Source organism: Robbsia betulipollinis (assembly GCF_026624755.1).
In the GTDB taxonomy this organism is placed as follows: Bacteria; Pseudomonadota; Gammaproteobacteria; order Burkholderiales; family Burkholderiaceae; genus Robbsia; species Robbsia betulipollinis.
On record NZ_JAPMXC010000006.1, the window covers coordinates 56916 to 287601 of the forward strand.

At 67.0% G+C, this 230686-nt stretch carries 196 protein-coding genes, 1 tRNA gene and 4 pseudogenes (1 of these 201 running past the window's edge); 98 read left to right on the forward strand and 103 right to left on the reverse strand.

The genetic code is table 11. From position 1 onward, the window contains the following. The 3 genes from OVY01_RS16320 to OVY01_RS16330 form a co-directional block, all read left to right on the forward strand. Positions 1 to 1553 carry the 3' portion of a thiamine pyrophosphate-dependent enzyme gene (locus OVY01_RS16320; protein ID WP_267848630.1) on the forward strand. 163 nt of this gene lie to the left of the window's left edge, so the window shows 1553 of its 1716 coding nt (coding positions 164-1716); the start codon falls outside the window, past its left edge; the stop codon is at positions 1551 to 1553. 367 nt (positions 1554 to 1920) lie between these two features. After that, complete coding sequence (locus OVY01_RS16325) at positions 1921 to 2562, forward strand: ferredoxin reductase domain-containing protein (protein WP_267848631.1); 642 nt, start codon at positions 1921 to 1923, stop codon at positions 2560 to 2562. Continuing rightward, positions 2559 to 3122, forward strand: coding sequence for a hypothetical protein (locus OVY01_RS16330; protein WP_267848632.1), 564 nt, complete (start codon positions 2559 to 2561; stop codon positions 3120 to 3122). Before OVY01_RS16325 ends, OVY01_RS16330 begins: the two co-directional genes overlap by 4 nt. A 47-nt stretch (positions 3123 to 3169) precedes the next feature. Here OVY01_RS16330 and OVY01_RS16335 read toward each other — a convergent pair whose 3' ends face one another. From OVY01_RS16335 to OVY01_RS16385, 11 genes and pseudogenes are all read right to left on the reverse strand, one after another. Further along, complete coding sequence (locus OVY01_RS16335) at positions 3170 to 4501, reverse strand: Zn-dependent hydrolase (protein ID WP_267848633.1); 1332 nt, start codon at positions 4499 to 4501, stop codon at positions 3170 to 3172. Then, a complete protein-coding gene (locus OVY01_RS16340; protein WP_267848634.1) occupies positions 4498 to 6027 on the reverse strand; it encodes an amidase in 1530 nt (509 codons plus the stop codon). The genes OVY01_RS16335 and OVY01_RS16340 overlap by 4 nt, the downstream gene beginning before the upstream one ends. Positions 6028 to 6323: 296 nt before the next feature. Beyond that, a pseudogene (locus OVY01_RS16345) lies at positions 6324 to 7514 on the reverse strand (amidase); the annotation flags it as partial. A 104-nt stretch (positions 7515 to 7618) separates the two neighbouring features. Next, positions 7619 to 7834, reverse strand: coding sequence for an amidase family protein (locus OVY01_RS16350; RefSeq protein ID WP_267848635.1), 216 nt, complete (start codon positions 7832 to 7834; stop codon positions 7619 to 7621). Further along, positions 7831 to 8886: an ABC transporter ATP-binding protein gene (locus tag OVY01_RS16355; protein ID WP_267848636.1), complete on the reverse strand. Its 1056-nt coding sequence runs from the start codon at positions 8884 to 8886 to the stop codon at positions 7831 to 7833. Before OVY01_RS16355 ends, OVY01_RS16350 begins: the two co-directional genes overlap by 4 nt. Then, positions 8883 to 9941, reverse strand: a complete 1059-nt coding sequence (locus OVY01_RS16360) for an ABC transporter ATP-binding protein (RefSeq protein WP_267848637.1) — start codon at positions 9939 to 9941, stop codon at positions 8883 to 8885. The genes OVY01_RS16355 and OVY01_RS16360 overlap by 4 nt, the downstream gene beginning before the upstream one ends. An 8-nt stretch (positions 9942 to 9949) precedes the next feature. Continuing rightward, positions 9950 to 10843: an ABC transporter permease gene (locus OVY01_RS16365; RefSeq protein WP_267848638.1), complete on the reverse strand. Its 894-nt coding sequence runs from the start codon at positions 10841 to 10843 to the stop codon at positions 9950 to 9952. Between the two features lie 28 nt (positions 10844 to 10871). Continuing rightward, positions 10872 to 11825 (reverse strand): ABC transporter permease, encoded by a 954-nt coding sequence (locus OVY01_RS16370; RefSeq protein WP_267848639.1) that lies wholly within the window; start codon positions 11823 to 11825, stop codon positions 10872 to 10874. 3 nt (positions 11826 to 11828) lie between these two features. Beyond that, on the reverse strand, positions 11829 to 13445 hold the full coding sequence (locus OVY01_RS16375; RefSeq protein WP_267848867.1) for an ABC transporter substrate-binding protein: 1617 nt from the start codon (positions 13443 to 13445) through the stop codon (positions 11829 to 11831). Between the two features lie 227 nt (positions 13446 to 13672). Then, the gene (gene eutC / locus OVY01_RS16380; protein WP_267848640.1) at positions 13673 to 14509 is read right to left on the reverse strand and encodes an ethanolamine ammonia-lyase subunit EutC; all 837 of its coding nucleotides are present in this window, start codon (positions 14507 to 14509) and stop codon (positions 13673 to 13675) included. A gap of 31 nt (positions 14510 to 14540) precedes the next feature. Next, entirely contained in the window at positions 14541 to 15932 is a 1392-nt protein-coding gene (locus OVY01_RS16385) for an ethanolamine ammonia-lyase subunit EutB (RefSeq protein WP_267848641.1), read from the reverse strand. Between the two features lie 204 nt (positions 15933 to 16136). On the opposite strand from OVY01_RS16385, the gene OVY01_RS16390 reads away from it, so the two are divergent. Both OVY01_RS16390 and OVY01_RS16395 read left to right on the forward strand, forming a co-directional pair. Continuing rightward, on the forward strand, positions 16137 to 16466 hold the full coding sequence (locus OVY01_RS16390; protein ID WP_267848642.1) for a DUF2288 family protein: 330 nt from the start codon (positions 16137 to 16139) through the stop codon (positions 16464 to 16466). Further along, positions 16463 to 17221, forward strand: a complete 759-nt coding sequence (locus OVY01_RS16395; protein WP_267848643.1) for a 16S rRNA pseudouridine(516) synthase — start codon at positions 16463 to 16465, stop codon at positions 17219 to 17221. The genes OVY01_RS16390 and OVY01_RS16395 overlap by 4 nt, the downstream gene beginning before the upstream one ends. A gap of 39 nt (positions 17222 to 17260) precedes the next feature. On the opposite strand, the gene OVY01_RS16400 is transcribed toward OVY01_RS16395, so the two are convergent. After that, entirely contained in the window at positions 17261 to 18346 is a 1086-nt protein-coding gene (locus tag OVY01_RS16400; protein WP_267848644.1) for an NAD-dependent epimerase/dehydratase family protein, read from the reverse strand. Positions 18347 to 18487: 141 nt separating this feature from the next. Here OVY01_RS16400 and OVY01_RS16405 point away from each other — a divergent pair, with 141 nt between their 5' ends. The 4 genes from OVY01_RS16405 to OVY01_RS16420 all read left to right on the forward strand — a co-directional run bounded on the left by OVY01_RS16405 (position 18488) and on the right by OVY01_RS16420 (position 23245). Beyond that, a complete protein-coding gene (locus OVY01_RS16405; protein ID WP_267848645.1) occupies positions 18488 to 19519 on the forward strand; it encodes a CDP-6-deoxy-delta-3,4-glucoseen reductase in 1032 nt (343 codons plus the stop codon). Positions 19520 to 19641: 122 nt separating this feature from the next. After that, on the forward strand, positions 19642 to 20829 hold the full coding sequence (locus tag OVY01_RS16410) for an acetylornithine transaminase (protein ID WP_267848646.1): 1188 nt from the start codon (positions 19642 to 19644) through the stop codon (positions 20827 to 20829). Between the two features lie 494 nt (positions 20830 to 21323). After that, positions 21324 to 22163: a glycosyltransferase family 2 protein gene (locus tag OVY01_RS16415; RefSeq protein WP_267848647.1), complete on the forward strand. Its 840-nt coding sequence runs from the start codon at positions 21324 to 21326 to the stop codon at positions 22161 to 22163. Between the two features lie 2 nt (positions 22164 to 22165). Then, on the forward strand, positions 22166 to 23245 hold the full coding sequence (locus OVY01_RS16420; RefSeq protein ID WP_267848648.1) for a glycosyltransferase family 2 protein: 1080 nt from the start codon (positions 22166 to 22168) through the stop codon (positions 23243 to 23245). A gap of 54 nt (positions 23246 to 23299) precedes the next feature. Here OVY01_RS16420 and OVY01_RS16425 read toward each other — a convergent pair whose 3' ends face one another. The 7 genes from OVY01_RS16425 to OVY01_RS16455 form a co-directional block, all read right to left on the reverse strand. Further along, on the reverse strand, positions 23300 to 24016 hold the full coding sequence (locus OVY01_RS16425; RefSeq protein ID WP_267848649.1) for an ABC transporter ATP-binding protein: 717 nt from the start codon (positions 24014 to 24016) through the stop codon (positions 23300 to 23302). Continuing rightward, on the reverse strand, positions 24016 to 24792 hold the full coding sequence (locus OVY01_RS16430) for an ABC transporter ATP-binding protein (protein WP_267848650.1): 777 nt from the start codon (positions 24790 to 24792) through the stop codon (positions 24016 to 24018). The genes OVY01_RS16425 and OVY01_RS16430 overlap by 1 nt, the downstream gene beginning before the upstream one ends. 26 nt (positions 24793 to 24818) lie before the next feature. Then, complete coding sequence (locus OVY01_RS16435; protein ID WP_267848651.1) at positions 24819 to 25982, reverse strand: ABC transporter permease subunit; 1164 nt, start codon at positions 25980 to 25982, stop codon at positions 24819 to 24821. A 14-nt stretch (positions 25983 to 25996) separates the two neighbouring features. Beyond that, entirely contained in the window at positions 25997 to 26947 is a 951-nt protein-coding gene (locus OVY01_RS16440; protein WP_267848652.1) for a branched-chain amino acid ABC transporter permease, read from the reverse strand. A 208-nt stretch (positions 26948 to 27155) separates the two neighbouring features. Further along, complete coding sequence (locus OVY01_RS16445; RefSeq protein ID WP_432422273.1) at positions 27156 to 28385, reverse strand: branched-chain amino acid ABC transporter substrate-binding protein; 1230 nt, start codon at positions 28383 to 28385, stop codon at positions 27156 to 27158. Positions 28386 to 28949: 564 nt separating this feature from the next. Next, positions 28950 to 29927, reverse strand: a complete 978-nt coding sequence (gene ispH, locus OVY01_RS16450; protein ID WP_267848654.1) for a 4-hydroxy-3-methylbut-2-enyl diphosphate reductase — start codon at positions 29925 to 29927, stop codon at positions 28950 to 28952. 18 nt (positions 29928 to 29945) lie between these two features. Beyond that, positions 29946 to 30401 carry an FKBP-type peptidyl-prolyl cis-trans isomerase gene (locus tag OVY01_RS16455; RefSeq protein ID WP_267848655.1) on the reverse strand — a complete coding sequence of 152 codons (456 nt, stop codon included), beginning with the start codon at positions 30399 to 30401 and terminating at the stop codon, positions 29946 to 29948. 141 nt (positions 30402 to 30542) lie between these two features. Here OVY01_RS16455 and radC point away from each other — a divergent pair, with 141 nt between their 5' ends. The 3 genes from radC (at position 30543) to rpmG (ending at position 32051) form a co-directional block, all read left to right on the forward strand. After that, the gene (radC, locus tag OVY01_RS16460; protein WP_267848656.1) at positions 30543 to 31394 is read left to right on the forward strand and encodes a RadC family protein; all 852 of its coding nucleotides are present in this window, start codon (positions 30543 to 30545) and stop codon (positions 31392 to 31394) included. Between the two features lie 244 nt (positions 31395 to 31638). Next, positions 31639 to 31872, forward strand: a complete 234-nt coding sequence (gene rpmB / locus OVY01_RS16465) for a 50S ribosomal protein L28 (protein WP_267848657.1) — start codon at positions 31639 to 31641, stop codon at positions 31870 to 31872. Positions 31873 to 31883: 11 nt separating this feature from the next. Beyond that, the gene (rpmG, locus tag OVY01_RS16470; protein WP_267848658.1) at positions 31884 to 32051 is read left to right on the forward strand and encodes a 50S ribosomal protein L33; all 168 of its coding nucleotides are present in this window, start codon (positions 31884 to 31886) and stop codon (positions 32049 to 32051) included. A gap of 129 nt (positions 32052 to 32180) precedes the next feature. On the opposite strand, the gene nadC is transcribed toward rpmG, so the two are convergent. The 4 genes from nadC to purN all read right to left on the reverse strand — a co-directional run bounded on the left by nadC (position 32181) and on the right by purN (position 36567). Continuing rightward, a complete protein-coding gene (nadC, locus tag OVY01_RS16475) occupies positions 32181 to 33098 on the reverse strand; it encodes a carboxylating nicotinate-nucleotide diphosphorylase (protein WP_267848659.1) in 918 nt (305 codons plus the stop codon). A 111-nt stretch (positions 33099 to 33209) separates the two neighbouring features. After that, complete coding sequence (locus OVY01_RS16480) at positions 33210 to 34406, reverse strand: DesA family fatty acid desaturase (RefSeq protein WP_267848660.1); 1197 nt, start codon at positions 34404 to 34406, stop codon at positions 33210 to 33212. A gap of 209 nt (positions 34407 to 34615) precedes the next feature. After that, entirely contained in the window at positions 34616 to 35914 is a 1299-nt protein-coding gene (locus OVY01_RS16485; RefSeq protein ID WP_267848661.1) for an RsmB/NOP family class I SAM-dependent RNA methyltransferase, read from the reverse strand. Next, positions 35911 to 36567 (reverse strand): phosphoribosylglycinamide formyltransferase, encoded by a 657-nt coding sequence (gene purN, locus OVY01_RS16490; RefSeq protein WP_267848662.1) that lies wholly within the window; start codon positions 36565 to 36567, stop codon positions 35911 to 35913. The genes OVY01_RS16485 and purN overlap by 4 nt, the downstream gene beginning before the upstream one ends. 116 nt (positions 36568 to 36683) lie before the next feature. Between purN and OVY01_RS16495 the strand changes: the two genes are divergently transcribed. The 5 genes from OVY01_RS16495 to dut all read left to right on the forward strand — a co-directional run bounded on the left by OVY01_RS16495 (position 36684) and on the right by dut (position 43052). After that, a complete protein-coding gene (locus tag OVY01_RS16495; protein ID WP_267848663.1) occupies positions 36684 to 37640 on the forward strand; it encodes a bifunctional riboflavin kinase/FAD synthetase in 957 nt (318 codons plus the stop codon). A 361-nt stretch (positions 37641 to 38001) separates the two neighbouring features. Continuing rightward, positions 38002 to 40803 (forward strand): isoleucine--tRNA ligase, encoded by a 2802-nt coding sequence (gene ileS / locus OVY01_RS16500; RefSeq protein ID WP_267848869.1) that lies wholly within the window; start codon positions 38002 to 38004, stop codon positions 40801 to 40803. Further along, entirely contained in the window at positions 40803 to 41345 is a 543-nt protein-coding gene (gene lspA / locus OVY01_RS16505; protein ID WP_267848664.1) for a signal peptidase II, read from the forward strand. Before ileS ends, lspA begins: the two co-directional genes overlap by 1 nt. A gap of 23 nt (positions 41346 to 41368) precedes the next feature. Next, a complete protein-coding gene (coaBC, locus tag OVY01_RS16510; RefSeq protein ID WP_267848665.1) occupies positions 41369 to 42622 on the forward strand; it encodes a bifunctional phosphopantothenoylcysteine decarboxylase/phosphopantothenate--cysteine ligase CoaBC in 1254 nt (417 codons plus the stop codon). Continuing rightward, a complete protein-coding gene (gene dut / locus OVY01_RS16515) occupies positions 42612 to 43052 on the forward strand; it encodes a dUTP diphosphatase (protein ID WP_267848666.1) in 441 nt (146 codons plus the stop codon). The genes coaBC and dut overlap by 11 nt, the downstream gene beginning before the upstream one ends. 172 nt (positions 43053 to 43224) lie before the next feature. Here dut and clpA read toward each other — a convergent pair whose 3' ends face one another. Both clpA and clpS read right to left on the reverse strand, forming a co-directional pair. Then, positions 43225 to 45522 (reverse strand): ATP-dependent Clp protease ATP-binding subunit ClpA, encoded by a 2298-nt coding sequence (gene clpA, locus OVY01_RS16520; protein ID WP_267848667.1) that lies wholly within the window; start codon positions 45520 to 45522, stop codon positions 43225 to 43227. Further along, on the reverse strand, positions 45519 to 45833 hold the full coding sequence (clpS, locus tag OVY01_RS16525; RefSeq protein ID WP_267848668.1) for an ATP-dependent Clp protease adapter ClpS: 315 nt from the start codon (positions 45831 to 45833) through the stop codon (positions 45519 to 45521). The genes clpA and clpS overlap by 4 nt, the downstream gene beginning before the upstream one ends. A 478-nt stretch (positions 45834 to 46311) precedes the next feature. On the opposite strand from clpS, the gene OVY01_RS16530 reads away from it, so the two are divergent. Beyond that, positions 46312 to 46518: a cold-shock protein gene (locus OVY01_RS16530; RefSeq protein ID WP_267848669.1), complete on the forward strand. Its 207-nt coding sequence runs from the start codon at positions 46312 to 46314 to the stop codon at positions 46516 to 46518. An 81-nt stretch (positions 46519 to 46599) separates the two neighbouring features. On the opposite strand, the gene icd is transcribed toward OVY01_RS16530, so the two are convergent. Next, positions 46600 to 47856: an NADP-dependent isocitrate dehydrogenase gene (gene icd, locus OVY01_RS16535; RefSeq protein ID WP_267848670.1), complete on the reverse strand. Its 1257-nt coding sequence runs from the start codon at positions 47854 to 47856 to the stop codon at positions 46600 to 46602. A gap of 150 nt (positions 47857 to 48006) precedes the next feature. On the opposite strand from icd, the gene OVY01_RS16540 reads away from it, so the two are divergent. From OVY01_RS16540 to OVY01_RS16575, 8 genes are all read left to right on the forward strand, one after another. Then, complete coding sequence (locus tag OVY01_RS16540; protein ID WP_267848671.1) at positions 48007 to 48630, forward strand: pseudouridine synthase; 624 nt, start codon at positions 48007 to 48009, stop codon at positions 48628 to 48630. 109 nt (positions 48631 to 48739) lie between these two features. After that, positions 48740 to 48931 carry a hypothetical protein gene (locus OVY01_RS16545; RefSeq protein WP_267848672.1) on the forward strand — a complete coding sequence of 64 codons (192 nt, stop codon included), beginning with the start codon at positions 48740 to 48742 and terminating at the stop codon, positions 48929 to 48931. 154 nt (positions 48932 to 49085) lie between these two features. Next, positions 49086 to 49670 carry a DUF192 domain-containing protein gene (locus tag OVY01_RS16550; RefSeq protein ID WP_432422267.1) on the forward strand — a complete coding sequence of 195 codons (585 nt, stop codon included), beginning with the start codon at positions 49086 to 49088 and terminating at the stop codon, positions 49668 to 49670. Positions 49671 to 49746: 76 nt separating this feature from the next. Then, positions 49747 to 51852 (forward strand): elongation factor G, encoded by a 2106-nt coding sequence (gene fusA, locus OVY01_RS16555; protein ID WP_267848673.1) that lies wholly within the window; start codon positions 49747 to 49749, stop codon positions 51850 to 51852. A 43-nt stretch (positions 51853 to 51895) separates the two neighbouring features. Beyond that, positions 51896 to 53617: an ABC transporter substrate-binding protein gene (locus OVY01_RS16560; protein WP_267848674.1), complete on the forward strand. Its 1722-nt coding sequence runs from the start codon at positions 51896 to 51898 to the stop codon at positions 53615 to 53617. After that, positions 53604 to 54623 carry an ABC transporter permease gene (locus tag OVY01_RS16565; protein WP_267848675.1) on the forward strand — a complete coding sequence of 340 codons (1020 nt, stop codon included), beginning with the start codon at positions 53604 to 53606 and terminating at the stop codon, positions 54621 to 54623. Before OVY01_RS16560 ends, OVY01_RS16565 begins: the two co-directional genes overlap by 14 nt. Continuing rightward, positions 54620 to 55483, forward strand: a complete 864-nt coding sequence (locus OVY01_RS16570) for an ABC transporter permease (RefSeq protein ID WP_267848676.1) — start codon at positions 54620 to 54622, stop codon at positions 55481 to 55483. The genes OVY01_RS16565 and OVY01_RS16570 overlap by 4 nt, the downstream gene beginning before the upstream one ends. Beyond that, the gene (locus tag OVY01_RS16575; RefSeq protein ID WP_267848677.1) at positions 55480 to 57741 is read left to right on the forward strand and encodes an oligopeptide/dipeptide ABC transporter ATP-binding protein; all 2262 of its coding nucleotides are present in this window, start codon (positions 55480 to 55482) and stop codon (positions 57739 to 57741) included. The genes OVY01_RS16570 and OVY01_RS16575 overlap by 4 nt, the downstream gene beginning before the upstream one ends. 82 nt (positions 57742 to 57823) lie before the next feature. On the opposite strand, the gene OVY01_RS16580 is transcribed toward OVY01_RS16575, so the two are convergent. Further along, positions 57824 to 58015 carry a hypothetical protein gene (locus tag OVY01_RS16580; RefSeq protein WP_267848678.1) on the reverse strand — a complete coding sequence of 64 codons (192 nt, stop codon included), beginning with the start codon at positions 58013 to 58015 and terminating at the stop codon, positions 57824 to 57826. Here OVY01_RS16580 and OVY01_RS16585 point away from each other — a divergent pair. The 5 genes from OVY01_RS16585 to OVY01_RS16605 all read left to right on the forward strand — a co-directional run bounded on the left by OVY01_RS16585 (position 58014) and on the right by OVY01_RS16605 (position 65749). Then, positions 58014 to 59129 (forward strand): porin, encoded by a 1116-nt coding sequence (locus OVY01_RS16585; RefSeq protein ID WP_267848679.1) that lies wholly within the window; start codon positions 58014 to 58016, stop codon positions 59127 to 59129. The genes OVY01_RS16580 and OVY01_RS16585 overlap by 2 nt on opposite strands. 320 nt (positions 59130 to 59449) lie before the next feature. Beyond that, positions 59450 to 60556, forward strand: coding sequence for a porin (locus OVY01_RS16590; RefSeq protein WP_267848680.1), 1107 nt, complete (start codon positions 59450 to 59452; stop codon positions 60554 to 60556). A 352-nt stretch (positions 60557 to 60908) separates the two neighbouring features. Further along, complete coding sequence (locus tag OVY01_RS16595; RefSeq protein WP_267848681.1) at positions 60909 to 62831, forward strand: PrkA family serine protein kinase; 1923 nt, start codon at positions 60909 to 60911, stop codon at positions 62829 to 62831. 75 nt (positions 62832 to 62906) lie between these two features. Next, positions 62907 to 64190, forward strand: a complete 1284-nt coding sequence (locus OVY01_RS16600; protein ID WP_267848682.1) for a YeaH/YhbH family protein — start codon at positions 62907 to 62909, stop codon at positions 64188 to 64190. A 14-nt stretch (positions 64191 to 64204) separates the two neighbouring features. Further along, a complete protein-coding gene (locus OVY01_RS16605; protein WP_267848683.1) occupies positions 64205 to 65749 on the forward strand; it encodes a SpoVR family protein in 1545 nt (514 codons plus the stop codon). A gap of 109 nt (positions 65750 to 65858) precedes the next feature. Here the strand turns inward: OVY01_RS16605 and OVY01_RS16610 are convergent, their stop codons facing one another. Continuing rightward, positions 65859 to 66443, reverse strand: a complete 585-nt coding sequence (locus OVY01_RS16610) for a superoxide dismutase (protein WP_267848684.1) — start codon at positions 66441 to 66443, stop codon at positions 65859 to 65861. Between the two features lie 185 nt (positions 66444 to 66628). Continuing rightward, positions 66629 to 67999, reverse strand: a complete 1371-nt coding sequence (xseA, locus tag OVY01_RS16615; RefSeq protein WP_267848685.1) for an exodeoxyribonuclease VII large subunit — start codon at positions 67997 to 67999, stop codon at positions 66629 to 66631. A gap of 846 nt (positions 68000 to 68845) precedes the next feature. Here xseA and lpxK point away from each other — a divergent pair. The 4 genes from lpxK to adk all read left to right on the forward strand — a co-directional run bounded on the left by lpxK (position 68846) and on the right by adk (position 71840). Then, positions 68846 to 69859 (forward strand): tetraacyldisaccharide 4'-kinase, encoded by a 1014-nt coding sequence (gene lpxK, locus OVY01_RS16620; protein WP_267848686.1) that lies wholly within the window; start codon positions 68846 to 68848, stop codon positions 69857 to 69859. After that, positions 69840 to 70067, forward strand: a complete 228-nt coding sequence (locus OVY01_RS16625; RefSeq protein ID WP_267848687.1) for a Trm112 family protein — start codon at positions 69840 to 69842, stop codon at positions 70065 to 70067. The genes lpxK and OVY01_RS16625 overlap by 20 nt, the downstream gene beginning before the upstream one ends. Then, positions 70064 to 70948: a 3-deoxy-manno-octulosonate cytidylyltransferase gene (gene kdsB / locus OVY01_RS16630; RefSeq protein ID WP_267848688.1), complete on the forward strand. Its 885-nt coding sequence runs from the start codon at positions 70064 to 70066 to the stop codon at positions 70946 to 70948. The genes OVY01_RS16625 and kdsB overlap by 4 nt, the downstream gene beginning before the upstream one ends. 226 nt (positions 70949 to 71174) lie before the next feature. Beyond that, a complete protein-coding gene (gene adk / locus OVY01_RS16635) occupies positions 71175 to 71840 on the forward strand; it encodes an adenylate kinase (protein ID WP_267848689.1) in 666 nt (221 codons plus the stop codon). Between the two features lie 21 nt (positions 71841 to 71861). Here adk and OVY01_RS16640 read toward each other — a convergent pair whose 3' ends face one another. Next, positions 71862 to 72701, reverse strand: coding sequence for a SirB1 family protein (locus tag OVY01_RS16640; RefSeq protein WP_267848871.1), 840 nt, complete (start codon positions 72699 to 72701; stop codon positions 71862 to 71864). Between the two features lie 14 nt (positions 72702 to 72715). Beyond that, positions 72716 to 74266, reverse strand: a complete 1551-nt coding sequence (gene murJ, locus OVY01_RS16645) for a murein biosynthesis integral membrane protein MurJ (RefSeq protein ID WP_267848690.1) — start codon at positions 74264 to 74266, stop codon at positions 72716 to 72718. A gap of 288 nt (positions 74267 to 74554) precedes the next feature. On the opposite strand from murJ, the gene rpsT reads away from it, so the two are divergent. Beyond that, a complete protein-coding gene (gene rpsT / locus OVY01_RS16650) occupies positions 74555 to 74845 on the forward strand; it encodes a 30S ribosomal protein S20 (protein WP_267848691.1) in 291 nt (96 codons plus the stop codon). A 194-nt stretch (positions 74846 to 75039) separates the two neighbouring features. Here the strand turns inward: rpsT and OVY01_RS16655 are convergent, their stop codons facing one another. Further along, positions 75040 to 75360 (reverse strand): DUF3579 domain-containing protein, encoded by a 321-nt coding sequence (locus OVY01_RS16655; RefSeq protein WP_267848692.1) that lies wholly within the window; start codon positions 75358 to 75360, stop codon positions 75040 to 75042. 511 nt (positions 75361 to 75871) lie between these two features. On the opposite strand from OVY01_RS16655, the gene argF reads away from it, so the two are divergent. After that, positions 75872 to 76801, forward strand: a complete 930-nt coding sequence (gene argF, locus OVY01_RS16660) for an ornithine carbamoyltransferase (RefSeq protein WP_267848693.1) — start codon at positions 75872 to 75874, stop codon at positions 76799 to 76801. 159 nt (positions 76802 to 76960) lie between these two features. Then, entirely contained in the window at positions 76961 to 78190 is a 1230-nt protein-coding gene (locus OVY01_RS16665) for an argininosuccinate synthase (protein ID WP_267848694.1), read from the forward strand. 77 nt (positions 78191 to 78267) lie between these two features. On the opposite strand, the gene murB is transcribed toward OVY01_RS16665, so the two are convergent. Further along, positions 78268 to 79386 carry a UDP-N-acetylmuramate dehydrogenase gene (gene murB, locus OVY01_RS16670; protein WP_267848695.1) on the reverse strand — a complete coding sequence of 373 codons (1119 nt, stop codon included), beginning with the start codon at positions 79384 to 79386 and terminating at the stop codon, positions 78268 to 78270. A gap of 122 nt (positions 79387 to 79508) precedes the next feature. On the opposite strand from murB, the gene OVY01_RS16675 reads away from it, so the two are divergent. Then, entirely contained in the window at positions 79509 to 79994 is a 486-nt protein-coding gene (locus OVY01_RS16675; protein WP_267848696.1) for a YajQ family cyclic di-GMP-binding protein, read from the forward strand. A gap of 32 nt (positions 79995 to 80026) precedes the next feature. On the opposite strand, the gene plsY is transcribed toward OVY01_RS16675, so the two are convergent. The 4 genes from plsY to queG form a co-directional block, all read right to left on the reverse strand. Further along, positions 80027 to 80644, reverse strand: coding sequence for a glycerol-3-phosphate 1-O-acyltransferase PlsY (plsY, locus tag OVY01_RS16680; protein WP_267848697.1), 618 nt, complete (start codon positions 80642 to 80644; stop codon positions 80027 to 80029). 63 nt (positions 80645 to 80707) lie between these two features. Beyond that, positions 80708 to 81196: an aminoacyl-tRNA deacylase gene (locus OVY01_RS16685; RefSeq protein ID WP_267848698.1), complete on the reverse strand. Its 489-nt coding sequence runs from the start codon at positions 81194 to 81196 to the stop codon at positions 80708 to 80710. An 18-nt stretch (positions 81197 to 81214) separates the two neighbouring features. After that, a complete protein-coding gene (xerD, locus tag OVY01_RS16690; RefSeq protein WP_267848699.1) occupies positions 81215 to 82186 on the reverse strand; it encodes a site-specific tyrosine recombinase XerD in 972 nt (323 codons plus the stop codon). A 78-nt stretch (positions 82187 to 82264) separates the two neighbouring features. Next, positions 82265 to 83467 (reverse strand): tRNA epoxyqueuosine(34) reductase QueG, encoded by a 1203-nt coding sequence (gene queG / locus OVY01_RS16695; RefSeq protein ID WP_349293533.1) that lies wholly within the window; start codon positions 83465 to 83467, stop codon positions 82265 to 82267. An 86-nt stretch (positions 83468 to 83553) separates the two neighbouring features. On the opposite strand from queG, the gene tsaE reads away from it, so the two are divergent. After that, positions 83554 to 84087: a tRNA (adenosine(37)-N6)-threonylcarbamoyltransferase complex ATPase subunit type 1 TsaE gene (tsaE, locus tag OVY01_RS16700; protein ID WP_267848700.1), complete on the forward strand. Its 534-nt coding sequence runs from the start codon at positions 83554 to 83556 to the stop codon at positions 84085 to 84087. Positions 84088 to 84099: 12 nt separating this feature from the next. Then, complete coding sequence (locus OVY01_RS16705) at positions 84100 to 85605, forward strand: N-acetylmuramoyl-L-alanine amidase (protein WP_267848701.1); 1506 nt, start codon at positions 84100 to 84102, stop codon at positions 85603 to 85605. Between the two features lie 60 nt (positions 85606 to 85665). Here the strand turns inward: OVY01_RS16705 and OVY01_RS16710 are convergent, their stop codons facing one another. Next, the gene (locus OVY01_RS16710) at positions 85666 to 86325 is read right to left on the reverse strand and encodes a VTT domain-containing protein (RefSeq protein ID WP_267848702.1); all 660 of its coding nucleotides are present in this window, start codon (positions 86323 to 86325) and stop codon (positions 85666 to 85668) included. A gap of 351 nt (positions 86326 to 86676) precedes the next feature. Here OVY01_RS16710 and mutL point away from each other — a divergent pair, with 351 nt between their 5' ends. Continuing rightward, complete coding sequence (mutL, locus tag OVY01_RS16715) at positions 86677 to 88821, forward strand: DNA mismatch repair endonuclease MutL (protein WP_267848872.1); 2145 nt, start codon at positions 86677 to 86679, stop codon at positions 88819 to 88821. Between the two features lie 10 nt (positions 88822 to 88831). Continuing rightward, positions 88832 to 89836 (forward strand): tRNA (adenosine(37)-N6)-dimethylallyltransferase MiaA, encoded by a 1005-nt coding sequence (gene miaA / locus OVY01_RS16720; protein WP_267848703.1) that lies wholly within the window; start codon positions 88832 to 88834, stop codon positions 89834 to 89836. On the opposite strand, the gene purM is transcribed toward miaA, so the two are convergent. Continuing rightward, positions 89833 to 90921, reverse strand: coding sequence for a phosphoribosylformylglycinamidine cyclo-ligase (gene purM / locus OVY01_RS16725; RefSeq protein ID WP_267848704.1), 1089 nt, complete (start codon positions 90919 to 90921; stop codon positions 89833 to 89835). The genes miaA and purM overlap by 4 nt on opposite strands. A gap of 86 nt (positions 90922 to 91007) precedes the next feature. Here purM and hda point away from each other — a divergent pair, with 86 nt between their 5' ends. From hda to panB, 7 genes and pseudogenes are all read left to right on the forward strand, one after another. Beyond that, on the forward strand, positions 91008 to 91916 hold the full coding sequence (gene hda, locus OVY01_RS16730) for a DnaA regulatory inactivator Hda (protein WP_267848705.1): 909 nt from the start codon (positions 91008 to 91010) through the stop codon (positions 91914 to 91916). A gap of 11 nt (positions 91917 to 91927) precedes the next feature. Continuing rightward, positions 91928 to 92608, forward strand: a complete 681-nt coding sequence (locus tag OVY01_RS16735; RefSeq protein WP_267848706.1) for a histidinol-phosphatase — start codon at positions 91928 to 91930, stop codon at positions 92606 to 92608. A gap of 664 nt (positions 92609 to 93272) precedes the next feature. Next, a pseudogene (locus OVY01_RS23175) lies at positions 93273 to 93695 on the forward strand (polynucleotide adenylyltransferase PcnB); the annotation flags it as partial. Between the two features lie 264 nt (positions 93696 to 93959). Beyond that, a pseudogene (gene pcnB, locus OVY01_RS23180) lies at positions 93960 to 95030 on the forward strand (polynucleotide adenylyltransferase PcnB); the annotation flags it as partial. Positions 95031 to 95061: 31 nt separating this feature from the next. After that, positions 95062 to 95598, forward strand: a complete 537-nt coding sequence (gene folK / locus OVY01_RS16745; RefSeq protein ID WP_267848707.1) for a 2-amino-4-hydroxy-6-hydroxymethyldihydropteridine diphosphokinase — start codon at positions 95062 to 95064, stop codon at positions 95596 to 95598. Further along, positions 95595 to 96293, forward strand: a complete 699-nt coding sequence (locus OVY01_RS16750; RefSeq protein ID WP_267848708.1) for a deoxynucleoside kinase — start codon at positions 95595 to 95597, stop codon at positions 96291 to 96293. The genes folK and OVY01_RS16750 overlap by 4 nt, the downstream gene beginning before the upstream one ends. A gap of 1 nt (position 96294) precedes the next feature. Beyond that, entirely contained in the window at positions 96295 to 97110 is an 816-nt protein-coding gene (gene panB, locus OVY01_RS16755) for a 3-methyl-2-oxobutanoate hydroxymethyltransferase (RefSeq protein ID WP_267848709.1), read from the forward strand. A 13-nt stretch (positions 97111 to 97123) separates the two neighbouring features. On the opposite strand, the gene OVY01_RS16760 is transcribed toward panB, so the two are convergent. The 5 genes from OVY01_RS16760 to grpE all read right to left on the reverse strand — a co-directional run bounded on the left by OVY01_RS16760 (position 97124) and on the right by grpE (position 106624). Then, the gene (locus OVY01_RS16760; RefSeq protein WP_267848710.1) at positions 97124 to 100309 is read right to left on the reverse strand and encodes a PAS domain-containing protein; all 3186 of its coding nucleotides are present in this window, start codon (positions 100307 to 100309) and stop codon (positions 97124 to 97126) included. Positions 100310 to 100504: 195 nt separating this feature from the next. Continuing rightward, positions 100505 to 102493 (reverse strand): chorismate-binding protein, encoded by a 1989-nt coding sequence (locus OVY01_RS16765; RefSeq protein WP_267848711.1) that lies wholly within the window; start codon positions 102491 to 102493, stop codon positions 100505 to 100507. A gap of 3 nt (positions 102494 to 102496) precedes the next feature. Next, positions 102497 to 103630 (reverse strand): molecular chaperone DnaJ, encoded by a 1134-nt coding sequence (gene dnaJ / locus OVY01_RS16770; protein WP_267848712.1) that lies wholly within the window; start codon positions 103628 to 103630, stop codon positions 102497 to 102499. Between the two features lie 204 nt (positions 103631 to 103834). Further along, positions 103835 to 105778 (reverse strand): molecular chaperone DnaK, encoded by a 1944-nt coding sequence (gene dnaK, locus OVY01_RS16775; protein WP_267848713.1) that lies wholly within the window; start codon positions 105776 to 105778, stop codon positions 103835 to 103837. A gap of 183 nt (positions 105779 to 105961) precedes the next feature. Next, a complete protein-coding gene (gene grpE, locus OVY01_RS16780; protein WP_432422268.1) occupies positions 105962 to 106624 on the reverse strand; it encodes a nucleotide exchange factor GrpE in 663 nt (220 codons plus the stop codon). Positions 106625 to 106805: 181 nt separating this feature from the next. On the opposite strand from grpE, the gene OVY01_RS16785 reads away from it, so the two are divergent. Then, the gene (locus OVY01_RS16785; protein WP_267848715.1) at positions 106806 to 106973 is read left to right on the forward strand and encodes a hypothetical protein; all 168 of its coding nucleotides are present in this window, start codon (positions 106806 to 106808) and stop codon (positions 106971 to 106973) included. Here OVY01_RS16785 and OVY01_RS16790 read toward each other — a convergent pair. The 3 genes from OVY01_RS16790 to hrcA form a co-directional block, all read right to left on the reverse strand. Then, a complete protein-coding gene (locus OVY01_RS16790) occupies positions 106939 to 107376 on the reverse strand; it encodes an RNA-binding S4 domain-containing protein (protein ID WP_267848716.1) in 438 nt (145 codons plus the stop codon). The two genes, OVY01_RS16785 and OVY01_RS16790, sit on opposite strands and share 35 nt — an antisense overlap. Next, positions 107373 to 108608, reverse strand: a complete 1236-nt coding sequence (gene hemH / locus OVY01_RS16795) for a ferrochelatase (protein WP_267848717.1) — start codon at positions 108606 to 108608, stop codon at positions 107373 to 107375. Before hemH ends, OVY01_RS16790 begins: the two co-directional genes overlap by 4 nt. 79 nt (positions 108609 to 108687) lie before the next feature. Continuing rightward, positions 108688 to 109710, reverse strand: coding sequence for a heat-inducible transcriptional repressor HrcA (hrcA, locus tag OVY01_RS16800; RefSeq protein ID WP_267848718.1), 1023 nt, complete (start codon positions 109708 to 109710; stop codon positions 108688 to 108690). A 141-nt stretch (positions 109711 to 109851) separates the two neighbouring features. On the opposite strand from hrcA, the gene OVY01_RS16805 reads away from it, so the two are divergent. Both OVY01_RS16805 and recN read left to right on the forward strand, forming a co-directional pair. Next, on the forward strand, positions 109852 to 110775 hold the full coding sequence (locus tag OVY01_RS16805; protein ID WP_267848719.1) for an NAD kinase: 924 nt from the start codon (positions 109852 to 109854) through the stop codon (positions 110773 to 110775). 22 nt (positions 110776 to 110797) lie between these two features. Continuing rightward, positions 110798 to 112525 carry a DNA repair protein RecN gene (recN, locus tag OVY01_RS16810; RefSeq protein WP_267848720.1) on the forward strand — a complete coding sequence of 576 codons (1728 nt, stop codon included), beginning with the start codon at positions 110798 to 110800 and terminating at the stop codon, positions 112523 to 112525. On the opposite strand, the gene glnE is transcribed toward recN, so the two are convergent. Further along, on the reverse strand, positions 112522 to 115593 hold the full coding sequence (gene glnE, locus OVY01_RS16815; protein WP_267848721.1) for a bifunctional [glutamate--ammonia ligase]-adenylyl-L-tyrosine phosphorylase/[glutamate--ammonia-ligase] adenylyltransferase: 3072 nt from the start codon (positions 115591 to 115593) through the stop codon (positions 112522 to 112524). The two genes, recN and glnE, sit on opposite strands and share 4 nt — an antisense overlap. A gap of 116 nt (positions 115594 to 115709) precedes the next feature. Between glnE and OVY01_RS16820 the strand changes: the two genes are divergently transcribed. The 5 genes from OVY01_RS16820 (at position 115710) to OVY01_RS16840 (ending at position 126397) form a co-directional block, all read left to right on the forward strand. Further along, a complete protein-coding gene (locus OVY01_RS16820) occupies positions 115710 to 120518 on the forward strand; it encodes a YhdP family protein (protein WP_267848722.1) in 4809 nt (1602 codons plus the stop codon). Between the two features lie 181 nt (positions 120519 to 120699). Then, a complete protein-coding gene (locus tag OVY01_RS16825) occupies positions 120700 to 121566 on the forward strand; it encodes a carbon-nitrogen hydrolase family protein (protein WP_267848723.1) in 867 nt (288 codons plus the stop codon). An 85-nt stretch (positions 121567 to 121651) separates the two neighbouring features. Next, positions 121652 to 123157, forward strand: a complete 1506-nt coding sequence (gene tldD / locus OVY01_RS16830; protein ID WP_267848724.1) for a metalloprotease TldD — start codon at positions 121652 to 121654, stop codon at positions 123155 to 123157. 380 nt (positions 123158 to 123537) lie between these two features. Next, positions 123538 to 124611, forward strand: coding sequence for a 3-deoxy-7-phosphoheptulonate synthase AroG (aroG, locus tag OVY01_RS16835; protein WP_267848725.1), 1074 nt, complete (start codon positions 123538 to 123540; stop codon positions 124609 to 124611). A gap of 139 nt (positions 124612 to 124750) precedes the next feature. Further along, positions 124751 to 126397, forward strand: a complete 1647-nt coding sequence (locus tag OVY01_RS16840; protein ID WP_267848726.1) for a hypothetical protein — start codon at positions 124751 to 124753, stop codon at positions 126395 to 126397. Positions 126398 to 126477: 80 nt separating this feature from the next. On the opposite strand, the gene OVY01_RS16845 is transcribed toward OVY01_RS16840, so the two are convergent. Continuing rightward, positions 126478 to 127050 (reverse strand): cob(I)yrinic acid a,c-diamide adenosyltransferase, encoded by a 573-nt coding sequence (locus OVY01_RS16845; RefSeq protein WP_267848727.1) that lies wholly within the window; start codon positions 127048 to 127050, stop codon positions 126478 to 126480. Positions 127051 to 127152: 102 nt separating this feature from the next. Between OVY01_RS16845 and OVY01_RS16850 the strand changes: the two genes are divergently transcribed. From OVY01_RS16850 to proC, 3 genes are read left to right on the forward strand one after another with little or no spacing between them, the layout of a single operon-like run. Then, the gene (locus OVY01_RS16850; protein ID WP_267848728.1) at positions 127153 to 128571 is read left to right on the forward strand and encodes an FAD-binding oxidoreductase; all 1419 of its coding nucleotides are present in this window, start codon (positions 127153 to 127155) and stop codon (positions 128569 to 128571) included. A 29-nt stretch (positions 128572 to 128600) separates the two neighbouring features. Continuing rightward, a complete protein-coding gene (locus tag OVY01_RS16855; RefSeq protein ID WP_267848729.1) occupies positions 128601 to 129317 on the forward strand; it encodes a YggS family pyridoxal phosphate-dependent enzyme in 717 nt (238 codons plus the stop codon). After that, positions 129314 to 130141 carry a pyrroline-5-carboxylate reductase gene (gene proC / locus OVY01_RS16860; RefSeq protein WP_267848730.1) on the forward strand — a complete coding sequence of 276 codons (828 nt, stop codon included), beginning with the start codon at positions 129314 to 129316 and terminating at the stop codon, positions 130139 to 130141. The genes OVY01_RS16855 and proC overlap by 4 nt, the downstream gene beginning before the upstream one ends. 130 nt (positions 130142 to 130271) lie before the next feature. Here the strand turns inward: proC and OVY01_RS16865 are convergent, their stop codons facing one another. The 10 genes from OVY01_RS16865 to recG form a co-directional block, all read right to left on the reverse strand. Further along, a complete protein-coding gene (locus OVY01_RS16865; protein ID WP_267848731.1) occupies positions 130272 to 131630 on the reverse strand; it encodes a GntT/GntP/DsdX family permease in 1359 nt (452 codons plus the stop codon). A gap of 80 nt (positions 131631 to 131710) precedes the next feature. Further along, positions 131711 to 132142, reverse strand: coding sequence for a RidA family protein (locus OVY01_RS16870; protein WP_267848732.1), 432 nt, complete (start codon positions 132140 to 132142; stop codon positions 131711 to 131713). A 30-nt stretch (positions 132143 to 132172) separates the two neighbouring features. Continuing rightward, complete coding sequence (locus tag OVY01_RS16875) at positions 132173 to 133648, reverse strand: D-aminoacylase (RefSeq protein WP_267848874.1); 1476 nt, start codon at positions 133646 to 133648, stop codon at positions 132173 to 132175. A gap of 123 nt (positions 133649 to 133771) precedes the next feature. Continuing rightward, a complete protein-coding gene (locus OVY01_RS16880) occupies positions 133772 to 134692 on the reverse strand; it encodes a MurR/RpiR family transcriptional regulator (RefSeq protein WP_267848733.1) in 921 nt (306 codons plus the stop codon). Then, a complete protein-coding gene (locus OVY01_RS16885; protein ID WP_267848875.1) occupies positions 134692 to 136023 on the reverse strand; it encodes an amino acid deaminase in 1332 nt (443 codons plus the stop codon). Before OVY01_RS16885 ends, OVY01_RS16880 begins: the two co-directional genes overlap by 1 nt. A gap of 285 nt (positions 136024 to 136308) precedes the next feature. After that, positions 136309 to 137220 (reverse strand): 4-hydroxybenzoate octaprenyltransferase, encoded by a 912-nt coding sequence (gene ubiA / locus OVY01_RS16890; protein ID WP_432422269.1) that lies wholly within the window; start codon positions 137218 to 137220, stop codon positions 136309 to 136311. Between the two features lie 216 nt (positions 137221 to 137436). After that, complete coding sequence (locus tag OVY01_RS16895; RefSeq protein WP_267848734.1) at positions 137437 to 137928, reverse strand: Dps family protein; 492 nt, start codon at positions 137926 to 137928, stop codon at positions 137437 to 137439. Positions 137929 to 138151: 223 nt separating this feature from the next. Further along, positions 138152 to 139111 (reverse strand): LysR substrate-binding domain-containing protein, encoded by a 960-nt coding sequence (locus tag OVY01_RS16900; protein WP_267848735.1) that lies wholly within the window; start codon positions 139109 to 139111, stop codon positions 138152 to 138154. 100 nt (positions 139112 to 139211) lie between these two features. Further along, positions 139212 to 140672 carry a hypothetical protein gene (locus OVY01_RS16905; protein ID WP_267848736.1) on the reverse strand — a complete coding sequence of 487 codons (1461 nt, stop codon included), beginning with the start codon at positions 140670 to 140672 and terminating at the stop codon, positions 139212 to 139214. Positions 140673 to 140764: 92 nt separating this feature from the next. Then, positions 140765 to 143179 carry an ATP-dependent DNA helicase RecG gene (gene recG / locus OVY01_RS16910; RefSeq protein ID WP_267848737.1) on the reverse strand — a complete coding sequence of 805 codons (2415 nt, stop codon included), beginning with the start codon at positions 143177 to 143179 and terminating at the stop codon, positions 140765 to 140767. 73 nt (positions 143180 to 143252) lie between these two features. Between recG and queA the strand changes: the two are divergent. The 5 genes and pseudogenes from queA to secF all read left to right on the forward strand — a co-directional run. Continuing rightward, positions 143253 to 144419 (forward strand): annotated as a pseudogene (queA, locus tag OVY01_RS16915) (tRNA preQ1(34) S-adenosylmethionine ribosyltransferase-isomerase QueA); the annotation flags it as partial. Positions 144420 to 144516: 97 nt separating this feature from the next. After that, positions 144517 to 145647, forward strand: a complete 1131-nt coding sequence (gene tgt, locus OVY01_RS16920; protein ID WP_267848738.1) for a tRNA guanosine(34) transglycosylase Tgt — start codon at positions 144517 to 144519, stop codon at positions 145645 to 145647. A 174-nt stretch (positions 145648 to 145821) separates the two neighbouring features. Beyond that, positions 145822 to 146088 (forward strand): preprotein translocase subunit YajC, encoded by a 267-nt coding sequence (gene yajC / locus OVY01_RS16925; RefSeq protein ID WP_267848739.1) that lies wholly within the window; start codon positions 145822 to 145824, stop codon positions 146086 to 146088. A gap of 198 nt (positions 146089 to 146286) precedes the next feature. Further along, the gene (gene secD, locus OVY01_RS16930) at positions 146287 to 148350 is read left to right on the forward strand and encodes a protein translocase subunit SecD (protein ID WP_267848740.1); all 2064 of its coding nucleotides are present in this window, start codon (positions 146287 to 146289) and stop codon (positions 148348 to 148350) included. A gap of 22 nt (positions 148351 to 148372) precedes the next feature. Further along, positions 148373 to 149338, forward strand: coding sequence for a protein translocase subunit SecF (gene secF / locus OVY01_RS16935; RefSeq protein ID WP_267848741.1), 966 nt, complete (start codon positions 148373 to 148375; stop codon positions 149336 to 149338). Positions 149339 to 149431: 93 nt separating this feature from the next. Here the strand turns inward: secF and OVY01_RS16940 are convergent, their stop codons facing one another. After that, positions 149432 to 149923: a YceI family protein gene (locus OVY01_RS16940; RefSeq protein WP_267848877.1), complete on the reverse strand. Its 492-nt coding sequence runs from the start codon at positions 149921 to 149923 to the stop codon at positions 149432 to 149434. Between the two features lie 399 nt (positions 149924 to 150322). Here OVY01_RS16940 and OVY01_RS16945 point away from each other — a divergent pair, with 399 nt between their 5' ends. From OVY01_RS16945 to OVY01_RS16960, 4 genes are read left to right on the forward strand one after another with little or no spacing between them, the layout of a single operon-like run. Beyond that, positions 150323 to 151024: a paraquat-inducible protein A gene (locus OVY01_RS16945; protein WP_267848742.1), complete on the forward strand. Its 702-nt coding sequence runs from the start codon at positions 150323 to 150325 to the stop codon at positions 151022 to 151024. Further along, a complete protein-coding gene (locus tag OVY01_RS16950; protein WP_267848743.1) occupies positions 151021 to 151728 on the forward strand; it encodes a paraquat-inducible protein A in 708 nt (235 codons plus the stop codon). The genes OVY01_RS16945 and OVY01_RS16950 overlap by 4 nt, the downstream gene beginning before the upstream one ends. Continuing rightward, positions 151725 to 153557 carry a PqiB family protein gene (locus OVY01_RS16955; RefSeq protein ID WP_267848744.1) on the forward strand — a complete coding sequence of 611 codons (1833 nt, stop codon included), beginning with the start codon at positions 151725 to 151727 and terminating at the stop codon, positions 153555 to 153557. Before OVY01_RS16950 ends, OVY01_RS16955 begins: the two co-directional genes overlap by 4 nt. Continuing rightward, the gene (locus OVY01_RS16960) at positions 153554 to 154384 is read left to right on the forward strand and encodes a PqiC family protein (RefSeq protein WP_267848745.1); all 831 of its coding nucleotides are present in this window, start codon (positions 153554 to 153556) and stop codon (positions 154382 to 154384) included. The genes OVY01_RS16955 and OVY01_RS16960 overlap by 4 nt, the downstream gene beginning before the upstream one ends. A gap of 21 nt (positions 154385 to 154405) precedes the next feature. On the opposite strand, the gene purB is transcribed toward OVY01_RS16960, so the two are convergent. From purB to OVY01_RS17035, 15 genes are all read right to left on the reverse strand, one after another. Further along, positions 154406 to 155794, reverse strand: coding sequence for an adenylosuccinate lyase (purB, locus tag OVY01_RS16965; RefSeq protein ID WP_267848746.1), 1389 nt, complete (start codon positions 155792 to 155794; stop codon positions 154406 to 154408). 167 nt (positions 155795 to 155961) lie between these two features. Beyond that, positions 155962 to 157125 carry a tRNA 2-thiouridine(34) synthase MnmA gene (gene mnmA / locus OVY01_RS16970; protein WP_267848747.1) on the reverse strand — a complete coding sequence of 388 codons (1164 nt, stop codon included), beginning with the start codon at positions 157123 to 157125 and terminating at the stop codon, positions 155962 to 155964. Beyond that, complete coding sequence (locus OVY01_RS16975) at positions 157118 to 158530, reverse strand: THUMP domain-containing class I SAM-dependent RNA methyltransferase (protein WP_267848748.1); 1413 nt, start codon at positions 158528 to 158530, stop codon at positions 157118 to 157120. Before OVY01_RS16975 ends, mnmA begins: the two co-directional genes overlap by 8 nt. A gap of 120 nt (positions 158531 to 158650) precedes the next feature. Then, positions 158651 to 159157: a gluconokinase gene (locus OVY01_RS16980; protein ID WP_267848749.1), complete on the reverse strand. Its 507-nt coding sequence runs from the start codon at positions 159155 to 159157 to the stop codon at positions 158651 to 158653. 30 nt (positions 159158 to 159187) lie between these two features. Further along, complete coding sequence (eda, locus tag OVY01_RS16985; protein ID WP_267848750.1) at positions 159188 to 159838, reverse strand: bifunctional 4-hydroxy-2-oxoglutarate aldolase/2-dehydro-3-deoxy-phosphogluconate aldolase; 651 nt, start codon at positions 159836 to 159838, stop codon at positions 159188 to 159190. Further along, entirely contained in the window at positions 159835 to 161682 is a 1848-nt protein-coding gene (gene edd / locus OVY01_RS16990; protein ID WP_267848751.1) for a phosphogluconate dehydratase, read from the reverse strand. The genes eda and edd overlap by 4 nt, the downstream gene beginning before the upstream one ends. Positions 161683 to 161713: 31 nt before the next feature. Then, complete coding sequence (locus OVY01_RS16995) at positions 161714 to 162136, reverse strand: CopD family protein (RefSeq protein ID WP_267848752.1); 423 nt, start codon at positions 162134 to 162136, stop codon at positions 161714 to 161716. Positions 162137 to 162156: 20 nt separating this feature from the next. After that, on the reverse strand, positions 162157 to 163446 hold the full coding sequence (locus OVY01_RS17000; protein ID WP_267848879.1) for a glutamate-5-semialdehyde dehydrogenase: 1290 nt from the start codon (positions 163444 to 163446) through the stop codon (positions 162157 to 162159). A gap of 157 nt (positions 163447 to 163603) precedes the next feature. Continuing rightward, positions 163604 to 164695 (reverse strand): DNA polymerase III subunit delta, encoded by a 1092-nt coding sequence (holA, locus tag OVY01_RS17005; RefSeq protein ID WP_267848753.1) that lies wholly within the window; start codon positions 164693 to 164695, stop codon positions 163604 to 163606. Between the two features lie 58 nt (positions 164696 to 164753). Next, positions 164754 to 165308, reverse strand: a complete 555-nt coding sequence (locus tag OVY01_RS17010; protein WP_432422270.1) for an LPS-assembly lipoprotein LptE — start codon at positions 165306 to 165308, stop codon at positions 164754 to 164756. Positions 165309 to 165332: 24 nt separating this feature from the next. Beyond that, positions 165333 to 167954: a leucine--tRNA ligase gene (gene leuS, locus OVY01_RS17015; protein ID WP_267848754.1), complete on the reverse strand. Its 2622-nt coding sequence runs from the start codon at positions 167952 to 167954 to the stop codon at positions 165333 to 165335. 204 nt (positions 167955 to 168158) lie between these two features. Next, positions 168159 to 168587: an ExbD/TolR family protein gene (locus OVY01_RS17020; RefSeq protein WP_267848755.1), complete on the reverse strand. Its 429-nt coding sequence runs from the start codon at positions 168585 to 168587 to the stop codon at positions 168159 to 168161. Continuing rightward, positions 168574 to 169314, reverse strand: coding sequence for a MotA/TolQ/ExbB proton channel family protein (locus tag OVY01_RS17025; RefSeq protein ID WP_267848756.1), 741 nt, complete (start codon positions 169312 to 169314; stop codon positions 168574 to 168576). The genes OVY01_RS17020 and OVY01_RS17025 overlap by 14 nt, the downstream gene beginning before the upstream one ends. A 45-nt stretch (positions 169315 to 169359) precedes the next feature. Continuing rightward, entirely contained in the window at positions 169360 to 170157 is a 798-nt protein-coding gene (dapB, locus tag OVY01_RS17030; RefSeq protein ID WP_267848757.1) for a 4-hydroxy-tetrahydrodipicolinate reductase, read from the reverse strand. 33 nt (positions 170158 to 170190) lie between these two features. Then, the gene (locus tag OVY01_RS17035; protein WP_267848758.1) at positions 170191 to 171015 is read right to left on the reverse strand and encodes an outer membrane protein assembly factor BamE; all 825 of its coding nucleotides are present in this window, start codon (positions 171013 to 171015) and stop codon (positions 170191 to 170193) included. A 99-nt stretch (positions 171016 to 171114) separates the two neighbouring features. Between OVY01_RS17035 and fur the strand changes: the two genes are divergently transcribed. Next, the gene (fur, locus tag OVY01_RS17040) at positions 171115 to 171540 is read left to right on the forward strand and encodes a ferric iron uptake transcriptional regulator (protein WP_267848759.1); all 426 of its coding nucleotides are present in this window, start codon (positions 171115 to 171117) and stop codon (positions 171538 to 171540) included. 235 nt (positions 171541 to 171775) lie between these two features. On the opposite strand, the gene gap is transcribed toward fur, so the two are convergent. Continuing rightward, complete coding sequence (gene gap / locus OVY01_RS17045) at positions 171776 to 172786, reverse strand: type I glyceraldehyde-3-phosphate dehydrogenase (RefSeq protein ID WP_267848760.1); 1011 nt, start codon at positions 172784 to 172786, stop codon at positions 171776 to 171778. Positions 172787 to 172811: 25 nt separating this feature from the next. Then, complete coding sequence (gene tkt / locus OVY01_RS17050) at positions 172812 to 174836, reverse strand: transketolase (protein WP_267848761.1); 2025 nt, start codon at positions 174834 to 174836, stop codon at positions 172812 to 172814. A 394-nt stretch (positions 174837 to 175230) separates the two neighbouring features. Between tkt and OVY01_RS17055 the strand changes: the two genes are divergently transcribed. Continuing rightward, positions 175231 to 176031, forward strand: coding sequence for a 16S rRNA (uracil(1498)-N(3))-methyltransferase (locus OVY01_RS17055; protein ID WP_267848762.1), 801 nt, complete (start codon positions 175231 to 175233; stop codon positions 176029 to 176031). A gap of 60 nt (positions 176032 to 176091) precedes the next feature. On the opposite strand, the gene OVY01_RS17060 is transcribed toward OVY01_RS17055, so the two are convergent. The 3 genes from OVY01_RS17060 to OVY01_RS17070 all read right to left on the reverse strand — a co-directional run bounded on the left by OVY01_RS17060 (position 176092) and on the right by OVY01_RS17070 (position 179666). Further along, a complete protein-coding gene (locus tag OVY01_RS17060) occupies positions 176092 to 176640 on the reverse strand; it encodes a barstar family protein (protein WP_267848763.1) in 549 nt (182 codons plus the stop codon). 7 nt (positions 176641 to 176647) lie between these two features. Continuing rightward, positions 176648 to 177001: a ribonuclease gene (locus OVY01_RS17065; RefSeq protein ID WP_267848881.1), complete on the reverse strand. Its 354-nt coding sequence runs from the start codon at positions 176999 to 177001 to the stop codon at positions 176648 to 176650. 367 nt (positions 177002 to 177368) lie between these two features. Continuing rightward, the gene (locus OVY01_RS17070; RefSeq protein ID WP_267848764.1) at positions 177369 to 179666 is read right to left on the reverse strand and encodes an NADP-dependent malic enzyme; all 2298 of its coding nucleotides are present in this window, start codon (positions 179664 to 179666) and stop codon (positions 177369 to 177371) included. A 185-nt stretch (positions 179667 to 179851) separates the two neighbouring features. On the opposite strand from OVY01_RS17070, the gene thiL reads away from it, so the two are divergent. From thiL to OVY01_RS17090, 4 genes are all read left to right on the forward strand, one after another. After that, positions 179852 to 181012 carry a thiamine-phosphate kinase gene (gene thiL / locus OVY01_RS17075; RefSeq protein WP_267848765.1) on the forward strand — a complete coding sequence of 387 codons (1161 nt, stop codon included), beginning with the start codon at positions 179852 to 179854 and terminating at the stop codon, positions 181010 to 181012. Beyond that, positions 181002 to 181592, forward strand: coding sequence for a phosphatidylglycerophosphatase A family protein (locus OVY01_RS17080; RefSeq protein WP_267848766.1), 591 nt, complete (start codon positions 181002 to 181004; stop codon positions 181590 to 181592). The genes thiL and OVY01_RS17080 overlap by 11 nt, the downstream gene beginning before the upstream one ends. Positions 181593 to 181707: 115 nt before the next feature. Then, complete coding sequence (locus OVY01_RS17085) at positions 181708 to 182280, forward strand: CinA family protein (protein WP_432422274.1); 573 nt, start codon at positions 181708 to 181710, stop codon at positions 182278 to 182280. Positions 182281 to 182427: 147 nt separating this feature from the next. Continuing rightward, positions 182428 to 183060, forward strand: a complete 633-nt coding sequence (locus OVY01_RS17090; RefSeq protein ID WP_267848768.1) for a CDP-alcohol phosphatidyltransferase family protein — start codon at positions 182428 to 182430, stop codon at positions 183058 to 183060. A gap of 81 nt (positions 183061 to 183141) precedes the next feature. Here the strand turns inward: OVY01_RS17090 and pyrF are convergent, their stop codons facing one another. The 6 genes from pyrF to mpl all read right to left on the reverse strand — a co-directional run bounded on the left by pyrF (position 183142) and on the right by mpl (position 190284). Continuing rightward, a complete protein-coding gene (gene pyrF / locus OVY01_RS17095) occupies positions 183142 to 184035 on the reverse strand; it encodes an orotidine-5'-phosphate decarboxylase (RefSeq protein ID WP_267848769.1) in 894 nt (297 codons plus the stop codon). Positions 184036 to 184088: 53 nt separating this feature from the next. Then, positions 184089 to 184754, reverse strand: coding sequence for a monofunctional biosynthetic peptidoglycan transglycosylase (gene mtgA, locus OVY01_RS17100; RefSeq protein ID WP_267848882.1), 666 nt, complete (start codon positions 184752 to 184754; stop codon positions 184089 to 184091). 98 nt (positions 184755 to 184852) lie between these two features. Then, positions 184853 to 185851: a shikimate dehydrogenase gene (gene aroE, locus OVY01_RS17105; RefSeq protein ID WP_267848770.1), complete on the reverse strand. Its 999-nt coding sequence runs from the start codon at positions 185849 to 185851 to the stop codon at positions 184853 to 184855. A gap of 22 nt (positions 185852 to 185873) precedes the next feature. Next, the gene (locus tag OVY01_RS17110) at positions 185874 to 188030 is read right to left on the reverse strand and encodes a ribonuclease catalytic domain-containing protein (protein WP_267848771.1); all 2157 of its coding nucleotides are present in this window, start codon (positions 188028 to 188030) and stop codon (positions 185874 to 185876) included. A gap of 155 nt (positions 188031 to 188185) precedes the next feature. Then, the gene (locus tag OVY01_RS17115) at positions 188186 to 188803 is read right to left on the reverse strand and encodes a YqiA/YcfP family alpha/beta fold hydrolase (RefSeq protein WP_267848772.1); all 618 of its coding nucleotides are present in this window, start codon (positions 188801 to 188803) and stop codon (positions 188186 to 188188) included. Then, a complete protein-coding gene (mpl, locus tag OVY01_RS17120) occupies positions 188800 to 190284 on the reverse strand; it encodes a UDP-N-acetylmuramate:L-alanyl-gamma-D-glutamyl-meso-diaminopimelate ligase (protein ID WP_432422271.1) in 1485 nt (494 codons plus the stop codon). Before mpl ends, OVY01_RS17115 begins: the two co-directional genes overlap by 4 nt. Positions 190285 to 190361: 77 nt before the next feature. Here mpl and OVY01_RS17125 point away from each other — a divergent pair, with 77 nt between their 5' ends. From OVY01_RS17125 to OVY01_RS17155, 7 genes are all read left to right on the forward strand, one after another. After that, positions 190362 to 191057 carry a UDP-N-acetylmuramate--alanine ligase gene (locus OVY01_RS17125; RefSeq protein ID WP_267848774.1) on the forward strand — a complete coding sequence of 232 codons (696 nt, stop codon included), beginning with the start codon at positions 190362 to 190364 and terminating at the stop codon, positions 191055 to 191057. 52 nt (positions 191058 to 191109) lie between these two features. Further along, entirely contained in the window at positions 191110 to 191616 is a 507-nt protein-coding gene (locus OVY01_RS17130; RefSeq protein WP_267848775.1) for a TlpA family protein disulfide reductase, read from the forward strand. 356 nt (positions 191617 to 191972) lie between these two features. Next, complete coding sequence (gene accB, locus OVY01_RS17135) at positions 191973 to 192422, forward strand: acetyl-CoA carboxylase biotin carboxyl carrier protein (RefSeq protein ID WP_267848776.1); 450 nt, start codon at positions 191973 to 191975, stop codon at positions 192420 to 192422. 96 nt (positions 192423 to 192518) lie between these two features. Continuing rightward, positions 192519 to 193895, forward strand: coding sequence for an acetyl-CoA carboxylase biotin carboxylase subunit (gene accC / locus OVY01_RS17140; protein ID WP_267848777.1), 1377 nt, complete (start codon positions 192519 to 192521; stop codon positions 193893 to 193895). Continuing rightward, positions 193892 to 194827 carry a 50S ribosomal protein L11 methyltransferase gene (gene prmA / locus OVY01_RS17145; protein WP_267848778.1) on the forward strand — a complete coding sequence of 312 codons (936 nt, stop codon included), beginning with the start codon at positions 193892 to 193894 and terminating at the stop codon, positions 194825 to 194827. Before accC ends, prmA begins: the two co-directional genes overlap by 4 nt. 89 nt (positions 194828 to 194916) lie before the next feature. Further along, positions 194917 to 195864 (forward strand): carbohydrate kinase family protein, encoded by a 948-nt coding sequence (locus OVY01_RS17150; protein ID WP_267848779.1) that lies wholly within the window; start codon positions 194917 to 194919, stop codon positions 195862 to 195864. Between the two features lie 63 nt (positions 195865 to 195927). After that, on the forward strand, positions 195928 to 196437 hold the full coding sequence (locus OVY01_RS17155; protein ID WP_267848780.1) for an outer membrane lipoprotein: 510 nt from the start codon (positions 195928 to 195930) through the stop codon (positions 196435 to 196437). Positions 196438 to 196599: 162 nt separating this feature from the next. On the opposite strand, the gene OVY01_RS17160 is transcribed toward OVY01_RS17155, so the two are convergent. From OVY01_RS17160 to OVY01_RS17185, 6 genes are all read right to left on the reverse strand, one after another. Then, a complete protein-coding gene (locus tag OVY01_RS17160) occupies positions 196600 to 197310 on the reverse strand; it encodes a histone H1 (protein WP_267848883.1) in 711 nt (236 codons plus the stop codon). Between the two features lie 428 nt (positions 197311 to 197738). Further along, positions 197739 to 198992, reverse strand: coding sequence for a ribonucleotide-diphosphate reductase subunit beta (locus OVY01_RS17165; protein ID WP_267848781.1), 1254 nt, complete (start codon positions 198990 to 198992; stop codon positions 197739 to 197741). A 175-nt stretch (positions 198993 to 199167) separates the two neighbouring features. Further along, the gene (locus OVY01_RS17170; RefSeq protein WP_432422275.1) at positions 199168 to 202095 is read right to left on the reverse strand and encodes a ribonucleoside-diphosphate reductase subunit alpha; all 2928 of its coding nucleotides are present in this window, start codon (positions 202093 to 202095) and stop codon (positions 199168 to 199170) included. Between the two features lie 521 nt (positions 202096 to 202616). Further along, on the reverse strand, positions 202617 to 203204 hold the full coding sequence (gene ampD, locus OVY01_RS17175) for a 1,6-anhydro-N-acetylmuramyl-L-alanine amidase AmpD (RefSeq protein WP_267848884.1): 588 nt from the start codon (positions 203202 to 203204) through the stop codon (positions 202617 to 202619). An 86-nt stretch (positions 203205 to 203290) separates the two neighbouring features. Next, the gene (locus OVY01_RS17180; RefSeq protein ID WP_267848783.1) at positions 203291 to 203569 is read right to left on the reverse strand and encodes a PP0621 family protein; all 279 of its coding nucleotides are present in this window, start codon (positions 203567 to 203569) and stop codon (positions 203291 to 203293) included. 81 nt (positions 203570 to 203650) lie between these two features. Next, a complete protein-coding gene (locus tag OVY01_RS17185) occupies positions 203651 to 204622 on the reverse strand; it encodes a cytochrome C assembly family protein (RefSeq protein WP_267848784.1) in 972 nt (323 codons plus the stop codon). A 123-nt stretch (positions 204623 to 204745) separates the two neighbouring features. On the opposite strand from OVY01_RS17185, the gene ffh reads away from it, so the two are divergent. Then, a complete protein-coding gene (gene ffh / locus OVY01_RS17190; protein WP_267848785.1) occupies positions 204746 to 206113 on the forward strand; it encodes a signal recognition particle protein in 1368 nt (455 codons plus the stop codon). A gap of 85 nt (positions 206114 to 206198) precedes the next feature. After that, entirely contained in the window at positions 206199 to 206744 is a 546-nt protein-coding gene (locus tag OVY01_RS17195; protein WP_267848786.1) for a hypoxanthine-guanine phosphoribosyltransferase, read from the forward strand. Positions 206745 to 206826: 82 nt separating this feature from the next. Here the strand turns inward: OVY01_RS17195 and OVY01_RS17200 are convergent, their stop codons facing one another. After that, positions 206827 to 208587, reverse strand: coding sequence for a proline--tRNA ligase (locus OVY01_RS17200; protein ID WP_267848787.1), 1761 nt, complete (start codon positions 208585 to 208587; stop codon positions 206827 to 206829). A 138-nt stretch (positions 208588 to 208725) separates the two neighbouring features. Between OVY01_RS17200 and OVY01_RS17205 the strand changes: the two genes are divergently transcribed. Both OVY01_RS17205 and OVY01_RS17210 read left to right on the forward strand, forming a co-directional pair. Further along, positions 208726 to 209445 carry an RNA pyrophosphohydrolase gene (locus tag OVY01_RS17205; RefSeq protein WP_267848885.1) on the forward strand — a complete coding sequence of 240 codons (720 nt, stop codon included), beginning with the start codon at positions 208726 to 208728 and terminating at the stop codon, positions 209443 to 209445. Positions 209446 to 209461: 16 nt separating this feature from the next. After that, positions 209462 to 210061, forward strand: coding sequence for a CNP1-like family protein (locus tag OVY01_RS17210; protein WP_267848788.1), 600 nt, complete (start codon positions 209462 to 209464; stop codon positions 210059 to 210061). Positions 210062 to 210138: 77 nt separating this feature from the next. Here OVY01_RS17210 and proB read toward each other — a convergent pair whose 3' ends face one another. The 4 genes from proB to rplU form a co-directional block, all read right to left on the reverse strand. Further along, complete coding sequence (gene proB / locus OVY01_RS17215; RefSeq protein ID WP_267848789.1) at positions 210139 to 211257, reverse strand: glutamate 5-kinase; 1119 nt, start codon at positions 211255 to 211257, stop codon at positions 210139 to 210141. Between the two features lie 96 nt (positions 211258 to 211353). Continuing rightward, a complete protein-coding gene (gene cgtA, locus OVY01_RS17220) occupies positions 211354 to 212508 on the reverse strand; it encodes an Obg family GTPase CgtA (protein WP_267848790.1) in 1155 nt (384 codons plus the stop codon). Positions 212509 to 212617: 109 nt separating this feature from the next. Beyond that, positions 212618 to 212884: a 50S ribosomal protein L27 gene (gene rpmA, locus OVY01_RS17225; protein ID WP_267848791.1), complete on the reverse strand. Its 267-nt coding sequence runs from the start codon at positions 212882 to 212884 to the stop codon at positions 212618 to 212620. Between the two features lie 64 nt (positions 212885 to 212948). Then, positions 212949 to 213260, reverse strand: a complete 312-nt coding sequence (rplU, locus tag OVY01_RS17230) for a 50S ribosomal protein L21 (RefSeq protein WP_267848792.1) — start codon at positions 213258 to 213260, stop codon at positions 212949 to 212951. Positions 213261 to 213545: 285 nt separating this feature from the next. Here rplU and OVY01_RS17235 point away from each other — a divergent pair, with 285 nt between their 5' ends. From OVY01_RS17235 to yacG, 9 genes are all read left to right on the forward strand, one after another. Further along, positions 213546 to 214547, forward strand: a complete 1002-nt coding sequence (locus tag OVY01_RS17235) for a polyprenyl synthetase family protein (RefSeq protein WP_267848793.1) — start codon at positions 213546 to 213548, stop codon at positions 214545 to 214547. A gap of 116 nt (positions 214548 to 214663) precedes the next feature. Further along, positions 214664 to 214740: transfer RNA gene (locus OVY01_RS17240), tRNA-Pro, on the forward strand. A 170-nt stretch (positions 214741 to 214910) separates the two neighbouring features. Then, positions 214911 to 216248, forward strand: coding sequence for an HlyC/CorC family transporter (locus OVY01_RS17245; protein WP_267848794.1), 1338 nt, complete (start codon positions 214911 to 214913; stop codon positions 216246 to 216248). Between the two features lie 96 nt (positions 216249 to 216344). Continuing rightward, positions 216345 to 217709 carry a GspE/PulE family protein gene (locus OVY01_RS17250; RefSeq protein ID WP_267848795.1) on the forward strand — a complete coding sequence of 455 codons (1365 nt, stop codon included), beginning with the start codon at positions 216345 to 216347 and terminating at the stop codon, positions 217707 to 217709. Next, positions 217706 to 218863, forward strand: coding sequence for a type II secretion system F family protein (locus tag OVY01_RS17255; RefSeq protein ID WP_267848796.1), 1158 nt, complete (start codon positions 217706 to 217708; stop codon positions 218861 to 218863). Before OVY01_RS17250 ends, OVY01_RS17255 begins: the two co-directional genes overlap by 4 nt. 32 nt (positions 218864 to 218895) lie before the next feature. Next, positions 218896 to 219906: a prepilin peptidase gene (locus OVY01_RS17260; RefSeq protein WP_432422272.1), complete on the forward strand. Its 1011-nt coding sequence runs from the start codon at positions 218896 to 218898 to the stop codon at positions 219904 to 219906. 1 nt (position 219907) lies between these two features. Beyond that, entirely contained in the window at positions 219908 to 220522 is a 615-nt protein-coding gene (gene coaE / locus OVY01_RS17265) for a dephospho-CoA kinase (RefSeq protein WP_267848797.1), read from the forward strand. Positions 220523 to 220614: 92 nt separating this feature from the next. Continuing rightward, positions 220615 to 221370: a cell division protein ZapD gene (gene zapD, locus OVY01_RS17270; protein ID WP_267848798.1), complete on the forward strand. Its 756-nt coding sequence runs from the start codon at positions 220615 to 220617 to the stop codon at positions 221368 to 221370. Positions 221371 to 221380: 10 nt separating this feature from the next. Next, positions 221381 to 221563, forward strand: coding sequence for a DNA gyrase inhibitor YacG (gene yacG, locus OVY01_RS17275; RefSeq protein ID WP_267848799.1), 183 nt, complete (start codon positions 221381 to 221383; stop codon positions 221561 to 221563). Between the two features lie 12 nt (positions 221564 to 221575). Here the strand turns inward: yacG and OVY01_RS17280 are convergent, their stop codons facing one another. The 6 genes from OVY01_RS17280 to secA form a co-directional block, all read right to left on the reverse strand. Next, a complete protein-coding gene (locus OVY01_RS17280; RefSeq protein ID WP_267848800.1) occupies positions 221576 to 222928 on the reverse strand; it encodes an aminotransferase class I/II-fold pyridoxal phosphate-dependent enzyme in 1353 nt (450 codons plus the stop codon). Positions 222929 to 223013: 85 nt separating this feature from the next. Beyond that, positions 223014 to 223835: an SDR family oxidoreductase gene (locus tag OVY01_RS17285; protein WP_267848801.1), complete on the reverse strand. Its 822-nt coding sequence runs from the start codon at positions 223833 to 223835 to the stop codon at positions 223014 to 223016. Positions 223836 to 223954: 119 nt separating this feature from the next. Next, positions 223955 to 224386, reverse strand: a complete 432-nt coding sequence (locus tag OVY01_RS17290; RefSeq protein WP_267848802.1) for an NUDIX domain-containing protein — start codon at positions 224384 to 224386, stop codon at positions 223955 to 223957. Beyond that, entirely contained in the window at positions 224383 to 225258 is an 876-nt protein-coding gene (locus OVY01_RS17295; protein ID WP_267848803.1) for an ATP-binding protein, read from the reverse strand. The genes OVY01_RS17290 and OVY01_RS17295 overlap by 4 nt, the downstream gene beginning before the upstream one ends. Positions 225259 to 225264: 6 nt before the next feature. Then, positions 225265 to 226497 (reverse strand): bifunctional glutamate N-acetyltransferase/amino-acid acetyltransferase ArgJ, encoded by a 1233-nt coding sequence (argJ, locus tag OVY01_RS17300; RefSeq protein WP_267848804.1) that lies wholly within the window; start codon positions 226495 to 226497, stop codon positions 225265 to 225267. Between the two features lie 97 nt (positions 226498 to 226594). Further along, entirely contained in the window at positions 226595 to 229459 is a 2865-nt protein-coding gene (gene secA / locus OVY01_RS17305) for a preprotein translocase subunit SecA (protein ID WP_267848805.1), read from the reverse strand. 246 nt (positions 229460 to 229705) lie between these two features. Here secA and OVY01_RS17310 point away from each other — a divergent pair, with 246 nt between their 5' ends. Further along, positions 229706 to 230191 (forward strand): DciA family protein, encoded by a 486-nt coding sequence (locus tag OVY01_RS17310; RefSeq protein ID WP_267848806.1) that lies wholly within the window; start codon positions 229706 to 229708, stop codon positions 230189 to 230191. A 122-nt stretch (positions 230192 to 230313) separates the two neighbouring features. Then, positions 230314 to 230625, forward strand: coding sequence for a putative quinol monooxygenase (locus OVY01_RS17315; protein WP_267848807.1), 312 nt, complete (start codon positions 230314 to 230316; stop codon positions 230623 to 230625). Positions 230626 to 230686: the final 61 nt, after the last annotated feature.

Sequence of the window (230686 nt, forward strand, 5' to 3'; positions counted from 1 at the left end):
CCGCGGGCGCGGAGGCGATGGTGGCGAACCGGCTGACGCTATGCGCCGGATCCTGCGGCCCGGGCAGCCTGCATTTCGTCAACGGGCTCTACGAGGCGCATCGCAACCGTTCGCCGGTGGTGCTGATCGCCAGTCAGGTGACCAGCGACGAACTGGGGTTCGACTTCCCGCAGGAAGTGGACTACAAGCCGATTTTCGATACCTGCAGCGTGTTCTGCCAGGAAATTCGCACGCCCGCCCAGGCACGCCGGGTGACGGCGATGGCGGCGCAGGCGGCGCTCTCCAAACGCGGCGTGGCGGTGATCATCCTGCCGGTTGATATCTCGAAAGCGCCGGCGCCCGACGAACCCGATTTCGCGGTGCATCTGTCGCAGCCGGTCACGCGACCGAGCGACGGCGAACTCGATCGCATCGCCGCGGTGCTCAATGCCGGCAAGAAAATCGCCATCTACGGCGGCTCCGGCTGCGAGGGCGCGCACGACGGCATCGTCGCGCTGGCGGAACGTTTGAAGGCGCCGTTCGCGCACACGTCGCGCGCGAAGGATTTCGTCGAATACGACAACCCGTACAACGTGGGCATGACGGGGGTGTTCGGCATCGACTCCGGCTATCACGCGGTGTCGGAATGCGACACGCTGCTGTTGCTGGGGTGCGATTTCGCCTGGCGCCAGTTCTATCCTGAAAAAGCGCGCATCGTGCAGATCGATATCGATCCGACCCATCTGGGGCGGCGTCATCCGGTGGAGATCGGTGCGGTCGGCGATATCGGCGCCACCGTGGAGGCGCTGCTGCCGCGTCTGGCCGAACGCGAGAACCGGACCTTTCTGGACGACTGCCTGAAGCGGCACGAAAAGACCGTCGAGCATCTCAACGAACGGGCCCAGGTGGGCCGCGGCGGCGCGATCCATCCGCAGTATCTCACCGCCCTGATCGACAAGTACGCGGACGACGATGCCATCTTCACCGCCGACGGCGGCTCGCCGATGGTCTGGGTGCTGCGCCATACCCGTGCGACCGGCAAGCGCCGCACGGTGGTGAGCCTGACGCATGGCACGATGGCGAACGCGATGCCGCAGGCGCTGGGCGCGAAGAAGGCCTTTCCCGATCGCCAGGTGATTTCGCTATCGGGCGACGGCGGCCTGACGATGTTGATGGGCGATCTGATCACGGCCGTGCAGGAGAACATCGCGATCAAGATCGCGGTCTTCAACAATGGGTCGCTGGGCTTCGTCGAACTCGAACAGAAGGTGGAGGGTTTGCTGGATACCTATACGGATCTGCAGAACCCGAATTTCGCGATGGTCGCCGAGGTGATCGGTATCTATGGCCGGCGCGTCGAGACGGCGGGCGCGCTGGAGGACGCCGTGCAGGCCTGGCTCGCGCACCCCGGCCCGGCCCTGCTCGACGTGACGACCGATCGCCTGGAACTGGTGATGCCGCCGACCGTGGCAGCGTCCCAGGTGTTCGGTACTGCGTTGTACTCGGCCAAGGCGGTCATCGGCGGCAAGGGCAAGGATGTGTTCAGCCTGCTGAAGGACAATTTCCTGAAATAGTCGGAATGCGTGCACGGCGAGCGGCGTGCGACCGGTGCTTGATGGTACAGGTGTCAAATGCGCGTCGAGCGATTACACTCGGGGGGCCGGTACTGAAAGGCACTTCGCTCAGCGACGCGCTGCGGAAACGCTCCAAGGCGCGGCAATACTGACCGATGGGCCGAACGCTCCTGACGGTTTTACCGTTTCGATTCGCGATTGTTTGCAGTGCCCGCTCCTTGCTCGCCAATCTCTGAAGATTGGGTGTTTCGCCCATGTGGCTTTTCGAGATGGCGAAGACGGCGCGCGTTCCGGGAACGACTCCCCGGGATGCGCGCCGATGCGCGTGGGCAGTGCGAACGGTCGGATGCTCTCCTATGCCATGCCCATGACTCTGCCTACCGCCCCACGCATCGCGCGCCGCACTGCGACGCTCGCTTCCGCTGCCATCGCGCCTGCTGCATTGCCCTCTTCCCATTCGCCAGGTGCGGCGCGCGACGCAGTGCCGCGCCGCCTGCGCCTGTCGTTGTGCATCGCCACGAGCGTGGCGCTCTGCCTTTCGGCAAGCGGTTGCGGCTCGCTGTTCAACGAAGGCGCGGCCGCCGGCGCCGGTGTCGGCGGCACGCTGCTGGCGTCGAAGATCACCCGTAACGCGACGGTGGCATCCGGCATCGGTCTGGGCGTGCTGGCGGGCGCGCAGGCCGGCGCGAAATACGTCGAGAAGGGCCAGCACCAGGATCAGCAGGACGCGATCGCCGAGGTCGCCGGTCCCCTGTCCGTGGGACAGGTCGGCAACTGGCGGAGCCATCATCTCGTGAAGCTCGAACCCGACGAGCACGGCCGGGTCACGGTCAACCGCGTCATCAGCGCGATCGGGCTGGACTGCAAGGAACTGGTCTTCTCGGTGGACCGGATGCACAAGGACACGCCGGTCAGCAATTTCTATGTCGCGACGATCTGTCGTGATGGCGAACACTGGAAGTGGGCCAGCGCCGAACCGGCGACGGAGCGCTGGGGATCACTGCAATGAAGCGATTTTTTCGGTCTCCTCACTCCACCATTGCCGTCTCCGCACCTGCCGCGCGTCCGCTTGCGGGCATGAGCGGCACCCTCGCCGTTCTGGGCGCCAGCGTGCTGCTCGCCGGCTGCGCGTCGATCGGCGGCTTTGTCGGCGCGGCGAGCGGTATCCTGGCGGGTACCTTCACCACCAATCCGGCGATCGGCGTGGGAGTGGGTATCGCGGTGCAGGCCGCCACCGATACCGCGTTCGCGACGATCTATCGGAACATGCAGCGCGGCGAGCAGGATCGCATCGCGATGCTGGCGGGCACGCTGCCGGTCGGTCAGCTCCAGGACTGGAACATCCACCATCGGATACCGTTCAACGACGAGCACGGTCAGCTACAGGTCGCCGGGGAAATCGACAATGCGCTCGCGCCCTGCCGGATGGTGATGTTCTCGGTGATCGGCGGCAAAAAGAAGGCGCCGACCGAAAACTGGTACGAGACGCAGATCTGCAGGAACAGCGCGGGCCAGTGGAAGTGGGCCGCCGCGGAACCGGCGACCGGGCGCTGGGGCAATCTGCAGTAGCGCAGTCCCCGCCGCTGGCGTTGCGCGTCATCGGGATCGCATAGGGATCAGGCGGCGGGCGCCCGCGCGGCCGCGAGCATCGCCCGCAGCAGCACGTTACAGCCGGCTTCCAGATGCTCCGGCTCCGCGGACTCGATCTCGTTATGGCTGATGCCGTCCTTGCACGGCACGAAGATCATCGCCGTGGGCGCGACCCGGGCGACATAGACCGCATCATGCCCGGCGCCGCTCACCGCGGGCATCCACGACAGGCCCAGGCTGTCGCTGGCCTGCCGCACGCTGGCGATCAGCGTGGCGTCGAAGGCCTGCGCCGGAAAGTAGACGACCTGTTCGACGTCGATCGCCAGATGCGCGTCCGCGGCCGCGCGCGCGCAGGCGGCGCGCAGCGCGGCGTCCATGCCGCCGAGCGTGGTCTCGTCCGCCGCGCGCAGATCGACGCTGAAACGCACCTGTCCCGGAATCACGTTGCGCGAGTTCGGATAGTTCTCGATCCAGCCGACGGTGCCCCGGCCGTTCGGCGCGTTGGCCAGGGCGATCGCGTTGACCTCGGCGATCAGGCGCGCGCTGCACAGCAGGGCATCGCGCCGCATCGCCATCGGCGTCGGGCCGGCATGCGCCTCCATGCCCTTGACGGTGACCGTGTACCAGCGCTGCCCGAGCGCCGCTTCCACCACGCCGATCACCTTGTCGTGGGCTTCCAGCACCGGGCCCTGCTCGATATGTGCCTCGAAATAACAGGCGGGGGTTTCGATATGGTCGCTGCCCGCATAACCGATCGCGTCGAGCGCCGTGGCGACGGAGATGCCGTCGAGATCCACCGCGGCAAGCGCGGACGCCAGCGTAAAGGCCCCGCAGTAGACGCCCGAGCCCATCATGACCGGTACGAAGCGCGAGCCCTCCTCGTTGGTCCAGATGGCGACTTCCAGCGGACGATCGGTGACCACGCCGGCCTGATGCAGCGTGCTCAGCACCTCGATGCCCGAGAGCACGCCGAAGTTGCCGTCGAACTTGCCGCCGGTCGGCTGCGTGTCGATATGGCTGCCGGTCATCACCGCGGGCAGATCCAGCCTTCCGGCGCGGCGCATGAAGATGTTGCCGATCGCGTCGACGCGGATGCTGCAGCCCAGTTCCCGCGCCCATTGCGTGACCAGATCCCGGCCCTGACCGTCGAGTTCGGTCAGCGCGAGCCGGCGGTTGCCGCCGGCCGGGGTCGCGCCGATCTGCGCGAGCGCCATCAGGCGCCGCCACAGACGCTGCCCGTCGATGCGCAGATCCGCGCCGTCCACAGCGTCCGAAGGTGCGCCGCCGGTATCGATCACGACGCCGAATGCGCCCAGCGAGGCTTCCAGCAAACCCGATTCGAAAGGAGGCGTGCTCATGCTCTTTTTCCTGAAAAGGCGACGGACGCAGCCGTCGCGAAACTGTCCTGCGTGATGACGCGGTTTTCGCCCGGCACGCGCAGGTGCCAGTCGGTATGTTGCTGGTATTGGTGGCCGATGCGCAGCAGCGTCGCTTCGTCGAGCGGCCGGCCGACGAGCTGCATGCCGTTGGGCAGACCGTTCGCGGTGAAACCGATCGGCAACGCCAGCGCGGGCAGCCCCAGATAATTGATCCCGCGGGTCCAGTACGAGAAGCGCCCGAAACGCGCTTCCACTTCCGCGTCGGTGCCGCTCAGACTGTCCGCGATCGACGGCACCGCGTGCGGCAGGACCGGCAACAGCAGCGCATCCGCACCGGGCAGTGCCTGTTCGAGAAAGCGTTGCAGCAGCGGCGCGCGCAGACGCAGCGCTTCCACGTACTGGCTGGCCGAATACAGCAGGCCACGCTCGATGCGCCGCCGGACCTGCGTGCCATAGTCCTGCGGCCGCGTTTCCAGCCAGGGACGGTGCATCGCCGCGGCCTCGGCCATGCAGATCAGACTGGCAAGCGCACCCAGTTCGCCCAGGTCCGGCACCGGCACCTCGATCAGCGTCGCGCCGGCCTCGCGCAACACCGTGACGGCGGCGTGCAGCAGCGCCAGCACCTCCGCCGACAGCAACGGGCCGATTTCGAAACGCGGCACGGCGATGCGCAGGCCCGCGTGCAGCGGCTGCGCGATGTCGCGTTCGTAGTCCTGCGTGTCGCGCGCGATGCATTCGGCGTCCAGCGGATCCGGGCCCACGACCGCGCTCAGCAAACGGGCGCAATCCCGTGCCGACGGCGCGAGAAAACCCACGCAATCGAGGCTGGGCGATAGCGGCATCACGCCATGGGTGCTGACCAGATGCGCAGTCGGTTTGATGCCGGTCACGCCGCAGATGGCCGCCGGGCCGCGAATCGAGCCGCCGGTGTCCGAGCCGAGCGCGCCGGCGACCAGCCGCTGCGCGACCGCGATGGCGCTGCCGCTCGACGAGCCGCCGCTGACGTGCGGCACGCTCGCCCAGGGGTTGCGGCCATCGCCCAGATGCGCGTTGACGCCCGTCGGACTCATCGCGAACTCCGCCATGTGCAGCGCGCCGAGGTCGATCGCGCCCGCGGCCTCCAGCCGCCGGACGACGGTCGCGGTGACCTTGGGCCGATGGCCCGCGAGTATCCGGCTGCCGCATTCGCAGACCTCGTCGTCGCGAAAATACATGTCCTTGCGGCCGAACGGAATGCCGTGCAGCAGTCCGGTCGCGCTCCCCTGGGCGAACCGCGCGTCGCGGGCGCGCGCGTCGTGCAGGGCCTGTTCGCGACGCGTGCGGACGAAGCCGCTGTTCGTGCTGCGGTCGATGGCCGCGAGGTGGCGGCGCGTCAGGGCCTCGGCGCCGGTCTCGCCGCGCAGCAAACGCGCGCCGGTGTCGACCAGCGTGTCGCCGAATGCCGGCGCGGACGCCGCCGCATGCGTGTTCTCGGGGCCGGCGAAAGGATCGGGGGTTTCGCTCACCATGTCTCCTCGCGAGGCGCGCGCGCTGCCAGCAGCAGCGGCGCCAGGGTCTGCCGGGTGGAAGTCCAGTCGAGATCGCGCGAGGCGGCCAGCCGCACCGCGCGCACGACCGGCTGCGCGAGCGCCGCCACCGTTTCCAGGTCTTCGTCCTGCACCGGCGCGCCCGACATCGTGCGCGCGTACCAACCGAGGGCGGCCTGCTCGGTGCCGGTGAGGGCCGGGGCCGTCGGCGATGGCGCCGGAGCCAATTCGGGTGCGCGGATCGCGCTCGCCGGCGGCGTCAACTCGGCGATGCGCGCGACCAGACTGCGATCCGTGCCGGCCGGCGACAGCAGCGACAAACCCAGCGGCGCGCCCAGACGCCCGGCGAACGGCAGCGAGACCTGCGGGAAACCGCACAGGGGCGTCAGCCCCATCAGGTGCGTGGCGCGATTGCGGTAGACCTCGATCTCGGCCGCGGGGGTGCCCCGCAGCGGCGCGATGTCGGGCTGCGTCGGCAGGATCAGCACGGCGTCATCCCCGCACAGTTCGGTGATCCACGCAGTGAACGTATGACGCAGCGCCAGCGCGTGCGCAGCCTGTTCGGCGGTGATGCTGCGCGCGTAGGCGAAGCGCGCGGCGACGTCGGGGCCGAGGCGCAGGCCGTCGCGCTCGATGCGCTCGCCCTGCATCTGCCACGCCTCCCAGCCCTGCAGCACCCGATAGGCCTGGTAGAGCACGGCCAACGCATCGGCGCCCGACGCATCGGATTCCGGACCACCCGCGCGCACCGGTTGCGCCTTGCCCCAGGCGGCTTCGATCGTATCGATGCCGGGCTGCAGGGCCGCACGGACCTCGGGCGCGAGCAGGTCGAACAGATCCGTGGCGATCAGCACCCGGGGACGCGCCGGCAGGGGCCGCGAGTCCGGCTCGAACAGGATATCGGCGACCCGCTGGAAGGTGGCGGCGTCGCGCGCGAAGAAACCGCAGGTGTCGAGGGTCGCGCACAACGGGAAACAACCCGTCAGCGAGATCCGGTCCTGGGTGGGCCGCATGCCATACAGGCCGCAATGGCTCGCCGGCCCGCGCACGGAGCCGCCGGTATCGCTGCCCAGCGCGAAATCGCACTGTCCGTGGGACACCGCCGACGCCGAACCGGAGGACGAGCCGCCGGTGATCCGTTCCGGCGCCGCGGCGTTGACCGGCGCGCCGAAATGGACGTTGTCGCCGATCGCGGAAAACGCCAGTTCGTCGGTGACCGTCTTGCCGACGAAACGCGCGCCCGCCGCCAGCAGGCCGGCCACCACCGGTGCGTGCGCGGTCTTGATGCCGGAGCGCACCAGCACGTGGGGGTTGCCCGCGCCGGTGGGATAGCCGGCGACGTCGAACAGGTCCTTGACCGCGAAGCACAAGCCCGCGAGCGGGCCGTGCGGTGCATGCGGCACGGGGGCCTCGGGATACGGCAGGAAGGCGCGGCTGGACGGCGCGGGCGGGAACGGAGGGGACATGGCGGCGTCTCGAAAAAAATGCGTCAGGACGATTGATCAGGGCAAGCAAGCACGACGCGTGAATCAGAACGAGTGAGTCGGGACGAATGCGTCGGACGAATGCGTCAGAGCCGCAGCACCGGCCGGCGCGCGCGGTGGCCGGCGGCGCGCTCGAACGCGTGGCCTGCCCGGAGTACGCGATCGTCCTCGAACGCGCGTCTGGCGATCTGCAGCGACAGCGGCAGGCCGTCGGCGGAAAACCCGCTGCACACCGACAGGGCGGGCAATCCGAGGACGTTGAAGGGCCGCGTGTAGGTCATCGGATGGCGCGCGGCGCTCATGCGGCGGCAACCGCCAGCGGCGGCCGCGAGCCGGAAGCGACGGCGTGCACGGCATCCACGCTGGCGATGCGCGTGCCGTCGGCGCCGTACAGATAGCACCGCACCGAGTGATCCGCCGCCGGTGTCGCCGCGGCGACCGGGGGCGGCAAGGCCGTCGTGCAGACCGGCATCACATGCGCGCAGCGCGGCGCGAACGGGCAGCCGGGAATGTCTTTCGAGAGGTCCGGCGGCGCGCCGCCGATGGCTTCGAGCCGCTGCCCCTTCTCCATGCCGCCCTCGCGACGGCTTTTGAGCAGGGCCAGCGTGTACGGGTGGCGCGGGTCCCGCATCACATGATGAATCGTTCCTTCCTCGACGATCGATCCGCCGTACATCACCGCGATCCGATCGGCGATCTCGACCGCGGCGCCGATGTCGTGCGTGACGAACACGATCGACAGGCCGAGATCGCGCTGCAATTCGCGCAGCAGGATCAGCACCTGGATCTGCACCGTCGCATCGAGCGCGGTGGTCGGCTCGTCGGCGAGCAGGATCTGCGGATCGCCGGCGAGCGACAGCGCGATCATCGCGCGCTGCCGCATGCCGCCGGACATTTCGTGCGGATAGGCATCGAGCCGGCGTTCGGGACTCGGAATGCGCACCGCCTGTAACAGTTCCAGCGCCCGCTGACGCGCCGCCGCGCGCGACACCCGGCGATGTGCGCGCACGGTCTCGGCGATCTGTTGCCCGATCGTGTAGACCGGATCGAGAGCGAGCAGCGGCTCCTGGAACACCATCGCCACCTTGCCGCCGCGCAGCTTCGCGAGCGCGCCCGGCGACAATCCCATCACCGCTTCGCCCGCCACATCGAGCCGGCCCTCGATGGTCGTCGTGCGCGGCGCGTGCAGCCGCATCATCGCGCGCAGCGTCACGCTCTTGCCCGAGCCCGATTCGCCGATCAGCGCGAGCGCCTCGCCCTTCGCGACGTTCAGCGATACGCCATTGACCGCGCGGATCACCTTGCCATGGGCGGTGAAGCGGACGTGCAGATTCTCGATCGCGATCGCGCTCATGCCGGCACCTCGTGTGTCGCGATCCGATCCGCGCCCTGCCCCGCCGCGCTGTGGCCCGAATTCGGTTCGAGCATCAGGCAGGCGGTCGCATGGCCGTCGCGCTCCAGCAATTGCGGCACCCTCACCGAACAGACTGCCTCGGCATGCACGCAACGGGGATGAAAGGGACAACCCGACGGCGGATCGACGGGGTTCGGCGGATCGCCCGCGAGCGGCGGCGCGAGCGTGCGCCGGTCCGGATCCATCGACGGCACCGACGACAGCAAGGCCCGCGTATAGGGGTGGGCGGGATGCGCGAACAGCGTCTCGGTCGCGCCGATCTCCACCACCTTGCCCAGATACATCACCAGCACCCGGTCGCAGAGATAGCGCACCACGCCGAGGTCATGACTGATGAAAAGATAGGTCAGGTCGAACGCCGCTTTCAGGTCGATCAGCAGATTCAGCACCTGTGCCTCGACCGATTTGTCCAGCGCCGACACGGCCTCGTCGAGGATCACCAGCCGCGGCTGCAACGCCAGCGCCCGCGCGATGTTCACGCGCTGCCGCTGCCCGCCGGACAGCTCGTGCGGATAGCGCCCGGCGAAACGCGCCGGATCGAGCCCCACGCGCGCGAGCAGATCCTGCGCGCGTTCGGTCGCGGCCCGGCGCGACATGCCGTGCACGCGCGGCGAGAAAGCGATCGACTCCTCGATCGTCAGGCGCGGGTTCAGCGAGGCATAGCTATCCTGGAACACCATCTGCACCTGGCTGTAATAGCGGCGCAGCGGCAAGGTGCGCGAACCCACCAGTTCGGCGTCGAATACCAGTTCGCCGCGATCCTGCCGGGTCAGCTGCATCAGCAGACGCGCGGTCGTCGATTTGCCGCAGCCGGATTCGCCGACGACGCCGAGCGTCTCGCCCTTGCGGATATCGAAACTGACGCCATCGACCGCCCTGACCGACTGCCGGCCCGCTCCCGGCAACGCTTTTTTCAGCGGGAAGTGCTTGACCAGCCGGCTTACCGCCAGCAGCGGTTGCGCAGGTCCGCCGAGATCGGTTTTTTCGAGAATCATATGCGGAACTACCCCTTGATCTCCATCGCCGAACGGATCGCGTCCGCCAGGATGTTGAATGAAATCGATGTGATGAAGATCATCAGACCCGGCAGCGCGGCGATCAGCGGCTGGCTGTAGATCGCCGTGCGCAGCGTATTGAGCATCAGGCCCCATTCGGGATTGGGCGGCGTCACGCCCAGCCCGAGAAAGGACAGACCGGAGGCAAGGATCATCGACACCGAGATCAGGCTCGTCGCGTAGACGAAAATCGGCCCGAGCACATTGCCCAGCAGGTGCACGCGCACGATCGTCAGCGCCGAGGCGCCGGAACTGCGGGCCGCGTCGATGAAGTCGCTGGTGCGCAGCTGCGTGGTGACGCTTTCCGCCACGCGTACGATCTGCGGCACGAATACGATCGTCAACGACAGCAGCGAGTTGCCGATGCCGGTCCCCAGCGTGCCCGACAGCGCCACCGCGAGCAGAACCGACGGGAAGGCGTAGAGGACATCCACGACGCGCATGATCAGGGTGTTCGCAAGGCCGCCCGCGTAACCGGCGAACACGCCCAGCGCGCCGCCGATCACGAAGGACAGCGCGACCGGCACGATGCCCATGAACAGCGACAGCCGCGAACCGACGATGAGTCGCGTCAGCATGTCGCGGCCGAGTTCATCGGTGCCCAGCAGGTGGCCCGGCGTGCCGACCGGCTTGAGCCGGTCGACCATCGAGGTCTGGAACGGGTCCGCCGGCGCCAGGTGATAGGCGAAGACGGCCATCAGCAGCAACAGCAGGACCACGGCGCCCGAACCCAGCGCCATCGGACTGCGTCGCAGGCGGTGCAGCGTGCTGACCCAGTAATTCGTCGAGCGCGCCAACGGCGGCGGCGGAGCGACGGCCGGTGTCTTGAGCGAAAGGTCCACGATGACTCCGAAAAAGGGGGACGGTTGCTCATCCCCGGGCGATGCGCGGATCGAACAGCGTCTGCACCACATCGACCACCAGGTTCAGCAGCACGAAGAACAGCGCGAGGACGAGAATCGTGCCTTGCAGCAAGGGGTAATCGCGCTGAAAAATCGCGGTGTTCAGCAGGAAGCCCGTGCCCGGCCAGGAGAAGATCGTCTCGACCAGGATCGAGCCGCCGAGCAGATACCCCAGTTGCAGGCCCATCACCGACAGCGCCGTGGGCGCGGCGTTCTTCAGCACGTGGCGGAAGATCGCCGTGCGGCCGAGGCCCCGCGCCTGCAGGCCGATGATGAATTCCTGCGCGAGGATGTCCGCCACCAGCGCGCGCACAGTGCGCGCGATGATGCCCATCGGGATCATCGCCATCGCGAACGCCGGCAGCACCATGTACTGGATGTGATCCCAGTCCCAGGACCAGCCGCCGGCGCCGTCCGGACCGCCGCCCGTCGCGGGCAGCCAGGGCAGAAACACCGAAAAGACGATCACCAGCAGGATCGCGAGCCAGTAATGCGGCACGCTCACGCCCAGCACGGAGCCGATCGAGGCGATCCGGTCCAGCCAGGAGTTCTTGAAATACCCGCCGAGAAAGCCGAAGGTGCCGCCGAGGATGAAGCCGATCAGCGTCGCGAGCGCCGCCAGACGCAGGGAATTGGCGACCGCCGCCAGCACGTCGCGGGTGACCGGCGACCCGGTGGAGATCGATACCCCGAGGTCGCCGTGCAGCGCGCGCCAGAGCCACGTGAAGAACTGCACCGGCAGCGGTTTGTCGAAACCGTACAGCGCGATCAGTTGCGTGCGCAGCGCCTGGGAGGCATCGGCGGGCAGCACCGCGGCCAGCGGATCGCCCGGCGCGAGGTGCAGCAGCATGAAACACAGCAGGCAGACGCCGAACATGATCGGGATCGCATACAGCACGCGGCGCACCAGGTAGGCGAACATCGCTTACTTCACCGACATCGTCGCGATGTCGATCATCCAGTTCTTCGGCTGCACCACGCCCGTGACCTTTTTCGAGATCGCACGCGGACCGACGTCGTGCGCGACCCAGAGGTCGGCCGCCTGGTCGACCATATAGGTGTTCAACTCGCCCAGGGCCGCGTCGCGCGTCTTCTGATCGAACGCATTGCGTGCCTGTGCGATGAGCTTTTCGGTCGTGTCGTCGCTGTAGTAACCCCAATTGTTGGACACCGGCGGGAACGCGCTCTTGCTCGCGAAGCGCACCATGCCGAAGAACGGATCCATCGACGCGAAACTGACGTTGATCGCGTTCGCGCCATGCGCGGCCGAATCCTTCGCGCCCTGACGCCAGTTCGTCAGCAGCGTGTTCCACTCGACCACGTCCAGCTTGACGTCGAAGAAGCACTGTTTGAGGTTCTGCTGCATGTACTCGTTCATCGGCTGCGGCTGCATCTGCCCGGAGCCCGACGCCGAGATCTGTACCTTCACCTGCACCGGTTTCGCCGCCGAATACCCGGCGGCGGTCATCAGCTTGCGCGCGGCGTCCGGATCGTATTTGATGTGGAAGCTCGGGTGACCGTACCAGGGGTCGCCCGGCTCGTAAGTGCCGGTGGCGGGCGTCATGTAGCCGCCGAGCAGCGTCTTCAGACCCTCGCGGTCCACGCACAGATTCGCGGCCTCGCGCACGCGTTTGTCGAGCCAGGGCGAGCCCTCGGCGTAGGAAAACTGCCAGGGCCAGTTGTGCGGCTGCGTGTTCGAATAGATCGTGAAGCCGCGGCTCTTGATCTGCGGGATCGCGTCGGGCGCGGGCGCCTCGATCCAGTCCACCTGGTTCGACAGCAAGGCGGCGGTACGCGCGCTCGCCTCGGGCATCGGCAGCAGCACGACGCGGTCGATCTTCGCCGTGCGCCTGGGATCCCAATACGCGGTGTTGCGCACCAGTTCGAGACGCTGCCGCGGCACGAGCCGATCGACCTTGAACGGGCCGGTGCCCGCGGGGTGACTCGCGAACGCCGCCCAGGCGGCCTGCGAGCGTTTGCCGGCATCCGTCACCGCGGCCGGTACCGCGTCGAAATCCGCCTTCCAGAGGATCGGCGACGCGAAATACAGATTCGTCAGGTTGTAGGGGAAGAACGAATCCGGGCTTTTGGTGGTGAATTCCACGGTCGCATCGTCGATCCTGCGCACCGACACCAGCGTCGGCAGGCGCGACACCGTCAGGCCCGCCTGACGCGGATCGAATTGCGGCGCGGTCTTGTCGAGGATCTTCTGCACGTTCCACACCACCGCGTCGGCGTTGAACGGCGTGCCGTCATGGAACCTGACGCCGGGGCGCAGCTTGACGATCCATTTGGTCTTGTCCTGCGGGGAGACTTGCCAGTCGGTCGCGAGCGCGGGAATCAGCGTGCTGGGCGCGTTGTTTTTCGTCAGATCCCACTGGATCAGCGAATCGTAGATCGTGATGCCGGTGAAGCGGTTGCCTTCGTATCCCTGGTCGGGCTGCCCGGCCGTATAGGGAATGTCCGCGGCGGTCATCGCGATGCGCAATGTCGATTCCGCCCGCGCCGTCGCCCCCGTCAACAGCCCTCCCGCACACACCATTGCCGCCACGCCGGAACGACACCAGAACCCATTGCTGAAAATCATTACCGCTCCAAGGAATCACGAAGGTCTCGACCTGCCGGTTACCGTTGCGGCGCGTGCCGCGCACCGTACGATTCCGGCCTGGATGAAACGATCCTAGTGAGCGCAAAAATCTTTGTCCAATAGTCCTTTCTCGTTTTCGACGTTTCTCCCTTGTACCGAAGCGTTTCCGCCGGGTTGCGCGGCTAGCGCAATGACGGCGACCCGCCATCCACCGCGAGCGGCGCCTCGCTGTCGTCCTTCAAGGCCACGCCGGTCAGCCCGCGCTGCCGCGCATGCGTCAACAGGTATTGCAGCTTGTGCGCTGCGGCTTCGTAGCCCAGGCCCTCGGGCCGCACGTTCGACACGCAATTGCGCTGGGCATCGTTGCAGCCCACGCGTGGCGCGTGCGTGAGATACACGCCGAGGCTGTCCGGCGAACTCAGTCCGGGACGCTCGCCGATCAGAATCGCGAGCAGCGGTGCGGCCAGCCGTTCGCCGATTTCATCCCCGAGCGCGACGCGCGCGTGACGCGCCACCACCACCGGCCCGATGCGCCAGCCGTCCAGGCGGCGGCGCAACGCTTCGAGCAGCGGCACCGCGTGCCGCATCACCGCCAGCGCGGAAAGACCGTCGGCCAGCACGAAGACGATGTCAGGCGCGATGTCGGGCGCGATGCCCGGCGCGATGTCCCGTGTCGCTCCGCCGGCGACACCTGCGGCACAGGCGGCGGCAAGCGGGGCGAACGCTTCCCGGCTGGTGTCGCACAGGCGACGGCCGAGGTCGGGGCGCCGCAGATACTGCTCGCGATCGGATGCGGCGCTGTCCACCGCGAACGAGGCGAACCCCGCGGTGTCGAGCCGTTGCCGCAGCGCCGGCACGTCCAGCGGCTGGTGCACCGCGTCGCGCGCCTGCGCATGCGACAGGTTGAACGCCAGCAGCGGCGCGGTCGGCACGCCGTGGCCCGCCCGGCCCAGCGCGATACGCGCCCGGGTGAACTGCCGCAGCGGCTCCCAGGGGCTCTGCTCCAGTGCTTCGCTCATGCCTGTCTCCCGCGTATGGCGCCATGGGCCCTCATGCGCCGATCCATTCCCGCGCGCCCGCCAATAGCGGCGGGTGCGCGCCCTGCGGCAACAGCGCGCCGCGGGCATCGGTGATCCCCATCGTTTCCAGCCACGCCTCGAATTCCGGCGCGCGCCGCAGGCCCAGCACATCGCGTATGTAGAGCGCATCGTGGAACGACGTGCTCTGATAGTTGAGCATGACGTCGTCGGCTCCCGGCACGCCCATGATGAAGTTGATGCCGGCCACGCCCAGCAATGTGAGCAGCGTGTCCATGTCGTCCTGATCGGCCTCGGCATGGTTCGTGTAGCAGATGTCGCACCCCATCGGCACGCCCAGCAGCTTGCCGCAGAAATGGTCCTCGAGCCCGGCGCGGATGATCTGCCGGCCGTCGTACAGGTATTCGGGGCCGATGAAGCCCACGACCGTGTTCGTCAGCAAGGGCTTGAACTTGCGTGCCACCGCATACGCGCGCACCTCGCAGGTCTGCTGGTCGACGCCGTGATGCGCGTCGGCGGACAAGGCGCTGCCCTGCCCCGTCTCGAAATACATCAGGTTCTCGCCGACCGTGCCGCGCCTGAGCGAGAGGCCCGCTTCGTACGCTTCCTGCAACAGCGCGAGCGAGACGCCGAAACTCGCGTTCGCTTTTTCGGTACCGGCGATCGACTGGAACACGAGATCGACGGGCGCGCCACGTTCGATCGCGGCGATCGTGTTCGTGACGTGCGTCAGCACGCACGACTGCGTGGGCACCGCGTAGCGCTGCCGGAACGCATCGATCATCTCGAGCAGCGTGGTGATGGCTGAAAGACTATCGGAGGCCGGATTGATGCCGATCACCGCGTCGCCGCAGCCATACATCAGGCCGTCGAGCATCGACGCGGCGATACCGCGCGCGTCGTCGGTCGGGTGATTCGGCTGCAGTCGCGCCGAGAGCCGTCCCGGCAGGCCGATGGTATTGCGAAAGCGCGTCACCACCGGGCGTTTCTTCGCGACGGCGATCAGGTCCTGGTTGCGCATCAGTTTCGACACCGCCGCGACCATTTCCGGCGTCAACCCCGCCGTGATCGCGCTCAGTTGCTCCAGCCCCGTGCTCTCGGCCAGCAGCCAGTCGCGGAAATCGCCCACGCTCAGATGGCTGACGGGCGCGAACGCCGCGCGCGAATGCTCGTCGACGATCAGACGCGTCACCTCGTCCGACTCGTACGGCACCAGCGCCTCGTTCAGGAAGGCGGACAGCGGCACCGCCGCGAGGGCCATGCGCGCCACCGCGCGTTCTTCCTCGCTCGCCGCCGCGAGTCCCGCGAGCTGATCGCCCGAGCGCAGGGGGCTGGCCTTCGCCAGCAGGGTGGCGAGCCCGTCGAACCGGTAGGTCCGCGGACCGACGGTCTCGGTATGGATCATGCGGCATGCCCCTGCAAAATCGTCACGCGGGATGGCGTTGGACGTATCGATGAAAGGATCGACGCCCCTCATGATACGTCTTGCAAAATTGCCTCGCAGCGGGTTGCAGGCGATCCCGACCCCGCGAAGCGCGGTAAGATGCGCGCGATGCCCGGCACGCGCCGCACCGTGCCGGGCCGCACCTGCCGTGGAGGAGAAAACATCGTGGAACCCACCGAACTGTATTTGAAGCTGCTGACCGAAACCGCCAGGGTGCGCTGGTCCGAATTGACCGCGTTGTTCGCGCGCGGCGCCCTGATCCGCATCGCCGGGGATCTGGACCTGGTGAGCGTGGCGGAAGCCATCGCCACGGACGAATCGGCGCAGGTAGCGGCCTGGGCCGCCGCCGGGCTGCTGGAAAAAATGCCGGCGGATCTGGCCAGCGGCTACGAGGCGCGCGACGCCGAACTCTGGGCGGTGGTGGTCTCGCCGTGGGTGGTGGTGCAGGAACGCCCGGGCACCGAAGCGCACGCCGCGTCGTCACGACCCGCATGAACCTCGAGACGATCCTGTTCACGCAGGGGTTCGGCAGCCGACGACAGTGCCGGGCGCTGATCGGCGCGGGCGCGGTGCGGATCGGCGCCGCGGTGCGTACCGACCCGGGCGCCGATTTCGATACCGCCGGTCTGACGTTCGACGTCGAGAACACGTCCTGGCTTTTTCGGGAAAAAGCCTACCTGATGCTGTACAAGCCGGGCGCCTACGAATGCTCGCGCCAGCCGCAGCATCACGCCAGCGTCTTTTCCCTGCTGCCCCCGCCGCTGCTCGCGCGCGGCGTACAGTGCGTCGGCCGGCTCGATCAGGATACGACCGGCCTGCTGTTGCTGTCGGACGACGGCAGCTTCATGCATGCGCTGGCGTCGCCGAAAAAAAAGGTGCCGAAAATCTATGTCGCGGGCTTGCGCCATCCGCTCGACGAGGCGCAACTGCAGGCGCTGCGCGACGGCGTCCTGCTGCATGGCGAAACGCAGCCCAGTTGCGCGGCCGCCGCCCGTGCGCTCGACGCCCACACGCTCGAGCTGACGATCGCCGAAGGCAAATACCATCAGGTGAAACGCATGGTCGCGGCCGCCGGCAACCGGGTGGAGACGCTGCATCGGCGGGCGGTAGGCGCGCTGACCCTGCCGCCCGGGCTCGCGCCGGGACAGTGGTGCTGGCTGGACGAGCGGCAACTGGGACAGGCGCGAAGCGCAGGCACCGATGCGGGGGCGGGGGACGTTGCCGGCGGCCCTGCGCAATTGCCGGCTTGAGACGGCTGGCGACCTGGCCCGGCTAGCGACCTGGCCCGGCTAGCGACCTGGCCCGGCTGGCGACTCAGCCTGCCCCGCGGTCCCCTTCGCCGGATTCGGCGCGAGACCATTCGCCAGGAATGCATCGACCGTCGGAAAGCGCAGGCGGTACGCCAGCTCCCCGGTAAGCCGCCGGTTGTCGAGGCGGCGCGATTCGCGCATGAACGACATCAGCATCGGTTCGAGCACCTGCTCTGCTTCCTCGCGCGAAATGCGCGGCGGCCGGGGCAGTCCCAGCGCATCGGCGACGCGATCGAAGTAGTCGCCCATGCGCAAACGGCTGTCGTCGGTCGCGTGGTAAAGACGTTGCGGCCTTCCCCGCCACAGCGCGCGCACCGCGATGGCGGCGAGATCGTCGGCGTGGATATGGCTGGTGAACACGTCTTCCTCGGCTCGCAGGGCCGGCGTGCCGCGATGCAAACGCGCATCCGGCAGACGCTCGCGCGCATAGATGCCGGGAATCCGCAGGATCGACGCGGCGAACGTCCCGCGGGTACCCGCCGCGCGCAGCAGATGCTCCGCCCCCACTCGCCGCACGGCGCGCGGATTGCTGGGGCGCACGCGCCGGGTCTCGTCGATCAACGCGCCCCCGCAGTCGCCGTAGACGCCGGTCGTGCTCGCGTAGACCAGCGGTTGCGACGCACGCGGCGGCTTGCCGATCCAGACACCGCGGGCGCCCGGCGCGAGCGTGCGGGAGCGCCGCGCCGGGCCACCCGCGTCGGGTACAATAGCCGCGCGTTCCGGCGGCGCCGGGCGGTGCCGGACGGCACTGCCCGCACCGCCCAGCGCCGCGATCAGCACCCGCGTGCGCTGGTCCGTGCGGCCCTCGGCGGGCGGCGGCGCGAAATGCAGCACGCCGAAGGCAGCGCGCGCCAACGCGGCGGCACGGCGCAGGCTGCGCCGGTCGTCGAGATCGCCCGGGACCGGAATCACGCCGGCCGCATGCAGGCGCTGCCGCCCCGCCTCGCGCCGGTTCAGCGCGAGAACCGTGAAGCGGGGCGCGAGGAGCGCGACGGTGCGCATGCCGACGTCGCCACAACCGACGATCAGCACGCGAGGACGACGAAGCGGGCGGGTTGGAATCATGATCGATATTGTATCTTGCCGCCGGTGTTACAGCCGAGACCGCTGGAATGGCCCCGCCGGCCGGCGGCGCGACGGGGTCTCACGCCGGGACGGCCGCGACGCCGGTCCCGTTTGACGAATGCACGGACACAGCACACCACTATGAGTTTCAACGTGACGATCCGGCCGAGCGGCCGACAATTCCAGGTGGACGCGGGCGAACCCGTCCTGAGCGCCGCGCTGCGCCACGGCGTGGGTTTGCCGTACGGCTGCAAGAACGGTGCGTGCGGCTCCTGCAAGGGCCGGGTCATCGAGGGCGCGGTGGAACAGGCGGCGCACTCGTCCTCGGCCCTGGCCAACGACGAAAAAACGCGCGGCTTCGCGCTGTTCTGCTGCGCGCAGGCAACATCCGATCTCGAAATCGAGATCCGCGAGATCGCCGGCGTCGGCGACATGCCGGCGAAGAAACTGCCGTGCCGCGTCAGCGCGCTCGAACGCGCCGCCGACGACGTCATGATCGTACGCCTGCAACTGCCCGCCAACGAACGGCTCCAGTATCTGGCCGGGCAATATCTCGAATTCATCCTGAAGGACGGCAAGCGCCGCGCCTACTCGATCGCGACCGCGCCGCACGCGGAGGGCCTGCTGGAACTCCACATCCGCCATCTGCCCGGCGGCCAGTTCACCGATCACGTCTTCTCCGCCATGAAGGCGCGCGACATGCTGCGTTTCGAAGGTCCGCTGGGGACGTTCTTCCTGCGCGAGGACAGCGACAAACCCATCGTGCTGCTGGCGTCGGGCACCGGTTTCGCGCCGATCAAGGCGATCGTCGAACAGGCCATTTACAAGAAAATCACGCGGCCGATCGCGCTCTACTGGGGTGCAAGAACGCGCCCGGACCTGTATCTTGAAGCATTGGGCGCCCAGTGGACGACCGAACTGCCGAACTTCCGTTTCATCCCGGTATTGTCCGAGCCGACGCCGCAGGACACCTGGGACGGGCGCACCGGCTTCGTGCACCACGCGGTGATCGCGGACCTGCCGGATCTGTCCGCTTATCAGGTCTACGCATGCGGCGCACCGGTAATGGTCGAGTCCGCGCAGCGGGATTTCACCGCCAACCATGGGCTGCCCGCCGAGGAGTTCTACGCGGACGCCTTCACCAGCGAAGCGGACCTGGTGAATGCGGTCTGATCCCGCAGTCCGAGTCTGACCCCGCGCCGCGCGCGCGGCGCGGCGCCGCAGCCGTTACCTTCGCGTTTTATTTTTGATCTTATTTGCGATCGAACCCCTCGTCCGATCGTGTGGAGCCGCTGATGAATTTCCAGGAATATCCGACCGACGCGCTGATGTACATCACCAACCGCCCGGAGATCGTTTTCACTCGCGGCAAGGGCGCCTGGCTGTATGACAACAACGACAAGCGATACCTCGACTTCATCCAGGGCTGGGCGGTCAACTCGCTGGGACATTGCGACGACGGCATGATCGCCGCGTCGGACCGGCAGTCGCGCCTGCTGATCAACCCGAGCCCGGCCTACTACAACGAGCCGATGGCGCGCCTCGCATCGAAGCTGACCGCATTGAGCGCCTTCGACAAGGTGTTCTTCGCGAACAGCGGCGCCGAGGCCAACGAAGGCGCGATCAAGCTCGCCCGCAAGTGGGGCCAGAAGAACAAGAACGGCGCGTTCGAGATCATCACGTTCGATCACAGCTTCCACGGCCGCACGCTGGCGACGATGTCGGCGAGCGGCAAGCCGGGCTGGGACACGATCTTCGCGCCCCAGGTGCCCGGCTTTCCGAAGGCGGACCTGAACGACATCGCCTCGGTGGAAAAGCTGATCACGCCCCGGACCGTCGCGGTCATGCTCGAACCGATCCAGGGCGAAGGCGGCGTGCTGCCGGCCACGCGCGAATTCATGCAGGCGCTGCGGGAACTGACGCGCCGGCACAACCTGCTGCTGATCGTCGACGAAGTGCAGACCGGGTGCGCGCGCACCGGCGAGATGTTTGCGTATCAGTTGTCGGGGATCGAGCCGGACATCATGACGCTCGGCAAGGGCATCGGCGGCGGCTATCCGCTCGCCGCGCTGCTCGCGACCGAAGCGGCTTCGGTGTTCGTCGCCGGCGACCAGGGCGGCACGTACAACGGCAACCCGGTCATGACCGCGATCGGCCTGGAAGTGGTCTCGCGGCTGTCGGCGCCGGACTTTCTCGCGGGCGTGCGCGAACGCAGCGCCTATCTGAGCCAGGCCCTGCTGAAGCTGTCGGCCGATTACGATTTCCAGGGAGAGCGCGGCGAGGGGCTGCTGCGCGCGCTGCTGCTGGGCCGCGACATCGGCCCGCAGATCGTCGAGCAGGCCCGCCTGCTGGAACCGGCCGGCCTGCTCATCAACGCCGCGCGCCCGAACCTGCTGCGCTTCATGCCGGCGTTGAACGTCACCACCGACGAAATCGATCAGATGATCGCCCTGCTGCGCCAGGCGATCGACCAGGCGGTCTGACGGCATACGGCGCGGCGCATCCACGCCGTGCCCGTCTGCCGCGTGCCTGCCCGGTTCATTTCCATGGAAACGGGCGATGCGCAGTCCCCTATCGACGGCACATCCGTCTTTCCCCTGCCTTCGGCTTTTCGCCGCCTCCCTCTTTTCTCATCCTAAGCGACCGCCATTCGCGCCGCGCGCGGGCCGGCACTGCGGCGGTGTCCTGCGCCTTGCGCGGAAAATTGTGCGTCGCGCGACGTCAATGTTCGCAATTCGTTGAAAATGCGAGCGGGCTTTACCCCCTAGAATCATCCCTGTCGAGAAATTTCGGCGACGCAGGCCACACACTAAGACCGGTCTCATATGCGCCGAGCCTGTGTTTTGCCAAAATGCAGGATTGCGGAAGTTCCGCCGCTATGACGCGGTAGTCCCGAGGTAGCCGCTTGCTCCTGTCCGTCGAATCCCGCTTCCGCCACACCCATTTCGCACCCCTATTTATTTTCCAAGACGTGGAAATGACCGAACTCGTGACCATAGGCATCGTCCTTTATCGGAACAGCGCACAGGAGATCGCGCGTTGCCTGAACGCCCTGAAGCGCCAGACACGCATCGACGCCATCAAGGAGATCCTGATCAGGGACCAGGGCGGCGGCGACGCGTTGGAGCATGTCGGCCAGTGGTGTGAAAGGCATGCCATGCCGGTGCCGATACGGATCTCCAGCGGCGCGAATCTCGGTTTCGGCGGCGGGCACAACACCTTGTTCGCTTCCAGCGATCCCGTCTCCACCGCCTACCTGTGCCTGAATCCCGACGGGTTCATGCATCCCCGCTGCCTGGAGGTCATGCTCGAGTCCGCGAGAAAGCAGCACTGGTCGGGAATCTTCGAGGCGATCCAGGAACCGGTGATGCACCCGAAGCGCTTCGATCCGAAAACGGGTACCACCGCGTGGTGTTCCGCGGCCTGCCTGCTGATTCCCGCCTCGCTCTATCGCGAGATCCGCGGTTTCGACGAGGATTTCTTCCTGTATTGCGAGGACGTCGATCTGTCGTGGCGGGCGAAGGCCGCCGGTCAGCGTTGTTTCACCTGCGCACAGGCCTGGTTTTTCCATTACGCCGAGGACCGCGGCGACCGCCAGATCGAGATCTGGCGGTCCGCCCACCTGCTTGCCCACAAATGGCGTGCCCACCAATTCAAGACGCATGCGGTGAACGTACTCGCGTCTCTGGTCGACATCGACCGCGACCTGCTCGAACAGCAGACGACCCACATCGAGCCGCATTCGATCCCGGAAATATTCCGCGCGCTGCCGAATTTCCGCAATCAGCTGACGTTCGCCGAACCGATGTGGACCTGACGATGACAGAACGCATTTCCGTTGTGATCCGGACCATGCCGGGGCGCGAAGCGCACCTGGAAAAATGTCTTTTCATCCTTCAAGGGCAGACGTATTCCGCCATCGAGGTCGTCGTCGTCGTGCAACGGCTCCGGCAGAACGACGGCATCGCCAGTATCGAAAGGATCGTCGACCGGGAGCGGCATGCATTTCACGACATGCGCCTGTTCGAGCATGTCTGCGCCGCGGATGCCCGCTCGAAAAGCCTGAACATCGGCAAACGCCATGCGAGCGGAAGATACCTGGCGTTTCTGGACGACGACGACAAGCTATATCCCGAACACTACGACAAATTGATTTCGGCGCTTCGGGAAAGCGACCGGGCCTGGGCGTACGCGGATACCATTCGCGCCCTGCACAACAAATGGGGGCAAGTGATAGAACGGTCCCGCCCGTGGCAACGGGATCGTTACAGTTATCTGGATCATCTGCGCAACAACTTCATCCCGATCCACTCGTTCATCATCGACCGGACGCGCGTGTCCCATCTGGGCGACGTGAACGAAGCGCTCAGCATGAACGAGGATTACGAATTTCTTCTGCGGCTGGCATTCGGGCACGAGCCGCTGTACGTGCCGTTTCCCGGCGCGGAGTACTGCATACGCGGCGACGGCTCGAATACGGTGATGGACGGCACCGTCTGCGCCGCCCAGGCCGTGCGAAAACAGCGGCTATGGACCAACGCCCTTGCCGAATTCAATGAGCTGAAGATCGCCAACATCGGGTGGTGGGTGCGCGAGGTCGACGCTCACCCCGGCTGCGCGGCGCCGGGCGCGGCGCGGTATCCCGACAATCCCCACGCGACGCAAGGCACCCGCTACCGCGACGAACTCCGGCAGTACCACGCGTCCCATTCCTGGCGCGTGAGTCGTGCATTGCGGGGCATTGCCCGTCTGCTCAGGGGACAGCGTCCGACGGCGGCGGATCCCACGCCGGAAACCGAGACGGAAGCGCTTCGACATATAGAGCGCCTGTTGCGCTCCCGGTCCTGGCGGATCACCCGGCCATTGCGCTGGGCGAGAAGCGTGATACCCCGGCGCTGAACGCGCGGAGGCACGCGGCGGAAGGGAGATCCCAGGAAGGATCCCCCCCGAGGCTCACTCCCCCAGATACGCCGCCCGCACCTTCGGGTCGTCCAGCATCTGGCGGGCGTCGCCCGACATCGTGATCAAGCCCGAATCCATCACGTAGCCGCGGTTCGCGGCCTGCAGGGCCAGCCGCGCGTTCTGCTCGACCAGCAACACCGTCAGGCCTTCCGACGAAATCTCCCGCACCACCTCGAAGATCTTCTCGACCATGATCGGCGACAGGCCCATCGACGGTTCGTCGAGCAGCAGCAGACGCGGCCGGCTGATCAGTGCGCGCGCCATCGCCAGCATCTGCTGCTCGCCGCCCGACAACGTGCCGGCGTATTGGGCCTGCCGCTCCTTCAGGCGCGGAAAGAACCCGAACATGCGTTCGACGTCGCTGGCGATCGCCGCGGTATCGGTGCGCAGATAGGCGCCCATCTGCATGTTTTCGAGAATGGTCATCCGCGCGAAGATGCCCCGGCCTTCCGGCACCATCGCCAGCCCCACCTTCAGCAGTTCGTACGAGGGCACGCCGCGAATCGACTTGCCCAGGTAGCGGATGTCCCCGCCCGTGCAGGCCTGAATGCCGGTGATGGCCTTCATCGTGGTGGTCTTGCCCGCGCCGTTCGCGCCGATCAAGGTCACGAGCTCGCCCTCGCGCACTTCCATGTCGATACCCTTGACCGCCTGGATACCGCCGTATGCCACCTGCAGGCCCTGAATGGACAACATCGCTTCGCTCATCAATGGCCTCCGGCGCCCAGATACGCTTCAATCACTTTCGGATCCTTCTGCACGTCCTGCGGCAACCCCTCGGCGATGACCTTGCCGTAGTCGAGCACCGTCATCCGGTCGCACAGGCCCATCATCAGCTTCACGTCGTGCTCGATCAGCAGGATGGTCCGGCCGTCGCCGCGGATCTTGTCGAGCAGTTCGCGCAACTCGACCTTCTCGGTCGCGTTCATGCCGGCGGCCGGCTCGTCCAGTGCCAGCAGCTTCGGGTCGGTCGCCAGCGCGCGCGCGATCTCGAGCCGCCGTTGGTGGCCGTACGAGAGGTTGCGCGACGTGTAGTCGGCGTATTTCGAGATGCCCACGTATTCCAGCAGTTCGATCGCGCGCTCCTTGACCTCGCGCTCCTCGCGCCGTTCCGCCGGCGTGCGGAACACCGCGCCGATCAGGCCCTGGCGCGTGCGCACATGGCGCCCGGTCATGACGTTCTCGAGCGCGGTCATGCCGCCGAAGAGGCGAATGTTCTGGAACGTACGGGCGATGCCCGCCTTCGCCACCTCATGCACGGTGGTCGGCTTGTAGGCCAGGCCGTCGAGCACGAACTCGCCCGAATCCGGCTCGTACAGCCCGGTGATGACATTGAAGAACGTCGTCTTGCCCGCGCCGTTCGGGCCGATCAGGCCGTAGATGTGCCCGGCCTGGATCTGCAGCCCGACATCGGCCAGCGCCTGCAGACCGCCGAAGCGCTTGTTGACGCCCTTGATGAACAGGCGCGTGTTTTTATCGATCATGGTGGATGGCTCCGCGTGCCGCACGCTCAGGCGCGAATCGTCTTGTTGCGTTTGGCAATCCGGGCAACCCGGTCCTCGTGCTTCGGCGCCGGCCACAGGCCGTCGGCGCGATACAACATGATGACGATCATCGCCAGGCCGTATAGCAGTTGCCGCACGACTTCGACGTCGATCACGTCATGACCGAACAGGAAATGCTGCAACGGTCCCATCGTCGAACGCAGTACTTCCGGGAAGATCGACAGCAGCACCGCACCCAGGATGACGCCGGGGATGTGGCCCATGCCGCCGAGCACCACGCAGGCCAGCACGACGATCGATTCCCAGAACGTGAACGACTCCGGCGACACGAAACCCTGAAAGGCGCCGAACATCGCCCCCGATACGCCGCCGAACGACGCGCCCATCGCGAACGCCAGCAGCTTGATGTTGCGGGTATTGATGCCCATCGCCTTGGCGGCGATCTCGTCCTCGCGAATGGCCGCCCACGCGCGGCCGATGCGCGAGTGCTGCAGCCGCACGCAGATGAAGATCACGATCAGCGACAGCACCACGAACGCGTAGTAATACATGTACACGGGCGGAAACGAGAAACCGAAGAGCGTGTGGATCTGCGAGAAGTCGAAGCCGAACAGATTGATCGGCGCGATGCCGCTGATGCCTTTCGGGCCGTTCGTGATGTTGATCGGCCGGTCCAGGTTGTTCATGAAGATCCGCACGATCTCGCCGAAGCCCAGCGTGACGATCGCCAGATAATCGCCGCGCAGTTTCAGCGTGGGCGCGCCGAGCAGCACGCCGCACAGTGCGGCCACCGCCATGGCGATCGGAATGATGACCCAGATCGGAAAGTGCGGGCCGGTCGGCCAGATCGACGCGATCCAGGCGAAGTTCTGCGAGAGTTGCGGCGACGACAGGAAGGCGGCGATATAGGCGCCCACCGCGTAGAACGCGATATAGCCGAGGTCGAGCAGTCCGGCGAAGCCGACGACCACGTTCAGGCCGAGCGCGAGCATCACGTACAGCATCGCGAAGTCGAGCACCCGCACCCAGTAGTTGCCGCCGGCGGCGCCGACCAGCATCGGGGCGAAGACCACGAAAAGCGCGAGCACGACGTAGCCCAGCGTGGTCTTCGCCGTGCGACGCGGCGGCGTCAGTTCGTTCGTGGTTTGAATCGGAGGAATGGAAGGCATGGAACGAACCCCTGTTATGCGCGATCGGCGACACGCTCGCCGAGCAGACCGGACGGACGGAACACCAGCACGATGATCAACACGATGAAGGCGAAGACGTCCTGGTAGTTGCTGCCGAACACCCCGCCGGTCAGCCCGCCGATGTAGCCGGCGCCGAGCTGCTCGATGAGACCCAGCAGAATGCCCCCGACCATCGCCCCGCCCAGATTGCCGATCCCGCCCAGCACGGCCGCCGTGAAGGCCTTGATACCCGGCAGGAAACCCATGTAGAAATGCGCGTTGCCGTATTCGGATGCGATCATCACCCCGGCCAGCGCGGCGAGCGCCGAGCCGATCATGAAGGTCGCCGAAATCACGAAATTCGGATTCACGCCCATCAGCCCGGCGACGTTGCGGTTTTCCGCCGTCGCCCGCATGGCCCGGCCGAGCCGCGTCTTGTGCACGAGCAGCAGCAGGCCGCCCATCGTCACGAACGCCACGACGACGATGATGATTTCCGTCACCGAAATCACCGCGCCCGGCGTCGTGTCCGTCGCCTTGACCACGTTCAGCGGGTCGGTCGGCAGCAGTTGCGGGAACATCAGCGGGTTGCGGCCCCAGATCATCATCGCGACGGTCTGCAGCAGGATCGAGACGCCGATCGCGGTGATCAGCGGCGCGAGACGCGGCGCGTTGCGCAACGGCCGGTAGGCGACGCGCTCGATCGTGTAGCCGGTCAGCGCGCAGACCACCGCGGCGATGCCCAGCGCGATCACCAGCGTCGCCACCGAACCCAGACCGGGAAAATGCGTGTGCAGCACGTTGATCGCCGACAGGGCGACCATCGCGCCGATCATGAGCACATCGCCGTGGGCGAAATTGATGATGCCGAGAATCCCGTACACCATCGTGTAGCCCAGCGCGATGATCGCGTAGATGCTGCCCAGAACCAGCCCGTTGATGAGCTGCTGGATGAAGGTATCCATTTACTACTCCTAGAACCGCTGACTATGGCGGATGCGGACGGTCTTCGGCGCGGCGCGAACGGGCTTTCCGACCCTGTATGCCGTGCTCGACCACCCTCCCTCAAGAACCGGCGACGCGAACCGGCCGCGCGCTCCGCCGGGCGCCGAAGCCACCCGGTGAAAGCGCCGCCCCGTCGCGCCGCCGCTGGACAAACGACTCACATCGTCTTTACATCTTTACGACATCGCGCACCGCGCGCTTCTGGTCCTTGAACTGGTACAAGGTGACGGCGGCCTGTTTCAGCTCGCCACGGGCGGTGAAGGCGATCGGACCCGTCAGACCGGTGTAGTCGGTCGACGGCATGGCGGCGAGGATCTTCGCCGGGTCCACCGCGTTGGCGCGCTTCATCGCGTCGACGAGCACGTACACCGCGTCATAGGCGAACGGCGCGTACGCCTGAACCGGTATATGAAAGCGCGCGGCGTAACGTTGCGCGAAGGCCGCGCCCTGATCCATGCTGCTCAGCGCCGGGCCCACCTGCGCGCAGATCAGGTTGTCGACCGCCGCGCCGGCGAGCGCCGCGCCCTTTTCCGAGCACAGGCCGTCGCCGCCCAGCACCGTTGCGTGCAGGCCGGACGCCGCCATCTGCCGCACGAAAGCGCCGCCCGCGACGTCCATGCCCGCGAACAGGACGACATTGGGCGCGCGCGCCTTCAGGCGCTTGAGAATCGCCTTGAGGTCGGCGCCACGCGGCTCAGCCCCGCGCATGCCCGGGTTCTCGCTCTCGCGCGCGACGTCGCGCAGGTTCGCGCCGCCCGCATGGGCGCGCACCGCCTGCAGGAACGCCGCCGCGAGATGCTTGCCGTAGGGCGTGCCGTCGTCGACCACCGCCAGCGTCTTCGCATGCAAGGATTCGATGGCCAGGGCCGCCAGGGCCGTGCCCTGTTGCGTGTCGTTCGCCACCATCCGGTAGCTGGTCTTGTAACCCTGGCCGGTGAAGGCGGGATCCGTCGAGGACGAGGACAGTTGCGTCACGCCCGCCGCGCCATAGACCTGCGACGCGGGAATCGACACCGCCGAGGCAAGATCGCCGATCACGCCGACCACCTGATCGGCGACCAGCTTGCGCGCGACCGTCACACCCTTGCGCGGGTCCCCGCCGTCGTCCTGCGCGTCGAGCTCGAGCGTGATCGCTTGCCCATCGATCGACAGCCCGCGCGCGTTGATTTCCTCCACCGCGAGCCGGGCGGCGTTCTCGCTGTCCTGGCCGAGATGCGCTTCCGCGCCGCTCAGCGGGCCCGCGTGACCGATCCGTACGGTCCGAACCGCTGCCGTGCCGGTGCCGGTGCCGGATGCCGCTACCGCTGCCGGTACCGACGCGGCCATACCGCCGACCGCCACGGGGGACGCGACGACGGCCGGTACGGCAATGCCCGATGCCAGCGGCGCCGACGCCATGGCCGTGCCCGAAGCGGCCGACGCGGTATCGGTCGTGCCGACGTCCTTTTTTCCGCAACCGGCCAGCAACAGGACGGTCGCGACAGGCACCGCGTGAATCCACCTCAAGGGCATCGATGACTCCGGAAGCAGCGTTTCGCACCCCTGTACGAATATTCCGCCCTTCAAAACCGGCGAATTGTACCTTCATTTATCGCGCGCGCAATATTGGTTGCAACCCGTGGTTGGAAGGGGTTGCAACTACTCGGTGACGGTTGCACCCGGCCTCGGCGAGACCGTGCGAATGGAAAGGTGCATGAAGCACCAAAATCGTGCAAACCGACGAGGAACCGGTTCATCGTGGAGGCTTTCCCGACGGTCATCGGAAAGCCGAAAAAGCGGGCCCTGCCCTGCCTGAATCCCATAGGGCGAGAAAATACGCCCCATAAGTGTGCACCGCAAAACCCGTCGGCTTATTGTTGAAGCCCGCTTTTTTAGAGTGTTAGCTCTATATTTTCCTCGACAAAGGTCTTCTGCGGGGCCGGCCGCTTTTTCGAACGACGCACGCGCGCCGTGCGAATTCGCTCAGGACAGGCCGCGCGGCAACGGGAACGAGATGTTCTCCTCGATGCCTTCCAGCGGACGCACGCTGCGCACGCCGAACTCGTGAATGCGGGCGATCACGGACTGCGCGAGCACCTCCGGCGCCGAGGCTCCGGCGGTGACGCCGATGCGCTTCTTGCCGGCGAACCAGTTCGGATCGAGCTGCTCGGGCGCATCGACCATGTACGCCGGCACGCCAAGTTTTTCCGCCAGTTCGCGCAGCCGGCTGGAGTTCGAACTGTTGGGGCTACCGACGACGATCACCACGTCGCAGCGCGGCGCCATGAATTTCACCGCATCCTGCCGGTTCTGCGTCGCGTAGCAGATGTCCTGCTTCTTCGGTTCGCGAATCAGCGGGAAACGCGCCTTGAGTGCGGCGATGATCTCCGCCGCATCGTCGACCGACAGGGTTGTCTGCGTGACCAGCGCGAGACGCGACGGGTCGCGCACCTCGAGCTGGTCGACATCGGCGGCGCTCTCGATCAGGTGCATGCCGGATGGCGTCTGTCCCATCGTGCCTTCCACTTCCGGATGCCCACGATGGCCGATCATCACGATCTCGTACTCGTCGGCGCGCATCTTCGCGACCTCGACGTGCACTTTCGTCACCAGCGGACAGGTGGCGTCGAAGACCCGCAGGCCGCGCGTCTCGGCTTCGGCGCGCACCGCGCGGGAGACGCCATGCGCGCTGAACACCAGCGTATTGCCAGCCGGCACGTCTTCGAGCGATTCGATGAAGATCGCGCCCTTCTGCCGCAGGTCCTGAACGACGTAGGCATTGTGGACGATCTCATGGCGGACGTAGATCGGCGCGCCGAACATCGCGATCGCGCGCTCGACGATCTCGATGGCGCGATCGACGCCCGCGCAGAAGCCCCGCGGCTGCGCGAGGACGATTTCGCCGTCGCCTTCCAGCAGGGCCAGTGAGTCGTTCTGGAGCGCGCTCAGTTCAGCGTTCATGGTTTGCTTCCTAGTGAATCAAAGAATACCGATGACCTGGACCTCGAAGGTCAAGGCCTGCCCGGCGAGCGGGTGATTGAAATCGAACAGCGCGGACGTCTCGCCGACCTCCTTCAACACGCCGGCATACCGCCCGCCCCCCGGCGCATTGAACTCGACCAGATCGCCGGGCGTGAAACTCTCGTCGACCATGCTGTTGGCGCGCAGGGTCGCCATCGACACGCGCTGGATCAGCTCCGGGTTGCGCGGGCCGAACGCTTCCTCGGGTTTCAGCTGAAAGACAGGGTGGTCACCGGCCTTCAGTCCTACCAGAATGTCTTCCAGCGGGGGCGCGAGCTGCCCCGCGCCCAGCAGCAGCGTGGCGGGCTTCTCGGAGAAGGTATTGACGATGTCGGCGCCGTCCGCCATGGACAAGCGGTAGTGCAGCGTGACATGCGAGCCGGGCTTGACCCGGGCGAGGTCGATGAGCGTCATGAAAGGGGTCCGGTGGGCCGGCGCGGAAAATTCGCGTTGCGGGTCGATGACAGACCGTCATTGTAAGCCAGGCGGCGTGTCCCGGCTGCGGCATCCGGACCACAGCCGGGCCGAACGAAAAATGGGGGAACCAGGACCGCGATGAAAACCGACACGATCGATCCGGCCGGTGCCGCCGTGCCTGCGCCCATGCCCGGGGAAGATGCGACGCATGCCCCTGCCCGGCGGCGCTCCCGCGCGCGCGCCGCGGGAGCCGGACGGCCGGTCCGCTTCACCTGTCCCGGATCCCCTCCCGGGAGTCCCCCCGGCGCAAGCTCGGGCGGACTTCGTCACTGGCCGCTTGCCGAGCGACCGCGCGAGCGGCTCTACGCGGCCGGGGCGCAGGCCTTGAGCGACTGCGAACTGCTGGCCCTGTTCATACGCACCGGCATACCCGGCCACGACGCCGTCGACGTGGGCCGCCTCCTGCTGCGCCGTTTCGGCTCCCTGGGCGGCATGCTCGACGCCGACGCCACGCAACTCGCCACCGTCGCCGGCCTCGGCCCGGCGAAGATCGCGCAGTTGCAGGCCATCAGCGAAATCGTCCGGCGTTCGCTCGCGCAGCGCATCACGCGGGGCGCCGCGTTCAGTTCCCCCTCCGATCTGGGCGACTATCTCCAGTTGCTGATCGGCGGTCGCCCGCACGAAGTCTTCGTCTCGCTCTACCTGGACAGCCGCCATCGCCTGCTCCAGGTGGAGGAATCGTCGCGCGGGACGTTGACGCAAACGGCCGTCTACCCGCGCGAGATCGCGCGCACCGCGTTGCAGTGCAATGCCGCGTCGCTGGTCGTCGCGCACAACCACCCTTCCGGGGACGTCCAGCCCAGCGAGCCGGACCGTCTGCTGACAGGCAGGTTGCGCAATGCGCTGGATCTGCTGGATATCCGCCTGCTCGACCATTTCATCGTCTCCCGGAATGCCCGCCTGTCGTTCGCGGAACACGGCTGGCTATGACGATTCGGGCGAAGATGGAGCGGGCGACGGGCGGGATGCAACGAAATACGGACAAAGCATTTGATTCGCCTGCAATTTCTCTGGTAAAATCTTCGTCTTTGTTCCGGCCTAGCCCGGATGCCCGAATTCAGAGGCCGAATTCAAGCGGAGCCGTTTTGGGGACGCGTGAGCGGAATCAAACGCGAATTCTAGCGGATCCGATGAGCAGGCTATTCAAGCGAATTCAGCGTACTAGGAGTGCTTCATGGCACGCAAATGCATCGTGACGGGGAAAGGGCCGCAGGTCGGCAACAACGTTTCCCACGCCAACAACAAGACCAAGCGTCGTTTCCTGCCGAATCTGCAGAGCCGTCGTATCTGGGTTGAGAGCGAAAACCGCTTCGTGCGTCTTCGCATCTCGACCGCGGCACTGCGCGTGATCGACAAGAACGGCATCGACTCCGTGCTCGCAGACCTGCGCGCACGCGGTCTCGCTTAAGGGGATCTCAGATGGCCAAGGGCGCACGCGACAAGATCAAGCTGGAATCGACCGCAGGTACGGGTCACTTCTACACGACGACGAAGAACAAACGGACGATGCCGGAAAAGATGGAGATCTCGAAGTACGATCCCGTCGCTCGCAAGCACGTGCCGTACAAGGAAACGAAGATCAAGTAACGCGACGGAAGCGGCGCACCGCGTCGCATCCTACCCGCCTGCTCGACAGGGCCCTCCCAACCGGGACGGTCACTTCGCAAAAAAACCCCGCTTGCGGGGTTTTTTCATGTCCGGTCGATCCACGGCGACTCAATCGATGATGCGCATGGAGTAATCCGTGGCGCGCACATCCTTCGTCAACGCGCCCACGGAAATTCGATCGACGCCGGTCTCCGCGAAACCGCGGATCGTCTCCGCGTTGACGCCGCCCGACACTTCCAGCGTCGCGCGCGCGCCATTGATCCGCACGGCCTCCCGCATCATCGCGACGTTGAAATTGTCGAGCAGGATCGACGTCGCGCCATGCGCCAGCGCTTCCTGCAACTCCACGATCGATTCGACTTCGACCTGCACCGGGACGCCCGCATTCAATGCCCGCGCGGCATCCAGCGCGGCGCCCACGCTACCCGCCGCCGCGATATGGTTCTCCTTGATCAGGATGCCATCGTAGAGCGCCAGCCGCTGATTGGCGCCGCCGCCCGTGCGCACCGCGTATTTCTGCGCCAGCCTTAACCCGGGTAGGGTCTTGCGGGTATCGAGTACGCGTGCGGCGGTACCATCGAGCAATTCGACGTAGCGCCGCGTCACGGTGGCGACGCCGGAGAGGAGCTGGAGGAAATTCAACGCGTTGCGCTCGCCCGTCAACAGCGCACGGGCCGGACCACGCATCTCGCACACGGTCATGCCGGCACGCATGCCCTCGCCCTCTTCCACCTGCCAGTCGATCTCGATGCGCGGATCGACGCGGCGCATGACTTCGTCGAACCACGGCGTGCCGCACAGGCAGGCGGCCTCGCGCACGATGATGAGCGCGCGCCGCATGGCGTCGGCCGGCACCAGGCGTCCCGTCTGATCGCCTGCGCCCACGTCTTCCAGCAAGGCGGCCGCGACGTTCGCGTCGCGCGCCACGCGCAGCGCACCGCCATATTCGGCGTCCACCGTGTCAAAAAACGACGTACCGCGTACCGGCGAGGATGGCCCCGCCACCTGCCCATTCGACTTTTGCATCGCTCCAACCGCTCCCGAGACCTCATTGCAAAAAAAAACCCCGCCGTGGCGGGGTTCTTCTCGTGCTGCCGCCCGTCACACCCGCGTCAGGCACGAGTGTAGCGGAATTCGTCAGGCGTAGCGGCGCAGGCGGATCGCGAAGTCCTGCAAGGCGGTGATGCCGCTTTGCTCCGCGCGCTGGCACCAAGCCTGCAACTGCAACACCAGTTGCTCGCGGGACACGTTCGAACGTTCCCAGATCGTCGCCAGTTCGCGGCGCAATTCGTAGAAAGTGCGTAGCGCGCTGCTTTGCTCGAAGATCTCGGGCAGCTGTTGCTTCTGCTTGTCGGCCAGCGCCGCTTCGTCTTTGTGGAACCACTTGCGTCCACTCTTGAACTCGCGGTACTTGTCGCTCGCGCCCAGGGACTTGATGTGCGCCAGCTCCTGGCGATAGGCACGACGCAGGGTGGACGTATAGCGCTCCATCACTTCGTACCGGTTCGACAGCACGGCCTGCAGCGTTTCCAGATCGATCGCGGTCTTGCCATTGAGCAGCTTCGGCGTCGGCGCGATCTTCTTCACATGCGCGAGCTTGCACGCCGACAGCACCCGGATCCACATCCAGCCGATGTCGAACTCGTACCACTTGTTCGAGAACTTGGCCGACGTGGCGTACGTATGGTGATTGTTGTGCAGTTCTTCGCCGCCGATGAGCAGGCCCAGCGGGAACAGGTTCGTGCTGGCATCTTCGCAGTTGAAATTGCGATAACCGAAGAAGTGACCGACGCCGTTGACGACGCCCGCCGCCCAGAACGGGATCCAGACCATCTGGATCGCCCAGACCGAAAGACCGACGAGGCCGAACATCGCGACGTTCAGCACCATCAGCAGGCTCACGCCCATGATGTTGTAGCGTGCGTAGATGTTGCGCTCGAGCCAGTCGTCCGGCGTGCCATGGCCGAACTTTTTCATGGTCTCTTCGTTGCGCGCTTCCTCGCGATACAGCTCGGCACCCTGAAAGAGCACCTTTTTCAGGCCGCGCGTCTGCGGGCTATGCGGATCTTCTTCGGTCTCGCATTTTGCATGGTGCTTGCGGTGGATCGCCGCCCATTCCTTCGTGACCATGCCGGTGGTCGCCCACAGCCAGAATCGGAATAAATGACTGATCGCGGGATGCAGATCGAGTGCACGATGCGCCTGGCAACGATGCAGATAGATGGTCGTGCTCAGAATCGTGATGTGCGTCACGACGAGCGTGTACAACACGATTTGCCACCACGACAAATCCAGCACGCCGTGGGCAAAAAACTGAAGCAGGGAGTCGAGCAAGATAGTGGACCCTTACAGGAAAAACGGAGAGGACGAATAAAACGGCTTGCCGGCGCGGCCGCGACGCTGATTTGTCGCGAACGTGCCGTCAACTTACGTCAGATCCAATTCTAACTCATCAGTTCCGACTCATTTGAGAGGAAATTGTAACCTCCGCTCTCGACCCAGCCTTGCGCTGGATCAAGTCCCGTCCGGTTTTACCGGCAATCCTATTCCATGTCCGTGCTTATTGGCTTTGCGGCCGGCGCACCGGCTTTGCGCTGCATGACGGCGGCGAAGAAACCGTCGGTGCCGTGGCGGTGCGGCAACAAAGACAGGTATTCCCCTGTGTCCAGGTCAACCTTTTGCTCGGCAAGCACCCGGTTCGCCGGAATCAACTCGAATTGGTCGTTGCCGGCCAGGAAGGCCTCGACGATCGCCTCGTTCTCGGCGCGCAGCAGGCTGCAGGTCGCGTATACCAGGCGGCCACCCGGTTTCAGCAGACGCGCTGCCGCTGCCAGGATCGACGTCTGCTTGGGAACCAGTTCGGTAATTGTTGCCGGCGTCTGACGCCATTTCAGATCGGGATTGCGGCGCAGCGTGCCCAGGCCGCTGCACGGCGCATCCACCAGTACCCGGTCGATCTTGCCGGCAAGGCGCCGGATCTTGATGTCGTTCTCGCTGTCGATGACGATCGGGTGCACGTTCGACAGACCGCTGCGCGCCGCGCGCGGCTTCATCTTCGCCAGACGCCGCTCGGCCACGTCGAACGCATAGAGCCGGCCGCTCGAACGCATCATCGCGCTGAGCGCCAGCGTCTTGCCGCCCGCGCCCGCGCAGAAATCGACGACCATCTCGCCGCGCTTGGGCGCGACCAGCTGGCACAGCAGCTGGCTGCCTTCGTCCTGCACCTCGATCCACCCCTCCTGGAACAGCGGCATGCGCGTCAGCGCGGGCTTGCCCGCCAGCCGCACGCCGACCGGCGAGAATGGCGTCTCCTCGGCCTCGTGCCCCGATTCGCGCAGGGATTCGAGCACTTTCTCGCGATTCGCCTTGAGCGTATTGACGCGCAGGTCGAGCGGCGCCGGGTAATTCAGCGCGGCCGCCAGCGCGGACATGCCCTCCGCGTCGAACCGTTCGGCGAAGCCGTTGTAGATCCAGTCGGGCAGATTGGTGCGGATGCGCAGCGGCAGACTGCTCGGATCGATCGTCGCGACATGTTCGAGCCAGGCCTGCTCGGTCGGCGACACGTGATGCTTGAGCGCCGCGCGGCCGACGGTCTGCATCAGCCCGAGCAGCGTCAGCCGGCGCGCCGGCGAACCGCTGCCGCTTTCGGACAGGTGCGCGAACTCCATGCGCCGGCGCAGCACCGCGAAGATCGCCTCGGCGATCACGCCCCGTTCGGCGTGGCCGAGCTTCGGATGCGCGCGGAAGAAGCGGCTGACCATGGCGTCCGCCGGTCCGGTGAATTGTAGAACGTCGGCGAGTAAGGTCTCGGTCTGGCCGATCAGGAAGCCGTGCAGTTTCATGCGCACTCCGTGGCGAATAGCCACTGTGATTCGGGGGGATCCAGGCGTGCCAGCACGCGCGAACCCTCGATCGACAGCCGTCCTTCGACGAACCATCGTACCGCCCTGGGATAAATGAGATGCTCGGCATGCAGCACGCGTGCGGCGAGCCGGGCGGGATCGTCGTCGTCGCGGACCGGCACCGCGGCCTGGGCGACGATGGGACCGCAATCGAGTTCGGCCGTCACGAAATGCACGGTGGCGCCGTGCAGGCGCACGCCCGCCGCGAGCGCGCGTTCATGGGTCTTCAGACCCGCGAAACTGGGCAGCAGCGACGGGTGGATGTTCAGCAGGCGTCCCGCGTAATGCTGGACGAAGTCCGCGCCCAGCACGCGCATGAAGCCAGCCAGCACCAGCAGGTCGGGGGCGAACGCATCGATCTGCGCCATCAGCGCCTGGTCGTACGCGTCGCGCGACGCGTACGCCGCGTGCTCGAGCACGACGGCGGGGATGCCGTGCGCGCGCGCATAATCGAGCGCGTCGCCGGAAGCCGCGTCGGCGCGATTCGACACGACCGCGACGACGCGGGCCGGCCAGCGCTCGGCAGCGCAGGCGTCGACGATCGCGCGCATATTCGTGCCGCGGCCCGACAAAAGGATCACGATATTGTTCATCCGGCGGATTTTATCACTCCGGGGCACCGGAAAAACCGCGCGCCGTCCAACTCTCACCTGCTTCGTCTATAATCGAATGCTTTGCTGAAGTTTTCGCAAATCGGCCGACAGTCATCGTGAAAGTTTTCAGGGGTCTTCCTAACGCCGAAAGCAGAGCGCCATGCGCTTTGACGATCGGCAATTTCGATGGCGTCCATCGGGGGCACCAGGCACTGCTGGCGCACGCCCGCGCGGCGGCACAGTCGTTGAACCTCCCCCTGTGCGTGATGACCTTCGAGCCGCATCCGCGCGAATTCTTCAACCCGGGCGGCGCGCCCCCGCGCATTTCCCTGCTGCGCGACAAGCTGGAAGCGCTGGAGCGGGCGCAGGTCGACCGCGTCGTCGTCGAACATTTCAACCACACTTTCGCCGCGCAGCCGCCCGACGCCTTCATCCAGGACGTGATCGTGGACGGGCTGCACGCGCGCTGGGTGATGGTCGGCGACGATTTCCGCTACGGGGCGCGCCGCGCGGGCGACTTCGCGGCACTGCAACGCGCCGGCGCCGCGCATGGCTTCGCGGTGGAGCGCATGGCCACGCTGACCGACGGGAACGGTGCGCGCATTTCCAGCTCCGCGGTCCGCGCCGCCTTGATGGCCGGCGACCTCGACGCCGCAGCGGCGCTGCTGGGCCGCCCGTACATGATTTCCGGCCATGTCGTGCATGGCCAGAAGCTGGGACGCGAACTCGGTTTTCCGACGCTGAACCTGCGGGTCGCCCACAAGCGGCCCGCACTGGCCGGCATTCTCGTGGTGCGGGTGCATGGCCTCGCCCCCACGCCCCTTCCCGCCGTGGCCAGCCTGGGGCTGCGGCCCACGGTCGACGACTCGGGGCGCATCCTGCTCGAAGTCAACGTGCTCGGCTGGACCGGCAACGCGTACGGCAAGGTGGTGCGCATCGAATTCCTGAAAAAATTGCGGGACGAGGAACGTTACGTGGACCTGCCGGCGTTGAGCGCCGCGATCCAGCGCGACGTCGCCCACGCGCACGCGTATTTCGACCAGGCCACCGGCATCACCGATCGAATTAGCTGATCGGCGTCCAGCCCGACCCACGGGCCCGCCGAAGCGCTCCGTCAGACGCGGCCGATGCGGATTCCGGCCGCGAACCCGTCGAACCCGCCTGCCGCGGTCGAACGCCACGCCGCGGCTTGCGTCAACCACCTATTAAAAAACGATGAGCGATAAACAAGCCGATTCGAACGCCGCGAACGCCCAGCCGGCGCCACGGGATGGTGCCGCTTCCGCGAACCCGGCGGAAAAACAGCGGACCCCGCAAGGCAAGCCGCAGACCAAGCAGTCGGGCAATACGCAGGGCAAGAAGCCGAAGCCCGACCGCAACGCGGACAGGCCCGCATCGAAATATCCGGTCAATCTGCTCGACACGCCGTTTCCGATGCGCGGCGACCTGCCCCGCCGCGAGCCGCTGTGGGTCAAGGAATGGCAGGAACGCAAGATCTACCAGAAGATCCGCGCCGCCAGCGCCGGCCGGCCGAAATTCGTGCTGCACGACGGCCCGCCCTATGCGAACGGCGCCATCCACCTCGGACACGCGGTCAACAAGATCCTCAAGGACATGATCGTCAAGGCGCGCACGCTCGCGGGTTTCGACGCCGCCTACGTGCCCGGCTGGGACTGCCACGGCATGCCCATCGAGATCCAGATCGAGAAGCAGTTCGGCAAGAACCTGCCGATCGCCGAGATGCAGCGCCGTGCCCGCGAGTACGCGGCCGGCCAGATCGAAAGCCAGAAGGCGGATTTCGAACGGCTCGGCGTGCTGGGCGACTGGGACAACCCGTACAAGACGATGAATTTCGCGAACGAGGCCGGCGAGCTGCGGGCCCTCGCGCGCATCCTCGAGAAGGGCTATGTCTATCGCGGCCTGAAGCCGGTCAACTGGTGCTTCGATTGCGGCTCGGCGCTGGCCGAGGCGGAAGTCGAGTACAAGGACCGCACCGACCCGGCGATCGACGTCGGCTTCCCGTTCGCGGAGCCGGAAAAACTCGCGCAGGCGTTCGGCCTGGACGCGCTGCCCGCCAATACCGGTGGCCATGCGGGCCAGAGCGGCCAGATCGTCATCTGGACGACGACGCCCTGGACGATCCCGTCGAACCAGGCGCTGAACCTGCACCCGGAGATCGAATACGCGCTGGTCAGCACGCCAGCCGGCCTGCTGATCTTCGCCACCGAGCGGGTCGCGCCGTCGCTGAAGCAGTACGGTCTGGCGGCCCTGGGCGAAGGCAGCGAGATCGTGGCCGTCACCACCGGCGAGAAACTGTCGGGCATCCGTTTCCACCATCCGCTGGCCGCGGTCGACGCGGGCTATGCGCGGACCTCGCCCGTCTACCTGGGCGACTACGTCACGCTGGACGCGGGCACGGGCGTCGTTCACTCGGCACCGGCCTACGGCATCGAGGACTTCCTGTCGTGCAAGGCGCATGGCATGCAGGACGACGACATCATCGGCCCGGTGATGGGCGACGGTCACTTCGCCACCAGCCTGCCGCTGTTCGGCGGCCTGACGATCTGGGAAGCCGGCCCGAAGATCATCGAGACGCTGCGCGCCGCCGGCACGCTGTGGCACGACGAAGCGCACGTGCACAGTTATATGCACTGCTGGCGCCACAAGACGCCGATCATCTACCGCGCGACATCGCAGTGGTTCGCCGGCATGGACCGCACGCCCGCCGACGGCGGCGCGTCGCTGCGCGAGACGGCGCTGGCCGGCGTCGAGGCCACGCAATTCTTTCCCGCATGGGGCAAGCAGCGGCTGTTCAACATGATCGCGAACCGTCCGGACTGGACGCTGTCGCGCCAGCGCCAATGGGGCGTGCCGATGGCCTTCTTCGTGCACAAGGAGACGGGCGAGCTGCATCCGCGCTCGGTCGAACTGCTCGAACAGGTCGCCGATCGGGTCGCGGAGCAGGGTATCGAGGCCTGGCAGAAGCTGGACCCGGCCGAGCTGCTCGGCGCCGACGCCGCGCACTACGAGAAGAACCGCGACACGCTCGACGTCTGGTTCGATTCCGGCACGACGCACTGGCACGTCCTGCGCGGCTCGCACAAGGACACGCTCGCCTATCCGGCCGACCTGTATCTCGAAGGCTCGGACCAGCATCGCGGCTGGTTCCATTCGTCGCTGCTCAGCGGCGCGATGCTGGATGGCCGGGCGCCGTACAAGGCCCTGCTCACGCACGGGTTCACGGTGGACGGCGAAGGCCGCAAGATGTCGAAGTCGGTCGGCAACACGATCGTCCCGCAGGAAGTGTCGGACAAGCTCGGCGCCGAAATCATCCGGCTGTGGGTCGCGTCGACCGACTATTCGGGCGAACTGTCGATCTCCGACGAAATCCTCAAGCGCGTGGTCGAGGGCTACCGGCGCATCCGCAACACGCTGCGTTTCCTGCTGGCGAACCTTTCCGATTTCGACGCCGGCACCGATGCGCTGCCGCCCGAACAGTGGCTGGAGATCGACCGTTACGCGGTCGCGCGCACCGCGGCGCTGCAGGCGCAGGTGCTGGCCCACTACGAACGCTACGAGTTCCACCCGGTGGTCGCCGCGATCCAGACCTTCTGCTCGGAAGACCTGGGCGGCTTCTATCTGGACGTGCTGAAGGACCGCCTGTACACGATGGCGCCGACATCGCCCGCCCGCCGCGGTGCGCAGACCGCGCTCTGGCATATCGCGAACGGTTTGCTGGCATTGATGTCGCCCTTCGCGTCGTTCACCGCCGAGGAAGCCTGGCGGGTGCTGCACCCGCGCAGCGAGACGATCTTCACCGGGCTGTTCCACGCCTATCCGGAGATCGCCGACGCCGCCGCGCTGCTCGACAAATGGCAGTTGCTGCGCGACGTGCGCGGCGAGGTCACGAAGGCACTCGAGGAAGCCCGCACCGACAACCGCATCGGCTCGTCATTGCAGGCCGACGTGCTGCTGCGGGCGGCGGGCGCGCGTTTCGACGCGCTGTCGAGCCTGGGCGACGATCTCAAGTTCGTGCTGATCACCTCGCAGGCCGTCGTCGAACGCGTGGCGGACGAGGCTTCGCAGGCCGTGACGATCCAGACGTCGAACGCGCCCAAATGCGAACGATGCTGGCATCATCGCAGCGACGTCGGCATCGATCCCGCACATCCGACGCTGTGCGGGCGATGCTTCAGCAATCTCTTCGGCGCGGGTGAAAACAGGAGCGCAGCGTAATGGCCGTCAAATCCAACGTTTCGGGCCCGGCCGGGCGCACCGGCGGTTCGCCAGGCGGCGCGGCGCGCGCCGGCTCCCTGCTGCCCTGGCTGGGCATCGCCGTGATCGCGATCCTGCTCGACCAGTTGAGCAAGGTCGCGATCCTGCATACCTTCGGCTACGGCGAGGGGCGTGTCGTCACGGGGTTCTTCAATCTCGTGCTGGTGTACAACCCCGGCGCCGCCTTCAGCTTCCTGGCGGCCGCGGGCGGCTGGCAGCGTTGGCTCTTCACGGCGCTGGGCATCGTCGCGGCGCTCGTGATCTGCTACCTGCTGAAACGGCACAGCGCGCAGAAACTGTTCGCCACCGCGCTGTCGCTGATCATGGGCGGCGCGATCGGCAACGTCGTCGACCGCGTACTCTACGGCCATGTGATCGATTTCCTCGATTTCCATGTGCACCACTGGCACTGGCCGGCCTTCAATCTCGCCGACAGCGCCATCTGCGTCGGCGCCGTGCTGCTGGTGTTCGACGAATTGCGGCGCGTTCGCGGCAGCCGTTGAGCGAGACGTCCGACAAGGCCGATATGAACCCTCCTCTTCCGCGCGACGCCGGCGCCCTGGCCGGCCGTCACCTGGTGCTGGGCCTCACGGGCGGCATCGCGTGCTACAAGACCGCGGAACTGGCACGGCTGCTGGTCAAGGCCGGCGCCACGGTCCAGGTCGCGATGACGGCCGCGGCGGCCCGTTTCATCACGCCGTTGACGATGCAGGCATTGACCGGCCGCCCGGTGCAGCTCGACGAATGGGCGGAACAGGACGGCAACGGCATGGCGCATATCGATTTGTCGCGCCGCGCCGATGCGATCGTGATCGCGCCGGCCTCGGCGGATTTCCTCGCCCGTCTGGCGCATGGCCATGCGGACGACTTGCTCGCGACGCTGTGCATCGCCCGGGACTGCCCGTTGAGCGTCGTGCCGGCGATGAACCGGCAGATGTGGTCGAACCCCGCGACCCAGCGCAATGTCGCGCAATTGCGCGCCGACGGCGTAACGGTGCTCGGCCCCGCGGCCGGCGAGCAGGCCTGCGGCGAGGTCGGCGAGGGCCGCATGCTCGAACCCCGGCAGATTTGCGATGCGCTGGTGGCGTCGTTCCAGCCGCAACGGCTTGCCGGCCGGCGCGTCGTCATCACGGCGGGCCCCACGTTCGAACCGATCGACCCGGTGCGCGGCATCACCAACCGGTCGAGCGGCAAGATGGGCTATGCCATCGCGCGCGCGGCCGCCGAGGCCGGCGCGCGCGTCGACCTGATCAGCGGTCCGACCGCGCTCCCGGTACCCTGGGGCGTGACGCGCACCGATGTCGAAACCGCCGCGCAGATGCGCGCCGCCGTCCTCGCCGCCGTGCACGGCGCGAACCTTTTCGTGGCGGTGGCCGCGGTCGCGGACTGGCGCCCTGCCGTGCCCCACGCCGAGAAGATCAAACGCCGCACGAACGGGCCGCCGGCGATCGACTTTACCGAGAATCCGGACATCCTCGCGGAGGTCGCGGCGCTGCCCGGTGGTCCCTATTGCGTGGGCTTTGCCGCGGAAACGCAGCACCTGGAGGCGCATGCCCAGGCCAAACGCCGGTCGAAGAACGTCCCGCTCATCGTCGGCAATCTGGGGCACCTGACCTTCGGCAAAGACGACAACGAGATCGTGCTGTTCGATGCCGCCGGAGCGCATCCCCTGCCGGCGGGCGACAAGCTGACGCTCGCGCGCGTGCTGGTCGCGGAAATCGCGCGACGGCTCGACGCATCCTCTTCCGCTTCTTCCGTACCGTTTTCCCATGAAGCTTGAAATCAAAATCCTCGATGCCCGGGCACAGCCGCCCGCCTACGCCACCTCCGGCAGCGCCGGGCTCGACCTGCGCGCCTGTCTCGATGCGCCGCTGACGATCGCGGCCGGGCAAACCGTCCTGGTACCCACCGGCCTCGCGATCCACCTCGCCGACCCCGGCTATGCGGCGATGATCCTGCCGCGCTCCGGACTGGGGCACAAACACGGCATCGTGCTCGGCAATCTGGTCGGACTGATCGATTCGGACTATCAGGGGCAATTGATGATCTCTACCTGGAACCGTGGCCAGGAGGCATTCGTGCTGCAACCGTTCGAGCGGCTCGCGCAATTGGTGATCGTGCCGGTCATGCAGGCGCAGTTCGCGATCGTCGACGAATTCGCCGCCAGCGAGCGCGGCGTCGGGGGATTCGGCAGCACCGGCCGCGGCTGATGATGTCCACGGTACTGGCCACGCGGGGATAGCGCGCCGCGTCGTCCCGCAACGCCGCAACGCCGCAACGCCGCAACGCATGAAAAAAGCCCCTTCACGCTCAAGACGTGAAGGGGCTTGCGGCGGTCGTCGACATCCTTCCCGCGCCGGCCTCGGCCGACGCGGGACCAACTCACTCGATTTCGACCGTCTCCGGGCTCGGATTGCGCGGCGCGCCGCTGTCGTCGAACGTCAACTGCACCTTGTCGTGCTCGTCGACATCGACGCTAACGCGTCCGCCATTGGCCAGCTTGCCGAACAGCAGCTCGTCCGCCAGCGCGCGCCGGATCGTGTCCTGAATCAGACGCTGCATCGGCCGCGCGCCCATCAGCGGATCGAAACCGTGCTTGCCGAGGAACTTGCGCAGCGCGTCGCTGAACTGCACGTCGACCTTCTTCTCGTGCAGCTGATCTTCCAGCTGCATCAGGAACTTGTCGACCACGCGCAGGATGATCTCCTCGTCCAGCGCACGGAAGCTGATGATCGCGTCCAGCCGGTTGCGGAACTCCGGCGTGAACATCCGCTTGATGTCGGCCAGTTCGTCACCCGTCTCGCGGCGGTTCGTGAAGCCCATCGACGACTTCTGCATCGCCTCGGCGCCCGCGTTCGTCGTCATGATGATGATGACGTTGCGGAAATCCGCCTTGCGACCGTTGTTGTCCGTCAGCGTGCCGTGGTCCATCACCTGCAGCAGCACGTTGTAGATGTCCGGATGCGCCTTCTCGATTTCGTCGAGCAGCAGCACGCAGTGCGGCTTTTTCGTGACGGCCTCCGTCAGCAGGCCGCCCTGATCGAACCCCACATAACCCGGAGGCGCGCCGATCAAGCGGCTAACAGCATGCCGCTCCATGTACTCGGACATGTCGAAGCGGATCAGTTCGATCCCCAGCGTGAAGGCGAGTTGCTTCGCCACCTCGGTCTTGCCCACGCCCGTCGGGCCCGAGAACAGGAAGGAGCCGATAGGCTTGTCGGTCTTGCCCAGGCCGGCACGCGCCATCTTGATCGCCGCCGACAACGCGTCGATCGCGGGTTCCTGACCGAACACCACCGCCCGCAGATCGCGGTCCAGCGTCTGCAGCTTGCTGCGGTCGTCCTGCGACACGCTCTGTGGCGGAACGCGGGCGACCTTCGAGATGATGTCCTCGATCTCCGACTTGCCGATCGTGCGCTTCTGCTTCGACTTCGGCAGGATGCGTTGTGCCGCGCCGGCCTCGTCGATCACGTCGATCGCCTTGTCCGGCAGATGCCGGTCGGTGATGAAACGCGCCGACAGCTCCGCCGCCGCCGACAGCGCACCCGACGAATACTTGACGCCGTGATGCTCTTCGAAGCGCGATTTCAGCCCGCGCAGGATCGCCACCGTCTGCTCGACGGTGGGCTCCGGCACGTCGATCTTCTGGAAGCGCCGCGACAACGCCGCGTCCTTTTCGAAGATGCCCCGGTATTCGGTGAACGTGGTGGCGCCGATGCATTTCAGCTGGCCGGAAGACAGCGCCGGCTTCAGCAGGTTCGATGCATCCAGCGTGCCGCCCGATGCCGCGCCGGCACCGATCAGCGTGTGGATCTCGTCGATGAACAGCACCGCGTGCGGGCGGTCCTTCAACTCCTTGAGAACCGTCTTCAGGCGCTGCTCGAAATCGCCCCGATACTTGGTGCCGGCCAGCAGCGCGCCCATGTCCAGCGAATAGACGATCGCGTCCGCGAGGATGTCCGGGACTTCGCCGCGCGTGATCCGCCAGGCAAGACCCTCGGCGATCGCCGTCTTGCCGACCCCGGCCTCGCCCACCAGCAGGGGATTGTTCTTGCGCCGGCGACACAGTACCTGCACGACGCGCTCCACCTCGGCCTCACGGCCGATGAGCGGGTCGATCCGGCCGTCTTTCGCCGACTGGTTCAGGTTCTGCGTGAACTGCGCGAGCGGCGTCTCCTTCTGGGCATTGCCCTCCTCGGATTCGACGCTCGCGTCCGCCGCCTTCGCCTGCTCGCCGGTACCTGCCTTGGCGATGCCGTGCGAGATGAAATTCACCACGTCCAGGCGCGTGACGCCCTGCTGTTGCAGGTAGTACACCGCATGCGAGTCCTTTTCGCCGAAGATCGCGACCAGCACGTTCGCGCCGGTGACTTCCTTCTTGCCGTTGGACGTCGACTGGACGTGCATGATCGCGCGCTGGATCACGCGCTGGAAGCCGAGCGTCGGCTGGGTATCGACATCGTCGGTACCGGGGACGGTCGGCGTGTTGTCATGGATGAAATTGCGGAGGTTCTGCCGCAAGTCATCGATGTTCGCCGCGCAGGCGCGCAGCACTTCCGCTGCCGTCGGATTGTCGAGCAGCGCAAGCAGAAGATGTTCGACCGTGATGAATTCATGGCGCGCCTGACGCGCTTCCATGAACGCCATATGCAGACTGACTTCCAGTTCCTGGGCAATCATGCTTCCTCCATCACGCATTGCAGGGGATGCCCCGCCTGCCGTGCATGTGTAACAACTTGCTCAACCTTGGTCGCCGCGACATCTCGCGAAAAGACCCCACAAATTCCCCTGCCATCGCGGTGCACCTTCAGCATGATCTGCGACGCAGTTTCCCTATCCTTGTTGAAATATTGCTGAATGACCATGATCACGAACTCCATCGGCGTGAAATCGTCGTTCAACAAAACGACTTTGAACATGGACGGCGGCTTTAGCTTCTGCTCCTGCCGCTCGAGAACGGTGCCGCCTTGCTTGTTCGGGATGATCGCCATACGTCCATTCTAAACATCTTGCGTCGCCCCGCCACCCAGACCGGATAGTGGCAGGATCGTTTCTCGGACCCGCTTCAAGGGTCTTTCGAAATGGCGGGACGACACCAGGGATCAACGGTCGGCAGGCTGCGTCGGCCACGTGGGACCCAGTATCGCACACCTGCCGCATGTTTTCGGGAGGGGATTCTGTCCCCTATCTGGGGCACAGTATCACCGTTTTCAAGACGTCTTGCTGCGCGTCCACAATACCCTGCCCAGCATAAGGAATTTGGCCGTCGTTACCGTGCGTCAACACTCCCAGTGTGCGCTAAAAATCGCTTGACAGACGAATAAAGAGCACCAAAAATCGAAATGGCATTTTCTCGAAAACGAAATTTCGGCGTATGCACCGAGGGCGACGGCCGGCGATCGAAGCGCACCGCCAGCGTCGCGGGGCTCGGCTGATCGGCGCGCGGCATTGATGCAGAGGGGAAGCGGGATGGCGACAGGGACGGTGAAGTGGTTCAACGACGCGAAGGGGTTCGGCTTCATCACCCCGGATGAAGGGGGCGAGGACCTGTTTGCGCACTTTTCGGCGATCCAGATGAACGGGTTCAAGACGTTGAAGGAAGGCCAGAAGGTCACTTTCGACGTGGTGCAGGGTCCGAAGGGAAAACAGGCGTCGAACATCCAGGAAGGTGGCTGAACGGCGGGCAGCCGAAGTCGCGAACGAGAACCGCATGCCCCGTTCGCGGCGACCGTCAGCCGGCGCACGTCCCCGCCGCCCTTACATGTTGGCGATCAGCGCACGACCGAACCCCGAGCAGCTCACCTGTTCCGCGCCCTGCATCAAGCGTGCGAAATCGTAGGTGACGGTTTTCTGGAGGATGGTCTTCTGCATCGTCGCGATGATCGCATCGGCCGCCTCGGTCCAGCCGATATGGCGCAGCATCATCTCCGCCGACAGGATTTCCGACCCCGGGTTGACGTAGTCCTTGCCCGCGTATTTCGGTGCGGTACCATGCGTGGCCTCGAAAATCGCGATCGTGTCGGACAGATTCGCCCCGGGCGCGATGCCCACGCCGCCCACCTGCGCGGCGAGCGCGTCGGACGCGTAGTCGCCGTTCAGGTTCAGCGTGGCGATCACGTCGTACTCGACCGGTCGCAGCAGGGTGCGCTCCAGGAACGCATCGGCGATCGAATCCTTGACGATGATCGCGCCGCCGTGGACGGGATGCCGGATGCTGACCCAGGGACCGCCATCGATCAGTTCGCCGCCGAATTCCGCGCGGGCCAGCGCATAGCCCCAATCGCGAAACGCGCCTTCGGTGAACTTCATGATGTTGCCCTTGTGCACGAGCGTCACCGACTTGCGGTCGTGATCGATCGCGTACTGGATGGCCTTGCGCACCAGTCTTTCGGTGCCTTCACGGGACACGGGCTTGATGCCGATCGACGAGGTGTCCGGGAAACGAATCTGCGTGACGCCCATCTCCTCGCGCAGAAAACGGATCATTTTTTCCGCTTCCGGCGTCCCGGCCGCCCACTCGATGCCCGCGTAGATGTCCTCCGAATTTTCCCGAAACACCACCATGTCGGTTTTTTCCGGCTCGCGCATCGGCGACGGGACCCCCTTGAAGTACTGCACCGGCCGCAGGCAGACATACAGGTCGAGCTGTTGCCGCAGCGCCACATTCAACGACCGAATGCCGGTGCCGATCGGGGTCGTCAGCGGCCCTTTGATGGCGACCAGATACTCGCGCAGCGCCTGCACGGTTTCGTCCGGAAGCCACACGCCCGGCCCGTAAACCCGTGTGGCTTTTTCGCCCGCGAAGATTTCCATCCAGTGGATCCGGCGTTCGCCCCGATAGGAATTCGCCACCGCCGCGTCGACCACCGCCATCATGACCGGCGTGATGTCCGCGCCGATGCCATCCCCTTCTATATAGGGGATGATCGGCTGATCCGAAACCTCGAGCGAATGATCCTCGCGCGCGGTGATCGGCTGGCCGTTCTCGGGAACCTTGATGTGCTGGTACGACATGAGGCGACTCCAATAGTGGATTGCGGGCCGGACCGCCCTTGTTTTCATGCTATTTTACGCGCCCATTGCGTTTGACACGGGCAGCGGCCGCGGCGACATCTTCACGCACCGCCGCGACGCCCGTTCGCTTGCGCGTCTCCTCTCGATATCATGCCCCTGATTGCGCTCAACAAGCCTTACGGCACGATCTGCCAGTTCTCGCCGCATGAGACGCGTCCGACGCTCGCCAGCCACATCGCGGTCCCGGGTGTCTACGCGGCGGGCCGGCTCGACGTCGACAGCGAGGGTCTGCTGCTCCTCACCGACGATGGCGCGTTGCAGGCGCGCATCGCGGAACCGCGCCGCAAGCTGGTGAAACGGTATTGGGCGCAGGTCGACGGCCTGCCCTCCGATGCGGCGCTCGCCCGCCTGGCCACCGGCGTCGATCTTGGCGATTTCACCACGGCCCCGGCCACCGTCACCCGGCTGGAAACGCCCGCCGGCCTGTGGGACCGCGATCCGCCGATCCGGTACCGTGCGGCGATTCCCGCGCCTTGGCTAGAGATCGCGATTCACGAGGGCAAGAACCGTCAGGTACGGCGAATGACCGCGGCCATCGGCCATCCGACGCTGCGTCTCGTGCGGGTGGGCATCGGCGCGCTCGACCTGTTCGCCATGGGGCTGCGACCGGGAGAATCTACCGTACTACCGGCGACGGCGCCCTGGGGCGAGCTGTCCGAACCGCGTGCGACGCCGCGTGGCACGCCCCGCGCGAATCGGGCTCGCAGGAAATAAGGGAGAAATTTCCGTTCCGGCTGTCAACCAAACGCACGCTGTCCCGTTTATCGCTATGACAGGCCGCAAAACGCGGCTGTCGCCACCAAATCGATAGATCGAGGAAGACATGAACAAATTGATCGCTGCGCTGATCGCCGGCCTGTTCGCAACTGCTGCGTTCGCTCAAGCTCCGGCTTCCGACGCAGCCAGCACCCCGGCTGCCGCATCGTCGACGAAGACGGTGAAGAAGCACACGACGCACAAGGCCAAGTCGGCCAAGAAGGCATCGGCTGTGGAAGCCGCATCGGCTGCGCAATAAGCGTCGTCGGCAAGCGAACTACGAGCTGTACAGTTGCACCGGCCGCAGTGACGGCCGTTGACGAGCGGATACGAATGCGTGTCCGCTTTTTTTTTGAGCGCGTCGCCGGGCGTGCAGTAAGATGAAGCCGCCCCCCATCAGCCGGAGACCGGTCTTGAATGTTCTGCATGTCCCTGCCGCCAGCGGCGCCTCGCGCGTCAATCTCGATGCCGGCGTTCGCGCCGATCGGTCCCCCTCTTCGCGGCGCCCGCTCCTGCGCGCCCTGCGCCGCGCCGCCGCGGTGACGTTCGCTGCCCTCGCGCTGGGCGGCAGCATGGCGGCGCTCGCGCAACCGCTGGGTCCGGCGGATCGCCCGATCAAACAGCCGGGCGAGTTCCCCACCGTGCAGTTGAGCGTCGGGCTGAATCTGATCCATGCGGAAGTCGCCGCCAACGACGCCGACCGCGAGCAGGGTCTGATGTACCGTAAATCGCTGGCGCCGAACTCCGGCATGCTGTTCGTGTTCGACGAGCGCGCCGGCCATTGCTTCTGGATGAAGAACACGCTCATTCCCCTGTCGATCGCCTTCATGGGCGACGACGGCACGATCAGCGACATCGACGAGATGGCCGCGGAAACCGAGAACAACCACTGCCCGACCCGTGCCGGCCGCTACGCGCTGGAAATGGAGCAGGGCTGGTTCACGAAGCACGGCATCCGCCCCGGCATGCAGATCAAGGGCCTGAGCGGCGGCCAATGACGCCCGCGGCGCGTCCCGCCTTCGTGCTCCGCTGAACTGCGGTACAGTGGATTTTTCGACAGGTTGGAGATACGCCGTGGCCCGCAAGACTCCCATCGAGCGCTACCGCAACATCGGCATCAGCGCGCACATCGACGCCGGCAAGACGACGACCACCGAGCGCATCCTGTTCTACACCGGCGTCAACCACAAGATCGGCGAAGTGCACGAAGGCGCGGCGACGATGGACTGGATGGAGCAGGAACAGGAGCGCGGCATCACCATCACGTCGGCGGCCACCACCACCTTCTGGAAGGGGATGGCGGGAAATTATCCCGAACACCGCATCAACATCATCGATACGCCGGGACACGTCGATTTCACGATCGAGGTCGAGCGTTCGATGCGCGTCCTCGACGGCGCCTGCATGGTGTACGACTCGGTCGGCGGGGTGCAGCCGCAGTCCGAGACCGTCTGGCGCCAGGCCAACAAATATCACGTGCCGCGCCTTGCCTTCGTCAACAAGATGGACCGGGTGGGCGCGGATTTCTTCCGCGTGCATCAGCAGATCATCGACCGCCTGAAGGGCACGCCGGTGCCCATCCAGATTCCGGTAGGCGCCGAGGACCATTTCCAGGGTGTCGTCGATCTGGTCAAGATGAAGGCGATCATCTGGGACGACGCGTCGCAGGGCGTGAAATTCACCTACGGCGACATTCCGGCCGAATTGCAGGACCTCGCCGACGAATGGCGCGAGAAGATGATCGAGGCGGCAGCCGAGGCCGACGAGACGCTGCTCGACAAGTATCTGGGCGGCGAGGCGCTGAGCGAGGCCGAAATCATGCAGGGCCTGCGCACGCGCACCATCGCGGGCGAGATCATGCCGATGCTGTGCGGCAGCGCGTTCAAGAACAAGGGCGTGCAGGCGATGCTCGACGCGGTGCTCGACTACATGCCGTCGCCGGTCGACGTGCCGCCGGTCACGGGCGTGCTTGAAAACGATCAACCGGCCGAACGCCGCGCGGCCGACGACGAGAAATTCTCGGCGCTCGCCTTCAAGATCATGACCGACCCTTTCGTCGGCCAGTTGATCTTCTTCCGGGTCTATTCGGGCTGGGTCAAGTCGGGCGACTCGGTCTACAACTCGGTCAAGGAAAAGAAGGAGCGCCTGGGCCGCATTCTGCTGATGCACGCCAACGAGCGCGAGGAAATCAAGGAAGTGTTCGCCGGCGACATCGCCGCGGCGGTGGGTCTGAAGGAAGCAACCACCGGCGACACGCTGTGCGACCCGGACGCCGTCATCATCCTGGAAAGGATGATCTTCCCCGAACCGGTGATCTCGCAGGCGGTCGAGCCGAAGACCAAGGCCGACCAGGAAAAGATGGGCATCGCGCTGAACCGCCTGGCGCAGGAAGATCCGTCGTTTCGCGTCGCGTCGGACGAAGAGTCGGGCCAGACGATCATTTCCGGGATGGGCGAACTGCATCTCGAAATCCTGGTCGACCGGATGCGGCGCGAGTTCAACGTCGAGGCGACGGTCGGCAAGCCGCAGGTCGCCTATCGCGAAACGATTCGGGCGGTCGCCGACGATGTCGAGGGCAAGTTCGTCAAGCAGTCGGGCGGCCGCGGCCAGTACGGGCATGTCGTCATCAAGGTCGAGCCGTCCGAACAGGGCAAGGGCTATGAGTTCGTCGACGCGGTGAAGGGCGGCGTGGTGCCGCGCGAGTACATTCCGGCGGTCGACAAGGGCATCCAGGAAACGCTGAAGGCCGGCGTGCTGGCCGGCTATCCGGTCGTGGACGTCAAGGTCACGCTGTTCTTCGGCTCGTACCATGACGTCGACTCGAACGAGAACGCGTTCCGCATGGCCGGTTCGATGGCGTTCAAGGAAGGCATGCGCCGCGCCAAACCCGTGCTGCTCGAACCGTCGATGGCCGTCGAGGTCGAGACGCCCGAGGAATTCATGGGCAACGTGATGGGCGACCTGTCCTCGCGCCGCGGCATCGTCCAGGGCATGGAGGATATCGCGGGCGGCGGCGGCAAGGTGGTGCGGGCCGAAGTACCGCTTGCGGAGATGTTCGGCTACTCGACATCGCTGCGCTCGCTGAGCCAGGGCCGGGCAACCTACTCGATGGAGTTCAAGCACTACTCCGAAGCGCCGAAGAACGTCGCCGACGCGATCATCAACGCGAAAACGAAATGACCCGGAAACCCCCGCGGCGGCGGTGCGGACCGGCGGCGCGCCGATGAAGCCGGATGGCACCGTGCGGCACGGGCTCGAACAGGCCTTGCTGCACGATGCGCTCGACGCGTGGCGCGCGGGGCGCGTGGACCGTCGTACCGCGCTGCGCTATGCGGCCGCGACGGGCCTGTCCGGGCTCGCCGCCGCCATCGTCGCGTCACCGACGCATGCCGCGGCCAGCGCGGTCGATACGGGAGAGGCCGCGCGCGCCCGCCCCGCGCCCCGCCCCGGCGCGACGATCCGCGTCGCCAACCTGACGCCGACGAGCGCCATCGACCCCGTCACCGCGTCGGATTCCGCATCGATCTGCCTGCTGTCGCAGACCTGCGAATTCCTGATCGACGACGATGGCGATACCCTCACCCTGCGTCCGGCCCTGGCGCTCGCCTGGTTTCCCGATGCCACCGCGCGGGTATGGACGTTCCAGCTGCGGCGCAACGTACGCTTTCACGACGGGCAGACGATGACCGCGGCGGACGTCGTCGCCAGCTTCGATCGCCTCACCGACACGGTGCGGGGATCCGCCGCGCTGTCCGTGTTCAATGGCGTGTTGTCCCAGGGTGGAACGCGTGCGCTCGACGACCATACGGTCGCGTTCCACCTGGATGCGCCGAACGGCAATTTCCCGTATTACGTCTCGTCCGACAATTACAACGCCGCGATCCTGCCGGCGCGCCTCGCCCGGGCGGACCCGCAGGCCGCACGCTACGAGCAGAGCTTCATCGGCACCGGCCCGTTTCGGCTCGAACATTTCACGCCACGCGTGGGCGCATCCTTCGTGCGCAATCCTGCTTACTGGGGCGCGCCGGCGCTGCCGGAGCGCGTTGTCTTCGGCTTCTACGCCGACCAACAGTCGCAAATTCTCGCGCTACAGGGCGACGACGCCGACATCGTCGTCAACTTCGCGATCCAGGGCGGCCGCGCCCTGCTCGATCACCCGCGCTACAAGGTACAGGCGGTGCGCTCCAGTTCGCATCGTCAGGTGCACATGCGCTGCGACGCCGGCCCGTTCGCGGACAAGCGCGTGCGCCAGGCGCTGGCGCTGTCGATCGACCGCGCGGCGATCGTCGAGGGCATCTTCCTGGACCGGGCGCAGCGCGGCAACGACAGCCCTTTCGCACCCGTATTCCCGACATCGCCCGCCACGCTGCCGCAGCGCGACATCGATCCGCCCGGTGCGCGTGCCCGGCTTGCCGCGGCAGTGCCCGGCCAACGGCCGCGCGCAACCCTGGTGACCGAGAAATTCATGGAGATGCCCGACTACGCGGTATTGCTGCAGAACGCCGCGCAGTCGGCGGGCATCGACCTGCGCCTGCGCATCGAGAGCCAGTCCGCCTATTACGGCGCCGCCGTGCGCGGTCAGTCCGACTGGCTCGATTCGACGATCGGCATCACCGACTACGGTCACCGCGGCGTGCCGAACGTCTTCCTGAACGCCACCTTGTCGAGCCAGGGTGCATGGAACGCCGCGCGCTTTCGCAATCCCCGCTACGACGCGCTGCTGGCGCGTTATGGCGCAGCGCTCGCCTTGTCGGAGCAACAGATGCTGGCCACGGAAATCGGCCGGTTGCTTCTCGACGAAACCCCGATCATCGTCGCATATTTCTTCGATGCCATGCTGGCGCTGCGGGCCGATCTGCAAGGGGTCCGCTTCACCGCCATCACCCAGCTGCTGCTGGCGGGCGCGGGGTGGGCCGCGCCGGGAGAACGCCATGCGCGCGGGTGAGGTGTCTGCGGACCGTTTCCGGCCGGCACGGCGCGTCGGGCGCGTCTGGCGCGCGGCCGGCCGTCGCGCCGCGCTGCGCGTGGGCGGCGCCTTGCTGACGCTGTGGCTGCTGTCGATGATGGTCTTCGCCGCCGGCCAGTGGCTGCCCGGCAACGTCGGCCGCGCCGTGCTGGGGCCGCTGGCCGACCCGCGCGCGGTGGCCGCGATGAATCACCAGCTGGGCGTCGACCGGCCGTTGCTGCAACAGTACGGCGCATGGCTGGCGCGCCTGCTGCACGGCGACCTGGGCCAGTCCACGTCCTATCGGGCGCCGGTGGCGTCCTACCTGTTCGACGCCCTCGCGCATTCGGCGCGTCTCGGCCTGCTCGCCTTCGCGCTGGTAGTGCCGTTGGGCATCGCCGGCGGCGTCTGGGCAGCGATGCGCCAGGGCCGCTGGGCCGACCGGCTGCTGACCCTGCTCGGGCTCGCGGCCACCGTGGTTCCGGAATTCATTTCGTCGATCGCGCTGATCCTGATCTTCGGCGTAGGCCTGCACTGGCTGCCGGTCTCGGCGGGCGTGCCGCCCGGCACGTCGCTGCCGGAGCAGCTGCGCCATCTGCTCATGCCGGCGCTGCCGCTGGTCATGGTGTACTTCGGCTATATCGCGCGGATCGCCCGCGCCGGCACGCTCGAGGCGCTGGCCGCGGACTACACGCGCACGGCGGTGCTCAAGGGCCTGCCGATGCGTACCGTGATCCTGCGCCATGTCCTGCGCAATGCCCTGCTGCCGACGGTCACGGTGGCGACGACGCAGCTCGGCTATCTGATCGGCGGGCTGGTGGTGGTCGAAACCATCTTTCATTACCAGGGGATCGGCAGCCTGATTTTCCAGGCGGCACAGGCGCGCGATTTTCCGATGCTCGAAGCCGGCGTGCTGGCAATCGGCCTCGTCTACATCTGCGCCAACCTGCTCGCGGATGCCCTGCACCGCTGGTTCAATCCCCGTCTGCGGGAGCCTGGCCGATGAGCGCCGCCGCCCCCCGGTCCCGCGGCACCTGGCGCCGCCACGTGCGGCAGCGCCTCGCCGGCCCGCCCCGCGCCGCGCTGGTCGCGGGCGGGACCATCGTGACGTTCTGGATCGTCTGCGCGTTGTGGGCGCCCGTCCTGGTCCCCTACGACCCGTTCGCGACGCATCCGCTCCAGGCGCTGCTGGCGCCCTCGGTACACCACTGGTTCGGCACCGACCAGCTGGGTCGCGACGTTTTCTCGCGGGTGCTGACCGGCGCGCGCGACGTGCTCTCGGTCGCGCCGCTCGCGACCCTGCTCGGCGCGCTGGGCGGCACGGCCATCGGTTTGCTCGGGGGCTATCTCGGCGGCTGGATCGATCAGGTGATCGGCCGGATCCTCGACGCGCTGCTGGCCTTGCCGCTGGTCATCGTCGCCTTGCTGGCGCTGGCCGCGCTCGGCGGCAGCGATCTGACCATGATCCTCGTGATCGGCGCGACCTTCGCGCCCTTGACCGCGCGTACCGTGCGCGCCGCTGTCCTCTCCGAGCGCCACCTCGACTATGTCGGCGCGGCGCAGGCGCGCGGCGAATCCACCCTGCGCATCCTGTACGCGGAAATCCTGCCGAACGTGGCGACGCCGATCGTCGTCGAGGCCGCCGTGCGGCTGGGCTACGCGATCTTTACCGTCGCGACGCTGTCCTTTCTGGGTTTCGGCACGCAGCCGCCTTCCGCCGACTGGGGCCTGACGCTGTCCGAGAACTACACCCTGCTCGCCGGCGGCGCCTGGTGGACGGTGGCGTTCAGCGCCGCCGCCACGGCCTCGCTGGTCATCGGCGTGAATCTGGTCGCCGACGCACTGCAACGCACGGTGACCCGATGAGCGTTTCCCCGCCTGTTCCGTCTTTTCCAGCCCCGACCGGCCGCGACGCCGCGCTGTGTTTCGACGCGGTGACGGTGAGCTATCGCGTCCGCGGCGCGACGCGCGACGTTCTACACGCGCTGTCGCTGCGTATCGCTCCCGGCGAGGCGTATGGGCTGGTGGGAGAATCGGGCTGCGGCAAATCGACGGTCGCGCTGGCGGCGGTGCGCTACCTGCCCGCGGGCGGACGGCAAACCGGCGGTCGCATCCGGATCGCCGGTCAGGCGCTCGACACGCTCGATGCCGCCGCGCTGCGGCGCCTGCGCGCCCATACGGTATCGATGGTCTACCAGGACGCCGCGCGCGCGTTGAATCCTTCGCTACGCATCGGCGTCCAGCTGCGCGAGGCGTTCGCGGCCGCGGACGATGCGCACGCCGCCGACACCCGCGCCGCGGCGATGCTCCGGCGGGTGCGCTTCGACGATCCGGCGCGGGTGCTGGCGTGTTACCCGCATCAGCTTTCGGGCGGCATGCAACAGCGCGTGGTCATCGCGATGGCACTCGCCACGCAGCCCGCCCTGCTGATCCTCGACGAACCGACAACCGGTCTCGATGCCACGGTCGCGGCCGACATTCTCGATCTGCTGCGCGAGATCCGCCGCGAGCAGGCGATCGCGATGCTGTTCATCAGCCACGACCTGGCCGTGATCGAGGCGATGTGCGACCGGGTAGGCGTGCTGTACGCCGGCGAGCTGGTGGAGGAAGGGACCGTGGCCGCCGTCCTGCACGGGCCTCGCCATCCGTACACCGTGGGACTGCTGCGCTGCCTGCCGCATGGCCGGCGCCGGGACGGGCAGCCGCTCGAGACGATTCCGGGCGCGCTGCCCCCCATCGGCACCCGCCCGGCCGCCTGTATCTTCGCCGACCGCTGCACCCTCGCGCGAGCGCGCTGCCGGAGCGACGCCCCGCCGCCGTACCGGGTCGACCGGACCGGAGACGCGACCTCGCACGGCATCGCGGCCGACGCCGGGTCCGCGCCGTCCGACGCGCCCGAACACACCAGCCGCTGCCACTACCACGCCGAAGCCGCGGCGCTGCCGCCGATAGCGGCGTCGGCACCGCTTGCCCCTTCGCACCCGGCGTCCGCCGCGCCGGACGTCGGGCGCGCGGCGTCCCCCGCCCTGCGCGTTACCGACCTGAGCAAGACCTTCGACACACGGGACGGCTCCTTCACCGCGGTCGAACGCCTCTCGTTCGATTTATGGCCGGGTGAAACGCTCGGACTCATCGGCGAATCGGGCAGCGGGAAATCGACGCTCGCGCGCCTGCTGCTCGGCCTCGAAAGCCCCGACGCCGGCGGCGACATCGCCATCGACGGCGAACGCGTCGCGTCGCGCGTGACGCAGCGCAGCGCGCGGCAGATCCGTGCGTTACAAGTGATTTTTCAGAATCCCGACAGCGCGCTCAATCGTGCCTGGACCGTGCGCCGCCTGGTCGCACGCGCGATCCGTGCACTCGAACCGGCGCGCCCATGGCACGGGTGGCGGCGCGCCGATGCCCTGGCGCGCCGTGCCGCGCGGCAGCGGACGCTGACCGCGTTGCTCGCCGCGGTGCGCCTGCCGGCGGACGTTCTCGACGCCCGCAGCGCGGCACTCTCCGGCGGACTCAAGCAACGCGTCGCGATCGCGCGCGCCTTCGCCGGGGAGCCGCGCGTGGTCATCTGCGACGAACCGACCTCGGCGCTCGACGTCTCCGTGCAGGCCGCGATCCTCAATCTGCTGACCGCCCTGCAACGCCAGCGCGCCGTGAGCCTGCTGTTCATCTCGCACGACCTGGACGTGATCCGCTATCTCGCCGACCGGATCGCGGTACTGTATCGCGGTCGCCTGATCGAAATCGGCCCGCTCGACGACGTGCTGGCCGGCCCGCGGCACCCCTACACCGCGCAACTGCTGGCCGCGCACCGGCGCGGCGGCGGAAACCCGGGCAGCGCGGCGGGTGCCCCGGTCCTCGCGCAGGATTCGCGCGCAGCGGCTGAAGCAACTGAAGCAGTTGTAGCGGCTGTAGCGGCTGTAGCGGTCGCGCCGCCCGCCGCGCCGGAAGCACCCGCCGCGGCGCATCGCCGGATGGATGGACCGGGATGCGCGTTCGAGCCGTCCTGCCCGTTATCGCTCGGCGCGCGCTGCCGCGACGTCGCCCCGCCGCTGGCCGACCTGACGCCCGGACATCAGCTTGCCTGTCATCTGCCGGTGGCGGAATTGCCAGGCGCCACCTCATGACGGCGGCGCGTTTTCCCGCCCACTGATCCGTTTTCCTTCACGCTTCACGGGCAGGCATAGCACCTGTTTTCCTGCCTGACGATCAGCGCAGTCTGAACTTTTCCACATCGACGTTTCCTGTTGCAAAAACAGGACGGACAATCGATACGTTGTACGAAACGATATCGATTGCCAAAACAATTTTGCTATCTTCGCTACAGCTTTTCGCAAAGCCGATCCGCGCTTCGGACACACCGTCGCCGGGCACTTTCTCATCGAATGGAGGATTACTCATGAAGAAATCATTGCTGATGACCGCCGTGCTGTGCGCGTTTGCCGGCGCATCCCATGCGCAGAGCAACGTGACGCTGTACGGCGTGCTCGATCAGAGCATCGGCTGGCAGAACAACGCCGGCGGAAAATCGCTGATCAATACGTCCAGCGGCGCGATGCAGGGCAGCCGTTGGGGTCTGCGTGGCACGGAAGATCTCGGTGGCGGCCTGAAAGCGATCTTCGTGCTCGAAAACGGTTTCGACCTGGGCAATGGCGAGTCACTGCAAGGGGGCAGGATGTTCGGCCGTCAGGCTTTCGTCGGCCTGTCCAGCAACGATTTCGGGACGCTCACGCTGGGCCGCCAATACGACGCGCTCGTCGATTTCGTCGCACCGCTGACGATCGCTTCGCGCGGCGCCGGCGGCATCGGCGCGCATTATATCGACTTCGACAACCTCGACAATTCGCACCGCGCCAACAACGCGATCAAGTACACCAGCGCGAATTACGGCGGCTTCTCTTTCGGCGGCACCGTCAGCCCCGGCGGCATCGCCGGCAAGCCGGGCAAGAACCTGGTCTGGTCGCTGGGCGCGAACTACGCGAACGGGCCGCTCGTGGTCGCGGCAGGGTATCTCCGATCGAAAGACCCGGCGTTTTCGGTCATTCCTCGCATCACGAAGAATGTTTTCAACCTGACCGGCGACGCCACCCTGGTCGACATGCCTGGCTTGCATAGCAACTACCGCGTCGCCGCGGGCGGCGCCTCCTATACCTTCGGACCAGCCAGGATCGGCGCCGTGTACAGCGATGCCCGACAGGACACCACCCTCGCCCCGCTGGAAATGAGCCAGCGCGCGAAGACCGCGGAGGTCAATTTCGGCTATCAGCTGACGCCTTCGTTGAGCACGGGTCTGGGGTATGGCTATACGGCGTTGAGAGTGCTCGACAAGACCCGCAAATACCATCAGGTTTCCGCCGGCACCAGCTATGCGCTGTCCAAGCGCACCGACGTGTATCTGATCGCCGCCCTGCAAAAGGCCAGCGGCGACGCCGCCCGTGCTGCGCTGAACGGTCTCGCCCCGTCCTCGACGGACAAGCAGGTTTCGGCGCGCGTCGGCATTCGCCACAAGTTCTGATCCAATAATTCAGGAAAACGAACGATCTTTTTCCGTGCCGTCACGGGGAAAGATCGTCCACTGGATCCATCGGACATTTTCAGCGCTTCCCTAAGCGAATTACCCTGCCGCGTCGACCTTTCCTGACGAAGCAAAAACGCGCGAAACGCACCTCTCCCCCAAGGTGTCTCGTAAATCACACGTCGTCGAAAATCCCTGTTTTTCCAGCGTGTGTTTGCAAAAACAACTTTGTTATCGTCTCCCCAACTTCTCGCGAAGTCAGCCTGACACACACAAAAAAACCGGTGTCCGGCGCCTTTCAATCGGATGGAGATCGAGCAATGAAGAAAACACTGATCGCGGCGGCCACGCTGTGTGCATTCACCGGCGCCGCATCGGCGCAAAGTTCCGTGACGCTGTACGGCGTCCTGGATCAGGGCATCGGCTGGACCAACAGCGCCGGCGGCGGCAAGCAGATCGGCATCACCGACGGCAATCTGCAGGGCAGCCGCTGGGGCCTGCGCGGCGCGGAGGATCTGGGTGCCGGATTGAAAGCCATCTTCGCGCTGGAAAGCGGCTTCAACGTCAGCGATGGCCGCTTGACGCATGGCGGCGCCCTGTTCGGCCGTCAGGCCTTCGTGGGCTTGAGCAGCGCGACCGCAGGTACGGTGACGCTCGGCCGGCAATACGATTCGCTGACCGATTACGTCGGTCCGTTCGCCATGGGCTCGCAGTGGGCCGGCGCGACCGGCGCCCACCCGTTCGATTTCGACAATCTGCACAATAGCCGCGCGGCGAACGGGGCATTGAAGTACACCAGCTTGAATTACAGCGGTTTCACGTTCGGCGGCACCGTCAGCCCGAACGGCGTGACGGGGCATCCGACGAAGAACATCGGCTGGTCGGTGGGTGCCGGGTTCGCCGACGGACCGCTGCAACTCGGCATCGCCTATCTGCGCTCGAAGGATCCGAGCTACTCGGTGCTGGCCCAGCCACTGCTAACACCCATCAATCAATTCGGGCCGGAGGATAGCAGCCGCCACGCCACCCTGGCCGCCGGCGGCAGCTATGCCTTCGGGCCGGCGGTGATCGGCCTGACCTACAGCAGAACGCAGGACGAGTTCGCACAGGCGGTACCGGGCAACGTCCCGGAATCCACGCTTCTGCGCGCGCAGAACGGCGAAATCAGCCTGCGCTATCAGATGACGCCGGCCCTGCTCGCGGGTGCGGGCTACGGCTATACGAAGATGTCGCGGGACGGTCAGGGAAACCATTTGCATCAGGTTTCGCTGGGCACGGTCTACTCGCTGTCCAAACGCACAGCCGTCTACGCGAGCGGTTCGTTCCAGCGCGCCAATGCCGGTCACAAGGCGGCGCTGTACAGCCTCGACGAATCCGCGAACAATCGCCAGATCGCCGTCCGCGTGGGCGTGCGGCACCGCTTCTAAAGGCATCGAAGGCGGCGTCGCGGCCGCCTGCCAACCGGAAAGGACGCCTTGGGCGTCCTTTTTTCATATCCCGTCCGCACCGCCCCAACCCTGGCGTTTTCGGCGAGTGTTGCGCAAACACCCTGACGGCAGCACTGGCTTTTTTTTGCATTCCCACATGCGCTGACATTGGCATAACATACAAGTCATGTAGACCCCTTCCAGCTTTCCGCGGCCATCCGTCCTCCCGGACGATGCATGATGGAACGATCCAAAGGGGCGCGGCACCTAATGCGAATCTTGGCAAGACAGAAATGTCGGAGAGCGCGTCCGCCTTCTCCGACATGACGTTCCACGTTGGCGAGGGAAAAGCATGGATATCTACAGCAGTTTCGCAAGTCGCTTCGATAAATCCCGCGAGGAGGAATATTCGCTGGAAGAGTATCTGGAGCTGTGCAAGCAGGACGCGGCCGTCTACGCGACGGCGAGCGAACGCATGCTGATGGCCATCGGCGAGCCCGAAAGCCTCGACACGCGAAGCGATCCGCGGCTCTCGCGGATCTTCGCCAACAAGGTGATGAAGATCTATCCGGCGTTCCGGGAATTCTACGGCACCGAGGAAGTCATCGAACAGGTCGTTTCCTATTTCCGGCATTCTGCGCAGGGCCTCGAAGAGAAGAAACAGATTCTCTATCTGCTCGGCCCCGTGGGCGGCGGCAAGTCGTCGATCGCCGAACGGCTGAAACAGTTGATGGAGCACATTCCGTTCTATTCGATCAAGGGTTCGCCGGTCAACGAATCCCCTCTCGGTCTCTTCGACCACGATGAGGACGGTCCGATTCTCGAGGAGCAGTTCGGTATTCCGAAACGCTACCTCAAAAACATCATGAGCCCCTGGGCGGTCAAACGACTGCACGAATACAACGGCGACATCCGGCAGTTCCGGGTGGTCAAACGCTACCCGTCGGTATTGCGACAACTGGCGATCGCCAAGACCGAGCCGGGCGACGAGAACAACCAGGACATCTCCTCGCTGGTCGGCAAGGTCGACATCCGCAAGCTCGAACAGTTCTCGCAGGACGACGCGGACGCGTACAGCTATTCGGGCGGCCTGTGCCTGGCGAATCAGGGATTGCTCGAATTCGTCGAAATGTTCAAGGCGCCGATCAAGGTGCTGCACCCGCTGCTGACCGCCACCCAGGAAGGCAATTTCAAGGGTACCGAGGGTTTCGGCGCGATTCCGTTCGACGGCATCATTCTCGCGCACTCGAACGAATCGGAATGGAAGACCTTCCGCAACAACAAGAACAACGAGGCGATGCTGGACCGCATCTACATCGTCAAGGTCCCCTACTGCCTGCGCGTCAACGAGGAGATACGGATCTACGAAAAGCTGATCCGCAATTCCTCGCTCGCCGAGGCGGTCTGCGCGCCAAACACGCTGAAGATGATGGCGCAGTTCTCGATCCTCACCCGGCTGCACGAGCCGGAGAATTCAAGCATTTTCTCGAAAATGCAGGTCTACGACGGGGAGAATCTGAAGGATACGGATCCGAAGGCCAAGTCCTATCAGGAATATCGGGACTTCGGCGGCGTGGACGAGGGCATGAACGGCGTCTCCACCCGCTTCGCTTTCAAGATCCTGTCGCGCGTTTTCAATTTTGATTCGTCGGAGGTGGCCGCCAATCCCGTGCATTTGATGTACATCCTCGAACAGCAGATCGAGCGGGAGCAGTTTCCCGGGGAACAGGAACAGAAGTACCTGTCCTTCATCAAGGACCAGCTGGCCGCGCGCTATGTCGAGTTCATCGGCAAGGAGATCCAGACCGCTTATCTCGAATCGTATTCCGAATACGGGCAGAACATCTTCGACCGCTACGTCACCTACGCGGATTTCTGGATACAGGACCAGGAATTCCGGGACCATGACACCGGAGAAAGTTTCGATCGCGCCTCGCTGAACGCGGAACTCGAGAAAATCGAGAAACCGGCGGGCATCAGCAATCCCAAGGACTTCCGCAACGAGATCGTCAACTTCGTGCTGCGGGCGCGGGCGGGCAACGCCGGCAACAATCCGCACTGGACCAGCTACGAGAAATTGCGGCGGGTCATCGAGAAGAAAATGTTCTCGAACACCGAGGAACTGCTGCCGGTGGTTTCCTTCAATGCGAAGGGTTCGGCGGAGGAACAGCGCAAGCACGACGAGTTCGTCAACCGGATGGTGACCAAGGGCTATACGCCCAAGCAGGTCCGACTGCTGTGCGAGTGGTATCTGCGCGTGCGCAAGGCATCGTAACGCACGCCGTGGTGCCGGGGCGCCGGATCCGGCGTCCCGTTTGCGCACCCATGTTTCTTTGCAGGAGACGGTATCTTGCTGCACCAGATCATCGACCGTAGACTTTCCGGCAAGAACAAGAGTATTGCCAATCGGGAGCGCTTCCTGCGGCGCTACCGCAGCCATATCCGGGGCGCCGTCACCGAGGCCATCAAGGGCCGCGGCATCCAGGATATCGAGAAATCGGAAAAAATCACCATCCCGCGCAAGGACGTCTCGGAGCCTGTGTTCGGCCACGGTCCCGGCGGCACGCGGGAAATGGTTCACCCCGGCAACCAGGACTACACCCGGGGGGATCGCATCGCGCGACCGAATGGCGGCGGTGGCGGGGGCGGCTCGGGCAGCGGCGCTGCCAGCGACGGCGGCGAGGGCCAGGACGAATTCGCATTCGAGCTGAGCCGCGAGGAGTTCATGCAGTACTTCTTCGAGGATCTCGAACTGCCCCGCCTGCTGGCCAACCAGTTCCTCACGGTGCCGAACTGGAAAAACGTGCGTACCGGCTATTCTGCCGAGGGTACGCCGAACAACATCCATATCGTCCGCTCGCTGCGCAGCGCGCTCGGGCGACGCATCGCCCTGGGTTCGCCGCTCGCTGCGGAATTGCGCGATCTGCGCGAACGGCTCGATGCGCTGGAGCGCACGCCGGTCGACACGCCATCGCGCCGGGACGAGATCCGGCAACTGCAGGCGGACATCGTCGCGCTCGAGGGGCGCTTGAAGCGCATTCCCTTCATCGATCCCTTCGATCTGCGTTACGTGAACCGCACGCGTCAGGCGGAGCCGTCGAGCCAGGCGGTGATGTTCTGCGTGATGGACGTGTCGGGATCGATGGACGAGCATCGCAAGGATCTGTCCAAACGCTTCTTCATCCTGCTGTACCTGTTTTTGAGACGCAACTACGAGCGTATCGAAATGGTGTTCATCCGGCACCACACGCGCGCCGACGAAGTCGACGAGGATACGTTCTTTCATTCGCGCGAAAGCGGCGGCACGGTGGTGTCGAGCGCGCTGGAACTGATGGCCAAGGTCATCGAGGAACGCTATCCGCCGAACGAATGGAATATCTATGGCGCCCAGGCGTCCGATGGCGACAACTGGAACGACGACTCGCCAAAATGCCGGGGCTTGCTGACGTCCGCGATCCTGCCCGCCTGCCGCTACTTCGCCTATATCCAGGTCGCGCCGGAGGAACAGAATCTGTGGCAGGAATATGAGCAGATGGCCGTCGATCATCCGCAATTCGCGATGAAGAAAGTGCAGGCGGCGTCGGACATCTATCCCGTTTTTCGCGAATTGTTCGAGAAACCCACCGCGCGTTGAGCGAGGGAGGAACCATGCATCCATCCGAAGCAACCCTGGAGCGCCCGCCGGCGCGCGCTCCGCTGCCCAGCCCGTCGGACTGGACCTTCGAACTGATCGAGCAGTACAACGAGGAGATCGCGGCCGTCGCGGCCCAATACCGCCTGGATACCTACCCGATCCAGCTCGAAATCATCAGCTCCGAGCAGATGATGGACGCGTATGCGTCGATCGGCATGCCGGTGAATTACCGGCACTGGTCGTTCGGCAAACATTTTCTGTCGACCGAGAAGGATTACCGGCGCGGCCAGATGGGGCTGGCCTACGAGATCGTCATCAATTCGAACCCCTGCATCGCCTATCTGATGGAGGAAAACACGCTGACGATGCAGGCGCTGGTGGTGGCTCACGCCGCCTATGGGCACAACTCCTTCTTCAAGGGCAACTACCTGTTCCAGCTATGGACCGATGCGCAGGCGATCATCGATTATCTGGTCTACGCGAAGAATTACATCGGCGAATGCGAGGAGCGGCACGGGCTGGACCGCGTGGAGGAACTGCTGGATTCCTGTCACGCATTGATGAATTACGGCGTCGACCGCTACAAGCGGCCGCAGAAACTGTCCCTCGAGAAGGAACGGCTGCGCCAGCGTGAACGGGAAGCGTATCTGCAGTCGCAGGTCAACGAACTGTGGCGCACGCTGCCGTCGCGCAAGGCGGAGACGGCCGGCCAGACCGAGGCGCGCTTTCCGTCCGAACCGCAGGAAAACCTGCTGTATTTCGCCGAAAAGAACGCGCCCCTGCTGGAGCCGTGGGAGCGCGAGGTGATCCGCATCGTGCGCAAGGTCGCGCAGTATTTCTATCCGCAGCGTCAGACGCAAGTGATGAACGAAGGATGGGCGACATTCTGGCATTACACGCTGCTCAATACGCTGTACGACCAGGGCAAGCTGTCGGACGGCTTCATGATGGAGTTCCTGCACTCGCATAGCAACGTGGTGTTCCAGCCACCGGTGGGCAAGTCGTACTACAGCGGCATCAACCCGTATGCGCTGGGTTTCACGATGATGTGCGACATCCGCCGCATGTGCGAGCACCCCACCGACGAGGACCGCTACTGGTTTCCGGACCTGGCCGGCAGCGACTGGCTCGAATCCCTGCATTACGCGATGCGCAATTTCAAGGACGAGAGTTTCATCGCGCAGTACCTGTCGCCCAAGGTCATGCGCGACATGCGTTTCTTCTCGGTCCTCGATGCGGAACACGACGATGCGCTGGAGATATCGGGGATCCACGACGAAAGCGGATACCGGTATGTCCGGCAGGCGCTGTCCAAGCAATACGATCTGCATCACCGGGAGCCGAACATCCAGGTGTGGTCGGTCGACCGGCGCGGCGACCGCAGCCTGACGCTGCGGCATGTGCGCGCCGACAATCGTCCGCTCGACGGGTCGACGGACGAGATGCTGCGGCACATCACGCGGCTCTGGGGGTTCGATGTGAAACTGGAGAGCGTGGACGGCGACGGGCAGATCATCGAACGCTTTCAATGCGCCGGCCTGCGCGGCGAGCGTCCCTGAGCCGGGCGTACCGGCGTTGCCGCCGCGCGGGCCGCGGCGGTCTTTGTCGCATGGGCTTCCCTGAGCCGGGCGCTATGCTCCCGCCGCGTATTCCGCCGCGTATTCCGCCTCAGGCCGCGAAGTTCTGCGCGGCGAAGTACCAGTTGGCGACGTTCCAGAACGCTTCGACGAACTTCGGGCGCGCGTTGCGGTAGTCGATGTAGTACGCGTGTTCCCAGACGTCGATCGTCAGCAGCGGCTTGGCGTCCGAGGTCAGCGGCGTCGCTGCGTTGCTGGTGGACACGATGTCCAGCGAGCCATCCGCCTTCTTCACGAGCCAGGCCCAGCCGGCGCCGAAGGTGCCCACCGCCGCCGCCGCGAACGCTTCCTTGAACTGCCCGAAACCGCCCCACCTGGTGGCGATCGCCTCGGCCAGCGCGCCGGTCGGCTCGCCGCCGCCATCGGGCGACAACGCGTGCCAGAAAAAGGTGTGATTCCAGACTTGCGCGGCGTTGTTGAAGATGCCGCCGGACGACTTGCGCACGATTTCCTCGAGCGGCATGTTCTCGAACTCGGTTCCCGGGATCAACTTGTTCAGATTCGTCACATAGGCCTGGTGATGCTTGCCGTAGTGAAATTCGATGGTTTCCCGGGAGATGTGCGGCTGCAACGCATCCTCGGCATACGGGAGCGGCGGCAGTTGATGAGTGGTCATGGCGGAATCCTTCCATAGAGAGGGGAGCTGCGCGTTCCGAACGACGCTCGACGGCGTCTTCACGCAGGCGGAGAAAGACCGCGTGGATTGTAGGGCAATTATCCGTCGGCGGTAAACCGGTCCGCCCCGGCGTCCTCCCCGTCGCGCGCCGCCCATTCCCCGCGTGGCCGGGCGCGCGCCCCTCGTCAGAGACTCTCGTCGAAACGCGGCTGGACATCGCCCAGCGTGACATCCGCCGCCCCTTCGGCCAGATGGACACTGAGCGGCTGACCGGGCTTGAGCGCCGCGGGCGAGCGCAGGGGCACGCCGCTGCGTGGATCGATCAGCGCCGCATAGCCGCGCGCCAGGGTCTGCCGCGGCCCGAGCAATTCGATCCGCTGGCCCAGCGAACCGAGCCGTGCGTGGCGCCGCTCGCGATCGCGCGACAGCCCCTCCGCCAGCCGCGCGGCCAGACGCGTGACATGCCGGCGATGCTCGACGACATCGGGTTCGCACCGTTGCCAGCGCAGACGCGCCAACGCGAACGCCGCGGTGGCGGCCCGCACCGGACGCGCGGCCGCGGCGCTCAGGCGGCCGCCCAGTTGCCGTATATGCGCGCGCTGCCGTTCCAGCCGTTCGACCGGGCTGACCAGCCGGCGGCTGACATGGTCGAGATGCTGCTGCCGGCGCTCCATTTCGCGGCCGAAGGCACGCGCCAATTGCGCGTGCCGGTGGTCGAGCTCGCGCAGCAATACCAGCCGCTGCGGGCTGACCAGTTCGGCGGCGCCCGTGGGGGTGGGCGCCCGCATGTCCGCGGCGAAATCGGCGATGGTGAAGTCGGTTTCGTGGCCGACACCCGCGACGATGGGAATCGCGCTCGCGGCAATCGCCCGCGCCAGTCCCTCGCCATTGAACGCCCAGAGATCCTCGATCGATCCACCGCCGCGGCACACGATCAGGACGTCGACCTCGGCGCGCCGGTTCGCCGTCTCGATCATGCCGGCGAGCCGGTCGCCGGCGCCGGCACCCTGCACCGGCGCCGGATAGACGATGACACCCAGATGCGGGGCACGGCGCTGCAGCGTCGTCAGGACATCGCGCAATGCCGCGGCCTGCAGCGAGGTGACGATGCCGATCCGACGCGGATGCGGCGGTATGCGACGCTTGCGCGCGGCGTCGAACAAGCCTTCGGCTTCGAGCTTCTGCTTGAGCTTCAGGAACAACTCGTACAACTGCCCCTGGCCGGTGCGGCGCACGGCTTCGACGCTCAGTTGCAACTCGCCACGCGGTTCGTACATGCTGACCAGCGCGCGCACCTCGATGCGGTCGCCTTCGCGCGGCATGAAATCCGCATGCTGCGCGCGGTTGCGAAACATCACGCAGCGCATCTGCGCCTGCGCATCCTTGATCGTGAAATACCAATGGCCGCTGGCCGCACGCGTGAAATTCGAGACTTCGCCCGAGACCCAGGTCAGCGGGAAATGACGTTCGAGCAGCTTGCCGATCGCGCGATTCAGCGCCGAGACCGGAATGACGGCCTCGTTGGCGAAGGACCGGTCGTCCAAGAAAGGATCCATGGTGTTCCGAGAAAAAAGGCGGAAAAGACGCGACGCCGCCGGCGACGCACCGGCAGCCTGCCTTGGGACGTGCTTTTCACGAGGCACTTCGGCAGGCTGTCGGCTGGCGCATCCGTCGGCCGGCACATCCATTTCGCTCCCAGCTTACCGGCTGCGCGACGCGCTTGCCAGCACGATCCACGCGGCACGGGATGCTCGCCGGTGACACGCGATGCCATCGGCGACGCACCGCTGCCTATTTTTTGGGCAGCCGAAAAATGTCGTGTGACGGCGGAGAGTTAGCGACGCGATCCCCATATTGTCCACAAGCTGACGGCGTGTGTCTGTGGATTCGACCGCCGCGCACCGCAATGCGATGGACGGGGCCTCTTTCGCGGTGTACCGGCGATGCCGCCGGCTGATCGCGCGCACGCGGTGCAGCGGTCGGGGTCGCCTCTGCCGCATTTTTAGGCAGCCCCAAAAAATCGCGCAGTGGCAAGCAGTTAGCGTCGGACTCCCCATGTTGTCCACAAGCTTGGTGCCCTTCGCTGGGGATTGTCGAACGCTTCCGTGCCGCGCGCTGCTCAAAATTTAATCAGCCCGAAAAACCTCAATGATGCCGGTCACTTACCGCATCCCTCCCCAATTTGTCCACAAGCTGCGCCTCCCTGGCTGTGGATTGGCGAGCGCTCGTACGCACCCGCGCGCCGGATGGAGATGCGCACCATGCCTTGCGATCGTCCGCCGCGCGGGCTAGAGTGCGGACTCGATCTCCGCCCCGCCACCGGTCATGCCCTCTGCCATGCTTCCCGTCGATACCCCTCTCGTTCTGCCGCCCCGCGTCTGCGTACGCGCCGAGGCGGGTTGATGCGGGGCCGTCTGGAAGGCTGGATCGGCCGCGAGTGGCAGCGGCGCGGCCCCCTCGCCTGGCTGCTGCTGCCGCTGGCGGGCGTCTTCGGGGCGATTGCCGCGGCGCGACGGCTCGGATTTCGCCTGGGCTGGCTGAAAAGCGTGTCGGCGGGCGTGCCGGTGGTGGTGGTCGGCAATGTGACCGTAGGCGGCACCGGCAAGACGCCGACCGTGATCGCGCTGGTGGAAGCGCTACGGGAAGCGGGCCATACGCCCGGCGTCATCTCGCGCGGCTACGGCGGCCGCGCGGGCGCGGGCCAGCCCCTCGCGGTGGACACCCGCACCGATGCACGGGACGCGGGCGACGAACCCACGCTGATCGCGCGCCGCACCGGCATCCCGGTCTATGTCTGCCGGGACCGCGTCGCCGCCGCGGCCGCGCTGCGGCGCGATCATCCGCAGGTCGATGTGCTCGTCAGCGACGACGGCCTGCAGCATTACCGGCTCGCGCGCGACGTCGAAATCGTCGTCTTCGATCAGCGGCTGGGCGGCAACGGCTTCCTGTTGCCGGCGGGGCCGCTGCGCGAGCCCTTGCGCCGGCGCCGGGACGCAACCCTGATCAACGATCCGTTCGGCGCCCCGCTCCCGCCGTGGCACGAGACCTCGCGTTTGCGGCTCGAACCCGACGCCGCCTGGCGGGTCGACGCGCCCGCCGAGCGGCGCGAATTGGCGAGCTTCGCGCCGCAGCGGGTGCTCGCGGCGGCCGGCATCGGCGCGCCGGAACGGTTTTTCGCGATGCTGCGGGCGCACGGCATCCGCCCGTTCACCCGCGCTTTTCCGGATCACCATCATTTCGCGCACAACCCTTTCGCGGCGGAGCCGGCGGATGCGATCCTGGTGACCGAAAAGGATGCGGTAAAATGCGGCGGTTGGCACGATGGCCGCTTGTGGGCCGTCCCCGTCCGGGGGGTGCTCGACCCCCGTCTGATAGCGCTTGTTGTGGAGAAGGTCCGTGGACGCTCGCCTGCTTGAAATCCTGGTATGCCCTTTGTGCAAGGGTGCCCTGAAATATGACCGTGCCGCGCAGGAACTGGTGTGTGCGGTCGACAAAATCGCCTATCCGATCCAGGACGGCATTCCGGTGATGCTCGCCGACGAAGCCCGTACGACCGTCGATGGCCGCCGCGTGGATCCGGAAGGCATCCCCGCTCCGCTCAGCACGCCCAGCGCTCCGCTGTGACACGCGCCGCGGTGGAGAGCAGCACGCCGCCGTTCGTCGCCGTGGTGCCGGCGCGGCTGGGTTCGACCCGCCTGCCGAACAAGCCGCTTGCCGATATCGGCGGGCGGCCGATGGTGGTGCACGTCGCCGAGCGGGCCCGACGCTCGGGCGCGGTCCAGGTCATCGTCGCCACGGATTCGCCGCAGGTCCGCGACGCCGTTGCCGCGCACGATTTCGACGTGCTGCTGACGCGTGCGGACCATCCGTCGGGAACCGACCGGCTCGCGGAAGTGGCCAGCCGGCTCGGCTGGCCCGACGACACGATCGTCGTCAATGTCCAGGGCGACGAACCCCTGATCGACCCGGCCCTGATCGGCGACGTCGCACGCCACCTCGCCGACCATCCCGACTGCGCGATCGCCACCGCCGCGCACCCGGTGGCCACGCGCGCCGAGATCTTCGATCCGAACGCGGTCAAGGTGGTGATCGACGCGCGCGGCGTCGCGCTCTATTTCTCCCGCGCGCCGATTCCCTGGTTCCGGGACGATTACGCCCCGCCCGGCGTTGCCGCGGCCGCGTCCGATGGTCGCATCGGCGCCGCCGCCGCCGCCGCCGCCGCCGCCGCCGCCGCCGCCGCCGCCGCCGCTGGTGCGCCGGGCCTCGTATACCGGCATATCGGAATTTACGCGTACCGGGCCGGCTTCCTGCGCCGCTACCCGAGCCTGTCGGCCTCGCCGCTGGAGCGCGCGGAGTCTCTGGAGCAACTGCGCGCCATCTGGCATGGCGAGCGCATCGCCGTGAAAATCACCGAATCCGCACCGCCTCCGGGCGTCGATACGCCCGAGGATCTGGCACGCGCCCGCGCCGCTTTCGCCGCGAGCGGCGAATCAACCGTGGCATAATCGACGCTCACGCAAGCGGCGAGCGCGCGGGACCCGCGCGACCGGGGGGGTGACGTCATCCCTTCCCGGTCGCGCTTCTTCGTGTCGCACCGAACCGCGTGCAGCCTGCCGTTGGATGTCCGGCGTGTCGTCCCCGCCTGGTCAGACCCGCTCTCTGCACCCGCCGGCCCGCGAGCCGCCGCCGCTTGCCTGCCCTATTCCCATCTATGTAAACGGAGTCACCGTCATGCGTTTGATCCTGCTAGGCGCGCCCGGCGCGGGCAAAGGTACCCAGGCTACCTTCATCAAGGAACAGTACGGCATTCCCCAGATCTCCACGGGCGACATGCTGCGCGCGGCAGTGAAAGCCGGCACACCGCTCGGCCTGGAGGCCAAGCGCTTCATGGACGCCGGCGAACTGGTAACGGATGAATTGATCATCGGTCTGGTCAAGGAGCGGCTGAAGGAAGCGGATTGTGCGAACGGTTATCTGTTCGACGGCTTCCCGCGCACCATCCCGCAGGCCGAAGCCCTGCGCAGCAGCGGCGTGCTGATCGACCATGTACTGGAGATCGACGTGCCCTTCGACGCCATCATCCAGCGCATCAGCGGGCGGCGCGTGCATGCCGCGTCGGGACGCACCTATCACATCGCGTATCAGCCGCCGAAGGTCGAGGGCCTCGACGACGAGACCGGCGAAGCGCTGATCCAGCGCACCGACGATCATGAGGAAACGGTCCGCAAGCGCCTCGATGTCTACAACGCGCAGACCCGCCCGCTGGTCGACTACTATCAGCAGTGGGCGCAGTCGGGCAAGGGCGATACCATGCCGGCGCCGGCGTACCGCTGCATCTCGGGCGAGGGTTCGGTCGACGAAATCCGCAGCCGCGTGGTCACGGCGCTGCAGGACTGAGCGCCTGGTTCCGGCCCCTGTTCAACGGGGCCCCTCGCTGGCCTGCTGCACGCGGCGGCGCAGGTCCACCAGTTGCGATTCGATGACGGTCGCATCCTCCGCGGCCGGGCACTCGCCCAGATAGGCCTGCAAATCCTCGATCGCGGGCCGCAGATAGTCCAGGCGCGCGAACGCCAGGCCGCGGTCGCGCCGCTCCTCGATATCCTGGGGCAGCAGGATCGCCAGCCGCTGCTGGACGGCGAGCAGCCGTTGCCAGCGTTCGGTTTGCAGATAGATGCTTTTCAGATTGCGCAGCATGCGCGCCAGAATCTCGCGCGCGGTCGCCGGCTGCAACAGCGCGCGCAAGGCGCCACCGATCGGCTCGCCCCGCCGCGACAGATACGGATCGAGCCGGTCCATCAACTGCGCCTCGGAGAGCGATTCGCCGCTCATCGGGTCGAGCATCACCTCGCCGGCCGGCAACGTCACCCGCAGCATGAAGTGCCCGGGAAACGAGACGCCGCCCGCCGGCAGTTGCAGTTGCTGCGCCATTTCCAGATAAAGTACCGCGAGCGAGATCGGAATCCCGCGCCGCTTGCGCAGCACCACATTGAGGTGGCTGTTGTCCGGATCGTAGAAATCGTTCTGGTTTCCGGCAAATCCCAGTTCGCGGAAGAAGAAGCGGTTCAGCAACGGCAGTTTCTGCGCGAGGCCCGCATCCTTGGCCAGGCGTTTCTTCAAACGGTCGACCAGCGCGTCGATTTCCGCGAGCGTGCCCTGCATGTCCAGATCCGGATACGCGTCCTGCGCCAGCGACAACGCCGCTTCCGTCAGCGGCAGCCCCTCGTCCTCGGCGACCAGCGCCGCGAAATAGTCCAGCATCCGGGTGGATTGGGTCACGTCACTCTCCGTCGGAAGTAGCTGTATTTGAAGCCCATCGTCATCAGCATGACAAAATACAGCGCGGCGCAGACCACCAGGCTGGCGCCCAGCAGCGCGATGCGCAGCAGCGGCGTCCGGCCCAGCGCGATCCAGTCGAAGGTCTGCGCGAACCACAGCATCACGCCGGCGAGCACCAGACATGCCCCCAGCAACTGGATGAAGAACTTGCCCCATCCCGGGGACGGCTGGTACAGGCCGCGCAGGCGCAGCCCGATGAACAGCAGGGCCGCGTTCAGGCTGGCCCCCACGCCGATCGACAAGGCCAGACCGGCATGCGCGAAGAGCGGCACGAACGCGTAGTTGCACAACTGCGTCGCGATCATCACGCCCACCGCGATCTTCACCGGCGTCTTGATGTCCTGCTTCGCGTAGAAGCCCGGCGCCAGGATCTTGATCAGGATCAGGCCGAGCAGCCCCACGCCGTATGCGGTCAGCGCATGCGCGACCATGAGGACGTCGTGCCCGACGAAGTGCCCGTAATTGAAGAGCGTGGCCGTCAGCGGCGTGGCGTAGACGAACAGCGCGACGGCGCTGGGCGCGGCGAGCAGGAAGGTGAGCCGCAGGCCCCAGTCGAGCAGCGAGGAATATTCGCCGGGGTCGCTGTCGGAATGCGCCTTCGACAGACTGGGTAACAGGATCGTGCCGAGCGCGACGCCCAGCAGCGCGGTCGGGAATTCCATCAGGCGGTCCGCATACGACAACCAGGAAACGCTTCCCGCCGCCAGCCGCGAAGCGATATTGGTATTGATGATCAGGCTGAGCTGCGCGACCGAGACGGCGAAAGTCGCCGGCACCATCTTGACCAGCACGCGCTTGACGCCGCGATGCCGCAGCGCGGCGAAGGGGTTGAAGCCGATGCGCGGCACCATGCCGATCTTCATCAGGGCCGGAATCTGTACCGCGAGTTGCAGGAAACCGCCCACCACCACCGCCAGCGCCAGCGCATAGATGGGCGTTTGCAGATGCGGCCCGACGAACAGGGCCGCGACGATGAAACTGACGTTGAGCAGCAGCGGCGCGAACGCCGGCACCGAAAAGTTTCTATACGTATTGAGCACGCCCGCGGCCAGCGAGGTGAGCGAGATCAGCGTGATGTACGGGAACATGATGCGGGTCATGTGCACCGCCACCGGAAAGGCCTGGCCCTCGTGCCGCAGGCCGGTTGCCACCGCGTACACGACCCAGGTCGAACCGAGGATGCCGGCGATCGAGAGCAGCACCAGCACCCAGGCGAGCACCGTCGCGGTGGCGTCGACCAGCGCCTTGGTCGCATCGTGCCCTTTCTGGTTCTTGAATTCGGCGAGGATCGGCACGAAGGCCTGCGAGAACGCGCCCTCGGCCGACAGCCGCCGCAGCAGGTTGGGAATCCGGAACGCGACGTTGAAGGCGTCGGTATAGATGCTGGCGCCGAACGCCCTGGCGATCAGGGTTTCGCGCGCGAGTCCGGTGATGCGGGACAGCAGGGTGAAACCGCTGACCGTGAGAAGGGCTTTGAGTAGATTCATGTTGCGGCTATTATACGTACCCAACGAACGATCCCGCCCGCGGTCGCAGCAATGCTTGCCCGGGACGGGCGAAACCAGCTATACTTAGCGGTTTCGAATCATCCCTTTTCGCTTCTCCGGTTATTTTCGGTTTCGCGGGTTTGAATAAAGTACCCAGCTGGCAGCGCTCGACGATCATCGATTTTCATCGGTCTTATCGCTCAGGTATGCCCAGGGACGGTACATAACCCGGCGTCGACTCATCGAAAACCGGCGCCGGAACTGAAAAAACAGGACAAGGTACCTCTCATGGCCAATACTGCCCAAGCTATCAAACGCGCTCGTCAAAGCAAGCAACGCAATGCCCTGCGCTCCGCGCAGCGCTCGCAGGCGCGCACCTCCGTCAAGAACGTCGTCAAGGCCATCACGGCGGGCGACCTGGCGAAGGCCACCGACGCGTTCAAGCTGTCGGCGAAGACGCTCGACACGATGGCGGACAAGCGCGTGATCCACAAGAACAAGGCCGCGCGCCTGAAGAGCCGTCTGGCCGCACGCCTGAAGAAGCACGCAACCGAAGGTCAGGCCGCCGCACAGGCCTGAAGCCGCAGCGGGCCTTCAAGAATGCATTGAAGCCCGGCCGGTCGCGAAAAAGCCCGTTAAAACGGGCTTTTTGCATTGGTGACGCGGCATCGTGCGAAACCGCCCGCCTTTCTCCCCGCCCGTTTGCCGTCGCCCGTTTGCCGTCGCCCGGCCGATGGCGACACGCTGACGCGACGCGCTGACGTCGCATCGGCTCAGGGCCGGGGCCGATCCTCGAAGATCAGACATCCCTCGGTCACCACCAGATCGTTGTCCTTCGCGAAGTTCATCACGAAATCGAACGCCATTTTCTGGGATTCCTGCAGACGCTCGTCGACGACGACGCACTTGACGTCGCCCAGCATGATCGGCCGTACGTAGAGCGAATATTTAAGCCGCGCGTTGGGGCCCGATGCACCCGGACCGAAAGAGGACATCACACCCGCCAGCCGCTCGGACCAGTCACTCGGACGAAAGGTCTTGCCGTCCGACGTGATGCCCTGAATGAAATATTCGCGCGCTGGACTTTCGGACATAGGCGATGACATCGTGGCGATCCGTCAATGAAACCCGTCGCGGAAACAAGCTCCGGCACGCTCCCGGTCCCGGCGCGACAGTGCCATGCAGCGCAGTGCGGGGATCGAACGGGACGGCGGGACCATCGTGTTTCCAGCGGGACCGGAAGCCGCCGGGCATCGACGCGGAGCCTCTGCCGAAGCCTCCGGCGGCCCCCTCTTCCGACGATGCGCGACGGGCTGTCGGGTTCGCCAGGGGGATCCGCGGCCGGGCAGGAAGAAGCAAAGTCGCAGGCAGTGACGCGAGCCGATGCAGAGCGGATTCAGGTCCCGATTATAACGTGATTCGGCTGTCCCATACCGTGTGCAGGGGGCACTGCGCGCAACGCCAGGCGAATACCCGGCATGGCGGCCAGCGCGGCGGACTCGTCAAAACACCGTTATTCCTCTATGCTTTCACACGTTAACCGCAAAAAACGGTGGATTGCGTCGGTTTTCCATCCTGCCGCCGACCCGGGGCCACCGCCTCCCTATGACCGAAAAGACCATTCGCCACTACCTTCGCTTCGAGGATCTGACGCTCGACGAGTACGACTATCTGCTCGAACGCACGCGCATCCTCAAGCAGAAGTTCAAGCGGTACGAAACGTACCACCCGCTGCACGATCGCACGCTGGCGATGATCTTCGAAAAGAATTCGACGCGCACGCGCCTGTCGTTCGAGGCCGGCATACACCAGCTCGGCGGGCACGCGGTTTTCCTGAACACGCGCGACACGCAGTTGGGCCGGGGTGAACCCATCGAGGACGCGGCGCAGGTGATCTCGCGCATGGTCGACGTGATCATGATCCGCACGTTCGGCCAGGAAATCATCGAGCGCTTCGCCGCCCATTCCCGGGTGCCGGTGATCAACGGCCTGACCAACGAATACCACCCGTGCCAGGTATTGGCCGACATCTTCACATTCCATGAGTTGCGCTCGTCGATCCAGGGCAAGACGGTGGCGTGGATCGGCGACGCGAACAACATGGCCTATACGTGGATCGAGGCGGCCCGCATCCTCGGCTTCACGCTGCGCGTCTCCACCCCGCCCGGCTACCGGCTCGACCCGGCGCTCGTCTCGGACGCGCAGGCGGGCTGCCTCGAAGTGGTCGACGACCCCCTCGAGGCCTGCCGCGGCGCGCATCTGGTGACCACCGACGTCTGGACCAGCATGGGCTTCGAGGCGGAGAACGAGGCACGCAAGCAGGCCTTCTCCGACTGGTGCGTCGATGCCGACATGATGGCGGTGGCGGCGCCCGACGCGCTGTTCATGCATTGCCTGCCCGCGCACCGTGGCGAGGAAGTGAGCGCCGAGGTGATCGACGGTCCGCAAAGCGTCGTCTGGGACGAGGCGGAAAACCGTCTGCACGTGCAGAAGGCATTGATGGAATTCCTGCTGCTCGGGCGCCTCAGTCACTGAGTCCCGCCGGGTTCCGGCGAGGCCGGACCCCACGGCCGGCCGGCCCGATATTCATTTGTTGGGCGCGACCGGCAAAAATGTCAAAATAGAGTCTTTCCTCGCACCCGTCAGGGGCCGCGAGGCGCCGTTCACATCTTCTGCGCCAGTCAAGAGTTCATCATGAGCGATATCAAGAAAGTCGTGCTTGCCTATTCGGGCGGCCTCGATACCTCCGTCATCCTGAAGTGGTTGCAGGACAATTACGATGCGGAAGTGGTGACCTTCACCGCCGACATCGGCCAGGGCGAGGAACTGGAACCGGCCCGTAAAAAGGCCATCCAGCTGGGCATCAAGCCGGAAAACATCTACATCGACGACCTGCGCGAGGAGTTCGTGCGCGACTTCGTGTTTCCGATGTTCCGCGCGAACGCGATCTATGAAGGCGAATACCTGCTGGGCACGTCGATCGCCCGGCCGCTGATCGCCAAGCGCCAGATCGAGATCGCCCGCCAGACCGGCGCGCAGGCGGTATCGCACGGTGCGACCGGCAAGGGCAACGATCAGGTCCGTTTCGAACTCGGCTACTATGGCCTCGAACCGGGCATCAAGGTGATCGCGCCATGGCGCGAGTGGGACCTGCTGTCGCGCGAGAAGCTGCTCACCTATGCGGAACAGGCCGGCATTCCCATCGAGATGAAGCACAAGCAGGGCGGCGCCCCGTATTCGATGGACGCGAACCTGCTGCACATTTCGTTCGAGGGCCGTCACCTCGAGGACCCGAAGGCGGAAGCCGAAGCCGACATGTGGCGCTGGACGGTCGCGCCGGAAGACGCGCCGGACACGCCCGAGTATCTCGACATCGAGTACGCGCACGGCGATCCGATCGCGGTGAACGGCAAGGCCCTGTCGCCGGCGGAATTGCTGACGGAATTGAACCGCGTCGGCGGCAAGCACGGCATCGGCCGTCTCGACCTCGTCGAGAACCGCTATGTCGGCATGAAGTCGCGCGGCTGCTATGAAACGCCCGGCGGCACGATCCTGCTGAAGGCGCACCGCGGCATCGAGTCGATCACGCTCGACCGCGAGGTCGCGCATCTGAAGGACGACCTGCTCGCGCGCTACGCGGCGCTGATCTATAACGGCTACTGGTGGAGCCCGGAGCGTCTGGCGCTGCAGGTCCTGATCGACCATACGCAGGCGCGCGTGAACGGCTGGGTCCGCGTCAAGCTGTACAAGGGCAGCGTGTCGGTGGTGGCGCGCGATTCGAAGGACACCCTGTTCGACAAGAACATCGCGACCTTCGACGACGACGGCGGCGCCTACGACCAGGCCGACGCGGGCGGCTTCATCAAGCTCAACGCGTTGCGCATGCGCATCGCCGAGAACGCGCGGCGCCAGCGCGGCGGCTGATACACCGCCGGTACGAGGCACCGCGCCGCGCCGCGATGTCCCGCTGGCGCCTCCCGCCGGGGGGCGCCAGGAATCCTTCAGACGATCGACGGTTCCATTTCCAGCGTCACCCCGAAACGGCGCTCGACGTCCCGCGCGATCGCCTGCGCGAGTGCGAGCACATCGGCACCGCGCGCCGTGCCCGGGTTGACGAGGACCAGCGCCTGGCGCGCGTGCACCGCCGCCGCGCCCAGCGCGCGCCCTTTCCAGCCGCATCGATCGATCATCCAGCCCGCCGCCAGCTTGAACGCGCCATCCGCCTGGGGATAGGCGACGAGGTCGGGCTCCCGTTCCCGCAGCAGGGCATGATGCGCGGCCGTCACCACCGGGTTCTTGAAGAAGCTGCCGGCGTTGCCGGTCAGTGCCGGATCGGGCAGCTTGTCGCGGCGCACCCGCACCACCGCGTCGAAGATCGCGCGCGGCGTGGGCGGCTGGCGGGGAGCCGCCGTGCCGGCGCCGGCATGGGTGCCGTCCCTGGCGAGCTGGCGGGCGATATCGGCATAGGTATCGCGCGCGCGCCATGGGCGCGGCAGCGCGAACGTGACGGCGGTGATGATGTAGCGGTCCCGCCCTTCACGCTTGAACACGCTGTCGCGATAGCCGAAGCCGCAACGCGCGGCGTCGAAATCCTGGAAGGTACCCGTCTCGGTGTCGTAGGCCCGCAGCGCATGAAAGCGGTCGGCCAGTTCCAGCCCGTAGGCGCCGATGTTCTGCACCGGCGAGGCACCGACGGTGCCGGGGATCAGCGCGAGATTCTCCAGGCCGGGAAAGCCCTGGTCGAGCGTCCAGGCGACGAAATCGTGCCAGTTCTCCCCCGCCCCTGCCTCGATCAGCACCCGGTGCGCCTCCCGCGCGACGACGCGGCGCCCGGCAATGCCCATGCGCAGGATCAGACCGTCGAAATCGCCCGTGAACACGATGTTGCTGCCACCGCCGAGCACGAAACGGCGCAGGCCCCGCACCCGGGGGTCCGCCAGCAGGACCGGCAGTGACGCCGCGTCGCGCACGACCACCCCCAGGCGCGCCCGAACGTCGAAACCGAAGGTATTGTGCGCGCGCAGCGCCAGATTCGCGGTGAACGGCGCGGCGTCGCCCGAACCCGGAAACGCGCCGCACGAGGGCGACGAAGAGGACGCGACGGCAGGAATTTCGGACATGGGGCGGGTTCGGCGAGTGCCGACGCTAGGGCAACGGCCGTGGCGACGGTAAAATGACGGAGTCCGTGATTATAACGAGCCGACGGCCCCGATGGCCGCGCGGCGCTTGAAGAGGAAAAACCATGCCAACGTTCGACGTCGTATGTGAAGCGAACATGATCGAAGTAAAGAACGCGGTCGAGCAGTCCAACAAGGAAATCGCGACGCGCTTCGATTTCAAGGGGTCGGATTCCCGCCTCGAACACAAGGAACAGGAACTGACGGCCCACGCGGACGACGACTTCAAGCTCGGTCAGGTGAAGGACGTGATGCTGTCGAAAATGGCCAAGCGCAATGTCGACGTGCGTTTCCTCGAATACGGCAAGGTCGAGAAGATGGGCGGCGACCGTGTCAAGCAGGTGATCACGATCAAGAAAGGCGTGGCGGGCGATCTCGCCAAGAAGATCGTCAAGACGATCAAGGACAGCAAGATCAAGGTTCAGGCCAGCATCCAGGGCGACGCGGTGCGGGTCTCCGGCACCAAACGCGACGATCTGCAAGCGACGATCGCCCTGCTGCGCAAGGAAATCGTCGACACGCCGCTGGATTTCAACAACTTCCGCGATTGAGGACGATTGGGGCGATCGAAGCCGGATCCCGGTCAGGACCGGGTGGGTGTCTTCTTCGCGCCCAGGCGGCTTTCGCGGCCCGCGATCAGGTTGCCGATGTTTTTCTTGTGGCGCCAGATCAGCAGCAGGCTCATGCCGGTGACGGCGAGCGCGATGCGCTCCGGGCCGAACAGCAGCACCGCGAAGACCGGCGCGCAGACGGCGGCGGCCAGCGCGGCCAGCGAGGAATAGCGGAAGACGAAGGCGACCAGCAGCCAGGTCGCCAGCGTCGCCAGCCCGAGCCAGGGGGCGAAGGCGAGCAGCACACCGGCGGCGGTCGCCACGCCCTTGCCGCCCTGGAAGCGGAAAAACACCGGCCAGAGATGGCCGACGAACACCGCGAACCCCGCCAGCGCGACATCGGTGGCGTCGAGCCCGTAGCGCGACGCCAGTACCTTGACCAGCCACACGGCGAACCAGCCCTTGAAGGCATCGCCCAGCAGCGTCAGGACCGCCGCCTGCTTGTTGCCGCTGCGCAATACATTGGTCGCGCCCGGGTTGCCGGAACCGTAGCTGCGCGGGTCCGACAGACCCATCGCCGCGCTGACCACCACCGCGAACGAAATCGAGCCGATCAGGTAAGACAGCACAACGACAAGCAGGTGGGTCATCGGGAAGATCCTCTTTTCGTGGAAATCGTCGCGGCCGCGTGCCGACGCCGGCCGGATTGTACTCTAGCCTTCCATCGCGCACTCGACCGGTTTCGCGCCGAGCACGTCCACCAGCACGCGCGGCGCCAGACTGACCAGGAAACCCCGGCGTCCGCCGTTGATATGGATGCGCGCAAGCGCCAGAATGCCGGACTCGACATAGACCGGCATCGCCTTGCGCAGTCCGAACGGCGAGGTACCGCCCACGAGGTAGCCCGAGTGCCGCGTGGCCACCTCGGGCTTGCACGGCGCGATGCGTTTCGCGCCCACCTGCCGCGCCAGGTTCTTGGTCGAGACCTTGCGGTCGCCATGCATGAGGACGATCAACGGCTGGCCCTCCTCGTCTTCCATCACCAGCGTCTTGACGACCGCGTGCTCGTCGGCGCCCAGTTGCCGCGCCGACTCAGCGGTGCCGCCGTGTTCGACGTAGTCGTACGGGTGTCCTTCGAAAGCCACCGCGTGCCGCCGCAGGAATTGCGTGGCGGGCGTCTCGGAAACATGCGTTTTTTTCATGGATGCCCCCCTCTTCCCCTAGCCGCGCGGATGGTGCTGCGCGTGCAGCGTCTTCAGACGTTCCCGCGCGACATGGGTATAGATCTGGGTGGTCGAGATGTCGGCATGGCCGAGCAGCAACTGCACCGCGCGCAGGTCCGCGCCGTGATCCAGCAGGTGCGTCGCGAACGCATGCCGCAGGGTATGCGGCGACAAGGGGACGTGCACCCCGGCAAGCAGCGCGTAACGCTTGATCAGATACCAGAAAGCCTGCCGCGTCATGCCTTCGCCGCGTCCGGTGACGAACAGCGCGTCGCTGCCGCGGCCGGCCATCAGGACGCCGCGCGCGTCGGCGAGATACCGGGCAATCCAGCGGTGCGCCTCTTCGCCGAACGGCACCAGCCTTTCCTTCGAGCCCTTGCCGAACACCCGCACCACGCCCTCGTTCAGGCCGACTTCCACCGTCTTGAGCGACACCAGTTCGGACACGCGCAGGCCGCTCGCGTACATCAGCTCCAGCATCGTGCGGTCGCGCAGTCCGAGCGGCGTGGCCAGATCCGGCGCGCCCAGCAGGGCCTCGACCTGCGTTTCGGACAGCGTCGACGGAAAACGCGCCGGCTGCTTGGCCGCGCGCAGCCGCAGCGTCGGATCGCTGGCGACATGGCGCTCGCGCAACGCCCAGCCGTAAAACCGCCGGAACGCGGCCAGCCGGCGGTTCGCCGAGGTCGCCCGGCCCTGGCCGCGCGCGGCCATATACGCGGTCATATGCGGTTCGCCCAGGACATCGAGCGCGAGCCGGTCACGCGCGGCCAGCCATTCGGCGAACAGCCGCAGATCGCGCCGGTAGGCATCGAGCGTATTGCGCGCCAGCCCGTGTTCGAGCCACAGCGCGTCGCAAAACGCGTCGATCAGCGAGGTACTGCGCGCGAGCGCCGCCGGATCGACGGCATCGAGCGAATCGGCGAAGTCGACGCCGCCGGGCGCGTGGGCCGCCTGCTCCCTGTCATTCATCGGTCATGCCTGTCTTCGCGTTCGGGTCGTCGGGGTACGGCGATCGGGCCGGACGGACCGATCCTGTCAGGCCGTATTCTATCGAATTGGTTCGGCGGCCAACAGCGCCCATTCGACATGTTCGCGCACCGTCGCGCACGGGTGCGCGGCCCGGCCATGCAGCGCCGCGACGATCGCCTGCCGTTGCGCGGCATCGGGCGCGGCGGGTGGCGGCGCGCGCAGTGCATTGCCCAATCCCACCGCGAGATTGCGCAGCCATTGCGCATGGCCGATGCGGCGGATCGCGCTGCCTTCCAGGCGGCGATCGAAATCGGCCTCGCTCCAGCCGAACAGATCGAGCAGCGATGCCCGGTCCAGGCCGTTGCGCGTATCGAAATCCGCGACCGGCGCGGCCTGGGCGAACTTGTTCCACGGGCAGACGGTCTGGCAATCGTCGCAGCCGTAGACGCGATTGCCGATGGCCGCGCGCAGCGGCTCCGGAATGCTGCCCTTGTGCTCGATCGTCAGATAGGAAATGCAGCGCCGGGCGTCCAGCCGGTAGGGCGCGACGATCGCCCCGGTGGGGCAGGCGTCGATGCAGCGGCGGCACGCGCCGCAATGGGCGCCATCGGCCGGCGGCAGGGGGGCGGCGGCGGTGGCCATGTCGGTGGGCAACGGCAGATCCACGTACATCTCGCCGATGAAAAAGAACGAGCCGGCATCGCGCGCCAGCAGCAAGGTGTGCTTGCCGCGCCAGCCGACGCCCGCGCGGCGCGCGAGCTCGACCTCCATCACCGGCGCCGAGTCCGTGAACACGCGATGGCCGAAGGGACCGATCGCGGCGGCGATGCGGTCCGCCAGGCGTTGCAGGCGCTGCCGTAACACTTTGTGATAATCGCGTCCCCGGGCGTAGACGGAGACCACGGCGGCGCTCGGGTCGGCAAGGCGCGCGCGCTCGCCGGCCCGCCAATCGGGCGTCGGCGCCGTATCCGCGTGGCCTGCCGCCAACACCGCCCCCGGCAGATACGGCAACCGCACGCTGATGACCCGCAGCGTTCCCGGCACCAGCTCCGCTGGACGGGCGCGCCGCAGGCCGTGTTTTTCCATATAATCCATGTCGCCGTGGTAACCTGCGTCGAGCCAGGCCTGCAACCCTTCCTCGGCGCCGGACAGGTCGATATCGCCGATGCCGACGGCGTCGAAGCCCAGTTCGCGACCCCAGGTCTTGATGCGCGTCGCCAGCTCCGCCAGCGCCGGCACCGACAACGCCGCCACGGAACGACCGACGTTCGGCGGTTCCATGGCGCAGGCCGGCGCCGGCGCAGCGCCCCCGGTTCCGTCGTCGCCCGGCTTTCGAAGCAATGAGTTCATCGCCGTCATTTTACGCAATGCCCGCCTCCCCGCTTGACGAATACCGCTACGACCTGCCCGACGCCGCGGCTACCGATGCGCTCGCGGCCCGGTTCGCGCGCGCGGTTGCCGCGCGCCGCGACGCGGCGCCTTCGCCCGCGGGCGACCCGCGGCGCGGCGGTCTGCGGGTGCACCTGAGCGGCGACCTGGGTGCCGGCAAGACCGCCTTCGTGCGCGCGACGCTGCGCGCGCTGGGCCATGCGGGCCGGGTACGCAGCCCCACCTACACGCTGGTCGAGCCGTACGCCCTGCCCCTCGCACACGGCACGCTGCACGTGCACCATTTCGACCTGTACCGTTTTTCGGACCCGGCCGAATGGCACGAGGCGGGTTTCGACGAATATATCGACCGCGACGCGCTGCATCTGATCGAGTGGCCGGAGCGCGCCGACGGCGTGCTCGGCACGCCCGATGTTCTGCTCACCCTCGAGATCGTCGGCGAGGCGCGCGTGCTGCATGCGCAAGCCTTCACCGACGCCGGGAGGACCTGTCTCCATGCTGTTGCCTGCTAATATCGCTCCACCATGCTGATCAAGCCGTTTCGTTCCATCGAATCCGCCGCGTCGGCCCCCCACAGCTGGGGACGCCGCAAGATGCTGTACGCGGGCGCATCCACCTTCGCGCTCGCGCTCGCGCCGGGCCTCGCCCGCGCCGCCTCGGTGATGGCGGTGCGGGTCTGGCCGGCCGAGGACTACACCCGGGTGACGATCGAGTCCGACCAGGAATTGAAATTCCAGCAGCAGTTGCTGGCGAATCCCGACCGTCTGGTCGTCGACCTCGAGGGCATCGACCTCGACAAACCCCTGCGCGATCTGGTCGCGAAGATCGCGCCGAACGATCCGCAGATCGAAAAGGTGCGCGTCGGCCAGTTCCAGCCGCATGTGGTGCGCCTCGTCTTCGATCTGAAGATGGCGGTCAAGCCGCAATCCTTCACGCTTCCGCCGGTCAGCAATTACCGGCACCGAATGGTGCTGGACCTGTACCCGTCCGTCGCGCCCGACCCCCTGCTCGCGCTGCTGCAGAAAAGCCAGGGCAAGGAGCAGGCGCTGGCGCAGCAATCCACGCCGCCGCAGACCACGCTGTCCGGGCCGCAGGCATCGGGCGACGATCCCGAGACGTTCTTCCAGCGTTATGCACAGGCACAAAACGGCACGCCGCGCGCCCCGGTGGCTCCCGCGATGCCGGCCCCGCCGGTGCTCGCGCAGGCGAAGCCGATCCTGCCGCCGGGCGCCGTCGCCGCGCCGTCGCGGCGGCTGTCGCCGCAACTGGCGCTCGACGACTACGGCTTCAAGGGGCCGGGCAAGGCCGGGCCGAAGACGCTGCGCCTTCTGACCATCGCCATCGATCCGGGTCATGGCGGGGAAGACCCGGGCGCCACCGGCATGACCGGCATGCACGAGAAGCATGTCGTGCTCGATATCGGCAGCAAGCTGCGCGAGAAGATCGACGCCGAGCCGAACATGCGCGCGATGATGACGCGCGACGACGACTTTTTCGTGCCGCTCAATGTGCGCGTGCAGAAAGCGCGCCGCGTCGGGGCGGACCTGTTCGTCTCGATCCACGCCGATGCCTTCACGACGCCGCAGGCGCGCGGCTCCTCGGTCTTTGCGCTGTCCGACCGCGGCGCGAGCAGCGCCGCCGCACGCTGGATGGCGAACAAGGAGAATTCGTCCGATACCATCGGCGGCGTACCCGCCGGCATCCAGGACGTAGCCCTGACGCGCGCGCTGCTGGACATGTCCACCACCGCGCAGATCCGCGACAGCATGAAGTACGGCAGCTTCGTGCTGAACGAAATCGGCGGCATCAACAAGCTGCACAAGGGATCGGTCGAACAGGCGGGGTTCGCGGTGTTGAAGGCGCCCGACATCCCGTCGGTGCTTGTGGAAACCGCCTTCATCAGCAACCCGGAGGAAGAGGCGAAGCTGAAGAACGAGGATTACCGCGATCAGATGGCGAACGCCATCCTGCGCGGTATCAAGAAGTACCTGGCCGCGCATCCGCCGCTGGCGAAAAACACGGTGGTGTGACGTTTCGCGCCCGAGGCCCCGCGCCTGAAGGACGTCCCGGGCGTACCCCGGCGCCGGCGCTCAGTTCGGGCGCACGCCGCCGCGCGGTTTCCTGAACAGCTTCCAGATCGCGCCGGCCGCGAGCGGCACGACCGCCGCGAACACGCCGACCAGGACGATCACGTTCAGGTACTGGCGCACGAACGGCAGATTGCCGAAGAAATAGCCGGCGATCACCAGCGCACCTACCCACAGCACCGCACCCAGCACGTTGAACGCCTGGAAACGCACCATGCTCATGCCGGACACCCCGGCGATGAACGGCGCGAACGTGCGCACGACCGGCGCGAAACGGGCGAGCACGAGCGTCTTGCCGCCATGGCGTTCGTAGAAACCGTGCGTCTTGCGCAACGCGTCGCGGTCGAGGAAACGCCAGTTCGAATCGAATACCTTCGGCCCGATGAAGGACCCGATCAGGTAGTTCAACGTGTTGCCGAGCACGGCCGCCAGCAACAGCAGCACGAACAGCATGCCGAGGGACATCGCGCCGCTCGCCGCGAACGCGCCGGCGATGAACAGCAGCGAGTCCCCGGGCAGGAACGGCAACACCACCAGACCGGTTTCGCAGAAAACGATCAGGAAGAGAATGGCGTAGACCCAGCCGCCGTAATGCTGAATGAAAATGCCGAGAAACTTGTCGATATGGATCAGCATCCCGACAAACTGCAAAAACGTGTCCAAAGCGCGGCCTATTTCGGTGAGGTCGGTGGGGAAAAAGCGGTGCCCAATCATACCGGAAAGCGTCCCGCGGACTGAAGTTTCACCGGCGCATCGACGGATGCCGTTCGTTATAATCGGTGAATGTCCGACCGATCCCCCCCTCCTTCGCCCGACGCGTCCGCCGTCGATCCCCTGACGCCCCTGCCTCCGCCGGACGCATCCGACGTCGGTGTCGGTGTCGGTGCCGGTGCCGGCCCCGCCGCCGGCGCGACCCCTGGAGCCGACGCGGCCGCTGGCGCTGGCGCCGCCGCTGAAGCCGGCGCGGCCCTCGAACCCGGTGCCGCCCCCGCATCCGGCGGCACGCCGCGCGTCATGCCCGCGCCGCGCGCGATCCAGGCCCTGCCGGACCAGCTGGTCAGCCAGATCGCCGCGGGCGAGGTGGTGGAGCGCCCGGCGTCGGTGGTCAAGGAACTGGTCGAGAATGCGCTCGACGCCGGCGCGCGCACGCTGCGGGTCGTGCTCGAGGGCGGCGGCGTCAAGCGCATCAGCATCACCGACGACGGCAGCGGCATCCCGGCCGGGGAACTGCCGCTCGCGCTGTTGCGGCACGCGACGAGCAAGATCCGCTCGCTGCACGAACTCGAAGCGGTGGCCACGCTCGGCTTTCGCGGCGAAGCGCTGGCCTCGATCGCCTCGGTCGCGCAGATGTCGGTGACGAGCCGCACCGCGGAGAGCGCGCACGCTACCCGGATCGATGCCGACACCGGCGCGCTGACCCCTGCGGCCGGCGCGGTCGGCACGACCATCGAGGTGCGTGAGCTGTATTTCAACACCCCGGCGCGGCGCAAGTTCCTGAAGAGCGAGCAGACCGAATTCGGCCATTGCCTGGAAGTCGTGCGGCGCGCGGCGCTGTCGTTTCCGGCGGTGGCGATCTCGGTCCTGCACAACGGCCGCGCGGTCGAGCACTGGAACCTGGCCGAACCGATGCAGCGCATCGCCAAGGTCATGGGCGAGGGTTTCGCGCATGCCTATCTGCCGGTCGACGAGACCGCCGGGCCCATCGCGGTGGTCGGCTGCGCGGGGCTGCCGACCACCAGCAGGGGGCGCGCGGACCAGCAATACTTCTTCGTCAACGGCCGCTTCGTGCGTGACCGCCTGCTCGGACACGCGGTGCGCGCCGCCTACCAGGACGTGCTGCACGGCGACCGTTTCCCGGCCTATGTGCTGTTCCTCGACCTGCCGCCCGAGGCCGTCGACGTCAACGTCCATCCGTCGAAGATCGAAGTGCGGTTCCGCGACTCGCGCGCGATCCACCAGTTCGTGTTCCATGCGGTGCAACGGGCGCTGGCCCGGCACGCCGGCGAGTCCGCACAGACCGCCGACGCGGGCCACGCGGCCTCGCTCGCCGCCACGGCGGACGGCGCGGCGTCGGTGACGTCGTTTGGCGGAGCGCCCTTTGGCGGTGCGCCCTTTGGCGGTGCGCCCTTTGGCGGCGCGCCCTCTGGCGGAGCGCCCTTTGGCGGCGCGCCCTCCGGCGGCGCGCCCTCCGGCGGTGCGCCCTCCGGCGGCACGTCCGGCTCTGGCGGAGGCGCTTTCACCGCATCGGGCACGCGTCCGGGCCAGGGGTCGAGCACCTGGTTGCCGCAACCGCGTTTCCAACCGTCGCTGCCGATCGGTCAGACGGGCGGATCGACCCTTTCGCATTACGACGCACTGTTCGGCCGCCGCGAGCCGGGCACGGCCCCGTCGGGCGCCCCGTCGTTCGGCGGCGAGCGCCGTGCCTCGCCGCTGTTCGCGGCCGAAGGCGATGCGCCGGTCTACGGCGGCGGCAATGACGGCAATGGCGTCAGCGCACCGGCGAACGGCCCTGCCGGTATGCCGGGCGTCGATGGCATCCCGCGCATGCCGTTCGGCCAGACCGGCGACGACGAGGACCATCCGCTGGGTTTCGCCCTGGGACAGGTGCACGGCGTCTACGTGCTGGCGCAGAACACGCGCGGCATGATCATCGTCGACATGCACGCGGCGCACGAACGCATTCTCTACGAACAGTTCAAGACCGCGCTGGCCGATCGTGCGATCGCGGTCCAGCCGCTGTTGATTCCCGTCTCGCTGCCGGCCGATCCGATCGAGATCGGCACGGTCGAGGAAAACCGCGCGACGCTCGATGTCCTGGGGTTCGACATCGCGCCGATCTCGCCGACGACGCTGGCGATCCGCGCCGTCCCGGCCCTGCTCAAGGATGCGGACCTGGTCTTGCTGGCGCGCTCGCTGATTGCGGATCTGCAGGCCTGGGGCGGTTCCCGGGTCTTGACCGAACACCAGCACGCGCTGCTCGGCACGCTCGCCTGCCACCACGCGGTGCGGGCGAACCGGCGGCTGACGCTCGACGAGATGAACGCGCTGCTCCGTCAGATGGAGGCGACCGAACGCGCCGACCAGTGCAATCACGGGCGCCCCACCTGGTACCAGTTGACGATCGGCGATCTCGACCGGCTCTTCATGCGCGGCCAATGAGGCGGACCTCATGACTGCGCATGCACCGGGCACCGACATCGTCTGCCTGCTGGGCCCGACCGCCTCGGGCAAGACCGCCGCCGCGCTGGAGGTGGCCCGCCGTCGTGCCGCGCGCGGTCAGACGGTGGAAATCATCAGCGTCGATTCGGCGCTCGTCTACCGGGGCATGGACATCGGCACCGCGAAACCGACGGCCGCCGAACGCGCGCTGGCGCCGCATCACCTGATCGACATTCGCGATCCGGCCGAGGCGTATTCGGCCGCCGAATTCCGCGCGGACACCTTGCGGCTGAGCGCCGAGATCCTCGCGCGCGGCGCGCTGCCGCTGCTGGTCGGCGGCACCATGCTCTACTACCGGGCGCTGACGCAGGGGCTCGCGGCGTTGCCGGGCGCGGATCCGGCGCTGCGCGCCACGCTCGACGCCGAGGCGCTGACACGCGGCTGGCCCGCGCTGCACGCGCGCCTGGCCGTGCACGATCCGCAGACCGCCGCCCGTCTTGCCCCGAACGACGCGCAGCGCATCCAGCGCGCGCTCGAAGTGTGGATGCTGAGTGGCGAGACGTTGTCGGCGCTGCTCGCGAAACCCGCGCCGGATACCGATACGGCCGGGGAGACGCATTTCGTACCCGTATCGCTGGAGCCCTCGGACCGGTCGGTGCTGCACCGGCGCATCGAGGCGCGCTTCGATGCGATGCTGGCGGGGGGACTCGTCGACGAGGTGGCGCGCCTGCGCGCGCGCGGCGATCTCACCGCGGCGCTGCCGGCGATGCGCTGCGTGGGGTACCGGCAGGTCTGGGACTATCTGGACGGGCCCGACGGCCCCGAGGCATGGCGAATCATGCGCGACAAGGGTGTCTTCGCGACCCGCCAGTTGTGCAAGCGCCAGTTGACCTGGCTGCGCAGCTTCACCGGGCGGCAGGTGGTGGATTGCAGCGCGCCCGACACCGTCGCACGGGCCGCGGACGCGATCGAGGCGCGCTGGGACGGCGCCCCTCACCCATCATTGCGACGTTAGACGACGACGGTCTGCGCCTCGCCCTCGGCGCGCGCGCGTACCTGGCCGATCTGCCAGACGGTCTCGCCCGCCGCCGCCAGCAGCGCGCTCGCCGCGGCCGCATCGCCGGCCGATACGACCATCACCAGGCCGATCCCGCAGTTGAAGACCCGGTGCATTTCCGCATCGGCGACGCCGCCATGCTGCTGCAGCCACTGGAACAACGGCGGCAGCGGCCAGGCGCGATGATCGAGTTCGGCGCTCAGGCCGTCGCCGAGGATACGCGGAATGTTCTCGACGAGACCGCCGCCGGTGATGTGGGCGATGCCCTTCACCGCGATCTTCTCGAGCAGCGCGAGCACCGGCTTCACGTAGATGCGGGTGGGCGCCATCAGCGCGTCGGCGAGCGACCGGCCGTCGAAATCCGCGTCGAGGTCGGGCGCGGCGCGCTCGATGATCTTGCGCACCAGCGAATAGCCGTTCGAATGGATGCCGCTGGAGGCGAGACCCAGCACCACGTCGCCGGAAGCGATGTCGCGCCCGTCGATGATCCGGCTTTTCTCGACCGCGCCGACCGCGAAACCCGCCAGGTCGTATTCGCCGTCCGGGTACATGCCGGGCATTTCCGCCGTTTCGCCGCCGATCAGCGCGCAGCCGGCGAGTTCGCAGCCGGTGGCGATGCCGCCGACGACACGCGCCGCGGTGTCCACGTCGAGCTTGCCGCAGGCGAAGTAATCGAGGAAGAACAGGGGTTCGGCGCCCTGCACCAGGATGTCGTTGACGCTCATCGCGACCAGATCCTGACCGACGGTGTCGTGGCGGTTCAGATCGAACGCCAGGCGCAGCTTCGTGCCCACGCCATCGGTTCCCGACACGAGCACGGGCTCCTTGTAACGCTTCGGTATCTCGAACAACGCGCCGAAACCGCCGATGCCGTTGAGCACGCCTTCGCGCATCGTGCGCTTGGCGAGCGGCTTGATCCGGTCGACGAGCGCGTCGCCGGCATCGATATCCACGCCGGCATCGCGGTAGGACAGTCCCGTGGGCGGCGCGGGCGGAGCGGACGGCGTCGGCTGCGCGTCGAGGGAGTCTTTCGGTTGGTTCATGACGGGGAAGCGGGAAGGTTCGGTAGAATGCGGATTTTAACCCATGCAGACGCCGGGCTGTCCGGTTCCCCTTACACAAATCGACGGTGTCACGCCAACTTCTCCTCGACCTGGGTACACCGCCTCCCGAGACCTTCGACAATTTCGTCGCGGGTCCGAACGCGGAACTGGTCGCGCGCCTGCATGGGCTGCGACGCACCCTGCTCGCGTCGCCCGACGACCTGCCCTCGCCCGACGACGACGGGCGGATGGCGCGCGCGCCGGCCGAACGCGTGTTCTACATCTGGGGCGACCCCGGCTCCGGACGCAGCCACCTGCTGCGCGCGCTCTGCCAGGCCGCGCCGGAGCAGCGGGCCCGGCTGCTGGTGCCGCAGAGCCCGCTGTCGAATTTCGCCTTCGATCCGCAGGTGGCGCTGTACGCGATCGACGACTGCGACCGGTTGCCCCCGGCACGCCAGATCGCCACCTTCAACCTGTTCAACGAGGTGCGCGCGGACCCGAAAGTCGTGTTCGTCGCCACCGGCGCCGCGCCGCCGATGGGCCTGACGATCCGCGACGACCTGCGTACCCGTCTTGGCTGGGGCCTGGTCTATCGCCTGGCGCCGCTCAGCGACGACGAGAAGAGCGCGGCGCTGTCGATCGCCGCGCGCGAGCGCGGCCTGGCGCTCGCCGCCGACGTGCCGCCCTATCTGCTCAATCACTTCGAGCGCGACATGCCGAGCCTGAAACGGCAACTCGACGCGCTCGAGCGGTTTTCGCTGGAACGCAAGCGTGCGATCACCCTGCCGCTGCTGCGTGCGATGCTCGCCGCGCGCGACCATGCCGCGCCCGCGCTGCCTGCCGCCACGGCGTCGTTTTCGCCGACAGCGGATGCCAGCGCCGCGGACGCCGCCGCGCCGGCGCCCGTCCCGCCCACCGCGCGCCCTACCTCGCCCGGCGCAACCCGCCGCCGTCACGCACGATCCGGTCGGGAAAGACCGGGCCGCATCAAGTAGAATTCCAATACATGACCAGACTCGCTCTCTTCGACCTCGACCATACCCTGATCCCCACCGACAGCGATCACGAGTGGGGACGTTTCATGATCAAGCTCGGCCTCGTCGACGCCGCGCAGTTCGCGCGCGACAACGAACGCTTCTACGCGGACTACCAGAACGGCTGCCTCGACATTCATGCCTATCTGCGCGTCGCGCTCGCGCCGTTGACGCGCCACGCGCGCGATACGCTCGACGACTGGCACCGGCAATTCATGGCCGAGGTGATCACGCCCGCGATCCGTCCCGAAGCGCTGGCGCTGGTGGCCGGGCATCAGGCGCGTGGTGACCTGTGCTGCGTGATCACGGCGACCAACGCCTTCGTCACCGGCCCGATCGCGCGCGCGCTCGGCATCGACAACCTGATCGCGATCGATCTCGCGACCGAGGGCGGCGCGCCGCGCGGACGTTTCACCGGCGAGATCGCGGGCGAGCCGAGTTTTCGGGAAGGCAAGATCACCCGCACGCAGCAGTGGCTCGCGACCCGGGGCAAGACGCTCGCGGATTTCGAGCAAAGCTTTTTCTATAGTGATTCGCGTAACGACATCCCCCTGCTCGAGAAAGTAAGCGATCCGGTGGCGACCAACCCTGACGACACGCTGCGCGCTCATGCGAAAGCACACGGCTGGCGCACTCTCGAACTTTTCCACTGACGTGATTACGAAACTTATCCGCAAACTCCTGGGCCGTTCCGACGAAACGTCCGACACGCCGGCCGACGCGCCCGCGGCCGATACCGCGGCACCCGCAAAGACCCCGGCGCGCCGGCGTCGCGCGGCGGCCCCGGCGACCACCGACGCGCCCACCGCCGAGGCCGCCGCCGACGCGAACACCGAGGCCGTACCGGCGAAACCGCGCAGCCCGGCGCGTCGCGCCAAGCCCCCGGCGGCAGTGGACGGCGTGCCCGCCGCCGCGCCCGCCGAGGAGAAAACCAGTGCCGCGCCGGCGAAACCGCGCAGCGCGACCCGACGCGCCAAGCCTGCGGCGGCGGAGGGCGCGCCTGCCGTCGAAGCGGCCGAGACGGATGTCGACGCCGCGCCGCCGGCGAAACCCCGTGCCACGGCCCGGGCGTCGGCAGGGGCGAAGGCTGCCGAAGCGGGCGCAGACGCCGCGGCCAGGCCCGCGAAACCGCGCCTCGCCACCCGTCGCCCCGCCAAGGCGGCCGCCACCGAGGCGGGAGTGGGCATCGCTGCCGTGTCCGATTCCATGCCGCCCGCGCCCGCGTCCACCTATCAGGGACGCGACCCGGTCGTGAAACGCCGCACCGCCCGGCCGGCCACGGCACGCGCCGCCGCCGCGCCGGCGGAATCCGTCGCGATGGAGACGCCGCCGGCGAGCGTGCCCGTCGCGCCCGCGAACGAGACCCGAGCCGTCGCGCGCGCGTCGGCCCCGGCGGACGCGAACGTGCCCGACGTGCCCGTCGTGATTCCGGCGGGCGTCCACGGCATCAATCCCGCGCTGATCTCGCGCAATGCGGTGCGGGTCACCCAGGGGCTGCAGGAAGCGGGGTTCCGGGCCTTCATCGTCGGCGGCGCGGTACGCGATCTGCTCCTCGGCGTCGCGCCGAAGGATTTCGACGTCGCCACCGACGCGACGCCCGATCAGGTACAGCGCCTGTTCCGCCGCGCGCGCATCATCGGCCGACGCTTTCAGATCGTCCACGTGCAGTTCGGTCAGGAAATCATCGAGGTGTCGACGTTCCGCGCGCTGGTCGATCCGGTCGCCGAGGCGGCCACCGCGGCGGCCAACGCGGTGCAGGCCGCCGTCGACGCGGATGGCGCCGAGCGCACGGCCACCCGTCTTGCCACGCAGGCGGCCGACATCGGCACCAACGCGACCGCCGCGGCCTATGTGAGCGCGCCGCTTGAGGCAGACCTGCTGGCGGCCGATCAGGACGACGACGCGACCGACGACGCAAACGAGACGCGGGGCAACGACGCACGGGCCGGCGAACGCCCGGGCGGCGGCACGCACCACCGGGGCGAGCGTGACCGGGGCGATCGGGGTCGCCGCCGCCGGCGCGAGGATCCGGACCGCCGCCTGCACGCGGTGGACGCGAGCGGCCGCGTGCTGCGCGACAACGTCTGGGGCGAGCAGCACGAGGACGCGCGCCGCCGCGATTTCACGATCAACGCGATGTATTACGACCCGGCATCGCAGACGGTGCTCGACTATCACCAGGGCATGGCGGACATGCGTGCCCGGCTGCTCCGCATGATCGGCGACCCGGCCACCCGTTACCGCGAGGACCCGGTACGCATGCTGCGGGTCGTGCGCTTCGCCGGCAAGCTCGATTTCGAGATCGAAGCCGCGACCCGGGAACCGATCGCGAGCCTCGCCGAATTGATCAACAACGTGCCTGCCGCGCGGGTCTTCGACGAGATCCTGAAGCTGCTGCTGTCGGGCAACGCGCTCGCCTGCCTGACCCGGCTGCGCGCCGAAGGCCTGCATCGCGACCTGCTGCCCCTGCTCGACGTGGCGCTGGAGCAGGCGCACAGCGAGAAATTCATCACCCTGTCGCTGACCAACACCGACGCACGCGTGCGCGCCGGCAAGACGGTGTCGCCCGGCTTCCTGTTCGCCGCGCTGCTCTGGCACCAGACGCAACAACGCTGGCAGCGCTATGTGGCCGAAGGCGAGTATCCGATCCCCGCGCTGCATCGGGCGATGGACGAGGTACTCGACGCGCAGACCGGCAAGCTGGCGATCCAGCGCCGTTTCGTATCGGACATGAAGGAGATCTGGGGCATGCAGCCGCGCCTGGAGAAGCGTGCGGGCCGCAGCGCGTTGAAGCTGCTGGAACACCCGCGCTTCAGAGCGGCGTATGATTTCCTTTTATTGCGCTGCGAATCCGGAGAAATGGATCCCACTCTGGGCGCGTGGTGGACGGACTTCATCGAGGGTGACCCCGGCGCGCGCGAGGTGCTGCTCAGCGGCGGACCGCGCGATGCGAAGGCGAAACCCCGCCGCCGCCGCCGCGGCGGCCGGGGCGGCGCCGGCGCGGCGGGTTCCGGCGAAAACGCCGGTGCGCCTTCCGCCGCCCCGCGCCCGGGCGCAGCTTTCGAAGACGATTGACGTTCGACGACCTTTGTAAAAGGCCTCAGCTATGACGGTAGCCTATCTCGGACTCGGCGCGAATTCCGGCGACGCGCGGCAGTGCCTGAAAGATGCGGTGGTCTCCCTGGCGCAACGGCCAGGCATCATCGTGCTCGCCAAATCGAGCCTGTACCGCACCGCCCCCATCGATGCCGATGGAGACGATTTCTACAATTGCGTGGTTGCGGTCGGCACGCTGCTGCCCGCGCGCCAGCTGCTCGACCTGTGCCTGGGCGTCGAGCACGAGTTCGGCCGCGAGCGCCCGTACCGCAACGCGCCACGCACGCTCGACATCGACATCCTGCTCTACGACGACGAGCGCATCGACGAAGCCGATCTGACGATTCCGCATCCGCGCCTGAGCGAACGCGCCTTCGCGCTGGTACCGCTGCTCGAACTCGATGCCGACGTGATGATTCCCGGCATGGGCCGCGCAAGCCGCTTCGTCGCGGCGGTCGCCCATCAGCGGATCGAGACGGTCGCGACCGGCTTCTGCCCCTTCCTGCGCGGCATGCCGCGCAATCGCGAGAATAACGCGTGCCCATGACCGCCCCCACGATGCCGGTCACGGCACCGGAAATGCCCGTCGCGACGGACGGCCGCCCCCGTTACCGGTACGTCGTAGTCGAAGGGCCGATCGGCATCGGCAAAAGCGCGCTGGCGAAGGTTCTCGCCGAACGCTGGGCGATGACGCCGGATTTCGAGCAGCCGAAGAGCAATCCCTTCCTGGAAGGTTTCTACCGCGACCCGGCGCGTCACGCGCTGGCGGTGCAGACCCACTTCCTGCTGGAGCGCAGCGCGCACGCGGCGGCGCTTGCCGCGGCGAACACCGAGCAGTCGGCGCCCATCGTCGGCGACTTCCTGCCGCAGAAAGACGTCATCTACGCGCGGCTCAACCTCGATGACGAGGAGTTCGCGCTGTATCAGCGCCTGGCCACGCGGCTGGCCGCGCCGATCCGCACCCCGGATCTCGTGATCTACCTGCAGGCCAGCCCGGAAACGCTGTTCGCGCGGCTGCAAAAACACACGAGCGGCATCGAGTTGCAGGTTTCCGACGCCTATCTGCGCGCCCTGTGCGAGGCCTACAACCATTTCTTCTATCACTACAGCGAAGCCCCGCTGTTGACAGTCAATACCGAAAATCTCGAGCCCGCCGAAAACGATGCCGACCTGGGTTTGCTGCTCGATCATCTGAACGCGATGCGTGGCCCGCGCGAGTTTTTCGTCAAAGGTTCGCTTTAGGATGACCTATCTGCAAGACCCCTCGCAGCGCCCCGTCACCGTGCCGCGGCTCCAGACGATGCGCGATGCGGGCGAGAAGATCGCCATGCTGACCTGCTACGACGCGAGTTTCGCGACCCTGCTCGAGCGGGCCGGTGTCGATGTCCTGCTGATCGGCGATTCCCTGGGCAACGTTCTCCAGGGACACGCCACCACGCTGCCGGTGAGCCTCGACGACATCGTCTATCACACTGCCTGCGTGGCGCGCGGCGCGCAGCGACCGCTGATCGTCGCCGATTTGCCCTTCGGTACCTACGGCACCCCGGAACAGGCCTTCGCATCGGCGGTGCGCCTGATGCGTGGCGGCGCGCACATGGTCAAGCTCGAAGGCGGTGCCTGGCTGGCCGATACCGTGCGTTTTCTGGTCGAACGCGCGGTGCCGGTGTGCGCGCACATCGGACTGACGCCGCAATCGGTGCACGCATTCGGCGGTTTCAAGGTACAGGGGCGCACGCTGCTGGCCGCCGACGCGCTGAAGGCCGACGCCGAGGCGCTGCAGGACGCCGGCGCGCAGTTGCTGGTGATCGAGGCGGTACCGGCGACGCTCGCCGCGGAGCTGACCGATCTGCTCGCGATCCCCACGATCGGCATCGGCGCCGGCCCCGAGTGCTCGGGACAGGTGCTGGTGCTGCACGATCTACTGGGGGTATTCCCCGGCAAGCGGCCGCGTTTCGTGAAGGATTTCGTCTCGGGCGAGGTGTCGATCGGCGCGGGCATCGAGGCGTATGTGCGCGCGGTCAAGGAAGGCACGTTCCCGGATCAGGAACACGTGTTCTGAAACCGGGCGGCCGCTAGGCCTTGATCATGCGGTGAACGCGGGCTTCCAGATCCGCGACGTTGAACGGCTTTGTCAGCAATTCCATTCCCTCGTCGAGGTGTCCCGCTCCGACCGCCGCGCTGGCGGCATAGCCGGTGACGAACAGCACTTTCAGGCCTGGCCGCACCGCTCGCCCCGCGTCGGCCACCTGACGCCCGTTCAGACCGCCGGGCAGGCCCACGTCGGTGATGAGCAGATCAATGCGTTCGTTCGACTGCATCAGTTTCACACCGATGGGCCCGTTAAGCGCCTTTAGAACGCGATAGCCCGCGTCGGTCAGCACCTCGGCCACGAGTTGCCGGATCGCGCTCTCGTCCTCCACGATCAGCACCGTCTCGCCAGGCAGGGCGCGCTGCGATTCGACGTGGCGGCCCGCGTCGTCGATTCTCGCGACGTCGCCGAGATGGCGCGGCAGATAGAGGCCCATGGTCGTGCCCTGCCCGACCTCGGAGTAGACACGCACCTGCCCTCCCGACTGGCGAACGAAGCCGTAGATCATCGACAGGCCCAGGCCGGTGCCCTGTCCGATCGGCTTGGTGGTGAAAAAAGGGTCGAAGACGCGCTCGATGATGGCGGGCGTCATGCCGGCGCCGGTGTCGGTGACGCAAAGCGACACGTACTCGCCTTCCGGCAGGTCCTGATCCGCCGCAGCCCGCGCATCCAGCCGCCTGTTGCCTGTCTCGATCGTGAGCCTGCCGCCCTCCGGCATGGCGTCCCGCGCGTTGATGCACAGGTTGAGAAGCGCGCTTTCCAGCTGCGGCGCATCCACGAGCACCGGCCACAAACCGGCGGTCGCGGCGACCTTCACCTCGATCGCGGGACCGAGCGTGCGATCGATGATCGCCCTCATGCCGGCGATCAGCCGATCGGCGTCCGTCGGGGTTGGCGCAAGCGTCTGCCGGCGCGAAAAGGCAAGGAGCCGCTGGGTCAGCGCCGCGGCGCGATGGGCACCGGTCTGCGCCATATCGATGTAGCGGTCGAGCTTGTCGTAATCGCCCTTGGCGATGCGCGCGCCAAGCAGCGCCAGCCCGCCGGTGACGGCCGTCAGCAGATTGTTGAAGTCGTGGGCGATGCCTCCGGTGAGTTGACCGACCGCCTCCATTTTCTGGCTCTGCCGCAGCGCTTCGGCCTGCTCGCGTTCAAGGGCGATATCGCGTCCGGACGCATATACCTTCCCGTCCTCGAACGCCGCCGTCCAGCTGAACCAGCGGTAGGAGCCGTCCTTGTGACGGAAACGGCAGGCATGGGGATGGGCAAGCGGCTTATCGAAGGCGCTGGCGAACGCCGCCTGGGCGGCCTCCAGGTCGTCCGGGTGAGTATAGTCGACGAAGCTGGAACCCAGGAGCTCACCCGGTGCGTAGCCGAGCAACGCCGTCCAGAGCGGGTTGACCGCTTCCATGGTGCCGTCCGGTCGAGCGATGAGCAAGAGTTCACGCGACAGACGCCAGGACCGGTCGCGCTCGCGCGTTCGCTCCTCGACCCGTGCCTCGAGCGTTTCATTGGCCTGACGCAACTCGATCTCGGCGAATGCCTGCCTGCGCGCCGCCCAGGTGCGGTCCGCCACGGCCTGGGCGAAAGCGATGTCATCGTCGGCCCAGGCTCGCTCGACGCTGTCGTTGAGATACAGCATGGCCTCGAGACGATCTTCCTGCATCAGCGGGACGTTGAGCAGGGAGCGGATCCCCAGACCGGTGAGCCGCTCCACGCCTTCGCGGGTACGCCAGTCCGTTTCGACATTTCCGATCGAGACGATTTCGCCCCGGGCGAGCACCGCGCCATAGGTCCCATAATCCTGCAATCTGTGGCGCCCCGCGAGAGAGACAACCGTCGGATCGGCGCACCAGTCACGTTCGACGTCCACGATTCCGTTCGCCTGATCGATTTCGCCGTATCCGGCTCGCCGTACGTTCAAATGCCGGCCCAGCATTTCCGCCGCGGCGTGCACCATGCGGCTGGGACCGGATTCGCCGTGCAGCGCCCGGAGGGTGTCCCCGAACTCGATCAGGGCCGCCTGCCGCAGTTCCTGCATTTTCCTGCGCTGGATATCGAAAAGCGCGCCCGGAAAGCGAACCGCCTGCCCCGAGGGGTCCAGTTCGCAATAGCCGTTGGCCTCGACCCACCACCACGATCCGTCGAGCTGGCGAACGCGGTACTCGACGCAGTACCGGCCACCGTCCCGCAACGCGGCGGCGATCGCGCCCTCGACGCGCCGGGCGTCGTCCGGGTGGATGGATTGCACCACCTCCGCGAGGGGCAGCCCCGCCTTCAACCGTTCCGGATCGAGTGCGAAGGTCGTGGCAAAGCGGCTGTCGGCGATGAAACGATCCGGGACAATCGACCACACCCAGGTGCCGAGCACCGTGCCCGCGTCCAGAGCCAGTTCGATCCGCTCGCGGGTCTCGTATTCGCGAGTGATGTCGCGCGAAACGGAAAGCAGTCTCTCGGGATGACCGTCCGGCCCGAGAATCGGCGTGACCAGGACATCCCACCACCGCGGCTCGCCGGCCATCGTTTCCGCCGGCCCGACGAAATGCCCCACGCCCCCCGCTCTGGCCGCGTCGATCGCCTGGAGGGCTTCGGCATGCCCACGCCCCTGCCAGAAACTGGGCCAGGGACATCCGCAGATCGCGTTGAAATCGCTGACCTGCATGAGCGCCTGACCGGCGTCCGTCATGAAGAGGAGGTTACCTTCGAGATCGAGCACTTTGATGCAGTCGCCCGAGGCACCGAGCACGCTCCTGAGGAACGCCGCATCGGCTCGGCCGCGTTCGGCCGCGAGACGCCGTTCGGTGCGGTCGCGCAATACCTTCACGAAACCGACGACCTCGCCCTCCCCTGTGCGCAGCGGCGTCATCTTGCCGCTGGCCCAGAACCGCTGCCCCCCTTTGCGATTGTGCCAGCGCTCGTCGTTGCCCGCGTTGTCGGTCAGGGCGAGCTGCATTTCCCTGGCAGGCCTGCCGGCGGCGCAATCCTCGGGCGTGAAGATGCGTTCCACGGTTTGATCGAGCATTTCCTCTTCGGACCAGCCGAGAATATGCTCGGCGCCCTTGCTCCAGACGGTGACCCGCCCATCGTTGTCGGTGGCGATCATCGCGAAATCCGTCGCGCTGTCGATCACCCAACGGTTCAACGCTGCACCGACGGGCGTGAAGGATTCCATGATTTCCATTCCGATACATCTGATTGATCGTCCGCGGCGCGTGTGCAAACGCGCGCCCGCCGCCTCCGGCGGGGCATTGCGATTTTCGGGAGGCCACCGGCAGGGCGGATGGCCCGGCCGCTCATTTTACGATCGTTTGGGGAAAGCCACGATCGGCCGTACGCATCGACGGGATGCGCCATTCCCTGGCGCATCTCACCGGATGACGGCCGGCATGAGGCCGCGCAGGCCATTGGTGAGCATCAGGGCCTGTGCCCGATCGAGATCCGCGAGCGTCAACGACCGCTCGCGGGCATGCCAGAGGGGATCGTCCAGCACGATGCCGCGCATCACGCCCGGCAGCAGCCCGTCGGCGACCGGTGGCGTGAACCAGTGTCCGTCCAGCTTGACGAACAGATTGCTGCGTGCGCCTTCGGTCAGGTGACCCTGCGCGTTGACGAAGAGCATGTCGAATGCCCCTTCCCGCTCCGCGGCCTGCCACGCGGCGTCATACATCGCGCGATGGGTCGTCTTGAAGCGCAGCAAGGGATCGTCCGCCCGGGTATCGGCAAACCCATGCGTGCGGGCGAGCAGCATGCCGACCGGGCCGGGCGCGAGCGGTGCCAGCCGGGCGGCGGTACAGGTCACCGTTCCCGTCTTCGACACGCTCAGCCGCACGCGGTGCGGAGCAGCATCGGCGAGGGCGGCGAGCGTGGCGTCCAGCGCCGCTTCGACGGCGTGCCGCAGCACGGTATCGACACCGACTCGGGTATCGACCTCGGCATGAGATATCCCGCCGGGCACGCCGTCCGGCAGGACCGCCTCGATCACAGGCTCGCGGTGAAATCCGAGTCGCCACGCCGCTGCGCACAGGCGCTGCACATGGCGCGCGCGATGCGGCACTCGTCCGGCGACGACCAGCAGCGTCTCGAACAGGGCGAAACCGGGATCGGCGGCGGTGAGAAACCGCGCCTTCAGAAGACACTCCGCGTACTCCTCGGATGCCCGGCTGTCGAGGACGATGCCTGCCCCCACCCCGGCCGATGCGGCGGCGAGCCCGTCGACGCAGGTCGGTGCGACCTCGATCGTGCGGATCGCCACCGACAGGCAAAAATCCCCGCAGCGCCGCGTCAGCGGCGCGTCGATCCAGCCGATCGCGCCGGTGTACAGACCGCGCGGCGCGGTTTCCAGCGCGGCGATCTGCGCGATCGCCGCGCGTTTCGGCGCGCCGGTGATCGAGCCGCAGGGGAAGAGCGCGCGCAGGATGTCGGGAAACGTCGTGGCGGCGGGCGTGCGCGCTTCGATCGTCGACGTCAGTTGCCAGACCGTGGGCCAGGCTTCGGGCGTGAACAGCGCCGTCACCGCGACGCCGCCCGGCGGCGCGATGCGGCCCAGATCGTTGCGCAGCAGGTCGACGATCATCACGTTCTCGGCGCGATTCTTCGGGTCGTTCGACAAGTCGATGCCGCGCTGCACATCGGCATCCCGAAGCAGCGCCGCATGGGAAAGATCGCCGGCATCGCCCGGGTCGCCCGAGCCGGCCAGCCGCCCGCGCGCGGCCGTGCCTTTCATCGGTCTGGCGAGCAGCGTGCCGGCCTCGTGCCGGAGAAACAGTTCCGGCGACAGCGACAGGGTCCAGCCCGCGGGCGCGTGGAGCAACGCACCGAAGGCCACCGGCTGCCGCCGACGCAGTTGCCGGTAAAGCGTCACGGGGCTGCCGAACACCTGAAAGGCGAGACGAAACGTGTAGTTGACCTGATAGCAGTCGCCTGCTGCCAGCGCCGCGTGGATGCGGTCGATCGCCCGGGAAAAGTCGGCGGCGCTCGTGTCGTGCCGCACGTCGAGGATGCCGGCGGGCGCCGCCGGGGCCGCCTCGGCCAGCCAGGCGTCGCACTCGTCCGCGTCCAGCCGGCGCAGCGCGCGAAAGAGCAGGACGCGCAGCGCGGGGTCGCGGCCGTGCGCGCCAGGGGCGGGAAAGGAAACGCCGCCCGTGGACAGATGGTGCAGCGCCACGCCCCATTCGTAGTCCGCCAGCACGACCGCGAACAGGCCGGCGCGCAGATCGGCTTCGATCCGCTCCCAGAATGCGTCGAGCCTGGCGGGATCGGTGCAGCGCCGCTCATGGGCGAAATCGGTATAAAGCCGGCTGCGGGCCGCCGCTCCCGTCTGCGCGTCGTCGAGCAGGGCGAAAACGGGCAGCGTCATCGCTTATTCGAAAAAGCTTTTGACCTTGTCGAACCAGCTCTTGCTCTGCGGATTGTGCCGCGAGCCGCCCTCGTCGAGCGAACGCTCGAAATCGCGCAACAGTTCGCGCTGCGTCTCGGTCAGTTTCACGGGCGTCTCGACGACCACATGCACGTAGAGATCGCCCGGAATGCTGGAGCGCAATCCCTTGATGCCCTTGCCGCGCAGGCGAAAGGTCTTGCCCGACTGCGTGCCATCGGGAACCGGGAAGGTCACCCGGCCCGCCAGCGTCGGCACCTCGATGTCGCCGCCCAGCGCGGCGGTCGTGAACGAGATCGGCATCTGACAATGCAGATCGTCGCCGTCGCGCTCGAACACCTCATGCGACTTGATATGGATCTCGATATACAGATCCCCCGACGGCCCGCTGTTCACGCCCGGCTCGCCATTGCCCGCCGAGCGGATCCGCATCCCCTCGTCGATGCCGGCCGGAATCTTGACCTCGAGCGTCTTGGTCTGCTTGATCTTGCCGGCGCCATGGCAGTTGCCGCACGGCTCGGGAATATAACTGCCGGTGCCATGGCATTTCGGGCAGGGCTGCTGGACGCTGAAGAAGCCTTGCGACATGCGCACGCTGCCCTGGCCCGCGCAGGTCGGACAGGTTTGCGCCGAGGTTCCCGGCTTCGCGCCATGCCCGTGACAGACCTCGCACTCGGTCCAGCCCGGCACGCGGATCTGCGAGTCATAGCCGTTCGCCGCCTGCTCCAGCGTGATTTCCATGCTGTAGCGCAGGTCCGCGCCGCGATAGACCTGCGGACCGCCCCGACCGCGCGCGCCGCCCGCCTGTCCACCGCCGAAGATATCCCCGAAGATGTCGCCGAACGCATCGGCGAAACCGCCGAACCCCTGCGCGCCGCCGCCGCCCATGCTCTGGTCGACGCCCGCGTGCCCGTACTGATCGTAGGCCGCCCGCTTGTTCGGGTCGGAGAGCATCTCGTAAGCCTGTTTGACTTCCTTGAACTTCTCTTCCGATTCCTTGTTGTCCGGATTACGGTCCGGATGGTATTTCATCGCGAGCTTGCGATACGCCTTCTTCAGTTCGTCGTCGGTGGCGGTCTTCGCGACGCCAAGAATTTCGTAAAAATCGCGTTTTGCCATGGTCGTGCCTTGTCAGGTCCCTCCGGGAGGGCGTGTGCGCTGTAGGGTGGCGATAAAAAACGCATGGCGATCGGCCCCGGAAGTGTCGCCACCTCCGGCCCCGACCGCCACTACGCACCGCCTTGAGCGGTTCGGCCTGACTCGGTTGCGTACGCTTTCGCGTACGCGCGCATGTGCGTCCTGAGCCAGCCCTGCTTGCCCAACTCAGTCCTTCTTGACTTCCTTGAAGTCGGCGTCGACGACGTCGTCTTCCGGCTTGGCCGACGAAGCACCCGCCTGTCCCGCCGCACCCGGCGCCGCGCCGGCGTCACCGCCCGCCTGGCCCTGGGCATCGGCGTACATCTTCTCGCCCAACTGCTGCGACACCTGACTCAACACGCCGACCTTCTCGTCGATCGCGGCCTTGTCGGTGCCCTTCAGCGCTTCCTCGACGTCCTTGATCGCCGCTTCGATCTTGCCCTTGGTGTCGGCATCGACCTTGTCGCCATGCTCGGTCAGTGCCTTCTGCGTGCTGTGCACCAGCGCCTCGCCCGAGTTGCGCGCATCGATCAGCTCGCGCAGCTTGTGATCCTCCGCCGCGTTCGCCTCCGCGTCCTTCACCATCCGGTCGATCTCGGCCTCGGACAAACCGGAGTTTGCCTTGATCGTGATCTTGTTCTCCTTGCCGCTCGCCTTGTCCTTGGCGGAGACGTGCAGGATGCCGTTCGCATCGATATCGAACGTGACCTCGATCTGCGGCGTGCCGCGCGGCGCCGGCGGGATGCCTTCGAGATTGAACTCGCCGAGCAGCTTGTTGCCCGATGCCAGTTCGCGTTCGCCCTGGAACACCTTGATCGTCACGGCCGGCTGATTGTCGTCGGCCGTCGAGTAGACCTGCGTGTGCTTGGTCGGGATCGTCGTGTTCTTCGTGATCATCTTCGTCATCACGCCGCCGAGCGTCTCGATGCCCAGCGACAACGGCGACACGTCGAGCAGCAGCACGTCCTTGCGGTCACCGGACAGCACTTCGCCCTGGATCGCGGCGCCGACGGCGACGGCCTCGTCCGGATTCACGTCACGACGCGGATCCTTGCCGAAGAACTCCTTCACCTTTTCCTGCACCTTCGGCATGCGGGTCATGCCGCCCACCAGGATGATGTCGTCGATCTCGCCGACCTTGACGCCCGCGTCCTTGATGGCCACGCGGCACGGCTCGATCGTGCGCTCGATCAGGTCCTCGACCAGCGCTTCGAGCTTCGAACGGGTGATCTTCAGGTTCAGGTGCTTCGGGCCGCTCGCGTCCGCCGTGATGTACGGCAGATTGATCTCGGTCTGCTGCGAACTGGACAGTTCGATCTTCGCCTTTTCCGCCGATTCCTTCAGGCGTTGCAGCGCCAGCACGTCCTTGCCCAGATCCACGCCCTGGTCTTTCTTGAACTCGGAGATGATGTAATCGATGATGCGCTGGTCGAAGTCCTCGCCGCCCAGGAAGGTGTCGCCGTTGGTCGACAGCACTTCGAACTGCTTCTCGCCGTCCACATCCGCGATCTCGATGATCGACACGTCGAACGTGCCGCCGCCGAGGTCATACACCGCCACCTTGCGATCGCCCTTCTCGGTCTTGTCCAAACCGAACGCCAGCGCCGCCGCGGTCGGCTCGTTGATGATGCGCTTGACGTCCAGACCGGCGATGCGCCCGGCGTCCTTGGTCGCCTGACGCTGGCTGTCGTTGAAGTACGCCGGCACCGTGATCACGGCCTCGGTCACGGTCTCGCCCAGATAGTCCTCGGCGGTCTTCTTCATCTTGCGCAGGATTTCGGCCGAAATCTGCTGCGGCGCGAGCTTGTCGCCGCGCGCCTCGACCCAGGCGTCGCCGTTGTCGGCGCGCACGATCTTGTAGGGCATCAGGCCGATGTCCTTCTGCACTTCCTTTTCCTCGAACCGGCGGCCGATCAGACGCTTCACCGCATAGACGGTGTTGCGCGGGTTCGTGACTGCCTGGCGCTTGGCCGGCGCGCCCACGACGATCTCGCCATCTTCCAGGTAGGCGATGATGGACGGGGTGGTGCGCGTGCCTTCCGCGTTTTCGATGACCCGGGACTGCTTGCTTTCCATCACAGCCACGCACGAGTTGGTCGTGCCCAGGTCGATGCCGATGATCTTGCCCATCTTGATGATTCTCCTGGCCCTCGGGCCATATTGCGAGGCAGTGCCTCTCGGTATTCAGATATGTTCAGGAAGTGGATGCGGGCGGGCTTTTTTCAAGACCCTGCGCATGGCACAGGTTAAAAAAAACCGCGGTCCCGGCCCGAAATCGGACCGTATCGGCCCGTTCCATGCCGGTTTCGACGCTTATTTCGGCGCGGCCACCATCACGAGCGCCGGACGCAGCACCCGCTCGGCGATCACGAAGCCCTTCTGCAGCACCGTCACGACGGTATTCGGCTCCTGATCGGCGGGCACCATCGAGATGGCCTGGTGACGGTGCGGGTCGAATTTCTCCCCGACGGCGGGCGCGATCGCGGTGACGCGACCCTTGTCGAGCGCCGAGGTCAACTGGCGCAGCGTCAGCTCGACGCCTTCGCGCAGCTTGCCGATGTCGGCCGCCTGGTCCGCGAGCGCCGCCTCGAGGCTGTCGATCACCGGCAGCAGGTGTTCGGCGAAATTCTCGATGGCGAACTTGTGCGCCTTCGAAACGTCCTCCTGCGCCCGGCGCCGCACGTTTTCGGTCTCGGCCCTGGCGCGCAGGAAATCCTCCTTCAGTGCCGCGACCTGTGCCTGCGCTTCCGCCAGTGCCGCGGCGTGGGCTGCGCCATTATTGTCCACGGCGCCGTCGATCTGATCGGATACTGCGTGGGCGGTCTCCTGGCCGGCCGCACCCGCGTGCGGGGCCTGCGTCGCGTCATGTGCGCTTTCGGCGTGGTTCGGGTCCTGATCACGATTCGCGGCGTTTTCTTGCATGCTGTCTTCCCGTCCGGTGTTGTCTAGGGGTGGTGGCTTCATACCCTCCGACATGGGGCCGCCACGCGTTTTTTCAAGGTCTGGTAAGAAACACCTGTTGCTTCGGCAACACAGACAACAGAAGGTTACATTCTTTACCCGAATCAACGGCTTGCAGTCTTGTGGCCCGCTTATTGCAGGTTAGAATGCGCTGGTCGTGTCGCGGGACACGTCGAGTCAAACAAAGAGATTGAAAATGAAACTGACCTTCGCGGTGGCCTTGATCCTGGCGGTGCTCGTCGCGGGCACCACGACCATCTGCATGTCGGGCGTCGTGACGGCTCGCACCTCCGAATACGGCAGCGCCCGCGCAGTCGCCGGCGACTGGTTCAATCTCCATCCGGTGTGCCGAATCTGTCGATAGTGCGGCGTTCGCGCTTGGTGGGCCGCCCGTCCCGTTCCGCACCGGGCTCGCGATACAGGCGCCGTCGCGCACCCTCGGCCTCGCGCCGCGCGCGGCCCGATTCGGTTTCCTCGTAGAGCAGTCTTGCCACCGGCGCCGGTCCCCGTACGTCGCTGATGCCGACGACCGCCACCTCCCATACCGTTTGCTCGATTTCCACCGTCACCGTGTCGCCGACGCGAACGTCGCGCGCCGCTTTCACCGTCTCGCCGCCGTCCGGCCCGATCCGCACCCGCCCTTTCTCGACCGCCTGGGCAGCCAGCGAACGCGTCTTGAAGAAACGTGCGGCCCAGACCCACTTGTCGATCCGCACGCGCGTGAGCGCCAGCGGTTTGCCGCCCACGGCCGGAGCGGTCTTGCTCATGGTGCGTCCTGCTGCACAACGCGCTCGACACGCTCGACGCCCGGCCAGCCGGCCAGGTTGTCGCGGCAGATGGTCGACAGACCGGCGATCCAGCCATCGGCGTCGTTCACGCAGGGAATCCGGCGATAGTCCTGGCCGCCGGCGCCCAGGAAGGCGTCCCGCACTTCCATGCCGATCTCCTCGATGGTTTCCAGACAATCCGCGGTGAACCCCGGGCAGAAGATGTCGACGCGACGCGTGCCCGTGCGGCCCAGTTCGATCAGGGTCGGCTCGGTGTACGGTTGCAGCCACTCCTCCTTGCCGAAGCGCGACTGAAACGTGATCAGGCACTGGGTGTCGTTCAGGCCCAGCGCCCGGGTCAGGCGCGCGCCGGTTTCCAGGCATTCCGCGTAATACGGGTCGCCTTTCCTGATCGTACGTTTCGGCACGCCGTGGAAACTCAGCACCAGCTTGTCGCCGGCGGCGAAATCCGGCTCGCCATGCTCGCGCCAATGGCGGGCCACCTGCTCGGCCAGCGCCGCGATGTAGGCGGGGTTCGCCGCATACCCCTTGATCATTCGCAGCTCGGGCTGGTTGCGCATGCGCTTGAGCGCCGTGAACGCGGCGTCGAAGGCCGTTGCGGTCGTCGAGGCCGAGTATTGCGGGTACATCGGCACCAGCAGAATGCGCTCGGCGCCCGCCGCGATCAGCCGGTCGAGCGTGTCCGGGATGTTCGGCTGGCCGTAGCGCATCGCATAGTCGACCGTCGCATCGCAACCATCGCGGGCGAAACGCGCCCGCAGCGCCGTGACCTGCCGCTCGGTGTAGACCCGCAGCGGCGAGCCTTCCGGCATCCAGACCGACGCGTATTTCTTCGCCGACGAGCGGGAGCGCAGCGGCAGGATCGCGCCGCGCAGGATCACCTGCCAGACCACCGCCGGAATCTCGACCACCCGCGGATCCGACAGGAATTCGGCGAGATAGCGGCCGACCGCCCTGGGCGTCGGCGCGTCGGGCGTGCCCAGGTTGATCAGCAGCACCGCGACACGCGGCGCGCCGTCCGGGGCCGTGGACGGCGCGGGAGCCAGCGCGCGCGCCGCCGCGGGCGAACCGGCGTTGGCCTCGCGATTCGCGTCGGCGAAGTCGCTCGCGCCGGGCTGCGCATCGGAAATCGTCTGCGGCGAGACGGGCGTGGAACCAGGGGCGGGAGTGTCGGCCGCGAGGGTCGTGCCGGCACGGGTATTGGCGAACATCAAACGTCTTCCTTTTTCTGGCACGCGGCACGGCCGGCTCGTGTACGGGGCGGGCGGCACCGGGAGGTCAATACCGAACTCAGTGCTGGCTGAGCGCGTGGGACAATAGTTTCGCGGTGATGTCGACGATCGGGATCACGCGCTGGTACGCCATGCGCGTCGGCCCGATCACGCCCAGCGTGCCGACGATCTTGCCGTCGACCTCGTACGGGGCGGTGATCACGCTCATCTCTTCCATGGGCACCAGATGGGATTCGCCGCCGATGAAGATCTGCACGCCCTGCGCGTGACTCGACACGTCGAGCAGTTGCAGCAGGCCGGTTTTCTGGTCGAACAGATCGAACAGCCGGCGCATGCGTTCCATGCTGGACGAGAGATCGGTGATTTCCAGCAGATTGCGCTCACCCGAGATCAACAGATTGTCGCCGGGGTCCGACGCTTCCTCGCTGCTCGCCTCCACCGCCTCCTGCATCAGCGTGGTCATGTCGGTGCGCACCGCGTCGATTTCCGCGCGCAGCCGGCGCCGCACCGCGTCGAACGACAGGCCGGCGTAGTTCACGTTGATGTAGTTCGATGCCTCGATCAGCTGCGACGCGGTGTATTCGCGCTGCGTCGCCATGATCCGGTTCTGGATGTCGCCCTCGGGCGTGACGATGATCAGCAGGATGCGCTTGTCGGACAGGCGCATGAACTCGATCTGCCGAAAGGTCTGGCTGCGCCGCGGCGTCAGCACCACGCCCGCGAATTCCGACAGGCTGGAGAGCACGCTGGCCGCGGCCGCCACCACCTTCTGCGGCTGCCCCGCCTGCAGGCGGTGGGCGACCTTGAACTTGACCGCGGCGTCATCGGACAGTGGCTGCGCGGTCAGCATCGTATCGACGAACAGACGATAGCCGCGCGGCGTCGGCACGCGCCCCGCTGACGTATGCGGGCTGACCACCAGGCCCTGCTCCTCCAGGTCCGACATCACGTTGCGGATCGTCGCGGGGCTCAACTCCAGTCCCGAGAACTTCGACAGCGTACGCGAGCCGACAGGCTGACCCTCGGCGATATACCGTTCGATCAGTGTTTTCAGGAGAGTCTGGGCGCGTGGGTCGAGCATGCTCGAATTCTATCGTAATACGGCGTGCGCGATGCGGCATCCCTGCGCCGCAGCGGCGCGGCGTCGCGCCTGCGCCGCGATTGCACGGTGTCGGGCCGCGCCCTTACACTATTGGCTCCGCGGCTGTGGTGTAATCGCCTCATGGATAACGGCAAACCCTTCAAGACCGTCGCGCTGATCGGCCGACAAAACACCCCCGGCATCGGCGAGCCGCTGTTGCGCCTGGCCGAGAGCATCGAGCGGCGCGGCTTCACGCTGATCTTCGAGGCCGGCACCGCGACGGAAATCGATCTGGCGCGCAATGGCGGCGGCCTGCGGCACCCGCCGCGCGTGGCCAGCACGCAGGAAATCGGCGAACAGGCCGATGTCGCGGTCGTGCTGGGCGGCGACGGCACGATGCTCGGCATCGGCCGCGAACTCGCGCGCTACAGCACCCCGCTGATCGGCGTGAACCACGGCCGGCTGGGCTTCATCACCGACATCCCGATCCAGGACATGAAAACGGTGGTGCCGGAACTGCTCGACGGCCAGTTCGAGCGCGAGGAGCGCAGCCTGCTGGAGGCGCGGATCGTGCGTTCCGGCAAGACGATCTACGATGCGCTGGCCTTCAACGACGTCGTCGTCAACCGCAGCGGCTTCTCCGGCATGGCGGACCTGCGGCTGGTGGTGGATGGACGCTTCATGTACACGCAGCGCTCGGACGGCCTGATCGTCGCCACCCCCACCGGCTCGACCGCCTACGCGCTCGCCTCGCAGGGTCCGATCCTGCACCCGCAACTCGGCGGCATGGTGATCGTGCCGATCGCCCCGCAATCGCTGTCGAACCGGCCGATCGTCCTGCCGGACAGCTCGGAAATCAGCATCCAGGTGATCGGCGGACGCGAGGTCAACGTCAATTTCGACATGCAGTCGTTCACGTCGGTGGAACTGGAGGACACGATCGAGATCCGCCGCTCGTCGTTTCGCGTGCCCTTCCTGCATCCGGTCGGCTATAGCTATTACGCAACCTTGCGCAAGAAGCTCTACTGGAACGAACATCCCGCCAACGAACCGCGCTCTTCCTGACTCCTCTAGGCTCCGCCACGCGATGCTACGTCATCTCTCGATCCGCGATTTCGTCATTGTCGACGTACTCGATCTCGAACTCGACACCGGTTTCACCGTCTTTTCCGGCGAGACCGGCGCAGGCAAGTCGATCCTGATCGACGCGCTCGCGCTCGCGCTCGGTGCGCGCGGCGATGGCGCGGTGGTGCGCACCGGCGCGGCCCGCGCCGACATCAGCGCGGAATTCGACGCGCCCGCCGGCGCCGCGGCCTGGCTGATCGAACAGGCGCTCGAGCAGCCCGCGCGCGGGCGCGCAGACGCTGCCTCGTCTGCTGCACAAGCTCCCCCGCACGCCGTGCCGCAGACCATCCTGCTGCGCCGCGTCATCGACGCCGGCAGCGGCCGTTCGCGCGCCTTCATCAACGGCACGCCGGCGACGCTCGGGCAGCTCCGCGAACTCGGCGAGATGCTGGTCGACATCCACGGCCAGCACGCGCACCAGTTGCTGATGCGCGCGGACGCGCAGCGCACCCTGTTCGACACCCATGCCGGGCTCGTCGCGCTGGCCGCGCAGGTGCACCAGGCCTGGCAGGCCTGGCGCGCGACCCGCGCCGCGACCGAGGCGGCACACCAGCGCGAACGGGAAATTCAGCTCGAACGGGAACAACTCGCCTGGCAGGTCGCGGAACTCGACCGCCTGGCGCCGCAACCCGGCGAGTGGGAAGAGGTCGGCAACGAACACCGCCGGCTGTCGCACGCGGCCAGCCTGATCGACGGGGTGCGCATGGCGCGCGATGCGCTGTCCGAGTCCGACGACGCGCTGGTGGGGCGCGTCGCGTCGATCACCCAGCGGCTGCAGGCACTGGCGGAAATCGACGAAGGGCTGAAGGACGCGCTCGCGGCGCTCGAACCGGCCCAGATCCAGTTGCAGGAAGCCGCCTATTCGCTGAGCCACTACGCGCAACGGCTCGATCTCGACCCGCAGCGCCTGGCCGAGGTCGAGGGCCGGCTCGACGCGCTGCACACGGCCTCGCGCAAGTTCCGCATCGCGCCCGAATCCCTCGGGGACGCGCTGGGCGAGCGCCGCGCGCGTCTGACGGCGCTCGACGCCGAGGCCGACCTCGACGCGCTGAACGCCGCCGAACACCGCGCAGCCGAGGCCTACGGGACGGTGGCGCGCACGCTGTCGGCCGCCCGCCAGGGCGCGGCGGCGACGCTGTCGACGGCCGTGACCGCCGGCATGCAGGAGCTGTCGATGGCGGGCGGCAGCTTCGAAGTGGCGCTGCTGCCGCTCGACACGGGCGGCGCGCACGGCCTCGAACAGATCGAGTTCCGCGTCGCCGGCCACCCGGGCGTGCCACGGCGGCCGCTGTCGAAGGTCGCTTCGGGTGGCGAGCTGGCGCGCATCAGTCTGGCGCTGGCGGTGATCGCCAGCAGCGCCAGCCCGACGCCGACCCTGATCTTCGACGAAGTCGACACCGGCATCGGCGGCGCGGTCGCCGAGGTGGTCGGGCGTTTGCTGCACCAGCTGGGGCAGATCCGCCAGGTGCTGTGCGTGACGCATCTGCCGCAGGTCGCCGCACGCGGCGACAGCCACCTGCGCGTGGCGAAAGCCCCGCGCAGCGACGGCGCCGAGGGCACGGCCGACACCGTCAGCACCGTCTCGCGCATCAGCGCCCAGGCGCGCGTCGAGGAAATCGCGCGGATGCTGGGCGGCATCGCCATCACGCCGACCTCGCGCCGGCACGCCAGGGAAATGCTGACGACCTAGTCGCCTGGCGGCGCCCCGGGGCCGCTGCGCGTGCCGGCCGCGCCAGGCGTGCCTCGCGCGGCCGGCAGCGCGAATGTCCGGTCCCAGAACGCCAGCACCGCCTGCCGCTCGCGCGCGACGCCGTCCGCGGGCACGCGCGCCTCGGCCGCGCCGTCCAGGCGCAACCGGTGCTGCAGGGCGCGGTAGCGCCGATAGGCGCCGCCCACCGCCTCCGCCTCGGCCGCGGTGACGATTTCCAGCGCCGCGCAGGCGTTCAACAGGCTGATGTTGCCCGTATTGCGCACCAGCACCGGATGCTGCGCGGCGTGCGCGAGTACCAGATACTGGACGATGAACTCGATATCGACCATGCCGCCGCGATCATGCTTGATATCGAACAGCGCGCTCCGGTTCGGATGCCCTTCGCGGCTGCGCTCCCGCATCGCCACGATCTCGGCGGCCAGCACGTCGGGCGCGCGCACGCTGGCGATGACCGCCGCGCGAATCGTCTCGAAGGCCGCGCCGATGCGCGCGTCGCCCGCGCAAAAGCGCGCGCGCGTGATCGCCTGGTGTTCCCAGACCCACGCCGTGTTCGCCTGCACGCCCGAACCCAACTGGTATTGCCGGAACGCTTCCAGCGGCGTGACCAGCAAGCCCGACGAGCCGTTCGGACGCAAGCGCAGGTCGATGTCGTACAACAGCCCGGCACCGGTGGCCGTCGTCAACCAGCTGACGAGACGCCGCGCCAGCTTCGCATAGGTTTCCGCGCCGTCGTCGCTTGCGTGCGGATTGTCGTAAAGGAAGATCAGGTCGAGATCGGACGCGTAGCCCAGTTCCTTGCCGCCGAGCTTGCCGTACGCGATGATCGCGAACCGGGGCTGATCGCCGTCGCACGCCGGGCGGTTCGGCAGCGCCCGCCAGACCGTCTCCAGCGTCACGCCCAGCACCGCGTCGGCCAGTTCGGACAGCCGGTCGCTGATCGTTTCCACCGGCAGGTGGCCGGCGAGATCGCGCAGCAGGATGCGGAACACCTCGGCATGCTGCGCATGGCGGATCTGATCCATCTGCTGTTCGACGCCGTCGCTGGCGGCCAGCCGCACGCGCAGCCCCGCAGTGAAGGCCGCCCAGTCGAACGGCGCATTGATGGCGTCGTCGTCGAGCAGTTCATCGAGCAACTGCGGGTGCGTGATCAGATAGCGCGCGGCCCACTGCGAATTGCCCAGCACCGAGAAAACCCGCTGCAACGCCGCCGGATACTCGGTCAGCAGAGACACATAGGCGCTGCGCCCGCCGATCTTTTCCAGGAAATCCAGCAGGCGGGCCAGCGCGTCGAGACGGGCGACCGGCGCGTCCGGACCATCCGGGCCGGCGGCGCGCGCCGCGGCGAGCGCCCGCTCTACCAGCGCGTCGAAACGCGCGCGGCTGGGCAGCGGCATCTGCACATAGCGCAGCGACATGCGCGTGGCGCGCAGGCGCGCGACGACCGCGCCCGGATAGCCGAGCCCCGCCGCCACCGTTTCGAGCGCGGTCGACGACGCGGGATCGAACAACGCATCGCTCCAGAGTTCGCGCATCGCCTGTTCGGCCTGCCGCAGCCGCGCCGCCACGCTGCCCGCCGCCGCCGGCGCACCCGCCGTTGCCCGGTCCGCCGCCGGCGCGGCATCCGGGTCGCCCTGCCTGTCGGGCTTGTCGAAGATACCCTCGAATTCCCGCTCGACGACGGCGCGATGCGCATCCAGCGCCGCATGCAGCGCCGCGTAGTCGGCGAAACCCAGGGACGCGGCCAGCCGGGCGCGCGCCGGCGGGTCGACAGGCATCGCATGCGTCTGCGCGTCGTCGGCGTACTGCAGACGATGCTCCAGCTGACGCAGGAAACGGTAGGCGGTGTCCAGCGCGTGCACGCTGGCCGCGCCGATCAGGCCGCGCTCGGCGGCCCGGGCCAGCACCTGCAGGGTCGGCCGCACGCGTAGCCCGGCATCCTGACCACCGCGCACCAGCTGGAAGACCTGGGCGCCAAACTCGATCTCGCGGATGCCGCCGCGCCCGAGCTTGACGTCGTCGGCGAGTTCGGGACGCAACGATGCACGCCGCCGCGCCTCCTGCCCGATCTGCTCGTGCAGCGAACGAATCGCATCGATCACGCCGAAATCCAGATACCGACGATAGACGAACGGCCGGACCAGCGCGTCGAGCTGCGCCGCGAGTCGGCGGTGCGCGTCGCCGCCATCGCCATCGCCGGCCTCGCCGCCCTCGGGCGGCAGCAGCCGCCCCTTGATCCACGCGTAGCGTTCCCATTCACGCCCCTGCACGTAGAAGTATTCCTCCAGCATAGCGAGGCTGGCAACCAGCGGCCCGGAGTCGCCGTTCGGCCGCAGCCGCATGTCGACGCGAAATACGTAGCCCTCGGCGGTGCGTTCGGCGAGCGCGCCGATCAGCTTGCGGGCGACGCGCGTGAAAAAGTCGTGATTCGAGATTGCCGCGCGCGTTCCGCCGGCCGTTTCGCCCTCTTCTTCGTAGACGAAGATCAGGTCGATGTCCGAGGACACGTTCAGCTCGCGCCCGCCCAGCTTGCCCATGCCGACGACGCCCAGCGTCAGCGGCAGCCGGCTGCCGGCCGCGCCCGCCGACGCGGTCTGCGGCACGCCGAAACTCGCGCTCAAGGCGCGCTCGATCGACACGAGCGCGCGGCCTACCGTCACCTCGGCCAGATCGCTCATCGTGCCGGTGACCTCGTCGAGTCCGGCCAGCCCGGCGAGATCGCGCGCCATCAGCAGACAGAACACGTCGGTGCGCAGCAGGCGCAACGCGGCGCACAGCGCCGCATGGCGCGTGTCGGCGTCGCCCGCCGACGCGGCCGGCGATGCGGCGAGACGCACGGCGAGATGCGCATCGAAGCGGGCTTCCAGCGCCTGTCGCGTCAGCGGCGTGCGATGCGCCTCGACGACGAAGCGGCGCACGTCGGGGCGCGCCTCGAAGGCCCTTTGCGCGAAACGCGAATACTCGGCGCACAACAGATCCGCGAAGTGGGCGGCGGGGCCATCTGCGCCACCCTCTGCGGGGCGCCCGGGGAAACGATTTGCTTGGGCCATGATCACGGATCTCGAATTCCCGGCGGGCCGCGCCGGCGCGGCGGGCAGATGCCGGGCGTTGTGTTACATTGGAACAACGTCCTGAAATTACCATAGCCCGCCCGCCTCCACGCAGCATGCCCGATCGCCGCGCGCCTTCCGATCCTGTCGATTCCAGCAGAAGTCCGCCGTCCGCGACCGAACACGCGCTCAAACGGGTGCTGCGCTGCCTGCTGGGCGTCGCCTTCGTCCTCTACTTCGGGGTGGGCGCGATCGTCCTCGCGCTGCGCTACGGTGTCCTGCCGCATATCGACGCCTTGCGCCCGCGCATCGAGGCGGCGGCCAGCAAGGCGCTGCACGCGCCGGTGCGCATAGGCCGGCTCGACGCGCGCTGGCAATCGCTATCGCCGGAAATCATCGTCTCGGACCTGCAGATCCAGGGCGCCGACGGCCGGCCGGCGCTGCAGGTCGCCTCCGCGCGCGCGGTTCCCGCCTGGCGTTCCCTGCTGCACCTGAAGCCGATTTTCACCCTTCTCGAGATCGACGGCGCCGACCTGCTCGCCACGCGCGGGCGCGACGGCCGCATCGCGGTCGCCGGCGTCATGCTCGGCAAGCATGGCGGCAATCCCTACGGCTTCACGAACTGGCTGCTCGCCCAGCAGGCGATCATCCTGCGCCACACGGCGCTGCACTGGCGCGACCAGACGCGCGACGCGCCGGAACTGACGCTGCGCGACCTGCGTCTCGCGCTCCTCAACGACGGGCACGCGCACCGCCTCGGCGCGCAGGGCGCGTTCGCGGATCCCGCGCTCGGCACGCTCGACCTGCGCGCGCAGTTCCGTCATGCGTTGCTGGCCGGCACGCTCGACAACCTGCTCGAGGGGCGCGCCGGCGCCATCGGCAATCCGAAAAACTGGACCGGCACCGTCTATCTGAACAGCTCGACGCTCGATCTCGTCAAGGTCGGCCGCTATCTGTCGTTGCCGATCGCTGCGACCGACGGGCGGATGCAGACCCGCGCCTGGCTGCATTTCACCGACGGCCGCCCCGACCAGGTGCGCGGCGCGCTGCAGGGGCAGGACCTGGCACTCCAGGTACGGCCGCGCCTGCCGGCGCTGTCGATGCCGCGCATTGCGATGCATTTCTCGGCAACCGAGCGCGACGAGACGTATTCCATGTCGGTGCGCGATGTGTCGTTCGACATCGCCGATCAGCCGGCTCTCGCCGACGGCACGCCGGTCACGCGGATGCTGGACATCGCGCGTTTCGACGGCACGTTCAGGCCGGCGCGCGTGGGCCGCGGCGAGCGGATCAGCCTGTCCGGCGACGTCGTCGACATCGGGCTGCTCGCGGATTTCAGCCGTGCCCTGCCGTTGCCCATGCGGTTGAAGCGCAATCTCGACCGCTTCGACCCGCACGGCGTGCTGACCGACTACCGCGCGGCATGGGAGCGGCAGGCGCCCGCCAACGCAGCCGCCGTCCACGACGCCCGGGTGCAGGGCAACCAACCGCTGCTGCGCTATGCGCTCCACGCGGGTCTGGACGGCGTCAGCCTCGCGGCGCAACCCGAGGCGCCCGGACGCAACGCGGCCGGTCATCCGCACATCGGCGTGCCGGGATTTCACAATCTGCGTGGGGCGATCGATGCCAACCAGGACGGCGGCCGGTTGACACTGGCCTCGCGCGACGCCGGTCTCACGATCCGGGGACTGTTCGACGCGCCGACCCTCAACTTCGACACGCTCGACGGCGAAGCCCGCTGGACCTTGACCGCCGGCGGGGGGCAGCCGCGCCTCGACGCGCGGCTCACGTCGCTGCGTTTCGCCAACGCGGACGCGGCCGGACGGCTGCAGGCCCGTTTCCAGGCGGATCTGCATCGCGCGGCGACGGGACGGCTCGACCTGAGCGGTCAGCTCGACCGGGCCGCCGTGCCATCGATCCCGCGCTACCTGCCGACGTCGATCGGCGCCGCGCTGCGTGGCTACCTCGCGCACGCCTTTCTTGCCGGCGACGCCCGTCAGGCGCGCTTCGACATCCACGGCCGCCTGCCGGATCTGCCCTACCCCCATGGCCCCGATCTCGACGGCACGCCGCACGAGGCGAGCGTGTTTCGCATCAGCGCCCCGTTCGCGCACGGCAAGGTGGATCTATCGCCGCATCCGGCCATCTTCCTCGCCAATGGCGACGAGGAACGCTGGCCCGCCTTCGACGATGTCGCCGGACGGTTTTTCGTCGATGGCCGCCGGCTGGGTTTCGACGTCACGGACGGCCATTACCAGGGCGTGCGGGTCAACGCCCTCGCCGGCCGCATCGCCGATCTCGGCGACACGACGCGCGATCTGCTCATCGACGGCACGACCGCGGGCCCGCTGGACGATTATCTGCATTACGTGAACGCGAGCCCCCTCGGCTACTGGAGCGGCCGGGCCGCCGAGAACCTGCATGCGCAGGGCCGGGCAGCGCTGAAACTGCACCTCGCGGTGCCGCGCCGCCGCGCCGCCGTCACTGCGGCTGGCGCCACCGCGACTGACTCCACCGCGACTGACGCCACCGCGACTGGCGCCACCGCGACTGCCAGTCCCGGACCGGTACGCGTCGTCGCCCATCCGCCCGCCGCGATCGCACCGGCCGCACCGGCCGCACCGGCCGCACCGGCGGCCCCGGCCGCACCGGCCGTACCGGCCGCCCCGCCGCGCATAGCGTCGACGCACAAGAACGGCATCCACGTCGCGGGCACGCTGCGCTTCGATCAGGACACCCTCGTGCGCGACGGCCTGCCGCCGCTCGACGCGCTCGTCGGCGACGTGGCGTTCACCGAACATACGCTCCACACGAACGGGGTGCACGCGCAGTTGCTGGGCGGCGACATCGCCGTGAGCGGCGACCTGCGCGGCGATGGCAGCGTCGACGCCCGCATCGGCGGTCGCGTCGCGCCGCAGGCCGCGCTTGCGCAGATCGGCGCAGGGAGCGGCGGCATGAACGGCGCCGCCAGCCATCTCAGTCCCGCCATCGCCGCGATCCTGCGCCGGTTGTCGGGCACGACCGGCTACCAGGGCGAACTGCACCGCGTCGGCCATGGCGCGCCGACCTTTCACGTCGCCTCGGATCTGGTGGGTCTGGGCATCGATCTCCCCGCGCCGCTGGGCAAAACGGCGCAGACGCCGATGCCGGTTTCGCTGGACTGGCGCACCCTTCTCCAGGACGACGGCACGCTGCCGCCTGCCGCGGACACCACCGCGATGCTCGGTGGCCCGGCGGTGTTGCCGTCGTTCAGGGCCTTCCCACGTAACGCGCGCGCCGCGACGCTGCCCACACCGCTGCCCGCACCGCTGCAACGCATCGATCTGATCGCCGGTGCGGTACGCGCTTCCTATCTGCGGCGCAGCGGCAGCGCGCCCGAGGTGCTCGCGGGCGCGATCGCCGTCAACCGGCCCGTGGCGATGCCGCGGCACGGCGTGACGGCCGCGGTCACGCTCCAGGGCTTCGATGCCGACGCCTGGCGCGCCGTGGCGGGCACCCTCGGCACCACGGCGTCGACAACCGCCGTTCCCCCCGGGGCGTCCCTCGCTGCCCCGGCCCCGTCCGTCCCGTCGGTACCGACGCCCTTCGCCACCGAGGACGGTGCGACGCGTGCCGCCGATGCGCCCGCGAACGCGGACACGCGCCCCCCCGCGACCTTCTCCTTCGCAGCGCCGGGACACGCGCCCGAACGCGCGTCCCGCTTCCATACGGGCGGCGCGACCCCGTCAGGCGGGATGGCCCAATGGCTGCCGAGCCGCTTCGATATCGACATCGGCGCGCTGACGCTGCTCACGCGCCACTGGAACGACGTGGTCATCACCGGCAACCGCAATCCGATGCGGGGCTGGGAAGCGCAAATCGATTCGCAGCAGATCGTGGGCGCCGCCGAGTGGCAGCCGCAGGGCGGCGGCGCGATCCACGCCCGTTTCTCGAAGCTGACGGTGCCGGCCGCGGATCCCGCATTGGCGCAGGCTGCCGCTGCATCGGCGGCATCGGCGGCATCGGCCACCGATGCAGCGGCGACGCCTCCGGGCCAGCCGATTCGCCACTTTCCGGCGATCGATCTGGTCGCCGACGACGTCGTGGTCGACAACCGCCGTCTGGGCAAGCTGGAACTGCTCGCGCACAACCTCGAGGCGGGGGGCGCGCCCGTCTGGACCGTCGACCGCTTCGCGCTCGGTTCGCCCGCGGCGCAACTGCTCGCCACCGGCAACTGGCGCACCACCGCCGAGAGCCGGAACGCCGCGTTGCCCCAATCCGCCACCGATGTCGCGTTTCATCTGACGGTGCACGACGGCGGCGCCCTCCTCGGCCAGCTCGGCATGCCGAACCTGCTGCGCGGCGGCGCGGGCACGGCGGAGGGCTCGGTTCGCTGGCAGGGTACGCCGACCCGTATCGATGCGCATACGCTGGAGGGCAAGCTCGCGCTCGACTTCAAACGCGGGCAGATCCTGAAGGTGAATCAGGGCGCGGCGCGCCTGCTGGGCGTCATCAACCTGCAAGGTCTCGCGCGCTTCATGCAGCTCGACTTCAGGGGCATCTTCGGCAAGGGCCTGGCCTTCGACCGGATCGACGGCACCGGCCAGATCGCCCGCGGCGTCGTCACCGTCGGCGATGGCCGGCTGACGACGCTGCCGGCGGACGTCATGCTCGACGGCACGGCCGACATTCCCGACAGACGGCTGGATCTGCATGTCACCGCCGTGCCCAATCTGAACGCGGGATCGGCATCGATCGCCGCGGCGGTGGTCAACCCCGTGCTGGGTCTGAGCAGTCTCGTGGCGCAACTCGCCCTGAGCGGACCGCTGTCGCGCAGCCTGACGCGGCACTATGCGGTCACCGGTTCGTGGTCCGCGCCACACGTCCAACGCACCGACCCCAATCGCGGTAACATGCCTGCAAAGACAGCGCTTGCGCCGGACTGAACCGCGGATTCGATCTGCCCGACCGAGGTACCCGACCGAGGTACCCGACCGAGGTACCCGACCGAAGTACCCGACCGACGTGTCCGACCGGCCGCCGCACGGAGCCGATACGGAGCCGATACGGAGTCGAACCCGGATCCGGCCCTGTCGGGTCCGATTCCGCTCGATGAACCTGCCGCCCATGACCCTCGTCACCGCCTTGCCGCAAGACCGCGCCTCCACCGCGACGCCCGCGCCCTTCCGGGTTGCGGCATTGCAGATGGTCAGCGCGCCCGACCTGCAACGCAACCTGGACGATGCCCGCGCGTTGATCGCCGAGGCCGCCGCCGCGGGCGCGGGCCTCGCGCTGCTGCCCGAGTATTTCTGCTACATGGGGCGGCGCGACACCGACAAGGTCGCGCTCGCGGAGTCCGGCGGGGATGCCGCGCACGGCGTGATCCAGCGCACGTTGTCGCAGGCGGCGCGCGAACACCGCATCTGGATCATCGGCGGCACGCTGCCGGTGCGCAGCGACGACCCCGCGCGGGTGCTGAACACCACCTTCGTCTACGGCCCGGACGGCGTCCAGGCGGGGCGTTACGACAAGATCCATCTGTTCAATTTCGTCAAGGGCGAGGATGCGTTCGACGAAGCGCGCACGATCGCGCCGGGACGCGCCGTCAGCGCCTTCGACGCGCCGTTCGGCCGGGTCGGTCTGTCGATCTGCTATGACCTGCGCTTTCCCGAGCTGTACCGGGCGCTGGGCGACTGCGCGTTGATCGTGGTGCCTTCGGCCTTCACCTACACGACCGGCCAGGCGCATTGGGAAATCCTGCTGCGCGCCCGTGCGATCGAGAACCAGTGCTACGTGCTGGCCGCGGCGCAAGGGGGCGAACACCCGACCGGGCGGCGTACCTGGGGTCACAGCATGCTGATCGACCCCTGGGGCGACATCGTCGCGGTGCGCGACACCGGCCCCGGCATCGTCACCGGGCTGATCGAACCGCAGCGCATCGCCGACGTCCGGCAAAGCCTGCCGGCATGGCGGCACCGGGTGCTGACCGGCTGACGCCGCGCCCTCCGCCGTCCCGTAACCTCTGCATCACCGCCGTACGCGCTACCCGACACAAGCCTGCCTTACTAGGAAGCCAAGCATGAATCTCATTGAACCCGCGATCCAGTCCCTGGCGATCGCCAAGGACGCCCTGCTGACGCCGCACGGCCTCGACGAAGGCTTGCTGATCAAGACGCTCGGCGCCATTTTCCAGGAACGCGTGGACTACGCGGATCTGTACTTCCAGACCACCCGCAGCGAAGCGTGGAGTCTGGAGGAAGGCATCGTCAAATCCGGCTCGTTCAGCATCGATCAGGGCGTGGGCGTGCGTGCGATCGCCGGCGACCGCACCGCGTTCGCGTATTCGGACGACCTCACGCCCGAGGCGTTGCGCCAAGCGGCCGAAGCCACGCGCGTGATCGGCGCGCACGGCGGCAGCGGCCGCGTGAAAGTGCCCGGCACCCGCGGCGCGAAGGCTGCCAAGCGCATCGTTCCGGCAACCGCGCTGCGCGGCGTGTCGGGGCGCGACCTGTACCTGCCGCGCGACCCGCTCGATTCGCTCGACGCTACCGAGAAGGTCAAGCTGCTCGAACGGGTCGAGAAGATGGCCCGCGCGCGCGACCCGCGCATCAAGCAGGTGATGGCCGGTCTGGCCGGCGAATACGACATCGTCATGGTGGCGCGCAGCGACGGCGTGATGGCCGCCGACATCCGGCCGCTGGTGCGCGTCTCGGTCACCGTGATCGCCGAGCAGGACGGCCGCCGCGAGATCGGCAGCGGCGGCGGCGGCGGGCGCTACGACTACCACTACTTCAGCGACGAACTGCTGTCGTCGTACGTCGACGACGCGATCCGCGCGGCGCTGGTGAACCTCGAGGCGCGCCCCGCCCCGGCCGGCAATATGAGCGTCGTGCTCGGCCCGGGCTGGCCCGGCGTGCTCCTGCACGAGGCGATCGGCCATGGTCTGGAAGGCGATTTCAACCGCAAGGGTTCGTCCGCCTTCGCCGGCAAGATCGGCGAGCGCGTGGCCGCCAAGGGCGTGACGGTCGTCGACGACGGCACCATCCCGAACCGGCGCGGCTCGCTCAATATCGACGACGAGGGCAATCCGACCCAGTGCACGACGCTGATCGAGGATGGCATCCTCAAAGGCTATATCCAGGATTCGATGAACGCGCGTCTGATGGGCATGCCGGTGACCGGCAATGCGCGTCGCGAATCGTATGCCGCGCTGCCGATGCCGCGCATGACCAACACCTACATGCTCAATGGCGATCGTGAACCGGCGGAGATCATCGCATCGGTGAAGAAAGGCCTGTATGCGGTCAATTTCGGCGGTGGCCAGGTGGATATCACGAACGGCAAGTTCGTGTTCTCGGCGTCCGAGGCGTACATGATCGAGGACGGCAAGGTGACCTATCCGGTAAAGGGCGCGACGCTGATCGGCAGCGGCCCGGAATCGTTGAAATACGTCAGCATGATCGGCAACGACATGGCGCTCGATCGCGGCGTGGGCGTGTGCGGAAAGGACGGGCAAAGCGTGCCGGTAGGCGTGGGCCAGCCGACGCTGCGTATCGACAGGATGACCGTCGGCGGCACCGCTTGATGCGAAAGCGACAATTTCATGCGGAATTTCCGCATGAAATCATGTTTTAATGCAATAAATCCGCTTTTATCGCGAAATCGCCTGCGTCGCCTTGCCGCGTCCCGCGACGCGGCGTATAAAGTCTTACCGCGTCCCGCACGACGCCAACCCAGAATCAGCGTTTTATCGATGCCCGCTCTCGCCCGCCCGTATTTCCGGTTTTATTTTTATCTCGAGCCCATGGCGGACTGAGAGGCGTGCTGACGACCAGCAAGACCGAATCAACCGCCAGCGAGTCTGGCGGTTTTTTTTTGCCCCGGTCTCGCCAGCGGTCACCCGAAGCGACCCGATAAGCATCAATGAGCGTCCCGACAGGCGCCCCGACAAGCAAGGAACACGACATGCCCCCGCACAACACCGACGACGTCCGTATCCACGAATTGAAAGAACTGATTCCGCCTGCGCACCTGATCCGCGAGTTTCCTTGCGACGAAGCGTCGTCGGACCTGATCTACCACTCGCGCGGCGCGATGCACCGGATCCTGCACGGCATGGAAGACCGTCTGATCGTCATCATCGGACCCTGCTCGATCCATGACCCGAAGGCGGCGCTCGACTATGCCGCCCGCCTGGCCGAGCAGCGCCAGCGTTTCGCCGGCGAGCTCGAGGTGGTGATGCGCGTCTACTTCGAGAAGCCGCGCACGACGGTGGGCTGGAAGGGGTTGATCAACGACCCGCACATGGACAACAGCTTCAAGATCAACGACGGCCTGCGCATGGCGCGCGACCTGCTGTTCCAGATCAACCGGCTTGGCGTGCCGGCCGGCACCGAATACCTCGACATGATCAGCCCGCAGTACATCGCCGATCTGGTCTCGTGGGGCGCGATCGGCGCGCGCACGACCGAATCGCAGGTGCATCGCGAACTCGCGTCGGGGCTGTCCTGCCCGGTCGGTTTCAAGAACGGCACCGACGGCAACGTCAAGATCGCGGTGGATGCGATGAAGGCCGCGTCGCAGCCGCACCATTTCCTGTCGGTCACCAAGGGCGGCCATTCGGCCATCGTCTCGACGACCGGCAACGAGGACTGCCACATCATCCTGCGCGGCGGCAAGGCGCCGAACTACGATGCGGCGAGCGTCGACGCGGCCTGCAACGAGATCGGTCGCGCCGGCCTGGCCGCGCGTCTGATGATCGACGCGAGCCATGCGAACAGCGAGAAGAAGCACGACAACCAGATCCCCGTCTGCGCGAACGTCGCCGCGCAGATCGCGGGCGGCGAGCAACGCATCGTCGGCGTGATGGTCGAGTCGAACCTGGCGGCCGGGCGGCAGGATCACATCCCGGGCACCCCGCTCGAATACGGCAAGAGCATCACCGACGCCTGCATCGGCTGGGACGAGAGTCTTGGCGTGCTGGAGACGCTCGCGGCGGCGGTACGGCAGCGCCGGCTGCTGCGTGGGCGCGGCAACTGAGCGGCCATACTTCGCGATTGCGTCCAACGGTTCGTTTGGCGAGAGCAAACATTTGACGGGAATGTATTTCATAGCTGTTTCGTGACGACACGGAGCAGCCATGGACACAATTCGCTCAGCCCCCCCTTCCGGTCCCGTAGTGACTTCCGAGCAGACGGGGCCGTCCCATCCCGCCCAGCCTCCGGAGCGTCAAGGATCCTCGAAGGGATTTCAACGCGCCGGCGTTCTGGCGGGTTTGCCCGATATGCCGACGGAGATCGTCCGAAACATCGCCGGGCATGCGGATCGTCGCAGCCTTATCGCCCTATCGGGAATCAACCGCCAAGTGCGCGGCCAACTTCAGCATGAGCGGAAGAGTGCCGTGATCGTCGAGCGAGATGCGCCAGGCGTAACGACAGGCGAGGCTTTCGGTGACGTGCAGAAACGCATTGGAAAACTTCCGACGCACATGCGAGACGAGCCTCTGGCGTCACTCGCCGATCGAATCTCTGCCCTGCCAAAGCCTGAAAGGCGGGGGAAGTTCGACGTCACCTTCGGGGTCACGGGCCGACTGCCCGCCATGCACCGCAGCGCGCCGCTTGCGGCAATGGCCGCCAAACTGCCGGACCTGGAGGGTAGCGACCAGCCGGTGCGGCTCGAAAAAATCTTTCTCGCCATCAGTCAACTGCCCGTCGCGCAACGGGGCGCGCCGCTCGCGGCAGTCGCCACGCGCATGGGGGCGCTGCACGTGTCGGAAACAGACCGGCTGGAGCGATTCGACAAGATTTTCCACGCCATCGGCGAACTGCCCATCGCGCAACGAAGCGCGCCGCTCGCGGCAATCGCCACCCAGGTGGAAGCCCTGCCGGAAACAGACCGGCTCGACCGGCTCGACAGGGTCTTCCAAGCCGGCGGCGAACTGTCCGTCGAACAACTCGATGTACTTGCCCACGTGGTGGCGAGCCTGCCGGAAGCGGGTCGGCTGGAGCGGTTCGACAATCTCCTACGCGCCACAGGCGGACTGCCCGCCGAACAACGCGGCGAGGTGCTCGAAACACTCACCGGTAGCATAAGTGACCTGCCGGAAGCGGGTCGGCCGGAGCGGTTCGACACTGTCCTGCGAGCCACAGGCGGACTGCCCGACGCGCAACGCGGCGAGGTGCTCGAAACGCTCACTCATAGGATAAGTGACCTGCCGGAAGCAAGTCGGCTGGCGCGGTTCGACACTATCCTGCGAGCCACCGACGGACTGCCCGCCGAGGAACTCGGCGAAGCGCTCGGTACACTCGCCTACGGAATAACTAATTTGCCGGAAGACCATCGGCTGGAACGACTTGGCAACGTCCTCCAAGCTAGCCGCGCACTACCCGCCGAGGACCGTTTCGAGCCGCACAGACAGATAGCCACGCAATTGAGAAACCTGCCGGAAGCCGACCGGCCAAAGATGTTCGACCGTCTCGCTCGGGCCATTCACGAATTGCCCATCGAGAACCGCACCTTGACGTTCCCCCTCCTTGTGCCCGCGGTCGTTACCCTGCGGCCGGGAGCCGATCGGCTGGCGGGACTCTATAGATTCCGTGGGATGTTGTACGGGCGGCCTATCAAGGTCATTGCCGCGTCGCTAAAGTTGGTGAATTACGTAATTTCTCGTGCGGGGGGAAGTGATAGCTCAGCGATACAGGAAGAGATCAACGCATTCGTGCAGGAAGAGTTATGGAGGAATCCGGAGGAAAAATCCTCATTGGAGAGTTTAATGAATGTTTCGGAGATGGACCTCGTGTTGGCGCATGGCCTGCGTCGTGTTTGATGGCGAACGCGCAGGAAGAAACAGTCGATCGGTCAGAGTGCGCGCTGACGACACCCGGTAGCCCGGCGCCAACCCGTCTTTCAATCGGGCGCACCGGCCGCCGCCCGCACACGCGGCGATTGCCAGCACACGTCCTCGACGCCGGCCTGCCGGTTGATCTCGCGCGACAGCACGAAGAGCAGATCCGAAAGCCGGTTCAGATACAGCCGCGCATCCTTTCCCACCGCCTCCTCCCCCGCCAGCGTGATCACCGTGCGCTCGGCGCGCCGGCACACGGTGCGCGCCACGTGCGCGAGCGCGGCGGCGCGGCTGCCGCCGGGCAGGATGAATTCGACCAAGGGCGGCAGGTGCGCGTTGTACGCGGCGATCTCGCCATCGAGCCGTGCGACCTGCGTCTCGCCGATCGCGACCCGGCCCGGAATCGCCAGCTCGCCACCGAGATCGAACAGATCGTGCTGGATCTTCCCCAGCGTGATGCGCAATGCGTCCGGCAGCGCTTCGGCGAGCAGCACGCCGAGCTGCGAATTCAACTCGTCGACGTCGCCCAGCGCGACGACGCGCGCGGCGTCCTTCGGCACGCGCCGGCCGTCGCCCAACCCCGTCGTGCCGTCGTCGCCCGTGCGGGTCGTGATCCTGCTCAATCGATTGCCCATGGCATCGCTCCCTGATCGCTGACGCGTCACCATAGCACGGCGCCCCGGATCGCGGAAACGCAGTAAACTCTTGGCATTCCGCTCGACGCCAGGCTCACCGTCATGACTTCTTCCCTGCATACCGGCAGCGTACTGCGCCGTCCCTTTCTCGATGCCCTGCTCGCGGCGCTGACGCAGCGCCTGGGCACCCGCGTCACCACCGCCCAGGCGGTACGCGACCACCACGGCCGCGACGAATCCTCGTACGACCCGCAGGCGCCCGACGCGGTCGTCTTCGCCCGCAGCACCGAGGAGGTCGCGTTCATCGCCGCGCTGTGCGCGCAGCATGGCGTGCCGCTCATCCCCTACGGCAGCGGCTCCTCGCTCGAAGGCCATCTGCTGGCCGTGCACGGCGGCCTGTGCGTCGACCTCTCGGAGATGAACCAGATCGTCGCGATTCATCCCGAGGACCTGACCGCGACCGTGCAGGCCGGCGTCACCCGCAAGGCGCTCAACGAACACCTGCGCGACACCGGCCTGTTCTTTCCGATCGACCCGGGCGCGGACGCGAGCCTCGGCGGCATGGCCGCGACGCGCGCCTCGGGAACCAATGCGGTGCGTTACGGCGCGATGCGCGAGAACGTCCTGGCGCTGACCGTCGTGCTGGCCGACGGCCGCACCATCAAGACCGGCACGCGGGCGCGCAAATCGTCCGCCGGCTACGATCTGACGCGCCTGTTCGTCGGCTCCGAAGGCACGCTCGGCCTGATCACCGAAGTGACCGTGCGCCTCTATCCGCAGCCGGAAAACCTGTCGGTGGCCACCTGCACCTTCCCGACGATGACCGCCGCGGTACAGACGGTGATCGAGACCATCCAGATGGGCGTGCCGCTGTCGCGCATCGAATTCGTCGACGCGCTGGCGATCCGCGGCCTGAACGCGCACGCGAAGCTGTCGATGGCCGAAGCGCCGACGCTGTTCTTCGAATTCCAGGGCTCGCCCAGCGCCATCGAGGAGCAGATCGCGGTGGTCCGGGAACTCGCCGACGGTCACGGCGCGTCGGGCTTCGAATGGGCCAACCGGCCCGAGGACCGCAACCGGCTGTGGGCGGCGCGGCACGACGCGCTGTACGCGCTGCTGCAGTTGCGCCCGGGCGCGAAGGCGATCACGACCGACGTCTGCGTGCCGATCTCGCAACTGGCCGCCTGCGTCACCGAGACCGGCGCCGACATCGCGGCATCGGGCCTGATGTGTCCGATCGTCGGCCACGTGGGCGACGGCAACTTCCACGTGCTGATGCTGATCGACCCCGACAGCGAAGAAGAACGCGAACGCGCCGAGGCGCTCAATCACCGCATCGTGCGACGGGCGCTGGCGATGGACGGCACCTGCACCGGCGAGCACGGCATCGGCCTGCACAAGATGGGCTTTTTGATCGAGGAGCACGGCGACGCAGCCATCGACGTGATGCGTTCGATCAAGCATGCGCTCGACCCGGGCAATCTGATGAACCCCGGCAAGATCTTTTCGTTCACCGCCTGAGCGCGCACCACGACCGCCGGGAGACCGCCATGTCCGCCATTGCCCAGCAACTCGACGCCGTGCGCGGGCGCATCGCCGCCGCCGCGCGCCAGGCCGGCCGCGCCGAAACCGACGTGCGCCTGCTGGCGGTGTCGAAAACCTTTCCCGCCGAGGACGTGCGCATCGCCCACGCCGCCGGCCAGCGCGCGTTCGGCGAAAACTACGTGCAGGAAGGCGTCGACAAGATCGCCGCGCTCGACGATCTGCGCGCCGCGATCGAATGGCACTTCATCGGCCCGCTGCAAAGCAACAAGACGCGCCCGGTCGCCGCGGCCTTCGACTGGGTGCATTCGATCGACCGGCTGCGTATCGCCAGCCGGCTCGCCGAGCAGCGCCCCGACCATTTGCCGCCATTAAACGTGTGCGTGCAGGTCAACGTCAGCGGCGAAGCCAGCAAGAGCGGCGTCGCGCCCGCGGAAACGCTGGAACTGTTGCGCGCGGTCGACGCGCTGCCGCGCCTGAAACTGCGCGGACTGATGGCGATTCCGGCGAGCGCCGACGGCGTCGCCGCGCAGCGCGTGCCGCACCGGGTCCTGCATGCACTGTTCACCGCCGCTCGCGCCGCGGGGCTCACGCTCGACACGCTGTCCGCCGGCATGTCCGGCGACCTCGAAGCGGCCGTCGCCGAGGGCGCGACGCTGGTGCGCATCGGCACCGCGATCTTCGGCCACCGCGACTATTCTTCCCCTTCCCTGGAACGCACATGAAAATCGGTTTCATCGGCGGCGGCAATATGGCGACCGCCCTGATCGGCGGCCTGCTGAAAAGCGGCACCGCACCCGCGGACATCCATGTCGTCGACCGCGCCGACGCGACGCTCGCGCAGCACGCGGCGGCGGGCCTCGCCACGTGTGCGCGCATCGACGCGGCGCTGGCCGGCTGCGACGTGGTGGTGTTCGCCATCAAGCCGCAGCATTTCCGGGAGGCGGCGGCCGACGCCGCGCCGCACGTCGGCCAGGCGCTGGTGGTGAGCATCGCCGCCGGCATCCGGATGGTCGACGTCGCGCGCTGGCTCGGCGGGCACGCGCGCGTGGTGCGCACGATGCCGAACACGCCGGCGCTGATCGGCGAGGGCATCACGGGTGTGGTGGCATCGCCGGACGTCGGCGCCGAGGACCGCGCGCGGGTCGACCGGATCCTGCGGGCGGCGGGCAAGGTCGTCTGGCTCGCGCCGCAGGGCGGGCTGAGCGCGGACGACCGCATCGACGCGGTCACCGGCATCTCGGGCAGCGGTCCGGCCTATGTGTTCGCCTTCATCGAGGCGCTCGAGGACGCCGCGCGACAGATGGGATTCGACGCGGCGGATGCGCACGCCCTCGTCATGCAGACCGTACGGGGCGCGGCGGAACTCGCGGCGCGCTCGCCGGAGACGCCCGGCGTGCTGCGCGAGCGGGTGACCTCGCCGGGCGGCACGACCGCCGCGGCGCTCGCGTCGTTTCGCGACGACGACCTGCACGGCGCGATCGTGCGCGGCGCGCTGGCCGCCGCGGCCCGGGCCAAGGCGCTGGCCGACGAACTGGGCGGTGCCTGACGCGGTATCCGTCGCGGCGTCCATCCGTCGCGGCGCCTGACGGCGCATCCAGCGCGCCGTCGACGCGCATCCGAACGCAGCGACCGATGCAGCGCCCGATGCAGCACCGGACATCGCCCGGCATCGCCCGCTAGACGACCATCGCCAGGCCCGCCGTCAGCAACAGGGCCACGACGGAAATGATCGTTTCGCAGACGGTCCAGGTCTTGAATGTCTGCGGCACCGTCATGTTGAAGTACTCCTTGATCAGCCAGAATCCCCCGTCGTTCACGTGCGACAGGATCACCGACCCCGCGCCGGTGGCCAGCACCAGCAATTCCGGGCGCGTGCCGGTCGCCGCCGCGGCGATCGGCGCGATGATGCCGGCGGCGGTGGTCATGGCGACGGTCGCCGAACCGGTCGCGACGCGAATCAGCGCGGCGACCAGCCAGGCAAGCAGCAGCAACGGCACGTGCGCGCCGGTCGCCACGTCGACGATGGCCTTCGACACGCCGCTGTCGATCAGGATGCGGCCGAAACCGGCGCCGGCCCCCACCACCAGCGTGATGTTCGCGGTGGGCGCGAGGCATTCGTTGGTGAATTTCAGGATCGACTCCCGATTGAAGCCGCGCGCCGCGCCGAACGTGTAGAAGCTCAACAGCACGGCGAGCAGCAACGCCATGTCCGGATGGCCGATCAGGCGCAGCAGATTGTTCAGCGTCGATTTCGCGGGCGTGATCACATCGGCCCAGCTGCCGACGAGCATCAGCAGCACCGGCAGCAGCACCGTCGCCAGCGTGATGCCGAAACCCGGCAGCACCCGGTCCGCGGTCCGCGCCTCGTCCTCGACGAACTGTTCGGCGATCGGATTGTGCTGCGGCAGCACCACGTGGCGCGCGATCAGTTTCGCGAACAGGGGACCCGCGACGATCGCCGTCGGAATGCCGACGATCAGCGCGTACACGATGGTCCGGCCGATGTCGGCGTTGTAGGCCGTCACCGCCAGCAAGGCGGCCGGATGCGGCGGGATCAAGCCGTGCACCACCGACAGACCCGCCGCCATCGGAATACCGACGCGGACCATCGACGTGCCGGTGCGTTTCGCCACGTTGAACGCGATGGGCACCAGCAGCACGAAGCCCACCTCGAAGAACACCGGCAGACCCACCAGGAAGGCGATGCACATCATCGCCCAGTCGACGCGCTTCGGGCCGAAGACGCCGATCAACGTACGGGCGATGCGCTCGGCGCCCCCGGATTCGGCCATCATCTTGCCCAGCATCGTTCCCAGTCCGATGACGATCGCGATATGGCCCAGCGTCCCTCCCACCCCCGTCTCGAACGACTTGACGATGGTCGGCATCGGCATGCCCACCGCCAGCGCCAGCGCCACCGACACGATCATCAGGGTGATGAACGGGTTCAGCTTGAACCGGGCGATCAGTACGATCAGCGCGGCCACGGCGACCAGCGCGTAAACCAGCAATACTCCACCATGAACCGGCGTCATACACTCTCCTCGACGATGTGCCGCGTATTGTAGTGATCCTGCGTCGCGTGCAGCGTACTACACCGCGCGAACCGTCATTTTTATTTCGCTGCGGGCGGCGCCTCGGGATCCCGCGCGGATGCCGTCGCCGGTGCCTTGTAAGCGACGCAGTCGACTTCGACCTTGCAATCGATCACCATGCTCGACGTCACGCAGGCGCGCGCCGGCGGATGCTCGCCGAAATAGCTCGCGAAGACGCGGTTGAACGACATGAAGTCGCGCGGATCGTCGAGCCAGACGCCGCAGCGTACGACATGCTCGGGCCCATAGCCGGCCTCCGCGAGGATCGCGAACAGATTGCGGATCGTCTGATGCGATTGGGTGACGATGCCCCCTTCCACCACCTCGCCGTCGACCATCGGCGTCTGCCCCGATACATACAGCCAGCCATCGGCCTCGACCGCGCGGGAAAACGGCAGGCGCTGGCCGCCCGTGCCGGTGCCGCCTTCGGCGCCATAGCGTTTGATGCTCATCGGTGTTGCTCCTTTTTGCATGAAAAAAATTCAGGCCGGTGCGCCGAATTCCGCGCGCAGGTCGCCGTCGCGCGCGAGGAAACGGCCGGCGCGCACCGGCATCGCCGCGCCGTCGCGGTATGCCAGCGTGCCGTTGACCCAGACCGAGACGATGCCGGCCGCCGCCTGGCGCGGCGCCTCGAACGTCGCGGTGTCGCGCACGGTCGCGGGGTCGAACAGCGTCAGGTCGGCCCAGTAGCCCGAACGGATCGCGCCGCGTTCGCGCAGACCGAAACGCGCGGCGCTCAGTCCGGTCATCTTGTGAATCGCGACGCCCAGCGGAAACAGACCCAGGTCCCGGCTGTAATGCCCGAGCACGCGCGGGAACGCGCCCCACAGGCGCGGGTGCGGCAGGGGGTCGTCCGGCAGGCCGTCGGAACCGATCATCGTCAGCGGATGCGCGAGGATGCGCCGCACGTCCTGTTCGTCCATCCCGTAATAGACCGCGCCGGCCGGCTGCAGGCGGCGTGCCGCGTCGAGCAGCGGCAGACCCCAGTCCGCCGCGATGGCGGCCAGCGCGCGCCCGGCCTGTTCCGGATGCGGGGTCGACCAGGTGATCGTGATGCGGAAATCGGCGGTGACCTGCTTGAGGTCGAGCGTCGACGAACTCGCCGAATACGGATAGCAGTCGCAGCCGACCGGCTGATAACGGGCCGCATTCGCCACGGTGCCGAGCACCTCGGCGCTGCGCCCCCAGTTGCCGGCGCCCGCGCACTTCAGGTGCGAGACGATCACGGGCGCGCGCGCGTGACGGCCGACGTCGAACGCCTCGCCGAGCGCCGCCACGATCGGTTCGAACTCGCTGCGCAGATGCGTGGTGTAAAGCGCGCCGGCCGCGTCGAGCGCTTCCGCCAGGGCTTTCACCTCGTCGGTGGTCGCGGCGAAGGCGCTCGCGTAGGCGAGCCCGGTGCTCAGACCGAGCGCCCCATGGGCGAGACTGTCGGCGAGATCGTCGCGCATGGCGACGATCTCGTCCTCGGTGGCGGGCCGGTCCAGCCGGTCCATCCAGTTGCTGCGCAAGGCGGTGTGCCCCACCAGCGCCGCGACGTTGACCGCGGGTGCGGCGGCATCGACGGCGGCGCGGTAATCGGCGAAACGCGGGTACCGGAAAGCGGCCGCGTCGCCCAGCAGGTTCATCGGGTCGGGCGGCGCGCCGCGCAGGCGCACCGGCGACGCGCTGATGCCGCAGTTGCCGACGATCACGGTCGTGACGCCCTGCGAGATCTTCGGCAGCATGTCGGGCTGGCGCACCACCACGGTATCGTCGTGCGTGTGCGCGTCGATGAAGCCGGGCGCCAGCACCAGGCCCCGGCCGTCGACCTCGTCCGCGGCGCGCGCGGTGGCCAGCGCGCCCGGCTCGGCGATATCGGCGATGCGGCCTTCCCGCAGCGCCACGTCGGCGAAATAGCCCGGCGCGCCGCTGCCGTCCTCCACTCGCACGCGGCGGATCACGGTGTCGTACGGCATCGTGCGGCCTTCGTCGCCGGAACGGTGCGGGGTCGGCGGGAAAACCTGTCCCGAGGGGGCGTCGGGGAACGGTGTTCGGTCGCGCATGGTCTCGTCTCCTTCCAATCGATGCGGGTCGGCGAATCAATCGCCCAGCGGCAGCCGCGCGCCGCCGTGCCGGTAGTCGTCGAGCGCGAGCTTGACGCGGCGCAGGCGTTCCCGGCTGTCCTCGGCCGCCTGCAGCGCGAGTTCCGTGACGAGCAGATCGATCGTCAACAGGATGCCGTAACGCGCCGCGGTGGGTTTGTAGATGAAATCCGTTTCGTCGACGAGGATCGGCAGCGTGACGTCCGCGAGCGCCGCGAGCGGCGAGGCGGCCGGCGCGAAGGCGAGCACGCGCGCGCCGTAGCGTTTCGCGACACGTACCGCATCGAGCAATTCCGGCGTGATGCCGCTCAGTGACAGGGCGACGATCACCTGCCCGGCGTTCAGCGCCGCGCTCGCGACGCGCATCAACACCGGGTCGTGATACGCCGCCACCGGCCTTCCGAGCCGCACCAGCCGGTACTGCAGTTCCAGCGACGCGATCGTCGACGCGCCCCCCATCCCGTACGCATAGATCATCGGCGCGGCGGCGAGCAACGCGACCGCGGCCTGCAGGGCCTGCGCGTCGAACGCATGCAGGTGCCGGCGCAGCGTGCGGTCGATATCGCGCAGGATGCCGCCCAGCAGCGCGGGCGGGGCACCGGCGGGGCGCGCGTCGTCCGCGCCGCCGTCGTGAGCGTCGATGCTGTCGGTGGCGTCGGCACCATCCAGGTCCTGGAAGAAACGGATGCCGGTCGCGCCGGCCTGCGCGAGCTGCGCGCGCAACGCGCGAATGTCGCCGCACCCCATCGCTTTCGCGAAGCGCGACAACGCCGAGCGGCTCACGCCCGCGCGTGCGGCAAGCTGGTCGATCGTCGCCGACGCGGCGAAGGCGATATCGCTCAGACAGGCGTCGGCGATGCGCTTTTCGGTGGGGCTGAACCGATCCGCGCGCGAACGCAGCTGGTGGACGATGTCCATCAGAAAAAGGTCGCCACCGCGCCCGTCACCCGGTACGCATCATCCACCAGCAGCAGATTCCGCCATTTGTCGAAGGTCAGGCAGGGATGGGAGATGTCGAAACCGATCATGTCGCCGACCCGCAGATCCGCGTCGGCCGGCATCGACAGGAAAGCATGCTGGTCGAGCATCGCGGTGATCTCCCAGTCCGATGGCGCGGGGGCGGGCGACACGGTATCCGGCCGCGCTCCCCCAACCGCCCCATCCGTCGTGTCCGGCCGACGGCCGGCCTGCGGACGATAGTGAAGCGACGCGGTCGGAAAGCCCGCGTCGAAGGCGGCATCGCGCTTGCCCAGCGCGATGATCGCCCGCCCCGGTTCGGGCACCGACTGCACATAGGCCCAGACCTGCAGCGCGGGCAGCAGACTGCGCCGCATCTCGCGCGCCACGGGGTTGTCGGCCTGGATGCGGTCGTTGGCCTGGCGGTAGATGCCGACATCGTGCGTCAGATAGCAGCCGGGCCGCAGGATCACGTCGAATTGCCGGGCCGCGTCATCGGCCGTGAACTCTTCGGCGACCACGTCGTACCAGGCGGACCCCGCGCCCGAGAGGATCGGCCGGGGCACCGCGAAGCCGTGCGCGTCGGCGATGCGCCGCGCACGGCCGCGCACGCGCGTCAGAAAGGCGCGGATGTCCGCTTCCTCGCGCAACACGCCTTCGTATATTTCTACGCCCACCAGCGCCAGCGCATCGGGCCAGCGCCGGATGGCCTCCAGCACGCCCGTCTCCTGCGCGTCGTCGCGCACGCCGGTACGGCCGCCCATGACACCGTACTCGATCAGGATCCTGAGCCGCTGGCCCCTGTCCTGGAAATAGGCGCCGAGCGCATCGACATTCGCGGCGGAGTCGACGATGCAGCAGAAGTCGAAGGCCGGGCGCGGGTCGGCATTCGCGTTCGCGTCGGACTCCTGGCGCGACGCGTCGTCGCGCGCCTGGAGATCCGCGATGATCGCCATATTGGCGCGCCCCACCAGCTGGTTCGCCATCAGCACCCGGCGGATACCGTGGGCGAAGGCCGCGGCCACCTGCGGCGCAGTCGCCAGCGTGATGCCCCAGGCGCCATGATCGAGTTGCCGCTGGAACAGCGCCGGACTCATCGTCGTCTTGCCATGCGGGGCGAGCTTGACGCCGTAGCGGTCGATGAAGGACTGCATCCAGCGCAGGTTGTGCTCGATGCGCGACTCCCGCAGCACCGCCACCGGCAGGCTGACGTCCTCGCGCAGCAGCGCCCAGCCCCGGGCCGCGACGTCGCTGGCCCGCACGTCGACTACGCGCACGTCGCCTACGCGCATGTCGCCTACGCGCATGTCGCCTACGCGCATGTCGCCTACGCGCACGTCGCCTACGCGCATGTCGCCTACGCGCATGTCGCCCGTTTCATCCCCTGATTTCCCGGACGCGCCCGCCGTCGCGCGACCAAGCCCTTTCGTAAAACCGTTCAGCGCATCTAGATGAAAATTATTTTCACTCATGCCGTTGCACTCCTTCTATCCTTGCTGCCTGTTTCAGGCATTCTTCAATGCTAGCTCGGACAGGAAGGGTCGGCAATAGGTGAAAATAATTTTTGAACGCGGCAATCAGCGATTGATCCAGAGATAGTGCGCCGCGATACCAGCGAACAGCAGGCCCCCGAGCCAGTTGTTGTGCTTGAACGCGACGAAGCACCCTGCCCGATCACGCCGGCAAATCAGCGTGTAGTGATAGACGGCGCACGCGGCGGCACCCAGCCAGCCCAGCCAATACCCCCACGAATACGCGAGCGCCGCGCCCATCCCCGCCATCATCGCGAGAAAGATCACATAACACGCCATCACCGCGGCCACGTCATAGCGCCCGAAGGTGATCGCCGAGGTGCGGATGCCGATTTTCAGGTCGTCCTCGCGATCCACCATCGCATACTCGGTGTCGTAGGCGACGGCCCAGAAGACGTTCGCCACCAGCATCAGCCAGGCGAGCGCCGGCACCCGGTCCTGGATCGCGGCGAAGGCCATCGGGATGCCGAAACCGAAGGCGATGCCCAGATAGGCCTGCGGAATCGCGAAGAACCGCTTCATGAAGGGATAGCTGCCGGCAACGAACACGGCCACCAGCGACAGCCACTTCGTCAGCGCATTGAGCGGCAGGATGAGCACGAAAGCCAGCAGCGCCAGTACGCCCGCCAGCGTCAGCGCTTCCCAGGCGCGGATGCGTCCCGAGGTCAGCGGCCGGTCCTGCGTGCGCGCAACGTGACGGTCGAAATCCCGGTCCGCGTAGTCGTTGATCGCGCAGCCGGCCGAGCGCATCAGCACCGTGCCCACCGTGAAGATCACGAACAGGCCCCAGCCCGGATGGCCGCCCGAGGCGATCCATAGCGCGTTGAGCGTCGGCCACAGCAACAGCAGGCTGCCGATCGGCTTGTCCATGCGGATCAGCCGCAGATAGAGCGGCAGGCGCTCACGCAGCCGGTCGGCAAGCGAGACCCGGGCACGGGGGGAGGAGGAATCCAGCATCGACAATCTCCAGGCAGGGGACGAAGCGCGGGAGGCGTCGTCGAACGGTGGCAAACACGGTCCGACACGGTAACAGAGGAGACCGGTCGAGAGCCAGCGCCGGGCCCGCCCGCTCACGGACGCAAAAAAGCCGCCCGGAGGCGGCCCATGGGATCCCTGGCGCGCAGGGGCGAGCGCGGATGCGGCCCCGGCGTCATGCGGGAACGCCGTCTCCCATCAGCCCAGCGTCGCGCGCAGCATCCACGCGGTCTTCTCATGCACCTGCATGCGCTGCGTCAGCAGGTCGGCGGTCGGCTCGTCGCGCGCGGCTTCCGTGACCGGAAAGAACTCGCGCGCGGTGCGCACCACGGCTTCCTGACCCTCGACGAGCTGCTGCACCATCGACAGCGCGTCGGGCACGCCTTCCGTTTCCGGCACCGTCGTCAGGCGGGCGAATTCCGAGTAGCTGCCCGGCGCGACGAAACCCAGCGCGCGGATGCGCTCGGCGATGTCGTCGACGGCGATCGCGAGTTCGGTGTACTGCGTCTCGAACATCGTGTGCAGCGAACTGAAATGCGGACCCGTCACGTTCCAGTGGAAGTAATGCGTCTTCAGATACAGCGAGTACGTGTCGGCCAGCAGCCGGCTCAGGCCGTCGGCCAGTTGCTTGCGGTCGTCGTCGTTGATGCCGATGTTGACGGTCGAGCGCGTCTTGTCTTTTTTGCCCATCAGGAAGCTCCTTGAAAAGGGGGATTAGAGGGTATTGAGCGAGAACGACAGAAACATTCCCCGCACCCCGCCCCACGCGACACCAGTTTAGCGCAATGTGCCGCCATTCCCTCCAGCTTTGTTCCGGGACGTCCGGATACCCTCGTCAGGCGGATCGGACGCGGTCATGTGACCGCGTCGCATGACGCCGGGCCCGCCCCGCCCCTGCCCCAAGGCCGTCCCCTCAGTCCACGACCACCGGCAGATCCAGCATCTCGACGCCCGGCAGCCTGCAACGGCCCACGGCGGTCACCACCGCCTCGATCGCTTCGCTGCGCGTGAAGCTCTTGCGCCATGCGAGCACCACGCGCCGATCCGGCACCGGTTTCGAGAAAGGCACATAGGACAGCATGTTGCTGTCGGTATTGCGCTCCATCTCCGAGTGCTGCGGGATCGACGTGCGCGGCAGCACCGTGATGCCCACGCCGCTCGCGACCATATGCCGGATGGTTTCCAGCGACGATCCCTCGAACGTTTTCTGGATGCCATCGGCATTCTGCGAGAAACGCATCAGTTCCGGACACACGCCCAGCACCTGATCCCGGAAACAGTGGCCGTTGCCCAGCAACAGCATCGTCTCCTTCTTCAGGTCGTCGGCGACGATCGACTGCCGCTGCTCCCATGCATGCCCCCGCGGCACCGCCACCACGAAGGGCTCGTCGTACAACGGCCGCACCGCCAGCCCGGTCTCCGCGAACGGCAGCGCCATGATGGCAACGTCGAGTTCACCCTGCTTGAGCAGTTCGAGCAGCTTGAGCGTGTAGTTCTCCTGCAGCATCAGCGGCATCTGCGGCACCAGCTCGATCATGTTCTTTACGAGCGACGGCAGCAGATAGGGACCGATCGTATAAATCACGCCCAGGCGCAACGGCCCCAGCAGGGGATCCTTGCCCTGCTTCGCGATTTCCTTGATCGCCAGCGTCTGCTCCAGCACCCGCTGCGCCTGTGCGACGATCTGGCCGCCCACGGGCGTGACGCTGACCTCGCTCGTGCCGCGCTCGAAGATCTGCACGGTCAGTTCGTCTTCCAGTTTCTTGATGGCGACCGAGAGCGTCGGCTGGCTGACGAAACAGGCCTCGGCGGCCCGGCCGAAATGCCGCTCCCGCGCCACCGCGACGATGTACTTCAGTTCCGTAAGGGTCATGGCAATCGAAAAAATGAAACCGATAGGTATTTTCTTTATACCCTTTATACACGGATTACTTTGATTCGCCAACCATGCCGGCCCCTCTCAGGGTTTCCCGTCAGGCGTACTGCATGGGGTCATGCGGCGGCACGTCCATCACGTCGGGTTCCGGCCAGTCGAACAGGGCCCTGAAGGTCGTGTTGCCGATGGACTGCCTGCCGAGGTCATCTTTCAGCCTGATCAGACCGCCATACCCGATCGCGTCGGCCAACCGGGACACCTCTTTGCGCACGGGTTCCATGACGGCGCGAAAGCTGGCATCGTGCTCCGTCATATGGCGCTGCTCCGCCAGTTCGCGCAGGCTGCCGTAGGGTTGCCCGGCGAGCGCCGCCTTCAAGGCCGCGCCCGACAGGCGGCCATCCCTCCCGGCCGGTAAGTCCGAAAGCTTCAACGGTGGAAGCAGGCGACCCTGTCCCTCGTCCACCTGGACCCCGTCCGGCGCCTGGAAATGCACCAGAAACGCCGGTTCGCCCTCCACTTCTTCGATGTGATGGAAATTGTCGCTGTTGTAGTCCGGATTGCCGAAGAACTTCCGCACGTGCGGGTCCGACGACATCTGTCTGGCGGTGTCCGAGCCGAACATCTCGCGGCGACCCGCCATCCGGTCTTCGGTCGGCATGCGCTGCATCGCCATGATCGCCACGGCAGCGGTCGCCATGCCGAAGAACTGGTCGTGCTGCGTATGCGCCAGCGTGCCGGTGAACAGCGTCACGCTTTCCCCCGGCTCGCCGTCGACATCGAGCCGCATGGTGTAATCGCGGGCGTTGTTGGCGACCGCCACATTGAAGCGAAATGGCGCGCCGTGACTCGACCGCGAGAGCTGCTGCATTTTCAGCGCTTCAGCGACATGCGCGTTATCCCGTTTCGCGTCGGGGTTGTTCAGCGCCTTCAGCGCATCCTTTTGCGCCAGCACCCGTTCCGCCCCTTCTTCCATGCCGTGGCTGCGCAACGTCGCGGCGACGCTGCGCAACATCACGCTGTCCTGAAAATCACCGAACGCCGCGTCGCCGTCGACGGCGATGCCCGTGTTTTCGACCAGCGCGCGCATATCGGCGCACTGTTGCAGGTCGCCGTCCGCCAGATGACTGGACAGGAGCGTCTGGCCGTCCACCTTCAACCGATACGACAGCGTCGGCGACGCAAGGCCGCCCGGCACCTCGGCGGGCATGATTTCGCTCAGTTCGATGCGGAACCGGTCCTGCCTGTCGTGCGGCACCAGATCGCGCAAGGTGGTAAAGGCGTCACAGCGCATCGCGTGCGCGTTGGGCCCCAGTTCGATATCGCTTCTGTTCAGGAAAGCGACGTGTCTCTCGATCGCGTCGTGTTGTTTGCCGCCATCCTGAAACCATCCCTTGACACGCGCCCAGAGCGACATCTGCATGTCCTTGGGCAGGATGAAGGTCGCCGACGTGGACACGGCCTTCGACGCGCCGACGAACGACGGCTGCGCACCGCCGGGGATCGTGGGCAGGCTGGCGGCATCCGGGTTGGAACCCAACGAACGAATCTGCAAGGACATGGCGTTTTCCGAGGAAATGGCGCACCGTCAGTAACGCCAGGCGCGCAACGGGTTCCTCGCAGTCCGTCCTTTCGCGTGCAGGCTTGCCGCCGTCACGCCTTCAGATAGTGCGCGCGCGACGCCAGCCAGCGGTCCAGGTGCGCGTCGGCGAGCGCCGGATGGTCGGTCAACAGACGCTGCGCCAGCGCGTGCGCAGGCTCGACCAGCCAGCGGTCCACCTCCAGGTCCGCGAAACGCAGCATCGCCGCGCCCGACTGCCGCGCGCCCAGCAACTCGCCCGGCCCGCGGATCTCCAGGTCGCGCCGCGCGATCTCGAAACCGTCGCCGGTCTCGCGCATCGTCTTGAGCCGCTCGCGCGCGATCAGGGACAACGGCTGGGAGAACAGCAGCACGCAGGCCGACGCCTCGCTGCCGCGTCCCACGCGTCCGCGCAACTGGTGCAGTTGCGCGAGGCCGAAACGCTCCGCGTGCTCGATGACCATCAGCGACGCGTTCGGCACGTCGACGCCGACCTCGATCACCGTGGTGGCCACCAGCACCTGCGTCATCCCGGACGCGAACGCTTCCATCACCGTCTGCTTTTCCGCCGCGGGCAGCCGGCCGTGGATCAGGCCGACCTGCAGTTCGGGCAGCGCCTCGGCCAGTTGCATATGCGTGTCGACGGCGGTCTGCAACTGCAGCGCCTCGCTCTCCTCGATCAGCGGGCAGACCCAGTAGATCTGCTGCCCGCGCAGCGCCGCCTGCCGCACCCGGTCGATCACCTCGTCGCGCCGGCCGTCGGAGACGATCTTGGTCAGGATCGGCGTGCGCCCGGGCGGCAATTCATCGATCGTCGACACGTCCAGATCGGCGTAATAGGTCATCGCCAGCGTGCGCGGGATCGGCGTCGCGCTCATCATCAACTGGTGCGGCTGCAACAGGCCGCGGCCGTCGGCGCCCTGCGCCTTCTGCCGCAACGCGAGGCGCTGACCGACGCCGAAACGGTGCTGCTCGTCGACGATCGTCAGGCCCAGGCGCGCGAAGTCGACCGTGTCCTGGATGATCGCGTGCGTGCCGATGGTCAGGTGCGCAGCGCCCGACGCCGCCGCCTCGACCGCCGCGCGCTTGGCCTTCGCGCCGAGGCTGCCGGCCAGCCAGCCGACGGTCACGCCCAGCGGTTCGAGCCAGCCGCGCAGTTTGCGCGCGTGCTGTTCGGCAAGGATCTCGGTGGGCGCCATCAGCGCGACCTGAAAACCGGCATCGATCGCCTGGGTGGCGGCCAGCGCCGCGACGACCGTCTTGCCACTGCCGACGTCGCCCTGCAGCAGCCGCTGCATCGGAAAGCGCACCGCCAGATCGGCCGAGATCTCGCCGCAGACCCGCCGCTGCGCGGCCGTCAGCGTGAACGGCAGGGCCTGCAGCAGCCTTTCAGTCAGCGATGCCGCGGTGGGCACGGCGGCAGGCGTGGCGGTTGCGGGAATGGGCACCGGCATCGCCGGCGCCGCCTGCGCGCGCCGTTCCGCCCGCGCGCGCGCCAGCGACAGCTGCTGCGCCAGCAGCTCGTCGAACTTGATCCGCACCCACGCCGGATGCGTGCGTTCGGTCAGCGCGAATTCGTCCACCGTCGGCGACGGATGATGCAGCGCGCGGACCGCGTCGGCCAGCAGGGGCATGTCGAGCGGCGTGCCGTCCTCCTCGTGCGGCAGCAGCGCGGCCGGGATCAGTTCGGGCAGCGGCGTGCGCGACAGCGCATTGTCGATCGCCTTGCGCAGGTACGCCTGGCTGATGCCCGCGGTCGACGGATACACCGGCGTCAGCGCCGCCGGCAGCGGCGCGCCGGGTTCGACCGCGCGGTACGCCGGGTGCACCATCTCCAGACCCAGAAAGCCGCCGCGCACCTCGCCCCGCACCCGCAGCAGCGCATCCGGCGTGAACTGGCGCAGCTGCGAACCGTAGAAGTTCAGGAAACGCAGCGACAGCGGCTCGCTGTACGCCGCCTCGTCGAGGCTCGCGTCGCGGACCTTGACGACCAGTTGCCGGCGCGGCCGGTACGTGACCTCGGCGTCGATCACCCGTACCTCGATCTGCGCGATCATGCCCGGCATCAACTGCGCGAACGGCGTGATCCGCGTCTCGTCCTCATAGCGCATCGGCAGATGCAGCACGAGATCGATATCGCGCGACAGGCCGAGCTTGCGCAGCTTTTCGGCGGCGTCGCCCGCGCCTTTCACGCCGCCCTTGGCGTTCCCCCCCTTGCCGCTTCCTTTTGCGCCATCCTTCACGGCATCCTTTGCGGCGTCTTTCGCCCCGCCTTGCATGTCGCCCTTGCCACCCCCGTTGATCCGGCCCTTGCGGCTGTTGCCGCCACCGTTCCGCGCGCCGCCCCCCATGCCCATTCCGTCGCTCGCCTGGCTGCCGTTCGCTGCCGCCGACCGCGGCACGGACTGCCCGGCGGCGCGGCCGCCGGCGGGCCGATCGGCCGGATCGGAGTCGGAAAACGGCGGCGTGGTGCGGGACAGGGAGGACATCGGGCTCTTCACAAGTACAATAACGGGATTTACGCCCCTCACCGGCCGGACCGTCGGCGAGGGCGCCCACAGAATGTATACGCTTTCCGACTTCGATTTCAATCTGCCGGCCGATCTGATCGCCCAGCACGCGCTCGCCGAACGCAGCGCCAGCCGTCTGTTGCGCGTGCATCCGGCTCCGACCGGTGACGCCGCCGCCCGCTTCACCGACCACCGCTTCGCCGACCTGCTCGACTTCCTCCGGCCCGGCGACCTGCTCGTCTTCAACGACACGAAGGTACTGAAGGCACGCTTTCACGGCGTCAAGGCGAGCGGCGGCAAGGTCGAGGTGCTGATCGAGCGGCTCACGGGCGACGCCACCGCGATCGCGCAGATCCGCGCGAGCAAGTCGCCGCCGCGCGGCACGTCGATCCGGCTCGCGGACGCGTTCGACGTCGAGGTCGGCGAGCGCGTCGGGCAGTTCTACGAACTGCGCTTTCCCGCGCCCTGCCTCGATCTGATCGAGCGCTACGGCCGTCTGCCGTTGCCGCCGTACATCGAGCATACCCCGGACGCCAGCGACGAGGCGCGTTACCAGACCGTCTACGCCGCGCATCCGGGCGCGGTCGCCGCGCCCACCGCCGGCCTGCATTTCGATCAGGCGCTGCTCGACGCGCTCGACGCCGCGGGCGTGCGGCGCGCGACGCTGACGCTGCATGTCGGCGCCGGCACCTTCCAGCCGGTGCGCACCGAGAATCTCGCCGAGCACACGATGCACAGCGAATCGTACGAGATTCCCGCGTCCCTGGTGGCGGCGGTGGAAGCCACGCGCGCCGCCGGGGGGCGCGTGGTGGCGGTGGGCACGACGTCGATGCGCGCGCTCGAATCGGCCGCGCGCGACGCGGCGGACGCCGGCACGGCCCGTGCCGGGACAGGCCACGTCGCCGGCACGGCGGCGCATGAGAACGCACCGCATGCCGATGCGGCTCCGTCCGGCACCGCTGCGTCCGACGTCGACCTCGCCCCGCTGCTGCGCGCCCAGCATGCCGAGACCGACATCTTCATCACGCCCGGCTACCGCTTTCGCGTGGTGGACTGCCTGGTCACCAATTTCCACCTGCCGAAGTCCACGCTGATCATGCTGGTCTCGGCGTTCGCCGGCGTCGACACGATCCGCGCCGCGTACCGGCACGCGATCGCCGCGCGCTACCGCTTCTTCAGCTACGGCGATGCGATGTTCCTGACGCGCGCCCCATCGCCGGCGCGTTCGCCCACGTCATCGTCCGCCTCCTTGCCGGCCGCCTCATCCACGCGTTCGCCCGAGGCGCCCTCCACGGTGCCGCCCTCTTCCGCCCATCATGCTTAAATTCGACCTCCTCGCCACCGACGGCCATGCGCGCCGCGGCCGGCTGACCCTCAACCACGGCGTGATCGAGACCCCGATCTTCATGCCGGTGGGCACCTACGGCACCGTCAAGGCGATGATGCCGCGCGATCTGCACGAGATCCACGCGCAGATCGTGCTCGGCAACACCTTCCACCTGTGGCTGCGCCCGGGGCTCGACACCATCGCCGCGCACGGCGGCCTGCACGGCTTCATGGGGTGGGACCGGCCGATCCTGACCGATTCCGGCGGCTTCCAGGTGTTCAGCCTGGGCGAGCTGCGCAAGATCAGCGAGGACGGCGTCAGATTCTCCTCGCCGATCAACGGCGACAAGCTGTTCCTCTCGCCCGAGATCTCGATGCAGATCCAGCGCGTGCTCAACTCCGACATCGTCATGCAGTTCGACGAATGCACCGCGTATGAAACCAACGGCGTGCCCACGTCGCACGAACTCGCCGCCGAATCGATGCGCATGTCGGCGCGCTGGGCGCGCCGCTCGCGCGACGAGTTCGACCGGGAGGACAATCCGAACGCGCTGTTCGGCATCGTCCAGGGCGGCATGTTCGAGGACCTGCGCGACGAGTCGCTGGAGCGCCTGGCCGACATCCCGTTCGACGGGCTGGCGGTGGGCGGCCTGTCGGTCGGCGAGCCGAAGGCGGACATGACCCGCGTGCTCGCGCATCTGGGACCGAAGCTGCCGGCCGACAAGCCGCACTACCTGATGGGGGTCGGCACGCCGGAAGACCTGGTGGCCGGCGTGGCGCAGGGCATCGACATGTTCGATTGCGTGATGCCCACGCGCAATGCGCGCAACGGCTGGCTGTTCACCCGGTTCGGCGATCTCAAGATCAAGAACGCGACGTTCAGGAACGATCTGCGCCCGCTCGACGAATCCTGCGGCTGCTACGCGTGCCGCCAGTTTTCCCGCGCCTACCTGCACCACCTGCACCGCAGCGGCGAGATCCTGGGCGCGCAGCTCAACACCGTCCACAACCTGCACTATTACCTGCAACTGATGAGCGAGATCCGCGAGGCCATCGAGCAGCGGCGCTTCGACGCGTTCGTCGCGCGCTTTCGCGAGGAACGGGGCCGCGGCGTGCAGTAAGTCCGATCTGTGGCGCGCCCGCCATGGTCGATCGGCGCGCGCGCGACGGGGCGGGAATGGTTTGGTATTGCCGCCCCGTCACAGTGCTAGAATACGCGGCTATTTTCCCTTACAGACGGCGGAGACGACAACGTGTTCAATTTTGGCTCAGGTGGCGGTACCGAATCGAGTTTGATGAGCTTCGCACCGCTCATCCTGATGTTCGTGGTGCTCTACTTCATCATGATCCGCCCGCAGATGAAGCGCCAGAAGGATCACCGCAACATGCTGGCCGCGGTCGCCAAGGGCGATGAAGTGGTCACCAGCGGCGGCATCGTGGGCAAGGTCGGCAAGGTCGGCGAGGCGTATGTGGGCATCGAAATCGCCGAGGGCGTCGAGATCACCGTGCAGAAGGGCGCGATCACCACCGTCCTGCCGAAGGGCACCGTCAAGGCGCTGTAACGCGACCGACGCGCCCGGCGCCGTGCTTCCCCACCGCACCGGGAGGCGCGCGCTGCCGGGCGGCCCGCCCGTTTTACCGGAGCCGTCCGCTCCACCCGGCGCTTCGCGCGTTCCGCGCCGGGTGTCCGTTTCACCCCGGAACGCCTGCGTAATCCATCGGCCGGATGGATCGCGTGTCCATCTCTTCGTCGGCCCGCCATGAATCGTTACCCCCTCTGGAAGTACATTGTCATGCTGGTGGCGGTCGCCATCGGCCTGCTCTATACGCTGCCCAATCTTTTCGGCGAGAGCCCCGCCGTCCAGGTCTCGAGCCTCAAGGCGACCGTCAAGGTCGATCCGGCGGTCATGGACCGGGTGGAGCAGGCGCTCGCGGCCAGCAAGATCGACGCGGCCGACGTCTCCTACGACGCGAACGCCAACAATGCCAGCATTCGCGTGCGGCTGGCGAACACCGACGCGCAGATACGCGCGAAAGACGCGTTGCAGCATGCGCTGAACGCCGATCCGAGCGATCCGACCTATATCGTCGCGCTGAGCCTGCAAAGCGCCTCGCCGCGCTGGCTGACGGCGCTGCATGCGATGCCGATGTATCTCGGCCTGGACCTGCGCGGCGGCGTGCACTTCCTGCTGCAGGTCGACATGGCCGGCGCGCTGGCGAAGAAGCTCGACGCCGACGCGACCGATGCGCGCGCGCTGCTGCGCGGCAAGAACCTGCGCGACGGCGGCGTCGCGCGGGTCAACGACACGCTCGTCGTGAATTTCGCGACGCAGCAGATCGCCGACGCGGCGCGCGATGCGCTGGCCGCCGGCGTGACCGAGCTGCAGTGGCGCACCGTGGCGGCCGGCACCGGCTTCCAGGCGATCGGCTCCTTCACCGACGAAACGCGCCGCAGCGTCCAGGACAACGCGATCAAGCAGAACATGCAGACGCTGCACAACCGGGTCAACGAACTCGGCGTGTCGGAGCCGGTGCTGCAGCAACAGGGCACGGATCGCATCGTCGTCGAACTGCCGGGCATCCAGGACACCGCGAAGGCGAAGGACATCATCGGCCGCACCGCGACGCTCGAAGCGCGCATGGTCGACGCCAGCGCGCCGCGCAACCCGTCGCCGGGCGACGCGGTGCCGCCGGGCGACGACCTGTTCACGCAGGGCCAGGGCGCGCCGATCTTCCTGCAAAAGCAGGTGATCTTCTCGGGCGACCGCATCACCAACGCCTCGGCCGGTTTCGACGAGCAGCAGCGCCCCGCCGTGCAGATCAAGCTGGACTCGGCCGGCGGCCGGGTGCTGCGTGACATCTCGCGCGACAATATCGGCAAGCCGATGGCGATCGTGCTGTTCGAGCACGACAAGGGCGAAGTGCTCACGGTCGCGACGATCCAGTCGGAGCTGGGCCAGAGCTTCCAGATCACCGGCTCGGCGTCGACGCAAGCCGCCAACGACCTCGCGCTGCTGCTGCGCGCCGGTTCGCTGGCCGCGCCGATGAGCATCATCGAGGAACGCACGATCGGCCCGAGCCTGGGCGCGGACAACATCCGCAAGGGCTTCGACTCCGTTGCCTACGGCTTCGTCGCGATCGCGATCTTCATGGTCGCGTACTACATGCTGTTCGGCGTGTTCTCGACGATTTCGCTGTCGGTCAACCTGCTGCTGCTGGTGGCGGTGCTCTCGATGCTGCAGGCCACGCTGACGCTGCCGGGCATCGCCGCCATCGCGCTGACGCTGGGCATGGCGATCGACGCGAACGTGCTGATCAACGAGCGCATCCGCGAGGAACTGCGCCGCGGCGCGCCGCCGCAGATGGCCATCTCCGCGGGCTTCACGCACGCGTGGGCGACGATCTTCGACTCGAACGTGACGACGCTCATCGCGGGCCTGGCCCTGCTCGCCTTCGGTTCCGGCCCGGTGCGCGGCTTCGCGGTGGTCCACTGCATCGGCATCATCACCTCGATGTTCTCGGCGGTGTTCTTCTCGCGCGGCCTCGTCAACCTCTGGTACGGCGGCAAGCGGCGCCTGAAGACGCTGGCGATCGGCCAGGTGTGGCGCCCGAAGGACGGCACGGTCGATGGGCTGGCGGTCGACTTCGATGCCGACGCTGACGCGAAATCCACGAATGCCGCGAGCGCCGGCGTCCCGCGCCGCGCCGCGAAGAACGCCCCCCTGACCAACGATGCCACCGGCCTGCCGGCACCGAAAGACGGTCAGAAACGCAAGAGCAAGCTGACCCGCGCGCAGGAAAGCAAGCGCGGCTCGTCGCGCTGAACCGGCCGCCACAGGAACCATCATGGAATTCTTTCGCATCCGCAAAGACATCCCGTTCATGCGCCATGCGCTGATCCTGAACGCGATCTCGCTCATCACCTTCCTTCTCGCGGTGTTTTTCCTGCTGCACCGCGGGCTGCATCTGTCGGTGGAATTCACCGGCGGCACCGTCGTCGAGGTGCGCTACCAGCAGGCGGCGGAACTCGAACCGGTACGCACCGCGCTGGGCGGCATCGGTTACGACGACGCGCAGGTGCAGACCTTCGGCACGTCGCGCGACGTGCTGATCCGCCTGCCGCTGAAGACCGGCGCGGACGGCAAACCGCTGTCCTCGGCCACGCAGAGCGACCAGGTGATGGGCATCCTCAAGGCCCAGCACCCGGACGTCGCGCTGCAGCGCGTCGAATTCGTCGGGCCGCAGGTGGGCAAGGAACTCGCCACCGACGGGTTGCTCGCGCTGCTGTGCGTGGTCGCCGGCATCATGATCTATCTGTCGATCCGCTTCGAATGGAAGTACGCGATCGCCGGCGTGATCGCCAACCTGCACGACGTCGTGATCATCCTGGGTTTCTTCGCGTTCTTCCAGTGGGAGTTCTCGCTGTCCGTGCTCGCGGCGGTGCTCGCAGTGCTGGGCTATTCGGTCAACGAATCGGTGGTGATCTTCGACCGGATCCGCGAGACCTTCCGGCGCGAGAAGAACCTGAGCGTCGTCGACGTGATCAATCACGCGATCACCAGCACGATGTCGCGCACGGTCATCACGCACGGCAGCACGCAGATGATGGTGTTGTCGATGCTGATCTTCGGCGGCGCGACACTGCACTACTTCGCCATCGCGCTGACGATCGGCATCCTGTTCGGCATCTACTCGTCGGTGTTCGTCGCCGCGGCGCTGGCGATGTGGCTGGGCGTCAAGCGCGAGGATCTGATCCGCTCGGGCAAGGCGGCGCACGACCCGAGCGATCCGAATGCCGGGGCACAGGTCTGATGCGGGCCTGAAAGCGGGCGGCACATGAAAAAAGGGGGGACGGCGCGAGCCTCCCCCCTTTTTCACGTGCGACGCGCCGCTTACCGCGTCACCCTATCGCGCCACCACCAGGTGGAACTTGATCTGCACTTCGTCGGCGACCACCGACGTATCCTTCCATTCGTTCGCGCCGATGCCGAACGCCAGCCGCTTGATGGCCAGCACGCCGTCGAACACCTGGTCGCCCGCCTGCTGCGTGACCGTCAGCGGCACCGTGACATCCTGCGTCTTGCCCTTGATCGTCAGCTTGCCGGTCACGTTCAGCTTGCCCGCGCCCGCCGGCACGATCGCCGAAGAGGCGAAATTCGCCTGCGGATAGGCCTTCGCGTCGAACCATTCCTTCTCGCGCAGGGTCTTGTTGTATTCCTCGGAGCCGATGTCGTAGCTGGCGATATCGATCGTCACGTGCGCGCTGCCCGCGCCCGGCTTCGCCGGGTCGAACGTCACGTCGCCGCCGATCTTCTTGAACATGCCATCCACCGCGACGTTCATCTGCTTCGAGGTGGTGATCACCGTGCTTTTGGCGGCATTGATCGGCGCGGCCATGGCATGCAGCGGCAGGCTCGCGGCGGCGCCCGCCCATACCGCGGACGACAGGGCCGATGTCAGCAGACGCGTCGCCGCGCGCGGCAAAAGACGCGAGGAAAGCGGATTGGCAAGAGTCTCAAACATACTTTGTCCCCCAGACGTCGATTAACGGGAAAAACGCCATTGCACGGCCGGGCGAAGCGGCGTTTCCGGTAGGGCCCGGGTGCGCCAGGCCGCCGGTTTTCCGCCATCGTACCTGAAGGCGTATGCATGCGTACAACAGGTCGAGTACGCGGAAAGCGCCCTTTTGGTAAGATGATCCCGCCCGGCCCTCCGTGATCGAGAGAATATTCCGCAAGAATATCCGCAACGGACCGATCTCCCGCGGGCCGACTCCTTCGAGCCGACACGGCGTTCATGCCCTATACCGAACTCATTGCCTGCAAGTACTGCGACAAGCTTCACGCGAAGGTAACGCTGCCATCGCGCTCGGCCGCGCGCTGCAGCCGCTGCAACGCCGTGCTCTATCAATCCACCGACGGCCGCGTCGACCGCCTGCTGGCGCTGACGATGACCGGGCTGATCGCCTTCGCGATCGCCAATTTCTTTCCGATCGTCGAACTCGAGGCGCAAGGCATCACGATCCAGACCACCCTGCTCGGCGCCATCGAGCAGCTATGGCTGCAGGGACGCTGGCTGATCGCGCTGCTCGTCGTGTGCGCCGCTTTCCTGTTCCCGTTGTTCGATCTGCTCGCGATGCTCTATCTACTGGTGCCGCTGCATTTTCATCGCCGGCCGCGCCACTTCGACAGCGTGCTGCGCGGTCTGCTTTCGATCCGGCCCTGGGGCATGATCGAAGTCTTCATGCTGGGGGTGCTGGTGACGCTGGTGAAGCTGTCCAGCGTCGCGCGTCTGCTGCCGGAACCCGCGCTGTTCGCGTTCGGCGTGCTGACCGCGCTGACCGCCCTGACGTCCTCGTTCGAACCGCGCACCCTCTGGGATGTCGCCGACGCCCGCTGCGGACGCTGGCGCCGCAGCCGCGCGCAGCGCCGCGCGAATTCCCTGCGGGCCGCGAATCACGCGATCTCCCGCACTCTCGCCGGACCGCCTTCCCCATGAGCGAACAACCTGCCGAGCTGCCGGGCGATTCGCATCGCGCGCAGGATACACGCGACGACGGCGCCTCCGAGTCCGCGATCACCGCGCGCGATCACGGCCTGGTGGGCTGCGACGCCTGCGGTCTGGTCGCGCAACGCGTCCAGACCATCGACGTCCAGCACTGCCTGCGCTGCGGCGCACCGCTGCACTCGCGCAAGCCCGACAGCGCCGCGCGCGTCTGGGCCCTGCTGATTTCGGCCGTGCTGCTCTATATTCCCGCGAACCTGCTGCCGGTGATGCATACCGCGACGCTGCTGGGCGCCTCGGACGACACGATCATGAGCGGCGTGGTCTATTTCTGGACCAGCGGTTCGTATGGCCTCGCCATCATTGTCTTCGTCGCCAGCATCCTGGTGCCGATGCTGAAACTGGTGATCCTGTCCCTCGTGAATTTCACCGTGCAGCGCCGCTCGCACTGGCGCCCGGAGCAACGCACGCGTCTGTATCACATCGTCGAGGCGATCGGCCGCTGGTCGATGCTCGACATTTTCGTCATCACGCTCACGGTATCGCTGGTGCGCTTCCAGTCTCTCGCGGTGATCACCTCGGGACCGGGCGCGGTTGCCTTCGGCTGCGTGGTCGTGCTGACGATGCTGGCTTCGCTGCAATTCGACCCGCGGCGGATCTGGGACCCCATCGACGATTCTGGACACCCCCTTAAATGACCCAATCGCAGGACAACACTCCCCCCGCCCGTCCACAGGCTGCCGATGCCCGCATAGCGCAACGCGACGGGGCGCGGGCTGGTGCCGATGCACCGTCCCGCACCGGCGACACCGGCGGCATCGGCGGCGGTGCGGTCGACAGTCCGGCGGCGGATGCCGGCGATGGCACGGGCACGGGCGGCACCGGGAACGGGGGCGGCGCCGGGGGGTCCGGAAACGGCACGAACGGCGGCGCCGGGGGACCCGGCTGGCAGACGCCGGTCATCGCGCCGCGCGGCCGCTGGCTGCCGTCGCTGGTGTGGTTGATTCCCCTGCTCGCGGCGCTGATCGGCGTCTCGCTCTTCATCCATCAAGTGGTGCAGCAGGGCCCCACCATCACCATCAGCTTCAAGTCCGCCGACGGTATCGAATCGGGCAAGACCCGCGTCAAGTTCAAGGACGTCGATATCGGCCAGGTCAAGGCGGTGCGCCTGTCCGACGACTTGTCCAGGGCGCTCGTGACCGTCGATCTGACCAAGGAAGCGTCGAATTTCGCGGTGAAGGACACGCGTTTCTGGATCGTCAAGCCGCGCGTGGGGGCAAGCGGCATTTCCGGACTCGGTACCCTGCTCTCGGGTTCCTACATCGGCGTGGACGCCGGCCGCTCGACCGAAACCGAGAAAGAGTTCGTCGGACTGGAAACGCCACCGGCGGTGACGCGCGACCAGAAGGGGCATCAGTTCGTCCTGCACGCGGAAAACCTCGGCTCGCTCGATATCGGCACGCCCGTCTTCTACCGGCGCCTGCAGGTCGGCCAGGTCGTCGCGTACGCGCTCGACCCGGACGGCAAAGGCCTGACGCTGCGCATTTTCGTGACGGCGCCGTACGACAGGTATGTGACGAGCAATACGCGCTTCTGGCATGCCAGCGGCGTCGATCTGCGTCTCGATTCGGGAGGGTTCCGCCTGAACACGCAATCGCTTGCGGCAGTGGTCACCGGTGGCATCGCCTTCCAGACCCCGCCCGATCAGCCGTCCGGCGCGCAGTCCGCCGACAATGCCGCGTTCGTGCTGAGCGGCACCGAAGGCGATGCGATGCGCGATCCGGATACGGACCCGGTCCCCGTGGTGCTGAACTTCAACCAGTCGTTGCGTGGCCTGTCGATTGGCGCCTCGGTCGATTTCCGCGGCATCACCATCGGTGAAGTGAAGCGCATCGGCGTCGACTTCGATCCGAAGGCGCAGCAGATCAACATGCCGGTCACCGTCAACATCTATCCGGACCGCCTGGGCAAGACCTTCGCGGCCGCGCTGCGCCAGGACAAGCTGAAGAGCGATCACGAGTTGTTCGTGACGATGATCCGGCGCGGGCTGCGCGCGCAGTTGCGCACCGGCAACTTCCTGACCGGGCAGCTCTACGTCGCGCTCGATTTCTTCCCGAACGCCCCGCCCGTGAAGGTCAACTACGATAGCCAGCCGACGCAGTTGCCCACGCTGCCCAACACGCTCGACCAGTTGCAGTTGCAGGTGGCCGATATCGCGAAGAAGCTGCAGAAGATCCCGTTCGACAAGATCGGCAACAATCTGAACAACACGCTCGCGAGCGCCAACACGCTGTTCCAGCAACTCGACACGCAGGTCGCGCCGCAGGCCACGGCGACGCTGGAGGAAGCGAAGAAGACTTTCGCCAGCGCGCAGCAGACGCTGGCGGTGGACTCGCCGTTGCAGGGCGACGTCCGCCAGGCGATGCGCCAGGTGACGCAGACCGCGCAATCGCTGTCGGTGCTGGCCGATTATCTCGAACGCCATCCCGAAGCGCTGCTTCGTGGCAAGACCGGAGACAAACCATGATGTCCCTGCCGCCCCTGCAGCACGCGCGGCGCCCAGGCACGCGCCGCCGCGTCGGCACCGCGCTGGCCGCCGCCACCGCGCTGCTGCTCGGCGCCTGCGCGCATACGCCCGACAGCCGTTTCTTCACCCTGTCCGGCAGCACGCCGGACAATGCGGGTGCGGCCCCGGGAGCGACGGTCGACGGCACGGCGCTGCCGATGGCGACGCCGTTGCTGATCGAGGTGCTGCCGGTCAATATTCCGGGGCAGGTGTCACGCCCGCAGATCGTCTCCACCACCGGCGCCGGCGACGTGAAGCTGGAGGAATACAACCGTTGGGCGAGTCCGCTCGCCGACGAGATCGGCGGCGCGCTGTCGCAGTCGCTGACGCGTTCGCTGGGCGCGATCGATAGCTATCGCACGCCGCACCCCGCGGGGTCGACCGTCTACCGGATCACGGTGAACGTGCAGCGGTTCGAATCGGTGCCGGGCGAGCGGGCCACGATCGACGCGGTATGGAGTGTGGTGCGTTCGAGCGACGCGTTGACCCTGACCTGCCGGTCGACGGCGAGCGAACCGGTGGCGCCGGGGTATGACAATCTCGCCGCGGGACACCGCAAGGCGCTGGCGCGCATCGCGGCGGACATCGCGCAGGGCGTTCGCACCGAACAGGGCGTCATGCCGCCGCCGCCCGCGGTACCGGTGCCGATGCCGGCCAAACCGTCCGCGACCGGGGGCAGGAAGAAAGCCCATGCGCAGGCCGATGGCGCGAGCGCGGCGCCGGTGACGCCGGCGGCGCCCCCGGTGCCGGTGCTGCCCTGCCCGTTGCGCAGCAGCCCCGCACCCTAGCGCAGCGGGCGCTGCGTCGGGTCAGCCGATCCGACGCGCCAGCACGGCGGCCTGGCCGATGTAATTCGCCGGCGTCATCGCCATCAACTGCTGCCGGGCGTCCTCCGGGATCGCCAACCCGGCGACGAATTGCTGCAACGCCTCGCGCGTGATGCCCTTGCCGCGCGTGAGTTCCTTGAGCTGTTCGTAGGGGTTCTCTATGCCGTAACGGCGCATCACCGTCTGCACTGGCTCGGCCAGCACTTCCCAGCAGGCCTCCAGATCCGCGTTCAACCGCTCGGGATTGACTTCCAGCTTGTCGAGGCCACGCACGCAGGCGTCGTAAGCGAGCAGCCCGTAGCCGAGCGCCACGCCGATATTGCGCAGCACCGTCGAATCGGTCAGGTCGCGCTGCCAGCGCGACACCGGCAGCTTCTCCGACAGATGACGCAACAGCGCGTTCGCCAGACCCAGATTGCCTTCCGAATTCTCGAAATCGATCGGGTTGACCTTGTGCGGCATCGTCGACGAACCGATTTCGCCCGCCTTCAGGCGCTGCTTGAAATAGCCCTGCGAGATATAGCCCCAGACATCGCGGTTCAGGTCGAGCAGAATCGTGTTCGCCCGGGCGATCGCGTCGAACAGCTCGGCCATATAGTCGTGCGGCTCGATCTGGATCGTATAGGGATTGAACACCAGGCCGAGACGCGCCTCGATCACCTGCTTCGAGAACGCCTCCCAGTCTTTTTCCGGATAGGCGGAGAGGTGGGCGTTGTAGTTGCCCACGGCGCCGTTCATCTTGCCGAGCAGCGGCACCGCGGCGATGCGTTCGATCGCACGCTCGAGACGCATCGCGACGTTCGCCATCTCCTTGCCCAGCGTCGTCGGGCTCGCCGGCTGGCCGTGGGTGCGCGACAGCATCGGCTGGTCCGCGTGCGCATGCGCGAGCGCGACCAGGCGCGCGTGCAGCTTGCGCAGCGCCGGCAGCACGACGTGCTCGCGCGCGCCCTTGAGCATCAGCCCGTGCGAGGTGTTGTTGATGTCTTCCGACGTGCAGGCGAAGTGGATGAATTCGCTGGCCTTCTCCAGTTCCGGCTGGCCCTTGACGGACTCCTTCAACCAGTACTCGACCGCCTTGACGTCATGGTTCGTGACGCGTTCGATGGCCTTGATGCGCGCGGCATCGTGCACGCTGAAACGCTCGGCGAGCCCCAGCAGAAACGCTTCGGCGGCGGCGGAAAAACGTGGCACTTCGGCGAGATCCGCCTGCGAAAGCGCGATCAGCCAATGGATTTCGACCGTCACGCGGTGCCGCATGAATGCGGCTTCGGAGAGCCATTCGCGCAGCGCCTCGGTCTTTGCGGCATAGCGGCCATCGAGCGGGGACAGCGCCGTCAGCGCATTGAGGGAGTCGGTCTGGGGGTCGGACATGGTGGGCCTTTTCGGCGTTACGGGAAGATTCAACGCAACGAGATTCAGAGCAACGATTGCGACGAAACCGGATTTTAGCATCCGCGGCCTGCGGTGCCGGAGCAACCCCGACGTCCGCTCGCGGCTCGCCCGCATGCCCACCGGTCGCGACGCGCACTACCGCACCGTCAGGCCGGCCTCGCCGGCCGTGTGACGGTCTCGATGATCCCGCCACCCAGGCACTCGTCGCCGGCATACAGCACCGCCGACTGGCCCGGCGTGACCGCCCACTGCGCGGCATCGAAACGCAGGCCGAAAAGCTGCTCCGCTGCACCCGTCACCAAAGCGCCGGCCGCCGGGACGCCGGCCGCCGGTATCATCACGCACGGCGCGTCGGTCTGCCGGTAGCGCGTTTTCGCGGTGAGCGACGGGTAGTGCGCCGGATCGGGTGCGACGCCCGCGGTCCAACTGGTCTGCCCCGCCGCCAGCTCCTGCGACAACAGCCACGGATGGTCGTGCCCCTGCACGACGTAGAGCGTATTGGCCGCCACGTCCTTCGCGGCGACGAACCAGGGCTCGCCGCTGCCGTCGCGGCTGCCACCGATGCCGATGCCCTTGCGCTGCCCGAGCGTATAGAACGCCAGCCCGACGTGCTCGCCCACCTGCTGCCCGTCCGGCGTGCGCATCGGTCCCGGATCGGTCGGCAGATAGCGGTTCAGGAAGTCCCGGAACGGCCGCTCGCCGATGAAGCAGATGCCGGTCGAATCCTTCTTCGCGGCATTGGGCAGACCGATCTCGGCGGCGATGCGGCGCACCTCGGTCTTCGGCATCTCGCCCAGCGGAAACAGCGTCTTCGACAATTGATGCTGATTCAGCCGGTGCAGGAAATAGCTCTGGTCCTTGGTCCCATCCAGCGCCTTGAGCAAGGCGAAGCGCCCGGCCTGCGCGCCGTCGCCCACTTCCCGCACGCGCGCGTAGTGCCCGGTGGCGATGGTGTCCGCGCCCAGTTCGATCGCATGATCGAGGAAGGCCTTGAACTTGATTTCCGCGTTGCAGAGCACGTCCGGATTCGGCGTGCGGCCCGCCGCATACTCGCGCAGGAACTCGGCGAACACGCGATCCTTGTACTCGGCCGCGAAATTCACGGCTTCCACGTCGATGCCGATCAGGTCCGCGACCGACACGACGTCGATCCAGTCCTGCCGTGTCGAACAGTACTCGCCGTCGTCGTCGTCCTCCCAGTTCTTCATGAACAGCCCGACGACATCATAGCCCTGCTCCTTCAGCAGCCAGGCGGTCACCGACGAATCGACGCCGCCGGACATGCCGACGACGATGCGTTTCTTACTCATCGCGCGGCTCCGACGCGGGTTTGCCCTCCCGTGGCTTCAGGGAGCCCGCCTGCATGTCGAAACGGAACAGCCGGCATTCGAGCGCGCCGTTGAAGAGCGGCGTCTTCTGCGATTCGCGCAGGCGCATCAGCCCCGGCAGGCCGCGGTCCGACGTCAGCACGAAGGCGCGCCAGCCGACGAAGCGCTGCTTCAGGGAATCGCCCAGCAGGCGGAAAAACTCCGGATCGGCTTCCTCGCCGGCTTCCGGACGCGCGCGCTGGAAGCCGGCGTCGTCGCCATTGCCGTCCCCATTGGTGCGCGCCTCGCGATAACCGCCGTCCGCCTCGCCGCGCCCGGCGCGACCGGAACCCCGGGGACCCCGGCCGCCGCCATCGCGGCCGCCCCGGCCCGCGTCGTCGCGTTCCATGAGCTCGCCGCGCGCATTGCGCCCGCGCACCTCGATGCGCTCGCCATACGGCGGATTCGCGATCAGGATGCCGGGCGTTTCGGCCGGCGGCGTCATCGAACGCGCGTCCACCTGCTTGAGCGGCAGCATCGGCAAACCGGCGCGCTCGAAATTGGCGCGCGCCTTGACCAGCATGTCGCCCGAGATGTCGCTGCCGTAGATGCCCAGATGCGCGCGCGAACCCTTGGCGCGGCGCCGCGCGTCCATCGCCTCGGCCTTCATCGTCTGCCAGGTGCCCACGTCGTAACCCCGGATCTTCTCGAACGCGAAACGGCGCTCGCTGCCGGGCGGGATGCCCAGCGCGACCTGCGCCGCCTCGGCGATGAAGGTGCCGCTGCCGCACATCGGGTCGTACAGCGTCATGCCCGGCTCCCAACCGGACAAGCGCAGGATGCCGGCCGCCAGGTTCTCGCGCAGCGGCGCCGCGCCCTTGTCGAGCCGCCAGCCGCGCTTGAACAGCGGCTCGCCGGACGTATCGAGGTAGAGCGTGCACTGGTTGACCGTGACGAACGCGAAAACGCGCACATCCGGCGCGGCCGTGTCGATATCGGGACGGCTGCCGGTTTTCTCGCGCAGGCGGTCGCAGATCGCGTCCTTGATCCGCAAGGTCGTGAATTCGAGGCTTTTGAGCGGCGACTTGACCGCGGTGACGTCGACGCGCAGGGTCTGGCGCGCAGAGAACCACTGCTCCCAGGCCTGCCCGAGCGCGAGCGCGAAGATGTCGCGCTCGTCGCGGTAGCCGCCCACCGCGATCTTCAGCAGCACCCGGCTGGCGATGCGGGAGTGCAGGTTGGCGGCGAATGCGGCGGCCCAGCCGCCACGGAAATGCACGCCGCCGGGCGCTTCGGCACCCACCTGCATGACGGCGCTGCCGGCGGCGGCGGCCACCGCGCGCAATTCGGCCGCGAGCGGCGCCTCGAGTCCGCGCGGACAGGGGGCGAAAAATTCGAAAGATGACATAGGGAGCGCCCCGGAGGGCGTCAGACGGGAGACGAAAGCGCCATTGTATCGCTTGCCGGGCCGGCGCCCCGCTTCCTTGACGCTTCCCGCATGCGCCAACGCCGTTGCGCTAGCCCGCGTTCACCCTGGCTGCCGCCGCTTCACCAGCGCCAGCACCTGATCGATGATCGTCCCTATCGGCGGCGTGATGTCGACCGTCACCGCTTCATCGTCCGTGGGCACTTCCAGCGTATCGACCTGACTCTTCAGCAGCGCCGGGTCGAAGAAGTGATTCGCGCGGCGCGACAACCGCTCCTCGAGCAGATCGAAACTGCCCGACAGATAGACGAACAGCATGTGCGCGCTGTCGCCGTCGCGCAGCCGATCGCGATAGATGCGACGCAGCGCGGAACAGGCGTAGACATGGGTCTCGCCCGCGGCGATGTTCGCTGCCATCGACGCGCGCATCGCGTCGAGCCAGGGCCAGCGGTCGTCGTCGTTCAATGGCGTGCCGGCCGCCATCTTCGCCTTGTTGGCCGCGCTGTGGAACGTATCGGCATCCGAGAAGCCGCATCCCAGCCGTTCGGCCAGTCCGCTGGCGACGCTGGTCTTGCCCGAGCCGGACACGCCCATCACGATAATGATCATTTGCCGCTACCTCGTTGTGTGGAACGCCGCTCAGGAAACCCCATGGGCGCGGGCAAGCCCGCTCGCCTCGCGCGCCAGCCGCGTGATCTCGGCCCAGTCCTTGGCGGCCACCGCCGCTCTCGGCGTCAGCCACGAGCCGCCGACGCAGACGACGTTCGGCAAGGACAGGAAGCTCGGCGCCGAGGCCGGGGTAATGCCGCCCGTGGGGCAGAACCGCAACGACGGGAACGGCCCGTGAAACGCCCCGAGCATCGTCGTGCCCCCGGCCTGTTCCGCCGGGAAGAACTTCACGATCTCGTACCCCGCGGCAACCGCCGCGAGAATGTCGGACGGCGTCATCACGCCCGGCAGCAGGGGCAGGCCGGCCGCCTTCGCCGCCTGGTCGAGCGCGGTCGAAAAGCCCGGCGACACGCCGAACGTCGCGCCGGCGCGCGCGGCCAGCTCGCACTCCTCGGGGCGCGTCAGCGTGCCCACGCCCACCGCGATATCGTCGGCGATCTGCGACGCCTCGCGGATCACGTCGATGCCCACCTTCGTGCGCAGCGTGATTTCCAGCACCTTGACGCCGCCTTCGTACAGCGCGCGCGACACCGCGATGCCCTCCTCGACGCTATCGAACTTCAGCACCGGAATCACCGGACCCAGGCGGACGATCTGGTCGACCGTGTAGTGCTTGCTCATCGTGCATCTCCTTCGCCCGGCAACGGGCCAAATACGCTGGCGCCATGCTCGGCGCTTGCAGCGGCGTGACGGAACACGCGAAACAGATCAGTACCGAAAGTCGGCGCGCTCAACGGCGGGGTGGGCGCCGTCGCGGGGACGCGCGCCGCCCATTCGGCGGGGTCGACCTCGATGTCGAGCACGCCGGCCTCGGCGTCGATCACCAGCATGTCGCCGGTGCGCACCTTGCCGATCGGTCCGTCGAGCAGCGCCTCGGGAGAGAGATGGATCACCGCCGGCACCTTCCCCGACGCGCCCGACATCCGCCCGTCGGTCACCAGCGCGACCTGCCGGCCCTTGTCCTGCATGACGGCCAGCAACGGCGTCAGTTGATGCAGTTCCGGCATGCCGTTCGCGCGCGCACCCTGGAACCGCACCACGGCGACGAAATCGCGATCCAGCTCGCCCGCATCGAACGCCGCCTTCACGCCTTCCTGCGAATCGAAGACGATCGCCGGCGCGCGCACTTTCCGGTGCGACGCCGCCACCGCGGAAATCTTGATCACGCCCCGGCCAAGCTGGCCGCTCATCAGCCGCAGGCCGCCGTCGGGCGCGAACGGCGCGCTCGCCGGACGCAGCACCGCCGCGTCGAGACTGGTCTCGGCACCCGGGCCCCAGACCACCTGCCCCGCCTCCAGCCGTGGCTCCTCGGCATAGCGCGACAGGCCCCGGCCGACGACGGTCGTCACGTCCTCGTGCAGGAAACCCGCGGCCAGCAGCTCGCGCATCAGGAAGGCCATGCCGCCCGCGGCGTGGTAGTGGTTGACGTCGGCCTTGCCGTTCGGATAAATACGCGCGAGCAGCGGGACGACCTGCGACAGCGCGTCGAAATCGTCCCAGTCGATGACGATACCCGCGGCACGGGCGATCGCCACCAGATGCAGCGTGTGATTCGTCGAACCGCCCGTGGCCAGCAGGCCGACGATGCCGTTGACCACCGCGCGTTCGTCGACGACGTGGCCGATCGGCGTGTACTCGCCGCCTTCCTGCGTGATCGCCAGCACCCGGCGCGCCGCCTCGGCGGTCAGCGCGTCGCGCAGCGGCGTGTCCGGATGCACGAAGGCCGCGCCCGGCAGGTGCAGGCCCATCACTTCCATCAGCAACTGGTTGCTGTTGGCCGTGCCGTAGAACGTGCAGGTACCCTGCGCGTGATAGGCGCTCGCCTCCGCTTCGAGCAGGACGTCGCGGCCGACCTCGCCGGTGGCGAACTTCTGCCGGATCTTCGCCTTCTCGTCGTTCGACAGGCCGCTGGCCATCGGGCCCGCGGGCACGAAGATCGTCGGCAGATGGCCGAACTGCAGGGCGCCGATCAGCAGACCCGGGACGATCTTGTCGCAGATGCCCAGGCACAGCGCGGCGTCGAACATATTGTGGGTCAGCGCGATCGCGGTGCCCATGGCGATCGCCTCGCGCGAGAACAGCGACATCTCCATGCCGATATTGCCCTGCGTCACCCCATCGCACATCGCCGGCACGCCGCCCGCGAACTGCGCGGTGCCCCCCGCGTCGCGCGCGGCCTGCTTGATGATGTCCGGATAGCGCAGATACGGCGCGTGCGCGGACAGCATCTCGTTGTACGAGGAGACGATGCCGATGTTCGGCGCCTTGAGTGCCTTGATCGCGAACTTGTCATCGCCCTGCATGCCGGCGAAACCGTGCGCCAGATTCGCGCAGGACAGCGCGCCGCGTACCGGGAAATGGCCCTGGGCGGCGTCGATGCGCGCGAGGTAGACGGCGCGGCTGGCACGACTGCGCTCGATCACTCGTTCGGTGACCTTTTGTAACTGGGGATGTGGAGACGTCATGGTCTATTCCTGTGGATACACGGCCGGGGCCTCAAAACGGCTTGATCACGACCAGAAGAACGGCACCCAGCAAACCGAACACCGGGATTTCGTTGAAGATCCGATACCATTTGTCGCCATGCCGGTTGCGCCCCTGCTCGAACGTCTTCAACAGGCGGCCGCAGACATGGTGATAGACGAGGATCAGGACGACGATCCCGAGCTTGGCGTGCAGCCAGCCGGCGCCCTGTCCGATCCCGACGCCCAGCCACAGGTAAAGGCCGCAGGCGAGCGCGGGAAGCGCGATGATTGTCATGAAGCGGTAGAGCTTGCGTCCCATCAGCAACAGGCGCCGGCGCGCGGCGGGCTCCGTCTCCATCGCCAGGTTCACGAAAATGCGCGGCAGGTAAAACAGGCCGGCGAACCACGAGGCGACGAATACGATATGCAGCGCCTTGATCCACAACATCAACATGCGATTCTCTCCGATTCGGGTCAGGCGCGGACTTCGCCGTGCCCGAGGACGATATATTTCAGCGATGTCAGCCCTTCGAGTCCGACCGGTCCGCGCGCGTGCAGCTTGTCGTTGGAAATGCCGATCTCGGCGCCCAGGCCGAACTCGAACCCGTCGGCGAAACGCGTCGACGCATTGACCATCACGCTCGCCGAATCGACTTCGCGCAGGAAACGCATCGCCCGGTCGTGGTCCTCGGTAATGATCGCATCGGTGTGGGCCGAGCCGTATTCATTGATGTGCGCGATCGCCGCATCGAGGCCATCGACGATGCGCACCGCCAGCACCGGTGCGAGGTACTCGGTGCGCCAGTCGGCCTCGACCGCCTCGCGCAGCCACGCCCCCGAGGCGTCCGCAGCGTCGGCCGCATCGGGGAGAAAGCCCGCCTCGGCAAGACGCGCGAGCGTCGCCGGGCAGGCGCGCAACGCGACGCCCTTGTCCCGGTAGACCTGCGCGAGCCGCGTCAGGATCGCGGGATCCGCGGCCTGGTCGATCAGCAGCGTCTCCATCGTGTTGCAGGTGCCGTAACGGTGCGTCTTGGCGTTGTCGCACACGCGCAGCGCCTTGTCGGGGCTGGCGCGGCCGTCGACATAGACGTGACAGATGCCGTCGAGATGCTTGATCATCGGCACCCGCGCCTCGCCCATCAGGCGTTCGATCAGACGCTTGCCGCCACGCGGCACCAGCACGTCGACATACTCGGTCATCGTGATCAGCGCGCCCACCGCGCGGCGGTCGGTCGTGTCCACGACCTGCACCGCGTCGCGCGGCAGGCCGGTCTGCGCGAGCGCCTCGGCGATGATGGCGGCCAGCGCCGTGTTGCTTTCGATCGCGTCCGAACCGCCGCGCAGGATCGCGGCGTTGCCGGACTTCAGGCACAGCGCGGCGGCGTCGATCGTCACGTTCGGACGCGACTCGTAGATGATGCCGATCACGCCGAGCGGCACCCGCATGCGCCCGACCTGGATGCCGCTGGGGCGGAATTTCAGCTCGGAGATCTCGCCGACGGGATCCGCCAGCGCCGCCACCTGGCGCAGACCGTCGACCATCGTGTCGAGCGCCTTGTCCGACAGCGTCAGCCGGTCGATGAAGGCCGCATCCATTCCCGCGGCGCGCGCGCGCGCCAGATCGCGGGCATTGCAGGCGACCAGCCCCTCGCGCTGCGCGTCGATCGCCTGCGCGATGCGCTCCAGCGCCGCATTCTTCAGCGCCGCCGGCGCGCGCGCCATGTCGCGCGAGGCCAGCCGGGCGCGGCGGCCCATCGCGTGCATCCGGGTCACGATGGCGGCATCGTCGAGCGGGGCAGTGGCGGCAGGCGGCGGAGCGAAAAAAGGAGCGGACATCGGCGTAGACATCGAAAGAGGAAAAATGAGCCAGGCAGGGGCTTGGCCCGCGTGTCAGCCGCCATTGTAAGGCGACTTCGCTGATTCAAGCGTGATGAACCGGTTCGCCGAGCGCGACGCGCATCGACAGCTCGAACAGCCCGTCCCAGGGGTTGGCGGGCAGCGCATCGACGGAGGCGATGCCCAGATCCGGCGACAAACCCTTGACCTGCCGGTCCAGACGCCCGGCGAAAGCCAGCGCCGCCTCGAGCCGGGCCGCCGCCGGCTGCGGCGCGCCCAGCCGCTTGAGCGCCGGCGCGATGAGTCGCTCCCGCGGCCCCCAGACGCGGTTCTCGCGCAACAGCAGCGCCATCGGCTTGCCCGCATCGAGCCCACGGCGCACGCGCAACAGCACGCGAACCTCCTCGGCGATCGCCCACAGCACCAGCACCGCCGCCTCGCCCTCGCCGCGCAAACCGTCGATCATCCGGGCAAGGCGCGCGACGTCGCCGGCCAGCATCGCTTCGTTGAGCTTGAAAACGTCATAGCGGGCGACGTTCATCACCGCGGCCTCGATCTGCTCGGCGCTCAGCACGCCGGCCGGATACAACAGGCCGAGCTTCTGGATTTCCTGGTACGCCGCGAGCAGATTGCCCTCGACGCGTTCGACGATGAACTGCAAGGCCTGCCGTCCCGGCTCGCCGGGCGCGACCCGCTGCTGCTGGGCCGCCAGCCGTTCGCCGATCCACGTTCCCAACTGGGCGCGATCGACGAGATCGACACGAATCACGACGCCGGCCTCCGCCAGCGCCGTGAACCAGGCGCTTTTCTGCGTCGCCGCGTCGAGCCGCGGCAGGGTCACCAGCGTGATCGTGTCGGGGTCCGCCGCCGCGCCGTATGCCATGCGCTTCAACGCGTCCGCGCCTTCCTTGCCCGGCTTGCCCCCGGGGATGCGCAGCTCCACCACCCGGCGCTCGCCGAACAGCGACATCGACTGCGCTTCCCCCAACACGGTGCTCCAGTCGAAGCCGCGCTCGACGGTGTGGATCACGCGCTCGGTGCAGCCGGCGGCGCGCGCCGCGCGGCGGATCCGGTCGACCGACTCCTGCACGAGCAGCACTTCGTCGCCCCACACCGTGTACAACGGCTTCAGGCCGCGGGCAAGATGCGCGTCGAGCGCATCGGCACGGATCAACATGACCGCAGGCTGCGACGTGCGCCCGGGCGCGGCACCGCGACCGCCAGCGCGCCGCGCATCACAGCGGCGGCGTCGGCAACGGCGCGCGCGAACGCACGCTGGGCACCGTCGATTCCGCCGGGTCCATCGTCCTGACCACGGCCAGACGGCGCAGGATCTGATCCGCGATGTCGCTGTCCATGTCGCGGTTCAGGATCACCGCCTCGCTCTGTTTGGCCAGCGCATACGTATCGCTGTAGGACATCGCCCGGTTCACGCTGAGACCGCTCGGCGGGATCAACTCCGCCCCGTTCGATCCCGTCAGCTTGTAATTGACCGTCGCCGTCAGCACGTACTCCTGCACGACGCCGTCGACGTTGAAACTGATCGCGCTCTGCCCCCGCCCGAACACCATCGTCAGCGTCGCATCGGCACCCGCAGGCGTGTCCAGCACCACCGTGTCGCTGCCGCCCTGTATCGAACGTTTCATGTACGCGGTCATTTCCGGCGTGCCGCCCGCGATGTACAGACGCTTGAACGGATAATCGTGGTTGCCCTGCAACTGGAAACCGCACGCGCCCAGCAACAGCGACGCGACGACGACCAGCATCGCTCGAATCAGATTTTTCTTCACGCTTCCCTCGTGTCAACGGATGGATCAGGCGACGATATTGACCAGGCGACCTGGGACGACAATGATTTTCTTCGGTGCCTGACCGTTGCCGAAACGCGCGAACATCTCGTGCGCGAGCGCTGCCGCCTCGATCGTCTCGCGGCTCGCCGCCTTCGCGACCTTCAGCGTGCCGCGCGCCTTGCCATTGACCTGCAGCACCAGTTCGACTTCGGCCATTTCGAGCGCGGCGGCGTCGACCTGGGGCCAGGGCGCATCCAGCAGACCGCCCAGCCCCACCGCGTAACCCAGCGCTTCCCACAGCGCGTGCGTCACGTGCGGCACCACCGGGTACAGCGCGCGCAGCAGGATGCCGACCGATTCGCGCAGCACGGCGGGGCCGTGCGGCCCGGCGAGGACCGCGTCGCGCGCCGCCTCGATCGCCTTGAGCATCTTCATCGCGGCCGACACGACCGTGTTGTACTGGATGCGCTGGTAATCGAAATCCGCCTGCTTCAGCACCGCATGCACCTCGCGCCGCAAGGCCTTCTGCGCGTCGTCGAGCGCGCTCGGGTCCACCGTCGCGAAGTCCGGCGCGGACACGATCGTCTCGCGCTCGGCATGCGCGAAGGCCCAGAGCCGGCGCAGGAAACGGCTCGCGCCCTCCACGCCCGTGCCCGACCATTCGAGTTGCTGCTCCGGCGGCGCGGCGAACATCGTGAACAGCCGCGACGTGTCCGCGCCGTGCGAATCGATCAGCGATTGCGGGTCGACGCCGTTGTTCTTCGATTTCGACATCTTCTCGACGCCGCCGAGCACCACCGGCTGGCCGTCGCCGACGGACGTCGCCCCCACCGGACGCCCCTTGTCGTCGTGCGTCACCGTGACGTCGAGCGGGTTGAACCAGGTCTTCTTGCCCGACGCGTCCTCGCGGTAGAAGGTGTCGTTGAGCACCATGCCCTGGGTCAGCAGGCGTTTGGCCGGCTCGCCGAAGCCCACCAGGCCCAGATCGCGCATCACCTTGGTCCAGAACCGCGAATACAGCAGATGCAGGATCGCATGCTCGATGCCGCCGATGTACTGGTCCATCGGCATCCAGTGGTCGGTGCGCGCGTCGACCATCGTCGCCGCGTCCGGACAGGTGTAGCGCGAGAAATACCACGACGAATCGACGAAGGTATCCATCGTGTCGGTTTCGCGCTTGGCCGCCGCCCCGCACTTCGGGCAGGTCGTATCGACGAAGGCGGCGGATTTCGCCAGCGGATTGCCGCTGCCGTCCGGCACCAGGTCTTCCGGCAAAATCACCGGCAACTGGTCTTCCGGCACCGGCACGTCGCCGCACTGCGCGCAGTGGATGATCGGAATCGGCGTGCCCCAGTAACGCTGCCGCGAGACGCCCCAGTCGCGCAGACGCCAGGTGGTCTGCTTCTCGCCGAGATGCGACGCGGCGAGATCCGCGACGATCGCGTCGACGGCCGCGGCGAACGCCAGCCCGTCGTACTTGCCGCTGTTCACCAGCCGGCCCTGCGTCTTGTCCGCGTACCACTCCTGCCAGCGCTCGGTCGAGAACGTCTGGCCGTCGACGTCGACCACCTGCGTGATCGGCAGGCCATAACAGCGCGCGAACGCGAAATCGCGCTCGTCGTGCGCCGGCACGCCCATCACCGCACCCTCGCCGTACCCCATCAGCACGTAATTGCCGATCCAGACCTCGACCGGCGCGCCCGTGAGCGGATGACGCACGAAGAAGCCGGTGGCCATGCCCTTCTTCTCGGCGGTCGCCATGTCCGCCTCGGCGACGCTGCCGCTCTTGCACTCGTCGATGAACGGTTGCAGTTCGGGCCTGTCCCGCGCGAGCCGGGTCGCCAGCGGATGCTCGGCGGCGATCGCGCAGAAGGTCACGCCCAGCAGCGTGTCGGCGCGCGTGGTGAAAACGCGCAGCTGCCGCTGCTCGCCGTCGATCTCGTACGGGAAACCGAAGTTCACGCCGAAGCTCTTGCCGATCCAGTTCTGCTGCATCACCTTGACGCGTTCCGGCCACTCCAGGCCTTCCAGGTCGTCGAGCAGCGCGTCCGCGTAATCGGTGATGCGCAGGTAGTACATCGGGATCTCGCGCTTCTCGACCAGGGCGCCGGAGCGCCAGCCGCGCCCCTCGATCACCTGCTCGTTCGCGAGCACGGTCTGGTCGACGGGATCCCAGTTGACCGTGCCGGTCTTCTTGTACGCGATGCCTTTTTCCAGCATCTTGAGGAACAGCCACTGGTTCCACTTGTAGTAATCGGGGCTGCAGGTCGCGATCTCCCGCGACCAGTCGATCGCCAGACCCATCGCCTGCATCTGCTTCTTCATGTAGGCGATATTGTCGTACGTCCACTTCGCCGGCGGCACGTTGTTGGCGATCGCCGCGTTCTCCGCGGGCATGCCGAACGCATCCCAGCCCATCGGCATCAGCACGTTGTGGCCGTTCATCCGCAGGTAGCGGTACATCACGTCATTGATCGTGTAGTTCCGGACATGGCCCATGTGCAGCTTGCCCGACGGATAGGGCAGCATGGAGACGCAGAAGAACTTGGGCTTGTCGCTGCGCTCTTCGGTCCGATAGGCGTCGATCTCGCGCCAGTGTTGCTGCGCGGCGGATTCGACTTCGGCGGGAACGTATTTCTCTTGCATGGCGTGTGATGGCGTCGTGACGCTCAAACCGATGCGGACGGATGCCGCTGGCCGGCGGGAACGAGGGGGAAACGGAGAGGAGAAACGGGGATTATACAGTGAGAGAACAGCGAAAATCGCGGCGCAAAGGCCGTGCATGCAGCAGTGCATGCAGCGGTGCATACGGTAGCGCATACCGCGACTGCACGCGGCAACGCCCGGGCGCTAGCCGCCGCCCGCCACCACGAAGCCGAAACGGCTCATTCCGGCGCGCTGCGCGGCGGCCATGACGTCGGTGATGCGCTGGTACGGCGTGGTCCGGTCGGCGCTGAACGCGATGTCGGGCTGGGGCGTAAGCGCCGCGGCGTCGCGCAGGCGACGCGCGAGTTCCGCCGTGGTGATGACGGTGCCGTTCCAGGACAGCCGGCCGGCGCGATCGATCGCGAGCGCGATGACCGGCGCGGTCGACGGCGGGACCGCGGCCACCTGCGCTTTCGGCAGGTCGAGCGCGAGGGATCGGGCGAACAGCGGCGCGGCCAGGATGAAGATCACCAGCAGCACCAGCATGACGTCGATCAGCGGCGTCATATTGATCTCGGCGAGCACCGGCGGCCGCGCCTGGCGCGACGCTGGATCAAAACTACCGAAGGCCATCGTCCGCCTCCGGCACGCCCTGCGCGGCGGCCACCGCCCCCGGTGCAGCGGTCACGGCCGGGGCGAGCGGTGCGCCGCTCAGCCAGGCGTGGAGATCGCGCGCGAAGCCGTCGAGTTCCTCGCCCTGCGCGCGCACTTGCCGCCCGAGCAGGTTGTAGGCGACCACGGCCGGGATCGCGACGGCCAGGCCCAGCGCCGTCATCACCAGCGCCTCGCCCACCGGGCCGGCGACATCGGCAAGCGACGGCTGGCCACTGGCCGCGATGCCAAGCAGTGCGTGATAGATTCCCCAGACCGTGCCGAGCAGGCCGACGAAGGGCGCGACGCTGCCGATCGTCGCCAGCCAGGTCTGCCCCGCCTCGAGACGGCGCTGCGCGGCCAGCAACGCGGTGCGCAATGCGCGCGTCACCCGCTCGCCGCGCTCGACCTGTCCACCCAGCGTGCCCGCCGCCTCCACTGCCGGTACCGCCGCGGCGAACGCGGCCTGCGCCAGCGGCGCGAGCACCGCTTCCGTATCGATGCGGCGGAGCACGGCGATGCCCGCCGGCGCGGAATCGGCATGCCAGAAACCCTCGACCGCCCGTCGCGAACGGCGGCGCAGGCGCGCGAGCATCCAGGCCTTGCCGAGCGCCAGACACCAGCTGAGGACGGACATCGCCAGCAGCAGGCCGGCAACGCCGCGGATCACGCCATCGCCTTGTTGCAGATAATGCAGCACACCCGGCATCGCTCAAAACCTCACTGGGTTCATGATGACTGCGTCAAGCACACCTCACCGCAGCCCGAGGACATCCTGCATGTCGAACAGGCCGTGCGCTTTGCCCGCCAGGAACCGCGACGCCACCAGCGAACCCTGCGCGTACGACAGGCGGCTCGACGATTTGTGGGTGATCTCGATACGTTCGCCGATACCGGCGAACAGCACCGTGTGGTCGCCGACGATGTCGCCGCCGCGGATCGCGGCGAAACCGATCGACGACGGATCGCGCTCGCCGGTCACGCCGTGGCGGCCGTAGACCGCGCAGCTCGCGAGATCGCGGCCCAGCGCCTGCGCGACGACCTCGCCCATCGCCAGCGCGGTGCCCGAGGGCGCATCCACCTTGTGCCGGTGATGGGCTTCGATCACCTCGATGTCGTATCCGGTCGCCATCAGGCGGGCGGCGGTGTCGAGCAGCTTCAGCGTGACGTTGACGCCCACGCTCATGTTGGGCGCGAAGACGACCGGTATCGTCCGGCTGGCCGCCTCGATCCGCGTTTTTTGCTCGGCGGAAAAACCGGTGGTGCCGATCACCATCGCCACGCCCAGCCGTTGCGCGATCGCGAGATGCGCAAGCGTGCCCTCGGGGCGCGTGAAATCGATCAGCGCGTCCGCGTTCGCGAGAACCGCGGCGACGTCACTGGAAATCGCGACGCCCGTGTCGCGGCCGAGAAACGCACCCGCGTCGCGGCCCAGCGCCGCATTGCCGGCAGGCGCCAGCGCCCCCGTCAGTTCGCATGCGGCGTCGTTCAGGACCGTCTCGATCAACATCCGGCCCATCCGGCCCGAAGCGCCGGCGATTGCAATTTTCATGAGATTTCGTGCCTGGGAAATCGACCGCTGCCGTTACTGCGCCGACGAGGCGGGGCTGGGCGCCGCGGCGCCGTCCACCGCGGGCGGCTGCGCCAGCGACGAACTGCCGGAGGCGGGATGCAGGTGGCTGGGCGTCGTGAACTGGAATTGCGGCTCGGGCGCGCCCTGCACCGCGGATTGCGGCCCGGAACGCACCACCGTTTGCGGTGCGTTGCGCAGCATGCCGCGCGGCGTCGCTTGCGGCTGCGCGGCATCGAGCCGCTGGTTGGCCGTGTCCGCCGCCCGCCGGTTCGCGGGTTCGACGCCGCTGGCGGCCACCGGCGCGCTGGCTGTCTGGCCCATGGGCGTCTGGCCCGCGGCGTCCGCCGCCCGATCCTGCGCCGCGTCTGTCGCGGACGAGCGCTTCTGCCTGACGAGCGTGTTTTCACGGCGATCGCCGTCGATCATCGCGATCAGTTCCTGCTCCGACGGCAGGTCCTCGGCGCCCGTCCAGCCGGTGACGGTATCACCCTGGAAATGGACCACCAGATCGCGTTGCTCGACGACCTTCGTCGAGCCGCGCCTGAAATAGAAGACATAGTCCCAGCGTTCCGGATGGAACATGTCGACGAGCAGCGGCGTACCGAGCGCGCCGCGCACCTGTTCCCGCGTCATGCCGACATGCAGCTTCGCCGCGGCTTCACTGGACACGAAATTACCCTGCACGATCGTCACGCGATAGGGGGTAATGTGCTGCGCGATCCGGCCCGTCAGGCCGTTGTAGCTCGAGCATGCGGCCAGTAGCGACGCACCGAGAACAGCGGTAAGCGCCGCCAGGCGGGGCGCCGCCCGGCGCGTCGTATGCTTGATCGAAGTCATTGCACCTCATCTTTGAAGCCGTTTCGTTCCGATTCATCCGGTAACGCGAAAAACCCATTATTATGGGGGCCTCGTATTGTACTCTAGGCAGAATCGGCGATGACCAATCCCTCAGACCTCAAAAGCATAGGACTGAAAGCGACGCTGCCGCGCGTAAAGATCCTCAACGTCTTCCAGAACAGCGAAGGCCGACACCTGACCGCGGAAGACGTCTACCGTGAATTGTTGCAGGAAGAACTCGATATCGGCCTGGCCACGGTGTACCGGGTCCTGACGCAGTTCGAGCAGGCGGGCCTGCTGTCGCGTTCCAATTTCGAATCGGGCAAGGCGGTCTTCGAACTGAAGAAGTCCCACCACGATCATCTGGTCTGCATCGATTGCGGGCTGGTCGAGGAATTCGTCGACGAGGAGATCGAACGGCGTCAGAAAAGCATCGCGCAGGAACGCGGCTTCGCGCTTCAGGAGCATGCGCTGGCGTTGTACGGCACATGCATGCGCGAGAACTGCCCGCACAAGAAAGGCTGAGTCCGCCCCCCGCGCCGTCGCCCTTTTCGCCTGACTCTTTTCGCGTGATCCCCCTGGTTGACGACTGACCGCAGCGCGGCGCCTCACCCGCCCTTCCGGCACGCTTTCCCCTTTGAAACGACAGCGGCGCCCGTCCTCCACCGCATTCTAACGGGGAAGACGGGCGCCGCCTGCAAGACCCCGCCGCGCATTGCGTTGCGGCGTCTTGATCGACCTTACCCGGCCTTATGCAGTCTTATTTGGCATTGGCCAGCGCGACGGTCGTGTCGAGCATCCGGTTCGAGAAGCCCCACTCGTTGTCGTACCAGCTGGACACCTTCACCAGATTGCCCGATACCTTGGTCAGGGTCGCGTCGAACGTCGAGGATGCCGGGTTGTGGTTGAAATCGACCGATACCAGCGGCGCGGTGTTGTACTCGAGAATGCCCTTCAACGGGCCCTCGGCCGCTTCCTTCATGATCGCGTTGACCTCGTCGACCGACGTCTCGCGCGCCGCGACGAACGAAAGGTCGACGATCGAGACATTGATCGTGGGCACGCGAATCGCGTACCCGTCCAGCTTGCCGTTCAACTCCGGCAGCACCAGACCGACCGCCGATGCCGCACCGGTCTTGGTCGGGATCATGCTGTGCGTGGCCGAGCGCGCGCGGCGCAGGTCCTCGTGATAGACGTCCGTCAGCACCTGGTCGTTCGTGTAGCTGTGGATCGTGGTCATCAGACCGCTCACCAGGCCCAGCTTCTCGTGCAGCGGCTTGACCAGTGGCGCGAGGCAGTTGGTCGTGCACGACGCGTTGGAGATCACCGTGTGCTCGGCCTTCAGCACCTGATGGTTGACGCCGTAGACGATCGTCGCGTCGACATCCTTGCCGCCCGGGGCGGAAATGATGACCTTCTTCGCGCCGCCCTTCAGATGCGCGCTGGCCTTTTCCTTGGTGGTGAAAAAGCCCGTGCACTCCAGCACCACGTCGACGCCCAGTTCGCCCCACGGCAGTTCGGCCGGGTTGCGGTTCGCGAGCACGCGGATCTTGTCGCCGTTGACGACCAGGTACTCGCCTTCCACCGACACGGTGCCCGGAAAGCGGCCGTGCGCGGTGTCGTACTGCGTCAGATGCGCATTGGTGTTGGCATCGCCGAGATCGTTGATGGCGACGATCTCGATGTCATGCTTCTTGCCGCCTTCGTAAAACGCCCGCAGGGTGTTACGGCCGATGCGGCCGTAGCCGTTGATTGCAACGCGAACCGTCATGGTACGTCTCCTATCGCTTGAAAAATCAGTCGAGCACCGCTTTCACCGTCTTCACGACATTGTCGACGGTGAAGCCGAAGTGCTTGAAAAGCGCGCCCGCCGGAGCGGACTCGCCGAAGGTATCGATGCCCACCACGCCGCCTTCCAGGCCGACGTATTTGCGCCAGAAATCGCTGACGCCCATCTCGATCGCCACGCGTGCCACGCCCCTGGGCAGCACGCGCTCGCGCCAATCCGCGTCCTGCCGGTCGAACACGGTGGTCGACGGCATCGACACGACGCGCGCGCCGACGCCGACCTGCTGCAGGGCCTCGACCGCCGCGGTTGCCAGCCCCACCTCGGAACCGGTCGCAAGCAGGATCACCTTGCGCGCCGGAATGTCCTCGTTCCAGTCGATCAGCACGTAGCCGCCCCGGGCGATCGCCGCGATCTGGGCATCCGAGCGGGCGTGAAACGGCAGATTCTGGCGGCTGAAGATCAGCGCGCTCGGGCCCTGACGCTCGATCGACTGCGTCCAGGCCACCGCGGACTCGACGGTGTCGGCCGGACGCCAGACGTCGAACTGCGGAATCATGCGCAGGCTGGCGACATGCTCGATCGACTGGTGCGTCGGTCCGTCCTCGCCCAGGCCGATCGAGTCGTGCGTGAAGACGAAGATCGAACGCGCCTTCATCAGCGCCGCGACGCGCAATGCATTGCGGCTGTAGTCGGAAAACGTGAGGAAGGTGCCGCCGAACGGGATGTAGCCGCCATGCAGCGCGATGCCGTTGATCGCCGCGCTCATGCCGAATTCGCGCACGCCATAGTTGACGTAGTTGCCGCCGCGCAGGCCCTCGGCGCTGGCGCGCACCGGCGTCGCGGCCTTCCAGTTGGTGAGGTTCGAGCCGGTCAGGTCCGCCGAGCCGCCGAGCAGTTCGGGCAGCGCCGCGGCCAGGCCCTCGATCACCTGCTGCGAGGCTTTGCGGGTGGCGATGGTTTCGCCTTTTCCCACCGCGTCGGCGATGATCGCCGCGGCGGCATCGGGCCAGTTCGCCGGCAGTTCGCCCCGCATGCGACGCTCGAAGGCCGCCGCCAGTTCGGGGTAGGCCGCCCGGTAGGCGCCGAAGCGGGTATTCCACGCGTCTTCAAGCTGCCGGCCCTTGTCCCGCGCATCCCATGCCTCGTACACCTCGCGCGGCAGCTCGAACGGCACATGCGGCCAGCCAAGCGATTCGCGCGTGGCGGCGATCTCGTCCTTGCCGAGCGGCGCGCCGTGGATACCATGCGTGCCCGCCATCTGCGGCGAGCCGTGGCCGATCGTCGTCCGGCAGCAGATCAGCGAGGGCTTGCCGGACGCCTTCGCGGCGCGGATCGCGGCGTCGATCGCATCGATGTCGTGTCCGTCGACGCCCGGCGCCACATGCCAGCCGTACGCCTCGAAGCGCTTCGGCGTGTCGTCGCCGAACCAGTGCTCGACATGACCGTCGATCGATATGCCGTTATCGTCGTACAGCACGACAAGCTTCGACAGCCCGAGCGTGCCGGCCAGCGAGCACACCTCGTGTGAAATGCCCTCCATCAGGCAGCCGTCGCCGACGAACGCATAGGTGTGGTGATCGACGATCGTCGCCTCGGGGCGATTGAACTCGGTCGCGAGCAGGCTCTCCGCGAGCGCCATGCCGACTGCGTTCGCCAGACCCTGACCCAGCGGGCCGGTGGTGGTCTCGACGCCGGGCGTGATGCCGACTTCCGGGTGACCCGGGGTCTTGCTGTGCAGTTGCCGGAACTGCTTGAGCTCGTCGATCGGCAGATCATAGCCGGTCAGATGCAGCAACGCGTACAGCAGCATCGAACCATGGCCGTTCGACAGGATGAAACGGTCGCGGTCCGGCCAGTGCGGGTTCGCGGGGTTGTGCCGCAGATGGCGATGCCACAGCGCGACGCCGATTTCGGCCATGCCCATCGGCATGCCGGGATGGCCCGAATTCGCCTGCTCGACCGCGTCCATGGCCAGGAAACGAATGGCGTTGGCGATGGGCGTGGTCTGACGGCGGCTGATCTGAATGGTCATTTTATCGAGAGCTGGCGCCGTCCGTCTCCCGAGCGGCGCGAATTGCAAAAAGGCGACAGGAAAGCGATGCAACGGTGATGCGGCGGGAATGCGCCGCCGGCACGACCGCGCGCCGGCGGCGCGGGTGCCCGGGCACCCGGTCGTTTAACACGGCGCCACGTCGTCGGGCACGTAACGCGCCGCGTCGAATGCGCGCACCCGCCGGGCCGATCATTCTATCAGATCGAACCGGCGAAATACCCTGGCGTGCGCGGGGGCACGACGCAATATCCGCCGGGCCCGGGCCGGTGCGTCCCACGCTCGCGGCCGGCCGGCGACGGGCGATTCGTGGCAAACTGCCGCCATCTCGCGCCACCCGCCCCTGGCTCCTGTGCGTTGTCCGAACCGATCCGCCATGCCCCGATTTTTCATCGATAGTCCCCTGCGCCGCGGCGCATCGCTCGCGCTGCCCGACACCGTCGTGCGCCATCTGCAGGTATTGCGCCTGAAACCGGGCGATGCGCTCACGCTCTTCAATGGCGTGGACGCCGCGCACGCGGCGACGCTGGCCGACCTGGGCAAGAAACACGCGATGGCGACGCTGGGCGACGCCCTGCCATCCAGCGGAACGGAACCGCCCTACCGGATCGAACTCGCGCAGGGCGTGGCCAGCAACGAGAAAATGGACTGGCTGATCGAAAAGGCGGTGGAATTGGGGGTGAGCCGGATCGTGCCGCTGCTGGCCGAGCGTAGCGTCGTGCGTCTGTCCGGAGAGCGGGCATTGCGCCGCCATGCGCACTGGCAGGCACTGGTGCGGGCGGCATGCGAACAGTGCGCGCGCGACGTGGTTCCCGAGGTGGCCGCGCCGAGCGGCTTTCAGGCATGGCTCGACGCCGAGACGCGCGAGGCCGCCCCTGCGCCACCGCCGTCCGTGCCATCGCCTGCCGACGACGCTCCGCCGCGGACGGATGGGCCGCTTCTGCGATTGCTGCTCTCGCCGCGCGCCACGCTGCGCTTCGCCGATCTGCCGCAGACGCCGCCCCCCGTCGGGGTGCGTCTGCTGATCGGCCCGGAGGGCGGTTGGTCGCCCGAAGAGGAAGCCCGGGCACGGGAAGTCGGCTACACGCCGTTGTCTCTCGGCCCCCGCATCCTGCGTGCCGAGACCGCGGGGATCGCACTGCTCGCCGCGCTCGCCGGCCGCTGGGGCGGCTGGTAGAACCGCCCGTGAAGCCGCAGGCGTTGGCAGAGCCGGTGGATCGAAGACCGGTGGCCCCGGTCAGAGAAAGGAGTAGAAGACCCGGAAGGTGACGCGGCGTTCGGCCCAGAACTCGGCGGCTTCGCGAAACACGTCGAGCAGGTTCTCGCGGGCTTCCTTGTCGAACTTCTGCACCGCCGGCAAGCTGTCGAGCACGACCACGAAGCCCGGCTGTTCGCCGGATTTCGCGACCAGATCGGTCAGCGAGTCGTACAGGGCGTCGAAGTTCTTGCCGAAATGCTTGGGAAAGAAAAACGCGCTCGAAATGGTCTCCAGGACTTCCCCCTTCGTCATCGCCGCCGCGCAGTTCGCGTAGAGGAAATGCTGCCCCAGGCGCTGCGCCTCGGCCGCCAGGTCGACCACGCGGAAGGCGCGGATCGACTGGACGATGTTGGGTCGAACCGTCTTGAAAATGTTGATCACCGCTTCCTCGGGGGCGCACGGCGCCGGCTGCTTGCGCTCAGGCGCGTTGTCGCGGAGCGAAAGCACGCGCCTGAAAAGATTCACATCGCTGCGTCCGAACAGATCGCCCGCGACCACGGTGTCGTGCGCAGAATGGTTGCCGCTCATACCGTTGTCATCCCTGGATTCGTTTGAAACTGCTGTAATGGTCATCCGTGTAGTAGCACTCGTCGGTTGTCCGCGGCGGTCCTCCACAGACGATCCTCCTGGCGCCCCGGTCTCGTGCCCGCGGCGTGGGAACCGTATATTCCCGGTAATATCCGCGCGGCTGTCGTGGCAGCAGCCGTTCGCGATTGCCAAAGACGGTGCCGTCCTTTTCATACGGTAATTCGCCGCCGGCGCGAATGATGGCCAGCAGGCGCGCGGCCGCGACCGGCAATTTCGACACCGGAATGACCGGCGAGGCGTTCTGCACCCAAGCCGGCGCGGCGCGCGCGAAGAAGTCGCGCGCCTGGACGGCAGGCGCCATGCTCCCGAGGCAGCCCGCCGCGACCGCCAGCGTCAGTGCGCCGCGCCGCATCCGATTGAGCAGACCACGCATCACCATGCCTCCTGGATCCGTCCGCCACGAACGGCGCTCCCACGTCGCGGATGCCCATCGCCGAGCGGGCCAGATTACCCCGCGCGGAGGCGTCCCGCGAACGACAAAAGACGGACGTGCGCGCGCTAGGATCAGACCGCCGAAGGCGTAAGGGTATCCTTAATGGCAAGACGGATCAATGGGATATCGCGATATCGGACGATTACCGGGTGCGCGACGCGCAGCGCGGCCGCCAAGAAAAACGGGCCCCGGATGCGGCGCGTGCGCATCCGGGGCCCGCGCAGACGCGTCAGGGTCAGCGGTCTTCGGCGACGATGTCGGCCACCAGCAGAGCCGCCATGTTGACGATGCGACGCACCGTGGCCGATGCGGTCAGCACGTGGACCGGCTGCGCGGCGCCGAGCAGGATCGGGCCGATCGCCACGTTGTTTCCGGCGGCCGTCTTCAGCAGGTTGTAGGCGATGTTGGCGGCATCGATATTCGGCATCACCAGCAGGTTCGCCTCGCCCTGCAGCGGCGAGTCCGGCATCAGATCGGCGCGCATCTTCGGATCCAGCGCGAGATCGCCGTGCATCTCGCCTTCGATTTCGAGGTCGGGCGCCCGCACCTTGAGGATTTCGAACGTGTCGCGCATTTTCTGCGCGCTCGGCTCCTTGCTCGAACCGAAGTTCGAATGCGACAGCAGCGCGATTTTCGGCTCGATGCCGAAGCGGCGCACTTCCTCCGCCGCCATGATCGTAATCTCGGCGAGCTGCTCCGGCGTCGGATCGTAATTCACATGCGTATCGACCAGGAAAATCTGGCGTCCCGGCAGCATCAGCGCGTTCATCGCGCCGTAGACCGTCGCGCCCTCACGCTTGCCCAGCACTTGATCGATGAAGTGCAGATGGCGGTGCGTGGTGCTGATGGTGCCGCAGATCATGCCCCGCGCCTCGCCCTTCTTGACCAGCATCGAGCCGATCAGCGTCGGGCGGCGGCGCATTTCGAGCTTCGCCGACTGCGCGGTGGCGCCCTTGCGCGCCTGCATCTGATGGTAGGTCTGCCAGTAGTCGCGGTACCGTTCGTCGGCTTCCGGATTGACCACCGTGTAGTCGTGGTCCTGGATCAGGCGCAGCCCGTAGCGGGCGATGCGCTGCTGGATCACGGCGGGGCGGCCGACGAGGATCGGCGACGCGATCTTCTCGTCGACGAGAATCTGCACTGCGCGCAGCACGCGCTCTTCCTCGCCCTCGCTGAATACCACCTTCTTCTGTTCCGGCGTCGCAGCGCGTGCGACCTGGAACACCGGCTTCATGATGGTGCCGCTCTGGTAGACGAACTGCTGCAGATGCTGTTCGTAGGCGTCCATGTCCTCGATCGGACGGCTGGCCACGCCGGAATCCATCGCGGCCTGCGCGACGGCCGGCGCGATCTTGACGATCAGGCGCGGGTCGAACGGCTTCGGAATCAGGTATTCGGGACCGAAGGCCAGGTCCTGGATGCCGTAGGCGGTCGCCACGACATCGCTCTGCTCCTGGCGCGCCAGTTCCGCGATCGCGTTGACCGCGGCAATTTCCATCTCGCGCGTCACCGTGGTGGCGCCCGCATCGAGTGCGCCGCGGAAGATGAACGGGAAGCACAGGACGTTGTTGACCTGGTTCGGGTAGTCCGTGCGGCCGGTGGCGATCAGCGCGTCCGGGCGCACTTCCAGCGCCAGTTCGGGCAGGATCTCCGGGTTCGGGTTCGCCAGCGCTAGAATCAGCGGACGGTTCGCCATCTTGACGACCATTTCCTGCTTCAGGACACCGCCCGCGGACAGACCGAGGAAAATGTCGGCGCCTTCGATCGCCTCGAGCAGCGTGCGCTCCGAGGTCTCGCGCGCGAAACGGTCCTTGTCCGGGTCCATCAACTCGACGCGGCCCTTGTAGACCACGCCGGCGAGATCGGTCACCGTGATGTTCTCGAGCTTCACGCCGATATCGAGCAGCAGGTCGAGACAGGCCAGCGCGGCCGCGCCGGCACCGGACGACACCACCTTGACCTGGGACAGTTCCTTGCCGACCACCTTCATCGCGTTCGTGACGGCCGCCGCGACGACGATCGCCGTGCCGTGCTGGTCGTCATGGAACACCGGGATGTTCATGCGCTTGCGGCATTCGCGCTCGACGACGAAACAGTCCGGCGCCTTGATGTCCTCGAGATTGATGCCGCCGAACGTCGGTTCGAGCGCGACGATCACCTCGACCAGCTTCAGTGGATCCTTTTCGTTCAGCTCGATGTCGAAGACGTCGATGCCGGCGAATTTCTTGAACAGCACGGCCTTGCCTTCCATCACCGGCTTCGACGCCAGCGGGCCGATGTCGCCCAGGCCAAGGACCGCGGTACCATTCGTCACGACGCCGACCAGATTGCTGCGCGCGGTGAAGCGCGCGGCGTTCAGCGGGTCCTTGACGATCTCCTCGCACGCCGCGGCGACGCCGGGCGAATAGGCGAGCGCCAGGTCGCGCTGATTCAGCAATTGCTTCGTCGGTGCGATCGCGATCTTGCCCGGGGTCGGGAATTCGTGATAATCGAGCGCGGCTTCGCGCAGTTTTGCATTCACTGGTGTGGACATGAGAACCTGCGGATCTAGCTGGATCAAAAGGAAACTGACCGCGCATTGTAGCGCCAAATATTGTCGAAATTGCGTCTTCGTCATTCAAAGGGCATGACATGCCGGTTCCCCGCCAATCGGCGGGGGAGCAGCATGAATCGACCCGAATCCGTCCCTTTACCGTATGACTGCCCTCTTTTGACAGCATGTTGAGTGAATTTGACCTGATCGACCGCTTCTTTCTGCAGCGTGCCCGCCACGCCACGGCGTTGGGCCGGGGCGCGCATCTGGGCATCGGCGACGACTGCGCGCTGCTGCCCGGGCGGCCCGGCGCGGACTACGCCGTCTCCACCGACATGCTGGTGGCCGGGCGTCACTTCCTGGCCGACGTCGACCCGTACCGGCTCGGCCACAAGTGCCTCGCGGTGAACCTGTCGGATCTGGCGGCAATGGGCGCCACGCCGACCGCGTTCACGCTGGCGCTGGCCCTGCCGCGCGCCGATCCCGCCTGGCTGGAGGCCTTCTCCGCCGGGCTGTTCGCGCTCGCGGAGCGCTTCGGCTGCGAGCTGGTCGGCGGCGACACCACCGCCGGGCCGCTGACGATCAGCATCACGATCTTCGGCGACGTGCCCACCGGCATGGCGCTGCGCCGCGACGCGGCGCGCGTCGGCGACGACATCTGGGTTTCGGGCACGCTCGGCGACGCCCGGCTGGCGCTTGGCCTGATGCGTGGCGACTGGGGCAGCGCGGCCCTGCGGCCCGATATCTGGCCGGACGCGTGCGCCGGCATACCCACTGACGCACCCGCCGCTGGCGACGTTCCCGGCCAGATTGACGCGCGCGCGCAACACCTCCCCGGCGCCGACGCGACGACCACCCTCGCGGCGGTGCGCGATGCGATGGAAATACCCGAGCCGCGCGTCGCGCTCGGCGCCGCGCTGCGGGGCATCGCGCACGCGGCGATCGACCTCTCGGACGGGCTCGCCGGCGACCTGGGCCATATACTCAAGCGTTCCGGTGTGGGCGCGGTGGTCGATGTCGATGCCGTGCCGCGCTCGGCCCATCTGGCGCGCCGCAGCACGGCGATCCAGCGCGCGTGCACGCTGGCCGGCGGCGACGACTACGAACTGTGCATCACCGCGCCGGCCGGCGCGCGCGCGCGCATGCTCGAAGCGGCGGCGCGCTGCGGGGTACGCCTGAGCCGGATCGGCACGATCGTCGACGCGGACGTGAACGCGGCAGCCCCCCCCGCGACGGCTGCCACGCGGCACGCCCCTGCCCGTTCGGCGCGCCTGACCTGGACCGACCGCGACGGCGCGCCGCTGACCCTTTCCCTGACAGGATTCGACCACTTTCATGCCGACTGAACCGTCCCGTCCACCCACGTCCTCCGGCGCGCAGTCCGATCCCGAATGGACCGTCGTCGACGGCGCCCCGCCCGGCGGCGGGTCCGCCGCGCCCCGACCGCGCGCGCAGCGCGCAACGCTGCGTTTCATGCTGTCGCACCCGTTTCACATCGTGTCGCTGGGCTTTGGCAGCGGCCTGTCGCCCATCATGCCGGGCACCTGCGGCACGCTGATGGGCTGGCTGCTGTTCGTCGTTCTCAATCCCTACCTGAACACCCGTGCCTGGCTGGTCCTGATCGGCGCGGGATTCGTGCTGGGCATCGGGCTCTGCGGCTTTACCGCCCGGCGGATGCGCGTGCCGGACCCCGGCGCGGTAGTGTGGGACGAGATCATTGCGATCTGGATCGTGCTGGTGTTCGTGATGCCCACCACCTTCGCCGGTCAACTGGGCGGCTTTCTGGTGTTCCGCTTCTTCGACATGGTCAAGCCGCCGCCGATCCGCTATTTCGACCGACGTCTGAAAGGCGGCTTCGGCATCATGTTCGACGACATCGTCGCCGCGCTTTTCACCTTGATCGTCATCGCGCTCTGGCGGCAGTGAAACCCGGCGGGTGGCTGGCATCCACTGGCCGTACCCGCCGTGCGCACTTACCGCCGAACCCACCGTCCATACCTGTTTCACAACCCCGGGGAGAATCGTCATGGGCAGCGTGATATTGCCTGCGAGCCACCATCTGCAACCGCTGGCCGTCGAACTCGGCGAGACGCTGTCGGCAGCGGGCCTGCTGCTGGTCAGCGCCGAATCCTGCACCGGCGGCATGATCGCCGCGGCGATCACCGACATTCCCGGCAGCAGCGCCTGGTTCGAGCGCGGCTATGTGACCTATTCCAACGAAGCGAAGAGTACGGCCATCGGCGTTCCCGGCCCGCTGATCGCGCGGCACGGCGCGGTCAGCGAGCCCGTGGCGAAGGCGATGGCCGAAGGGGCACTGGCCGCGAGCTTTGCACAAATTGCCGTGGCGGTCACCGGAATTGCCGGCCCGGGCGGCGGAACGCCGGCCAAGCCGGTGGGTACCGTGTGCTTCGGCTGGGCGCGGCATCCGTCGGGCGCTGTCCCCGGCCACGCCCCGGATCGCGCCGGAAACGGCGACGGTGTGGCGCGCGACGCCATGGTCGCCCTGACCGAGACCCGTCATTTCGACGGCGATCGCGCGAGCATTCGCGAACAGGCCACCCTGCACGCGCTGCGTGGCCTGCTGCGCTGGCTTGCGGCGGACCGCACACATTGAGCGGGCCGCGGGAGCCGCCGGGGAATGTATCGCCCGGCGGCTCCCGCCGATCGTCAAGCGGGCAAGGGTATTGCTTTGACTGGGGCGGCGGTACCGCCGCCGCAACCTCGCGGCGCATGCTTTCCTTCCTCATCCTCTGGAGCAACAATGCCGTCATCCGTCGACCGTCCGAAGCACTTCTCGATGATCCGGGAGCTGCATCTCGCGGATGTCTTCACGCTGGGAAATGCCGCCTGCGGCATGGCGTCGATCTTTCTCGCGATGCGTTTCGTCGGCACCGGCGCGATCGGCGACTTCATCCTGGCCGCGGCGATGGCGCCCGCCGCCCTGATCTTCGACATCCTGGACGGCAAGGTCGCCCGCTGGCGGCATCGCCATTCGCCGCTGGGACGCGAACTCGACTCGCTCGCCGACATCGTCTCGTTCGGCGCCGCGCCTGCCGCGCTGGCATTCGCCGCCGGGCTCGATGGCGGCTGGGATCTGGTGGCGCTGATCTACTTCGTGTGTTGCGGTGTCAGCCGCCTGGCGCGTTTCAACGTCACGGCCGAGACGCTGTCGGAGGGGACCGACAAGGTCGCCTACTTCGAAGGCACCCCGATCCCGACGAGCGTGCTGCTCAGCCTCATCCTGATGTGGTGCGGGTGGCGCGAGCGCATCGGCGATGCACTGCCGTGGGGACAGATCGACATCGGTCCCTGGCTGCTGCACCCGTTGGCGTTGCTGTTCTTCGTTTCGGGCTCGTTGATGATCAGCAAGACGCTGCGCCTGCCGAAGTTCTGACACGCGCAGGGCGGGTCGCGCCGCCGCACGGCGACCGCGTTCGCCCCTGCCGCGCGCTGCGCGGTCCGCCCCCGGCGGTACCTACGCGCCGCTGCTCCGGCAGGCCTCGATGGCGTCGCGGGTGGCACGGGCCGCGTCGGCCGCCCGCTGCGCGAAATCCGCGCCCGCGCCTGCGTACAGAATGGCGCGCGACGAGTTGATCATCATGCCCGCACCGTTGCGGGTGCGGCCGGCCGCGACCGTCGCCTGCACGTCGCCGCCCTGCGCGCCCACGCCCGGGATCAGCAGGGGCATGTCGCCGACGATGTCGCGCACCCGGGCAATCTCCCGCGGGAACGTCGCGCCCACCACCAGGGACAATTCGCCGCTCGCGTTCCAGTCGCGCGCGGCCTTTTCCGCGACCACCTCGTACAGAGGCCTGCCGCCCACTTCGAGGAACTGCAGGTCCGAGCCTCCGGGGTTGGACGTCCGGCACAGCACGATCACCCCCTTTCCGGCATGCGCCAGATAGGGTTCGATCGAATCGAAGCCCATATAGGGGTTGACGGTCACGGCGTCGGCGCGATACCGGTCGAATGCCTCGCGCGCGTATTGCTCGGCGGTACTGCCGATATCGCCGCGCTTGGCGTCGAGCACCACCGGCAGCCCCGGATGATGCGCATGGATATGCGCGATCAGCCGCTCGAGCTGGGACTCGGCGCGATGCGCGGCAAAGTAGGCGATCTGCGGCTTGAACGCGCTCGCGAACGGCGCGGTGGCATCGACGATCGCGCGGCAGAAATCGAAAATCGCCTCGGCCCGCTGCGCGTCGTCCGCCGCGCGCCCGGCGAACGGCGCGGGAAAGCGGCCGGGCTCCGGATCGAGACCGACGCACAGCAGCGAACCGGTGCGCTGCCAGGCGTCGCGCAGCGATTGCGTGAAGGACGAAGCAGTGGACGAAGCAGCGGATGAAGAAGCAGACGAGGATGCGGGCATGGGAAAACCGTCGGATGAAAAAGTCGCCCGATTCTACTGCACCGCGCGACGGTTCAGGGAGGCAACTCGGCGGACCCCATGCGCCGCAGGATGACGCCGGAGCGCTGCCGCAGATAGGGCGAGCCCGGGTGGGCGTCAAAGTAGCGCGGATTCGGCAACATCACCGCGAGCCGGGCCGCCTGCGGCGCGCTCAATTGCGCCGCGTTCGTATGAAAGTAATGCTGCGCGGCGGCCTGCGCCCCGAAGACGCCGCTGCCCCACTCGACCGAATTCAGATAGATCTCCAGGATGCGTTCCTTGTCCATCCAGAATTCGAGCATCGACGCGATGATGAGTTCCTGCCCCTTGCGGAAATAGTTTTTCTCCGGCGACAGGAACAGGTTGCGCGCCAGTTGCTGCGTGATGCCCGAACCGCCCCGTTCCATGCGGCCGTGCTGGCGGTTGCGTTCCCATGCCTGCAGCATCGCGTCGGTGTCGAAACCCGGATTGTTGACGAAGGTCGCATCCTCCGAGGCGATGATCGCGCGCTTCAGATTTCGCGAAACCTGCGCGTACGGCACCCAGACATGCGCCATGTCGGACGGGCTGCCCGCATGCGCGAGGCGCCAGGAAGCGGCGCGCATATAGGCGGTCGTCCCGGGATTGAAATGCGTCCACCAGCCGATCTGCACGAAATAGTAAGCCTGGGTCGCCAGCCAGGCGACGACCACCAGGATCATCCCCTGCAGCAACGCGCGCACCGGCGCGGGGCGGCGGCGCTGCGGGGCGCCTGGTACGGACGTGGCGGCGGCGTTCGAGGCGGAAGTCGCGATGGTTTTCATGGCGCGCTGCGCGAGGTTGCCGCAACGCTGCCCGCGGCGGGGAGAAGCGAGGCATCCCGCGCCGCGCGCAGCCGGGCCAGCACGGCGCCGCCGTCGGGGCGCACGCCGCGCCAGAGCGCGAACGATTCCGCCGCCTGTTCGACGAGCATGCCCAACCCGTCATGCGCCGTGGCGCCGAGCGCCGCCGCATGGCGCATGAAAACGGTCGCCTCCGCGCCGTACATCATGTCGTAGGCGAGCGTGCCCGGACCGATCGCGCCCGCCGCGAACGCCGGAACGTCGCCGGCGAGGCTGCCCGACGTCGCGTTGATGACCACATCGTAGCGCGCGGCCGCGGGACCGGACGTGCCGGCCGCCGTCAGCAGGCAGTCCAGGCGGCCAGCCGCCGCCGCGAAGTGCGCCTGCAGTTCGTGCGCGCGCGCCGGCGTGCGGTTGGCGATCGCCAGGCAGGCGGGCCGGCATTCCAGCAACGGCAGCAGTACGCCGCGCGCCGCGCCGCCCGCGCCCAGCAACAGGATGCGTGCGCCCGCGAGCCGGCAGTGCAGATTGTGCTGCAGGTCATGAACCAGACCCGCGCCATCGGTATTGTCGCCCTCGATGACGATCCGGCCCTCGGCCGTCTGGAAACGCAGGGTATTGACGGCGCCCGCCGCCGCGGCACGCGCCGTCAGGGTATCGGCCAGCGCGAACGCTTCCAGCTTGAAGGGGACCGTGACGTTCAGCCCTCGTCCGCCCGCGGCCGCGAACGCCTGCACCGTCGCGGCGAACCCGTCCAGCGGGGCTTCCAGCCGGTCGTAGCGCAAACGCTGCCCGGTTGCCGCGGCGAAAGCCGCGTGAATGTCCGGCGATTTGCTGTGACCGACCGGATTCCCGATGACCGCGTATCGATCGACCGGCGGATCGAACCGCGACTCAACCCGCGCATCGCCCCCCGCCGTGCCGCGCGCGGCGCGCGCCTCCCCCTCGGCGTCCCTGCCTTCCCCTATCGCGCGCATCCGTATTGCCTCCTGGGTTCGCTCAGACGCCCGCGGCCGGATGCGGCGGCACCGGCTCGGTGACGTCGGCCGCGCCCGCGGGCGCGTCGGACCCGGCTTCCGCGTCCGCGATCTCGATATCTTCCGCCGCCGGGGCCAGTGCCGGTGCGCGGGGATCGACCAACGCATCGGCCGTGTCCGTCTCCGCGGTGTCGGCCATCTGCGGCGCTTCGGCCGTCTCCGCCGCTTCGGCCGCGGTTTCCGCCGCGGTTTCCGCCGCTTCCGCGGCCGCGTCCTCGGCCGACACCACCGGCGCATCCAGCACCTGCAACAGGCGGCACGACAGATCCACGTTCAGTTCGTCGATGCCGACGATGTCGAGCAGCAGACGCGTGCCGCGTGCATGCACGCCCAGGCCCGGCACGATCAACTGCAGCGGGATCTCCTCGAAACGCACCATGTCGCCCTTCACCACCTGCGCCACGGCCTGCGTGCGCGCCTCCTGCTTCAGCCAGCGCAGGCACCAGAAACGCTCCATCTTGTGCTGGTGCTCGGCGTAGGCGGCGTAGGTCTCGTCGAAACCCTGGACGATCGCGTACAGGTCGGCGTCCTTCGGTTTGAAGGGCGCGACCATCTTCGCCGCCACGCCGTGCCGGACGATCGCCACGAGTTGCCACTGGTTGACCAGGTCCACATAGCGGCGCAGCGGCGATGTGCTCCAGGCGTATTGCGCGACGCCCAGGCCTTCGTGCGGCGCCGGGGAGGTCTGCATGCGCGTGCGGTTCGGCCCGAACGCGCGCTGCGCGCGGTAGATGCCCGGCACGCCGTATTCGGCGAGGAAGGCGCCCCAGGTGCTGTTCGCCAGGATCGCCAGTTCGGCCACGATCAGGTCGAGCGGCGCGCCGCGGCGGCGCTGCTGGATATCCACATGCTCGCCGTCGATATAGAAATTGAAGTCCGCCGAGCGCTGCATCTCGCGGCGCAGGCCGTTGGCGATCCGGGTCTGCTGGCGCTTCTCATGCAGCGCCTGCGCGAGCGGCCACAGCGCGACGATGTCGGCGCGATGCGGATAGTCGCCCTCGTTGGCCGCGAGCGATTCGACCGTGACGATCGGATCGAGCAGATTGGTGCGCAGATTGTGCTTGATGAAGACCTTCTCGACCCGCGTCTCGCTCGTCACCACCTCGTAGGTGGTCGTATCGACGATCAGGTACAGCGACACCGCCGGGCGATGGCCGCCTTCCTGCAAGGTGAACGCCTCGACCACCGGCGACGGCAGCATCGTGATCTTGTCGCCCGGCATGTAGACGGTCGACAGACGGCCCCGCGCGATCTCGTCGATCGGGTCGCCGGTAACGATGCCCAGCGACGGCGCCGCGATGTGGATGCCGACCCGCATCCGGTTTTCCGGCAGATGCTCGACCGAGATGGCGTCGTCGATCTCGGTGGTGGTGATGTCGTCGATCGAGAAGGCCTCGACGTCGGCGTCGGGCAGTTCGTCGACCGGCGAAACCGGCGAAACCGGCGGGAAGCCGGTGCCGGCCGGAAAGAATTCGGCGATGAAACGCATCTGGTGCCAGGCGCGCGGCGATTCGATCCCCCCGCAGGCAATCACCAGTTGCGCCGCGGTCATCCCGCGCGCGGCGGCGGCGGCTTCGAGCGCCTTGAATTCGATCGTGTTCTTGTCGGGCCGTACCAGCAGGTCCATGACCTTGCCATGAAAAGCCTCGGGCAGCGTGCCCGCCACCAGCGCGTCGACGTACCCGGCCTGCACGCGCGCGAGTTCCGCCTTGCGTTCGAGCGCCGCGAGCGCCGCCTTGAGTTGCTCTTCGGGCGCGCGCTGGTAGTTGCCGCGCCCCTTGCGGCGGAAGAACACCGGCGCGCCGTGGATGCGCAGGGCCAGCGCCGCGCGTTCGACCGCGCCGGGCTTGGCGCCGTAGTATTCATCCGCGAGCGTGGCGAAATTGAATTCGTCCGCGCCCGCCACTTCCCACAGGAAGTCCAGATCGATGCCCTGCGCGGCCGCATCGGCGCGCAGCATGAGCTCGGCCGCTGCGGGTGCCTCGAACTCGACCAGCACATCGCGGCTCTTGACCTTGGCGCGACGGCCACCGGGCAATTCGACCTGCAACGCGTCGCCGGTACGCGACAGCACGGTGCCGGCCTTGAAATTGCCGGATTCCTCGAAAAAAACGTTCACTATCCACATCCTAGAGACCCGTCGCGCGCCGCGCTGCGCGCCGTCCGACGGATCGATTCATTGTCGCGTTGGCGAATTCGCCCGATTGTGTCGGCCGCGCCGCGCCTTTCGACGCCCGCATGGCCCCGTCCCTGTCCGAAGGGTGTCGTGCACTTCTACGGGCCGGCGCCGTCGTTCAGCGCCCCGTCGTCCGCCGCGCCCTCGCCCGCCACGCCGCAGAACGCGAGCACCCCGTCCAGATAGGCGTCGAAATCACTGATCCCATGGTTGCTGCCGTCGATGAGCGTGGTCGCCACGTCCGGGTATTTCCGCAGCATGTTGCGATAGTCGAGCACCTGATCGCCGGTGGCCGCCACCAGATAGTACCGTTGCGGCAACGTGATCGCCGGCACCCGCAACGCGCGCAACTCGTCCAGATGCCGCCGTTCGACGATGATCGAGCCGCCGCCATGCCATAGCGTCTGCTCGCCGAGAAAGGCATCGAGCGTTTCATCCGGCGCGGTGGCCGGGTTCAGCAGCACCGCGCGGCAGCCGTAACGCTCGGCCAGCCAGGTCGCGTAGAAGCCGCCCAGCGAGCTGCCGATCAGGGACAGCGAGGCCGGCGGCGTCGCGCCGATGATCGACTGCGCGAGTCGGATCGCCTCGTACGGGCTGACGGGCAGTTGCGGACAGCGCCAGTCGTTCGCCCGCTCCAGCAGCGCCAGACGCCCGGCGAGGCGCCGCGCCTTGAAAGAGTGCGGCGACGACCGGAAGCCGTGCAGATAGAGGATCAATGGTGCTCCCGGCCCGACAGCGCGTCGAGCAGCTTCTGGTGCACACCGCCGAAACCACCGTTGCTCATCACCAGGATCTGGTCGCCCGGGCGCGCCTGCGCCGCCACCGCCGCCACGAGTTGCTTCAGGTCGTCGAAGGCCCGTGCCCGTTCGCCCAGCGGCGCCAGCGCACCGGCCAGGTCCCAGTCGAGGACCCCCCGTCCGCTGGGCGCGTGATACGCATAGACCTGCTCCGCGTCCCGCAGGCTCTCGGACAGCGCCGCCTTCATCACGCCGAGCTTCATCGTGTTCGAACGCGGTTCGAGTACCGCCAGGATGCGCCCCTTGCCGGCGATGCGCGCGCGCAGTCCGGCGATGGTCGTACGGATCGCCGTCGGGTGATGCGCGAAATCGTCGTAGACGGTGATGCCGTCGATGCTGCCGCGCACTTCCATGCGCCGCCGCACGCCCTTGAAGCGGCCCAGCGCCGCGGCCGCCGCCACCGGGGTCATGCCGACATGGCGCGCCGCGGCGATGGCGGCCAACGCGTTCAGCGTATTGTGCTCGCCCTGCAGCGCCCAATCCACTTCGCCGGCCGGCCCGAACTGCCACTCGACGGCGAAGCGGCCATCGCCAGCCGGTTGGGCTGCATGCGGTTGGGCCGCATGCGGTTGGGCCGGCCCCGGCACCGGCACCGCATCCCACCCTCCGGCCACGCCGAAACGTTCCACCTCGCTCCAGCAGCCCCGCTCCAGCACCGCGTCGAGCGCTTTTTCGCGCCCGTTCGCGACGATGCGCCCGATGCGCGGCACGGTGCGCACGAGGTGGTGAAACTGGGTCTGAATGGCCGCCAGATCCGCAAAGATGTCGGCGTGATCGAACTCCAGATTGTTCAGGATCACCGTGCGCGGCCGGTAATGCACGAACTTCGAGCGTTTGTCGAAGAACGCCGTATCGTACTCGTCGGCCTCGATCACGAAGAAATTCGACGCCGTGAGGCGCGCGGACACACCGAAATCGACCGGCACCCCGCCGATCAGGAAACCCGGCTCCAGGCCGGCTTCCTCGAGCAGATACGCGAGCATCGCCGTGGTCGTGGTCTTGCCATGGGTCCCCGCCACGGCCAGCACCCACTTGCCCGCGAGCACGTGCTCGGCCAGCCATTGCGGGCCGGAGACGTACGGCAGGCCGAGATCGAGAATCGCCTCCATCAGCGGGTTGCCGCGCGTCACGACATTGCCGACGACGAAGAGATCGGCGCCGATCGACGCCTGGCCCGCGTCGAAGCCCTCGATGAGGTCGATGCCCTGCGCTTCGAGCTGCGTGCTCATCGGCGGATAGACGCCCGCGTCGCAGCCGGTGACGCGATGTCCCGCCTGACGCGCCAGCACCGCGACGCCGCCCATGAAAGTACCGCAAATACCGAGGATGTGAATGTGCATGATCTGGCGTACCGAGGATTGAGCGCATTGTACCCGAGCGCCGTTGCACGCCACCGCCACGCGCCACCGTCGCGGCGGCCGACGCCGCCACCCGCGTGCCCGGCGGAAGCCGCGGCGTTCTCGGGTATCATGGCCCGATGGCACGCAAACCTTCACTCGACCCCTGGCGCGTCCGTGACGAAATCGCCACGACCGCCGCCAGGATGATCGCCGAGGACGGCCTGGACTTCGCCAGCGCGAAGCGCAAGGCCGCCCGCCAGATCATCGGCGACATCCGCGTCGCCGGCGAATGGCTACCCGACAACGAGCACATCGAAAACGAAGTGCGCGAATACCAGGCGATCTTCCAGTCCGATAGCCAGCCGGCGATCCTGCGCAGCCTGCGCCGCATCGCGCTGGGCTGGATGGAGCGGCTCGCCGCATTCGACCCCTATCTGACCGGCGCGGTATGGAACGGCACCGCGGGCGCGCACTCCGACATCCAGCTTCAGTTGTTCTCCGACGCCGGCAAGGACGTCGCGATCTTTCTGTTGAACGCGCATATCGACTACGAAGTCTCGGAGACCCGGCACTTCGCCGGCCGCGACGACGTCGAGACGCTCAGCTTCATGGCGCGCGGCGACGGCGAGGTCGGAATGGCCGGCATCCATCTCGCGCTCTACGGCGAAACGGATCTGCGCGGCGCGCTGCGGGCCGATGCCCGGGGGCGCGCGCCGCGCGCGGGGCTGCGTGCGGTCGCCGAACTGGTGGCGGCCGACACCGCGGCCGAAATGGCCGATACCGCGGGCGACCCCGCCGCGGGCCATCCGGCGGCCGCGCCGTCGGACCGCTAGGATCATGCGGGCGAGGGTGTCGACGCACGCGTACCTGGCCAGGGGCCTGGCCATGCTCATGCTGGCCCTGAGCCTCGCCGGCCTGGCGCGTATTGCACCAGCCGGCGCGGCCGAAACGCCGGCGCTGGCGCCGGCCGGTTTCTTCGACGCACCCTATCCGCAATCCGGTGGCGCATCGCGCTCGCTGGCCGGCTATCGCGGCAAGGTCGTCGTCGTCAATTTCTGGGCATCGTGGTGCGGCCCCTGCGTGCGCGAGATGCCGGCGCTCTCCGCCCTGTCCCGTCAGTACGCCGCGCGCGGTGTGCGTTTCGTCGGTATCGGTGTGGACAGCGACGCCAATATCGCCGCGTTTTTGAGAAAAGTGACGGTCGCCTACCCGGTGCATGTCGCCGGTGCGGGCGGTGCGGACCTTGCCCGCGAGATGGGCGATACGGTCGGCGGCCTGCCCTACACCGTATTGATCGATGCAACGGGCCGCATTCGCTGGACGAAGCTGGGCGGTGTCGACATGAAGCAACTATCCGCCGCGCTCGACGACCTGCATCCGGCGGCGCGATAACGGGCATGGGCAGGCGATAAATCGGTGACGTTTCCCCGGCGTATTTGCTTTCGCTGGACAAATTCGAATAATCGGCGGTAAAGTCGCCCAATTTCGCGAAAACGGCGTGCTGCGCGAGTGCCGTTCCGTCGCCAAGAAATGCGTGAGAAAAACGCGAGGAATGCGCTGGGAATGCGCTGGGAATGCGCCTACCGACCCCTCTCCCCCCTGTTCGCCCGCTGGCCGGACGGGGTGTGGAATCGGGTCGTTCGGCGTGTCCGACAGCTGGGCAGAGGCGCCGCGTTCCCGTGCCGTTGTGGCTCAAGGTGACGCGCTACCATGCCGTTACAGCATTAAGAACTGAATGGAGCTTGACGATGGATCTACGTAAACTGAAGACATTGATCGACCTGGTAGCGGAGTCGAGCATTTCCGAACTCGAAATCACGGAAGGCGAAGGCCGGGTCCGTATCGTCAAGAATTCGGCCCCGCAGTACGCGCCGGCCGCCCCGAGCGTGCAGTACATGCCGGCGCCCCAGGCGCCGGACGCGAGCGCCGTCGCGCCGGCCGCCGCCGCGCCCGCCGTGCCGCAAGGCCATATCGTCACCTCGCCGATGGTCGGCAGCTTCTACCGTGCACCATCGCCGGGCGCCGAGGCGTTCGCGCAGGTGGGCGACACCGTCAAGGAAGGCCAGACCATCTGCATCATCGAGGCGATGAAGCTGCTCAACGAGATCGAGGCCGATAAAAGCGGCGTCATCAAGGAAGTGCTTGTCGAAAACGGTCAGGCGGTCGAATATGGCCAACCGCTTTTCGTCATCGGTTAATTCGGTCGTCAGCGATCGGCCAACGTCACCGGCATCGGCTTTTGCTTCGCGACGCCGACTGCTGTCCGCTCCCGCCCTCAGCTACGACCCTCTGATATGTTCGAAAAAATCCTCATTGCCAACCGGGGCGAGATCGCGCTTCGCATCCAGCGCGCTTGCCGTGAACTCGGCGTCAAAACCGTCGTCGTCTACTCGGAAGCCGACAAGGAAGCGAAATACGTGCGGCTCGCCGACGAAGCGGTCTGCATCGGCCCCGCGCCGTCGGCACTCAGCTACCTGAACATGCCCGCGCTGATCAGCGCGGCCGAAGTCACCGACGCCGAAGCCATTCATCCTGGCTACGGTTTCCTGTCGGAAAACGCCGATTTCGCCGAGCGCGTCGAGCAATCGGGCTTCACCTTCATCGGTCCGCGTCCGGAAACCATCCGCCTGATGGGCGACAAGGTGTCGGCGAAGCAGGCCATGATCAAGGCCGGCGTGCCGTGCGTGCCGGGTTCGGAAGGCGCGCTGCCGGAAGACCCGAAGGAGATCGTCAAGATCGCCCGTCAGGTGGGCTATCCGGTCATCATCAAGGCGGCCGGCGGCGGCGGCGGACGCGGCATGCGCGTCGTGCATACCGAGGCTGCGCTGGTCAACGCGGTGAACATGACCCGCGAGGAAGCCGGACGGGCGTTCGGCAATCCCGAAGTCTATATGGAGAAGTTCCTCGAGAATCCGCGCCACGTCGAGATCCAGATCATGGCGGACTCGTTTCGCAATGCGATCTGGCTGGGCGAGCGCGACTGCTCGATGCAGCGTCGCCACCAGAAGGTCATCGAGGAAGCGCCGGCGCCGGCCATCGCCCGTCGCCTGGTCGAGCGCATCGGCGAGCGCTGCGCGGATGCCTGCAAGAAAATGGGCTATCGCGGTGCCGGCACGTTCGAGTTCCTCTACGAGAACAACGAGTTCTACTTCATCGAGATGAACACGCGGGTGCAGGTCGAACATCCGGTTACCGAGATGATCACCGGCATCGATATCGTTCAGGAACAGATCCGCGTCGCCGCGGGGGAGAAGCTGCGCTTCCGGCAAAAGGACGTGGTGCTGCGCGGTCACGCGATCGAATGCCGGATCAACGCCGAAGACCCGCACAAGTTCACGCCGTCGCCGGGCCGCATCACCTCGTGGCATCCGCCGGGCGGCCCCGGGATTCGCGTCGATTCGCATGCGTACGACGGTTACTTCGTGCCGTCGAATTACGACTCGATGATCGGCAAGGTCATCGCCTACGGGACGACCCGCGAGCAGGCGATCCGCCGCATGCAGATCGCGCTCTCGGAGATGGTCGTCGAGGGCATCAAGACGAACATCCCGCTGCACCGCGAACTGATGCTCGATGCGAAATTCATCGAGGGCGGCACCAGCATTCATTACCTGGAAGAACGCCTGGCGCAGCTGCAGCAGGCGGCAACCGGCGTCGCGCCCAAATCGTGAGCTATCGCGAACTGGTCGCGGACACCGCGCGCGACGACGCCGAGGCCCTCTCCGACGCACTGATGGAACTGGGCGCGCTGTCGGTCTCGATCGAGGACGCCGACGCGAACACGCCGGACGAACAACCCGTGTTCGGCGAGCCGGGCATGATGGCCGGGCCGCGCACCTGGCACCACTCGCGCATCGTCGCGCTGCTCGCGCCCGAGCAGGACGCGGGCGTGCTGCTCAACGCGGCCGCCAACCAATTGGGACTGGCGGTCCCCACGTTCGAGACCCGCGAGGTCGAGGATCAGGACTGGGTGCGGCTGACGCAGTCGCAATTCGAGCCGATTCCCATCGGCGAGCGCATCTGGGTCGTACCCTCGTGGCACGCCGCGCCCGATCCTCAGGCGCTGATCCTGGAGCTGGACCCGGGCCTGGCCTTCGGTACCGGCAGCCATCCGACCACACGCCTCTGCATGGAATGGATCGAACGGCACGTGCCGGCGCATGCGCGGGAGCACACCCCGGGCGGCGCCAGCGTGCTCGACTACGGTTGCGGCTCCGGCATCCTCGCGATCCTCGCCAGCAAGTGCGGCGCGGGCGAGGTGGTCGGCATCGACATCGATCCCCAGGCGGTGACGACCGCGAACGACAATGCGCTGCGCAACCGCGTCGCCGGTCCCCATCTGCGTTTCGGCCTGCCCGACGACTGCCCGGACGGAAGCTTCGACATCGTCGTCGCCAACATCCTGTCGAACCCGCTGAAAGTGCTGGCGTCGATGCTCTGCGCGCGCGTCGCGCCGGGCGGACGGATCGCCCTCTCCGGCGTGCTGGCCCGACAGGCCGACGAGGTCGCGGCCGCGTACGCGCCATGGATCGACGTCACCGTCTGGCGCGAACACGAAGGCTGGGTCTGCCTGAGCGGCCTGCGCCGCGCGGCCGTCCCCTGAACCCTGAACCCCGGCAGCCTGCTGGCCCGCGACGGCGTCGGCCAGCGGCAACGCGCTTCCACCGACCCACCGACTCATAGGACATCGCCATGGCCTCGCTCATCTGCGGCTCTCTCGCCTACGACAACATCATGACCTTCGAGGGACGCTTCGCCGAGCACATCCTTCCGGAGCAGGTGCATATCCTGAACGTCAGCTTCCTGGTGCCGACGATGCGCCAGGAATTCGGCGGCTGCGCGGGCAACATCGCCTATAGCCTGAAAATGCTGGGCGGCGACCCCCGCATCATGGGCACGCTGGGCAGCATCGACGGCCAGCGCTATCTCGACCGCTTCGCGCAGTTGGGACTCGCGCACGACCATGTACGGCTGATCGACGGCACGAGCACCGCGCAGGCGATGGTCACGACCGACCTCGACAACAACCAGATCACCGCCTTTCACCCGGGCGCGATGATGCAGTCGCACGTCAACGAGGTGAGCGCCGCCAGCGGCATCGCGCTGGGCATCGTGGCCCCCGACGGCGCCGAAGGCATGCGTTCGCACTGCGAGCAATTCGCCGCGGCCGGCACACCGTTTATTTTCGACCCGGGTCAGGGCCTGCCCCTGTTCGACGGCGCCGCGCTGCGCCGGATGATTGAACTCTCGACCTTCGTCACGGTCAACGACTACGAAGCCAAACTGATCTGCAACAAGACCGGCTGGTCGATCGAAGACATCGCCGCGCAGACGAAGGCGCTGATCGTCACGCGGGGCGAGCTGGGGGCGTTGATCTACCATGACGGTATCTGCGAAGAGATCCCGGCGGTCAAGGCAACCCAGGTGGTCGACCCGACGGGTTGCGGCGATGCTTTCCGTGGCGGCCTGTTGTACGGCATCGAGAATGGCCTCGACTGGCCCACCACCGGCCGGCTGGCCAGTCTGATGGGCGCGTTGAAGATCGCGACGCAGGGCCCGCAGAATTACTGGCTGGAACGCGCCGGGATTGATGAGCATTTCAAACGCGCTTTCGGTTACGATTTCCGCAGCGCGCACTAGAAGATGTTGGGCATCCAAGCCCGCACATCGGGCGCGGACTCGACGAGCAATGGAGAGTTTCGAATGGCAAGCAAATCTTTTTTGGGGACGGGGCCGACCGCGTCTCGGCTGAGCGCGTCGGTGCTGAGCGCGGCGGCGATCGCCGTGCTCGTCGTGCTGCAGGGCTGCGCCGGGCCGGGCGCATCGGCCGACGCCTACACCGTCTCGCAGGCACAGCGTGAACAGACCGTGCGTCTGGCCACCGTCGAGACCGTGCGGGCCGTGAAACTGAGTTCGGGCGATACCAGCGGTCTGGGCCTGGTCGGCGGCGGCGCGGTGGGCGCGGTGGCGGGCAGCGCGCTGGGCGGCGGGCGCGGTTCGCTGCTGACCGGCATCATCGGCGGCATTGCCGGCGCCGTGGCCGGCAATGCCGTGGAAAAGGGCGTGGAAACCGGCAATGGCGTCGAGATCACCGTGCGCCTGGACAATGGCGACCTGCGGGCGATCACCCAAAACGCCAGCGGCGAAGTCTTTCGGGCAGGCGAACGCGTGCGGCTGCTGACCAGCGGCGGCATCACGCGCGTCACGCACTGAAATCCGATGCCGCAAAAGGAAACCCGCGTCGCCATTGGCGAACGCGGGTTTCTTTTCGACCTTCATCCGGTATCCTGCCCCCTGCCGTCCCCTCGGCCGTGGACACGGCGCATGGCGCACCGCAGTCCGCCGCGCACCACGGCGAGGACCGTCGGATAACGCTCAGGAAGGCTTGGTCGTCGGGAACGGCCAGGCTGCGGCGGGGCTCAACGCCGTCTTGACCGTCGGAACGGCCGCGGACGCCGACGTGGCGCCCGGAGCCGGATGCGCCGGGCTGGAGGCCGTTTTCGCGGCCGCCTTCTTGCTTGCCGCCGTCTTGCGCGCGGGCGCCGGCTGTGTCGTCACGGACGGGGTTGCCGGAGCGGCCTTTTGCACGCCGGCCTTCTTCGTGGCGGGCGTGGACTTCTTCGCCGCCGCAGGCGCGGAAGTGACGGGCGCGGTTTTCGCTGCGACCTTCTTCGCCGCCGCCTTCTTCGCCGGTACCGCCTTCTTCGCGGCCACGGTCTTCACAGGTGCCGTCTTCGCACCGGCCTTCTTCGCCGGGGCGGGCGCCGCCTTCTTGGCCGCGACTTTCTTGGCCGCTACTTTCTTCGCGGGAATGCTCTTCACGGCGACCTTCTTCGCCGCGACCTTCTTGGCGGCAACCTTCGTCGTGGCGGTCTTCGTCGACGCGACCGGCGTCTTCGCGGCGCTCACTTTCTTCGCAGCGACCTTCTTCGTCGCGACGCTCTTTGTCGTCGCGCTCTTCGGGGCCGCCTTGGTCACGGTCGTGGCTTTCTTCGCGGCAACCGTCTTGGTGCTGGTACTGGCCTTTTTTGCAGCCGACGGCGCTGCGCTCTTCGTTGCGGCAGGTTTCTTCTTGGCGGTAGCCATTGTTTTCTCCTTCAGTTTTCGGATGAGAGTCGAAGCAGCACCCTTCGTCAAAAACCCGCCAGCGCGCTGCGCAACCAACACACAGCGCATCCGGCGAGCTATTCATCGGCGCACGCATGCATGCCTGTCTGCGCCAATGAATGCGGCAGGGCGCACGTCACTCCTGAAAGTAACGTGCGCCCGAAATGCGATCAGTGACCGGTCGCCGGATCGCTCCAGCAACCTTCTGCACCCGCCACCCGCGTCGATCGCGAATATGCGGCGGATGCATCCGGCGGGTGCGATCCACTCCCGCCTTGCCCCACCGAAGGGTCCTGCCAGTGCCTGTCGTCTTCATCATGGGCCTGTCGGCCGCGCCAGGCACTCTGCATCACATAACCTGATTCCTCACGCTACGAAATGGTGAACAGCAAGCATCGTTCCCAGCATCATTCCCAGTTGAGCGCGCCGCCGGTCTGATACTCGATGACCCGCGTCTCGAAGAAGTTGCGCTCCTTCTTCAGGTCGATCATTTCGCTCATCCACGGGAACGGATTCTCCTCGTTCGGATAGAGCTGATCCAGACCGATCTGGATGCAGCGGCGATTGCAGATGAAGCGCAGATAGCCCTTGAACATCGACGCATTCAGGCCCAACACGCCGCGCGGCATCGTGTCCTCAGCATACCGATACTCGAGCTCGACTGCACGCTTGAAATGCTCGGTGATTTCCGCCCGGAAGGCCGCCGTCCACAATTCAGGATTCTCGAGCTTGATCTGGTTGATCAGATCGATGCCGAAGTTGCAGTGCATCGACTCGTCACGCAGGATGTACTGGTACTGCTCGGCGGCACCGGTCATCTTGTTCTGGCGTCCCATCGCCAGGATCTGCGTGAAACCGACGTAGAAGAACAATCCCTCCATCACACATGCGAACATGATCAGCGACTTCAGCAACTGCTGGTCGGTTTCGAGCGTCCCGGTCTTGAATGCCGGATCGGTCAGCGTATCGATGAACGGCAGCAGGAACTCGTCCTTCGCGCGAATCGAATCCACTTCGTGATACGCATTGAAGATCTCCGCTTCGTCCAGCCCCAGCGATTCGACGATGTACTGGTACGCATGCGTGTGGATCGCCTCCTCGAACGCCTGGCGCAGCAGGTACTGACGGCATTCCGGCGCGGTGATGTGACGGTACGTGCCCAACACGATGTTGTTGGCCGCGAGCGAATCGGCGGTCACGAAGAAGCCGAGGTTGCGCTTGATGATGCGGCGCTCGTCGTCGGTCAGACCGTTCGGATCCTTCCATAGCCCGATGTCCCGGGACATGTTCACTTCCTGGGGCATCCAGTGGTTCGCGCAACCGGCCAGATACTTTTCCCAAGCCCACTTGTACTTGAACGGCACCAGTTGATTGACGTCGGTCTTGCCGTTGATGATGCGCTTGTCTGCGACGTTCACGCGGCCGGCGACGCTCGGTGCCGGGCTGGTCGCGGCGGGAGCGGAAGGAGCTGGCACGGGAGCAGCGGGGGCCGCGGCGCCGACAGGCGTTTTCGCGATATCGGGCGCGAAGGCGGCGGGCGCGGCGGCGGCTTGCACCTGGGGACGCGCCGCGACCGGTGCGGCGGCAGTGCTGCGCGCCGGCGCTTCCGGGGTATCGGCATGCGCAGGCGCAGCGGAGATTTCTTCATCCCAGTTGAGCATCGGTTCTCACCATTTATTCAAGACGGGTTTTACCATTTTTTGCCGGGCGACAAAAGCGGCGCCGGGCAAAAACACGTTTTCTTTCAGGGTGGCGCGCGATGCGCGACGTCACCCTTGTGCGCCCGGGATCCGGCCGCTTGCCGGCGGCGCCGGTTCCCGGTGCGCGCCATCGCCATCACTGGCAGGCTTCGCATTCCTCGAAACCGTCATCGCCCGGGCGCAGCATGCAGGCGGGACCATCGATATCGCCGGTCGCGGCCGCCACGGGCACCGCGGTGCCCAGGACCGAACCGCTGGAAATCGTCGTGCCCGGCGCCGCGCCGTTCGCCGCCGCGCCGTTCGCCGCCGCGCCGTCATCGCGACCGCTCGGCACCGAGTTCAATGCACCGTGCGCGACGGTCGATTTCTCGACGTGCGTGGCCGCCATCGTACGCAGGTAATAGGTAGTCTTCAGACCGCGAATCCATGCGTGCTTGTAGACATCGTCGAGCTTCTTGCCCGATACGCCGGCCATGTAGATGTTCAGCGACTGCGCCTGATCGATCCACTTCTGACGGCGCGATGCCGCCTCGACCAGCCACATCGCGTCCACCTCGAAGGCCGTCGCGTACAGCGCGCGCAGGTCCGCCGGGATGCGATCGATGCGCGACAGCGTGCCATCGAAGTACTTCAGGTCCGATACCATCACCTCGTCCCACATGCCGCGCGACTTCAAGTCCCGCACCAGGTATTCGTTGACGACGGTGAACTCGCCCGAAAGGTTCGACTTCACGTACAGGTTCTGGAAGGTCGGCTCGATGCAGGCCGATACCCCGATGATGTTCGAGATCGTCGCCGTCGGGGCGATCGCCACGCAGTTCGAGTTGCGCATGCCGAACCGGGCGACGCGCTCGCGCAGCGGCGTCCAGTCCATTTTGCTCGACATATCGACCTCGACATAGCCGCCCCGCTCCTCGGCCAGCAGCTTGACCGAGTCCTGCGGCAGGATGCCCCGGCTCCACAACGACCCCGGATAGCTCGCGTATTGCCCGCGCTCCTCGGCGAGTTGCGTGGAGGCGTAGTACGCGTAGTAACAGACCGCTTCCATCGCGGTATCGGCGAACTCGACCGCCTGCTGCGACGCGTACGGTACGCGCTGGACATGCAGGCAATCCTGGAAGCCCATGATGCCCAGGCCCACCGGGCGATGCTTGAGGTTCGAGTTGCGCGCCTTCTTTACCGCGTAGTAGTTGATGTCGATCACGTTGTCCAGCATCCGCATCGCGGTGCTGATCGTGCGCTGCAGCTTCTCGTGATCGAGCTGCACGACGCCGTCGACGCTCTTCAGGTGCGCGACCAGGTTCACCGAACCCAGGTTACAGACCGCGATCTCGTCCGGCCCCGTGTTGAGCGTGATCTCGGTGCACAGATTCGACGAGTGGACGACGCCGGTATGCTGCTGCGGCGAGCGGATGTTGCACGGGTCCTTGAAGGTGATCCACGGGTGACCGGTCTCGAACAGCATGCCCAGCATCTTGCGCCATAGCTGGCTGGCAGGCAGCTTCTTGAACAGCTTGATCTCGCCGCGCGCCACTTTCTCTTCATAGCCGAGATAGGCGGTCTCGAACGCCGCGCCGTACTTGTCGTGCAGATCCGGGCAGGTCGACGGCGAGAACAGCGTCCAGTCGCCGTTCTCCATCACGCGCTTCATGAACAGGTCGGGAACCCAGTTCGCGGTGTTCATGTCGTGCGTGCGACGGCGATCGTCGCCGGTGTTCTTGCGCAGTTCCAGGAACTCCTCGATGTCGAGGTGCCAGGTTTCCAGGTACGCGCAGACCGCGCCCTTGCGCTTGCCGCCCTGGTTGACGGCGACGGCCGTGTCGTTGACGACCTTTAGGAACGGCACCACGCCCTGCGACTTGCCGTTCGTGCCCTTGATGTGCGAACCCAGCGCGCGCACCGGCGTCCAGTCGTTGCCCAGACCGCCGGCGAACTTCGACAGCAGCGCGTTTTCCTTCAGCGCCTCGTAAATGTCCTCGAGGTCGTCGCCGACCGTGGTCAGATAGCACGACGACAGCTGCGAACGCCGCGTGCCCGAGTTGAACAGCGTCGGCGTCGAGCTCATGAAGTCGAAATTCGACAGCACGTTGTAGAACTCGATCGCGCGCGCCTCGCGATCCTTTTCCTCCAGCGCCAGGCCCATCGCCACGCGCATGAAGAATGCCTGCGGCATTTCGATGCGCTGGCCATCGTGATGCAGGAAGTAGCGGTCGTACAAGGTCTGCAGACCCAGATAACCGAACTGGAAATCGCGGCTCGCGTCCAGCGCCGCGGCAAGGCGCGGCACATCGTACTGGAGCAGTTTCTCGTCGAGCAGTTCGGCTTCGACGCCACGCTTCAGGAAACGCGGGAAGTATTCCGCGTAACGTCCCGTCATCTGTTCCTGCGTGACTTCGCCACCCAGGATCTCGCGGCGGATCGTATGCAGCAGGATGCGGGCGGTGACCTGGCTATACGCCGGGTCCTGCTCGATCATCGTGCGCGAGGCCAGCACCGCCGACTCGTACACCTGGCTCATCGGCACGCCGTCGTACAGGTTCTTCACGGTCTCGGTGAGGATCGGCTCGGGCGACACTGCCGCGCCGAGGTCCGCGCAGGCCGAGGCGATCAGGCCATGCAGCGCCGCCATGTTCAGCGGGCCGCGGTAGTCGCCGTCGACGACATTGATAGACGATTCGGGGTGCACGGGCAGCGCGCTGGCGCGCTCCTGCGAGCGCTTCTCCCGGTACAGCACATAAGCGCGGGCGACGTTGTGTTCCCCGGCGCGCATCAGCGAGAGTTCGACCTGATCCTGAATGTCCTCGATATGGAAGGTCCCGCCGTTCGGCCGGCTGCGCAACAGCGCACGGACGACGTCGCGCGTGAGCTGGTCGACCAGTTCGCGCACGCGCGCCGACGCAGCGCCCTGCCCGCCGTTGACGGCGAGAAAGGCCTTCGTGACCGCGACCGCGATTTTCGACGGCTCGAACGATACCACGCTACCGTTGCGGCGGATCACCTTGTGATCCGGATAGGTCGCCGCCGACGGCGTGCCATCGGCGGGCAGTGCGCCCTGCGGGGACATATCGCGTAGCGAGGTCGTTGCGTTCTCGGTCGATTGCATATGAAAACTCCTGGTCTGGTCGCGGCGCTGAGCCGTCGAATGCGAATGGAGGAAGCCGGCTGCGGGTGCTTCGAATGGCGTCCGGTGCGACGCGTCCTGACAAAAACGTCGCCAGGGAGCAGACCGTCACACGAAGAGCATCGCCCGCAGCGTGCCGCCTCTTGCAAGCCGCGGTTCCCGGCACGGCCGGCCGCGGCTGATATGAATTCGTACGGATGATGCCTGTGGCCGACCTGTTTCCGGCAAGCCACCGTGCGGCTGGATGATTGCGTAAATACCACTACATGTAGTACTTATCCTTCCCAACGGCACCAAGTATAGTGGCCTTCGCCGGCTGCGGAAAGCGCTATATTTGTTTTCCGGGCCTTGACAAACGGCTTCCCGACGCGCCTTTGACGTGCCGGCAGGCATCTCTTTTTTTGACATTTTCGAGGGTGCCGCCAGGCAACGAATTTGCCCGTTCCAGGCGCCCAGAGCGGGCGTCAGGGGTTCCGCATCGGCAGGGCATGGTCCGGGAGCATGGCCGCCGTCGCATACCCGTCCCAGTCGAAATACGGACCCGGATCGGTCTTGCGCCCCGGCGCAATGTCGGCATGCCCGACGATGGCGTCGATTGGGTGCCGCGCGCGCAGCGACATCGTCAGGGACGCGAGAGTAGCATATTGCAGCGCGGTGAACGCGAGGTCGTCGGACCCCTCGAGTTCGATGCCGATCGAGAAATCGTTGCACCCCTCGCGGCCGGCAAAGGCGGATACGCCCGCATGCCAGGCACGCTCGAGCGTCGACACGAACTGCAGCAGGTCGCCGTCGCGGGTGATCAGGAAGTGGGACGACACCCGCAGCCCGCGAATCGTCCGATAGAACGGATGTGCGTCGAAATCGAGGGTGTTGGTAAACAGCGACGTAATGTCATCACCGCCAAAGCATCCGGGCGGCAGACTGATATTGTGGATGACGAGCAAGGTGGGCAGGACGCCGTCCGGCCGCAGGTTGGCGTTGGGAGAGTGCACGATGCGCGCGCCGCTCACCCACCCCGCTGCGTCGACGACCGGCGCGTCCACCTGCTGCACCGCCGCCGCGGCAACAGGCGTATCCGGCGCCGAAGGCACGGCGCCGCCGCTTCCGGCAGCCACGTCGACGGGTCCGACGCCCGGCATCAAGTCTGCCGATCGGCGCGCTCGCCGCCGACGTACCGTCGCGCGTGCTCGTCGTTGCAGAAATGGCGGCGGTGCAGCGCCACCGTATCGCTGCGTGGCGAATGGGCGCCGCAATAGGCGCAACTCACCATCGGCTCGACGAGCTGCGGCGCGCCGCGCGCGGTCCCGCCGGCGGCGGCGCTTTGCTCGGCCGCCGCGCGCAGGACCGCGGTTCTCGCGCGTTGCCAGAACCAGTAACCGGCCCCCAATAGAACGATCCAGAACACAATACGCGACATGGCAGCGAAACCGTCAAAAGAAAGGGTGATGGATGACCGGCGGTACCCATCAAGGGTGACCGTTCCCGGCCGGGTCCGGCATCAGACGACCGAGCGGTGCAGCAGAACCTCCAGCACGAAACGGCTGCCGACATAGGCGAGCAGCAGCGCGAGGAACGATGCCAGCACCCAGCGCAACGCGGCGCGCCCCCGCCAGCCATAAATGCGCCGCCCCAGGACCAATCCGCCAAACATGAACCAGGACAGGATCGCGAACACCGTCTTGTGGTCAAACCGCAACAGACGATCCAGCAATTGCTCGGAAAAGAGAAACCCGCTCAGCAGGGTCAGCGTCAGCAGCACGAAGCCGGCGCTGATCAGGCGAAACAGCAGCTTCTCCATGGTCAGAAGCGGCGGCAGGGTTTCCAGCCAGCCGCCCAGCCAGCTGGGGCCCGAATCCGGCACCGAGAGACTCGCACCTCGCACGCCCCCCGTTCCCGCCCGCACGGCTTGCCGCGACGCGTGCAGGCGGCGCTCGACCAGCAGCATCAGGAAAGCGTGCAGCGCGGCGAGCGTCAGCAGCCCGTACGCGACGTTGGCGATCAGGAAATGCACCTTGAAAAGCGGATCGGCCGCGTAGCTCATCACCCGCACGCCGCCGAACACCCCGGGCAGCAGCGACGCGACGCCGGCCAGCGGCAGCACCAGCAGGCCCAGGCCTTCCAGCGGAAAGAAAAAACTTTCGATGAGGTAGATGCCGGCGCCCAGCCACAGCATCGCCGACAGCGAGAACGCGAAACCGAAGACCATGCTGTCGGCTGGAAAAATCGTCGCGTGCAGCAACGCTCCGTGCGCGAACAGCGCCAGCAGCAGCACGAGCCGTGCCGCGGGCAACGACACGCCGCCGCGGCCCGCGGCCAGCGACGGCCGGCGCGGCGTGTCGCCCGCGCCGCCGCTCGCAACCGGGCGCACGCCCGCGATATCGAGCGCCGGCCGGCGCCGATAGGCATACCAGGCGGCAATCGAAAGCCCGCCATATAGAAGCGCCGTCACCGCGTACAGTACAATTATCATATTCGAAGTTTACACCACGGCCGGATTACATTCGAGGGGTCGCCGCGCGGATCGTGCGCGGACGGCGCAGCGCCCCCGAATGTATAGCAGATCCGCCGATACCTGCCTCGTGACTCCCCGGACATGCTCGACAATCTAACTCAACGAATGGCCCGCGTCGTCAAGACGCTGCGCGGCGAAGCCCGGCTCACCGAAGCCAATACCCAGGAGATGCTGCGCGAGGTCCGTCTCGCGCTGCTGGAGGCCGACGTCGCGCTGCCGGTGGTGCGCGAATTTGTCGCGAAGATCAAGGAAAAGGCCCTCGGCGAGGAAGTGGTGGGCAGCCTGTCGCCCGGCCAGGCGCTGGTCGCGGTGGTGCAGCGCGAGCTGACGGCGATGATCGGCGGCGACTACGAAGGCAAGGCCGCCGAACTGAATCTGGCCGTGGCGCCTCCCGCGATCATCCTGATGGCCGGCCTGCAGGGCGCGGGCAAGACCACCACGGTGGGCAAGCTCGCGAAACTGCTGCGCGAGAAGTACAAGAAAAAGGTGCTGACCGTCTCCGCCGACGTCTACCGCCCGGCCGCCATCGCGCAGTTGCAGACCGTCACCGAACAGGTCGGCGCGGACTTCTTCCCGTCCACTCCGGACCAGAAACCGGTCGACATCGCCCGGGCCGCCGTCGACTGGGCGCGGCGTCACTATCACGACGTGCTGATCGTCGATACCGCCGGGCGGCTGGGCATCGACGAAGCGATGATGATCGAGATCGGCGCGCTGCATGCGGCGATCAACCCGTCCGAGACGCTCTTCGTCGTCGACGCGATGCTGGGCCAGGACGCGATCAACACCGCGAAGGCGTTCAACGACGCCCTGCCGCTGACCGGGGTGGTGCTCACCAAGCTCGACGGCGACTCGCGTGGCGGCGCGGCGCTGTCGGTGCGGCACGTGACCGGACGCCCGATCAAGTTCGTCGGCGTCGGCGAGAAGCTCGACGGTCTCGAAGTTTTCCATCCGGACCGCATGGCCAGCCGGATCCTCGGCATGGGCGACATTCTGGCGCTGGTCGAGGACGCGCAGCGCGGCGTCGACGTCAAGGCCGCGCAGAAGCTGGCCGACAAGGTCAAGAAAGGCGGCGACTTCGACCTGAACGATTTCCGCGCGCAGTTGACGCAGATGAAAAGCATGGGCGGGCTGTCGACGATGCTCGACAAACTGCCCGCGCAGTTCCAGGCCGCGGCCGGCAAGGCCGACATGGGCCAGGCGGAGAAACAGATGCGCCGCATGGAAGGCATCATCAACTCGATGACGCCCGGCGAACGCGCGAAGCCCGAGCTGATCAAGGCCAGCCGCAAGCGGCGCATCGCCGTGGGCGCGGGCGTGCAGGTCCAGGAAGTGAACCGGATGCTCGCGCAGTACGATCAGATGCGCGGCATGATGAAGAAACTCAAGGGCGGCAATCTCGCGAAGATGATGCGCGGCATGAAAGGCATGATGCCCGGCATGCGCTGAGCCGCCGCGCCGGCCGCCGTGCCGGCGCGCCTTGCGCTACCCCTCGTTTATTTACCCCTCCACTCAACCAGCTGAGCCCCTGTCAATGAACCGCGAAGAAGCGCTCGACATTTTCAAGAAATCCGAGGAAATCGTCTCGGCCGAGGCGGTCACCGCCGCCATCGACCGGATGGCCGAGGCGATTCGCGCGGAGGTCGGCGAGACGTTCCCGTTGCTGCTGTCGGTGATGGGCGGCGCGGCGGTATTCACCGGCATGTTGCTGCCGAAGCTCGATTTCGCGCTGGAATTCGACTACATCCACCTGACCCGTTACCGGAACGCCACCGCGGGCGGCGAGATGCAGTGGCGCGTCGCGCCGGCCGAATCGGTCAAGGACCGTGTCGTACTGGTGCTCGACGACATCCTGGACGAGGGCGAGACGATGGCGACGATTCGCGACCGCATCATGGCGATGGGCGCGACACGCTTCATGAGCGCCGTGTTGTGCGAAAAGCGCCTGACGCAGTCCAAGCCCCTGAAGCCCGATTTCTGCGGCTTCGAAGTCCCGGACCGCTACGTCTTCGGCTGCGGAATGGACGCACGCGGCTACTGGCGCAACCTGCCGGCGATCCGCGCGCTGCTCGACGCCTGAGTCCGCGCCGCCCGCGTGCGCAGGCCGGGCGGTGGCGGTCCGCCGCGCCGGCACCCGGCGGCGCAGCGGACCGTTCGCGCCGTCAGGCGGCCGCGCCGCGCGCTTCCTGGAGACGCGCGATCAGCAGCCGATCGGCCTCGGCGACCGGCAACAAGGTGGCCTCGGCGTCGCGGCGTCCCTGATATTCGACCTTGCCGTCCTTCAGTCCTCGGTCGCCGATCACCAGGCGGTGCGGCACGCCGATCAACTCCCAATCGGCGAACATCACGCCGGGCCGCTCGCCGCGGTCGTCCAGCACCACGTCCACGCCCGCAGCCAACAGCGCCGCGTACACGCGGTCGGCCTCGGTGCGCACCGTTTCGCTGCGGTCATATCCCATCGGGCAGATCACCACCTCGAACGGCGCAATCGACGTCGGCCAGATGATGCCGCGCGCGTCGTAGTTCTGCTCGATCGCCGCGCCGAGGATACGCGTCACGCCGATGCCGTAACAGCCCATCTGCAAAGGCTGCGGCTTGCCCGCCTCGTCCAGGTACGTCGCGCTCATCGCCTCGGAATACTTGGTGCCAAGCTGGAACACGTGGCCGACCTCGATACCGCGGCATAGTTCGATCGTCCCCCGGCCATCGGGCGAGGGGTCGCCCGCGACGACGTTGCGTAGGTCCGCGACGTCCGGCTCGGGCAGATCCCTTCCCCAGTTAACGCCGGTGAAATGGAAATCGGCTTCGTTCGCGCCGCAGACGAAATCGCTCATCCTCGCCACCGTGCGGTCGACCAGCAGCTTGACCGGCTTGCGGGTCGCGATCGGCCCCAGATAGCCGGGCGGCGTGCCGAAATGCTCGACGATCTCCGCCTCGGTCGCGAACCGTGCGCCGCCGAGCCCGGGCAGCTTGAAGGCCTTGACCTCGTTGAGCGAATGATCGCCGCGCAGCAACAGCATCCAGATCTGCGTGTGGACCGCGGCGTCGGGCGTCGCGCCGGGCTGGTCGACCGCGAGCACGATGGATTTGACGGTGCGCTCGAGCGGCAGGCCGAGCAGTTCGGCGACGGCCTCGCATTTCGCCCGGCCGGGCGTCGACGTCTTCGTCAACGCCGCGTCCGCCGCGCCGCGCGCCGGCAGCAGCGGCAAGGCCTCCGCCGCCTCGACGTTGGCGGCGAAATCGGACGTCGGACAAAAAGCGATCGCATCCTCGCCGGTGTCGGCGATGACGTGGAATTCATGCGAACCGGAGCCGCCGATCGATCCGTTGTCGGCCTCCACCGCGCGGAAACGCAGACCGAGGCGCGTGAAGATCCGCACATAGGCATCGTACATCCGCTGATACGAGGCCTTCAGGCCGTCGGTATCGCGATCGAACGAATACGCATCCTTCATGATGAACTCGCGCCCCCGCATCACGCCGAAACGCGGGCGGATCTCGTCGCGGAATTTCGTCTGGATCTGGTAGAAATTCACCGGCAGCTGGCGATAGCTGCGGATCTCGCGCCGCGCGACGTCGGTGATCACTTCTTCGTGCGTCGGGCCGACGACGAACTCGCGCTGATGACGGTCCTTGAAGCGCAGCAACTCCGGGCCGTACTGCTCCCACCGCCCGGATTCCTGCCACAACTCCGCGGGCTGCACCGCCGGCAGGAGCACTTCGAGCGCGCCGGCCGCGTCCATTTCTTCACGCACGATCTTCTCGACCTTGCGGATCGCGCGCAGGCCGATCGGCAAATAATCGTAGATACCGCCCGCCACGCGGCGAATCATGCCCGCCCGCATCATCAACTGATGACTGACGATTTCGGCGTCCGCAGGCGCTTCCTTGAGGGTGCCGATGAAAAAACGCGAGGCTTTCATTCATTCCGTTCCGAAAAAACGCGACGCCGGCGGCCGGGGCCGCATGCCCGCTCGGGCCTGCGCGGCCAGAGCGGGGTATCAAGCGTGCATATATCTGTTTATAATCAAAGCAATTTTAAAGGATTCGAAGGTGGTTGTATGCTGGATCGTGAAGGCTTTCGCCCGAACGTCGGCATCGTGCTGCTGAACGCGCGCAATGAGGTGTTCTGGGGCAAGCGCTTGCGTGAGCATTCCTGGCAGTTTCCGCAGGGCGGAATCAAATTCGGCGAGACGCCCGTCCAGGCGATGTATCGGGAGTTGCATGAAGAAGTCGGCTTGAAGCCGGAGCATGTGAAGGTCATCGGACGAACGCGCGACTGGCTGCGTTACGAGGTGCCCGACAGATTCATCCGGCGCGAGATTCGCGGCCATTATCGTGGTCAGAAACAGATATGGTTTCTGCTGCGCATGGTCGGGCGGGACTGCGACATCTGTCTTCGCGCGACCACTCATCCCGAGTTCGACGCATGGCGCTGGAACAGCTATTGGGTGCCGCTCGACGCGGTGATCGAGTTCAAACGGGACGTGTATCATCTCGCGCTGACCGAGCTGTCGCGCTTCGTCCGTCGCGCGCAGGCGAAGGAGGAGCCGGAACTGACCGTCACGGTCAGCGGCACGCATGTGCTCGTCACGCCGGACGGCGTGGTGACGGTTGCGACGTCGACCATAACGACGCTGTCGTCCGCGCCGCCCTTGCCTGGGCCCGAGTCCGGGTTCGGGCCGCCGGCGCCTTTGCCCGGCGCCCCGCCCGGCCCGGCATCCAGCCAGGACGAGGAAACGGTGGCGCCCGGACGACTCCCGCCGATCGTCCATGAATAATGAGGAAATACACAGCGTGATAACACTGCAGCGGTCCATCGCCCGCCTCGCGGGCGCGGCGACCCTCGTCGCCGCGCTCTGCGCCCTGTCCGATACGGCATGGTCGCAGGCGCAACTCCCGCCTGTCGACAAATCGGACAGCAACGGCAACAGTCTCGTCGACATGCTGTTCGATCGGCAATCCGACTGGAAGGAAGGCCCGGTCGACTCCCTGCCGGCGCTACCGTCGAACGGCAATCTGCTGCCCTTCGACCTGTCCCAGCGTTCGGGCATGAAATACATGATCGACGGCAAATCGGTCAGCGTCGGCGCGGACGGCGTGGTGCGCTACACCGTCGTGATAGACAGCCCGTCGGGCACGCGCAATATCCGCTACGAGGGGATGCATTGCGCGTCCTACCGTTGGCGTCTGTATTCGGGCACGAATTCGGAAGGCACCGCCTGGGACAATGCGTCCACCGACTGGGCGCGGATCGAGGACAGCGCGCTCAACGGCTATCACGGCACGCTGTACAACAATTACTTCTGCGATAACAAGGTGCCGGCGAAGGCGTCGAACATCGTGCAGAACATCCGTTACGGCCGCTCGCTGCGCGCGCAGGATTACCGCAACTGACATGCGACCGCCGCTGGCGTGCCGGCCCGGCCTGATGAACGCGCCGGGCCCGGCACGTCCCGTGAAACCCGCATTTTCTAGACGACCACCAGATTGTCGCGGTGAATCAGCTCCGGCTCCAGCATATAGCCGAGCAGCGCCTCGATTTCCTGGCTGGGGTGGCGCAGGATGCGTTGCGCTTCCTGACTGCTGTAGTGCGTGATGCCGCGCGCGAGTTCGCGGCCCTGCTCGTCGATGCAGGCGATCACGTCGCCGCGGCCGAAACTCCCCTGAACGGAGACGACGCCGATCGGCAGCAGGCTCTTGCCCTCCTCGACCAGCTTGCGGCATGCGCCGGCGTCGATGACCACATGCCCGCGCAATTGCAGGTGATCGGCCATCCATTGCTTGCGCGCGGCCAGCCGCGCGGTGCGCGCGACCAGTTGCGTACCGACCGCTTCGCCGGCCGCGAGTCGCGGCAACACGTCGGGCTCTCGCCCACTCGCGATGACGGTGGTGGCGCCGCCATGCGCCGCCCGTTTCGCCGCCAGGATCTTCGTCAGCATGCCCCCGCGGCCGATGTGCGACCCGGTGCCCCCGGCCATGGCCTCCAGCGCCGGGTCGCCCGCATCGGCCTCGCGCACCAGCGTGGCGTGCGCGTCCTTGCGCGGATCGGCGGTATAGAGACCGGTCTGATCGGTCAGGATCACCAGCACGTCCCCTTCGATCAGATTCGCCACCAGCGCGCCGAGCGTATCGTTGTCGCCGAAACGGATCTCGTCGGTGACCACCGTGTCGTTTTCGTTGATGATCGGCACCACACCGAGCCGAAGGAGGGTCGTCAGCGTGGACCGCGCATTCAGGTAGCGCTCGCGATCGGCCAGGTCCGCATGGGTCAGCAGGATTTGCGCGGTACGGATGTCGTGGGCCGCGAAACAGCTCTCGTAGACCTGCACCAGACCCATCTGCCCGACCGCGGCAGCGGCCTGCAACTCGTGTATCTCGCGCGGACGCTGGGTCCAGCCGAGCCGTTGCATGCCCTCGGCGATCGCGCCGGAGCTGACCAGCACCACGTCCTTGCCGCTGCGGCGCAACGCGGCGATCTGCGCCGCCCAGCGGCCGATGGCGGCCCGGTCCAGCCCCCGGCCGTCGTCGGTCACGAGACTGGAGCCCACTTTCACGACAAGCCTTTTCGCGTTTTCGACAACCGAGCGCATCCGGCGATTCTCCTCGAAGCGGTCCTGGGAATGATGGGGCTGGCGGCCGCCCGCGCCTTGATGGGACTGGCGGCCGGCCGCGCCTTGGCGAACCGTCTACTCGCGGAAACGCGGATCCGTCACCGGTTGCTCGGCGGCCGGCTCACGGAAACGCGGATCCGTCACGGGCTTCTCGGCGGGCTGCTCGCGGAAACGCGGATCCGCCGCCAGTTGCTCGGCATCCTCCTCGCGGCTGGCGGCGCCGTGCGCGACCAGATGATCGTAGATCGCGTAGATCAGCCCCTCGCACCCTTCGCCGCTCAATGCCGAGATCTCGAAGATCGGGCCCTCCCAGCCAAAGCGCGCCTTGAAATCGTCGATGCGTGCCGCCCGCTCCTCCTCGCCCAGCATGTCGACCTTGTTCAGCACCAGCCAGCGCGCCTTGTCGTAGAGGGCCTCGTCGTACTTGCGCAGTTCGTTGACGATCGCCTTCGCCTCCACGACCGGGTCGACGTTCGCATCGAAAGGGGCGATGTCGACGATATGCAGCAGCAGACCGGTGCGCTGCAGATGACGCAGGAACTGGTGGCCGAGCCCGGCGCCCTCGGCGGCGCCTTCGATCAGGCCGGGGATATCCGCGACGACGAAACTCTTGCTGGCCGCCACCCGCACGACGCCGAGATTCGGCGCGAGCGTCGTGAACGGGTAGTCGGCGATCTTCGGCCGCGCGTTCGAGATCGAGGCGATGAAGGTCGATTTGCCGGCGTTCGGCATGCCCAGCAGGCCGACATCGGCCAGCACCTTCAGTTCGAGCTTGACCATGCGCTTCTCGCCCGGCACGCCGTCGGTCTTCTGGCGCGGCGCGCGGTTGGTGCTCGACTTGAAGTGAATGTTGCCCAGGCCGCCGGCGCCGCCCTTGACGATCGTCACGACCTGATTGTGCTCGGTCAGATCGGCGATCAGCTCGCCGGTGTCCATGTCGGTGATCGTCGTGCCGACCGGCATGCGCAGATGGATGTCCTCGCCGCCCTTGCCGTAGCAGTCCGCGCCGCGGCCGTTCTCGCCGCGCCGCGCCAGATGCTTGCGGGCGTAGCGATAGTCGATCAGGGTATTGATATTGCGGTCGGCGACGGCATAGACGCTGCCGCCGCGGCCACCGTCGCCGCCGTCCGGGCCGCCGAAGGGCACGAATTTCTCGCGACGCATCGAGGCGCTGCCGTTGCCGCCATCGCCGGCCAGGACCTCGATTCTTGCTTCATCAATGAATTTCATCGTTCTGTCCAGTGGGAGGGGCCTACCGTCAACGCTACGGTTGCCAGGTCATAAACAAAAAAGCCCCGCGACGAGCGGGGCCTTCGACGACGCCGAGGGCGGAAGCCCGTCAGGCCGCTGCAACCGGAAGCACGTTCACGAACTGCTTCTTTCCCGCGCCCTTCACGGCGAACTGCACATGGCCGTCGGCCAGTGCGAACAGCGTGTGGTCCTTGCCGATGCCGACATTGCTGCCGGCATGGACGCGCGTGCCGCGCTGACGGATGATGATGCCGCCCGCGTTGATCGCCTGGCCGCCGTACACCTTCACGCCGAGGCGCTTGGATTCCGAATCGCGGCCATTGCGGGATGACCCGCCTGCTTTTTTGTGTGCCATGTTTGAACTCCTAGGCGTCTTTCACGCCATTGACGAAACTGTGTGGACGAGCGGCGGCGGCTGGTCAGCCGTCGATCGACTCGATACGCAGTTGCGTGTAATTCTGACGATGGCCAGCGTGCTTCTGGTAGTGCTTGCGGCGGCGCATCTTGAAAATCGTCACTTTGTCGTGACGTCCGTGGGCAATGACAGTCGCCTTGACGGAAGCCCCACCGACCAGCGGCGTACCGAACTTAATCGATTCGCCCTCGCCTACCGCGAGCACCTGGTCGAGCGTGATTTCAGCGCCAATGTCTGCCGGTATCTGTTCTACTTTCAATTTTTCGCCGACGACAACTTTATGCTGCTTGCCCCCGGTTTTTATGACCGCGTACATTGTTGAACCTCACTCTTGATTCATGATACTGGCGCCCGAAAACGCCAGGAATCCCACGCACAACGCGCGGAAACGGCGGATTATATCCGCAAAGCGCCAGGCCGTCAAACGTCGACGCACCATTCGCCCCCTTGCCGGCGTCGCCAGGCGCGGTTGCATCGCGCCGTTCCGCGCCGTTTCGCCCGCCGCGCGGCGGCTGTCCGGCGGGCATCGGCACAATGGTTTCCGCGCTGCGCCCCGGGTTCGCCTTATAATCCGCGCTATCCCTCTTAATTCGGTGCCGTCTTGACTGCCGCTTCTTACGCCGCTGCGTCCTCCGCGTCATCCGCGTCGATTCTCGCCCCCATCGCCGACGACATGCTCGAAGTCGATCGGGTGGTCCGCGCACGCCTCTCGTCCGAGGTCGTGCTGATCAATCAGATTTCCGAATACATCATCGGCGCCGGCGGCAAGCGCCTGCGGCCCGCCCTTCTGCTGCTGATCGCCGGGGCGCTGGGCAACCGCGGTCCGGAACGCTACGAACTCGCCGCCGTCATCGAATTCATCCACACGGCCACGCTGCTGCACGACGACGTCGTCGACGAGTCGGATCTGCGCCGCGGCAAGAAAACGGCGAATGCGGTGTTCGGCAATGCGGCGAGCGTGCTGGTCGGCGATTTCCTGCACTCGCGTTCGTTCCAGATGATGGTCAGCGTCGAACGGCTGCGCGTGATGGCGATCGTCTCCGATGCGACCAACGTCATCGCGGAAGGCGAAGTGCTGCAGTTGCTCAACATGCACGACCCCGACGTCAATGAGGAACGCTATACGCAGGTGATCCGATACAAGACGGCGCGCCTGTTCGAGGCGTCCGCGCAGCTGGGCGCGATTCTCGCCGACGCCAGCGCGCCGGTGGAAGCCGCGGCGAGCGAATACGGACGACGCATGGGCACGGCCTTCCAGTTGATGGACGACTGGCTCGACTACGCGGGCTGCGCCGAGGAAATGGGCAAGAACGCCGGCGACGATCTGCGCGAAGGCAAGCCGACGCTGCCCCTGATCCATTTGATGGAGCATGGCAGCCCGGAATACCGCACGCTCGCCCGCGAAGCAATCGAACAGGGCGGCACGGACCGGTTCGACACGATTTTCGAAGCCATCCAGCGCTCCGGCGCGCTCGACTACACGCTGGCCTGCGCGCGCCGCGAGGCCGAGGCCGCCGCTGCCGCGATAATTCACTTTCCCGATTCCATTTACAAGAAAAGCCTGCTAGAATTATGCTCTTATTCGACGGGGCGCCACTCTTGACGATTCCCGAAACCACACGGTTTCAGGAAAATTCGAAAAAGAGCGTTGCCAGCGTTGCAGGATGACCGGATTTGCTGTATTCTTCGCGTCTTTCTTCAGCACCAATCCGTTGTCATCGGGGTGTAGCTTAGCCTGGTAGAGCGCTACGTTCGGGACGTAGAGGCCGGAGGTTCGAATCCTCTCACCCCGACCAGAATTTGAATGTCGCATCCTCGGCATGCGGCGTTCAGCGAAAAACCGTCCTTTTGGACGGTTTTTTTGTTTCCGGGACCCGCCATATGTCCTGCATGAGGCAGACCGCCGTCAGGCAGCCGTTATGGCTCTGCTATAGTGTGTCACTCCTTCTGCTTCCGACGAGCGCGCGTGGACACGCTTCCCTTATGGGCCAAGATCGGCACCATCCTGTTGCTGCTGGTTCTTTCCGCTTTCTTTTCCATTTCTGAAACGTCGATGATGGCGATCAACCGCCATCGACTCAAATATCTGGCGAGCAAGAGCGCGTTCGGCGCGAAGCGCACGCAGGGTCTGCTCGCCAAGACCGAACAGCTGCTCAGCCTGATCCTGATCGGCAACAATCTGATCAATGTCGTGATTCCGGTGGTGACGACATCGATCACGCTGAGCATGTTCGGCAACGACAGCGTCGTTCTGTCGGTCACCACGGGCGTGGTGGCGTTCCTGATCATCGTGTTCTGCGAGATCACGCCGAAAATCGTCGGCGCCAGTTTTCCCGAGAAGATCGCCCTGCCCGCCAGCTTCGTGCTCGGCCCGCTGATGCGGGTCGCCCAGCCGCTGATCTGGTTCGTGAACCTGTTCGCCTCGGCCACCCTGCATCTGTTGCGCATCAATACCCACGGCGCCCGGGATGTGCGACTGAGTTCCGAGGAGGTACGCAACATCGTGCTCGACTCGGGGAGCTTCCTGCCGCTCAAGCATCGCAGCATCCTGAGGAATCTGTTCGACCTGGACAATATCGAGATCGACGACGTGATGGTGCCGCGCGCACGCATCGAAGGCCTGGATCTGAGCGCGCGCTTCGAAACCATCGTGCAGCAGCTCGAGACCTGCTATCACAACAAGCTGGTCGTCTACGATGGCGACATCGATCGCATCGCCGGCGTGCTGCACGTGCGCAAGACGCTGGCGGCGCTGCACACGCCCGGCTTCACGCCCGACACGGTGCGCTCGATGCTGACCGAACCGTATTACATTCCGACCGGTACGCCCGTCTTCCAGCAATTGCAGTTCTTCCAGGAGCATCGTCGCCGTATCGGCATCGTCGTCAACGAGTACGGCGAAGTGCAGGGGCTGGTGACGCCGGAGGACATCATCGAGGAATTGATCGGCGAATTCACCACCTCGGTACCGCGCTCCGCCGCCTCGCGGCCCGGCTGGAGCGCGCAGGACGACTGCATCGTGGCAGGTGGCACGCCCTTGCGCGAACTGAACCGCCTGCTCGGGCTGCAGATGCCGGTGGACGGTCCGAAGACCCTGAACGGCCTGATTCTCGAGATCCTGACGGAAATACCGGAAGGCGCTTTATCGATGGCGATCAACGGCTGCCGGGTGGAGGTCATGCAGATCGACAATCAGGCGGTACGGACGGTCAAACTGTTTCGCCCCGCCGTGGACAAAGCCGCCGACAAGGCGGCGGCCAGCATCTCGAGCAAGGCAGCGGGCGGCAAACCCGCGCGACGCTAAACGCGTTCCGGCCGGAAGGCCGAATGGGCGGCGGCGGCACGGCGCGCGAAGATGGGGACCTACCGGTTTTGCGCCGCCTCGCGCGGCCTTCGTGCCATGTCTCCGTCGCCACCGCGTTCTCCCGCACTTTGCGCGGCCACCCCGGCCCCGTCTACCGCGGCGCGCCCGCTTACGCGTCCTGGCGCCGCCAGCCACGATGCCGATGCCCCCGCAGTCCGACTGCTGAACGACATCCTGATCCATGCGGCCGCGCGCAATGCATCGGACCTGCATTTCGAACGCGGCGCGCACGACTGGCGCATCCGGCTGCGGATCGACGGCGTCCTCCATCTCGCGGACCCCGTGCCCTCGCACCTGCGCGATCCCCTGATCGCGCGGATCAAGGCGCTCGCGGGTCTCGACATCGCCGAACGCCGTCTGCCGCAGGATGGCCGCCTGAGTCTGCGTCTGTGTGCGGACCGCAGCGAGGATTTCCGCGTCAGCACGCTGCCCACCGTGCATGGAGAAAAGGTCGTGCTGCGCCGGCTCGACACGCTGCCGGCGCTGTTCGACTTCGGCATGCTCGGGTACGACGCAGGGCAGCAGGCGGCGCTGTATGCCGCGCTGCACGCGCCGCATGGAATGATCCTCGTCACCGGCCCCACCGGCAGCGGCAAGACGCTCTCCCTGTTCGGCTTCCTGAACGCGATCAACGATCCATCGATCAATATCTGCACGGTCGAGGATCCGGTCGAGCTGCGTCTGCCCGGCATCACCCAGGTGAGCGTGCGCGAGAAGGCGGGGCTCGATTTCGCCAGCGTTCTGCGCGCCTTCCTGCGCCAGGATCCCGACGTCATGATGGTCGGCGAGATCCGGGACGCCGCGACGGCGGACATCGCGGTCAAGGCCGCCCAGACCGGGCATCGCGTCCTTTCCACCCTGCACACCAACGACGCGTCGTCGGCCATCATTCGCCTGCGCGACATCGGTATCGCGTCCTACAAGCTGGCCGCGGCGCTGCGTCTGGTCACCGCCCAGCGCCTGGTCCGAAAGCTTTGTCCGCAATGCCGCGAACCCGATCCGCTCGCGATCGCGCAATGCGCCGTCATGGGGTCCGCCGCCATGGCGGCGTTCTCCCCGGCGCCTCCGCCCGGGGTACGGCCAATGCCGGCGCGGTCCCGGCCGGCGTGCGCGACGACCGTGCACGACCCCGCCGGCGGGGATCTCCCTCCCGCCTGGCGCGCGGTCGGCTGCGATGCCTGCCACGGCATCGGCTACCGGGGGCGCATGGCGATCCACGAAGTCATGCCGATCTCCGCACGGATGCGCGAACTCATCGTCGGCGACGCCAGCGTCGTCGCCCTGAGCGCGCAGGCGCGCGCCGAGTGCATTCCGACGCTGCAGGATGCCGCGCTGGCGGCGGTGCGGGCGGGCCGGACCAGCCTCGCCGAGGCGTTCGGCGCCACCGGGAGTGACGCATGACACGCCCGCGCGCCTTCGCCCAGCCCGCCGCGCGTCCGTCCGGTCGCGCGGCGGCGCAGGCCGCGCCGATGCCACCGCGCCGTTCCTCGCCGCGCTTCCGCCACCGGCGCCATGCGCCCCGCCTGCTCGGCCGGCCCCTGACCCTGCTCACCCGGCAACTGGCCGGCTTGCTGCATGCCGGCATTCCGCTGCTCGCGGCGCTCGACCTGCTCGCCTGCGCGGACGACGGCCGCGCGCCGTGCGCGGTACTGAGCGCGATACGCCACCAGCTCGTCCGGGGACGCTCGCTCGCCGATGCGCTGCGCCAGCATCCCCGGACCTTCGACGCGTTCTACCTGCAACTGGTCACGCTGGGCGAGTCCTCCGGCCGGCTCGCCGACATGCTGCTGCGCCTGGCCGAGGCGCGGGAGCACCGCGAGCGGCATCGTCAGCAGGTGCGTCAGGCGCTTGTCTATCCCGCGTTCGTCTGCGCGGTCGCACTGGGCGTCGTGCTCGCGCTGATGATCTGGGCAGTGCCCGCGTTCCAGCATCTCTTCGACGATTTCGGCGCGGTCCTGCCGCCGCTCACGCGCGCGGTGCTGAATGCGACAGATGGCTTGCTGTCGTATGGCTGGATCCCCATGGTTGGCGCCGTGCTGGCGGGAGCCGGCACGCGTCTCGGCTGGCAGCGCTCGCCGACGTTCCGGCACGCGGCGCATGCGCGCTGGCTCCGCCTGCCGCTGGTCGGTCCGCTTTGCACGCAGACGGCGCTGGGCCAATGGGCCAGCGGCCTTGCCGTCCTGCTGCTGGCCGGTACACCGCTGGTGGACGCGTTGCGCATCCTCGGCGCGGGCCATGCCCAGCCGGTTTTCGCGCATGCCAGCGCACGGCTCGCGCACCGGCTGCAGAACGGCGAGCGGCTGGCGACGGCAATGGCCGGGGCCGGCTGCTTTCCCGCTTCCGCCGTGCGCAGCGTCGCACTCGCCGAGCACACCGGGGCGCTGGACCGCATGCTGAACGAACTCGGACAACGCTATGCCGCCGATGCCCAGGCCCGCGTCGCGGCATGGACCCGCATCGTCGAGCCGCTGGTCATCAGCCTGTGCGGCGGCATCGTCGCACTGCTGGTCGTGGCGCTCTATCTGCCGATTATCGAACTGGGCAATGTGGTATAGGATGGAGGCCGTTTCGAACCAGGCGGCAAGTCATGCAAGGCAACGAACTCACGGGCACAGCGCTTTCCTCCTGGCTGATCGGCTATGGCACGGCCTTCGGCATGCTGCCGCCCGTCCTGCAATACCTGTTCGCCGCGCTTTTCGGGCTGGCGATCGGCAGCTTCCTGACCGTCGTGATCCACCGCCTGCCGATCATGATGGAACGCGCCTGGCGCACCGAGATCGCCGACGAGATCGGCGACACGCGCGCCCGAGAGGGCGACCGGGATGCCACGCCCCGCGCTGTCGGCGCCACGGCATCCAGCGGACCCGGCGCACCCGATGCCGCAGGCGCGCTCGATGCCGCCGCCGTCATGCCGCCGCCTCTGGAACGTTACGATCTCGCGCTGCCGCGCTCGGCCTGTCCGTCGTGCGGCCACGTGCTGCGCCCGGTCGAAAACATCCCGCTCGTGAGCTATCTGCTCGCGCGTGGCCGCTGCCGCGCCTGCGGCCACGCGATCGGCATCCTCTATCCCCTCGTCGAAGTCCTGACGATGGCGATGGCGCTGGTCGTGCTCCGGCACTTCGGCGCCGGCTGGACCGGCGTCGCGGCCTTCGGTCTGTGCGCGAGCCTGATCGCCCTCGCCTTCATCGACGCCCGCACGCATCTGCTGCCGGACGTCCTGACCCTGCCGCTGCTGTGGACGGGATTGCTGCTCAATGTCGGCGACCTGTTCGTGCCGCTGACGGACGCGGTCATCGGCGCCGCGGCCGGCTACCTGTTTCTCTGGCTGATCTACTGGGGCTTCCGGCTGCTGCGCGGCAAGGAGGGCATGGGCTACGGCGACTTCAAATTGCTCGCGGCGCTGGGGGCCTGGCTCGGCTGGCAGGCCTTGCCCCAGATCGTCCTGCTCGCAGCGCTGGCGGGATCGCTGTTCGGCCTGGCGGCACTGTTCAGCGGCCGGCGGCGCGCGGACCAGCCGCTGCCGTTCGGTCCCTATCTCGCCTTCGCCGGCGGCGTCGCGCTGTTTTTCGGCGACCCTTTGCGCCACTGGATCGCCTAGCATGCTCAGGATCGGACTCACCGGCGGCATCGGCAGCGGCAAGACGGTGGTCAGCGACCGCTTCGCGGCGCTGGGCGCGAGCGTGATCGACAGCGATGTGCTCGCGCGCCGCGTCACGGCACCGGGCGGCACGGCGATCGCGCCGATTGCCGCGGCCTTCGGTGCCGATTTTCTGGCGGACGACGGGTCGCTGGACCGCGCGCGCATGCGGGAAAAGGTGTTCGCGGATGCCGCCGCCCGCAGACAACTCGAATCCATCACGCATCCGCTGATCCGGGCCGAGACCGAGCGCGAGTTGCGCCAGCCCCATCATGCGGCGGCGCCCTATCTGATATTCGCGGTGCCGTTGCTGGTCGAATCCGGGCGCTGGGCGTCACGCGTCGACCGGGTGCTGGTGGTCGACTGCGCGATCGAGACGCAAATCGTCCGCGTGATGCGGCGCAACCGGTTGAGCGAGGCGCAGGTACGGGCGATCATCGCCAGCCAGGCGAGTCGTGAATCCCGTCTGGCGGCCGCCGACGATACGCTGGTGAACGATCATAAGCCGCTCGCCGCCCTGCACGCCGAAATCGACGTCCTGCACCGGCACTATCTCGCCCTGGCGGCGGCTGCTTAAAAAGCGCGCGTTGCGGCGCCTGGGCCCCCGCATTAGAATGACGTGTCCCGTCCGCAAACCTGAAGCGCACAACACCTCTAAGGCGATTCCGCTTGATTCTTTACGAATACCCTTTCAACGAACGCATCCGGACGCTCTTGCGGCTCGAGGATCTCTTCGAGCGCTTCACCTTCTTTCTGGCGCAGGAAGATCCGCGCGCGCATCACACCGCGCTCACGACACTGTTCGAGATCGCCGAGGTGACGGGACGCACGGACCTGCGGTCGGACCTGCTGAAGGAACTCGATCGCCAGAAGCAGGCGCTCGCGCCCTATCGGGAAAATCCGGGCATCGAACAGGATCAACTGGAAGCCGTGCTCGGGCAGATCGACCACGCGCTGACCGGACTGGGCCGCCTGCAGGGCAAGCCGGGGCAACATCTGACCGACAATGAATGGCTTGGCAGCATCCGCAGCCGCATGATCATTCCCGGCGGCACCTGCAAGTTCGACCTGCCGTCCTACTACGCCTGGCAGCAGAACAGCCCGGAGCAACGGCGCGACGACATCACCAAGTGGATCATGCCGATCGTCCCGCTGCAGGAAGCCGCGTCGATCGTCCTGCGCCTTGCGCGGGAATCGGGGCAGGCGGCGAAGGTGATGGCGCCGCAGGGCAGCTACCAGCAGATGCTGTCTGGACGCAGTTATCAGCTCATGCAGGTGCGGGTCTCGCCCACGCTCAAGGTGATCCCCGAGGCCAGCGCGAACAAGTACATGTTGTGGGTGCGCTTCACATCGCAGGACGGCGATCTGAAGCCGCGGGCGGTCGACAGCGACGTGCCCTTCATGCTGACCCTTTGCAACCTCTAGTTTTCGCCCGATGCTTACAGTCAAATGTCCGACCTGCGGCAAACCGGTCGTCTGGACCGAAGCCAGCCGCTTTCGCCCGTTCTGCTCGGAACGCTGCAAACAGATCGATCTGGGCGCCTGGGCGAGCGAGAAGTACGCGATCCACAGCGACACCCAGGATGGCGATTCCGACGACGCGGAAAAACTCAACTGAACCGGCGCCGCGTCAACCGGCCCGCTGCGGTCCCCGCCATGACGAACCGGCGAGGATGCCCACCGTCCGCCCGACCCGCTCGAACGCGGCGATCGCTTCGTCGAGATCCTGGGGGGTGTGCGTTGCCATGACGCTCAGGCGCAGGCGCTGCCCATCCTTCGACACTGCCGGGTATTCGATCGAATTCAGGAAAATGCCTTCGTCGTCGAACAACTTGCACACTTCGCGAATGTTCGCGTCCGGCGGCATGTGCACCGGGATGATCGCCGCCTCGCGAAACGTCTTGAAACCCAGTCCGCTCAACGCTTTTTCCAGATACCGGGCGTTTTCGTGGAGCCGCACGATCCGCTCCGGCTCCCGTTCGAGGACCTCGAGCCCACCGAGCACGGCGGCAACGGTCGTGATCGGCAAATGGGCGGAAAAGATATAGGCGCGGGAACAGAACCGCAGGTAGTCGATCACTTCGCGACTGGCGCTGAGGAAGCCCCCCGTCATGCCGAACGCCTTGCTGAAGGAGCCTACCCAGATATCGACGCCGTCCTTCATGCCGAAATGCTCGCCCACTCCGCCTCCATGCCGCCCCATCACGCCGGTGCCGTGCGCATCGTCCACCATCAACACGGCGCCGTAGGTGGCGCACAGCGCGCTGATGCGCGGGAGCGGCACCAGATCGCCATCCATCGAGTACACACCCTCGGCCGCGACGAAGATCTGCCGGTTGGGCCGGTCCTCGGCCTTGCGGTAGCGCTGCAGCAGCCGTTCCAGGTGATCCATGTCGTTGTGCGCGAAACGGATCGCACTGAACTTGGTTTTCGCCGCGGTCAGCGCGATGCCGTCGTACAGGCTCGCATGGTTGTAGGCGTCATACAGCAGCACGTCGTCGGCCCGGATCAGGGTGTTGATCCAGCCGAGATTGGCCTGATAGCCGGAACCGAACAACATGGTGTCTTCCGCGCCCTTCATCCGCGACAGCCGCTTTTCCAGTAGCCGATGCAGTTCGGTCATCCCGCCCAGCAGGGGCGGCCCGCCCACGCCCGCGCCAAAGGTGTCCAGCGCGTCCTTGATGCGGCCGATGACGTGGGGGTGCGTGGTCAGGCCGAGATAATTGTTCGACCCGAGCATGATCATTTCCCGGATCGTGCCGTCGGCAGCACGCACGCGGGTCCGGTTGGACACGGCCGATACGATCTCCCGGCTGTAATGCACCATCCCTTTCTCGACGGTATCGCGGTAGAAGTCCGAAAACGGCTTGACGCGCCCCTGCAGCGTCGTGGCATCGGTGTTGAACAGCTCGGCCAGCGCGAAATTCTCGCCGTGATTCGATTCGCTCGAGTCGGACTCGATGGCAGACGAAGCAGATGACATGAAAGGTTTCCTGTGCCGCCCATGCAGCGGCATGCGTGCGACTGTTTTTCTATGGAATACGTCGCGGGCGCGCCCGCGCACGCGTTCAGGGACGTTCCTGGCGCTTGAGCGAACGCGCGATCAGCGGATCGAAATACCACCGGTTGACCAGGGGGCCGATGAGACTGCCCAGACGTGACAGCGCGCCCAGCGTCAGGCCGGGCGCGATCGAGAACTGTTTTCCGGCGACGCCCCGCACGATGGCCTCCGCCACTTCCTCGGCGGTGGCCGCCTTGGCGCCCGCCGCGATCTGGCTGGTGATCGTCGGCCGTATCTTGATCTCCTCGCGCAGCATCGGCGTGTCGGTGTCCGGCGGATATACCACCGACACCCCGATGCCCAGCGGCTTCAACTCGGCGCGCAAGACCTCGCCGAGCCCGCGCAACGCGAATTTGGTCGGTGTGTACGCGGACAGGCCGTAAATGCCCAGCAGCCCCGCGCCGGACGACACCAGCACGATATGTCCGCGGCCCGCCGCCCGCATCGCGGGCAGCGCCGCATGCACAAGGTAGACGCCGCCCAGATAGTTGACGTCCATCGTTGTACGAAACGCCTCGGGCGTGAGGGTCTCGAAAGTATGGGGAATCACGATGCCGGCGTTGGCGACCACCAGCGTCGGCGCGCCGTTTTCCGCGATACCCCGCTCGACCGCGGCCTTGACCGCCGGCGCATCGCGCACGTCGACGCTCAGCACGAGAATGCGTTGCTCGTCCCGCTGCCGCGCGCCTTCGAGTGCACGGCGCGCGGCGTCGAGACGCTCGGGATCACGGGCGAGGATCGTCAGGTGATGGCCGCTTTCCGCCAGCTTCTGCGCCAGGGCGAGCCCGATCCCGCTCGATCCCCCGCTGATGATGGCGTGGGGCGTCATGTGATGTTCCTTTTTGACCTGCGCGGTGTCGGGGGGCGCTCGAGGAAGCGCGCAAGGCGATTCTAGCCGATTGCGCGATGATGCATCTTACACCGCGCCGGGGCGGCTCTTGCACACCGTCAGGGCGGCTCCGCCGCCAGCCATTCGATGACCGGCAGCGCCGCCGGCAACAGGGGCGCCACGTCGACCGGGGCGCGCTGCCAGAGAAAGGCCTGGCCTTCCCGGCCGCTGGGTTCGCCGCGCCAGTGCCGGATCTTGTGGAAATACAGACGCACATAGGCATGCGGATAATCGTGCTCCAGCACGCGCCAGGCTTCGCTCGCGCCGATATCGATGCCCAGCTCCTCCTGCAGTTCACGCGCCAGCGCGGCCGCGACCGACTCCCCCGCTTCGAGCTTGCCGCCAGGAAACTCCCAATAGCCCGCATAGGGTTTGCCGGCCGGGCGTTGCGCCAGCAGGAAGCGTCCGTCGGGCCGCAGCAGGACACCGACCGCGACTTCGGTGATGGGACGTCCGCCCGCGCCCGCCGGTGCGCCCGCAGGCGTACTCATGCGCCCGCCGCCTCGTGCCGGCCGGTCCAGTCGCGCGCGAACTGAAAGGCAACCCGCCCGGAACGGGAACCGCGCTCCAGCGCCCAGATCAGCGCTTCGCCGCGCGCCGCCTCGACATCCGCCGCCGCGGCGCCGAAATGCCGCAGCCAGTGCCCGACGATGGTCAGATAATCGTCCTGCTTGAACGGGTAGAAGCTGACCCACAACCCGAAACGCTCGGACAGCGAGATTTTTTCCTCGATGACTTCGCCGGGATGGATCTCGCCGTCGTCGGTATGCCGGTAACTTTCGTTTTCCTTCATGTATTCCGGCATCAGGTGACGGCGGTTCGAGGTCGCGTAGATCAGGACATTGTCCGATTGCGCGGCGATCGACCCGTCGAGCGCCACCTTCAACGCCTTGTAGCCGGACTCGCCGTCCTCGAACGAGAGGTCGTCGCAGAAGATCACGAAGCGCTCGGGACGCCCGCTCACCAGATCGACGATATCGCCGAGGTCGTGCAGATCGTCCTTGTCGACCTCGATCAGGCGCAGGCCCTGCGCGGCGTAGGCGTTCAGGCAGGCCTTGATCAGCGACGATTTGCCCGTGCCGCGCGCGCCGGTCAACAGCACGTTGTTGGCGGGACGCTTCTCGACGAATTGCCGGGTGTTGCGCTCGATGGCGCTTTTCTGCCGGTCGATGTTCTGCAGATCGTCCAGGGCGATCGACGACAGGCCGGGCACCGGCTGCAGATAGCCGCGCCCCTGCCGGGTACGCCAGCGAAAGGCGACCGCCTTGTCCCATTCGATCAGGGGCGTGGCGGGCGGCAGCATCGTTTCGAGCCGGCCGAGCAGCGCTTCGGCGCGCGTGAGAAAGTGTTCGAGTTTGTCCATGGCGGCTCAGGAGCGGTAATCGGCGTTGATGCTCACGTAATCGTGCGACAGGTCACATGTCCAGATCGTCGCCGCAGCGTCGCCCCGGCCCAGCACCACCCGCACCGTGATTTCGCTTTGCTGCATGACGCGCTGACCGTCGGCTTCCTGGTAGTCGGGGTTGCGGCCACCGGCCCTGGCGACCCAGACGTCGTCGAGATACAGATCGACGCCGCCGACATCGAGGTCGTCGATGCCGGCATAGCCGACCGCCGCGAGAATGCGGCCCAGATTCGGATCGGAGGCAAAGAAGGCGGTCTTGACGAGCGGCGAATGGCCGATCGCGTAACCGACCTTGCGGCACTCCGCTGCGCTCGCGCCGCCTTCGACCTGGATCGTGATGAATTTCGTCGCGCCCTCGCCGTCGCGCACGATCAGTTGCGCGATCTCCTGCGCGAGGCCGAGCAGGGACTCGCGCAGCGCGACATAGGCCGCTTCCGTGGTCGAGGTGATCTCGGGCAGCGTCGAGCGACCGGTGGCGACGACGATGAAGGAATCGTTCGTCGAGGTGTCGCCGTCGATCGTGATGCAGTTGAACGAACGGTCCGCGATGTCCTGGATCAGGCTATCGAGCACGGGCTGGGCGATGCGGGCATCGGTACCGATGAAACCCAGCATCGTCGCCATGTTCGGCCTGATCATGCCCGCACCCTTGCTGATGCCCGTCATGACGACGCGGTGACCATCGATGTTCACCTCGCGCGACGCGGCTTTCGGCCGCGTGTCGGTGGTCATGATCGCCTCGGCCGCTTCGGCCCAGTGCGCGGCGTCCTGCTGCGCGAGCGCCGCCGGCAGACCGGCGATGAGCCGCTCGACCGGCAACGGTTCGAGGATCACGCCGGTGGAGAACGGCAACACCTGCTGCGGCGCGATGCCCATCAGCTCGGCCAGTGCGGCGCAGGTCTGCCGGGCCATCGCCAGGCCCGGCTCGCCGGTGCCGGCGTTCGCATTGCCGGTATTGACCACCAGCGCCCGGATCCCGGCCCCCGGTTCGGCCAGATGCGCACGGCACACCGTCACCGGCGCCGCGCAGAAGCGGTTCAGCGTGAAGACGCCGGAGACGCTCGCACCTTCCTCCAGCGCGATCACGAGCACATCCTTGCGGTTGGGCTTGCGAATGTGCGCTTCGGCCCAGCCCAGGGTCATGCCCGCGACCGGATTAAGCGTTGATGGATCCATCGTCGGGAAATTCACGGCCATGACGCGTCCTTCTGGTATGCGTGGAGGAATAAGCAAATCGGCTGACCCGCGACATGCGTGGTCAGCCGACGGTTTCAACGCCCGATGTCCGGCCTGTTCAGGCGATCTTGCCGTGGCATTGCTTGTACTTCATGCCGCTGCCGCAGGGGCAGGCGTCGTTGCGGCCGACCTTCGGATACGCCGGGTGCGACGACAGGTGCGGTGCCGGCGCCGGAATCGGCGACTCGTCGGTCTGTTGGTAGGCGCCGCTGCCGGTGGCATCGAGCGGCCCGGCCGTGGGCGCGAGCGCCGCATCCGGCAGCGTCGCCTGACCGATGCCGCCGGTTTCCACCACTTCCGAGCCGTCGATGTCGGTGTGATGGAATTCGAGCGATACCAGACTCTGGTTCGCCTGGCCTTCGACCTGCTCGGTGGCGTTCTCCAGTTGTTCCGACGACTGGATCTCCACGTTCATCACGAAACGGATCACCTCGGACTTGATCGCGTCGAGCGTCTGGGCGAACAGTTCGAACGATTCGCGCTTGTATTCCTGCTTCGGGTTTTTCTGCGCATAGCCGCGCAAATGGATGCCCTGACGCAGGTGATCGAGCGCGGCCAGATGTTCGCGCCAGCGGCCGTCGAGCGTTTGCAGCATGACGGTGCGCTCGAAGCCGTTGAAGTCCTCGCGTCCCACCAGCCCGACCTTCTGTTCGTACGCCGCGTCGGCATCCTCGAGCACCTTCTCGAGAATGTCGTCGTCGCTGACGTTCTGCACCGCGCCCGCCAGCTCGCGCAACGGTACCGGCAGCTTCCAGTCGTCGCGCAGCACCTGCTCGAGTCCCGCCAGGTTCCACTGCTCCTCGATGCTGTTCGTCGGCACGTAGGTGCGCACCAGATCGGTGATCACCGACTGCCGCATCGCCGCGATCGTCTCGGAAATGTCGCTGGCTTCCAGCAGTTCGTTGCGCTGCTGATAGATCACCTTGCGCTGGTCGTTCGACACGTCGTCGTATTCGAGCAACTGCTTGCGGATGTCGAAATTGCGCGCCTCGACTTTCCGTTGTGCCGATTCGATCGAGCGCGATACGATGCCGGCCTCGATCGCCTCGCCTTCGGGCATCTTGAGGCGGTCCATGATCGCACGCACGCGGTCGCCGGCGAAGATGCGCAGCAGCGGATCCTCCAGCGACAGGAAGAAGCGCGACGAACCCGGGTCGCCCTGGCGGCCCGCGCGGCCGCGCAACTGGTTGTCGATACGGCGCGATTCATGGCGCTCGGTGCCGATGATGTGCAGGCCGCCCGCAGCCTTCACCGCATCGTGCAGCGCCTGCCATTCGTCGTGCAGCTGCTGAATCAGGCGCGGCTTTTCGCCGTCGGGGATCGCCGCGTCGGCTTCGATGAAACCGGCCTGCTTCTCGACGTTGCCGCCCAGTACGATGTCGGTGCCGCGGCCCGCCATGTTCGTCGCGATCGTGACCATCTTCGGCCGGCCTGCCTGCGCGATGATCTCGGCTTCCCGCGCGTGCTGCTTGGCGTTGAGCACCTGATGCGGCAGTTCGACCTGGCCGAGCAGGCTCGACAGCAGCTCGGAGCTTTCGATCGAGGTCGTGCCCACGAGCACCGGCTGGCCACGGTCGTAGCACTCCCGGATCTCGCGGATCACCGCGTCGTAGCGTTCCTTCGCCGTTTTGTAGATCTGGTCCTGCCGGTCCAGGCGCTTGGGCACCCGGTTCGTCGGGATGATCACCGTCTCCAGGCCGTAGATCTCCTGGAATTCGTAGGCTTCGGTATCGGCCGTACCGGTCATGCCCGAGAGTTTCTCGTACATCCGGAAGTAGTTCTGGAACGTGATCGACGCGAGCGTCTGGTTCTCGTTCTGGATCTTGACGCCTTCCTTCGCCTCGACGGCCTGGTGCAGACCGTCGGACCAGCGGCGCCCGGACATCAGGCGGCCGGTGAATTCGTCGACGATCACGACCTCGCCTTCCTGCACGACATAATGCTGGTCGCGCAGGAACAGCGTGTGGCCGCGCAGCGCGGCGTACACGTGGTGCATCAGCGTGATGTTCTGCGGCGCATACAGGCTCTCGCCCTCGCCGATCAGGCCCCACTGCGACAACAGGCTCTCGGCCTTCTCGTGGCCGCGTTCGGTCAGGAAGACCTGCCGCGCCTTCTCGTCGAGCGTGTAGTCGCCCGGCACCTCGACGCCCGTGCCGTCGGATTTCTCCTCGCCGATCTGCCGCTCGAGCAGCGGCGGCAATGCGTTCATCCGGACGTAGAGATCCGTATGGTCCTCGGCCTGCCCCGAAATGATCAGCGGCGTGCGGGCCTCGTCGATCAGGATCGAATCGACCTCGTCGACGATCGCGAAGTTCAGGGGCCGCTGCACGCGCCCTTCCACTTCGTAGACCATGTTGTCGCGCAGGTAATCGAAGCCGAACTCGTTGTTCGTGCCGTACGTGACGTCCGCCTCGTACGCCTGCTGCTTGGACGTGTGGTCCATCTGCGACAGATTGATGCCGACCGAGAGCCCGAGGAAGTTGTACAGCCGCGCCATCCACTCGGCGTCGCGCTGCGCGAGGTAGTCGTTGACGGTCACGACGTGCACGCCCTTGCCGGGCAGCGCGTTCAGGTAGCCGGCGAGCGTCGCGCACAGGGTCTTGCCCTCGCCGGTGCGCATTTCGCCGATCTTGCCCTGGTGCAGCGCCATCCCGCCGATCAGCTGGACGTCGAAATGCCGCATCTTCAGCACCCGCCGGCTCGCCTCGCGACAGACCGCGAAGGCTTCGGGCAGGAGTTGGTCGAGCGTCTCGCCGCCGGCGATGCGCTGGCGGAATTCGACGGTCTTCGCCTGCAGTTCGGCGTCGCTCAGTTTCTCGATGGCGGGCTCGAGCGCATTGATCGCGACGACGGTTTTTCTGTATTGCTTGACCAGTCGCTGATTGCGGCTGCCAAACACTTTCTGGAGTATTCCGGAAATCATCAGGTCGTTTCTAAGCGTCGCGGTCGGTGCGCCTGCGCTAGCGGGCGACCTTTCGGGCGTCTGTGGGCTCGTAAGAGAATTGGGCATTTTATCACGCGCGCCTCGTCTCATCGGTCTGCTCGGTGGTATCTTAGTCCATTGGGCCGAGCCGGTTGCGTTCACGCATCGGCCGGTGGCGGGCGACGCGCCCGCGCCAGGCGCGGTCGCGCGCGCCTCCCCATGTCCCGGTTTCGTTCCCACTTGCCGATGAATCGTCCTTTCCCGCCCGCTTCGCCGCGTCGCAAGCCCCGTTCGGGGCGCGGCTACGCGACCCCCATCGTCGAAGCCCTCGCCTCGAACGACGCGTTTGCGCATCTGCGGGAGGGCGTCGCCCGCCTGCGTTCGCTGGAGAAAGACCTGGGCGCCTGCCTGCCCGACTACCTGCGCACCAACGTGGCCGCCGCGTCGGCCAGCGACGGCGTGCTGACCCTGCTGACGCCGCACAGCGCGCTGGCGGCGCGCCTGCGACACCTGGAACCGAAGCTCGTCGGTTTCCTGCGCACCCGCGGCTGGGCGGTGGATATCGTCAAGGTGCGCATCCGGCCTCTCGCGCCCGTGCCGGCCGTGCCGCCGAAAACCGCCCGGCTGAGCGCCACGGGGCTCGCCTGCCTCGACGCGTTGCGCGCGGGCCTGGAACCCTCGCCGCTGCGGGATTCGCTGGAAAAAATGGTCGGCCGGCACCAGCGCGGGTAATACCGGTCAATGCCGTTCCAGCGTCGTTCGGCAAGGCGGACCGGCTGGTCCCGGCAGTTTTCGCCGCGAGGGTTCAGAATGGAGCGATCGGGCGCCATCGCCCCGTTCACAGGAACACTGAAATGACTACCGCACTCACCGTCGTTGCGATCATGGTGGCCAAGCCCGGCCAGGAGCAGGCCCTGAAGGATCTGCTGACGTCCGCACTCCCCAAATTCCAGGCCGAGCCCGGCTGCCAGGCGTACACGCTGCTGACCGACCTCGAAAAACCGGCGCGCTTCGTCACCTACGAAACATGGGATGACGAAGCCGCGCTGCAGGGCCACATGCAGGCGCCGACGATGACCGAAGCCGCACCGTTGATGAAGGACATCCTGGGCGAGCCGATGCAGCAGTTCCGGCTGAATACGCTGCCGGGCAGCACGACGGTGTAACTGCGCCACGCGGGGAGCACGTGGTCGACGGCGCGGCTGAAGCCGAAAGCGCCGTCCCTGT

Bases quoted from the DNA above. Each gene is read 5' to 3' on its own strand.
- OVY01_RS16325 (WP_267848631.1), top strand. From the start codon at position 1,921: ATGACTCTGCCTACCGCCCCACGCATCGCGCGCCGCACTGCGACGCTC.
- OVY01_RS16330 (WP_267848632.1), top strand. From the start codon at position 2,559: ATGAAGCGATTTTTTCGGTCTCCTCACTCCACCATTGCCGTCTCCGCA.
- OVY01_RS16335 (WP_267848633.1), bottom strand. From the start codon at position 4,501: ATGAGCACGCCTCCTTTCGAATCGGGTTTGCTGGAAGCCTCGCTGGGC.
- OVY01_RS16350 (WP_267848635.1), bottom strand. From the start codon at position 7,834: ATGAGCGCCGCGCGCCATCCGATGACCTACACGCGGCCCTTCAACGTC.
- OVY01_RS16355 (WP_267848636.1), bottom strand. From the start codon at position 8,886: ATGAGCGCGATCGCGATCGAGAATCTGCACGTCCGCTTCACCGCCCAT.
- OVY01_RS16360 (WP_267848637.1), bottom strand. From the start codon at position 9,941: ATGATTCTCGAAAAAACCGATCTCGGCGGACCTGCGCAACCGCTGCTG.
- OVY01_RS16370 (WP_267848639.1), bottom strand. From the start codon at position 11,825: ATGTTCGCCTACCTGGTGCGCCGCGTGCTGTATGCGATCCCGATCATG.
- OVY01_RS16375 (WP_267848867.1), bottom strand. From the start codon at position 13,445: ATGGTGTGTGCGGGAGGGCTGTTGACGGGGGCGACGGCGCGGGCGGAA.
- eutC (WP_267848640.1), bottom strand. From the start codon at position 14,509: ATGAGCGAAGCACTGGAGCAGAGCCCCTGGGAGCCGCTGCGGCAGTTC.
- OVY01_RS16385 (WP_267848641.1), bottom strand. From the start codon at position 15,932: ATGATCCATACCGAGACCGTCGGTCCGCGGACCTACCGGTTCGACGGG.
- OVY01_RS16395 (WP_267848643.1), top strand. From the start codon at position 16,463: ATGAACCTCGAGACGATCCTGTTCACGCAGGGGTTCGGCAGCCGACGA.
- OVY01_RS16400 (WP_267848644.1), bottom strand. From the start codon at position 18,346: ATGATTCCAACCCGCCCGCTTCGTCGTCCTCGCGTGCTGATCGTCGGT.
- OVY01_RS16405 (WP_267848645.1), top strand. From the start codon at position 18,488: ATGAGTTTCAACGTGACGATCCGGCCGAGCGGCCGACAATTCCAGGTG.
- OVY01_RS16410 (WP_267848646.1), top strand. From the start codon at position 19,642: ATGAATTTCCAGGAATATCCGACCGACGCGCTGATGTACATCACCAAC.
- OVY01_RS16415 (WP_267848647.1), top strand. From the start codon at position 21,324: ATGACCGAACTCGTGACCATAGGCATCGTCCTTTATCGGAACAGCGCA.
- OVY01_RS16420 (WP_267848648.1), top strand. From the start codon at position 22,166: ATGACAGAACGCATTTCCGTTGTGATCCGGACCATGCCGGGGCGCGAA.
- OVY01_RS16425 (WP_267848649.1), bottom strand. From the start codon at position 24,016: ATGAGCGAAGCGATGTTGTCCATTCAGGGCCTGCAGGTGGCATACGGC.
- OVY01_RS16430 (WP_267848650.1), bottom strand. From the start codon at position 24,792: ATGATCGATAAAAACACGCGCCTGTTCATCAAGGGCGTCAACAAGCGC.
- OVY01_RS16435 (WP_267848651.1), bottom strand. From the start codon at position 25,982: ATGCCTTCCATTCCTCCGATTCAAACCACGAACGAACTGACGCCGCCG.
- OVY01_RS16440 (WP_267848652.1), bottom strand. From the start codon at position 26,947: ATGGATACCTTCATCCAGCAGCTCATCAACGGGCTGGTTCTGGGCAGC.
- OVY01_RS16445 (WP_432422273.1), bottom strand. From the start codon at position 28,385: ATGGCGTCGGCGCCGCTGGCATCGGGCATTGCCGTACCGGCCGTCGTC.
- ispH (WP_267848654.1), bottom strand. From the start codon at position 29,927: ATGAACGCTGAACTGAGCGCGCTCCAGAACGACTCACTGGCCCTGCTG.
- OVY01_RS16455 (WP_267848655.1), bottom strand. From the start codon at position 30,401: ATGACGCTCATCGACCTCGCCCGGGTCAAGCCCGGCTCGCATGTCACG.
- radC (WP_267848656.1), top strand. From the start codon at position 30,543: ATGAAAACCGACACGATCGATCCGGCCGGTGCCGCCGTGCCTGCGCCC.
- rpmB (WP_267848657.1), top strand. From the start codon at position 31,639: ATGGCACGCAAATGCATCGTGACGGGGAAAGGGCCGCAGGTCGGCAAC.
- rpmG (WP_267848658.1), top strand. From the start codon at position 31,884: ATGGCCAAGGGCGCACGCGACAAGATCAAGCTGGAATCGACCGCAGGT.
- nadC (WP_267848659.1), bottom strand. From the start codon at position 33,098: ATGCAAAAGTCGAATGGGCAGGTGGCGGGGCCATCCTCGCCGGTACGC.
- OVY01_RS16485 (WP_267848661.1), bottom strand. From the start codon at position 35,914: ATGAAACTGCACGGCTTCCTGATCGGCCAGACCGAGACCTTACTCGCC.
- purN (WP_267848662.1), bottom strand. From the start codon at position 36,567: ATGAACAATATCGTGATCCTTTTGTCGGGCCGCGGCACGAATATGCGC.
- ileS (WP_267848869.1), top strand. From the start codon at position 38,002: ATGCGCGGCGACCTGCCCCGCCGCGAGCCGCTGTGGGTCAAGGAATGG.
- lspA (WP_267848664.1), top strand. From the start codon at position 40,803: ATGGCCGTCAAATCCAACGTTTCGGGCCCGGCCGGGCGCACCGGCGGT.
- coaBC (WP_267848665.1), top strand. From the start codon at position 41,369: ATGAACCCTCCTCTTCCGCGCGACGCCGGCGCCCTGGCCGGCCGTCAC.
- dut (WP_267848666.1), top strand. From the start codon at position 42,612: ATGAAGCTTGAAATCAAAATCCTCGATGCCCGGGCACAGCCGCCCGCC.
- clpA (WP_267848667.1), bottom strand. From the start codon at position 45,522: ATGATTGCCCAGGAACTGGAAGTCAGTCTGCATATGGCGTTCATGGAA.
- clpS (WP_267848668.1), bottom strand. From the start codon at position 45,833: ATGGCGATCATCCCGAACAAGCAAGGCGGCACCGTTCTCGAGCGGCAG.
- OVY01_RS16530 (WP_267848669.1), top strand. From the start codon at position 46,312: ATGGCGACAGGGACGGTGAAGTGGTTCAACGACGCGAAGGGGTTCGGC.
- icd (WP_267848670.1), bottom strand. From the start codon at position 47,856: ATGTCGTACCAGCACATCAAGGTTCCCGAGAACGGCCAGCCGATCACC.
- OVY01_RS16540 (WP_267848671.1), top strand. From the start codon at position 48,007: ATGCCCCTGATTGCGCTCAACAAGCCTTACGGCACGATCTGCCAGTTC.
- OVY01_RS16545 (WP_267848672.1), top strand. From the start codon at position 48,740: ATGAACAAATTGATCGCTGCGCTGATCGCCGGCCTGTTCGCAACTGCT.
- OVY01_RS16560 (WP_267848674.1), top strand. From the start codon at position 51,896: ATGAAGCCGGATGGCACCGTGCGGCACGGGCTCGAACAGGCCTTGCTG.
- OVY01_RS16565 (WP_267848675.1), top strand. From the start codon at position 53,604: ATGCGCGCGGGTGAGGTGTCTGCGGACCGTTTCCGGCCGGCACGGCGC.
- OVY01_RS16570 (WP_267848676.1), top strand. From the start codon at position 54,620: ATGAGCGCCGCCGCCCCCCGGTCCCGCGGCACCTGGCGCCGCCACGTG.
- OVY01_RS16575 (WP_267848677.1), top strand. From the start codon at position 55,480: ATGAGCGTTTCCCCGCCTGTTCCGTCTTTTCCAGCCCCGACCGGCCGC.
- OVY01_RS16585 (WP_267848679.1), top strand. From the start codon at position 58,014: ATGAAGAAATCATTGCTGATGACCGCCGTGCTGTGCGCGTTTGCCGGC.
- OVY01_RS16580 (WP_267848678.1), bottom strand. From the start codon at position 58,015: ATGAGTAATCCTCCATTCGATGAGAAAGTGCCCGGCGACGGTGTGTCC.
- OVY01_RS16590 (WP_267848680.1), top strand. From the start codon at position 59,450: ATGAAGAAAACACTGATCGCGGCGGCCACGCTGTGTGCATTCACCGGC.
- OVY01_RS16595 (WP_267848681.1), top strand. From the start codon at position 60,909: ATGGATATCTACAGCAGTTTCGCAAGTCGCTTCGATAAATCCCGCGAG.
- OVY01_RS16605 (WP_267848683.1), top strand. From the start codon at position 64,205: ATGCATCCATCCGAAGCAACCCTGGAGCGCCCGCCGGCGCGCGCTCCG.
- OVY01_RS16610 (WP_267848684.1), bottom strand. From the start codon at position 66,443: ATGACCACTCATCAACTGCCGCCGCTCCCGTATGCCGAGGATGCGTTG.
- xseA (WP_267848685.1), bottom strand. From the start codon at position 67,999: ATGGATCCTTTCTTGGACGACCGGTCCTTCGCCAACGAGGCCGTCATT.
- lpxK (WP_267848686.1), top strand. From the start codon at position 68,846: ATGCGGGGCCGTCTGGAAGGCTGGATCGGCCGCGAGTGGCAGCGGCGC.
- adk (WP_267848689.1), top strand. From the start codon at position 71,175: ATGCGTTTGATCCTGCTAGGCGCGCCCGGCGCGGGCAAAGGTACCCAG.
- OVY01_RS16640 (WP_267848871.1), bottom strand. From the start codon at position 72,701: ATGCTGGACTATTTCGCGGCGCTGGTCGCCGAGGACGAGGGGCTGCCG.
- murJ (WP_267848690.1), bottom strand. From the start codon at position 74,266: ATGAATCTACTCAAAGCCCTTCTCACGGTCAGCGGTTTCACCCTGCTG.
- rpsT (WP_267848691.1), top strand. From the start codon at position 74,555: ATGGCCAATACTGCCCAAGCTATCAAACGCGCTCGTCAAAGCAAGCAA.
- OVY01_RS16655 (WP_267848692.1), bottom strand. From the start codon at position 75,360: ATGTCCGAAAGTCCAGCGCGCGAATATTTCATTCAGGGCATCACGTCG.
- argF (WP_267848693.1), top strand. From the start codon at position 75,872: ATGACCGAAAAGACCATTCGCCACTACCTTCGCTTCGAGGATCTGACG.
- OVY01_RS16665 (WP_267848694.1), top strand. From the start codon at position 76,961: ATGAGCGATATCAAGAAAGTCGTGCTTGCCTATTCGGGCGGCCTCGAT.
- murB (WP_267848695.1), bottom strand. From the start codon at position 79,386: ATGTCCGAAATTCCTGCCGTCGCGTCCTCTTCGTCGCCCTCGTGCGGC.
- OVY01_RS16675 (WP_267848696.1), top strand. From the start codon at position 79,509: ATGCCAACGTTCGACGTCGTATGTGAAGCGAACATGATCGAAGTAAAG.
- plsY (WP_267848697.1), bottom strand. From the start codon at position 80,644: ATGACCCACCTGCTTGTCGTTGTGCTGTCTTACCTGATCGGCTCGATT.
- OVY01_RS16685 (WP_267848698.1), bottom strand. From the start codon at position 81,196: ATGAAAAAAACGCATGTTTCCGAGACGCCCGCCACGCAATTCCTGCGG.
- xerD (WP_267848699.1), bottom strand. From the start codon at position 82,186: ATGAATGACAGGGAGCAGGCGGCCCACGCGCCCGGCGGCGTCGACTTC.
- queG (WP_349293533.1), bottom strand. From the start codon at position 83,467: ATGGAACCGCCGAACGTCGGTCGTTCCGTGGCGGCGTTGTCGGTGCCG.
- tsaE (WP_267848700.1), top strand. From the start codon at position 83,554: ATGCCCGCCTCCCCGCTTGACGAATACCGCTACGACCTGCCCGACGCC.
- OVY01_RS16705 (WP_267848701.1), top strand. From the start codon at position 84,100: ATGCTGATCAAGCCGTTTCGTTCCATCGAATCCGCCGCGTCGGCCCCC.
- mutL (WP_267848872.1), top strand. From the start codon at position 86,677: ATGCCCGCGCCGCGCGCGATCCAGGCCCTGCCGGACCAGCTGGTCAGC.
- miaA (WP_267848703.1), top strand. From the start codon at position 88,832: ATGACTGCGCATGCACCGGGCACCGACATCGTCTGCCTGCTGGGCCCG.
- purM (WP_267848704.1), bottom strand. From the start codon at position 90,921: ATGAACCAACCGAAAGACTCCCTCGACGCGCAGCCGACGCCGTCCGCT.
- OVY01_RS16735 (WP_267848706.1), top strand. From the start codon at position 91,928: ATGACCAGACTCGCTCTCTTCGACCTCGACCATACCCTGATCCCCACC.
- folK (WP_267848707.1), top strand. From the start codon at position 95,062: ATGACGGTAGCCTATCTCGGACTCGGCGCGAATTCCGGCGACGCGCGG.
- OVY01_RS16750 (WP_267848708.1), top strand. From the start codon at position 95,595: ATGACCGCCCCCACGATGCCGGTCACGGCACCGGAAATGCCCGTCGCG.
- panB (WP_267848709.1), top strand. From the start codon at position 96,295: ATGACCTATCTGCAAGACCCCTCGCAGCGCCCCGTCACCGTGCCGCGG.
- OVY01_RS16760 (WP_267848710.1), bottom strand. From the start codon at position 100,309: ATGGAATCCTTCACGCCCGTCGGTGCAGCGTTGAACCGTTGGGTGATC.
- OVY01_RS16765 (WP_267848711.1), bottom strand. From the start codon at position 102,493: ATGACGCTGCCCGTTTTCGCCCTGCTCGACGACGCGCAGACGGGAGCG.
- dnaJ (WP_267848712.1), bottom strand. From the start codon at position 103,630: ATGGCAAAACGCGATTTTTACGAAATTCTTGGCGTCGCGAAGACCGCC.
- dnaK (WP_267848713.1), bottom strand. From the start codon at position 105,778: ATGGGCAAGATCATCGGCATCGACCTGGGCACGACCAACTCGTGCGTG.
- grpE (WP_432422268.1), bottom strand. From the start codon at position 106,624: ATGTCGGAGGGTATGAAGCCACCACCCCTAGACAACACCGGACGGGAA.
- OVY01_RS16785 (WP_267848715.1), top strand. From the start codon at position 106,806: ATGAAACTGACCTTCGCGGTGGCCTTGATCCTGGCGGTGCTCGTCGCG.
- OVY01_RS16790 (WP_267848716.1), bottom strand. From the start codon at position 107,376: ATGAGCAAGACCGCTCCGGCCGTGGGCGGCAAACCGCTGGCGCTCACG.
- hemH (WP_267848717.1), bottom strand. From the start codon at position 108,608: ATGTTCGCCAATACCCGTGCCGGCACGACCCTCGCGGCCGACACTCCC.
- hrcA (WP_267848718.1), bottom strand. From the start codon at position 109,710: ATGCTCGACCCACGCGCCCAGACTCTCCTGAAAACACTGATCGAACGG.
- OVY01_RS16805 (WP_267848719.1), top strand. From the start codon at position 109,852: ATGGATAACGGCAAACCCTTCAAGACCGTCGCGCTGATCGGCCGACAA.
- recN (WP_267848720.1), top strand. From the start codon at position 110,798: ATGCTACGTCATCTCTCGATCCGCGATTTCGTCATTGTCGACGTACTC.
- glnE (WP_267848721.1), bottom strand. From the start codon at position 115,593: ATGGCCCAAGCAAATCGTTTCCCCGGGCGCCCCGCAGAGGGTGGCGCA.
- OVY01_RS16820 (WP_267848722.1), top strand. From the start codon at position 115,710: ATGCCCGATCGCCGCGCGCCTTCCGATCCTGTCGATTCCAGCAGAAGT.
- OVY01_RS16825 (WP_267848723.1), top strand. From the start codon at position 120,700: ATGACCCTCGTCACCGCCTTGCCGCAAGACCGCGCCTCCACCGCGACG.
- tldD (WP_267848724.1), top strand. From the start codon at position 121,652: ATGAATCTCATTGAACCCGCGATCCAGTCCCTGGCGATCGCCAAGGAC.
- aroG (WP_267848725.1), top strand. From the start codon at position 123,538: ATGCCCCCGCACAACACCGACGACGTCCGTATCCACGAATTGAAAGAA.
- OVY01_RS16845 (WP_267848727.1), bottom strand. From the start codon at position 127,050: ATGGGCAATCGATTGAGCAGGATCACGACCCGCACGGGCGACGACGGC.
- OVY01_RS16850 (WP_267848728.1), top strand. From the start codon at position 127,153: ATGACTTCTTCCCTGCATACCGGCAGCGTACTGCGCCGTCCCTTTCTC.
- OVY01_RS16855 (WP_267848729.1), top strand. From the start codon at position 128,601: ATGTCCGCCATTGCCCAGCAACTCGACGCCGTGCGCGGGCGCATCGCC.
- proC (WP_267848730.1), top strand. From the start codon at position 129,314: ATGAAAATCGGTTTCATCGGCGGCGGCAATATGGCGACCGCCCTGATC.
- OVY01_RS16865 (WP_267848731.1), bottom strand. From the start codon at position 131,630: ATGACGCCGGTTCATGGTGGAGTATTGCTGGTTTACGCGCTGGTCGCC.
- OVY01_RS16870 (WP_267848732.1), bottom strand. From the start codon at position 132,142: ATGAGCATCAAACGCTATGGCGCCGAAGGCGGCACCGGCACGGGCGGC.
- OVY01_RS16875 (WP_267848874.1), bottom strand. From the start codon at position 133,648: ATGCCGTACGACACCGTGATCCGCCGCGTGCGAGTGGAGGACGGCAGC.
- OVY01_RS16880 (WP_267848733.1), bottom strand. From the start codon at position 134,692: ATGGACATCGTCCACCAGCTGCGTTCGCGCGCGGATCGGTTCAGCCCC.
- OVY01_RS16885 (WP_267848875.1), bottom strand. From the start codon at position 136,023: ATGCGCGTAGGCGACGTGCGCGTAGTCGACGTGCGGGCCAGCGACGTC.
- ubiA (WP_432422269.1), bottom strand. From the start codon at position 137,220: ATGCTGGATTCCTCCTCCCCCCGTGCCCGGGTCTCGCTTGCCGACCGG.
- OVY01_RS16895 (WP_267848734.1), bottom strand. From the start codon at position 137,928: ATGGGCAAAAAAGACAAGACGCGCTCGACCGTCAACATCGGCATCAAC.
- OVY01_RS16900 (WP_267848735.1), bottom strand. From the start codon at position 139,111: ATGACCCTTACGGAACTGAAGTACATCGTCGCGGTGGCGCGGGAGCGG.
- OVY01_RS16905 (WP_267848736.1), bottom strand. From the start codon at position 140,672: ATGTCCTTGCAGATTCGTTCGTTGGGTTCCAACCCGGATGCCGCCAGC.
- recG (WP_267848737.1), bottom strand. From the start codon at position 143,179: ATGTCCTCCCTGTCCCGCACCACGCCGCCGTTTTCCGACTCCGATCCG.
- tgt (WP_267848738.1), top strand. From the start codon at position 144,517: ATGCTTAAATTCGACCTCCTCGCCACCGACGGCCATGCGCGCCGCGGC.
- yajC (WP_267848739.1), top strand. From the start codon at position 145,822: ATGAGCTTCGCACCGCTCATCCTGATGTTCGTGGTGCTCTACTTCATC.
- secD (WP_267848740.1), top strand. From the start codon at position 146,287: ATGAATCGTTACCCCCTCTGGAAGTACATTGTCATGCTGGTGGCGGTC.
- secF (WP_267848741.1), top strand. From the start codon at position 148,373: ATGGAATTCTTTCGCATCCGCAAAGACATCCCGTTCATGCGCCATGCG.
- OVY01_RS16940 (WP_267848877.1), bottom strand. From the start codon at position 149,923: ATGGCCGCGCCGATCAATGCCGCCAAAAGCACGGTGATCACCACCTCG.
- OVY01_RS16945 (WP_267848742.1), top strand. From the start codon at position 150,323: ATGCCCTATACCGAACTCATTGCCTGCAAGTACTGCGACAAGCTTCAC.
- OVY01_RS16950 (WP_267848743.1), top strand. From the start codon at position 151,021: ATGAGCGAACAACCTGCCGAGCTGCCGGGCGATTCGCATCGCGCGCAG.
- OVY01_RS16955 (WP_267848744.1), top strand. From the start codon at position 151,725: ATGACCCAATCGCAGGACAACACTCCCCCCGCCCGTCCACAGGCTGCC.
- OVY01_RS16960 (WP_267848745.1), top strand. From the start codon at position 153,554: ATGATGTCCCTGCCGCCCCTGCAGCACGCGCGGCGCCCAGGCACGCGC.
- purB (WP_267848746.1), bottom strand. From the start codon at position 155,794: ATGTCCGACCCCCAGACCGACTCCCTCAATGCGCTGACGGCGCTGTCC.
- mnmA (WP_267848747.1), bottom strand. From the start codon at position 157,125: ATGAGTAAGAAACGCATCGTCGTCGGCATGTCCGGCGGCGTCGATTCG.
- OVY01_RS16975 (WP_267848748.1), bottom strand. From the start codon at position 158,530: ATGTCATCTTTCGAATTTTTCGCCCCCTGTCCGCGCGGACTCGAGGCG.
- OVY01_RS16980 (WP_267848749.1), bottom strand. From the start codon at position 159,157: ATGATCATTATCGTGATGGGCGTGTCCGGCTCGGGCAAGACCAGCGTC.
- eda (WP_267848750.1), bottom strand. From the start codon at position 159,838: ATGAGCAAGCACTACACGGTCGACCAGATCGTCCGCCTGGGTCCGGTG.
- edd (WP_267848751.1), bottom strand. From the start codon at position 161,682: ATGACGTCTCCACATCCCCAGTTACAAAAGGTCACCGAACGAGTGATC.
- OVY01_RS16995 (WP_267848752.1), bottom strand. From the start codon at position 162,136: ATGTTGATGTTGTGGATCAAGGCGCTGCATATCGTATTCGTCGCCTCG.
- OVY01_RS17000 (WP_267848879.1), bottom strand. From the start codon at position 163,446: ATGCACGCGATGGGCCGCCGCGCCCGGCTGGCCTCGCGCGACATGGCG.
- holA (WP_267848753.1), bottom strand. From the start codon at position 164,695: ATGTTGATCCGTGCCGATGCGCTCGACGCGCATCTTGCCCGCGGCCTG.
- leuS (WP_267848754.1), bottom strand. From the start codon at position 167,954: ATGCAAGAGAAATACGTTCCCGCCGAAGTCGAATCCGCCGCGCAGCAA.
- OVY01_RS17020 (WP_267848755.1), bottom strand. From the start codon at position 168,587: ATGGCCTTCGGTAGTTTTGATCCAGCGTCGCGCCAGGCGCGGCCGCCG.
- OVY01_RS17025 (WP_267848756.1), bottom strand. From the start codon at position 169,314: ATGCCGGGTGTGCTGCATTATCTGCAACAAGGCGATGGCGTGATCCGC.
- dapB (WP_267848757.1), bottom strand. From the start codon at position 170,157: ATGAAAATTGCAATCGCCGGCGCTTCGGGCCGGATGGGCCGGATGTTG.
- OVY01_RS17035 (WP_267848758.1), bottom strand. From the start codon at position 171,015: ATGACTTCGATCAAGCATACGACGCGCCGGGCGGCGCCCCGCCTGGCG.
- fur (WP_267848759.1), top strand. From the start codon at position 171,115: ATGACCAATCCCTCAGACCTCAAAAGCATAGGACTGAAAGCGACGCTG.
- gap (WP_267848760.1), bottom strand. From the start codon at position 172,786: ATGACGGTTCGCGTTGCAATCAACGGCTACGGCCGCATCGGCCGTAAC.
- tkt (WP_267848761.1), bottom strand. From the start codon at position 174,836: ATGACCATTCAGATCAGCCGCCGTCAGACCACGCCCATCGCCAACGCC.
- OVY01_RS17055 (WP_267848762.1), top strand. From the start codon at position 175,231: ATGCCCCGATTTTTCATCGATAGTCCCCTGCGCCGCGGCGCATCGCTC.
- OVY01_RS17060 (WP_267848763.1), bottom strand. From the start codon at position 176,640: ATGAGCGGCAACCATTCTGCGCACGACACCGTGGTCGCGGGCGATCTG.
- OVY01_RS17065 (WP_267848881.1), bottom strand. From the start codon at position 177,001: ATGGCGCCTGCCGTCCAGGCGCGCGACTTCTTCGCGCGCGCCGCGCCG.
- OVY01_RS17070 (WP_267848764.1), bottom strand. From the start codon at position 179,666: ATGTCCACACCAGTGAATGCAAAACTGCGCGAAGCCGCGCTCGATTAT.
- thiL (WP_267848765.1), top strand. From the start codon at position 179,852: ATGTTGAGTGAATTTGACCTGATCGACCGCTTCTTTCTGCAGCGTGCC.
- OVY01_RS17080 (WP_267848766.1), top strand. From the start codon at position 181,002: ATGCCGACTGAACCGTCCCGTCCACCCACGTCCTCCGGCGCGCAGTCC.
- OVY01_RS17090 (WP_267848768.1), top strand. From the start codon at position 182,428: ATGCCGTCATCCGTCGACCGTCCGAAGCACTTCTCGATGATCCGGGAG.
- pyrF (WP_267848769.1), bottom strand. From the start codon at position 184,035: ATGCCCGCATCCTCGTCTGCTTCTTCATCCGCTGCTTCGTCCACTGCT.
- mtgA (WP_267848882.1), bottom strand. From the start codon at position 184,754: ATGATCCTGGTGGTCGTCGCCTGGCTGGCGACCCAGGCTTACTATTTC.
- aroE (WP_267848770.1), bottom strand. From the start codon at position 185,851: ATGCGCGCGATAGGGGAAGGCAGGGACGCCGAGGGGGAGGCGCGCGCC.
- OVY01_RS17125 (WP_267848774.1), top strand. From the start codon at position 190,362: ATGGCACGCAAACCTTCACTCGACCCCTGGCGCGTCCGTGACGAAATC.
- OVY01_RS17130 (WP_267848775.1), top strand. From the start codon at position 191,110: ATGCTCATGCTGGCCCTGAGCCTCGCCGGCCTGGCGCGTATTGCACCA.
- accB (WP_267848776.1), top strand. From the start codon at position 191,973: ATGGATCTACGTAAACTGAAGACATTGATCGACCTGGTAGCGGAGTCG.
- accC (WP_267848777.1), top strand. From the start codon at position 192,519: ATGTTCGAAAAAATCCTCATTGCCAACCGGGGCGAGATCGCGCTTCGC.
- OVY01_RS17150 (WP_267848779.1), top strand. From the start codon at position 194,917: ATGGCCTCGCTCATCTGCGGCTCTCTCGCCTACGACAACATCATGACC.
- OVY01_RS17155 (WP_267848780.1), top strand. From the start codon at position 195,928: ATGGCAAGCAAATCTTTTTTGGGGACGGGGCCGACCGCGTCTCGGCTG.
- OVY01_RS17160 (WP_267848883.1), bottom strand. From the start codon at position 197,310: ATGGCTACCGCCAAGAAGAAACCTGCCGCAACGAAGAGCGCAGCGCCG.
- OVY01_RS17165 (WP_267848781.1), bottom strand. From the start codon at position 198,992: ATGCTCAACTGGGATGAAGAAATCTCCGCTGCGCCTGCGCATGCCGAT.
- OVY01_RS17170 (WP_432422275.1), bottom strand. From the start codon at position 202,095: ATGTCCCCGCAGGGCGCACTGCCCGCCGATGGCACGCCGTCGGCGGCG.
- OVY01_RS17180 (WP_267848783.1), bottom strand. From the start codon at position 203,569: ATGTCGCGTATTGTGTTCTGGATCGTTCTATTGGGGGCCGGTTACTGG.
- OVY01_RS17185 (WP_267848784.1), bottom strand. From the start codon at position 204,622: ATGATAATTGTACTGTACGCGGTGACGGCGCTTCTATATGGCGGGCTT.
- ffh (WP_267848785.1), top strand. From the start codon at position 204,746: ATGCTCGACAATCTAACTCAACGAATGGCCCGCGTCGTCAAGACGCTG.
- OVY01_RS17195 (WP_267848786.1), top strand. From the start codon at position 206,199: ATGAACCGCGAAGAAGCGCTCGACATTTTCAAGAAATCCGAGGAAATC.
- OVY01_RS17200 (WP_267848787.1), bottom strand. From the start codon at position 208,587: ATGAAAGCCTCGCGTTTTTTCATCGGCACCCTCAAGGAAGCGCCTGCG.
- OVY01_RS17205 (WP_267848885.1), top strand. From the start codon at position 208,726: ATGCTGGATCGTGAAGGCTTTCGCCCGAACGTCGGCATCGTGCTGCTG.
- proB (WP_267848789.1), bottom strand. From the start codon at position 211,257: ATGCGCTCGGTTGTCGAAAACGCGAAAAGGCTTGTCGTGAAAGTGGGC.
- cgtA (WP_267848790.1), bottom strand. From the start codon at position 212,508: ATGAAATTCATTGATGAAGCAAGAATCGAGGTCCTGGCCGGCGATGGC.
- rpmA (WP_267848791.1), bottom strand. From the start codon at position 212,884: ATGGCACACAAAAAAGCAGGCGGGTCATCCCGCAATGGCCGCGATTCG.
- rplU (WP_267848792.1), bottom strand. From the start codon at position 213,260: ATGTACGCGGTCATAAAAACCGGGGGCAAGCAGCATAAAGTTGTCGTC.
- OVY01_RS17250 (WP_267848795.1), top strand. From the start codon at position 216,345: ATGTCTCCGTCGCCACCGCGTTCTCCCGCACTTTGCGCGGCCACCCCG.
- OVY01_RS17255 (WP_267848796.1), top strand. From the start codon at position 217,706: ATGACACGCCCGCGCGCCTTCGCCCAGCCCGCCGCGCGTCCGTCCGGT.
- OVY01_RS17260 (WP_432422272.1), top strand. From the start codon at position 218,896: ATGCAAGGCAACGAACTCACGGGCACAGCGCTTTCCTCCTGGCTGATC.
- coaE (WP_267848797.1), top strand. From the start codon at position 219,908: ATGCTCAGGATCGGACTCACCGGCGGCATCGGCAGCGGCAAGACGGTG.
- yacG (WP_267848799.1), top strand. From the start codon at position 221,381: ATGCTTACAGTCAAATGTCCGACCTGCGGCAAACCGGTCGTCTGGACC.
- OVY01_RS17280 (WP_267848800.1), bottom strand. From the start codon at position 222,928: ATGTCATCTGCTTCGTCTGCCATCGAGTCCGACTCGAGCGAATCGAAT.
- OVY01_RS17285 (WP_267848801.1), bottom strand. From the start codon at position 223,835: ATGACGCCCCACGCCATCATCAGCGGGGGATCGAGCGGGATCGGGCTC.
- OVY01_RS17290 (WP_267848802.1), bottom strand. From the start codon at position 224,386: ATGAGTACGCCTGCGGGCGCACCGGCGGGCGCGGGCGGACGTCCCATC.
- OVY01_RS17295 (WP_267848803.1), bottom strand. From the start codon at position 225,258: ATGGACAAACTCGAACACTTTCTCACGCGCGCCGAAGCGCTGCTCGGC.
- argJ (WP_267848804.1), bottom strand. From the start codon at position 226,497: ATGGCCGTGAATTTCCCGACGATGGATCCATCAACGCTTAATCCGGTC.
- secA (WP_267848805.1), bottom strand. From the start codon at position 229,459: ATGATTTCCGGAATACTCCAGAAAGTGTTTGGCAGCCGCAATCAGCGA.
- OVY01_RS17310 (WP_267848806.1), top strand. From the start codon at position 229,706: ATGAATCGTCCTTTCCCGCCCGCTTCGCCGCGTCGCAAGCCCCGTTCG.
- OVY01_RS17315 (WP_267848807.1), top strand. From the start codon at position 230,314: ATGACTACCGCACTCACCGTCGTTGCGATCATGGTGGCCAAGCCCGGC.